The organism is Aquisalimonas asiatica (genome assembly GCF_900110585.1).
In the GTDB taxonomy this organism is placed as follows: Bacteria; Pseudomonadota; Gammaproteobacteria; order Nitrococcales; family Aquisalimonadaceae; genus Aquisalimonas; species Aquisalimonas asiatica.
In genome coordinates, this window is record NZ_FOEG01000004.1 from 1 (window position 1) to 226980 (window position 226980).

At 66.2% G+C, this 226980-nt stretch carries 206 protein-coding genes, 1 pseudogene, 1 CRISPR repeat array and 1 riboswitch (1 of these 209 only partly in view); of the genes and pseudogenes, 95 read left to right on the plus strand and 112 right to left on the minus strand.

All coding sequences use genetic code 11. From position 1 onward, the window contains the following. Positions 1–262, plus strand: a pseudogene (locus BMZ02_RS09885) (integrase core domain-containing protein); the annotation flags it as partial. Between the two features lie 118 nt (positions 263–380). Beyond that, positions 381–648: direct repeats of the CRISPR family, unit length 28 nt; unit sequence TTTCTGAGCTGCCTACGCGGCAGCGAAC. Positions 649–777: 129 nt separating this feature from the next. Here BMZ02_RS09885 and cas6f read toward each other — a convergent pair. The 7 genes from cas6f to BMZ02_RS09920 all read right to left on the minus strand — a co-directional run bounded on the left by cas6f (position 778) and on the right by BMZ02_RS09920 (position 10160). Next, positions 778–1344: a type I-F CRISPR-associated endoribonuclease Cas6/Csy4 gene (gene cas6f, locus BMZ02_RS09890; protein ID WP_091644021.1), complete on the minus strand. Its 567-nt coding sequence runs from the start codon at positions 1342–1344 to the stop codon at positions 778–780. 4 nt (positions 1345–1348) lie between these two features. Next, positions 1349–2389, minus strand: coding sequence for a type I-F CRISPR-associated protein Csy3 (csy3, locus tag BMZ02_RS09895; RefSeq protein WP_091643003.1), 1041 nt, complete (start codon positions 2387–2389; stop codon positions 1349–1351). 18 nt (positions 2390–2407) lie between these two features. Next, complete coding sequence (gene csy2, locus BMZ02_RS09900; RefSeq protein ID WP_091643006.1) at positions 2408–3394, minus strand: type I-F CRISPR-associated protein Csy2; 987 nt, start codon at positions 3392–3394, stop codon at positions 2408–2410. Next, a complete protein-coding gene (csy1, locus tag BMZ02_RS09905) occupies positions 3387–4760 on the minus strand; it encodes a type I-F CRISPR-associated protein Csy1 (RefSeq protein WP_091643009.1) in 1374 nt (457 codons plus the stop codon). The genes csy2 and csy1 overlap by 8 nt, the downstream gene beginning before the upstream one ends. Before the next feature lie 41 nt (positions 4761–4801). After that, on the minus strand, positions 4802–8125 hold the full coding sequence (gene cas3f / locus BMZ02_RS09910) for a type I-F CRISPR-associated helicase Cas3f (RefSeq protein WP_091643013.1): 3324 nt from the start codon (positions 8123–8125) through the stop codon (positions 4802–4804). Next, a complete protein-coding gene (cas1f, locus tag BMZ02_RS09915) occupies positions 8122–9099 on the minus strand; it encodes a type I-F CRISPR-associated endonuclease Cas1f (RefSeq protein WP_091643016.1) in 978 nt (325 codons plus the stop codon). Before cas1f ends, cas3f begins: the two co-directional genes overlap by 4 nt. A gap of 101 nt (positions 9100–9200) precedes the next feature. Further along, positions 9201–10160: a helix-turn-helix transcriptional regulator gene (locus BMZ02_RS09920; RefSeq protein WP_091643019.1), complete on the minus strand. Its 960-nt coding sequence runs from the start codon at positions 10158–10160 to the stop codon at positions 9201–9203. 270 nt (positions 10161–10430) lie between these two features. On the opposite strand from BMZ02_RS09920, the gene BMZ02_RS09925 reads away from it, so the two are divergent. Together BMZ02_RS09925 and BMZ02_RS09930 are read left to right on the plus strand one after the other, a co-directional pair. After that, positions 10431–10880, plus strand: coding sequence for an Hsp20/alpha crystallin family protein (locus BMZ02_RS09925; protein WP_091643022.1), 450 nt, complete (start codon positions 10431–10433; stop codon positions 10878–10880). A 20-nt stretch (positions 10881–10900) separates the two neighbouring features. Continuing rightward, on the plus strand, positions 10901–11317 hold the full coding sequence (locus BMZ02_RS09930; RefSeq protein ID WP_216110802.1) for an Hsp20/alpha crystallin family protein: 417 nt from the start codon (positions 10901–10903) through the stop codon (positions 11315–11317). Between the two features lie 146 nt (positions 11318–11463). On the opposite strand, the gene BMZ02_RS18830 is transcribed toward BMZ02_RS09930, so the two are convergent. Beyond that, positions 11464–11661: a hypothetical protein gene (locus tag BMZ02_RS18830; protein ID WP_139209193.1), complete on the minus strand. Its 198-nt coding sequence runs from the start codon at positions 11659–11661 to the stop codon at positions 11464–11466. A gap of 64 nt (positions 11662–11725) precedes the next feature. Next, positions 11726–12316, minus strand: coding sequence for a DUF2931 family protein (locus BMZ02_RS09935; RefSeq protein ID WP_091643024.1), 591 nt, complete (start codon positions 12314–12316; stop codon positions 11726–11728). 141 nt (positions 12317–12457) lie between these two features. Here BMZ02_RS09935 and BMZ02_RS09940 point away from each other — a divergent pair, with 141 nt between their 5' ends. Continuing rightward, positions 12458–12883 carry an OsmC family protein gene (locus BMZ02_RS09940; RefSeq protein ID WP_091643027.1) on the plus strand — a complete coding sequence of 142 codons (426 nt, stop codon included), beginning with the start codon at positions 12458–12460 and terminating at the stop codon, positions 12881–12883. Between the two features lie 183 nt (positions 12884–13066). On the opposite strand, the gene BMZ02_RS09945 is transcribed toward BMZ02_RS09940, so the two are convergent. The 22 genes from BMZ02_RS09945 to BMZ02_RS10050 all read right to left on the minus strand — a co-directional run bounded on the left by BMZ02_RS09945 (position 13067) and on the right by BMZ02_RS10050 (position 36794). Next, positions 13067–14242, minus strand: coding sequence for a WD40 repeat domain-containing protein (locus BMZ02_RS09945; protein ID WP_139209194.1), 1176 nt, complete (start codon positions 14240–14242; stop codon positions 13067–13069). 19 nt (positions 14243–14261) lie between these two features. After that, positions 14262–14912 (minus strand): hypothetical protein, encoded by a 651-nt coding sequence (locus BMZ02_RS09950; protein WP_091643033.1) that lies wholly within the window; start codon positions 14910–14912, stop codon positions 14262–14264. Positions 14913–15141: 229 nt separating this feature from the next. Then, entirely contained in the window at positions 15142–16593 is a 1452-nt protein-coding gene (locus tag BMZ02_RS09955; protein WP_091643035.1) for a bifunctional 2-methylcitrate dehydratase/aconitate hydratase, read from the minus strand. A gap of 84 nt (positions 16594–16677) precedes the next feature. After that, positions 16678–17859 (minus strand): 2-methylaconitate cis-trans isomerase PrpF, encoded by a 1182-nt coding sequence (gene prpF / locus BMZ02_RS09960; protein WP_091643038.1) that lies wholly within the window; start codon positions 17857–17859, stop codon positions 16678–16680. Between the two features lie 77 nt (positions 17860–17936). After that, complete coding sequence (acnD, locus tag BMZ02_RS09965) at positions 17937–20564, minus strand: Fe/S-dependent 2-methylisocitrate dehydratase AcnD (protein WP_091643041.1); 2628 nt, start codon at positions 20562–20564, stop codon at positions 17937–17939. Between the two features lie 111 nt (positions 20565–20675). Continuing rightward, positions 20676–21803, minus strand: coding sequence for a bifunctional 2-methylcitrate synthase/citrate synthase (gene prpC, locus BMZ02_RS09970; protein WP_091643043.1), 1128 nt, complete (start codon positions 21801–21803; stop codon positions 20676–20678). 58 nt (positions 21804–21861) lie between these two features. Next, the gene (prpB, locus tag BMZ02_RS09975) at positions 21862–22746 is read right to left on the minus strand and encodes a methylisocitrate lyase (protein ID WP_091643046.1); all 885 of its coding nucleotides are present in this window, start codon (positions 22744–22746) and stop codon (positions 21862–21864) included. Position 22747: 1 nt separating this feature from the next. Then, positions 22748–23746, minus strand: coding sequence for an oxidoreductase (locus BMZ02_RS09980; protein ID WP_091643049.1), 999 nt, complete (start codon positions 23744–23746; stop codon positions 22748–22750). A gap of 227 nt (positions 23747–23973) precedes the next feature. After that, the gene (gene lpdA / locus BMZ02_RS09985) at positions 23974–25395 is read right to left on the minus strand and encodes a dihydrolipoyl dehydrogenase (protein ID WP_091643052.1); all 1422 of its coding nucleotides are present in this window, start codon (positions 25393–25395) and stop codon (positions 23974–23976) included. A gap of 58 nt (positions 25396–25453) precedes the next feature. Continuing rightward, entirely contained in the window at positions 25454–26758 is a 1305-nt protein-coding gene (gene odhB / locus BMZ02_RS09990; RefSeq protein ID WP_091643055.1) for a 2-oxoglutarate dehydrogenase complex dihydrolipoyllysine-residue succinyltransferase, read from the minus strand. A gap of 103 nt (positions 26759–26861) precedes the next feature. Beyond that, positions 26862–29693, minus strand: a complete 2832-nt coding sequence (locus tag BMZ02_RS09995; protein ID WP_091643058.1) for a 2-oxoglutarate dehydrogenase E1 component — start codon at positions 29691–29693, stop codon at positions 26862–26864. Positions 29694–30151: 458 nt separating this feature from the next. Further along, positions 30152–30913, minus strand: coding sequence for a twin-arginine translocase subunit TatC (gene tatC / locus BMZ02_RS10000; RefSeq protein WP_091643060.1), 762 nt, complete (start codon positions 30911–30913; stop codon positions 30152–30154). Beyond that, positions 30900–31328, minus strand: coding sequence for a Sec-independent protein translocase protein TatB (tatB, locus tag BMZ02_RS10005; protein WP_091643063.1), 429 nt, complete (start codon positions 31326–31328; stop codon positions 30900–30902). Before tatB ends, tatC begins: the two co-directional genes overlap by 14 nt. A 112-nt stretch (positions 31329–31440) precedes the next feature. Further along, on the minus strand, positions 31441–31722 hold the full coding sequence (gene tatA, locus BMZ02_RS10010; RefSeq protein WP_091643066.1) for a twin-arginine translocase TatA/TatE family subunit: 282 nt from the start codon (positions 31720–31722) through the stop codon (positions 31441–31443). 37 nt (positions 31723–31759) lie between these two features. Continuing rightward, on the minus strand, positions 31760–32092 hold the full coding sequence (locus BMZ02_RS10015) for a phosphoribosyl-ATP diphosphatase (protein WP_245754007.1): 333 nt from the start codon (positions 32090–32092) through the stop codon (positions 31760–31762). Continuing rightward, on the minus strand, positions 32085–32477 hold the full coding sequence (gene hisI / locus BMZ02_RS19205; RefSeq protein ID WP_091643071.1) for a phosphoribosyl-AMP cyclohydrolase: 393 nt from the start codon (positions 32475–32477) through the stop codon (positions 32085–32087). The genes BMZ02_RS10015 and hisI overlap by 8 nt, the downstream gene beginning before the upstream one ends. After that, on the minus strand, positions 32474–33259 hold the full coding sequence (hisF, locus tag BMZ02_RS10025) for an imidazole glycerol phosphate synthase subunit HisF (RefSeq protein WP_091643074.1): 786 nt from the start codon (positions 33257–33259) through the stop codon (positions 32474–32476). The genes hisI and hisF overlap by 4 nt, the downstream gene beginning before the upstream one ends. Then, entirely contained in the window at positions 33256–34008 is a 753-nt protein-coding gene (hisA, locus tag BMZ02_RS10030) for a 1-(5-phosphoribosyl)-5-[(5-phosphoribosylamino)methylideneamino]imidazole-4-carboxamide isomerase (protein WP_091643076.1), read from the minus strand. The genes hisF and hisA overlap by 4 nt, the downstream gene beginning before the upstream one ends. Positions 34009–34018: 10 nt before the next feature. After that, complete coding sequence (hisH, locus tag BMZ02_RS10035) at positions 34019–34666, minus strand: imidazole glycerol phosphate synthase subunit HisH (RefSeq protein WP_091643079.1); 648 nt, start codon at positions 34664–34666, stop codon at positions 34019–34021. Positions 34667–34692: 26 nt separating this feature from the next. Further along, entirely contained in the window at positions 34693–35286 is a 594-nt protein-coding gene (gene hisB / locus BMZ02_RS10040; RefSeq protein WP_091643083.1) for an imidazoleglycerol-phosphate dehydratase HisB, read from the minus strand. Positions 35287–35346: 60 nt separating this feature from the next. Further along, positions 35347–35796, minus strand: coding sequence for a D-aminoacyl-tRNA deacylase (dtd, locus tag BMZ02_RS10045; RefSeq protein WP_091643086.1), 450 nt, complete (start codon positions 35794–35796; stop codon positions 35347–35349). A 479-nt stretch (positions 35797–36275) separates the two neighbouring features. Further along, entirely contained in the window at positions 36276–36794 is a 519-nt protein-coding gene (locus BMZ02_RS10050) for a hypothetical protein (RefSeq protein ID WP_091644027.1), read from the minus strand. A gap of 142 nt (positions 36795–36936) precedes the next feature. On the opposite strand from BMZ02_RS10050, the gene BMZ02_RS10055 reads away from it, so the two are divergent. Next, positions 36937–37818, plus strand: a complete 882-nt coding sequence (locus BMZ02_RS10055) for a lysophospholipid acyltransferase family protein (RefSeq protein ID WP_171909890.1) — start codon at positions 36937–36939, stop codon at positions 37816–37818. A gap of 22 nt (positions 37819–37840) precedes the next feature. Here the strand turns inward: BMZ02_RS10055 and BMZ02_RS10060 are convergent, their stop codons facing one another. From BMZ02_RS10060 to def, 9 genes are all read right to left on the minus strand, one after another. Next, positions 37841–38158: a tetratricopeptide repeat protein gene (locus BMZ02_RS10060; protein WP_091643091.1), complete on the minus strand. Its 318-nt coding sequence runs from the start codon at positions 38156–38158 to the stop codon at positions 37841–37843. A gap of 85 nt (positions 38159–38243) precedes the next feature. Next, entirely contained in the window at positions 38244–39695 is a 1452-nt protein-coding gene (locus BMZ02_RS10065; RefSeq protein WP_091643094.1) for a TrkH family potassium uptake protein, read from the minus strand. A 9-nt stretch (positions 39696–39704) separates the two neighbouring features. Next, the gene (gene trkA, locus BMZ02_RS10070) at positions 39705–41081 is read right to left on the minus strand and encodes a Trk system potassium transporter TrkA (RefSeq protein WP_091643096.1); all 1377 of its coding nucleotides are present in this window, start codon (positions 41079–41081) and stop codon (positions 39705–39707) included. 90 nt (positions 41082–41171) lie between these two features. Then, positions 41172–42530, minus strand: a complete 1359-nt coding sequence (locus BMZ02_RS10075) for a sigma-54-dependent transcriptional regulator (protein ID WP_091643099.1) — start codon at positions 42528–42530, stop codon at positions 41172–41174. Further along, positions 42527–44737, minus strand: coding sequence for a sensor histidine kinase (locus tag BMZ02_RS10080; protein WP_091643102.1), 2211 nt, complete (start codon positions 44735–44737; stop codon positions 42527–42529). Before BMZ02_RS10080 ends, BMZ02_RS10075 begins: the two co-directional genes overlap by 4 nt. Continuing rightward, the gene (locus BMZ02_RS10085; protein ID WP_091643105.1) at positions 44719–45306 is read right to left on the minus strand and encodes a DUF4390 domain-containing protein; all 588 of its coding nucleotides are present in this window, start codon (positions 45304–45306) and stop codon (positions 44719–44721) included. Before BMZ02_RS10085 ends, BMZ02_RS10080 begins: the two co-directional genes overlap by 19 nt. Further along, positions 45303–46625: a 16S rRNA (cytosine(967)-C(5))-methyltransferase RsmB gene (gene rsmB, locus BMZ02_RS10090; RefSeq protein ID WP_216110805.1), complete on the minus strand. Its 1323-nt coding sequence runs from the start codon at positions 46623–46625 to the stop codon at positions 45303–45305. Before rsmB ends, BMZ02_RS10085 begins: the two co-directional genes overlap by 4 nt. Next, positions 46625–47566: a methionyl-tRNA formyltransferase gene (fmt, locus tag BMZ02_RS10095; RefSeq protein WP_091643107.1), complete on the minus strand. Its 942-nt coding sequence runs from the start codon at positions 47564–47566 to the stop codon at positions 46625–46627. Before fmt ends, rsmB begins: the two co-directional genes overlap by 1 nt. Positions 47567–47664: 98 nt before the next feature. After that, positions 47665–48168: a peptide deformylase gene (gene def / locus BMZ02_RS10100; protein WP_091643110.1), complete on the minus strand. Its 504-nt coding sequence runs from the start codon at positions 48166–48168 to the stop codon at positions 47665–47667. 131 nt (positions 48169–48299) lie between these two features. On the opposite strand from def, the gene BMZ02_RS10105 reads away from it, so the two are divergent. The 13 genes from BMZ02_RS10105 (at position 48300) to lpdA (BMZ02_RS10165) (ending at position 64370) form a co-directional block, all read left to right on the plus strand. Further along, positions 48300–49322, plus strand: coding sequence for a LysM peptidoglycan-binding domain-containing protein (locus BMZ02_RS10105; RefSeq protein WP_091643112.1), 1023 nt, complete (start codon positions 48300–48302; stop codon positions 49320–49322). Positions 49323–49327: 5 nt separating this feature from the next. Beyond that, complete coding sequence (gene dprA, locus BMZ02_RS10110; protein WP_091643115.1) at positions 49328–50443, plus strand: DNA-processing protein DprA; 1116 nt, start codon at positions 49328–49330, stop codon at positions 50441–50443. Next, a complete protein-coding gene (locus BMZ02_RS10115; RefSeq protein ID WP_091643118.1) occupies positions 50443–50919 on the plus strand; it encodes a DUF494 family protein in 477 nt (158 codons plus the stop codon). Before dprA ends, BMZ02_RS10115 begins: the two co-directional genes overlap by 1 nt. A 109-nt stretch (positions 50920–51028) precedes the next feature. Next, positions 51029–53386, plus strand: a complete 2358-nt coding sequence (locus tag BMZ02_RS10120) for a DNA topoisomerase I (RefSeq protein ID WP_091643121.1) — start codon at positions 51029–51031, stop codon at positions 53384–53386. A gap of 1 nt (position 53387) precedes the next feature. Next, the gene (gene tsaC, locus BMZ02_RS10125) at positions 53388–53936 is read left to right on the plus strand and encodes an L-threonylcarbamoyladenylate synthase type 1 TsaC (protein ID WP_091643124.1); all 549 of its coding nucleotides are present in this window, start codon (positions 53388–53390) and stop codon (positions 53934–53936) included. 40 nt (positions 53937–53976) lie between these two features. Continuing rightward, the gene (gene hemF / locus BMZ02_RS10130) at positions 53977–54894 is read left to right on the plus strand and encodes an oxygen-dependent coproporphyrinogen oxidase (protein ID WP_091643127.1); all 918 of its coding nucleotides are present in this window, start codon (positions 53977–53979) and stop codon (positions 54892–54894) included. Between the two features lie 63 nt (positions 54895–54957). Further along, positions 54958–55689 carry a hypothetical protein gene (locus tag BMZ02_RS10135; RefSeq protein ID WP_091643130.1) on the plus strand — a complete coding sequence of 244 codons (732 nt, stop codon included), beginning with the start codon at positions 54958–54960 and terminating at the stop codon, positions 55687–55689. A 272-nt stretch (positions 55690–55961) separates the two neighbouring features. After that, a complete protein-coding gene (locus BMZ02_RS10140) occupies positions 55962–56276 on the plus strand; it encodes a high-potential iron-sulfur protein (RefSeq protein ID WP_091643132.1) in 315 nt (104 codons plus the stop codon). 114 nt (positions 56277–56390) lie between these two features. After that, positions 56391–57098 (plus strand): DUF4197 domain-containing protein, encoded by a 708-nt coding sequence (locus BMZ02_RS10145; protein ID WP_425425077.1) that lies wholly within the window; start codon positions 56391–56393, stop codon positions 57096–57098. A gap of 10 nt (positions 57099–57108) precedes the next feature. Continuing rightward, complete coding sequence (locus BMZ02_RS10150) at positions 57109–57735, plus strand: DUF502 domain-containing protein (RefSeq protein WP_091643135.1); 627 nt, start codon at positions 57109–57111, stop codon at positions 57733–57735. 200 nt (positions 57736–57935) lie between these two features. Beyond that, the gene (gene aceE / locus BMZ02_RS10155; RefSeq protein WP_091643137.1) at positions 57936–60593 is read left to right on the plus strand and encodes a pyruvate dehydrogenase (acetyl-transferring), homodimeric type; all 2658 of its coding nucleotides are present in this window, start codon (positions 57936–57938) and stop codon (positions 60591–60593) included. A gap of 63 nt (positions 60594–60656) precedes the next feature. Further along, positions 60657–62345, plus strand: coding sequence for a dihydrolipoyllysine-residue acetyltransferase (aceF, locus tag BMZ02_RS10160; protein ID WP_091643140.1), 1689 nt, complete (start codon positions 60657–60659; stop codon positions 62343–62345). A gap of 246 nt (positions 62346–62591) precedes the next feature. Next, complete coding sequence (gene lpdA / locus BMZ02_RS10165; protein WP_091643143.1) at positions 62592–64370, plus strand: dihydrolipoyl dehydrogenase; 1779 nt, start codon at positions 62592–62594, stop codon at positions 64368–64370. A 324-nt stretch (positions 64371–64694) separates the two neighbouring features. Here the strand turns inward: lpdA (BMZ02_RS10165) and speE are convergent, their stop codons facing one another. After that, positions 64695–65558 carry a polyamine aminopropyltransferase gene (speE, locus tag BMZ02_RS10170; RefSeq protein WP_091643145.1) on the minus strand — a complete coding sequence of 288 codons (864 nt, stop codon included), beginning with the start codon at positions 65556–65558 and terminating at the stop codon, positions 64695–64697. Positions 65559–65805: 247 nt separating this feature from the next. On the opposite strand from speE, the gene BMZ02_RS10175 reads away from it, so the two are divergent. The 5 genes from BMZ02_RS10175 (at position 65806) to BMZ02_RS10195 (ending at position 72463) form a co-directional block, all read left to right on the plus strand. After that, on the plus strand, positions 65806–66972 hold the full coding sequence (locus tag BMZ02_RS10175; RefSeq protein WP_091643148.1) for an ABC transporter substrate-binding protein: 1167 nt from the start codon (positions 65806–65808) through the stop codon (positions 66970–66972). Positions 66973–66993: 21 nt separating this feature from the next. Beyond that, a complete protein-coding gene (locus BMZ02_RS10180) occupies positions 66994–69132 on the plus strand; it encodes a methyl-accepting chemotaxis protein (protein ID WP_091643151.1) in 2139 nt (712 codons plus the stop codon). A gap of 101 nt (positions 69133–69233) precedes the next feature. Further along, positions 69234–71114, plus strand: coding sequence for a biosynthetic arginine decarboxylase (gene speA / locus BMZ02_RS10185; protein WP_091643153.1), 1881 nt, complete (start codon positions 69234–69236; stop codon positions 71112–71114). A 7-nt stretch (positions 71115–71121) separates the two neighbouring features. Further along, positions 71122–72024, plus strand: coding sequence for an NAD(P)-dependent oxidoreductase (locus tag BMZ02_RS10190; protein ID WP_281244327.1), 903 nt, complete (start codon positions 71122–71124; stop codon positions 72022–72024). A gap of 13 nt (positions 72025–72037) precedes the next feature. Then, the gene (locus BMZ02_RS10195; RefSeq protein ID WP_171909891.1) at positions 72038–72463 is read left to right on the plus strand and encodes an SseB family protein; all 426 of its coding nucleotides are present in this window, start codon (positions 72038–72040) and stop codon (positions 72461–72463) included. A gap of 12 nt (positions 72464–72475) precedes the next feature. Here the strand turns inward: BMZ02_RS10195 and BMZ02_RS10200 are convergent, their stop codons facing one another. From BMZ02_RS10200 to BMZ02_RS10210, 3 genes are all read right to left on the minus strand, one after another. Then, a complete protein-coding gene (locus tag BMZ02_RS10200; protein ID WP_091643160.1) occupies positions 72476–73123 on the minus strand; it encodes an SPOR domain-containing protein in 648 nt (215 codons plus the stop codon). 18 nt (positions 73124–73141) lie between these two features. Then, entirely contained in the window at positions 73142–74902 is a 1761-nt protein-coding gene (argS, locus tag BMZ02_RS10205) for an arginine--tRNA ligase (RefSeq protein ID WP_091643163.1), read from the minus strand. Positions 74903–75006: 104 nt separating this feature from the next. After that, on the minus strand, positions 75007–77199 hold the full coding sequence (locus tag BMZ02_RS10210; RefSeq protein ID WP_091643166.1) for a primosomal protein N': 2193 nt from the start codon (positions 77197–77199) through the stop codon (positions 75007–75009). Between the two features lie 351 nt (positions 77200–77550). On the opposite strand from BMZ02_RS10210, the gene BMZ02_RS10215 reads away from it, so the two are divergent. Together BMZ02_RS10215 and BMZ02_RS10220 are read left to right on the plus strand one after the other, a co-directional pair. Beyond that, complete coding sequence (locus tag BMZ02_RS10215; protein ID WP_091643169.1) at positions 77551–78144, plus strand: DNA-J related domain-containing protein; 594 nt, start codon at positions 77551–77553, stop codon at positions 78142–78144. A 30-nt stretch (positions 78145–78174) separates the two neighbouring features. Further along, complete coding sequence (locus BMZ02_RS10220) at positions 78175–78735, plus strand: TIGR02444 family protein (RefSeq protein WP_139209195.1); 561 nt, start codon at positions 78175–78177, stop codon at positions 78733–78735. A 54-nt stretch (positions 78736–78789) separates the two neighbouring features. Here BMZ02_RS10220 and BMZ02_RS10225 read toward each other — a convergent pair whose 3' ends face one another. From BMZ02_RS10225 to BMZ02_RS10235, 3 genes are read right to left on the minus strand one after another with little or no spacing between them, the layout of a single operon-like run. Next, entirely contained in the window at positions 78790–80196 is a 1407-nt protein-coding gene (locus BMZ02_RS10225; protein ID WP_091643172.1) for an NAD(P)(+) transhydrogenase (Re/Si-specific) subunit beta, read from the minus strand. Positions 80197–80208: 12 nt separating this feature from the next. Beyond that, on the minus strand, positions 80209–80499 hold the full coding sequence (locus BMZ02_RS10230; RefSeq protein WP_091643174.1) for an NAD(P) transhydrogenase subunit alpha part 2: 291 nt from the start codon (positions 80497–80499) through the stop codon (positions 80209–80211). Continuing rightward, entirely contained in the window at positions 80496–81632 is a 1137-nt protein-coding gene (locus tag BMZ02_RS10235) for a Re/Si-specific NAD(P)(+) transhydrogenase subunit alpha (protein WP_091643176.1), read from the minus strand. Before BMZ02_RS10235 ends, BMZ02_RS10230 begins: the two co-directional genes overlap by 4 nt. Positions 81633–81991: 359 nt before the next feature. Between BMZ02_RS10235 and BMZ02_RS10240 the strand changes: the two genes are divergently transcribed. From BMZ02_RS10240 to BMZ02_RS10255, 4 genes are all read left to right on the plus strand, one after another. Beyond that, positions 81992–82621, plus strand: a complete 630-nt coding sequence (locus tag BMZ02_RS10240) for an HNH endonuclease (protein WP_091643180.1) — start codon at positions 81992–81994, stop codon at positions 82619–82621. Positions 82622–82971: 350 nt separating this feature from the next. After that, on the plus strand, positions 82972–84693 hold the full coding sequence (leuA, locus tag BMZ02_RS10245) for a 2-isopropylmalate synthase (protein ID WP_091643183.1): 1722 nt from the start codon (positions 82972–82974) through the stop codon (positions 84691–84693). Positions 84694–84833: 140 nt separating this feature from the next. Continuing rightward, positions 84834–85736, plus strand: a complete 903-nt coding sequence (locus BMZ02_RS10250) for a 5'-3' exonuclease (RefSeq protein ID WP_091643186.1) — start codon at positions 84834–84836, stop codon at positions 85734–85736. After that, a complete protein-coding gene (locus BMZ02_RS10255) occupies positions 85717–86592 on the plus strand; it encodes a fructosamine kinase family protein (protein ID WP_091643189.1) in 876 nt (291 codons plus the stop codon). Before BMZ02_RS10250 ends, BMZ02_RS10255 begins: the two co-directional genes overlap by 20 nt. A 16-nt stretch (positions 86593–86608) precedes the next feature. Here the strand turns inward: BMZ02_RS10255 and BMZ02_RS10260 are convergent, their stop codons facing one another. From BMZ02_RS10260 to ubiD, 9 genes are all read right to left on the minus strand, one after another. Further along, positions 86609–87376, minus strand: a complete 768-nt coding sequence (locus tag BMZ02_RS10260) for an MlaA family lipoprotein (RefSeq protein WP_091643192.1) — start codon at positions 87374–87376, stop codon at positions 86609–86611. Further along, on the minus strand, positions 87358–88440 hold the full coding sequence (locus tag BMZ02_RS10265) for a phytoene/squalene synthase family protein (protein WP_091643195.1): 1083 nt from the start codon (positions 88438–88440) through the stop codon (positions 87358–87360). Before BMZ02_RS10265 ends, BMZ02_RS10260 begins: the two co-directional genes overlap by 19 nt. Continuing rightward, positions 88437–89261: an alpha/beta fold hydrolase gene (locus BMZ02_RS10270; RefSeq protein WP_091643197.1), complete on the minus strand. Its 825-nt coding sequence runs from the start codon at positions 89259–89261 to the stop codon at positions 88437–88439. Before BMZ02_RS10270 ends, BMZ02_RS10265 begins: the two co-directional genes overlap by 4 nt. A gap of 42 nt (positions 89262–89303) precedes the next feature. Continuing rightward, positions 89304–92261, minus strand: a complete 2958-nt coding sequence (locus tag BMZ02_RS10275; protein WP_091643200.1) for a PAS domain S-box protein — start codon at positions 92259–92261, stop codon at positions 89304–89306. Between the two features lie 112 nt (positions 92262–92373). After that, entirely contained in the window at positions 92374–93435 is a 1062-nt protein-coding gene (locus BMZ02_RS10280; protein ID WP_091643202.1) for a CDP-6-deoxy-delta-3,4-glucoseen reductase, read from the minus strand. Between the two features lie 140 nt (positions 93436–93575). Next, entirely contained in the window at positions 93576–94751 is a 1176-nt protein-coding gene (locus BMZ02_RS10285) for an exo-alpha-sialidase (RefSeq protein ID WP_091643205.1), read from the minus strand. Next, a complete protein-coding gene (locus BMZ02_RS10290) occupies positions 94739–96742 on the minus strand; it encodes a TonB-dependent receptor family protein (RefSeq protein WP_091643208.1) in 2004 nt (667 codons plus the stop codon). Before BMZ02_RS10290 ends, BMZ02_RS10285 begins: the two co-directional genes overlap by 13 nt. Positions 96743–96808: 66 nt before the next feature. Then, positions 96809–97219: a DUF2946 family protein gene (locus BMZ02_RS10295; protein WP_091643210.1), complete on the minus strand. Its 411-nt coding sequence runs from the start codon at positions 97217–97219 to the stop codon at positions 96809–96811. Between the two features lie 52 nt (positions 97220–97271). After that, on the minus strand, positions 97272–98738 hold the full coding sequence (ubiD, locus tag BMZ02_RS10300; protein ID WP_091644038.1) for a 4-hydroxy-3-polyprenylbenzoate decarboxylase: 1467 nt from the start codon (positions 98736–98738) through the stop codon (positions 97272–97274). 162 nt (positions 98739–98900) lie between these two features. After that, positions 98901–99135, plus strand: a riboswitch (cobalamin riboswitch). Between the two features lie 207 nt (positions 99136–99342). Here ubiD and BMZ02_RS10305 point away from each other — a divergent pair. The 17 genes from BMZ02_RS10305 to BMZ02_RS10385 all read left to right on the plus strand — a co-directional run bounded on the left by BMZ02_RS10305 (position 99343) and on the right by BMZ02_RS10385 (position 116358). Then, positions 99343–99666, plus strand: a complete 324-nt coding sequence (locus BMZ02_RS10305) for a hypothetical protein (RefSeq protein ID WP_091643213.1) — start codon at positions 99343–99345, stop codon at positions 99664–99666. A gap of 20 nt (positions 99667–99686) precedes the next feature. Then, positions 99687–101240, plus strand: coding sequence for a PepSY-associated TM helix domain-containing protein (locus BMZ02_RS10310; protein WP_216110807.1), 1554 nt, complete (start codon positions 99687–99689; stop codon positions 101238–101240). Continuing rightward, complete coding sequence (locus tag BMZ02_RS10315) at positions 101237–101599, plus strand: DUF3325 domain-containing protein (protein WP_091643218.1); 363 nt, start codon at positions 101237–101239, stop codon at positions 101597–101599. Before BMZ02_RS10310 ends, BMZ02_RS10315 begins: the two co-directional genes overlap by 4 nt. Positions 101600–101665: 66 nt before the next feature. Continuing rightward, positions 101666–103708, plus strand: coding sequence for a TonB-dependent receptor plug domain-containing protein (locus tag BMZ02_RS10320; RefSeq protein WP_091643220.1), 2043 nt, complete (start codon positions 101666–101668; stop codon positions 103706–103708). 50 nt (positions 103709–103758) lie between these two features. Next, entirely contained in the window at positions 103759–105900 is a 2142-nt protein-coding gene (locus BMZ02_RS10325; protein WP_091643223.1) for a TonB-dependent receptor, read from the plus strand. 5 nt (positions 105901–105905) lie between these two features. After that, positions 105906–107348 (plus strand): PepSY-associated TM helix domain-containing protein, encoded by a 1443-nt coding sequence (locus BMZ02_RS10330; RefSeq protein ID WP_091643226.1) that lies wholly within the window; start codon positions 105906–105908, stop codon positions 107346–107348. A gap of 14 nt (positions 107349–107362) precedes the next feature. Beyond that, positions 107363–108259 carry a CPBP family intramembrane glutamic endopeptidase gene (locus BMZ02_RS10335; RefSeq protein WP_091643229.1) on the plus strand — a complete coding sequence of 299 codons (897 nt, stop codon included), beginning with the start codon at positions 107363–107365 and terminating at the stop codon, positions 108257–108259. A 152-nt stretch (positions 108260–108411) separates the two neighbouring features. Then, complete coding sequence (locus BMZ02_RS10340) at positions 108412–108729, plus strand: hypothetical protein (RefSeq protein WP_091643232.1); 318 nt, start codon at positions 108412–108414, stop codon at positions 108727–108729. A 197-nt stretch (positions 108730–108926) separates the two neighbouring features. Beyond that, positions 108927–109292 (plus strand): hypothetical protein, encoded by a 366-nt coding sequence (locus BMZ02_RS10345; protein ID WP_139209196.1) that lies wholly within the window; start codon positions 108927–108929, stop codon positions 109290–109292. 448 nt (positions 109293–109740) lie between these two features. Next, positions 109741–111660 (plus strand): methyl-accepting chemotaxis protein, encoded by a 1920-nt coding sequence (locus BMZ02_RS19295; RefSeq protein WP_171909892.1) that lies wholly within the window; start codon positions 109741–109743, stop codon positions 111658–111660. A 149-nt stretch (positions 111661–111809) separates the two neighbouring features. Then, positions 111810–112733: a cation efflux transmembrane domain-containing protein gene (locus BMZ02_RS10355; protein ID WP_091643241.1), complete on the plus strand. Its 924-nt coding sequence runs from the start codon at positions 111810–111812 to the stop codon at positions 112731–112733. Positions 112734–112793: 60 nt separating this feature from the next. Then, positions 112794–113351, plus strand: coding sequence for a nucleotidyltransferase family protein (locus BMZ02_RS10360; protein ID WP_216110808.1), 558 nt, complete (start codon positions 112794–112796; stop codon positions 113349–113351). A gap of 275 nt (positions 113352–113626) precedes the next feature. Further along, positions 113627–114145 carry a GNAT family N-acetyltransferase gene (locus BMZ02_RS19425; RefSeq protein ID WP_425425081.1) on the plus strand — a complete coding sequence of 173 codons (519 nt, stop codon included), beginning with the start codon at positions 113627–113629 and terminating at the stop codon, positions 114143–114145. Between the two features lie 42 nt (positions 114146–114187). After that, positions 114188–114577 carry an MAPEG family protein gene (locus BMZ02_RS10370; RefSeq protein WP_091643244.1) on the plus strand — a complete coding sequence of 130 codons (390 nt, stop codon included), beginning with the start codon at positions 114188–114190 and terminating at the stop codon, positions 114575–114577. A 79-nt stretch (positions 114578–114656) separates the two neighbouring features. Continuing rightward, a complete protein-coding gene (locus tag BMZ02_RS10375) occupies positions 114657–115025 on the plus strand; it encodes a VOC family protein (protein ID WP_091643246.1) in 369 nt (122 codons plus the stop codon). Between the two features lie 197 nt (positions 115026–115222). Beyond that, entirely contained in the window at positions 115223–115618 is a 396-nt protein-coding gene (locus tag BMZ02_RS10380) for an MAPEG family protein (RefSeq protein WP_091643249.1), read from the plus strand. Positions 115619–115731: 113 nt separating this feature from the next. Further along, positions 115732–116358, plus strand: a complete 627-nt coding sequence (locus BMZ02_RS10385; protein ID WP_216110809.1) for an ASCH domain-containing protein — start codon at positions 115732–115734, stop codon at positions 116356–116358. Between the two features lie 121 nt (positions 116359–116479). Here BMZ02_RS10385 and BMZ02_RS10390 read toward each other — a convergent pair whose 3' ends face one another. Continuing rightward, positions 116480–117541 (minus strand): SO_0444 family Cu/Zn efflux transporter, encoded by a 1062-nt coding sequence (locus tag BMZ02_RS10390; protein WP_091643251.1) that lies wholly within the window; start codon positions 117539–117541, stop codon positions 116480–116482. Between the two features lie 86 nt (positions 117542–117627). On the opposite strand from BMZ02_RS10390, the gene BMZ02_RS10395 reads away from it, so the two are divergent. Further along, a complete protein-coding gene (locus BMZ02_RS10395; RefSeq protein WP_091643254.1) occupies positions 117628–118029 on the plus strand; it encodes a MerR family transcriptional regulator in 402 nt (133 codons plus the stop codon). A 190-nt stretch (positions 118030–118219) separates the two neighbouring features. Here the strand turns inward: BMZ02_RS10395 and BMZ02_RS10400 are convergent, their stop codons facing one another. After that, positions 118220–118579: a VOC family protein gene (locus tag BMZ02_RS10400; protein WP_091643257.1), complete on the minus strand. Its 360-nt coding sequence runs from the start codon at positions 118577–118579 to the stop codon at positions 118220–118222. Positions 118580–118940: 361 nt separating this feature from the next. Here BMZ02_RS10400 and BMZ02_RS10405 point away from each other — a divergent pair, with 361 nt between their 5' ends. Together BMZ02_RS10405 and BMZ02_RS10410 are read left to right on the plus strand one after the other, a co-directional pair. Further along, the gene (locus tag BMZ02_RS10405; protein WP_091643259.1) at positions 118941–119636 is read left to right on the plus strand and encodes an aspartate/glutamate racemase family protein; all 696 of its coding nucleotides are present in this window, start codon (positions 118941–118943) and stop codon (positions 119634–119636) included. Positions 119637–119748: 112 nt separating this feature from the next. Continuing rightward, positions 119749–120255 (plus strand): GNAT family N-acetyltransferase, encoded by a 507-nt coding sequence (locus tag BMZ02_RS10410; protein WP_091644049.1) that lies wholly within the window; start codon positions 119749–119751, stop codon positions 120253–120255. 118 nt (positions 120256–120373) lie between these two features. Here BMZ02_RS10410 and soxR read toward each other — a convergent pair whose 3' ends face one another. After that, positions 120374–120835 (minus strand): redox-sensitive transcriptional activator SoxR, encoded by a 462-nt coding sequence (gene soxR / locus BMZ02_RS10415; protein WP_091643262.1) that lies wholly within the window; start codon positions 120833–120835, stop codon positions 120374–120376. 77 nt (positions 120836–120912) lie between these two features. Between soxR and BMZ02_RS10420 the strand changes: the two genes are divergently transcribed. After that, complete coding sequence (locus BMZ02_RS10420; RefSeq protein WP_091643263.1) at positions 120913–121503, plus strand: NADPH-dependent FMN reductase; 591 nt, start codon at positions 120913–120915, stop codon at positions 121501–121503. A gap of 22 nt (positions 121504–121525) precedes the next feature. On the opposite strand, the gene BMZ02_RS10425 is transcribed toward BMZ02_RS10420, so the two are convergent. Further along, positions 121526–122665 (minus strand): aminotransferase class V-fold PLP-dependent enzyme, encoded by a 1140-nt coding sequence (locus BMZ02_RS10425; protein WP_091643266.1) that lies wholly within the window; start codon positions 122663–122665, stop codon positions 121526–121528. A gap of 135 nt (positions 122666–122800) precedes the next feature. On the opposite strand from BMZ02_RS10425, the gene BMZ02_RS10430 reads away from it, so the two are divergent. Continuing rightward, a complete protein-coding gene (locus tag BMZ02_RS10430) occupies positions 122801–123811 on the plus strand; it encodes a virulence RhuM family protein/type II toxin-antitoxin system death-on-curing family toxin (protein ID WP_091643269.1) in 1011 nt (336 codons plus the stop codon). 98 nt (positions 123812–123909) lie between these two features. Further along, entirely contained in the window at positions 123910–124329 is a 420-nt protein-coding gene (locus BMZ02_RS10435; RefSeq protein ID WP_091643271.1) for a CBS domain-containing protein, read from the plus strand. 96 nt (positions 124330–124425) lie between these two features. Here BMZ02_RS10435 and BMZ02_RS10440 read toward each other — a convergent pair whose 3' ends face one another. Next, positions 124426–125274 (minus strand): 2OG-Fe(II) oxygenase family protein, encoded by an 849-nt coding sequence (locus tag BMZ02_RS10440; protein ID WP_091643274.1) that lies wholly within the window; start codon positions 125272–125274, stop codon positions 124426–124428. Positions 125275–125417: 143 nt separating this feature from the next. Between BMZ02_RS10440 and BMZ02_RS10445 the strand changes: the two genes are divergently transcribed. The 4 genes from BMZ02_RS10445 (at position 125418) to BMZ02_RS10460 (ending at position 127758) form a co-directional block, all read left to right on the plus strand. After that, positions 125418–126017 carry a hypothetical protein gene (locus BMZ02_RS10445; RefSeq protein ID WP_091643277.1) on the plus strand — a complete coding sequence of 200 codons (600 nt, stop codon included), beginning with the start codon at positions 125418–125420 and terminating at the stop codon, positions 126015–126017. Positions 126018–126085: 68 nt separating this feature from the next. Next, positions 126086–126556, plus strand: a complete 471-nt coding sequence (locus BMZ02_RS10450; RefSeq protein WP_091643279.1) for an SRPBCC family protein — start codon at positions 126086–126088, stop codon at positions 126554–126556. Between the two features lies 1 nt (position 126557). Further along, the gene (locus tag BMZ02_RS10455; protein WP_091643282.1) at positions 126558–127055 is read left to right on the plus strand and encodes a DUF3291 domain-containing protein; all 498 of its coding nucleotides are present in this window, start codon (positions 126558–126560) and stop codon (positions 127053–127055) included. A gap of 82 nt (positions 127056–127137) precedes the next feature. After that, positions 127138–127758, plus strand: a complete 621-nt coding sequence (locus BMZ02_RS10460) for a LysE family translocator (protein WP_091643284.1) — start codon at positions 127138–127140, stop codon at positions 127756–127758. Between the two features lie 64 nt (positions 127759–127822). Here BMZ02_RS10460 and BMZ02_RS10465 read toward each other — a convergent pair whose 3' ends face one another. Then, on the minus strand, positions 127823–128446 hold the full coding sequence (locus tag BMZ02_RS10465) for a Crp/Fnr family transcriptional regulator (RefSeq protein ID WP_245754009.1): 624 nt from the start codon (positions 128444–128446) through the stop codon (positions 127823–127825). Between the two features lie 173 nt (positions 128447–128619). Between BMZ02_RS10465 and BMZ02_RS10470 the strand changes: the two genes are divergently transcribed. After that, entirely contained in the window at positions 128620–128823 is a 204-nt protein-coding gene (locus BMZ02_RS10470) for a YgaP family membrane protein (protein ID WP_216110810.1), read from the plus strand. A gap of 13 nt (positions 128824–128836) precedes the next feature. After that, on the plus strand, positions 128837–129274 hold the full coding sequence (locus BMZ02_RS10475; protein WP_139209198.1) for a DsrE family protein: 438 nt from the start codon (positions 128837–128839) through the stop codon (positions 129272–129274). A 132-nt stretch (positions 129275–129406) separates the two neighbouring features. On the opposite strand, the gene xth is transcribed toward BMZ02_RS10475, so the two are convergent. From xth to BMZ02_RS10500, 5 genes are all read right to left on the minus strand, one after another. Beyond that, complete coding sequence (xth, locus tag BMZ02_RS10480; RefSeq protein ID WP_091643288.1) at positions 129407–130177, minus strand: exodeoxyribonuclease III; 771 nt, start codon at positions 130175–130177, stop codon at positions 129407–129409. Next, positions 130178–130615 carry an HIT family protein gene (locus BMZ02_RS10485; protein WP_091643290.1) on the minus strand — a complete coding sequence of 146 codons (438 nt, stop codon included), beginning with the start codon at positions 130613–130615 and terminating at the stop codon, positions 130178–130180. 81 nt (positions 130616–130696) lie between these two features. Continuing rightward, on the minus strand, positions 130697–132739 hold the full coding sequence (prlC, locus tag BMZ02_RS10490) for an oligopeptidase A (RefSeq protein WP_091643292.1): 2043 nt from the start codon (positions 132737–132739) through the stop codon (positions 130697–130699). A 59-nt stretch (positions 132740–132798) separates the two neighbouring features. Then, positions 132799–133899, minus strand: coding sequence for a hypothetical protein (locus BMZ02_RS10495; protein ID WP_091643294.1), 1101 nt, complete (start codon positions 133897–133899; stop codon positions 132799–132801). A 171-nt stretch (positions 133900–134070) separates the two neighbouring features. After that, on the minus strand, positions 134071–134919 hold the full coding sequence (locus tag BMZ02_RS10500) for a hypothetical protein (RefSeq protein ID WP_091643296.1): 849 nt from the start codon (positions 134917–134919) through the stop codon (positions 134071–134073). Positions 134920–135215: 296 nt separating this feature from the next. Here BMZ02_RS10500 and gorA point away from each other — a divergent pair, with 296 nt between their 5' ends. Together gorA and BMZ02_RS10510 are read left to right on the plus strand one after the other, a co-directional pair. Continuing rightward, positions 135216–136565, plus strand: coding sequence for a glutathione-disulfide reductase (gene gorA, locus BMZ02_RS10505; protein ID WP_091643299.1), 1350 nt, complete (start codon positions 135216–135218; stop codon positions 136563–136565). 11 nt (positions 136566–136576) lie between these two features. After that, positions 136577–137104, plus strand: coding sequence for a gamma carbonic anhydrase family protein (locus BMZ02_RS10510; RefSeq protein ID WP_091643302.1), 528 nt, complete (start codon positions 136577–136579; stop codon positions 137102–137104). Here the strand turns inward: BMZ02_RS10510 and BMZ02_RS10515 are convergent. Further along, a complete protein-coding gene (locus BMZ02_RS10515) occupies positions 137096–137257 on the minus strand; it encodes a DUF1328 domain-containing protein (RefSeq protein ID WP_091643305.1) in 162 nt (53 codons plus the stop codon). The genes BMZ02_RS10510 and BMZ02_RS10515 overlap by 9 nt on opposite strands. Before the next feature lie 107 nt (positions 137258–137364). Here BMZ02_RS10515 and BMZ02_RS10520 point away from each other — a divergent pair, with 107 nt between their 5' ends. Then, positions 137365–138411 (plus strand): succinylglutamate desuccinylase/aspartoacylase family protein, encoded by a 1047-nt coding sequence (locus tag BMZ02_RS10520; protein WP_091643308.1) that lies wholly within the window; start codon positions 137365–137367, stop codon positions 138409–138411. Positions 138412–138641: 230 nt separating this feature from the next. Here BMZ02_RS10520 and BMZ02_RS10525 read toward each other — a convergent pair whose 3' ends face one another. After that, positions 138642–139685, minus strand: a complete 1044-nt coding sequence (locus tag BMZ02_RS10525; RefSeq protein ID WP_139209199.1) for a hypothetical protein — start codon at positions 139683–139685, stop codon at positions 138642–138644. Positions 139686–139838: 153 nt separating this feature from the next. On the opposite strand from BMZ02_RS10525, the gene BMZ02_RS10530 reads away from it, so the two are divergent. From BMZ02_RS10530 to BMZ02_RS10545, 4 genes are all read left to right on the plus strand, one after another. Next, on the plus strand, positions 139839–140168 hold the full coding sequence (locus tag BMZ02_RS10530; RefSeq protein ID WP_091643313.1) for a hypothetical protein: 330 nt from the start codon (positions 139839–139841) through the stop codon (positions 140166–140168). Further along, entirely contained in the window at positions 140165–140608 is a 444-nt protein-coding gene (locus tag BMZ02_RS10535; protein WP_091643316.1) for a hypothetical protein, read from the plus strand. Before BMZ02_RS10530 ends, BMZ02_RS10535 begins: the two co-directional genes overlap by 4 nt. Continuing rightward, entirely contained in the window at positions 140584–142236 is a 1653-nt protein-coding gene (locus tag BMZ02_RS10540; RefSeq protein WP_139209200.1) for a hypothetical protein, read from the plus strand. The genes BMZ02_RS10535 and BMZ02_RS10540 overlap by 25 nt, the downstream gene beginning before the upstream one ends. 172 nt (positions 142237–142408) lie before the next feature. Then, entirely contained in the window at positions 142409–143059 is a 651-nt protein-coding gene (locus BMZ02_RS10545) for a rhomboid family intramembrane serine protease (RefSeq protein ID WP_245754024.1), read from the plus strand. Between the two features lie 187 nt (positions 143060–143246). Here BMZ02_RS10545 and BMZ02_RS10550 read toward each other — a convergent pair whose 3' ends face one another. From BMZ02_RS10550 to BMZ02_RS10565, 4 genes are all read right to left on the minus strand, one after another. Continuing rightward, on the minus strand, positions 143247–146318 hold the full coding sequence (locus tag BMZ02_RS10550; protein WP_091643324.1) for an efflux RND transporter permease subunit: 3072 nt from the start codon (positions 146316–146318) through the stop codon (positions 143247–143249). 5 nt (positions 146319–146323) lie between these two features. Then, the gene (locus tag BMZ02_RS10555; protein ID WP_091643328.1) at positions 146324–147397 is read right to left on the minus strand and encodes an efflux RND transporter periplasmic adaptor subunit; all 1074 of its coding nucleotides are present in this window, start codon (positions 147395–147397) and stop codon (positions 146324–146326) included. Between the two features lie 31 nt (positions 147398–147428). Further along, entirely contained in the window at positions 147429–148082 is a 654-nt protein-coding gene (locus tag BMZ02_RS10560; protein WP_171909894.1) for a TetR/AcrR family transcriptional regulator, read from the minus strand. A gap of 164 nt (positions 148083–148246) precedes the next feature. After that, on the minus strand, positions 148247–148594 hold the full coding sequence (locus BMZ02_RS10565) for a hypothetical protein (protein ID WP_091643332.1): 348 nt from the start codon (positions 148592–148594) through the stop codon (positions 148247–148249). A 157-nt stretch (positions 148595–148751) separates the two neighbouring features. On the opposite strand from BMZ02_RS10565, the gene BMZ02_RS10570 reads away from it, so the two are divergent. After that, on the plus strand, positions 148752–149075 hold the full coding sequence (locus BMZ02_RS10570) for a hypothetical protein (protein WP_139209201.1): 324 nt from the start codon (positions 148752–148754) through the stop codon (positions 149073–149075). A gap of 15 nt (positions 149076–149090) precedes the next feature. On the opposite strand, the gene BMZ02_RS10575 is transcribed toward BMZ02_RS10570, so the two are convergent. The 17 genes from BMZ02_RS10575 to BMZ02_RS10655 all read right to left on the minus strand — a co-directional run bounded on the left by BMZ02_RS10575 (position 149091) and on the right by BMZ02_RS10655 (position 170396). Next, entirely contained in the window at positions 149091–150665 is a 1575-nt protein-coding gene (locus BMZ02_RS10575; protein WP_091643337.1) for a bifunctional aminoglycoside phosphotransferase/ATP-binding protein, read from the minus strand. Beyond that, positions 150662–151504: a shikimate dehydrogenase gene (gene aroE / locus BMZ02_RS10580; protein WP_091643340.1), complete on the minus strand. Its 843-nt coding sequence runs from the start codon at positions 151502–151504 to the stop codon at positions 150662–150664. The genes BMZ02_RS10575 and aroE overlap by 4 nt, the downstream gene beginning before the upstream one ends. A 163-nt stretch (positions 151505–151667) precedes the next feature. Further along, positions 151668–152693 (minus strand): porphobilinogen synthase, encoded by a 1026-nt coding sequence (gene hemB, locus BMZ02_RS10585; protein ID WP_245754010.1) that lies wholly within the window; start codon positions 152691–152693, stop codon positions 151668–151670. A 69-nt stretch (positions 152694–152762) separates the two neighbouring features. After that, positions 152763–153719 carry a radical SAM protein gene (locus tag BMZ02_RS10590; RefSeq protein WP_091643343.1) on the minus strand — a complete coding sequence of 319 codons (957 nt, stop codon included), beginning with the start codon at positions 153717–153719 and terminating at the stop codon, positions 152763–152765. Between the two features lie 113 nt (positions 153720–153832). Further along, a complete protein-coding gene (locus tag BMZ02_RS10595) occupies positions 153833–154312 on the minus strand; it encodes a bis(5'-nucleosyl)-tetraphosphatase (protein ID WP_091643345.1) in 480 nt (159 codons plus the stop codon). A 59-nt stretch (positions 154313–154371) separates the two neighbouring features. Next, on the minus strand, positions 154372–155448 hold the full coding sequence (gene hemE, locus BMZ02_RS10600; protein WP_091643348.1) for a uroporphyrinogen decarboxylase: 1077 nt from the start codon (positions 155446–155448) through the stop codon (positions 154372–154374). 182 nt (positions 155449–155630) lie between these two features. Next, positions 155631–157037, minus strand: coding sequence for an FAD-dependent oxidoreductase (locus BMZ02_RS10605; RefSeq protein WP_091643350.1), 1407 nt, complete (start codon positions 157035–157037; stop codon positions 155631–155633). Positions 157038–157119: 82 nt separating this feature from the next. Then, the gene (gene gltB, locus BMZ02_RS10610) at positions 157120–161595 is read right to left on the minus strand and encodes a glutamate synthase large subunit (RefSeq protein WP_091643355.1); all 4476 of its coding nucleotides are present in this window, start codon (positions 161593–161595) and stop codon (positions 157120–157122) included. Positions 161596–161854: 259 nt separating this feature from the next. Next, positions 161855–162487: an outer membrane protein gene (locus BMZ02_RS10615; RefSeq protein ID WP_171909895.1), complete on the minus strand. Its 633-nt coding sequence runs from the start codon at positions 162485–162487 to the stop codon at positions 161855–161857. A gap of 80 nt (positions 162488–162567) precedes the next feature. Next, positions 162568–163734: a deoxyguanosinetriphosphate triphosphohydrolase gene (locus BMZ02_RS10620; protein ID WP_091643360.1), complete on the minus strand. Its 1167-nt coding sequence runs from the start codon at positions 163732–163734 to the stop codon at positions 162568–162570. Position 163735: 1 nt separating this feature from the next. After that, the gene (gene aroB / locus BMZ02_RS10625) at positions 163736–164839 is read right to left on the minus strand and encodes a 3-dehydroquinate synthase (RefSeq protein WP_091643363.1); all 1104 of its coding nucleotides are present in this window, start codon (positions 164837–164839) and stop codon (positions 163736–163738) included. After that, a complete protein-coding gene (aroK, locus tag BMZ02_RS10630) occupies positions 164823–165359 on the minus strand; it encodes a shikimate kinase AroK (RefSeq protein ID WP_091643366.1) in 537 nt (178 codons plus the stop codon). The genes aroB and aroK overlap by 17 nt, the downstream gene beginning before the upstream one ends. 105 nt (positions 165360–165464) lie before the next feature. Further along, positions 165465–167612 (minus strand): type IV pilus secretin PilQ, encoded by a 2148-nt coding sequence (locus tag BMZ02_RS10635; protein ID WP_245754011.1) that lies wholly within the window; start codon positions 167610–167612, stop codon positions 165465–165467. 21 nt (positions 167613–167633) lie between these two features. Continuing rightward, positions 167634–168179, minus strand: a complete 546-nt coding sequence (locus BMZ02_RS10640) for a pilus assembly protein PilP (RefSeq protein WP_091643373.1) — start codon at positions 168177–168179, stop codon at positions 167634–167636. Beyond that, on the minus strand, positions 168179–168775 hold the full coding sequence (locus tag BMZ02_RS10645) for a type IV pilus inner membrane component PilO (RefSeq protein WP_091643375.1): 597 nt from the start codon (positions 168773–168775) through the stop codon (positions 168179–168181). The genes BMZ02_RS10640 and BMZ02_RS10645 overlap by 1 nt, the downstream gene beginning before the upstream one ends. Next, positions 168772–169338, minus strand: coding sequence for a PilN domain-containing protein (locus tag BMZ02_RS10650; RefSeq protein ID WP_091643378.1), 567 nt, complete (start codon positions 169336–169338; stop codon positions 168772–168774). The genes BMZ02_RS10645 and BMZ02_RS10650 overlap by 4 nt, the downstream gene beginning before the upstream one ends. Continuing rightward, positions 169335–170396, minus strand: coding sequence for a pilus assembly protein PilM (locus tag BMZ02_RS10655; RefSeq protein WP_091643381.1), 1062 nt, complete (start codon positions 170394–170396; stop codon positions 169335–169337). Before BMZ02_RS10655 ends, BMZ02_RS10650 begins: the two co-directional genes overlap by 4 nt. Before the next feature lie 183 nt (positions 170397–170579). On the opposite strand from BMZ02_RS10655, the gene BMZ02_RS10660 reads away from it, so the two are divergent. Then, positions 170580–173105, plus strand: coding sequence for a penicillin-binding protein 1A (locus tag BMZ02_RS10660; RefSeq protein ID WP_091643383.1), 2526 nt, complete (start codon positions 170580–170582; stop codon positions 173103–173105). A gap of 47 nt (positions 173106–173152) precedes the next feature. Next, on the plus strand, positions 173153–173806 hold the full coding sequence (locus tag BMZ02_RS10665; RefSeq protein WP_091643386.1) for a hypothetical protein: 654 nt from the start codon (positions 173153–173155) through the stop codon (positions 173804–173806). 52 nt (positions 173807–173858) lie between these two features. Here BMZ02_RS10665 and BMZ02_RS10670 read toward each other — a convergent pair whose 3' ends face one another. From BMZ02_RS10670 to BMZ02_RS10680, 3 genes are all read right to left on the minus strand, one after another. Continuing rightward, the gene (locus BMZ02_RS10670; RefSeq protein ID WP_091643389.1) at positions 173859–175154 is read right to left on the minus strand and encodes a citrate synthase; all 1296 of its coding nucleotides are present in this window, start codon (positions 175152–175154) and stop codon (positions 173859–173861) included. A gap of 468 nt (positions 175155–175622) precedes the next feature. Continuing rightward, the gene (locus BMZ02_RS10675; protein WP_091643392.1) at positions 175623–175880 is read right to left on the minus strand and encodes a type B 50S ribosomal protein L31; all 258 of its coding nucleotides are present in this window, start codon (positions 175878–175880) and stop codon (positions 175623–175625) included. 114 nt (positions 175881–175994) lie between these two features. Then, entirely contained in the window at positions 175995–176372 is a 378-nt protein-coding gene (locus BMZ02_RS10680; protein WP_171909896.1) for a DUF3135 domain-containing protein, read from the minus strand. A gap of 179 nt (positions 176373–176551) precedes the next feature. Between BMZ02_RS10680 and BMZ02_RS10685 the strand changes: the two genes are divergently transcribed. Both BMZ02_RS10685 and BMZ02_RS10690 read left to right on the plus strand, forming a co-directional pair. Continuing rightward, entirely contained in the window at positions 176552–177781 is a 1230-nt protein-coding gene (locus BMZ02_RS10685) for a hypothetical protein (RefSeq protein ID WP_091643397.1), read from the plus strand. Positions 177782–177799: 18 nt separating this feature from the next. Next, positions 177800–178459 (plus strand): glutathione S-transferase N-terminal domain-containing protein, encoded by a 660-nt coding sequence (locus BMZ02_RS10690; protein WP_091643399.1) that lies wholly within the window; start codon positions 177800–177802, stop codon positions 178457–178459. Here BMZ02_RS10690 and BMZ02_RS10695 read toward each other — a convergent pair. Continuing rightward, a complete protein-coding gene (locus BMZ02_RS10695) occupies positions 178456–179880 on the minus strand; it encodes an FAD-binding oxidoreductase (protein WP_091643401.1) in 1425 nt (474 codons plus the stop codon). The two genes, BMZ02_RS10690 and BMZ02_RS10695, sit on opposite strands and share 4 nt — an antisense overlap. A gap of 71 nt (positions 179881–179951) precedes the next feature. Between BMZ02_RS10695 and dinB the strand changes: the two genes are divergently transcribed. Further along, positions 179952–181028 carry a DNA polymerase IV gene (gene dinB / locus BMZ02_RS10700; protein ID WP_091643404.1) on the plus strand — a complete coding sequence of 359 codons (1077 nt, stop codon included), beginning with the start codon at positions 179952–179954 and terminating at the stop codon, positions 181026–181028. A gap of 10 nt (positions 181029–181038) precedes the next feature. Here dinB and BMZ02_RS10705 read toward each other — a convergent pair whose 3' ends face one another. The 5 genes from BMZ02_RS10705 to rph are packed head-to-tail and all read right to left on the minus strand — an operon-like array spanning position 181039 to position 184014. Then, positions 181039–181275, minus strand: a complete 237-nt coding sequence (locus tag BMZ02_RS10705; RefSeq protein WP_091643407.1) for a hypothetical protein — start codon at positions 181273–181275, stop codon at positions 181039–181041. Positions 181276–181313: 38 nt separating this feature from the next. Then, on the minus strand, positions 181314–181502 hold the full coding sequence (locus tag BMZ02_RS10710) for a CPXCG motif-containing cysteine-rich protein (RefSeq protein WP_091643410.1): 189 nt from the start codon (positions 181500–181502) through the stop codon (positions 181314–181316). Next, a complete protein-coding gene (hemW, locus tag BMZ02_RS10715; protein ID WP_091643412.1) occupies positions 181499–182656 on the minus strand; it encodes a radical SAM family heme chaperone HemW in 1158 nt (385 codons plus the stop codon). Before hemW ends, BMZ02_RS10710 begins: the two co-directional genes overlap by 4 nt. Positions 182657–182701: 45 nt before the next feature. Continuing rightward, positions 182702–183295 (minus strand): RdgB/HAM1 family non-canonical purine NTP pyrophosphatase, encoded by a 594-nt coding sequence (rdgB, locus tag BMZ02_RS10720; protein WP_091643415.1) that lies wholly within the window; start codon positions 183293–183295, stop codon positions 182702–182704. Next, positions 183295–184014: a ribonuclease PH gene (gene rph / locus BMZ02_RS10725; protein ID WP_091643418.1), complete on the minus strand. Its 720-nt coding sequence runs from the start codon at positions 184012–184014 to the stop codon at positions 183295–183297. The genes rdgB and rph overlap by 1 nt, the downstream gene beginning before the upstream one ends. A 199-nt stretch (positions 184015–184213) precedes the next feature. Here rph and BMZ02_RS10730 point away from each other — a divergent pair, with 199 nt between their 5' ends. From BMZ02_RS10730 to BMZ02_RS10785, 12 genes are all read left to right on the plus strand, one after another. Continuing rightward, positions 184214–185077, plus strand: a complete 864-nt coding sequence (locus BMZ02_RS10730; protein WP_091643421.1) for a YicC/YloC family endoribonuclease — start codon at positions 184214–184216, stop codon at positions 185075–185077. Positions 185078–185090: 13 nt separating this feature from the next. Further along, entirely contained in the window at positions 185091–185702 is a 612-nt protein-coding gene (gene gmk / locus BMZ02_RS10735; RefSeq protein ID WP_091643425.1) for a guanylate kinase, read from the plus strand. Positions 185703–185850: 148 nt separating this feature from the next. Continuing rightward, positions 185851–186114 carry a DNA-directed RNA polymerase subunit omega gene (gene rpoZ / locus BMZ02_RS10740; protein ID WP_091643428.1) on the plus strand — a complete coding sequence of 88 codons (264 nt, stop codon included), beginning with the start codon at positions 185851–185853 and terminating at the stop codon, positions 186112–186114. A gap of 26 nt (positions 186115–186140) precedes the next feature. Further along, positions 186141–188297: a bifunctional GTP diphosphokinase/guanosine-3',5'-bis pyrophosphate 3'-pyrophosphohydrolase gene (gene spoT / locus BMZ02_RS10745; RefSeq protein WP_171909914.1), complete on the plus strand. Its 2157-nt coding sequence runs from the start codon at positions 186141–186143 to the stop codon at positions 188295–188297. 48 nt (positions 188298–188345) lie between these two features. Then, on the plus strand, positions 188346–190034 hold the full coding sequence (locus tag BMZ02_RS10750; protein ID WP_091643434.1) for an ExeM/NucH family extracellular endonuclease: 1689 nt from the start codon (positions 188346–188348) through the stop codon (positions 190032–190034). A 121-nt stretch (positions 190035–190155) separates the two neighbouring features. Further along, a complete protein-coding gene (locus BMZ02_RS10755) occupies positions 190156–191175 on the plus strand; it encodes a GGDEF domain-containing protein (RefSeq protein WP_091643437.1) in 1020 nt (339 codons plus the stop codon). A 74-nt stretch (positions 191176–191249) separates the two neighbouring features. Continuing rightward, positions 191250–191639 (plus strand): RidA family protein, encoded by a 390-nt coding sequence (locus BMZ02_RS10760; RefSeq protein WP_091643440.1) that lies wholly within the window; start codon positions 191250–191252, stop codon positions 191637–191639. A gap of 4 nt (positions 191640–191643) precedes the next feature. After that, positions 191644–193734 carry an ATP-dependent DNA helicase RecG gene (gene recG / locus BMZ02_RS10765; RefSeq protein ID WP_091643443.1) on the plus strand — a complete coding sequence of 697 codons (2091 nt, stop codon included), beginning with the start codon at positions 191644–191646 and terminating at the stop codon, positions 193732–193734. Between the two features lie 83 nt (positions 193735–193817). Then, the gene (locus BMZ02_RS10770; protein WP_171909897.1) at positions 193818–194372 is read left to right on the plus strand and encodes a chorismate--pyruvate lyase family protein; all 555 of its coding nucleotides are present in this window, start codon (positions 193818–193820) and stop codon (positions 194370–194372) included. Beyond that, complete coding sequence (gene ubiA, locus BMZ02_RS10775; protein ID WP_091644059.1) at positions 194369–195247, plus strand: 4-hydroxybenzoate octaprenyltransferase; 879 nt, start codon at positions 194369–194371, stop codon at positions 195245–195247. Before BMZ02_RS10770 ends, ubiA begins: the two co-directional genes overlap by 4 nt. A 74-nt stretch (positions 195248–195321) precedes the next feature. After that, positions 195322–196746, plus strand: coding sequence for a phospholipase D-like domain-containing protein (locus BMZ02_RS10780; RefSeq protein ID WP_091643449.1), 1425 nt, complete (start codon positions 195322–195324; stop codon positions 196744–196746). 151 nt (positions 196747–196897) lie between these two features. Continuing rightward, positions 196898–198208, plus strand: a complete 1311-nt coding sequence (locus tag BMZ02_RS10785; RefSeq protein WP_091643452.1) for a nitrate regulatory protein — start codon at positions 196898–196900, stop codon at positions 198206–198208. 39 nt (positions 198209–198247) lie between these two features. Here the strand turns inward: BMZ02_RS10785 and BMZ02_RS10790 are convergent, their stop codons facing one another. From BMZ02_RS10790 to BMZ02_RS10800, 3 genes are read right to left on the minus strand one after another with little or no spacing between them, the layout of a single operon-like run. Next, positions 198248–199093, minus strand: coding sequence for an ABC transporter ATP-binding protein (locus BMZ02_RS10790; protein WP_091643455.1), 846 nt, complete (start codon positions 199091–199093; stop codon positions 198248–198250). A gap of 26 nt (positions 199094–199119) precedes the next feature. Continuing rightward, positions 199120–199992 carry a nitrate ABC transporter permease gene (gene ntrB, locus BMZ02_RS10795; protein WP_091643458.1) on the minus strand — a complete coding sequence of 291 codons (873 nt, stop codon included), beginning with the start codon at positions 199990–199992 and terminating at the stop codon, positions 199120–199122. A 24-nt stretch (positions 199993–200016) separates the two neighbouring features. Continuing rightward, on the minus strand, positions 200017–201309 hold the full coding sequence (locus tag BMZ02_RS10800) for a CmpA/NrtA family ABC transporter substrate-binding protein (protein ID WP_091643461.1): 1293 nt from the start codon (positions 201307–201309) through the stop codon (positions 200017–200019). A gap of 697 nt (positions 201310–202006) precedes the next feature. Here BMZ02_RS10800 and nirB point away from each other — a divergent pair. The 5 genes from nirB to BMZ02_RS10825 all read left to right on the plus strand — a co-directional run bounded on the left by nirB (position 202007) and on the right by BMZ02_RS10825 (position 209884). Next, positions 202007–204439: a nitrite reductase large subunit NirB gene (nirB, locus tag BMZ02_RS10805; protein WP_091643462.1), complete on the plus strand. Its 2433-nt coding sequence runs from the start codon at positions 202007–202009 to the stop codon at positions 204437–204439. 105 nt (positions 204440–204544) lie between these two features. Further along, on the plus strand, positions 204545–204895 hold the full coding sequence (gene nirD, locus BMZ02_RS10810) for a nitrite reductase small subunit NirD (protein ID WP_091643465.1): 351 nt from the start codon (positions 204545–204547) through the stop codon (positions 204893–204895). A gap of 145 nt (positions 204896–205040) precedes the next feature. Continuing rightward, positions 205041–207719: a nitrate reductase gene (locus BMZ02_RS10815; RefSeq protein WP_091643467.1), complete on the plus strand. Its 2679-nt coding sequence runs from the start codon at positions 205041–205043 to the stop codon at positions 207717–207719. A 65-nt stretch (positions 207720–207784) separates the two neighbouring features. Next, positions 207785–208618, plus strand: a complete 834-nt coding sequence (gene cobA, locus BMZ02_RS10820; RefSeq protein WP_216110811.1) for a uroporphyrinogen-III C-methyltransferase — start codon at positions 207785–207787, stop codon at positions 208616–208618. 9 nt (positions 208619–208627) lie between these two features. Then, the gene (locus BMZ02_RS10825; protein ID WP_091643473.1) at positions 208628–209884 is read left to right on the plus strand and encodes an MFS transporter; all 1257 of its coding nucleotides are present in this window, start codon (positions 208628–208630) and stop codon (positions 209882–209884) included. Between the two features lie 10 nt (positions 209885–209894). Here the strand turns inward: BMZ02_RS10825 and BMZ02_RS10830 are convergent, their stop codons facing one another. Further along, on the minus strand, positions 209895–210710 hold the full coding sequence (locus BMZ02_RS10830; protein WP_091643476.1) for a class II glutamine amidotransferase: 816 nt from the start codon (positions 210708–210710) through the stop codon (positions 209895–209897). 117 nt (positions 210711–210827) lie between these two features. Here BMZ02_RS10830 and BMZ02_RS10835 point away from each other — a divergent pair, with 117 nt between their 5' ends. Continuing rightward, positions 210828–211268, plus strand: a complete 441-nt coding sequence (locus tag BMZ02_RS10835) for a DUF6789 family protein (RefSeq protein ID WP_091643478.1) — start codon at positions 210828–210830, stop codon at positions 211266–211268. A 1-nt stretch (position 211269) separates the two neighbouring features. On the opposite strand, the gene BMZ02_RS10840 is transcribed toward BMZ02_RS10835, so the two are convergent. The 6 genes from BMZ02_RS10840 to BMZ02_RS10865 all read right to left on the minus strand — a co-directional run bounded on the left by BMZ02_RS10840 (position 211270) and on the right by BMZ02_RS10865 (position 216519). Then, on the minus strand, positions 211270–211590 hold the full coding sequence (locus tag BMZ02_RS10840; RefSeq protein WP_091643481.1) for a cytochrome C oxidase subunit IV family protein: 321 nt from the start codon (positions 211588–211590) through the stop codon (positions 211270–211272). Between the two features lie 9 nt (positions 211591–211599). Next, a complete protein-coding gene (locus BMZ02_RS10845) occupies positions 211600–212301 on the minus strand; it encodes a cytochrome c oxidase subunit 3 (protein ID WP_091643483.1) in 702 nt (233 codons plus the stop codon). Between the two features lie 10 nt (positions 212302–212311). Further along, positions 212312–212932, minus strand: coding sequence for a cytochrome c oxidase subunit 3 (locus tag BMZ02_RS10850; RefSeq protein ID WP_091643486.1), 621 nt, complete (start codon positions 212930–212932; stop codon positions 212312–212314). After that, positions 212929–214680, minus strand: a complete 1752-nt coding sequence (ctaD, locus tag BMZ02_RS10855) for a cytochrome c oxidase subunit I (RefSeq protein ID WP_091643489.1) — start codon at positions 214678–214680, stop codon at positions 212929–212931. The genes BMZ02_RS10850 and ctaD overlap by 4 nt, the downstream gene beginning before the upstream one ends. Positions 214681–214694: 14 nt before the next feature. Further along, positions 214695–215831: a cytochrome c oxidase subunit II gene (coxB, locus tag BMZ02_RS10860; protein ID WP_091643492.1), complete on the minus strand. Its 1137-nt coding sequence runs from the start codon at positions 215829–215831 to the stop codon at positions 214695–214697. Positions 215832–215949: 118 nt separating this feature from the next. Then, on the minus strand, positions 215950–216519 hold the full coding sequence (locus BMZ02_RS10865) for an NAD/FAD-utilizing enzyme (protein ID WP_216110812.1): 570 nt from the start codon (positions 216517–216519) through the stop codon (positions 215950–215952). 213 nt (positions 216520–216732) lie between these two features. Between BMZ02_RS10865 and BMZ02_RS10870 the strand changes: the two genes are divergently transcribed. Continuing rightward, entirely contained in the window at positions 216733–217350 is a 618-nt protein-coding gene (locus BMZ02_RS10870) for a flavin reductase family protein (RefSeq protein ID WP_091643495.1), read from the plus strand. A gap of 65 nt (positions 217351–217415) precedes the next feature. Here the strand turns inward: BMZ02_RS10870 and BMZ02_RS10875 are convergent, their stop codons facing one another. Then, positions 217416–217826, minus strand: a complete 411-nt coding sequence (locus tag BMZ02_RS10875; protein ID WP_091643498.1) for a glutaredoxin family protein — start codon at positions 217824–217826, stop codon at positions 217416–217418. Positions 217827–217983: 157 nt separating this feature from the next. Then, positions 217984–219789: an NAD(P)/FAD-dependent oxidoreductase gene (locus tag BMZ02_RS10880; RefSeq protein WP_091643501.1), complete on the minus strand. Its 1806-nt coding sequence runs from the start codon at positions 219787–219789 to the stop codon at positions 217984–217986. A gap of 345 nt (positions 219790–220134) precedes the next feature. On the opposite strand from BMZ02_RS10880, the gene BMZ02_RS10885 reads away from it, so the two are divergent. From BMZ02_RS10885 to BMZ02_RS10900, 4 genes are all read left to right on the plus strand, one after another. Beyond that, entirely contained in the window at positions 220135–222111 is a 1977-nt protein-coding gene (locus BMZ02_RS10885) for a sigma-54-dependent Fis family transcriptional regulator (RefSeq protein WP_091643503.1), read from the plus strand. Between the two features lie 135 nt (positions 222112–222246). After that, positions 222247–223116, plus strand: coding sequence for a pirin family protein (locus BMZ02_RS10890; protein ID WP_091643506.1), 870 nt, complete (start codon positions 222247–222249; stop codon positions 223114–223116). A 119-nt stretch (positions 223117–223235) separates the two neighbouring features. Next, positions 223236–224171: a pirin family protein gene (locus BMZ02_RS10895; RefSeq protein WP_091643508.1), complete on the plus strand. Its 936-nt coding sequence runs from the start codon at positions 223236–223238 to the stop codon at positions 224169–224171. 198 nt (positions 224172–224369) lie between these two features. Beyond that, the gene (locus tag BMZ02_RS10900) at positions 224370–225830 is read left to right on the plus strand and encodes an acetamidase/formamidase family protein (protein WP_091643511.1); all 1461 of its coding nucleotides are present in this window, start codon (positions 224370–224372) and stop codon (positions 225828–225830) included. A 63-nt stretch (positions 225831–225893) separates the two neighbouring features. Here the strand turns inward: BMZ02_RS10900 and BMZ02_RS10905 are convergent, their stop codons facing one another. Then, complete coding sequence (locus BMZ02_RS10905; RefSeq protein ID WP_091643513.1) at positions 225894–226712, minus strand: acyl-CoA thioesterase; 819 nt, start codon at positions 226710–226712, stop codon at positions 225894–225896. A gap of 180 nt (positions 226713–226892) precedes the next feature. On the opposite strand from BMZ02_RS10905, the gene BMZ02_RS10910 reads away from it, so the two are divergent. Then, a protein-coding gene (locus BMZ02_RS10910) for a winged helix-turn-helix transcriptional regulator (protein WP_091643516.1) crosses the window boundary here: on the plus strand, positions 226893–226980 show its 5' end (the start). The gene runs 404 nt beyond the window's last position; only the first 88 of its 492 coding nucleotides appear in the window; it begins with the start codon at positions 226893–226895; its stop codon lies off the right edge, out of view.

Here is a 226980-nt window from a genome sequence, read left to right on the forward strand (position 1 = left end):
TGTCCAGTTCACCAGCGAGGCCTTCACAAGCGTTCTCAAAGAGTATGGCATCCGGATCAGTATGGACGGCAAGGGCTGCTACCATGACAACATCTTCGTGGAACGGCTCTGGCGCAGCGTCAAACACGAGTGCGTCTACCTCACTGCCTTCGAGGATGGCCGACACTTGAAGCAGGCGCTCCACCGGTACTTCCGGCATTACAATCAGACCCGGTACCACCAAACCCTTGATTACCAAACGCCCGATGAGGTGTACTACGGGCAATCCATATCCTTGGCAGCCTGAGCCAGGGAAACAACCGGATCATAGCTTAGGGACACCATCAGGTTGTCCAACTGATTGGGTCCACCTCAGAGCGCTGGCGGTCGTGCGACGTCCATTTCTGAGCTGCCTACGCGGCAGCGAACGCCGGGCCGCAAGGCAAATGCGTGGCTGTCGTTTTCTGAGCTGCCTACGCGGCAGCGAACACGTAGATGCGCTTGCGGTTCCAGAACGTCGCTTTCTGAGCTGCCTACGCGGCAGCGAACCGGTCCGAGGAACGACGGGTCATGCCGAGTCGTTTCTGAGCTGCCTACGCGGCAGCGAACGTGGCAGCCAGCAGGGTGTAGCGCTGCAGGTATTTCTGAGCTGCCTACGCGGCAGCGAACTAGAGCGTACCTCAACTAAGGCCCTGATTGTTAAAGAGCATGGTTAAGAAGCGGAGCGCCAACCCAACCTTGGGGTGGCGCTCCATGTTTCTGATTTTCGGTTTGTTTTCTTGGCGCCCAAAAAAAGGGTCAAAACCAGGGGATCGTTGCGTCCTGGCTCAGACCATAGCGGTTGAAAGCGCCTGGCTGCGGGCTGTTCCAAAGTTCGCCGTGCTCGATGAATAGGCTGAATCGCTCGCCCGTACTCAGACTTCGTACCGTAACGAATGGCAGGTCGGTTGCTCGTTCGACGGAATCCGGAATATGGGCCCGTGCCTGCTCAAGCGATTCTCCGTGACGCTTGGCGCGCCGACGGCGCAGTCGCTCGGCATTGGTCTTGGGCTGCCGTCGGCGTACGAGTCTGTAGCGAACGTCCTGATCAGGGACCGATTCGATCCCCGTTACCGCGACGTGATCGTACATGCCGCTCAACCAGCCTTTCTCCATCAATTGGCTCAACGCTTGAATGGTTCCGTGTAACCGCAGTTTGTCGCCGAGCCCTCTCGGGCTCTTGGTGTACGAGGGAAAGCTAACACCGATGTCATCGGCCCCAAGCGCAACGAGGGCGCGGTGGAGTTTGCTGAATAGCGCCCCCATTAACATCGGTGGCGAGAAATCCGGATCCGGACGCAATTGGATGTCGACATAGCGATCCATGGCGTCACCCCGCTTCGCCGAAGACGCCGCCACGAATCAGTGTGGCCATGACGAAATGTTGTTGTTCCGTCGAGGGCTCCTGATCCTTGATCATCCAGTTATCAAGCAGGGAGTAGAAGTCCGCCTTCTGCTTTGGCTGCCGATAGGCTTTACCTTGGGTGGTCACAGAGCCGTAAGGCTCCACCGCGATCGGCCCGAGGTCGTCGCCACCCTCGGCCTGCGGGTACCAGGTATCCACTGTTCTGATTGCGTTACCCAGCTTCTGGGAATGAATGCCCGCAATGTCGCCAACACTGTAAAGCGTTTTGCTCTTGTCCCCACGGCCACGATCCAGAATCAGCTCCTGGGATGGGAACACTTCCTGGCCGGGTCCAATCCGGGTGAAGGCAACCACTTCAAGAAGCACGGGACGCTCACCACTCAACCCCTCCACGATTCGCTCTGTTACAGCATCCAGGGAGGAACGAACTGCGTCGGTGGCCTCGAAATCCTTTAGAGACAGCGTCAACGCGTCGAACGTCCATGCTTCGGATACGGTTCCCTGCTCAAGCAACCTGACCTGAACCTCAACCTGTTCAGCTCCGATTCGGTTACGCCACAGGAAGCGACCGTTGGCCAGGTTGTGCGCATAACGCCGTGCGAGTGTCTCGAATCCGTTGGTCTCAATGTACTGTGTGACTGCGTTTTTGAGTTTGTCCTGGTAATCGGCATTGTTGCACGCAGAGGGAATGCCAGCGCCACCGAGAACCCGTAGCGAAAAACGTACGGCCAGTGTGTCGGCACTGGCTGGCAAAGCGGCTACATCGACAGTCTGGAGGTTGGGATTTTCAATCGCCGCATCGAGTTTGGCGGGGTCCTGTTCCTTCGTCTTAAGGCGGTTCGAGATGGTCCCGCGTACCGATTTTTCGCGAATACCAATTGGCTCCCATGTGTCCACTTGGTCTCGTTCGTCCCAGGATCCCGCATAGAGAAGTGCATCGGACGGGTCGAGTTTACGCTCGAAGGCGAGCACGGAGGCGGTCTTTAGGGCATCGTTCTTGGCCATGGTGTAACTCCTTCCTGGTCATTTGTTCGTGTGGCGCTTGCTGTAGTCGTTCTTGAGGCGATATAGCCCTTCGTCCGGGGCGTTGTCCGGATACCAGAGCAGGTCCGCGGGATGCCTCAGTCGATGCGGGCTCACCCATTGCCCCACGGAGTAGATGCTTTCCACGAAGCGAAACGGCGTCGTGTTATCGCGGGTATTGGATACCTTGCCTGGCCCGAAGAGGTCAGTCAGTGCCGCATAGCCAATGGGGATCGGGACGATCCAGCCATCCGGTCGCCGGATCTCCCAGTGCACCTCTTCTTTGGTGTTGCCGACGGAATCAGTGGACGTTTCCTGCCGGCAGTCGTGATTGCGGCGTGAGAGATCAAGCCAGGCATCCAGTGCGGTGGCATCCGGAGAGGAACGCTGCATGGTCTCCAAATGCTCAGCCAACAGGTCGTCTCGCGCGACGAGCGCAAACCCGGGAAGGCAGCTGAGGCAGAGCTTTCGGAACTGCTTGTGCCGGGTCTCATCATCCTCGTCCAGAGGAAGCAACCTTGGCTGGGTTCTCGCTCCTCTTCCTGGTGAAGAAGGGGTCACGCTGCCTCCGGCGACCCGCATGGTGGCAAGGGTGTCGGAGACGTCCTTTGCCATCTCATGCAGTTGGCTCTGCGTTCCGGCGCAGGCATCGCCGCGAACCGCGAAAACCAGGGTGATGTCCAGGTGGACGCGCCCTTCCTCGACGATCGCCGCGGTATCCCCATGTTTATCGACAGGGTTTCGCGTGAGATGGAAGGCTTGTACGTAACCCGTGTCCGATGCCTGGACTTCAAAGTCATGACAGATCACGCCAACGTTATCGAAGAGTAACGGTACCTCCCGAGCTGCCAGCTTCCGCTCCAACGCATGCATCAAGCCGACGAAGGCACTCATGGCGGGGAAACCCCAAGTCATGGGGCTGGAGATGGCATTGGCGTTCTGCACGCGGATTCGTGGCAGCACCAGCAGGTTGTGGACTTCATTCATAAGCCAGCCCTCCCTGCCAGGCATCCAATTCACGTGCCAGTGACGTCATCCAGCGTTGGTCCCGATCCATTTCACGACTGAACGAGGCATCTGTCCTTAATGCTTGCGACCAGTGTTCGTGCTCGACATCGCCCAACGGTAATTTGCGTCCCAGGGCCTGGTTCAACCAGAGCGCAAAGCGGCGCCTGATTTCCAGAGGCCAATCGGTATCCTGGCGTCTCTGTCGAAAAGCGTCGTCGATTTCTGCTCGGCCAGGATCCAGCCAAAGTTGTTCCTCGTCCGGAAGGCGACAGTTCTCTTCCGCACTCCATCCAGGGGGAAGGCTAAGCAGTTCCATGCTGAACAACATCAGTTCGTCCATCAGCGCGGCGTTGAGATCATCGCGTTTATCACGGGTTTCGTAGGTGGCAGATGGATCGGACTCGAGGAAACGTCGTAGTTCCCGCACGAGTTGGCGTACCGATGGGCGTTGGCCAAATCGCTGAAAGGAGGAGGTCACATTCAGGGGAGCCCTGACATCCGAGCTGACCCATCGGGGAGGCAGCGAGGCTAGAAGGTAGTTGTTACCACCACGCTCGCTATTGAGCTGCGAGATGTTCTGCGGTTTGGTGCCCCCGAACTTCTGGACGGCGAGGCCAGGATAGTCGCGGTAGCCGGTTTCCGCGTAACGCCCCTCGCGACCGGCCTTGCGTGCTTCCTTGGCCTCTTCACTGAAGCGATCGTGGTTGATGGCCTGAAAAACCCGGTGAGCTAATGAGGTTGCGTAGAGAGGTGCGAGCAGATGGTATTCATCGTCGTCGATGGGGTCCTGGCCCACGAGCCAGTAGAGTTGCTTTACCTTGGGGCTTGACTCGTGCCGAGGGAGTGCCACGTTCTCGAAAACTTCAAGAAGCTTTTCTCCGGTTTCCGTGTTTCCGCCAAGCGCAATGGCAAGTTTCGGATCCCTCCTTAAGACCAAATCGATGACCCTTTCGCCCTTGTCTGTTCTTAGTAGAAGAAACTTGTATTGCTTGAGCTTGTACGCAGCGTTACCAACCACATCGACAGATAGGTCCTCGCGCAGCACGGCACTGCTCACGTATGGAGGAGTACAGCGGGGCAGCGTTACGAAAAGGTTGGCTCCTTTCGCATCGGGATGGATTGCCTTGATCGTATGAGTGGCGAGTTTTATCGGATTGCCTCCTCGCATTGAGGATTCTACTCGCGATGCTGCATCACTAATCCACTTGTCTAAATCGTCTTTACCTAAAGGTGGTTGGGCGTCTTTGGTTGGTTCTTCCTCGTTGCCGCCTCCGGTTTGCGACAGGCTCAACACGAATCCTGCAATCAGTGTGCGGAGGTTAACTACCTCGTCTGAATCGCCCATGCTACCTCCTGTTCTCGATGAGCCGACGTTACGTCTTAAGCTCAATGTCTTGCGCAAAATCCGAGGATGGGATGGAAGCCCCATCCACTGTCGTTATCCGGAACGGTCGCTGTGCCGAACCTCTTGGCAGCGTCGTCTAGCGGAAGATCCATGGTGTCGGCCAGTACCGCCAGGGCATCCATGTAGTCTTCTTCTCCCCAGGGCTGGATGCGTTCACCGAGGGTGTTCAGTACATCGATGCGTTGCAGTTTGCTTTGCTCGACTGGAACGTAGAGCAACTCGCCGCGCCGCGAACCGTCATGAATCTGATGGAGAGTCCAGGTCTCTCCGCCTTCGTCCGGCAGCAGTGCAAGTTCCACTTCCGGGGCCGTCTGTTGGCGGAAGGGCTGACACTGCTGCATAACCCCGGTGAGCTGCACCTGTGGCATCGCATACCAGGTGTAGGCACCCAAGCGGGGCGGCGGTGGCGTTTGCATCGCTCGCTGCTCGCGTTTGCTCAGTGTTTTCGGGGGTGGTGCGACCAGCGCACATCTCAAACGCGCGTGCTCGAGATCCACGATGCTGTCCAGTGGTTGTAGGTTCTCGCGCTCCACGATTCGAGGGCGGGCGTCGATCGCTTGCCACTGGTCTGTTTCCAGCAAGTGCGTCAGCGAGTGGCTGTTGAGCATCCAGTCACCGGTGGTCTCAAAGCCGGGCCTTTGGAAGGCCGGCCTCCCGGGGTTCTCCAGGTGCTTGAGGTTGGTATCGAGCAGGACGACGTTCGGTGCGGTACACGCATCGTCACGATGGCGACGCACGCGGCCCGCGAGCTGAATGATGGAGCGCATGGACGACGGCTCGACGACCGCCCAGTCGTAGTCGTGATCGCGTCCGACCTCGGTGACCGGGGAGCCGAGAACGATGAAAACCTGATCCGCTTCGTGAGTGGTCTGCAGCGCGCTCTGGACCTCCGGGAGGTCGAACACGGCCGACTCGTCCCTGCGATCAAGCGCGCGGTCTAGGCGTTGCTCAATGGCTGACCGAATCAGTAGCGGATAGCGGGAATGATAAACACACAGGTGAATCCGTATCCCGGCCGGGGCGCCGAGTTGGAAGAGGGCGCGAGCAACATCTATCAGCGGTTCGATGTTTGCCATCCGTACTAAGCCGAAGCTCACGCGTTTGTGGGTGTGAGGGTCAACGCTATGGTGACGCGCATGCAGCGTCGATGCGTGCGCTAGAACCCGTTCAGCCAAACCTTGTCGTGTCTCTGCTGCCGTCTTGCCAAGCCCTTCCATGGAAGCGACCTCTGCACGGCGGCGTACGACACCCTCTGCAAGGCGCTGATGGCGTCGTTTCGCGAACCGATGGTGTGCTGCCGCGAACTGCTCACCCGCCGGGCAGTTTTCGTGTTGGCGATCATGTTCGTCGAACCAGGCACAGCAGATGTCGACAGGGAGGCCAGGTTGTCCACGATTGCGTTGATACTGCTCCCGACCATCGCGATAGGCATCGTACAGCCCGCGCACCAAGGCCGGTGGCAGTGTGGCGGACGAGAGGAGTACCCGAGAGCCCAATAGTCCCGCCCAGTGGACCAGTCGCGTCAACGCGGGCAAGTCATTGATGTCGAAGTCGTCGATTTCGTCCAGCACAAGATCACTGCTCATCATGCGTAGCATGGGTACGATCTGGTCCCCTCCACGGGTGCTCTCCGTGGCGGGCATCAGGTGATCGACGGTGCACAGAAGGATGGGAGCGGCAATCAATGCCCTTGCACGCGGGTCATCACCAAGCCGCCTTAACACGGGGTGGCTTTCCATATTGCCGTCGAAAACCACATGCGTATCGTCTTCGATGAGGTTCTGTCGTGATTCAGAGCCGCTCTTGTCCGCTTCCTCTTCGTAGTGTTCGAACAAGGCTCGGCTTGCGCCGCCGCCCACTCTGACGGCGAGCTCGTCCTCACCGAGGTTGAGCCGTTCGCGATAGGCCTTTCCGGTCTGCAGGGTCAATGTGCGCAACCCCAGGGCGATAACGAATCGTGCTCCGCGCTGGGGATTCGCCAGAGCGTAGAGAATCCGGCCGTTTGCGAGCGTTTTGCCGCACCCGGTAGATGCCATGTTGATGCCGAAGAATCCTTGTTCCTCGCTGCGCTCGCGCAGGGACTGCGCCATGTCATAGGCGCGATCCTGCCAACGGAACCGCCGGTGGTCGCTGCGCTTACGAAAGCCCTTGTGGCGCGCCAGCCTGGGTAGGTGGCTGTGAAGGCTCGGCAATGCTCTCACTACAGCGGTGGCGTGCCTTTCAACGCCCAGCAGATGCTCGTCCAAGGGCTGGTTGAGCTGTCCGGTGTTGCGAACCGTGTTGGCGAACAAGGGATATCCGGCGTTGCCCCGGACCCGGTGGCGTCTGTCGTCCAGGCTGGAGTAATGATGATCTGCCAGCATCACGCTGAGCCGGGACAGGTGCATGACGTAGGGATCGTCCAGCCAGCCACTCTCGCGATACGGCAGCCGATCGAGCAGGCGCTGAGCGAAGTAACGCACACGGGCCTGCCATCCATCTGTTGCCACCGGGAGGCCCTCTTTGAACCGCCAATACAGGGGGGCCTGCTCTCGATTCCGTGAATCGGCAACCTCGTTCCAGTCGGCGGAGATGATGCCGGGAAGATCGCGTAGGCGCTCCGCTTGAAATGCCGGGCGCGTCTGTCCGTCGCCCGGCATCAACGGCAATCTGTGGTGCGTAAGAATCAGCCAGGCAACCGCTGAAGCCAATGGCGGGAGGTCAGAGAAAGGTGGCCGCACACCGGCATCGACTCCGTCGCGCTGTAGACCGTTAAGCCAGTTCGCTGTGTCGCCGCCGGCCCCACTCGCCAAACGGTTCAACCATGTCGCATCATCACTGTCACCAACAAAGGACAGAAACAGGCGCAGTGACACCCACTCGTGCCTATAGAGGTTCCTGCCCTCCAGCTTACCTTGCAGCCGAAGCTGGAATGCCTCCATGGATTTACCCAGGTCATGAAACAGGGCCGTCAGCCCCGAGAGCAGCCGAATGTCCTCGCCAGTGCGCCAGTCGTTCTCATCTCCCCGCCGCAGAACGTCCCGGGAGCTGGTATTGGTGGGGATAGCCCCCTGCTGGTTGAATCGTTTGGCATCTCCGACGATCCACAGCAGCTCGCTGTGATCCCGACCCCGAATCCAGTGGCACGCCACCGCCGTATTCTTGCGTGCGGTCTTCCGTAACATCCGCCGGAGAGTGTCCAGCCCTGCCTCGGTTATCGGGGTCTGCCAGGTGCGATCTCCGCGCCGTTCCGCAAACTGGTCAAGAATGCGGCGCGTCTCGGTAAGCGCGTTTTTGTTGCACTGGGATACGAGCAGCACGTTCATGATCGAGCCTCGGACAGGTCATTCGCGATGTATTTGATGGTATCGATCATGAAATCGAGCGATTCTGTCCGTGTGAGGCTGTCGATACACGATTGGCGGAATTCCTGTTCTTCGTCACCGCGCATGGCGGACAGGAAGGCCTGGGGCAGGATCACTGCGTCCTTTACCAGGTCGGCAACGTCGAAAACCAGCCCGCCTCGGCGCGTCTTGCCATGCAGTACCGCTAGACCGTGCGGGATTCCGAGAACCCAGGTCGCAGTTGCCGCCAGCCCGTAAGCGAGATAGTTGCCGTGGTCCAGGAAACGGTTGGCAGGGTCGGTTCCGGTGCCTCGCTTGGCCCGCGTAAAATCACCATAAGCCACCGACTTGGCGGCCATGCGGAACAGCGTCTTGGTCAGTCGTGCTTCTTCGGTCAGCAGATCTGTCGTGCCCGGTACCTCGTCAATCGCCTTGCGGCTCTTGTCCAGGGCTTCGCGCAGCGAGTGCGGGTCAATGCCGAATCCGTTCTCTCTTAGCGCACGGTTCTCGGTCCAGTTCCACTCGATGCGCGAGATCCGCGCGAGCTGGAACGCTTTGGCTGCGCGGAGGCGAGCCTCCTCATCGAACCAGAACGCAACCCATCGTTGCAGGTACTCCGTTGGACGATACTCGCTTTGCGGGCTGAACCAGGCGACTTCCACATCCACTTCGTTTGCCGAGAAAAGCGGAGTCCCACCTCCTCCGCAGAACCCAACCAATACGCCCGCTTTCGCCAGCTCGCGCATGGCTGCCTGCGTTACAGATGTTCCAGTCCCGAGCAGTATGGTCGTGGTATTGGCGATAGGGATATTCCAGTAAAGCGATTGCTTACCTTCATCGGTGACGTACTCAACGCGTCCGCCATTAACCAGAACCCTGCAGTGCTGCAGGTAGTAGATGTTCGCGCGCTTGGAATGGAGGATCGTTTTCAGATCGCTCGGCGACAGGTCATCCATGCTGTATCTCCGGGTTTATGGCTCCAGCACTGCACTATTCCCATGACTATCCGCATGGTTACACCCCCACTGCCTCCCTCACTGCACCACTGTCTGAATTATCAGTACTTTCCCGCCGCCTCCCGCAGCCGGCGGGCGACAGTGTCCCGGATCTCGTCCGGGGCAATGGCTTCCACGTCCGGCCCATAGCGCAGGATCTCCATGACCAGTTCAGTCGGGTCGGAATAGGGAACCTGGAGCTCATAGTGATCGGCCGTCCAGTGGCCAATCTGGTCCGGATGCCAGCGTTCCTCTGCCGCCCAACGGGCGGCTTCGGGGGTGAACCGAAGGACGGCCCAGGCGGTGGCGGTTCCGGAGAAAATACCGTAGGTGCTTGCGATGGTGCGGTCGACGGCGCGGTCGTCCAGGGCATGTGCCGGAGTGTCCTGATTCTCGGCGGTGCGAATCCGGTCCAGAGAAAACAGGCGTAGGGCCTCGGCCTGCTCGCAGTAGGCGACGAGGTACCAGTTGTTGCGGTAGTTGGTCAGCCGTTGTGGATGGATGCGGCGCTGGCTGCGGGCATCCCGCGCACGGCCGTGATACTGGATGAACAGGCACTGGCCTGTCAGGGTAGCCTCGGCAACGGTGGAGAAGATGTCGCTGTCTGTCTCGCGCTGCCCGGCGGTGAGCACGGCGATCCGCCGGCTCACGGTCTCCGCGTCGTGTCCGCCTTCGCTCAGGAGTCGGCGCACGCGAGATTTCAGCGGCCCGATGTGCGGGGCGAGCAACCCTGGTTGCATCGATTCCAGCAGCTGCTCCATGGCAAGGAGTGCATAGAGTTCGGACTGGTTCAGCCAGAGCCCGGGAAGCTCGAAGGTCGGCGCATCGGGGTCGTAGTGGTGGCCGTTGGCCTCGGCGCTGTAGACCAGCGGCGCACCCAGGATGTCGCGGAGATAGGCGAAGTCACGGGTGATCGTCGTCCGCGCGACCTCCAGCTCATCCACGAACGCCCGCATGGGCACCGGATGGCGGGCCTGCCTCAGTCGCTGATGGATGCGCACGAGCCGTTCAAAGCGTGTCAATGATGATCCCGCCGTTATTATTCTTCCTTCCCCTTTTGACCGTACCCGTCCCGCTGCCGGTTCTCAAACGTGCATTCAGGAAGACCTTTTCGGTATGCTCGTGTCGACTCTCCAACAACCTGACAACCGGCGATTTTTATCTCTTCCGCCCCTTGAAAATCATCCTGCAGCCCCTATCTAGAACACTAGCCGGGAGGTGGTCGTATCGGCCCTTCCCGGGGTCAACAAGTGTTAACGAACGGGTCGCTTAACTCACGGAGGTGATGGGACATGTTCGGTGATCTGGCACGGTTTGATGTACCTGTTTTCAACGAGCTGAGCCGCGCGCTGCGGCTGATGGATGAAACGTTCGGCGATTTCGGTTCCAGTGACCTGCGGTCGGCGCCGCGGGGTGCATTCCCCTACGTCAACGTCGGGGAGACGGACGAGGCGGTGAACGTCTACGTCTTCGCCCCGGGCATGAACAAGGACGACCTGGAACTGACGATCGAGAACAACACGCTCTTCATCCACGGCCAGCGCAAGGCGGATGACGAGGCGCAGGGCCGCACCTACTATCGGCGCGAGCGCTTCACGGGCGAGTTCAGCCGCGCGGTGCGGCTGCCGGAAGGCATCGACGCCGACAAGGTTCAGGCGCAGATGCAGGACGGCGTGCTGAGTGTCCGCCTCGAGAAGGCGGCCGAGCAGCGCCCGCGGCGGATCGAGATTCAGGCTGCGTAATGACAGGGGAGGTGATTGCCATGACCGAGATGGAAAAAGCACGCAATCAGCAGGTTGAGAAACAGCAGGACGCCATCGTGCAGCAGGCCGCCCGCCAGAACGGCGAGCGGGGCCTGGTACCGCCGGTGGAGATCTACGAGGAAGATGATGCCCTGTTCCTGGTGGCGGATATGCCCGGAGTCACGAAGGACACGTTACACCTGGAAGTGGGCAACAAGGTGCTGGAAGTCGAAGGGCGGATCACGGTGAACATGGACGAGAACGTTTCGCCGCTGTTTGCCGAAGTCCGCGCCAGTCGGTATGTCCGCCGCTTCACGCTGGGGGACGATATCGACGCCGGCAACGCCCAGGCGACCATCAAGGACGGGGTGCTGACCATCCGCCTGCCCAAGCAGGACGCCCACCGGCGGCGGAAGATCGAGATCCAGGCAGCCTGAGCCTGCCAGCGGATCGCCATCTCCAGACCGCGCTTCGGGCGCGGTCTTTTTTTGCGCTGATCGAATCGTTCCGTTCATGGTGGACCTGAAGGTCCACCCTACACCTGCATCAGACTTTGTCGCCAAAGCCACCGTAGGGTGGACCTTCAGGTCCACCACTTGGCGTGTTCCCGGCTCACCACGTACCACTGTCGCCAGTTCTCCAGGGCGCTGCGAACCGAGTAAGGCAGTTGGTCGATGCGGGTACTGTCTGATTCCGGAGGGTTCAGACGACGGAACAGGCGAATGTCGTCCATCAGTCCCTGTCGCTCCATCATCCGAAGCCATTCGTTTGGCGACGCCATGAGAAACCTCCTTGTTCAATGTTCTGGCTGGACCTCGACCTGACGCGGCTCCCTGCATCAGGTGTCAAGGGTGTACTTCGTGCTCTTCGATCCGCTCGCCCTGCGCCTCGGCGACCACATCCAGGATACGGCCCTCGGTGTGGATAGCGCTTCGCCTGTTGGACAGCCAGATCACCATCTTGCCCTCGGTATCGAGACCGATGATCAGATAGGGGTGTCCCGCCTCTTGGCCGAAAATTTCGTGTTCGTAGCCCGGTAGCTTGGCGGCCTTTGCTGTCAGGTCGTCCGGCAACTCTGTCTCTGCACGGTAGATCGATCCGGTGTCCTCGTCGCTCCAGGTAACTTGTACGGAGCTGGGCATCGGCTGGTCGGATATAGCGATTAGGCTTCCTGCTTCCTCCCAGCAACAGGCGATACCGCCACCAGGGATTCGCGTGTCCTCGTTCAGTTCGGTGCGTAAGACAAGAAGAGCCTCTCCTTCATGAGCCGAATAGGCGATGGTGTACGCGTCCAGCGAACTGGCGCCACTCCAGGGGGTACGGCCGAGGGCCGTGAAGGCAATAGCGATCACACCGGCCGTTACGAGGATGGTGGTGAGAACCAGCCGCACTGAGTGTCTGCGCGGGAGCGGAGAGCAGTCCTTGCCCGATGTCATGTGCCTTCCTTGTTGCTAACTGCGCATCACAGTCAGCGTAACGGTGTGGATGCGGTTGCGCCACCCGAGAGCATCCGGTGACGCAACACACCTGCCCTCAACGAACTACGCTTTCAGAAAGCAACAGCGAAGGAGCGAGCCATGAAACGCAGTGCGAACGCGGAATGGAAAGGTGACCTGAAACAGGGCAAGGGTGTTGTCTCCACCGAGAGCGGTGCGCTGGCCAATGTGGCCTATGGCTTCGGCACGCGATTCGAGGACGAGAAGGGCAGCAACCCGGAGGAGCTGATCGGTGCGGCCCATGCGGGTTGTTTCTCCATGGCCCTGTCCGGACAGCTGGGGGAATCCGGCCTTACGCCCGACAGCATCCGCACCACGGCGGACGTAACACTGGACAAGGTGGACGGCGGCTTCGCCGTGACCAAGGTGCATTTGACGGTCAAGGCCAAGGTGCCGGGCGCGGACCAGGCGGCGTTCGACAAGGCGGCGAACAACGCCAAGGCGGGGTGCCCGATCTCCAAGCTGTTGAATGCCGAGATCACCATGGACGCGACCCTGGAGGGGTGATCGCGCCATAGCCGTGGCCGTAGGCGGTAGGGTGGACCTTCAGGTCCACGCGTGCACTCCGGCAAGAAGATGGTGGACCTGAAGGTCCACCCTACGGGTCCTGCGGAATTGGTTGGTCCCCGGACGGGTAAACCCCACTGTGCGCGGGGTGCCACTCGCGGCCGGTTTGGCTCAGAGCGTCAGCTATCCCCGGGGGCTCCACACGCGCTCCAGTTCTTTTGTTTCGGGGTCGAAGCGGTAGACGTTGATGCCGCCATGGGGCCACTTCTGTCCGGTGACGAGGGTGTTGGCCTGCCAGGAGGCGTCCACCGACGGGATGTAGCGGTCCTTGGCGTGGGGTGGATCGTCGCCGAGGTCGAGGAAGGCGATGTGCCAGGGGCTGTCGATGTGGTAGAGGGCGGCGTACGCGTGTCGCCGAGGGATGCGGATGAAATGTTCGTCGTCGATGAAGGTAACGGCGACGTTGCGCCCATCAATGGTCTCGTCGCCGTAGAAGGGGCTGGGGATGTCGGGGGTGTCGATGAGGTTGCTGTCGTCCCATTCGGTCTCGCCGGTGTCAGGATCCTCGCGGAGCATGCCGAAGTTGTAGCTCGCCAACCGCCATCGCTCTTCGCCGTCTTCGGTGCGCCAGACCCGGGTGGTGCCGGTCTCGCCGGCAGCGACGACATAGCGGCCATCCGGGCTGATGTCGCCGTGGACCCTGCTGGAGAGCCCGGCCATTTTATGGAGAGGGTCGCGGGTCTCCATGTCCCAAAGGACTACTCCGTCGTAGGCGGCGCCATCATGCCCTTCCCTTTTCCGTGGGTGGAAGCGATCAATTGGGTAGCTGTCCCAGGAGGAGCCGTGGCCGGCCGTGAGCAAGGTGCCGGTTGGTTCGTGGAGAATGATGTTCTGCAGGGTGCCAAGGAACGCTGGGCGATCATCGTCGATCTTGACCAGTTGCTGGTTTTTGCCCCAGCCGCGGTAGATCCGGAACTCGGCGTCCGAGGAGAAGTACGCCTGCAGATCCGACGCCATGGCGTGGCCGTAGACGGGGACGTGCTCGAAGCGGTTGAGGACTTCGCCGTCGACGGCCTGGACGTGGACGATGTCGTTGAGGTCCTGCCACAGGAAGGCGTCCTGTCCCTCGATGAAATAGGCAGAGTAGATATTGGCGCGACGGCTGATGACGCGCCGGCTCTGGCTCTCAACGTCCCACAGTATGAGGCGCCGGTCCTCATGTGAACTAACCACATACCGCCCGTCCTCCGAGACGCTGACGACCATGGCGCGCCCGGGGGAGACGGTCGCGCACCCTCCGAGCCCGGCGGTGATCATCGCGATCACTACCAGCTGCAGTAAGCGTTTTGTTATCCCCATCGGCCGAACCCCCCGTTCCCTAAGAGCGTTCTTCGCCAGATCTCACGCTGATAAGCGTGTTCGAATCATCGAGGGCGTGACGGAGGTTGACCATTGCCACCGGCGGCAGACACTTCACTCGCAGGGGAGCGCGTAGCGGCCCGTCGATGCGGAAAACGGCTGGTGTGCCCGGGAGTATGCGAACCTCGTCGTCCACGGCGTTGCCGTTGGCATCGGCGTAGCCCTCGTGGCGAACGTCCGTGTCGCGATCGAGGATGGTGATGCGCGCGTTATTCCACGCCGGGCTCCAGTCGAGATCGGGTGACGCCTGCAGGTGGAGTCGCAGGGGCTGGAGGACGCGCGCCAGCGGGGACGCTGTTCGATTGCGCGTGCCGCCCGACTTGATGTCGAAGCGCAGGCCTGCAGCTTGATCACCGCCGCTGCAACAGCCTCCGCCGCCGTCCGGCAGCGTGATGGGGGCGACATACTCGGTTTGGCCGGCCCGCAGGGTAACGTCGGTGGAGGCAATGGGCTCGCCCTGTTGCCGTCCGTGCCCATCGACCCGATAGACCGAGACGGTGGCGATCACGCCGTCCTCGGCGCGTCGGGCGGTAAACGTCAGTTCACGTCGTTCACTGGGTCTGACGGCCCTCTCCCGAGTCGAGGAGCCGTCGGTCGCTGCATCCTGCATGCTGAATTATCCTTCCGTAGATAACCAGATCAAAGATAACCGGATTCATGGCGTCGCGCAAAGCCGCTTGTGCGGCTGCATGGAGTGTGTGTTTGAAGCCGGACATGGTGGATCTGAAGATCCACCCTACGGCTAGTCGATCATGGCCGAGGCGGCGCCGGGCGCCCGTAGGGTGGACCTTCAGGTCCACCATCGTGGCTATATCGGTGGACCTGAAGGTCCACCCTACTCATAGGGCCCAGAGGTCCATGAACACGTTGACCGGGAGCTCTTCAAGGCGCCGCTGATCGGCGCAGGCGTGGCGGATGCGCTCCGCCTGGCGCGGTGCGAAGCGGGTGGCGAGGGCGGCCTCGAACTTCTCCACCAGCACCGGGATGCCCTCGTCGCGCCGGCGGCGGTGGCCGATGGGGTATTCCACGGCCACGCGCTCGGTCTTCGAGCCGTCCTGGAAGAACACCTGCACGGCGTTGCCGATGGAGCGCTTGTTCGGGTCCAGGTAATCCTTCGAGAACTGCGGGTTCTCCGTGACCTCCATCTTGTCGCGCAGGGCGTCGATGCGCGGGTCGGCGGCGACGTGATCCTCGTAGTCATCCGCCGTGAGGCGGCCGAAGATCAGCGGCACGGCGGTCATGTACTGGATGCAGTGGTCGCGGTCGGCCGGGTTGTCCAGGGGGCCGGTCTTGTCGATGATGCGCACGCCCGCTTCCTGGGTCTCGATCACCACTCGGTCGATCTCGTCGATGCGGTCGGCCACCTCCGGGTGTAGGGTCATGGCCGCCTCGGCGGCGGTCTGGGCGTGAAACTCCGCCGGGAAGGAGATCTTGAACAGGATGTTCTCCATGACGTAACTGCCGTAGCCCTGGCTGAACTTCAGGGAATTGCCCTTGAACAGCACGTCGTTGAAGCCCCAGCCCTTGGCTGATAACGCCGATGGGTAGCCCATCTCGCCGGTGCGGGTGATCAGCGCCAGGCGCACGCCGCGGGCGGAGGCATCCCCCGCCGCCCAGCTCTTGCGCGAGCCGGTGTTGGGGGCGTGGCGGTAGGTGCGCAGGCTGGAGCCGTCGATCCAGGCGTGGGACAGGGCGGTGACGACGTCCTCCTTGTCACCGCCCAGCAGTTTCGTGGCCACGGCGGCAGTGGCGATGCGGCAGAGCATGACGTGGTCCAGGCCCACGCGGTTGAAGCTGTTCTCCAGCGCGATCACGCCCTGGATCTCGTGGCACTTGATGGCGGCGGTGAGCACGTCGCGCATGGTAAGCGGCTCGCGGCCATTGGCAATGTTACGGCGGCTGATGTAGTCCGCCACCGCGAGCACGCCGCCCAGGTTGTCGGAGGGGTGGCCCCACTCCGCCGCCAGCCAGGTGTCGTTGAAGTCCAGCCAGCGGATCATGGCGCCGATGTTGAACGCGCCCTGCACCGGGTCGAGCTGGTAGGCGGTGCCCGGCACCTTTACGCCATTGGCCATCTGCGCTTCCGGCACCACCGGCCCGAGAAGCTTGGTGCAGGCCGGGTACTGCAGGGCGAGCATGGCGCAGGCCAGGCTGTCCATGAGCATGTGGCGGGCGGTGTCATAGGCCTCGTCACTGTCGATGGCGGCGTGGGCCACGTATTCGGCCATGGCCACCAGTTCGGGATCCGGATCGGGCCGCTTGGCGGACTTGATACCGTCGGCTGCGCTCATGGGTCGGCCTCCTCCTCGCGTGGGTGGATAGTCCGACTATAGTTCAGCGGTCGCGGGAACGTCAGCGGCGCTGCCCGTCCGCCATTACGCGAGCACGTCCCCGGGGATACGCACATGGCCCTCCATCAGCACGCGGGCGCTACGGCTCATGCTCACCTTGGCCACGGTCCACTCGCCGTTCTCCTGCACCGCCTTCGCGCCCACGCGCAGGGTGCCGGAGGGGTGGCCGAAGTGGACGCTGTCCCGGTCGCCGCCGCCCGCGGCCTGGTTCACCAGGGTGCCGGAGATGGCGGCGGCGGTGCCGATGGCCACTGCCGCCGTGCCCATCATGGCGTGGTGCAGCTTGCCCATGGAAAGCGCCCGTACCAGCAGGTCGATGTCAGGGGCGCGCACGCTCTTGCCGCTCGACGCTTCGTAATCCTTGGGCGGGGCGACGAAGGCCACCTTGGGGGTGTGCTGGCGGTTGACGGCTTCATCCACGTGGTCGATCAACCCCATGCGCACGGCGCCATGAGCGCGAATGGTCTCGAACATGGCGAGCTGCTCCGTGCTGCCGTTGATGGCCTCCTGCAGCTCGGTGCCGGTATAGCCGATGGCGTCGGCATTGACGAACACCGTGGGGATGCCGGCGTTGATCAGCGTGGCCTGCAGGGTGCCCACGCCGGGCACCTCCAGTTCGTCCACCAGGTTGCCGGTGGGGAACAGCGCGCCTTCGCCGTCGGCCGGGTTCATGAACTCCACCGGCACCTCGGCGGCGGGAAAGGTGACCCCATCCAGCTCGAAATCGCCGGTCTCCTGCACCTGGCCGTCCACCATGGGTACGCGGCCGATAATGGTTTTCTGGATGTTGGCCTGCCAGATGCGCACCTCGGCCACGCCGTTGTCCGGAATGCGGGCCGGGTCCACCAGGCCGTTGGCGATGGCGAACGGCCCCACGGCGGCGGAGAGGTTGCCGCAGTTGCCGCTCCAGTCCACGAACGGCTTGTCGATGGAGACCTGGCCGAACAGGTAGTCCACGTCGTGGTCCGGGCTGTCGCTGGCGGCGAGGATCACCGTCTTGCTGGTGCTGGACGTGGCCCCGCCCATGCCGTCGGTGTGCTTGCCGTAGGGGTCGGGGCTGCCGATCACCCGCAGCAGCAGGTTGTCCCGCGCGGCGCCGGGCACCTGCGCGGCCTCCGGCAGGTCCTGCAGGCGGAAGAACACGCCCTTGCTGGTGCCGCCGCGCATGTAGGTGGCGGGGATACGGATCTGGGGTTGATGCGCCATGACTCGGGGTTCCGTCGTCGTGAGGCCCGCGCCGCTGCGGGAGCGGCGCGGGGTGGTTCAGGGTCGGAGACTCGCGGTTACTGCTCCAGGGCAGTGGCGTCCGGGTCCGCTTCCAGGAAGTCCTTGGCGAAGCGCTGCAGGATGCCGCCGGCCTCGTAGATGGAGACCTCCTCGGCGGTATCCAGCCGGCAGATCACCGGCACGTCCACGCGCTCGCCGTTGGCGCGGGTCACCACCAGGGTCAGCGTCGCGCCCGGGGCAAGTTCGCCTTCCACGTCGTAGACCTCGGTGCCGTCCAGGCCCAGGGTCTTGCGGGTGGTGCCCTCCGGGAACTGCAGCGGCATTACGCCCATGCCCACCAGGTTGGTGCGGTGGATGCGCTCGAAGCCTTCGGCGGCGATGGCCTCCACGCCGGCCAGCCGCACGCCCTTGGCGGCCCAGTCGCGGGACGAGCCCTGGCCGTAATCGGCGCCGGCGATGATGATGAGCGGCTGCTTGCGCTCCATGTAGGTCTCGATGGCGTCCCACATGCGCATGACTTTGCCGTCCGGCTCCAGCCGGGTGAGCGAGCCCTGGCGCACCTCGCCGTTGGCGTCCACCGCCATCTCGTTGATCAGCTTGGGGTTGGCCAGGGTTGCCCGCTGGGCGGTGAGATGATCACCCCGGTGGGTGGCGTAGGAGTTGAAGTCCTCCTCCGGCAGGCCCATTTTCGCCAGGTACTCACCCGCCGCGCTGTCGGCCATGATGGCGTTGGAGGGCGAGAGGTGGTCGGTGGTGATGTTGTCACCCAGCACCGCCAGCGGGCGCATGCCCTGCAGGGTCGGCTTGTGGGCCAGCGCCCCCTCCCAGTAGGGCGGGCGGCGGATGTAGGTGCTCTGCGGGCGCCAGTCGTACAGCGGGCTCACCTGCACTTTCGCGTCGGTGGACTTCTTGAACATGGGGAAGTAGACGTTGCGGAAGTGCTCCGGTTTGACGGAGTCACTAACCATGGCGTCGATCTCGTCCTCGCTGGGCCACAGGTCCTTGAGGGTGATCGGGTTGCCGTCGGCATCATGGCCGAGCACGTCTTTCTCGATGTCGAAGCGCACGGTGCCGGCAATGGCGTAGGCGACCACCATGGGCGGCGAGGCCAGGAAGGCCTGCTTGGCGTACGGATGGATGCGGCCGTCGAAGTTGCGGTTGCCCGAGAGCACCGCCACGGAGTAGAGATCCCGGTCGATGATCTCCTGCTGGATCTTCGGGTCCAGGGCGCCGCTCATGCCGTTGCAGGTGGTGCAGGCGAAGGCGACGATGCCGAAGCCCAGATCTTCCAGGTGCGACAGCAGGTTGGCCTCTTCCAGGTAGAGCTGCACGGCCTTGGAGCCGGGGGCCAGCGACGTCTTCACCCAGGGCTTGCGCTGCAGGCCCAGTTCATTGGCCTTTTTCGCGAGTAGCCCGGCGGCGATGACGTTGCGCGGGTTGCTGGTGTTGGTGCAGCTGGTAATCGCCGCGATGATCACCGCGCCGTCGGGCATCAGGCCGTCGTCACGCTCCTCCACCTCGCCGGCGATGCCGGCCTTGGCCAGGTCCGTGGTGGAGACGCGCTTGTGCGGGTTGGAGGGGCCGGCGACGTTGCGCACCACCGAGGAGAGATCGAAGCGCAGCACGCGCTCGTACTCGGCGGTCTCCAAGTCGTCCGCCCAAAGGCCCACGGTCTTCGCGTAGTTCTCCACCAGCTTCACCTGCTCCGGCTCGCGGCCGGTGAGGGTCAGGTAGTCCAGGGTCTGCTGGTCGATATAGAACATGGCCGCGGTGGCGCCGAACTCCGGGGTCATGTTGGAGATGGTGGCGCGGTCGCCCACGGTCAGCGCCCTGGCGCCCTCGCCGTAGAATTCCAGATACGACGACACCACCCGCTCCTTGCGCAGGAACTCGGTGATCGCCAGCACGATGTCGGTGGCGGTGACACCTGGCTGTGGCTTACCCGTGAGCTCCACGCCGACGATGTCCGGCAGGCGCATGTAGGAGGCGCGGCCGAGCATGACGTTCTCCGCCTCCAGGCCGCCGACGCCGATGGCGATCACGCCCAGGGCGTCCACGTGCGGAGTATGGCTGTCGGTACCAACACAGGTATCCGGGTAGGCGATACCGTCCACGGCCTGCACCACCGGGGAGATCTTCTCCAGGTTGATCTGGTGCATGATGCCGTTGCCCGGCGGGATCACGTCGACGTTGTCGAAGGCCTTCTTGGTCCAGTCGATGAAGTGGAAGCGGTCCTCGTTGCGGCGCTCTTCGATGGCGCGGTTCTTCTCGAAGGCGTCCTTCTCGAAGCCGGCGTGCTCCACCGCCAGGGAGTGGTCGACGATCAACTGGGTGGGCACCACCGGATTGACCTTGGCCGGGTCGCCGCCCTTCTCGGCGATGGCGTCGCGCAGGCCGGCCAGATCCACCAGGGCCGTCTGGCCGAGGATGTCGTGGCACACCACCCGGGCCGGATACCAGGGGAAGTCCCGGTCGCGCCGGCGTTCGATGAGCTGCGTCAGACAGTCGGTGAGCTGCGACGGCTCGCAGCGCCGCACCAGGTTCTCCGCCAGCACGCGGGACGTGTAGGGCAGGCCGGCCCAGGCGCCGGGCTTGATGGCGTCCACGGCTGCGCGTGCGTCGAAGTAGTCCAGATCGGTGCCCGGCAGGGGCTTGCGGTAGTCGGTGTTGGTCACGTCAGACATGGCGGTATCCGTCTCGGATTCATGGCGGGGCTCGGGGCGTGCCGCGCCGGGGTCCTGCAATGGCCCGGGCGCCGCGTCACACGGACGCCCGGGGGATTCGCGGGCGGTGTGTCAGCCGCGCTGGTCGATGGGCGTGACCTCGCGCAGCTCCGGGCCCACGTAGTCGGCACTGGGCCGGATGATGCGGTTATTCTCCCGCTGTTCCATGACGTGGGCCGCCCAGCCGGTGAGCCGCGACATCACGAAAATGGGCGTGAACAGCTTCGTGGGGATGCCCATGAAATGGTACGCCGAGGCGTGGAAGAAGTCCGCGTTGGCGAACAGCTTCTTCTCGTCCCACATCATCTGTTCCACCGCCTCGCTCACCGGGTAGAGGGTGGTGTCGCCCACGTCGTCGGCGAGCTTCTTGGACCAGCCCTTGATCACGGCGTTGCGCGGGTCGGACTCGCGGTAGATGGCGTGGCCGAAGCCCATCACCTTGTCCTTGCGGTCCAGCATGGCCTTGAGTTCGCGCCTGGCCTCCTCCGGGGAGGACCACTGCTCGATCATGGCCATGGCTGCCTCGTTGGCGCCGCCGTGGAGCGGCCCGCGCAGGGAGCCGATGGCGCCGGTCACGCAGGAGTGCATGTCCGACAGGGTCGAGGCGCACACCCGGGCGGTGAAGGTGGAGGCGTTGAACTCGTGCTCGGCGTAGAGGATCAGCGAGACGTTCATCACGTCCGCGTGCAGCTGGCTCGCCGGTTTGCCGTGCAGCAGGTGCAGAAAGTGCCCGCCGATGGAGTCGTCATCGGTGTTGGGATCGATGCGCACGCCGTCGTGGGAGTAGCGATACCAGTAGTTGATGATGGACGGGAACACCGCCAGCAGGCGGTCCGCCACGTCCTGCTGCTGGGAGAAATCGGTCTCCGTCTCCAGGTTCCCCAGCATGGAGGCGCCGGTGCGCATGACGTCCATGGGATGGGCATCCTTCGGGATGCGCTCGAGCACCTCGCGGAGGGGCTGGGGCAGGTCGCGCATGCCCTTGAGGCGCTGGATGTAGGCGTCCAGCTGGCTGCGGGTGGGCAGCTCCCCGTACAGGATCAGATAGGCGACCTCTTCGAAGCTGGTGTTGTCCGCCAGATCGCGCACGTCGTAGCCGCGATAGGTCAGGCCGGTTCCCTTCTGGCCCACGGTGCACAGCGCCGTGGCACCTGCGGACTGACCACGCAGGCCGGCCCCGCCGATTTTCTTCTCCGTCATGCTTTGCCTCTCTCTCGTTCGCGGGCATTCAGGCCCCGTTCGCCGGGGATCGCCGCATTTACTGGTCTTTTTTGAAAAGCGCGTCCAGTTTGCTTTCGTACTCATGATAGCCGAGCACGTCGTAGAGCTCGGCGCGGGTCTGCATGGTGTCCACCACCTCCGCCTGGGTGCCGTTGGCACGGATGCTGGAGTAGACCTGCTCCGCCGCACGGCTCATGGCGCGGAACGCCGACAGGGGGTAGAGCACCAGCCGGGCGCCGGCGTCGCGCAGCTCCGAGGTGGTGAACAGCGGCGTCTGACCGAACTCGGTGATATTGGCCAGCACCGGAACCGGTACACGGTCGGCGAAGGCCTTGAACTCCTCCAGGGTGTGCAGGGCCTCCGCGAAGATCATGTCCGCACCGGCTTCCGCGTAGGCGTTGGCCCGGTCCAGGGCGGCCTCCATGCCCTCGGAGGCGTAGGCGTCGGTGCGCGCCATGAACACGAACTGGTCGTCCTGGCGGGCATCCACGCCGGCCTTCACCCGATCCACCATCTCGTCCCGGGAGACCAGCTCCTTGTTGGGCCTGTGCCCGCAGCGTTTGGCCGCCACCTGATCCTCCAGGTGGATGGCGGCCACGCCGGCACGTTCCATCTCGCGTACCGTGCGGGCGATGTTGAAGGCGCTGCCCCAGCCCGTGTCCACGTCCACCAGCAGCGGCACGTCGGTGATACTGGTGATGCGACCGGCGTCCTCCACCACGTCCGCCAGCTGGGTGATTCCCAGGTCCGGCAGACCGTAGGATGCGTTCGCCACGCCGCCTCCGGACAGGTAAATGGCCTTGAATCCGGCGCGTTCGGCCAGCAGGGCCGAGTAGGCATTGATGGTGCCCGCAACCTGCAACGGACGCTCGGCCTCCAGGGCGGCGCGGAAGCGCGCGCCGGGTGTGAGTGTCTGGCTCATGTCATTGCTCTCCGCTAAGGCGCACCAGCATGCGCCCCTGGACCTTGCGGTCCAGGAGGTCGGCGCAGGCCTGGGGCACGTCGTTCAGTGTCAGTTCGCGTTGGCCGATGGCCTGGAAGTCCTCGGCTTTCAGCAGTTGGGCGGCCCGCTCCCAGATCTTCAGGCGCAGGGTCGCGGGGCAGTAGACGGAATCGATTCCGAGCAGGCTGGCGCCGCGCAGGATGAACGGTATGACCGTGGTATTGAGCTCAATGCCCTGGGCGAGGCCGATCGCCGCGATGTTGCCGAAGGGCTTCACCGTGCGCGTGAGCCAGGCGAGCGTGTCGCCGCCAAGGGCGTCCACGGCGCCGGCCCATTCCGCTTTTGCCAGCGGGCCCTTGCCATAGTCGACGTCCGCCGGATCAAGAATGGCCTTGGCGCCGAGGCTGCGGAGGTAGTCTGCCGCTGCCGGCTTGCCGGTCATCGCCGTGACATCGTAGCCCGCGCGGCTGAACAGCCGCGTGGCAAAGCTGCCGACGCCACCGCTGGCACCGGTGATCACCACCGGTCCCTGCTCCGGGCGCTGGCCATTCTGCTCCATGCGAACCAGTGCCATGGCAGCGGTGAAGCCGGCGGTGCCGATGACCATGGCCTGGCGCAGGTCCAGCTCGTCGGGGAGCGGCACGACCATGTCGCCGGGGAGGCGTGCTCGCTCGGCGTAGCCGCCATCGTGGGTTTCGCCAATGCCCCAGCCGGTGACCAGCACCTGCTGACCGGGCTTGAAACGCGGGTCTTCCGACGACTCGACGGTGCCCGAAAGGTCGATCCCGGCCACCAGCGGAAACTTGCGGGCGATTTTGCCCTTGCCGGTAACGGCCAGAGCGTCCTTGAAGTTGATACCGGACCAGGCGTTGCGGATCTCCACCGCACCTTCGGTGAGGTCATCGATCGTGATGTCCTCGACGCGGGAGTCAACGCCCTTGTCTGCTTCGTGAATGCGCAAAGCCTTGAAGGAACTCATGATAACCCCCTGATCCAACGCGGAGGCCTAGTCTAACTCAGCGAAAGAGCGGTTCCCAAAACGCTTTCAATTCATAATGTTAGTACACAAAAACGCAGAAATGGCGGGTTTCGGCAGGGGTTGGGGCCATAACAGTGGGGTGTATACCCTTTTTTATTTCAATACTGGCCCGCCGGTTGGATTGGAACTGTCCGGCGCCCCGGTTGCGGGGCGCCGGGCAGGAGTCCTCAGTTGGCCTTGTGGATCGCCCGCTTGGACACGGACAGCGCCGCCTCGTGAACGGCCTCGGACAGGGTCGGGTGCGCATGGATGATGCGCGCCAGATCCTCCGAACTGGCGTGGAACTCCATGGCCACCACCGCCTCGGCAATGAGTTCCGAGGCCTGCGGGCCGACGATGTGCACGCCGAGGATGCGATCGGTCTCCGCATGGGCGATGATCTTGACCATGCCGGCCGTCTCTTCCATGGCGCGGGCACGGCCGGTGGCGCCGAAGTTGAAGGTGCCGCTCTTGAACGGGATGCCGGCCGACTTCAGCGACTGCTCCGTGCGACCCACCCAGGCGATCTCGGGGTGCGTGTAGATGACCCAGGGGATGGTGTCGTAGTTCACGTGGCCGTTGCCGCCGGCAATGAGCTCCGCGACCATGACGCCCTCTTCCGAGCCCTTGTGCGCCAGCATCGGGCCGCGCACCACGTCGCCGATGGCGTAGACGCCCGGCAGGTTGGTCTCGCACTGCTCGTTGACGTTGACGAAGCCGCGTTCGTCCAGCAGCAGGTTGGCATCCTCGGAGAACAGGTCGCCGGTGTTCGGGCGCCGGCCGACGCAGACGATGAGCTTGTCCACCTGGAGGCTCTGCTTGCCGTCCTTGTCCTCGTAGTGGACGGTGACGTTCTTCGCCGTCTTGGCGTTGGTGACACGCGCGCCGAAGCGGATGTCCAGGCCCTGCTTCTTGAACTCGGCCTGGGCGCTCTTGGCCACGCGCTGGTCCACCGTGGGCAGGAACTGGTCCTGCGCTTCCAGCAGCACCACCTTGGACCCCAGGCGGCTCCAGACACTGCCCATCTCCAGACCGATGACGCCGGCGCCGATGATGCCCAGCCGCTTCGGTACATCGTCGAAGTCCAGGGCGCCGTCGGAGTTGACGATCCGGTCGCCGTCCAGCGGTGCCGCCTCGATGTCGATGGGGCGGGAGCCGGGTGCCAGGATGACGTTCTCCGCCTGGTAGGTCTCCTGCTCGCCCTTCTGCCCGGTGACCTGGACCTGCTTGTTGTCCAGCAGCTTGCCGTGCCCTTTCAGCCAGTCGATCTTGTTGGCCTTGAACAGCTGCGCAATGCCGCCGGTGAGGTCCTTCACCACCTTGTCCTTGCGCTTGATCATCTCCTTGACGTCCAGCTCCACGTCCTTGGCCTTGATGCCGTGGGCGGAGAGGGTGTGCTTGACCTTGTGGTACTGCTCGGAGGAGTCCAGCAGTGCCTTGGACGGAATGCAGCCCACGTTGAGGCAGGTGCCGCCGAGGGAGGGCTCACCATCCTTGTAGATGAAGTTGTCCACGACAGCCGTGCTGAGGCCGAGCTGCGCGGCGCGGATGGCGCCCACGTAGCCGGCGGGGCCGCCGCCGATGACGATGACATCGTAGTGCTTGGACATGGGTGACTCCTGATAATGACTGGAACCCGGGCCCGCAGGGCCCGGGCGACCGGGCGGCTCAGACCTCCAGCAGGAGGCGGGCCGGGTCTTCGATGATTTCCTTGAGCGCGACCAGGAAGCTCACCGCCTCCTTGCCATCAATGATGCGGTGATCGTACGACAGCGCCAGGTACATCATGGGCCGGATGACGATCTCGCCGTTCTCCACAACCGGCCGCTCCTGGGTCTTGTGCATGCCCAGGATGCCGCTCTGCGGCGGGTTGAGGATCGGTGTCGACAGCAGCGAGCCGAAGATGCCGCCGTTGGTGATGGAGAAGGTGCCGCCGGTGAGTTCGTCCATGGACAGCTTGCCGTCCCGTGCGCGCTTGCCGAAGTCGATGATGTTGGACTCGATCTCGGCAAAGCCCTGGTTCTCGGCGTTACGCAGCACCGGGACCACCAGACCGCGGTCGGTGCTCACGGCGATGCCGATGTCCTGGTAACCGTGGTAGATGATGTCGGTACCATCGATGGAGGCATTCACCGCCGGGTAGCGTTTCAGCGCCTCGCAGGCCGCCTTCACGAAGAAGCTCATGAACCCGAGCTTGATGCCGTGGGTCTTCTCGAACTGCTCCTTGTACCTGGCCCGCAGGTCCATCACCGGTTTCATGTTGACCTCGTTGAAGGTGGTCAGCATGGCGGCGGTCTGCTGGGCCTCGACCAGCCGCTCGGCGATGCGCTGGCGCAGGCGCGTCATCGGCACGCGGCGCTCGGTGCGGTCGCCTGCGGCGGGAGCGCCACCCAGGGCGGGCTCCGGCTGGGCTTCCCTGGCTTCGCGGGACTGGTCCCGTGCCGGCGGTGTCGGTGGCTGCGAGGGCTCCGCCGTGGGGCCGCTGTCACTGCTGCCGCTCTCCATGTGCCGGAGCACGTCTTCCTTGGTGATGCGGCCGCCGGGGCCGGTGGCCTCGATGGCCCGGGGGTCCAGCTGGTGCTCGTCCACCAGGCGGCGGACGGCGGGGCTGAGCTCCGCGTCCTCGGCTGCCTGGCTGCGGTCACCCTGGGCCTTGGCGGGCTCGGCTTCCGCCTGCTGCTTCTGCTCGCCACCAGACGCGGCGGCGGGCTTGTCGCCGCCACCGGACGCGGTCGCCTGCTCGTCCAGGGTGCCGATGACCTGATCGGCGGTGACCGTGTCGCCCTCGCCGGCCTTGATCTCGCCGAGGACGCCGTCCGCGGGCGCCGGTACCTCCAGAACGACCTTGTCGGTCTCGATGTCGACCAGGTTCTCGTCCCGGCTGACGGCGTCTCCCGACTGCTTGTGCCAGGTGACGACGGTGGCCTCGGAGACGGATTCCGGTAGCGGCGGTACCTTGATTTCGATGCTCATCCAGTGCCTCGCTTGTTATTGGCTCCGGTTGGTCCGGATCGTGCGAAGCCGGGCCCGCCAACAGGCCCGGCGTTGATGTCGGATCGTGGCCCTGGCCACGAGATTAGATGGTCAGTGCGTCCTCGACCAGTTTCCGCTGCTGCTCGTGGTGCACCTTCGGATAGCCCACCGCCGGCGACGCGGAGGCGTCCCGTCCGGCGTAGTGCAGTTCCTGGGTTTCCTTCATGCAGCGACGGAAGTGGTGCTGGCTGGAGTACCAGGCCCCCTGGTTCTTCGGCTCCTCCTGACACCACACGACGGTCTTGGCCTTGCCGTAACGGCGCCGCAGCAGTGCGGAGAGGTCGTTCTCCGGGAACGGGTAGAGCTGCTCGACGCGCACGATGGCCGTGTCCTTGATCTCGCGGTTACGACGCTCGGTGAGCAGATCGTAGTAGACCTTGCCGCTGCAGATGATGACCTTGCGAACGTCCTTGACCTTGATGTCGTCGATCTCGTCGATGACGTTGTGCCAGCGCCCTTCGGTGAGATTCTCCAGCGCCGAGGTGGAGAGCTTGTGGCGCAGAAGGCTCTTGGGCGTCATGACGATCAGCGGCTTGCGGTAGCTGCGCAGCTGCTGCCGGCGGATCATGTGGAAGAACTGCGCCGGCGTGGTGGGCACGCAGACCTGAATGTTGTTGTCCGCGCACAGCTGGAGGAAGCGCTCCAGACGCGCCGAGGAGTGCTCCGGCCCCTGGCCCTCGTAGCCGTGGGGCAGGTACATGGTGAGCCCCGACAGCCGGCCCCACTTGGTTTCCCCGGAGGTGATGAACTGGTCGATCACCACCTGGGCGCCGTTGACGAAGTCACCGAACTGCGCCTCCCAGATCACCATGGTGCGGGGGTCGTTGGTGGCGTAGCCATACTCGAAGCCGAGCACTGCTTCTTCCGAGAGCAGCGAGTCGATGACCACGAAGTCTTCCGGCTCGGTGGTGACGTTCTTCAGCGGCACGTAGGTGCTGCCGTCATTGGCGTTGTGGAGCACCGCGTGGCGGTGGGAGAAGGTGCCACGGCCGCTGTCCTGACCGGTCAGGCGGACCTTGTAGCCCTCGCGCAGCAGCCCGGCATAGGCCATGGTCTCGGCGAAGCCCCAGTCCATGGCCAGCGCCCCTGCGCCCATCTTGCGGCGGCTCTCCATGATACCGCTGACCCGCGGGTTCAGCTCGAAACGGTCCGGCAGCTGCTGCAGCGTTTCGTTCAGCTCGCGCAGCACCTGCGGTGACAGGTTGGTGTCTACCGGGTCGTCCCAGTTGCCCTGGAAGTACGTGCCCCAGTCCACCGCGTAGTCGTTGCGTACGCCAGTGAGGATGTGCGGCGCGACCACTTCCTCGTTGTCCAGTGCGTCGCGGTAGTCACGGGTGATGGTGTCCGGATCCTCGTTGCCGATCAGGCCCTCTTCCTGCAGCCGCTGTGCGTATAGTTTGCGCACCGACGGGTGCTTCTTGATCTTCCCGTACATCATCGGCTGGGTGGCGGCGGGCTCGTCCGCCTCGTTGTGGCCGTGGCGGCGGTAGCAGATCACGTCGATGACCACGTCCTTCTTGAACCGCTGACGGAAGTCCAGCGCCAGCTGCGTGACGAACAGCACGGCTTCCGGGTCATCGCCGTTCACGTGCAGGATTGGCGCCTGCACCATCTTCGCCACCTCGGTGCAGTACAGGGTGGAGCGCGAGTCCAGTGGGTTGGAGGTGGTGAAGCCGATCTGGTTGTTGACGATGACGTGCACCGTGCCCCCGGTGTAGAACCCGCGGGCCTGGGAGAGCTGGAAGGTCTCCATCACCACGCCCTGACCGGCGAAGGCGGCGTCACCGTGGATGAGCACCGGGAGGACTTCCTCGCCCCAGCGGTCGTGCCGGCGCTGCATGCGGGCGCGCGCCGAGCCGACCACCACCGGGTCGACGATTTCCAGGTGTGACGGGTTGAACGCCATGGCCAGGTGCAGCGCGCCTCCGGGCGTCTGGATGTCGGAGGAGTAGCCCAGGTGGTACTTCACGTCGCCGGAGCCGGCGTTCTCCAGGTTGAAGTTGCCCTCGAACTCCTGGAACAGGTCCGCCGGCGACTTGCCGAGGATGTTGATGAGTACGTTCAGGCGGCCGCGGTGGGCCATGCCCATGACCATCTCCTTCACGCCCTGCGCGCCGCTGCGCTGGATGAGTTCGTCCAGCAGCGGGATGAGGGCTTCGCTGCCTTCCAGCGAGAAGCGCTTCTGGCCCACGTACTTGGAGTGGAGGTACTTCTCGATGCCCTCGGCCGCAGACAGCCGTTCCAGCGTCGTGCGGCGCTGGTCGCCATCCAGCTCCGCGCGTCCCTGTACCCGCTCGATGCGCTCCTGGATCCAGCGCTTCTCGCGGGTGTCCGTGATATGCATGAACTCGGAACCCACGGTGCGGCCATAGGTGTTCTTGAGGAACGTGATGATGTCCCGCAGTTTCATGCGGTCGGCCGTGAACAGCGAGCCCGTGTTGAACTCGGCGTCCATGTCCGTTTCCGTCAGATTGTGGAAGCCGGGGTCCAGGTCCGGAATGGGCGAGGCATCGCGCAGGTCCAGCGGGTCCAGGTTCGCGGCCTGATGGCCGCGCACGCGCCACGCGTTGATCAGGCGCAGTACCGCCGCCTGTTTTTCCGCGGCGTCCGGCGACATGGCCGGGCCGCCACCGGCGCTGGCTGCAGCCCCGCCGTTGCGTCGCGCGCGGCGAACGAACTCTTCGCGCACCTGGCTGTGCGGGACTTCGCGGGCCTGCCTCGGCTGGGCGTCTTCAAGGCCCTTGAAGTAGGTGCGCCACTCCTGTGGGACCAGTGAGGCGTCGCGAAGATACTGCTCGTAGAGATCCTCGATGAACGAGGCGTTGCCGCCGGCGAGGTAGGAGCTGCGCTGCAACTGTTGAAAAGAGCCTGACATGTCAAACCACCTTCGTCGTCGTGACGCTTGGAGGAACTGAGTGATTGAGGGTGAATCGGGAAGGGCGAATGCCTGGCAGCAGGCGGCTGCCAGGGGCAGTGTCCGCGAGCGGCTGTGGGCAACGGCAGGGCTCCTGCAACAGGGGTGTGGTCCCGCGCCAGGGCGCCGGACGGTTGCGGAGCATCCGCCTTGCCGGGGTGTTCCCCATGATAAACAGCCACCTCCCGAGAGGGCGTTGTTATGGTGGAGCGGAATTGATTGCGCTCCAGCTGCTCGGAAAGCGAAAACTTACTACTTAGTAAATTTTTGCGTTTCCAACAAATCTGTCGGCCTAAAATAACGCGCAGGGTCATGCCGAGGCAACCGCCCGGCGGCGATTTTGCGGGAAATGGCACAAAATGGATGATAACGGTGTCATCGTGAAGCCGTGCCGGAGGGCCGGTGAGTGGCGCACTCGATCAGTCCGGTGACTCACTTTCCTCGGCGGTATCGTCGCCGCTGGCTCCGTACCAGCGGGATAGCCACAGGCCCAGCTCGAACAGCAACCAGACCGGGATGGCCAGCATGACCTGGGAGATGATGTCCGGCGGTGTCAGCAGCATGCCGCAGGCAAAGGCGGCGACGATCACATAGGGCCGTTTCGCTGCCAGGTTGGCGCGGGTCGTGGCGCCGGTGCGGATCATGAGCAATGTGGCGATGGGCACTTCGAACGCGAGCCCGAACACCACCAGCATGGTGAGCACGAAACTGAGATATTCACTGATGTCCGGCTGGTAACTGACCCCCAGTGGGGCGACGCCGGCGAAGAACGGGAATACCAGTGGCAGCACCACGAAGTAGGCGAACAGCGCGCCCAGGTAGAACAGCAATGTGCTGGAGATCAGCAGGGGCCACACGAGGGTCTTCTCGTGCTTGTAGAGGCCAGGGGCGATAAAGGCCCAAAGCTGATAGAGCAGGTACGGGATGGTGACGAACAGCGCCGCCACCAGAGACAGTTTCATGGGGATCAGAAACGGCGATGCGACCTGGATGGCCAGCAGTTCCCCGTCCGGCAGCACGCGCCGCAGGGGCGAGGCCACGAACGTGAACAGGTGATCATAGAACGGGTATATGGCGAGAAAGGCCACCAGGGTTGCCCCGAGCGCGCGCATCAGGCGCGAGCGCAGCTCAAGCAGGTGGCTCAGAAACGGCCGGTCCTCGTCGAACTCAGGTATTGCCATCGCTGTCTCGTTCGCCCTTCGCCGTTTCGCCGTGAGTCACCCCGTCGTCGCCATCGGCTGCGCCGTCGCCGGCCGGTGCGTCAACATCGGCGATGGAGGGGCGCCCCTTGCCGCCGGATGCGCCCTTGCCCGTCTTCTTTTTCGATGCACCGATGGGGGCGCTGGTCCGTTCCCCCTTGGTGACATCCTCGTCGAGCCCGAGATCCAGGTCCTTGCGGAAATCCCGCTCGGCCTTGCGCAGGTCGTCCAGCCGCGCTTCCCGCTCCACGTCGCGTTTGACGGAATTGAACACGGAGCGGGCCCGTCCCACCCACATCCCCATGGTGCGCGCGACGCGCGGCAGCCGTTCCGGGCCGATCACCACCAGGGCGACCACCAGGATCAACAGCATTTCCGGGAAGCTGATATCAAACATGATGGCAGGCTGGCAGCATAGGGTCAGCGGGCAAGGCGTGCATCAGGGCCGGCCTCCGTCGTCCGCCGCCGTGACTCCCGGCGGCGTTCATCGACGGCGTGGGCCGAAGCGCTCAGGAAGACTGTTCCCGGGAGCTTTTCTGCTCCTCACTGCCGCTCTTGACCGCAGCATCGTCCTCGGCCTGGCTCAGCTGAGCGGGCTCTGCCTCTTCGGCCTTCTTGTCCTCACTCGCCTCCGTGCCGGCCTGTTCGCCTTCCTTCATGGCAGAGCGAAACCCCTTGATGGCGCCGCCCAGGTCCGTGCCGACGTTGCGCAGCTTCTTGGTGCCGAACAGAAGCAGAACAATGACCAGGATGACGAGCAGAGAGCCGACACTGATTCCACCGATACCCATTGACACATTACTCCTGCACGGTCGAGCCGCGCGTTGTTCAGGATGAGCGGGACGCTTTTTCGTCCAGCCCGGAGAGGCCGAAACGGCGCTCAAGCTCTGCCAGGACATCCGCCGGGCCGAGGTCCAGAGCCGCCAGCATTACAAGTGTATGGAACCACAGATCCGCGGTTTCATAAACAACCTGGTCGCGGTCGCCTCCCTTGGCGGCAATCACCGTCTCCGTGGCTTCCTCGCCGACCTTCTTCAGAATCGTATCCAGTCCCTTGCCGTAGAGCCCGGCGACATAGGAGCTGGACGGATCGGCGCCCTTGCGCGCCTGCAGCACCTGGTGCACCGCATGCAGTACGGCATCGCGATCATGATCAGTCACGGTAGATCTCCCCGGGGTCGCGCACGACGGCGTCCACCGTCTCCCAGTGGCCGTCGTGCAGGCGGCGGAAGAAGCAGCTGCGGCGCCCGGTGTGGCAGGCGATACCGCCGCGCTGATCGACCTTGAGCAGGATGACGTCGGCATCGCAGTCGATGCGGATCTCCCGCACGGTCTGCGTGTTGCCGGACTCCTCGCCCTTGTGCCAGAACCGGCCACGGGAGCGTGACCAGTACACCGCTTCGCCGCGCTCCGCGGTGGCGGCCAGGGCATCGCGGTTCATCCAGGCCACCATGAGCACGTCGCCGGTCTCGGCGTCCTGGGCGATTGCCGGAAGCAGTCCGGCTTCATCCCACTGAAGGGTGTCAAGCCATCCGGAATCGCTCATGCTCCCTCCTCGAGACGCACCTCGACGCCCTGGCGCGCCATGAATGCCTTGGCCTCGGCGACAGTGTGCTCGCCGAAATGGAAGATGCTGGCCGCGAGCACTGCGTCCGCGCCGCCATCGACCACTCCGTCGACCAGGTGCTGCAGGCTGCCCACACCACCCGAGGCGATGACCGGAATGGTCACCGCGTCACTGACGGCTCGGGTCAGAGCCAGGTCAAAACCTTCCCGGGTACCGTCGCGGTCCATGCTCGTGAGCAGGATCTCGCCGGCGCCAAGGTCCGCCATGCGGCCTGCCCACGCCACGGCGTCGATCCCGGTCTGGCGGCGACCGCCGTGGGTGAAGACCTCCCAGCGCGGCGTTTCACCCTCTTTACTCACACGCTTGGCGTCAATGGCCACGACAATGCACTGGGAGCCGAAGCGCTCGGCGGCTTCACGCACGAACTCGGGGTTGTGGATGGCCGCCGTGTTGATGCCGACCTTGTCCGCGCCGGCGTTGAGCATGCGGCGGATGTCGGCGGGGGTGCGGATGCCGCCACCGACGGTCAGTGGCATGAAGACTTCGGCGGCCACCGCCTCCACCACCTGGACCAGCGTCTCGCGCTCGTCGGAGCTGGCGGTGATATCGAGAAAGGTGATCTCGTCCGCCCCGGCCTGGTCGTAGCGCCTGGCGATCTCCACCGGGTCGCCGGCATCGCGGATGTCCAGGAATTTCACACCCTTGACGACACGCCCCTCATCCACGTCGAGACAGGGAATGATGCGCTTGGCCAGTGTCATGAAACGCCCCTGGAAGCCCCCTGTCCGTTGACGACCGCTTGCGCCTCGCGCAGGTCCAGCTTGCCCTCGTACAGGGCGCGGCCGATGATGGCACCGGAGACGCCGTCCTGCTCGGCGTCACAGAGATCGCGGACATCGTCGAGATTGGTGACGCCACCGGAGGCGATGACGGGGATCTCGACGCTGCGGGCGAGCTCGCGGGTCGCGCCGGTGTTAACGCCCCGCATCATGCCGTCGCGGCCGATGTCGGTGAACACCAGCGCCTCGACGCCGGCCTGCTCGAAGCGTTGCGCCATGCCGATCGCATCGTGCCCGGAATCCTTGGCCCAGCCCTCGACGGCGACCTTGCCGTCACGGGCGTCCAGGCCCACGATGATGTGGCCGGGAAACTCCATGCACGCGTCATCCACGAAGTGCGGCGTGCGTACCGCCTGGGTGCCGATGATCACGAAGTCCACACCCACGTCCAGGTAGGTCTGGATGGTGTTGAAGTCCCGGATGCCGCCGCCCACCTGGATTTCGACATCGGGGTAGGTCTCGGCGATGCGGCCGATGATGTCCGCGTTGACCGGAAACCCCTGGAAAGCGCCGTTGAGGTCGACGATGTGGATCCGCGAGGTGCCCGCGTCGATCCACCGTTCCGCCATGGCGAGCGGGTCGTCGGAGAAGATGGTCTCGTCATCCATGTTGCCCTGGCGCAGGCGGACACATTTTCCGTCTTTCAGGTCAATGGCGGGTATGAGCAGCATAATCTCCAGCCTATACGGTCCCGTTCCAGCGGGTGAAGTTTGCAAGCAGGTCGAGCCCGGCACTCTGGCTTTTCTCCGGGTGAAACTGCGTGGCGAATATATTCTCGCGCGCGACGACGGCGGTAAAGTCCAGGCCGTAGTGCGCGACACCGGCGCTCAGTCCGTCTTCGAGCAGTGGCACGAAGTAGCTGTGAACGAAATAGAACCAGCTGTGATCGGCGATGCCCTGCCACAGCGGATGGGGCGTCGCCTGCCGCACCTGGTTCCAGCCCATGTGGGGCACCTTGCCGGGCGGTGCGATACCGGCATCGGCAAATCCTGCCGCGAAGTGCCGGACCTGCCCGGGGAGCACGCCAAGCGCCTCCATGCCGCCGTTCTCCTCGCTGGCGGTGAGTAGCGCCTGCATGCCCAGGCAGACCCCCAGGAAGGGCTTGTTGCGGGCGACTTCGTGAATGACGGCGTCCAGCTCCAGCCGCTGCAGCTCCGCCATGCAGTCGCGGATGGCGCCGACGCCGGGCAGCACCACGCGATCCGCCCGCCGGATTTCGGCCGGATCATGCGTGACCACGATGCGTGAGCGGTCATCCACGTGCTCCAGGGCCTTGGCCACGGAGCGCAGATTTCCCATGCCGTAATCGATAACCGCGATGGTTGCCATCGCCGAGAATCCCCTGGTCTGTCGGCTCAGAGCGCGCCCTTGGTCGACGGCGTCGCGTCGCCCAGGCGCGGATCCTGTTCCACGGCGGCCCGCAGGGCGCGCCCCGCGGCCTTGAAGACCGTCTCCACCACGTGGTGCGTGTTGGTGCCGCGCAGGTTGTCCACATGCACCGTGATGAAGGCGTGGTTGACGAGCCCCTGGAAGAACTCCTGGACGAGCTCTACATCGAAGCCGCCCACGGAATCCCGCGGGTAGTCCACGTTGAACGTCAGGCCCGGCCGCCCCGACAGGTCCACCACCACGCGGGACAGCGCCTCGTCCAGCGGGCAGTAGGCGTGACCGAACCGGCGGATGCCCGCCTTGTCGCCACACGCCTCACGCAGCGCCTGGCCGAGCGCGATGCCCACATCCTCCACCGTGTGGTGGTCGTCGATGTGGGTGTCGCCGCTGGCGCGCACGTTGAGATCCAGCATGCCGTGCCGTGCGATCTGGTCCAGCATGTGTTCGAAGAACGGGACCCCGACGTCCAGGTCGGACTGGCCCTGACCGTCAAGATCGAGGCTCAGCCGGACCTGCGTTTCCAGGGTGTTGCGTTCGACAGTGGCCTTGCGGTCAGCCATGGATGAAGCGCCTGTTCGCGGTCTGCCAGAATGGGGTCGGCATCATAGCACACGCCGGCCTCAGCGCGAGGGTGCGACCTCCAGCCAGAATGTGACCGGACCGTCGTTGGTGAGGTGAACCTGCATGTCGGAGCCAAAGCGCCCGCAGGCGACAGGGGTGTGGGCGGCACGCGCCTGTTCCACCAGGCTGGTGAACCAGTGCTCGCCGGCCTCCGGTGCAGCCGCGGGGCCGAAGCTCGGGCGGTTGCCCTTGCGGGTGTCCGCGGCCAGGGTGAACTGGGGCACCAGCAGGAGGCCGCCGCCCACGTCCTGCAGGGAGCGGTTCATGCGGCCGGCGTCGTCGGGGAAGACACGGTAGGCCAGGAGGCGCTCCAGTAGCCGGTCCCGTTCTCCGGCGCCATCGCCCTTTTGCACCCCCACCAGCACCGCGAGGCCGGTGTCGATGGCGCCGACGGTCTCGCCATCGACCGTTACCGATGCGTTCGACACCCGTTGCAGCAAACCGATCAATTCTCATCTCCTCTGATTCACGCTTTGGGGCAGCGTCACGCCCCGAAGGCGGGGGCCTGGGTGCCGGACACGCTGTGAACCCATCCATGGGCGCTTGACTGCGGCCGTCCAGGCCGCAGACAGTCCGGCACCCAGGCCCCCGCCTCCGGGGCTCGGCTATCCCGCTCGTATTACCCGCTAAATCAGGACCATACGTCCCAAAATTCTTGTAAGAATTTTCCTACAAAAGCTGTCGATCTTTACCGACTTCTGGACCGAATGGGCTATGGCAATCTATACACGTCACCTGAACGGCAGGATGCACAGAGTGGCCAGGGACGGTGAGGACATACTAAAACAATAGGGATTGCGCCTACTGCGGTCACGGACGAACGACGGGGTTGATGGAGTAACCCACGCAGAGCACCTTCAGCTAAGCGAACCTGCCAACCGGCACACGGAATGTGCCGGTTTTCTTTCGTGCAGGTCCGCGATTCCGGTTATTTCGCGCCTTTGCCTTTCCCCTTGCCAGCGCCCCCCTTGGCGCCGCCCTGGGTTGCCCGGGACCACTCCATCATGGTGTCCTGAGCACGCTGCGCGGCCTGTTGCCACGCCTCCAGTACCTGCTTGCTCTCCTTTTCCCACTGGTTCGACATGGCGCTGGGATCCATATCCCGCATGCTGCTGAGCCACGCGTCCCAGAGCTTCTGCTGGGATTCGGTCCAGCCCTTCATCATCTCCTGCATCTCGTGCGCCCAGCGCTCCATGCTCTCCGGCGACTGGCCGGCGACCTTGTCGCTGGACAGCTGTTTCGCCCACTGGGCCTGAGCCTCCAGCGCCTGACGCACGGACTGCTCCCAGGCCTCCAGGTTGGCCTTGTAGTCGGCGCCAGGCGCCGGGGTGCCCTCGGGCAGGTTCTGGCTGAACTGCTTCACGGTCTCAAGCCAGTTGTCCCAGGTGCGGCGCTGGGTTTCGGTCCAGGCGTTGACCAGTTCTTCCATCTGCTTGTTCCAGTCCATCGCGTCTCCCCCTTATCGTGGGTCCGTTGACTCTGGCCGGGCGAGCGGTCTCCCGCCCGGGCCAAAACCGATATACTCGCCACTCTCAATAGTAGCAGGGCAACATGACGCGCAACGACAAGGCCATGAGCCGGGGAGGCCCGTGCAACGGATTCATCTGATCAGAGCGCTACTGCGCGCCAGCAGTCTGCTGCCGCTGCCGGTGGCCCACGCCATCGGAGCGCTGGCAGGCAGCGTGCTGGCCGCCATACCGGGAAAGCACCAGGCGATCACGGACGTGAACCTGCGCCTGTGTTTCCCGGACTACACCGACGCAGAGCGCCGCCGGCTGCGCCGCGCCAGCTTTCGCGAACTGGGCAAGCAACTCATGGAGACGGGGGTGATCTGGTATGCCGACGAGCGCCGACTGCAGCGCCTCGTGGTCAACCCGGAGGCCCTGGACACCATGGCGGACCACTGGCCGGAGGGCTCCGGTCTGCTCCTGGCGGGCCCGCACCTGGGCAACTGGGAGCTGGTCAGCCTGTATGTAAACAAGCGTTTCCGGGTCAACAACCTCTACCGGCCGCCCCGCTCGGAGGATCTGGAGCCGCTGATGGTGGAGGCCCGGGAGCGCACCGGGGCGCGCTCGCTGCCGGCCACCGGCGCGGGCATCCGCCAGCTCTACAAGGCGCTGCGGCAGGGGGAGCTGGTGGGCATTCTGCCGGACCAGACGCCCCGGGACAGCGGTGAGTTCGCGCCTTTCTTCGGTGTGCCGGCGCGGACCATGGGCCTGCTGGCGCAGATGGCACGCAAGACCGGTGCGCCGGTGCTGTTCACGTTCATGGAGCGGTTGCCCTGGGGGCGCGGGTTCCGGCTGCATGTGCTGCCTGCGCCCGCGGGCGTGCACGACCCCGACCCGGTGACCGCCGCGACGGCGGTGAACGCCGGCGTGGAGGCGTGCGTGCGTATCGCCCCGGCCCAGTACCAGTGGACCTACCGCCGGTTCCGTCCGGCCCCGCCAGGGCAGCCGAACCCGTACCGGTGATCCGGTCTGTCGGTCACGGAGACTAGCCGGGAGGCTGTTTGTCCAGGCGCTTGCGGAAGACCTCCATCTCCTTTGCCGCCTGCAGGTCACCCTTGTCCCGGGCGATACGGATGCCGTCGTCGTAGACGGCCCGGGCGCCATCCGGGTCACCGGCGGCGGTCAGCGCCTGCCCAAGTGCCTTCCAGGCGGCGGAATAGTCCTGCTGCAGCTGCAGCGCCTGGCGCAGGTGGTCGACCGCCTCTTCGTGGCGTCCTTCCTTGAGATAGCCCTGGCCAAGAGACAGGCGCAGCATGGGTGAGTCCTGTCCGGACTCCAGCAGTTTCTCCAGTCGGTCAAGCATGGGATGTCCCTGCCCCGCGTCGCTGATGAGGTGACTCAGGGATGCGGCCGCAGCGGGGTGATTTCAAGGTGTGTGCCGGAATCCGTCAGCGACGCCAGAACGCCGGCGTGAACAGCACCAGCAGGGTGAAAACCTCGAGCCGTCCCAGCAGCATGGCGAACATGAGCACCCACTTGGCCGCGGCGTTGATCTCGCCGAAGTGGTCGGACACCTGGCCGAGGCCCGGCCCCAGGTTGGTAATGGTGGCCGCCACGGCGGAGAACGCCGTCACCTGGTCCAGGCCGGTCCCCATGAGCGCCAGCATCATCAGGGCGAACAGCGCGATGTACGCGGCGAAGAATCCCCACACGGCGTTGATCACCCGTTCGTCCACGGCGCGGCGGCCCATCTTGACCAGCACCTGCGCCTGGGGGTGGATCAGGCGGATGATCTCGCGGTGGCCCTGCTTGAGCAGTAGCACGAACCGCACCACCTTGATGCCGCCACCGGTGGACATGGCACAGCCGCCAACGAACGCGGCCATGAGCAGCATCACCGGGAGAAATACGGGCCAGGCCGCGAAGTCCGTGGTGGTGAACCCGGCCGTGCTGGCGATGGACACGGCCTGAAACACGGCGTGATGCCAGGTGTTGCCCCAGCCACCCAGGTAGCTGGTGGCCATGAGCGTGATCAGGGTGACGGCGCTCAGGGTGGCCAGAATGCCCAGGAACCAGCACGTCTCCGTGTCCTGCAGGTAATGCCGCAGCGAGCGGCTGCGCCAGGCGGTGAAATGCATGGCGAAGTTGATGCCGGCGATCAGCATGAACACCACGCAGATCATGGAGATGAGCGGGCTGTCGAAGTGCCCGATGCTACCGTCGTAGGTGGAGTAACCGCCGATGGCAACGGTGGAGAAGGCGTGCCCGATGGCGTCGAACGGCGTCATGCCCGCCAGCCAGTAGGCGGTCGCGCAGGCGATGGTCAGGCCCAGGTAGATGTACCACAGCGCCTTGGCGGTCCCGGCGATGCGCGGGGTGAGTTTGGCGTCTTTCACGGGCCCCGGCGTCTCCGCCCGGTAGAGCTGCATGCCGCCGACGCCGAGCATCGGCAGAATGGCCACCGCCAGCACGATGATGCCCATGCCGCCGAGCCACTGCAGCTGCTGGCGGTAGAAGCGGATGGAGTACGGCAGGTCGTCGATGCCGGTAAGCACCGTCGAGCCCGTGGTCGTCAGGCCGGAGAGGCTCTCGAACACGGCGTCCGTCCAGGGGATTTCCGGGTTCTGGGAGAGCACCAGCGGCAGCCCGCCGGTGATGCCAAGCACCGTCCAGAACAGCACCACGATGAGAAAGCCGTCCCGGGTGCGGAGGTCATGCCGCGCGTTGCGCACGGGCAGCCACGCGAGCGCACCGACGAACAGGATCACCAGGCTGGAGACCAGGAACGGCACCAGCCCCGGGTCGCCGTAGATCAGCGCGACCACGGCGGGCGGCAGCATGGTGAGGCTGAAGAGCATCAGCAACAGCCCGAGAATCCGCTCAACCGCCGACCAGTGCATCGTGCCGCCCTAGATGAATGTCACGCCGACCTGGAACAGGCGCTCGACTTCGGTGATGCGGCGCTTGTCCACCAGGAACAGAATGACGTGGTCTTCGGGTTCGATGACGGTGTCATGGTGGCCCATGATCACCTCGTCGCCACGCACCAGACAGCCGATGGTGGTGCCGGCCGGCAGCGGGATGTTCTCGATGCGACGCCCCACCACCCTGGAGGAGTTGGAATCGCCGTGCGCCACGGCCTCGATGGCTTCGGCGGCCCCGCGCCGCAGGCTGTGCACCATGACCACGTCGCCGCGGCGCACGTGGGCCAGCAGCGTGCCGATGGTTGCCTGCTGGGGCGAGATGGCGATGTCGATGTCCTCGCTGCCCTGCACCAGATCCACGTAGGCGGGCCGGTTGATCAGCGACATCACCATGCGCGCGCCGCGCCGCTTGGCCAGCATGCCGGAGAGGATGTTGGCCTCGTCATCATTGGTGAGCGCGCAGAAGACATCGGTGTTCTCGATGTTCTCCTCCAGCAGCAGCTCCTCGTCGGCGGCGTCGCCCATGAGCACGATGGTGCGGTTGAGCTCCTCGGAAATCGCCCGCGCCCGCGCGCCGCCGCGCTCGATGATCTTGACCTGATAGCGGGATTCCAGGGCCTGGGCGAGGCGTTTGCCGATGTTGCCGCCGCCAGCGAGCATGATGCGCTTGACCGGCTTGTCCAGCTTGCGCAGTTCGCTCATGACGGCGCGGATGTTCTTGCGTGCGGCAACGAAGAACACCTCGTCGCCGGCCTCGATCACCGTGTCCCCCTCGGGGATGATCGCCTGGCCGCGCCGGAACAGCGCCGCCACCCGCGTCTGCACGTTGGGCATGTGCTCGCGCAGCGTGCGCAGGGCCTGGCCCACCAGCGGCCCGCCGTAGTAGGCGCGCACACCGACCATGCGCACCTTGCCGCCGGCGAAATCCAGCACCTGCAGGGCGCCCGGGTGTTCAATGAGCCGTTTCACGTACTGGGTGACCAGCTGCTCGGGGCTGATGAGCACGTCCACCGGCAGGGCGTCCGGTGAGAACAGCTGGGGATAGGCCAGGTACTCCGGGGCGCGCACGCGGGCGATGCGGGTGGGCGTGTGGAACAGCGTATAGCCCACCTGGCAGGCGATCATGTTCGCCTCGTCGCTATTGGTCACCGCGATCATCAGGTCGGCGTCGTCCGCGCCGGCACGCATCAGCACCGGCGGGTGGGTGGCGTTGCCCACGACGGTGCGCAGGTCGAGCCGGTCCTGAAGGTCCTGGAGGCGCCCGCCGTCGGTGTCCACCAGCGTGACGTCGTTCGCCTCGCTGGCAAGGTTCTGGGCCAGGGAGCTTCCCACCTGGCCGGCACCGAGAATGATGATCTTCATGAATGCAGTCTGCCCGGGACAACGGTTGCGACACGGTAAGCCACCGCGCGGCAAATTTGAACCGTTGCGGTCACCGGGCGGCCCCGCGACTCAGAAATCGTGGGGGTCGATGCCCAGCGCCTTCAGCTTGCGGTACAGGTGCGTGCGCTCCATCCCGGCGAGCTTGGCCAGCTCGCCGACACTGCCGCCCGCCTCGCGCAGCTGGTGCTGCAGGTACATGCGTTCGAAGTCCTCGCGGGCCTCGCGCAGCGGCTGGTCGAACGGCATGGCGCGGGCATCCACCGGGGTGCCGGCGCCGCTGCCCATGGCGCCGTCCAGCTCGTCAACGCCGATTTCCTCCCCTTCGCCGAGAATGAGCAGGCGTTGCACCAGGTTCTTCAGCTCCCGCACATTGCCGGGCCAGGGGTGTCCGCGCAGACGGCTGAGTGCGGCATCGGAGAAGCGCCGGCGCGGCAGTTTCTCACGGCTGACGAAGCGCTCCAGGTAGAAGTCGAGCAGCTCCGGGATGTCCTCCGGGTGCTCCCGCAGGGCCGGGATGCGCAGGGGCACCACGTTGAGGTGGTAGTAGAGATCCTCGCGGAAGTTGCCGGCGCGCACCTCGGCTTCCAGGTCGGTGCGCGTCGCCGCCAGCACCCGGACGTCCACTGCCACCGGGTCGGCGCCACCCACGCGGTGGAACTTCTGGCCGGTCAGCGCGCTCAGCAGCCGCACCTGGGCGCCCATGTCCAGGTCCGCCACCTCGTCGATGAACAGGGTGCCGTGGTTGGCCTGCTCCAGCCGGCCGTAGCTCACGCGCCCGTCCTGCTCGCTGCCGAACAGCTCGGCGGCGGCACTGCCGCCGGTGAGGGAGCCGGCGGCCACCTCCACGAACGGCCGGGTGCTGCGCGGGCTGTTCTGGTGCAGGTAACGGGCGAAATTGCGTTTGCCGCTGCCGGCCTCGCCGGTGATGAGCACCCAGGTGTTGTGTCCGGCGATGCGGCGCGCCTGGGCGCGCAGATCCTGCATCAGGCCGCTCTGCCCCACCGGCTCGTCGACACCCTCGCTGTTGGCGCGCAGGCCGCGGTTCTCGCGCTCCAGGCGGTCCGCCTCCAGGGCGCGCTCGACCACCAGCAGCAGCTTGGCCAGGGACAGCGGCTTCTCCACGAAGTCGTACGCCCCGAGCCGCGTGGCCTCCACCGCCGACTCCACGCTGCCGTGGCCGGACATCATCACCACCGGGCAGGGCAGACCGCCGCTCTCCGCCCACTCCTTGAGCAGGCTGATGCCGTCGGTGTCGGGCATCCAGATGTCCAGCAGGATCAGGTCCGGCCGGCGGGTGCGCAGTGCCTGGCGTGCCTCCGCGGCATCGGCGGCGGACTGCACCTCATAGTCCTCGTCCTCGAGGATCTCCTGGACCAGGCTGCGGATATCGGGCTCGTCGTCGACGACCAGTATGCTTGATGCGTTCATTCGTTCCCCCTGGCGGACTGCTCCACCGGAATCAGCTCCGGCATGGGCAGGCGCACGGTGACGCAGGCGCCGTCCGCAACGTTCTCTGCCGTAATACTGCCGTTATGCTCCTCAACGATCTTCTTGACAATGGGCATGCCGAGCCCGGTGCCCTTGGCCTTGGTGGTGACATACGGTTCGAACAGATGTTCCATGATCTCGTCGCTGAAGCCCGGTCCGCGATCCCGGATCTGCAGCTCGATGCCGGTGAATCCGGGGTCGTCCCGGTGCAGGGTCGACAGGGTCAGGTGGCACCGCTCGCCCGCCGGGGTGGCCTCGGTGGCGTTCTTGATCAGGTTGTGCAGGAGCTGGCGGATGCGCCCGGCATCCACGAGAATGCCCGGCAGTGCGGCGTCCAGATCCAGCTCGAGGCGTGGCCCGTCGGGGCCCGTGCGGTAGAGCTCGGCCACCTCGCGCACGATCCGGTTGATGTCCGACAGGGTCAGCTCCAGCCGCGGCGGCCGCGCGTATTCGTTGAAGGCGTTGACCATGGATTTCATGGCGTCCACCTGCTGGATGATGGTGCCCGTGGAGCGCTCCAGCACCTCCGCATCACGGCCCTCCAGTTTCGACTCGAGCTTGCGGCGCAGCCGGTCGGCGGCGAGCTGGATGGGCGTGAGCGGGTTCTTGATCTCGTGGGCCAGGCGCCGGGCCACCTCGCCCCAGGCGGCGTCGCGCTGGGCCTGGATCAGCGCGGTGACGTCGTCGAAGACAATCACGTGGCCACCGCTGCCCTGGCCGCCCCCCGGCAGTGTTGCGCCGCTGCAGGTGAGAATCTGCCGGCCTTGCGGGCCGAACAGGTTGAGTTCCTCGCGCCACTCCGCCTCCTGCCCCTGCATGCGCCGGGCCACCAGCGCCGCGAACGCCTCCAGGTGCGGCGCCTGCTCCGTGATCATCACCAGGGGCTTGCCGCTGTAGGAGCGCAGGGACAGACCGAAGATCTGGTCCGCGGCACGGTTCCAGGTGCGGATGTTGCCGGCACCGTCCAGGGCCAGCACGCCGGAGGACAGCCGCGCGAGGACGGTCTCCAGGTAGGCGCGCTGGTTCTCCACCTGGGCCTGGCTGCCCTTGGCGTCCTCCCGCGCCTGGGCCACCCGGCGGCTCATGTCGTTGAACGAACGCACCAGGAAGCCGAGCTCGTCATTGCCCGTGGGCGGCAGCTGCCGGCCGTAGTCGCCCGCTGCCACGGCTGCCGTGCCCTCGGCCAGGGAGCGCACCGGCTCCACCAGGCGGCGTGCGGCGTAGAACGCCGACCATACGGCGAACAGCAGACTCAGCAGTAGCACCAGCGAGAGTGTGATGGTGAAGGTCTCCTTGAGCGGTCGACTCAGGTAGCTCACCTCCTGGTAGCGGGAGTAGGCGGCTTCGACCCGGTCGGCCAGGTCGCTGACCCGCGGCGACACCGGGTAGAGCACCTGCAGGATGCGCTGGTCCGGCGCCCCCTGTGCACCGGGGGCGGACACCAGGACGCGGATGTGCAGGCCGTCGTCGCCGATGGGGTCCAGCCCCACGTAGGGGCGGCCGATACGCACCTGCAGCAGCACGTCGTCTTCCGGCAGGTGCGGCAGAATGGCGGAATCGGGCGAGCGCGAGCTGGTGGCGATGACGCGGCCGCTGGAGCGCATCACCGTGATCTCCTCGGCACCCACCTGGCCACGGAGCCGCTCCAGCACCAGGGGCACCAGGCCGTCCGGGACATCCGCCAGCTCACGGGCCGAGCGCTCCGTGCGCTGCAGCAGTTCGCGCTTGCGCATGTCGAACGACGCCTGCGAGAGCCGCAGCGCCTCCTCCAGCGCCTGCTGTTCCGTGCGCTCGTCGAACCAGGAGTCGATCCCCCGGTCGAGAAACTGGATGGAGAAGTAGTACACCACCGAGACCGGGACCACCGCGAGAATCACGAACATGGTCACCAGGCGGACGGTCAGGCGGCTGCCCGCCTGACCGCTGCGCCGCTGCACCATCAGCCGCCACAGGTTGTAGGCGATCAGCACCACCAGCGCCGCGAGCGAGATGCTGTTGATCAGCAGCAGCCAGGGGTGCAGCCGTCCGAATAGCTCGGAATGCTGGGTGGCCATGCTGAGCAGGTACAGGGAGCCCAGCAGCAACAGGCACAGGACGATACGTAGCAGTGTGTCCGCCCGCAGGCGCTTCATCCACGCAGAGGCCATGTATACCACTCACTGACCAGACGCCACTCGGGGGAGACCAGCGCGACCGTGCGCAGCGGATGGGGCAGGCGGTCGGTGTCGAGACGGGCGCGCAGGTGGAGCTCATAGTGCTCGCCGCTTGCGAGCTGCTCATGGGCGATCACTTTACGGCTGGCGACGCTGGCCCAGGCATTGAGCGCAGCATCGCGGCGGAAGAACGTCCGGCGTTCGCCGGTCTCGTGGTTGAGCACCACGTAGCGGCGGCTCAGGGCGTGATAGAGCAGCTCGGTGCGCACGCTGAACTCCGCGAGCTCCGCGTCCCACCACCATCGGCGCGGCTGCGTCACCCGGACCTGGAGCTCGAGCTGCAGGGGCACGCCGCTCTGCAGGGCCTCTTCCGCTTCACGGCTGAGCGCGACGTCGAAACGGGCATTCAGATAGGTATGGGTATCGTCGTTGCGCAGATCCGAGCCGGCAAGGGAGAACCCCGCCGAGTGCGCCGCCGCCGGCAGCCAGACGAGCATGGCCATCAGCACCGCTGCGGACAGGCGGCGGACATGGCTGATGGCAGGGGGCGGCGGTCTGTTCATTGCTTCACGAGGCACGCGTAATAGAAGCCATCCATCCCGGATTCGCCGCTGAGGATCTGTCGGCCGTGCGCCGTCGCTCGCCCCCAGGGGGCATCGATGGGCCGTGCCACCGCGTCGCCGCTGGACTCCACGAAGGGCTGTACCACCGCTTCGTTCTCTGTCGGAAACACCGAGCAGGTGGCATAGACCAGCATACCTCCCGGTGCCAGCAGGGGCCAGGCCGCGGCAAGGAGGCGCTGTTGCAGTGCCTGCAGGCGGGGCAGGTCCTCGGCCTGGCGCAGGAGTTTGATGTCCGGATGCCGGCGCACGACCCCGCTTGCCGAGCAGGGCGCATCCAGCAGGATGCGCTGGAACGGGGTGCCGTCCCACCAGGTGCCCGGGTCGGTGCCGTCGCCCTCCACGACGGTGGCGGCAAGCCCGAGGCGCTCGAGGTTCTCCCGGATGCGGGTCAGCCGCGCGGCCTCGAGCTCCACTGCGACCAGTTCCGCCACGTCCGGCTGGCGCTCGAGCAGATGACACGTCTTGCCCCCGGGGGCGGCGCACAGGTCGAGCACCCGGTCGCCGGGCTGCGGGTCGAGCAGGGCCGCGGCCTGTTGTCCGGCGGCGTCCTGCACGGCCACATGTCCACGATCGAACGCGGGCAGCCGCTCCACCGCCACCGGTTCGTCAAGCACCAGCGCATCGTCGGCAAGGGGGTGGGGCGTGGCGGCGAGGCCGCTCTCCTGGAGTGCCTGCTGATACGCGGTCCGGGTGGTCTGGCGGCGGTTGACCCGGAGCGTCATGGGCGGGCGCTGGTTGTTGGCGGTGACCAGGGCCTCCCAGTCGTCCGGCCAGGCGTCGCGATAGGCGTCCAGCAGCCAGCGGGGGTGTGCGTGACGGGCGGTGTCCACGTCCTGCCAGCCGGCCTCCAGGGCCTGCCGCTCACGCAGGCACCGGCGCAGCACCGCATTGACCAGCCCACCTGCCCAGCGGCGCCCCAGGGTACGGGCCGCGGCGACGGTTTCGGATACCGCGGCGTGTTCCGGGATGCGGGTGTCCAGGCACTGGTAGACGCCGACCATCAGCAAGGCGTGCACGTCGCGGTCGCGCCGGCGCAGGGGGCGCTCCAGCAGCTGTTCCACAACCCACTGCAATCGCGGATACCAGCGCAGGGCGCCGTAGGCCAGCTCCTGGGCCAGTCCGCGCTCGCTGCTGCCGACCTGGTCGAGCAGCACCGGCAGCGCGTCCCCCAGGGACCGTCCCTCGGTGACCTGCTGCACGGCCCGGGCGGCAGCCTGGCGCGCGCCGATCGGTCGATTCCTGTTCTGCCGCCCCGCCATCAGTTGAACCGTGTCCCGACGGCGAGGTGGCGGCCGTTCATGAAGCTGGCGACCGGCATGGGGCGGGCCCCCGGGGCCTGCAGCTCCAGCAGCCGCAGGCAGCCCTCGCCGCAGGCGACATCGATGCCGTCGCGACCGGCGGCGACAACGGTGCCCGGAAGGGCATCGCTGGCGGCCGGGAGCGCCGCTGCCCGCCAGATGCGGAGCCGGTCGCCCGCCCAGTCGGTCTCGGCCACGGGCCACGGGTTGAACGCGGCGACCTGCCGGGCCAGTGCGCTGGCGGATGCCTGCCAGTCGATTCGCGCCTCGGCTTTGTCCAGCTTCCGGGCGTAGGTGACGCCCTCGTCGGGCTGGGGCGCCGGGGTCAGGCTGCCGTCGAGCAGTGCCCGGAGGTTGTCGTGCAGCAGTCCGGCGCCGAGCTCCGCCAGCCGGTCGTGCAGTGACCCGCCGGTGTCATCGGCGGTGATCGGTGTTCGTACGCAGGCGTAGACCGGGCCGGTGTCCAGGCCCGCTTCCATGCGCATCAGGCAGACGCCGGTTTCGTCATCGCCGGCGAGCAGCGCCCGCTGAATCGGCGCGGCTCCCCGCCAGCGCGGCAGCAGCGAGGCGTGCAGATTGACGCAGCCCGCGGGTGGCAGGTCCAGCACGGAGCGCGGCAGCAGAAGCCCGTAGGCCACCACCACCACCAGATCCGGCCGGGCGGCGTCCAGTGCCGCGCGGTCATGCTCGCTGCGCAGGGACTGGGGTTGATGAACGGGGATGCCGTGGTCCAGGGCGACCGCCTTGACGGGCGACGGGCGCGGCTTGCGTCCGCGGCCGGCCGGGCGATCGGGCTGGGTCCAGACGCCGACCACATCGTGTCCGGATGCCAGGAGCACCCGCAGGGGCGGTACGGCGAAGTCCGGCGTCCCGGCGAACGCGATTCGGGCCTTGTCACTCATGGAGCGGGCTCACGGTCTGCTGTGCACCGGCTGCTACCGGTGAATCAGGTGATGGTCGGTGGAAGCGCGGCGGCGCGGGCTCGCGCCCCGCCGGATGATTATGCGGACATCCGTGCCTGTTTGGTCAGTTTCCGGTGCGCGCGCTTGCGCTTGAGCTCGGAGAGGTGATCCAGGAACAGTTTGCCGTTGAGGTGGTCCACCTCGTGCTGGATGCACACGGCAAGCAGGCCGTCCGCCTCGAATTCCTGTTCCTCGCCATTGCTGTCCAGGGCCCGGACGCGGACCCACTCGGCGCGTTCCACCATGTCCTGGTAGCCGGGGATGGACAGGCAGCCCTCCTGACCCCGCTCCGCACCCTGTGTTTCGAGAATCTCGGGGTTGATCAGGACCATGGGGTCGTCGTGCTCATCGGAGACGTCAATCACCACCACGCGCTCATGCACGTCCACCTGCGTCGCCGCCAGGCCGATGCCGGGCGCGTCGTACATGGTCTCGAGCATGTCGTCGGCAAGCCGACGGATGCGGTCATCGACTGCATCGACCGGTTCCGCGACCGTCCGCAGCCGCGGGTCGGGGTATTGAAGGATATCGAGTTTGGGCATGGTTTCGTTGCGCAGCGCACACGTTCGGGTTAGCGTAAAGTCTAGAACCATAAGGGAACCGCAGGCAATCTGAAATCACCGCACGTCGTGGGCCTGCCACTGCTCGTCAGCAATCGTACAAGGAATTCTTCATGCGCATCAGGATGCTCATCGCTGTGATCTGTGGGCTGTGGCTGGCCGTGCCACCGGCGGTTGCCGACGATATGTTCCGTGACGACCACCCGGAGCGCTATACGGTGGAGAGCGGCGATACGCTCTGGGACATCTCCGAGCGGTTCCTTGAGGATGCCTGGCTGTGGCCGGAAATCTGGCATGTGAATCCGGACATCGAGAACCCCCACCTGATCTATCCGGGCGACGTGATCGTGCTGGTCTACATCGACGGCGAGCCGCGCCTGACGGTGGAGCGTGGTGAGCGCACCGTGCGCCTCTCCCCGGAGACGCGCGAGGAACAGCTCGAGCCGGCGATCAGCACCATTCCCATGGAAGCCATCCGGCCGTTCCTGAGCCGCAGCCGCGTGCTGGACGAGGACGTGCTCGATTCGGCCGCCTACATCATTGCCGGCGAGGACGAGCGCGTCATGGCCTCCCGCGGCGATTCCATCTACGTGCGCCGCCTCCCGGACGAGGACCAGGACGCGTTCACCATCGTTCGCAAGGGCGATCCGTACGTGGATCCGGAGACGGACGATGTGCTCGGCTTCGAGGCCACCTACGTGGGCGACGCGCGGATTCTCGACCACGGCGATCCGGGAACGGCGCGGGTGGCGTCGAGCAATCGCGAGATTCTGCCCGGTGACCGCCTGGTGGAGACACCCACCGACCCCATCCGCACGGAGTTCCAGCCCCGCGCCCCGGAGCAGGATGTGGCCGGCTACATCATTGACGTCATGGACGGGGTCACCCAGATCGGCCAGTTCGACGTGGTCGTGCTCAACCGGGGCGAGGAGCACGGGCTGGAAGAGGGGCATGTGCTGAGCGTGTTCCAGGCGGGCCGTGAGATCCGGGACGACGTGGCGGGCGAAACCGTCACGCTTCCGGAGGAGCGTGCCGGTGAGCTGATCGTCTTCCGGGTGTTCGACAGGCTGAGCTTCGGCCTCGTGATGCGCGCCGAGCGCGCCATGAACACCATGGACATCGTGCGCACGCCCTGACTGCCATGACCGAGACCGAAGCCTGGCTGGCGCTGGCCCGGGCTCCCGCGATGGGGGCCGGTGTGGCCGAGGCGCTTCTTGCCCGTTACGGGAGCCCCGGTGCCGTGGTCGGCGCGGGCGCGAAAGCCCTGCGCGCGGCCGGCGCCACGCCGGCTGTGGCACGGGCCATCGCCGAGCCCGACGAAGCCGGCATCGCCCGGGATCTGGCCTGGCTGGAGGCGGATTCCGCACACCACCTCATTCCTCTTCGGGATCCGCGTTACCCGCCGCTGTTGCGGGAGATTCCCGACCCGCCCGTGTGCCTGTTCGTCACCGGTGATCCGGATGTGCTCACCGTGCCGCAGCTCGCGGTGGTGGGGAGCAGGAATGCCACCCCGGGCGGGCTGGATACGGCCGCGGCGTTCTGTGCCCACCTGGCCGGGCGCGGGCTGACCATTACCAGCGGCCTCGCCCTTGGCGTGGATGCCGCGGCGCACCAGGGGGCGCTGGACGGTGGCGGTTTCACCGTCGCCGTGGTGGCCACCGGCCCCGACCGGGTGTATCCGTCCCGCCACCGGGACCTGGCCCATGCGGTTGCTGGCAGTGGTGCCGTGGTCAGCGAGTATGCCTGCGGCACCCCGGCGCGGGCGGGGCATTTTCCGCGCCGTAACCGCATCATCAGCGGACTTTCGGTCGGTACGCTGGTGGTGGAGGCGAGCCCCCGCTCCGGCTCGTTGATTACGGCACGCTACGCCCTGGAGCAGGGCCGGGAGGTGTTCGCAATCCCCGGTTCCATCCACAACCCGCTGGCGCGGGGGTGCCACCGGCTGATTCGTGACGGTGCGGCAAAACTGATCGAACAGGCGGACGAGATTCTCGAGGAGCTGCCCGCCCTGCTGCGTCAACCGGAACCGGTGGGCGCCGGCGTGCCGGACGCGCCGGAGGCGCCGTCCGCGGGCCTGGATCCCGAGCATGAGAAAGTGCTCGAGGCGGTGGGATACGACCCGGTTCCCCTGGATACCGTGTTGCAACGCACCGGATTGACGCCTGATGTGGTTTCCTCCATTCTGCTGATACTGGAATTGTCTGGTCGTGTAACGGCAATGCCCGGCGGTCGCTATGTCCGGGCGGGAAGAGATTGATGAAGGAAAACGTGTTCGACGTCTTGATGTATCTGTTCGAGAACTACTTCTACGACGACGAACCGCAACCGGATCGGGACTCCCTCGAAGGCGAGCTGTTCGAGGCCGGGTTTCATCCTGGCGAGGTGCGCCGTGCTTTCGCCTGGCTCGAGGATCTGGCGGATTCGCGCGACCTGGTGAGTGCAACGGCGCTGAGTGGAAGTCGGTCGATCCGGCTGTTCACGGATCGCGAGAGTGCCAAACTCGACCAGGAGTGCCGCGGTTTCATCCTCTTTCTCGAGCAGATCGGTGTGCTGACGCCGGTGAGTCGTGAAGTCATTATTGACCGTGCCATGGCGCTGGATGACGAGGACGTCGACCTGGACCAGGTCAAATGGGTGACGCTGATGGTGCTGTTCAATCAGCCTGGCCAGGAAGAGGCCTATGCGTGGATGGAGAACTACCTGTTCGACAACCCCATGCACCTGATCCACTAGCTCGGGTGTTTTGCGCCGCGGCCGGTGCATGGCATCGGCCGGTCCGGCCGGCAAGCACCCACAACCCACTTCGGAACGAGCGCCCTGCCCTGCGGGGCTTTATTTTGCCATGAGCAAGCATCTGGTCATCGTCGAATCGCCGGCGAAAGCGAAAACCATCGAGAAGTATCTCGGCAAGGACTACCAGGTCATGGCCTCCTACGGCCATGTGCGTGATCTCGTGCCGAAGGAAGGGGCCGTGGATCCGGCCAACGACTTTGCGATGCAGTATGCGGTCATCGATCGCAACAAGAAGCATGTGGATGCCATCGCCAAGGCGCTGAAGAACGCCGACTCCCTCTTCCTCGCCACTGACCCCGACCGTGAAGGTGAGGCCATCTCCTGGCACCTCTACGAGCTGCTGCGCGAGAAGGGGCTGCTCAAGGACAAGAACGTGCGCCGGGTGGTCTTCCACGAGATCACCAAGCGCGCGATCCAGGACGCCATCGAGCACTCCCGCGATCTCTCCATGGATCTGGTCAACGCCCAGCAGGCGCGTCGGGCGCTCGATTACCTGGTGGGGTTCAATCTCTCGCCGCTGCTGTGGCGCAAGATCCATCGTGGGCTGTCCGCCGGCCGCGTACAGTCGCCCGCGCTGCGGATGATCTGCGAGCGCGAGGAAGAGATCGAGGCCTTTGAGCCCCAGGAATACTGGACCATCGAATCGGACCTCAAGAAGGACGAGCAGCCGTTCCAGGCGCGGCTCACGTACTTCCAGGGCGAGAAGATCGAGCAGTTCACGATCAACAACGAGGCGCGTGCCACGGAAGTCGAGCAGGCCCTGACCGCCGCCGGCGAGCAGGGGCTGCCGGTGCAGAAGGTCGACCGCAAGCAGCGGCGGCGCAACCCGGCGGCGCCGTTCACCACCTCCACGCTGCAGCAGGAGGCGTCGCGCAAGCTCGGCTTCGGAGCGCAGCGCACCATGCGCGTCGCGCAGCAGCTCTACGAAGGGATCGACACCGGCGGTGGCGCCGTGGGCCTGATTACCTACATGCGTACCGACTCCGTGAACCTGGCCCAGGACGCGGTGCAGGAGATGCGTGGTGTGATCGAGGAGCGCTTCGGTGCCGACAAGGTGCCGGACAGTCCGCAGGTCTACCGCACCAAGGCCAAGAACGCCCAGGAGGCGCACGAAGCCATCCGTCCCACGTCGGCGGCGCGCCACCCCGATGATCTCAAGGGGCAGCTCAGCGACGACCAGCGGCGGCTGTATGAGCTGATCTGGAAGCGCGCCCTCGCCTCGCAGATGAAGCATGCCACCATCAATACCGTGGCCGTGGATCTGGGCTGCGGCGAGGGCAACACGCTGCGCGCCAACGGCTCCACCGTGGCGGATCCGGGCTTCATGGCGGTCTACCAGGAAGGCACCGACGACGCCAAGGGGCCGGGCGACAGCAAGGACCGCATCCTGCCCGAGATGAAAGAGGGCGATGTGGTGGACCTGGTGGCGATCCGGCCCGAGCAGCACTTCACCGAGCCACCGCCCCGGTACAGTGAAGCCAGCCTGGTCCGCACGCTGGAAGAGTACGGCATCGGCCGGCCCTCCACGTACGCCAGCATCATCTCCACGCTGGTCAACCGTGAATACGTGGAGCTGGATAACAAGCGCTTCCATCCCACGGCCATCGGCCGCGTGGTGAACAAGTTCCTCACGGACCACTTTACCCAGTACGTGGACTACGACTTCACGGCGCGCCTGGAAGACGAGCTCGACGAGATCTCCCTGGGCCAGAAGGACTGGGTGCCGCTGCTGCGGGACTTCTGGGAGCCCTTCAAGGCCCGCGTGGAGGAAAAGAAGGACATCTCCAGGGAAGAGGTGGTCCAGGCGCGGGAGCTCGGCACCGACCCGAAGACCGGCAAGCCGGTGCAGGTGCGGGTCGGCCGTTTCGGGCCGTTCGTGCAGCTGGGCACCAAGGACGACGACGAGAAACCCCGTTTCGCCGGGCTGCGCCCGGGGCAGCGCATGGACGACATCACCCTGGATGAGGCCCTGACGCTGTTTCAGTTGCCGCGGGACCTCGGCGAGACCGACGAGGGCGAGCCGCTGCAGGCGAGCATCGGCCGCTTCGGACCGTATGTGAAATACGGCAGCAAGTTCGTCTCGCTCAAGGAAGACGACCCCTACACCATCACCCCGGAGCGGGCGAAGGAAGTGGTGGCGGAGAAGAAGAAGGAGGACGCCAACCGCATCATCAACGAGTTCGAGGGCGGCATCCGCGTGCTCAAGGGGCGCTACGGGCCGTACGTCACGGATGGCAAGAAGAACGCCAAGATTCCCAAGGACGTGGAGCCGGAGAGCCTTGATCTGGCGGCCTGCCAGGAGCTGATCGCCAAGGCGCCGGAGCGCAAGGGGCGCCGCAAGGGCACCACCAGCAAGAGTGCCAACGCCAAGGGCACGACCCGGAAACGCACCGCGAAGAGCAGCTGACATGGACCTCTCCCTGTTGCCCGCCATGCGCGTGTTGAACGGGGGCGGGCTGATCGCCTATCCCACCGAGGCCGTCTTCGGCCTGGGTTGCGACCCGCTCGACCGCGGCGCCGTGGAGCGGTTACGGCGCCTCAAGGGGCGACCACAGGGCAAGGGCCTGATTCTGATCGCCAACCGGGTCGATGCCCTGATGCCCTACCTGGCGGCCACGCCTGCCCAGCTGGATCAGGCCCTGGCCACCTGGCCGGGTCCGGTGACCTGGGTGCTGCCATGCCGCGCGGATGTTCCCGTGTGGCTGACCGGCGGGCGGCGGACCGTGGCCGTGCGGGTCACGGATCACACCCTGGCGGCGCGCCTCAGCGACGGGTTCGGTGACGCGCTGGTCTCCACCAGCGCCAACCGTCGTGGTGCACGGCCGGCGCGTACCGCGAGCGAAGCGCAGTGGCGGTTGGGGCGCCACGTGGATCATGTGGTCCCCGGCGCGACGGGCGGGCGGGCACGCCCCTCCGAGATCCGGGACGGAACCACCGGCGCCACGCTGCGCCGGTAGCGTGTCGTGGAGATCGGCAAGAACGAATCGGAGCATCATCATGAGTGATCCCGCACCGGATGCTGTCAGGGCCTACCTGCTGGGCCTGCAGGATGCGCTGTGTCAGGCCCTTGAGAGCGAGGACGGCCAGGGCCGGTTCCAGGAGGATGCCTGGGTCCGCGAGGAAGGGGGTGGTGGACGCTCCCGGGTCATGTACCAGGGCGATGTCTTCGAGCAGGCGGGTATCAACTTCTCCCATGTTCACGGGGCCAGTCTGCCGGCGGCGGCAACCGAGCGCCGGCCCGAGCTCAGCGGCCGCAGCTTCCAGGCCATGGGCGTGTCGCTGGTCATCCACCCCCGTAACCCCTACGTGCCGACGGCCCATGCCAATGTCCGGTTCTTCATCGCGGAGCGCGAGAACGCCCGGCCGGTCTGGTGGTTCGGCGGCGGCTTCGACCTGACGCCCTACTACGGCTTCGACGACGACTGCCGGCACTGGCACCGGGTGGCCCGCGATGCGTGCGCGCCCTTCGGCGCCGACGTCTACCCGCGCTACAAGCAGTGGTGCGACGAGTACTTCCATCTTCCCCATCGCAACGAGCAGCGCGGCGTTGGCGGTCTGTTCTTCGATGATCTGGATGAATGGGGGTTCGAGCAGTGTTTTGCCTTCATGCGCTCCGTGGGCGACCACTTCGAGCCCGCCTACCTGCCCATTGTCCGGCAGCGGCGCGCGATGCCCTACGGGGATCGTGAACGGCAGTTCCAGCTCTACCGGCGGGGCCGCTACGTGGAGTTCAATCTGCTCTTCGACCGGGGGACCAAGTTCGGCATTCAGTCCGGTGGCCGGACCGAGTCCATCCTCATGTCGCTGCCGCCGCTCGCGCGCTGGGAATACGGCCATACCCCGGAGCCGGGGTCGCCGGAGGCGGAGCTGTCCGCACGTTACCTGACGCCGCGAGAGTGGTTGGACGACGCATAGAGACAAGCCGGCAGGGCGCGCTCCACGCACACTGATCCCCAGCTGACAGCGCGGAGGTGTGCCATGGCCGGAGCAGCCCCAGTTGCGACCCTGCACCGGGTCCATCTCGCCCTGGTGATCCGCCATCTCACCGGGTGCCCGGAGTCGGCGCATGATCGCGTCGGCGCCCGCCATCGCCGGGTGCTGCAGCTCTATTGCGCCGGGTGGTCCGGCCGCGGGCGGTTTGCCTGCCTGATCCGGGACCCGGAGGGCGATGCCGCATTCCAGTGGTTCGGTGCCGGCCCGCAACCGGATTGCCCCGACCTGCTCCGCAGCATCCGTCTCAGGGCGCTCCGCCGGCCGCCCGATGCCGTCTGGCACCACCCCTATCCGCTGGAAAGTGCGTCGGATTACGAAGCCCAGGACGCGGTGCTGCGGCGCCATCTTGCCGAACACGCCGCCCAGGCGGGCTGGACCGACGACCCCGGAGATACCCTCCCGGCCGTGGGTGCCGACGGTGACGCCGGCGTGCCGCCGACGGCCCCTGCCCGGCTTCTCTGCCCCCAGCCGCCGCTGCTCCAGGAGGGGCCGGCGCAACGGCTGTGGGCGCCGGATCCGGATGCGCCGCCGGCGCGCATCCGGGTGTTCCCCGGGTTCGTGGATTACCGGGGACGCCGGTTCCGGGTGACCGGGCGCGATCGGCCCGACCCCAGTGACGACGCACTCACCATGGAGTATCGCGCCGACGATGCCGCCTCGCCCGCACTGCTCTGGCTGAGCGAGGGCGGGCGGGTGGCGCGCCAGAGCGATCGCTGAGGGGGATTCCCCGCCGAAGCCGCCCCGCACTGGCCTCGACCGGCCGGTTGATGGCATCCTCTTCCCGGTATCACGTCTGAACTCCCCTGTGCGGGGGCGGTCGGACGTCCTGGTTGCCCGTGAATCGTGTGCGCGGCGACCTTCGAGGATTCGGGCATGGATGCCTGCGGTGCGTGTGCGCCACCCTCGCTTTTCACCACCACCGCGCCTGCGCGGTGGCTCGGGTAGCACCAGATTCACCAAAGACAGAAAGCAACCCACGAGGATCCATCATGACGGAACCAACCGATACGAGTCGTCGCAAGTTCCTGAAGACCGGTGCCATGGCGGTGGCCGCGCTGCCGTTGAGCACGCTGGTGCACCAGCGGGATGTCCGGGCCATGGCGAAGGCCGAAGACGGTCACGCCCATGATTACGTCAATGATGCCGCGGACGCGGATCACGAGGGCTACGAGGACGGCCAGCGTTGCGATAACTGCGCGTTCTGGGCAGGAGAGAGCGACAACGGCTGGGGCGAGTGCCACCACCCGGACTTCTCCGACGTACTGGTCAAGGACGAAGGCTGGTGCAGCGTCTGGGCCGGCTGAACGGCTGCTGAACCAGCGACGCCGAAGCCCTCCCCATGGAGGGCTTTTTTCGTTTTGCACCCGCGGATTCGCCCCGTGCCATACTGGTCGGCCACGACAGCAGGGAGCCCGTTCATGCCTTATCGACTGCTGGCGGCCGCCCTGGCCGCCGTTCTTGTTACCGGATGCGAAGCGATTGACCTGCCCATGCCGCCGTTCGACCGGGATGACTCGGCCGAAGAAGGGGATGACCGGGTTGCTGCTGCCCTGCGCGACGCCCTGCGTGTCGGCACCGAGCGGACGGTGGATCGCACGGCCCGCGAGGATGGCTACCTGGGCAACGCGGACATCCGCATCCCGCTCCCCGACCAGTTCGACGCCGCGGCATCACAGCTGCAGCGCGTTGGTCTGGGTGGTCAGGTGGACGCGCTGGAGCGGAGCATGAACCGGGCGGCCGAGCAGGCGGCCAGCGAGGCGGCTTCCGTCTTTGCAGGCGCAATCCGCGAGATGCGGCCGGCGGATGTACACGCGGTGCTGAACGGCGGCTCCGACGCGGCGACCCGCTACCTCCGCGATCAGTCCGAGTCCGAGCTGCGCGAGCGGTACCAGCCGGTGGTGCGTGAGCAGATGGATGCGGCCGGCGTCTACCGGGTCTATCAGCCCCTGCGCGACAGCTACAACCAGATGCCGTTGCTGCCCCGGCTGGACCTGGACCTCGACCGCTACGTGACCGATCAGGCCCTGGACGGCCTGTTTACGGTGCTGGCGGAAGAGGAGGCGCGCATCCGGGCCGATCCGGCCGCGCGCACCACGGAACTGTTGCGCGACATCTTCGGCCGTTAAGGAGTCCGGCATGCGCCAGGTAAGCAGTGTGTTTCTCAAGGGGCTGGCCGCGGTACTGCCGGTGTTCGTCACCGTCTATCTGGTCATCTGGCTGGCCGGCACCGCGGAGGATGTGCTCGGCGGTGTCCTCAATCTGATCCTTCCGGAGAGCTGGTATGTCCCCGGGCTCGGCCTGCTGCTGGGGGTGGTGCTGGTCTTTCTGGTTGGGTTCCTGTTGCAGGCCTATCTCATCCGGCGGCTTTTCGGGCTGGGGGAGCGCCTGCTGCAGCGGATTCCGCTGGTGAAAACCGTGTACTCCGCCCTGCAGGACATCATGGCCTTCGTCTCCCGCGATGGCAGCCGCGAGGCGTCCCAGGTCGTGCTGGTCCGGCTGCCGCTGGGCGACACCCGGGCACGGGTGCTGGGATTCGTGACCCGGGAGGCGTGGGAAGGCCTTCCGGAGAACATGGGCGGCGAGGATGAGGTCGCGGTCTATCTGCCCATGAGCTACCAGATCGGTGGTTACACCCTGATTCTCCAGAGAAAACACCTGGAGCCGGTGGAGATGGGCATGGACGAGGCCATGCGGTTTGCGGTGACCGCGGGGATGTCGACCCAGGGTGGCGGTGGCGCATCGCAACATAAACAGGCGGAATAAACGCTTGTCCTGAAAGGGTAAAATACCGTGTAGTCAGCCAGGGGCGGGGCTTCTATGATGGGGAGGTCGAGGAGACGCATACAGAAAACTCACGCTCATGCACTCATGGCGTCGTCGCTCACAAGGCGATGATCGGTAGCCACCCCGAAACGGGGAAATGGCTCGGGCCCGGGTGCGGGGCATAACAACGAGGCAGGTCCATGGCTGAGAAACCGGACGATATCGACCCCCAGGAGACCCGGGAGTGGCTGGAAGCCCTGGAGGCGGTTATCGAGATGGAGGGGCCGGACCGGGCCCACTTCCTTCTGGAAACCCTGGTTGACAAGGCGCGCCGTCGCGGCGGCCATATCCCCTTCAAGGCCACCACGGCCTACCTGAACACCATCCCCCCGCACCTGGAGAAGCGCTCCCCCGGTGACCACCACCTGGAATGGCGTCTGCGCTCCATCATCCGCTGGAATGCCATGGCCATGGTGCTTCAGGGCAATGAAGAACGCCCGGGGGTGGGCGGCCATATCGCCAGTTTCGCCTCCAGTGCCACGCTCTACGACGTGGGCTTCAATCATTTCTGGCGTGCGCCGAACGAGAATCACGGCGGCGACATGGTCTTTATCCAGGGCCACTCGGCACCGGGCATCTACGCCCGCTCCTACCTGGAGGGCCGGCTGGACGAAGAGCACCTGCGCGGTTTCCGCCAGGACGTGGGCGGCAAGGGCGTGACCAGCTATCCGCACCCCTGGCTGATGCCGGACTACTGGCAGTTCCCCACGGTGTCCATGGGCCTGGGGCCGATCATGGCCATCTACCAGGCGCGTTTCCTGAAGTACCTGCACGACCGCGGCATCGCCGACACCTCCGACCGCAAGGTGTGGGTGTTCATGGGCGACGGCGAGATGGACGAGCCGGAATCCCTGGGCGCCATCGATGTGGCCGCCCGGGAAGGCCTGGACAACCTCATTTTCGTCGTCAACTGTAACCTGCAGCGCCTGGACGGCCCGGTGCGGGGCAACGGCAAGATCATCCAGGAGCTCGAGGGCGAGTTCCGCGGCGCCGGCTGGAACGTGCTCAAGGTCATCTGGGGCTCCTACTGGGACCCGCTCATCGCCAAGGACGACAAGGGCCTGCTGCTCAAGCGCATGGAGGAGGCCGTCGACGGCGAGTACCAGAACTTCAAGGCCAAGGGCGGCGCCTACACCCGCGAGCACTTCTTCGGCAAGTACCCGGAGCTCAAGGAGATGGTCTCCAACCTCTCCGACGAGGACATCCGCCGTCTCAACCGTGGCGGCCACGATCCGCACAAGGTCTACGCCGCCTACCATGCGGCCGTGAACCACTCCGGCCAGCCGTCGGTGATTCTCGCCAAGACGGTCAAGGGCTACGGCATGGGGCAGTCCGGTGAGGGCCAGAACATTGCCCACCAGCAGAAGAAGATGGGTATCGAAGCGCTGCGCAATTACCGTGACCGCTTCGAGATCCCGGTGCCGGACGAGGAGCTGGAGAAGGCGCCCTTCTACAAGCCGGCCGACGATTCGCCGGAGATGAAGTACCTGCACGAGCGGCGTCAGGCCCTGGGTGGCTACCTGCCGCAGCGGCGCACGGATGCTCCCGCGCTGACCGTGCCGGAGCTGTCCGCCTTCGACCTGCTGCTCAAGGAGTCCGGTGAGCGCGAGATGTCCACCACCATGGCGTTCGTGCGCATCCTCTCCATCCTCACCCGCGACAAGAACCTGGCGAAGCACATCGTGCCCATCGTTCCGGACGAGGCGCGCACCTTCGGCATGGAAGGGCTGTTCCGGCAGATGGGCATCTACTCCTCGGTGGGTCAGCTCTACGAGCCCGAGGACTCGGACCAGCTCATGCTCTACAAGGAGAGCAAGAAAGGCCAGATCCTCCAGGAAGGGATCAACGAAGCCGGGGCGTTCAGCTCCTGGATCGCCGCGGGCACGAGCTATACCAACCACGGCATCCACATGGTGCCGTTCTACAGTTATTACTCCATGTTCGGGTTCCAGCGCATCGGCGACCTGGCCTGGGCAGCCGGCGACATGCAGGCCAAGGGCTTTCTCATGGGCGGTACCGCCGGGCGCACCACGCTCAATGGCGAGGGGCTGCAGCACCAGGACGGTCACAGCCTGTTGCTGTCGTCCACCATTCCCAATTGCGTGTCCTACGATCCCACCTTCCCCTACGAGATGGCGGTGATCATCCAGGACGGTCTGCGGCGGATGTACCAGGAGGGCGAGAACGTCTTCTACTACATCACCATGATGAACGAGAACTACCCGCAGCCCGCCATGCCGAAGGGGGCCGAGGAAGGCATCCGCAAGGGCATGTACCTCTACAAGGACGGGGGCAAGGGCAAGAAGAAGGTGCAGCTGCTGGGTGCCGGCACCATCTTCCGCGAGGTGATTGCCGCCGCCGACCTGCTGAAGCAGGACTGGAAAGTGGATGCGGACCTCTGGGGCTGCCCGTCATTCAACGAGTTGCGGCGGGATGGCCTGGAAGCGGAGCGCTGGAACATGCTCCATCCGGACAAGAAGCCGCAGCAGAGCTGGGTGGAGCAGCAGCTGTCCGGACGCAAGGGGCCGGCCATCGCCGCGTCGGATTACATGCAGGCGGTACCGGACCAGATCCGCGGCTTCATGGACCGGCGTTACTACGTGCTCGGTACCGATGGCTACGGCCGTTCGGATACCCGGGAACAGCTCCGGCATCACTTCGAGGTGGACCGTTACTACGTGGCCGTCGCCGCCCTGAAGGCGCTGGCGGACGAGGGCGAGCTGGATGCCGCCACGGTGACCAAGGCCATCAAGAAGTACGGCATCGATCCGGACAAGCTGAATCCGGCGCGCGCGTAATCCGCATCCCCGTGCCCGGTGCCCGCGCGGCGCCGGGCCTAGACGTCTGAGAAGGACCCGCACATGGCCACGAAGACGATCACGGTACCCGACATCGGCGATTTCGACGCCGTCGATGTCATCGAAGTGCTGGTCTCCGACGGTGATACCGTGGAGGCCGAACAATCCCTCATTACCCTGGAGTCCGACAAGGCGACCATGGAGGTGCCCGCCCCCGAGGCCGGCACCGTCCAGGGCGTGAAGATCAAGGTCGGCGATCAGGTCAAGGAAGGCGACGTCATCCTGGAGCTGGAACCCGCCGCCGGAGGCGGTGACAGCGGCGGTGGCGATGCCGGAGATGCCGCGGAACAGCAGCCCGCCCCCGAGGCCGCGAAGGCGGCACCGGAGCCGGAACAGCCGGCGGCGTCCGGCGGCGGAGGCAGCCAGACCGTCACCGTGCCGGACATCGGCGATTTCGATCAGGTGGACGTGATCGAGGTGCTGGTGAGCGAAGGTGACACGGTCGAGGCGGAGCAGTCCCTGATCACCCTGGAATCGGACAAGGCCACCATGGAGGTGCCCGCACCTGCCGCCGGCACGGTGGGCGCCGTTCACATCAAGGTGGGTGACAAGGTGGCGGAGGGTGACCGCATTCTGGAGCTGCAGGGCGCGGGCGGTGGCGCCGCCGAGCCTCCGCAGCAGGCCGCGGCCGAGGAGCCGGCCCCTGCCAGCGCTCCGGCCGGCAACGGCGGGGCGGCGGAGCCGGCGCCGGCACGCCACCCGGTGCACCAGGTGGAAGCCGATGCTGCGCCCATTCCGACACAGTCCATCGACAGCGACTCCCACAAGCGGGCACACGCCTCCCCCGCCGTGCGGCGTTTCGCCCGGGAGCTGGGTGTGGACCTCGGGCACGTCACCGGGTCCGGTCGCAAGGGGCGCATTCTGAAGGACGACGTCCAGGCTTACGTCAAGGGCGTGGTCAAACAGGCCCAGACCGGTGCACCCGCAGCCGCCGGGGCCGCGGCCCAGGGTGGCATGGGGATTCCCCCCATTCCGCCGGTGGACTTCAGCAAGTTCGGCGAGGTCGAGGAAGTCCCGCTGTCGCGGATCAAGAAGCTCTCCGGGCCGCACCTGCAGCGCAGCTGGCTGAATCTGCCCCACGTCACCCAGTTCGACGAGGCGGACATTACGGAGCTGGAAGCCTTCCGCAAGGCGGAGAAGGATGCCGCGGAGAAGGAAGGCGTGAAGCTCACGCCGCTGGCATTCATGGTCAAGGCGTCCGCCGGGGCGCTGGCCAAGTACCGGGAGTTCAACAGTTCGCTGAAACCCGAGGGCGACGCCATCATCGTCAAGCACTACATCAATGTGGGTGTGGCCGTGGATACGCCCCAGGGGCTGGTGGTGCCGGTGATCAAGGACGCCGATCAGAAAGGGGTCTACCAGATCGCCAGGGACCTCGGCGAGCTCAGCGTCAAGGCTCGGGACGGCAAGCTGGGTCCCAAGGACATGCAGGGCGGCACCTTCAGTATCTCCAGCCTGGGCGGCATCGGTGGCACGGCGTTCACGCCCATCGTCAACGCGCCGGAGGTGGCGATCCTCGGAGTCTCCAAGTCGGAGATGAAGCCCAAGTGGAACGGCAAGGAGTTCGAGCCGCGGCTGATGCTGCCGCTGTCGCTCTCCTACGATCACCGGGTTATCGATGGGGCGGCCGCGGCGCGGTTTACCAGCTATCTGGCGGGGCTGCTGGCGGATATGCGGAAGCTGCTGTTGTGAACTTGATTGGCTGGCAGTTTCGGTGCCCGGGATCGGGGCGCGGTGAGGACGTGAAGCGGGTGCCGGACACGCCGTGAATACGTCCGTGTAGGCTTGTCTGCGAGGTCCCTCTCGCAGACAGTCCGGCACCCGCTCCCCGCCCTCACCGCTTCGTGCCAGCCGACAATGAACTATCACGATATCCGGCCGCGCCCGGCATGCCCGGCGCCGGACCTGCGTAGACGAACACACAGAAGGATCCGACCCATGGCGATAACGACGATCACGGTTCCTGACATCGGCGATTTCGATGCTGTTGATGTCATCGAAGTCCTGGTGAGCGAAGGCGACACAGTTGAATCCGAGCAGTCGCTGATCACCCTGGAGTCCGACAAGGCGACCATGGAAGTGCCTGCGACCACCGGCGGCACGGTCAAGTCGGTGAAGATCAAGGTGGGCGACAAGGTGAAGGAAGGGGACGCCATTCTGGAGCTGGAGTCAGCCGAGGGTGGTGCGGCTGCCGAGGAGCCTGCAAAGGAGGACAAGCCGGCGCCGAAGGAGGATGCTGCACCGGCCACGGACAAGGCTGACAGTCAGCCCGCGGCGAAGCCTGCGGCGGCGTCCGAGGCGCCGACGGACGCGGACTGCGACGTGGTGGTGATCGGCGCCGGCCCCGGCGGTTACACCGCCGCGTTCCGTGCTGCGGATCTGGGGCTCAAGGTCATTCTGGTGGAGCGCTACGACACCCTGGGCGGCGTCTGCCTGAACGTGGGCTGCATTCCGTCCAAGGCGCTGCTGCATGTCGGCCACATCCTGGATACGGCGGAGCAGTTCAAGGACCACGGCGTGGTCTTCGGCAAGCCGAAGATCGAGCTGGACAAGCTGCGGGACTGGAAGTCCAGTGTTGTCGGCAAGCTCACCGGCGGGCTCGCCAGCATGGCCAAGCAGCGCAAGGTGGAGACGGTCACCGGCAAGGCCGAGTTCGCCGGCCCGCACGAGCTGAAGGTGGACGGCAAGGACGGCGGACGGACGATCAAGTTCAAGCACGCCATCATTGCCGCCGGCTCCCGTCCGGTGGCACCGCCGGGCATGGATCTGGACGACCCGCGGGTGATGGACTCCACCGGCGCCCTGGAGCTCGAGGAGATTCCCAAGCGGCTGCTGGTGGTGGGTGGCGGCATCATCGGCCTGGAGATGGCCACGGTCTACGAGGCCCTGGGTGCGAAGGTCACCGTCGTGGAGCTCATGGACCGCCTCATGGCCGGGGCCGACAAGGACATCCTGCGCCCGTTCGAGAAGCGCATTCGCGCGCGCTACGAGAACATCTACACCGGCACCAAGGTCGCCGGCATGGAGGCGCTGAAGAAAGGCATCAAGGTCACCTTCGAGGGCAAGGACGCGCCGGAGAACGACACCTTCGACCGCGTCCTGGTGGCCGTGGGGCGGCGTCCCAACGGTGACCTGGTCAACGCCGAGGCGGCGGGTCTGGAGGTGGACCGCGGTTTCATCAAGGCCGACGAACAGATGCGCACCAGCGTGCCACACATCTTCGCCATCGGTGACGTGATCGGCCAGCCCATGCTCGCCCACAAGGCCACCCACGAGGGCAAGGTGGCCGCGGAGGTGATCGCCGGCGAGAAGAGCGCCTTCGATGCGCGCGTGATCCCGTCGGTGGCCTATACCGATCCCGAGGTGGCCTGGGTGGGTCTCACCGAGGAGCAGGCGAAGGAACAGGGCATCAAGGTCGAGAAAGGCGCTTTCCCCTGGGCGGCCAGCGGCCGCGCCCTGGCCATGGGCCGTGAAGAGGGCATGACCAAGCTGCTGTTCGACGCCGAAACCGGCCGCGTCGTTGGCGGCTCCATTGTCGGCGTCAGTGCCGGGGATCTGATCGGCGAAGTCGCCCTGGCCATCGAGATGGGCAGCGACGCCACGGATATCGGCCTCACCGTGCACCCGCACCCGACCCTCAGCGAAACGGTCTGCTTCGCGGCGGAGATGGCGGAAGGGACCATCACGGACCTGTACGTGCCGAAGAAAAAGAAGTAGGCGCAGGCGCCCGCGTGTGAGGGGGTTCGGCAACGTCCGGCCGGTGGTCGGGGCGTGAGGGCGGTGGGGTTCCGCACTCCGCCCAACTGCCCTTCTTGCAGAAGGGCAGTTTCCGCCCCTCCGGCCTGGTCGATTCACAGCACATCCCTGTGCTGTGAATCGATGGCGGCGTCCCTGCCGCCACCCTTCGGGCCGGGCGGCCTGCGGGTTGGAGCTCCGTGAGTCACCCCACCGCCCTCACGCCCCGCCCACCGGCCGGACCGGCGTCGGGTGGATCTTCAGGTCCACCACGTCCGATGCGCCGGATACCGCCCCTGCCGCCTGCTACTGGTCCGTCAGCAGGTGCCGGCAGAACTCCGGCACCGCCAGCGCGCCACGGTGGATGGCGGCGTTGTAGTACTGCGTCTTGAACGGCTTGCTGACCGCGTCCGCTTCCCGGAACTGCGTGAGATCGGCGCCCTTGCTCGCCATGGTGGCCGACCACCAGCCGGAGGGGTAGCTGCACACGGGATACTGCAGCGTGGCCACCCGGCTGAAACCGGCGCCGCGCATGGCGGTGTGCAGGTCCTTCAGAATGGTGTCCACGTGCAGGATCGGCGACTCGCTCTGCTGCACGATCAGCCCGTCGTCCGCCACGGCCCGATACACGTCCCGGAAGAAGGCCTCGCCGAACAGCCCTTCCGCCGGCCCCACCGGATCGGTGCTGTCGACGATGACCACGTCCACGCTGCCCGCGGGAAGATCCTGGATGTACTGCACGCCGTCCTGGAACAGCAGCTCCGCCCGCGGGTCGTCGTTGGCCCGGCACAGCTCCGGGAAGAACCGTTCGCTGGCCCGGGTCACCCCCTCGTCGATATCCACCTGCACGCAGCGCTCCACCCCCGGGTGGCGCAGCACTTCCTGCAGCATGCCGCAGTCGCCACCGCCGATGATCAGCACGTTGCGCGGGTCCGGGTGTGTGAACAGCACCGGATGGGCCATCATCTCGTGGTAGGTGAAGTTGTCGCGGCTGGTCAGCATCACGCAGCCGTCGATCACCAGCAGACGCCCCCAGTGCGTGGTCTGGTAGACCTCGATGTACTGATACGGCGTCTGCTCGGCATGCAGTTTCCCGGTGACCTCCAGTGAAAACGCGACCCCTTCCTCGCTGAAGGGCTCGCTGAACCAGCGTTCGCTGTCCAGTGCCATGGTGTCTCTCCCGTTGACTGCAGGCCTTGGCTGCATGTGATGAGAATGCGCGGCGCGATTATGCGCAATGGGGCTGCCCGTGACCAGTCTGTGAACCACGGCGCGTTTCCTCGTCAGCACCCCCGGCAGACTGCCGGAAAGCGGCATGTGATGAGTCGCTGCCTGATCAGGCGGGTTGACAGTTCATGTCTGGGCGAAAAACGCCGACAACCACAGTACCAATGACACAATAAATGGGGTGGCAAACATGACACCGGGACTGCAACGTGGGCGCTGGCTGGCGCTGCTTCTGCTCGTACCCGCCCTGGCCCAGGCGGAACTGCGTTTCGGCATCGTCGCGCCGTTCTCCGGGGGGGCCGCGGGCCTCGGCGAGGGTATGCGCACCGGCATCGAGACCCACTTCGAGGAGATCAACGCTGCGGGTGGTGTGAACGGGCGGCAGCTGGAGCTGATCAGCCGGGATGATGGTTACGAGCCGTCACGTTCGGCACCGCTGACCCGCGAAATCATCGAGGAGGACGATGTCCTCGCCGCCATCGGCAACGTCGGCACCCCCACGGCCATCGTTACCATCCCCATCCACAACCGCAGCGAGACGCTGCTGTTCGGGGCTTTCACCGGCGCCGGCGTGTTGCGCCAGGATCCGCCCGACCGCTACGTGATCAATTTCCGGGCCTCCTACCACCAGGAGACCGCCGCCATGATCGACGGCCTGCTGGAGGCCGGCGTGGAGCCCGACGAGATCGCGTTCTTCACCCAGAATGACGGGTTCGGCGACGCTGGCCACAGCGGTGCCATGGCCGCGCTCGAGGCGCACGACGTGAATCGCCCGGAGGCGCTCGCCCACGGACGCTACACCCGTGGCACCACCAATATCCATCACGGCCTGGCGACCATCCTGGAGGCGGAGACCGAGCCCCGGGCGATCATCATGGTGGGTGTGCACGGCCCGATCGCCGAGTTCGTGGAGGAAGCCTACTGGGACCTGCCCGATACCGTCTTCCTGGCCGTCTCCTTTGTGGGCAGCCACGCGCTGCGGGATGCGCTGGACCCGGAAATGGCGGAGAGCGTGGTGATCACCCAGGTGGTGCCCCCCTACGACGCCGATCTGCCGGCCGTCGAGGATTATCGCGAGGCCCTGGCCGCTCACGCTCCGGACACCGACCCGAACTTCATCTCACTGGAAGGCTACCTGGCCGCGCGCACGTTCGTCGCCGGGCTGGAAGAGGCCGGTGACAACCCCGGGCGCGAGGATATCGTTGACGGCCTGCTCTCACTGGGCGAGTTCGACATCGGGCTGGGCGAGACCCTCTCCCTGGGACCGGACGATCATCAGGCCAGCGACTCGGTCTGGCCCACCCGCATTCGCGACGGCGAGTTTGAACCACTGGACTGGTCCGAGCTGTTCGACTAGGCCCTGGTAGGAGAATCTGACATGCGCCTTCAATTGAGTATCCGCGCCATGCTGCTGGGCCTCTTCGGGACCGCCATCGTTGCCGCGCTCCTGCTGGCGGCGGTGGCGCTGTTTTCCAACGCCCGGCTGGTGAACACCCAGAACTACATCCTCGGCGAGGTGCTGCCCAACCAGACGGCACGCACCGACATCGGCAACGTCATGGCCGGGTTCGGCGAGCGTCATGCCGAACTGATCGGTGCCGAGCGCCTGGACGGGCTGGACCGGGCGACGCCGCTCGCGGAGCTGGAGAGCGACTACGACGACGCCAGCAGTGATCTGGAGCGCCTGGCGGCCGACGACAGCCACGCGGAGGAGCTGGCGTCAGCGCTGAACGAGGGTTACGCGACCCTGGTCTCCGCCGACCGCAACCTGGAAGAGACCCGGAGCCATTACCTCCAGCTCCTGGAAGAGATCGAAGTCCAGGTCGATACCATGGACGAGTATATCGCCGAGGTGCTGATCCAGGCCGAGCGCATGGCCGGCGAGGCGACGCTGCGCCGGGTGCGCCAGGAGCGTGAACTGCGCGAGGAGCTGGACGCGGTGGGCGGCGATGTCCGCGCGTTGCCGCCGATGCTGGTGGACGGCCTGCTGGAGCGGCGGCTCGATATCGTGCGGCTCAGCGGCGACATCCAGGTGGCCGTGGCCAACCTGGCCGGGCTTGGCCGCAACCTGCGCCTGATCAACGATCCCTTCATGCTGACCAGCACGCGCATGAACGAGGCCAACCAGCAACTGAACCTGGCATTGCAGTCGGCAGCGCAGATCCGGGATTCCGAGTGGAGTGATCCGGGGCAGCGCGAGATGGCCTCGGAACTCTACGACATCGTGTCTGACCTGGGCGATATCATGGTCGACGGCGAGAACTCCGTCTACGCCCTCAGGCAGCAGCAGCTCGAGCTGGAGGAGACCCAGGCCGAGGCCCTGGCGGCGGTGCGTTCAGCCACCTCCGACATGCGTGGCAGCATGCGCGAGCTGGAAGCCTATGTGACTGCCGAGGCCGACAGCGCTGCCGAGACCGCCCAGGCCCTGGCCACGGCAGGCCGCAATGCCGTGCTGGTCGTGGCGTTCGCCGTGGTTGTGTTGCTGGCGGTGTTCGGTCTTCGCACCATCCAGCGCGTACTGCGCCCCATCGCCCAGATGCGCCGGCAGATGGAGACCATGGGTGGCGAGGCCAGCCAGACCGGCGACCTCAGCATGCGCATCCACACGGGCCGCAACGATGAGCTGGGGCAGACGGCCAATGCCTTCAACCAGATGATGGCCACGTTCCAGGACATGATCCGCAACATTGTCGAGACCGCCAACGGCGTGCAGCAGCAGTCTGCGTCCCTGGAGCAACTGGCTGCATCGAGCAAGGATGCCACCGGCCGCCAGCAGGGCGAGACGGAGGAAGTGGCGGCCGCCATCAACGAGATGGCCACCACCGTGCAGGAAGTGGCCCGCAACACCCAGCACGCCGCCGAACTGGCCAACAACGGCCGCGAGGCAGCCACTCATGGCCAGGCCGTGGTGGAGCAGAACGCCACCTCCATCAGCCGGCTGTCCGACGCCGTGGAGCGCGCCGTGCGGGTCATCGGTGACCTCAAGGGGCAGACCGACAACATCACCCAGGTGCTGTCCGTGATTCAGGAGGTCTCGGAGCAGACCAACCTGCTGGCACTGAATGCCGCCATCGAGGCGGCGCGCGCCGGCGACCACGGGCGCGGGTTCGCGGTGGTGGCCGACGAAGTGCGTACGCTGGCGAGCCGCACCCAGTCGTCCGCGCGCGAGATCGAGGAGATGATCGAAAAGCTCCAGGCCGGCGCCGACGAGGGTGTGGCCGTGATGCAGGAGAGCCATCAGCAGGCGGAAACCAGCGTGACCCAGGCGGGTGAGGCCGGGGCGGCGCTGGAGACCCTGAATTCCACGGTCTCCGAGATCTCGGACATGAATACCCAGATCGCCAGTGCCGCGGAGGAGCAGAGCGCGGTGGCCGATACCATCAACGAGAGCGTCAATCGCCTCAGCGAAATCGCCCGGGAGAGCGCCGAGTCCAACGAGCAGGTCGCCCGCGCCAACGAGGAACTGGTCCGTCTGGCTGGCGAACTGCGTGAGCTGGCGGGGCGTTTCCGCACCTGATGGTGTTACCCTGATGCGGCGCTGTCGGGCGCGATCCGGAGAGTCTCCGGGTCGCGCCCGGTTGCGTCTGATCGGGGACACCAGCGGAGACAGCCGGCATCATGGGCGAGTGGAGTATCCAGGACGCGCGTCAGCTCTATAACACCGCGCACTGGGGTGGCGGGTATTTCGACATCGGCGACGGGGGGCGGGTGGTGGCGAGACCGTCCGCCCAGGGCAGCGGCACCGCCATCGATCTCAACGAGCTTGCCGATGCCGTCCAGGCGCGCGGGCTGCCGCTGCCGGTGCTGGTTCGGTTCGTGGATATTCTTCACCACCGTGTCGACAGCCTCTGCAAGGCGTTCGAGTCGGCCATGGCCGCGCACGCCTACACGGGGCGTTATACCGCCGTCTATCCCATCAAGGTCAACCAGCAGCGCCGGGTGGTGGAAGAGATTCTCTCCCGGGGCGAGCAGCGGGTCGGGCTCGAGGCCGGCAGCAAGCCGGAGCTCATGGCCGTGCTGGCACTGGCACCCCCCGGCGGCACGGTCATCTGCAACGGCTACAAGGACCGCGAGTACGTGCGCCTCGCGCTGCTGGGGCAGCAGCTGGGCATGGACGTGCGCATCGTCATGGAGAAGCGCAGCGAGGCGGATCTGGTCGTGGCGGAGGCGCAGCGCCTTGGTATTACGCCCCGGCTCGGCATGCGGGTGCGGCTGGCGTCCATCGGCGCCGGCAAGTGGCAGAACACGGGAGGCGAGAAGTCCAAGTTCGGCCTGAGCGCGTCCCAGGCGTTGGGCGTGGTCGAGCGGCTGCGGGCACACGGGCTGGAGCACACCCTGGAGCTGCTGCATTTCCACCTGGGCTCACAGATCCCCAACGTCCGCGATATCCGCAGCGGCATGCGCGAAGCGGCCCGGTACTACGCGGAACTGCGCGCCCTGGGCGTTCCGGTGACCACCGTGGACGTGGGCGGTGGGCTCGGCGTGGACTACGAGGGCACGCGCTCGCGTAACTACTGCTCCATGAACTACTCCGTGGAGGAGTACGCGAGCAACGTGGTGCACGCGCTGTGGGAGATCTGCAGCGAGCACGACCTGCCCCACCCGGACGTCATCTCCGAGTCCGGCCGGGCGCTCACGGCCCACCACGCGGTGCTGCTCACCAACGTTATCGACCACGACAGCCCCGGTGACGAACACGCCCAAGCCCCGGGCGACGGCGCGCCACAGGTGCTTGCGGACCTCTGGCGGACCCTGACGGAAGCTGCCGGGCGGTCACCGATCGAGCGCTATCACGACGCCGTCCACGGGCTGCAGGAGGCGCAGGCCATGTACACCCACGGTGTGCTGAGCCTGGAGCAGCGCGCCCACGCGGAGCAGCTGTATACCGCCATCTGCCATCAGGTGCGGGGACAGCTCAGCCCCACCGCCCGCAACCACCGTGAAGTGCTGGACGAACTCAACGAGAAGCTGGCACAGAAGCTGTTCTGCAATCTCTCGATCTTCCAGTCCATGCCCGACGTCTGGGCCATCGACCAGGTCTTTCCGATCCTGCCGCTGGCAGGGCTGCACGAACGGCCCACGGCACGTGCCGTGTTGCAGGATCTCACCTGCGATTCGGATGGCAGCGTGCAGTACTACGTGGATGGCGAGGGCGTGGAGAGCACCCTGCCGCTGCCGCCGTTCAGGCCGGGCACACCCTATCGGCTCGGGATCTTCATGGTCGGTGCCTACCAGGAGATCCTCGGTGACATGCACAATCTGTTCGGCGATACCGCCGCGATCAACGTCCATCTGGACGGCGACGGCTACCGGCTCAGCGAGCCCGTCGCCGGTGATACGGTCGAGCAGGTGCTGCACTACGTCCATTTCCGGCGTGACCGCCTGATGCAGGCCTACGAGGAGAAGGTGATGGCGGCGCCGCTGGATGCGCAGCAGCAGCGCGAGTGTCTCGACGCCCTTGAGGCAGGGCTGGACGGCTATACCTACCTGGAAGACTGAAACGGCAATGACGGAGGTGGCGAACATGAAAGTCGGCGTGATCGGCATGGGGGCCATGGGCACCGGGATGGCGAGGAATCTGCACAAGGCGGGGCTGCTCGAGGCGGTGTGGAACCGCTCCGCGGACAAGGCCGAAGCGATCGCCGGGGAGCTGGGTGTCGTGGCGGCGTCCGACCCGGCAACACTGGCCGGCCAGTGCGATGTCATCGTGACCTGCGTCTCCCGGGATGAAGACGTCCTGGCAGTGATGGATGCCATGGCACCGGGTCTGTCTGCCGGCAAGACCGTGGTGGATACGTCCACCATCGCCGTGGACACGGCGAAGCAGGCCGCCGCCAGACTCGCCACCACAGGGGTGGCGTTCCTGGATGCACCCGTGTCGGGAGGCAAGGAAGGCGCGCAGAACGGGCAGCTGGTGTTCATGATTGGCGGCGATCCCGCCGTGGTGGAGCGGCTGCGCCCGGCGTTCGAGGCCATGGGCAAGAGCGCCACGCACATGGGCGACGTGGGGTCTGGCCAGGCCACCAAGGCGGTGAACCAGATCATGTGCGCAGGCATCAACCAGGCCGTCACCGAGGCGCTGGCCTTCGGCCAGGCGTCGGGCCTGGAGATGGACAAGGTCATCGATGTGGTCAGCGGCGGCGCCGCCGGCAACTGGTTCCTGCAGATGCGCGGCCCGACCATGGTCAAGGGCACCTTCGAGCCCGGCTTCAAGCTGGCGCTGCACCACAAGGACCTCACCATCTGCCGCCAGATGCTGGACAACATGAACGTGGCGCTGCCGACCGTGGAGATGACGCTCAAGCACTATGACCGCCTGATGGCGGCGGGCTATGGTGACGAGGATATCTCCGCGCTCTACCGCGACAAGCGCGAGCTGTTCAACGGCGGCAACAAGAAATCCCTGTAGTCCCGGAGGCGAGATGAGTAACGATACGCGCTTCGCCGAGTTCGAGCCGCTCAACGATCTGGAGCAGGATCTGCTGGCGGCCCACACCGGCGAGATGGACACCGTGGAGTTCATGCAGCGCATGGCCGAAAGCCAGGTGGCGCTGCTGGTGGACCAGGAGTTCGCCGAGTCGCAGCATCCCGAAGGGGTGCAACCCCTGGTGCTCCAGGGAGATGACGGTGAAGGGCTGCTGGCCGTGTTCACTGCGCCGGCCCGGGGTTACCCGGTGACCGAGGAACACCCGGAGTTCGCCTTCTCCGTGGAGGTCTCGTTTGCCTGGGCGGTGCACAGCACCTGGGACGGCATGGGCGTGGTGGTCAACCCGGGCTGGGCGGTGGGGTTCACCGTCCCGCCCGACGCGGTCCGCGGGATGAAGGGCGGCGAGCCACGGCTCCAGTAACTGCGCTCGCGTTCAGCTCCGCGAGCGCAGCAGGATGCTGTCGACGTTGTTGTCCTCGAGCTGGCTGCGCAGCGAGTCCACGCGATCGCGGTCGGCGAACGGCCCGATACGCACGCGGTGCCAGGTCTCGCCCGAGTCCACCTCCACGCTCTCGATATTCGCCTCCACGCCGATGAGCGCCAGGTTGGCCTTCATGCGGTCGGCATCCTCGTGGGACTGGAACGAGCCGGCCTGCACCATGTAGTGGGCACGCTCCTCGGCGTCCCCGGTGGCGGGCTCTTCTGCCGGTTCCGGGTCGGATGGCGTGGCGTCGGGTGAGGGGGTGGCCGGTGTATCCGGCAATGCTTCCGCGACGTCGTCCGCGTCGGCGTCATCCGGCTCATCCGGCACCACCACCTCCATCTCCGAGAGCAGCTCGTAGAACTCGAAGCGGGGACGGTTGCTGTCGCCGCCGCGCTCCTCCTGCTGCCCGGCGGTCTCGCCCGGAGAGGAGGGGGTCATGACGCTGGCGTCGCGGTCGTGGTGCATGTGAACCAGATACGCCACGAACAGGCCCGGCAGCAGCCCGCTGAGAAACCAGCCCACCCGGGAGCCGCCAGCGGCCTGCTGCTTCGGTTGTGGTTTGCGCTTTGCGCCCGTGCTGCGTTTGGTGTTGGCCATGGTCTGCGTCCGTGATCCTTACATGGCGTCCGGGGCACTGACACCGAGCAGGTGCAATCCGTTGCGGATGACCTGGCGTGCGGCCAGTACCAGATTCAGTCGCGCGTCCCGCAGGTCGGCGTCGTCGACCAGGAACTGGTGCGCGTTGTAGTAGGTGTGCACATGGCTCGCCAGCTCCCGGAGGAAGTGCGCGATCTGATGCGGCTCCCGCGCCGCGGCGGCGATCTCGATCACTTCCGGGTAGCGGCCGATGGCGCTGACCAGCTCCGTTTCGTGCGCTTCGGTCAGGCGGGTGAGGTGGCGGTCGCCGTTGTCGGCGTCGTGCTGCAGCCCCTTCTCCCGGAGCTGTGCCATGACGCTGCAGATGCGCGCGTGGGCGTACTGGATGTAGTACACGGGATTGTCGTTGGACTGGGATTTGGCCAGCTCCAGATCGAAATCCAGGTGCTGCTCGGGCTTGCGCATGACGTAGAAGAACCGGGCGGCATCGGCGCCCACGTCGTCCCGTAGCTCCCGCAGCGTCACGAACTGGCCGGAGCGGGTGGACATCTGCATGCGTTCGCTGCCGCGGTAGAGAATGGCGAACTGCACCAGGCGCACGTCCAGCCGGTCCGGTTCGTGGCCGAACGCGCGCATCGCCGCGTGCACCCGCGGCACATACCCGTGGTGGTCGGCGCCCCAGATGTCGATGCACTGGTCATAACCACGGTCGAGCTTGTTCAGGTGGTAGGCGATATCGGAGGCGAAGTAGGTGACGGAACCGTTCTCGCGGCGCACGACGCGGTCTTTCTCGTCGCCGAAGGCACTGGAGCGGAACCAGGTGGCGCCCTCCGATTCGTACAGGTGCCCGGCCTCGTCCAACCGCTGCAGTGCCTGGTCCACGGCACCGCTGTCGGTGAGCGAGCGTTCCGAGAACCACTCGTCGTAGGTGACCCCGAAGGCGCCCAGGTCCTCGCGGATATCCTCAAGCACCGTCTCCAGTGCCAGGGAGAACACCACCTCGTACGCCTCCGGGCCGAGCAGGGTCTTCGCGCGGGCGATCAGGGTGTCGATGTACTCTTCCTTGTCGCCGCCTTCGCAGGCATCCAGGGGCAGTTCGGCGAACACCACTTCGGCCGGATGCAGGAAGTGGTCCTCTTCCCGGTGCATGAGCCGTTCGGCAATGGCGCGGACGTAATCGCCCCGGTAGGCATTGTCGGGGAAGCGCAGCGACTCGCCCTCCAGCTCCAGGTAACGCAGCCAGACGCTGGTGGCGAGGATGTCCATCTGCCGGCCGGCGTCGTTGACGTAGTACTCCCGGTGCACGTCGTAGCCGGCGGTGGCCAGCAGGCTCGCCAGGGCCCCGCCGAAGGCGGCGCCGCGGCCGTGGCCCACGTGCAGCGGCCCGGTGGGATTGGCGGACACGAACTCGATGTTGATGCGCTGCCCGGCCCCCAGGCTGGCACGGCCGTAGGCCTCGCCGCGTGCCAACGCGTCGCGGATCGCGGTGTAGGCGGCTTCCGCGGTGATGTCGATATTGATGAACCCCGGGCCGGCAATGGTGACGCCCGCGACACCCGGGTCATCGGGAATGGCGGCGACCAGGCGCTCGGCCAGCTCCCTGGGTTTCATGCGGGCCTGCTTTGCCAGCACCATGGCGGTATTCACCGCGTAATCGCCATGGCTCTTGTCCCGGGCCCGTTCCACCTGGATCTCGACCCGCGTATCCGCGGGCAGCGTACCGTCCGCGACCAGGCGATCCACGGCCGTGGCAATAAGACTGCGAAGCTGTTCTTTCATGGGTGATGACAGACCGTTAATCCGAATTGGGGGGTATTATCCCGGTTCGCGGTGCTGCCCACAAATCGACCCGCGCGCAGAACGCATCCTGGAACGTGACCCATCTAGAACATGTCCTGCGGGTCCACGTCCACGGACCAGCGCACACGACGGGCTCCCGGCAGCTCAGTCAGACCAGGCACCAGTCGGGTCAGCAGCGCGTGCAGCGGTGCCCGCGTTGGCGCCTGTATCAGCAGCTGCGCGCGGTAGCGGCCGGCCCGGCGCTCCATGGGCGCGGGGACCGGCCCCATCAGGAGCACGTCGTCGCCCGCCAGGCGCTCGCCACTGTGCCGGACCTCTTCAAGAAACGCATGGGGCGCTCGGCTCTCCACCGCTTCGGCGCGCACCAGGGCCATGTGGGTATGAGGGGGCAGTGCGGCGTCCCGGCGTTGCTGCAGCATGGTGCGGGCGACCCGTCCGTAGCCCTCTCTGAGCAGCGTGTCCAGCAGCGGGTGTTCCGGGTGGTGTGTCTGCAGCAGGACTTCGCCGGGCCGGTCGCGGCGGCCGGCCCGCCCCGAGACCTGGGTGATGAGCTGCGCCATCCGCTCGGGCGCGCGGAAATCGGCGCCGAACAGCCCCTGATCGCAGTCCAGGATCGCCACCAGGCTGATGTCCGGCAGGTCGTGCCCCTTGGCCAGCATCTGCGTGCCCAGCAGGATCCGGCCGTCGCCATGGCGGGCGCGGTCCAGCAGATCGGTCATGGCGCCCTTGCGGCGGGTGCTGTCACGGTCGATGCGCACGATACCCGTGTCGGGGAAGCGGTCGGCCAGTGCCTTCTCCAGTTTCTCCGTGCCCTGGCCCACGTCACGCAGATCGGTGCTGCCGCAGTCCTCGCAGTGCCGGTTCACCGGGCGTTCGTGACCGCAGTGGTGGCAGCGCAGCCGCCCCGCGTGCTGGTGCCAGGTGAGGCGGGCGTCGCAGCGCGTGCAGCTGGCCACCCAGCCGCAGTCGTGACAGAGCAGGACCGGGGCGTAGCCACGCCGGTTGAGAAACAGCAGCACCTGGCCGCCGTCGGCGAGATGCCGGTCCATGCGTGCGAGCACCGGCCGGGAGACCCCGGCCTCCAGGGGCTGGCCGCGGATGTCCAGCAGCTCCAGCCGCGGTGGCCGGGCGGCGCCGGCCCGGCGCGGCAGGTCCAGCAGCCGGTAACGCCCGGCCAGTGCGTTGTGCAGGCTCTCCAGCGACGGCGTGGCGGAGCCGAGCACCAGCGGAAAGTCGCCATTGCGGGCGCGCACAGCCGCGAGATCACGGGCGTTGTAGCGAAACCCCTCCTGCTGCTTCAGTGACGGGTCGTGCTCTTCGTCAACGATGATCAGCCCGGCGCGGGGGAGTGGGGTGAACAGCGCCGAGCGGGTGCCGATGAGCACGTCCACGTCGCCGTTCGCGGCGGCCAGCCAGGCGTCCTGGCGTTCGCCGTCGGCCAGTGCCGAGTGCAGCACGGCGATGCGCCCCGGTACCCGGGCGCTGAATCGTTCGATGAGCTGGGGCGTCAGCCCGATCTCAGGGACCAGCAGCAGCACCTGCTCGCCACGCGCCAGCACGGCGTCCATGGCAGCCAGGTAGACTTCCGTCTTGCCGCTGCCGGTTACCCCTTCCAGGAGATGGGCGCTGAAGCTGCCAAGGGAGTCGGTGATGGCGTCGGCGGCGCGTTGCTGATCCTCGTTCAACGCCGTCGGCGCCGCGGTGGGTGGGGACGCCGACGGCGCCGCCCGTTCCACCAGGCCCTGTTCCGCCAGTTTGCGCAATGCCGTGCGCCAGTCACCCTCCAGATCGGCAAGGGCAGCCGTTGGGAGCGCCTCTGCCTGTTCTGCCAGGCGTGCGAGCACGGCGGCCTGTCGGCGCGCGCGACGAGCCAGGCGGTCGCGATCACAGGCGTGGCCGTCGGCGGTGAGCTGCCAGTACTCCGGGGGTTTGCGTGCGGCACGGCCACCCTGGCGCAGCGGTGTGGGCAGCATGCCGGTCAGCACTTCGCCCGGTGGGTGGTGATAGTAACCGGCGGCCCACAGCCCGAGCTTGAGAACAGCGTCGGGGATCAGCGGCTCGGAATCCAGGATCTCGGTGATGGCCTTCAGGCGGCCACCATCGATGCGGGCCCGGGTACTGCCACCGGTGACTACGCCGACGACCTGCCGGCGCCCGAAGGGCACGCGCACGCGCGCCCCGGGCGCCGGCAGCCTGCCCTCGGCGGGCGGCAGATAGTCGAGTGTCTGGTCCATGGGTGCGGGTACCGCAACCTGGACGACGGTTGTGTCAGGCATGACGATTCCGGTTCGACACGAGGCTGCTTGCCAGGCCCAGCAGTCTAACGGTGTTTGCGGTCCGGATGGCACCGCAAACACCTGTTGACATGTCACGGGTCACCCTGGACAAGCCTGTGGATAACCTTGTGGAGGAATCGCTCCGCGCGTGCAGGCACCGGCGTTCCAACACGTCGGCGGGATTGTCAATGGTTATTCGTTCGTGCGGGTTATAAGCCGTTTAAACAGGAGGTTAATGCATTCTGGCCCGTGCGGGACAGTGCTGCGGCGCGGCACGTTGCCTGCCGCCATGTTGCTGTGCATAACATTTGCCGGTGTCAGGGGCAACGCCTGGGCACGTATACTGCGGCCATGACGCAGGATGGTTCCGATTCCCAGCTGATGACCGCCGTGCTGACGCTGCTCCGTGAGGCGCCGGGTGGCCAGACCGAGCATGCCCTGATCGTGCGGCTGCGTGATCAGGGCGTTGCGCCATTCGCGGACGCCGACCTGGCGGATCCCATGGCCCTGTTCCGCACCCATTTCATCCTCTTCCACAGCCTGTACCGGCTGCGCGAGCAGCTGGCGGCCCAGGGCGAGTGGCTTCGGATCCACTGCCTGGATATCGGCATTGATGTCCTCACGCCCGACAGCGACGGGGCGTCCGGGCGTGCCGTCGCCGCCGGTGATCCGCTGCGCGACTATTACCTGGACCTGGACAACCTCGACACCATGGACCGTGCCACGGTCGAGGCCATGCTGAGCGGTTTCTGGCGGCGGCTCGATGCCGGGGAGCGGCGCCACGAGGCGCTCGAGCTGCTCGGCCTGGAAGAGCCTGCAGGCGTGGAGGAGGTCACTCGCCGCTACCGTCAGCTTGCCCAGCAGCACCACCCGGACAAAGGCGGTGATACGGAGACCCTGCAGCGTCTCAACGAGGCGCGCATGGTGCTGACGACCGAGCAGTGAGAGGGAACGACGCAGAACGGGGAGCGCGCCGTGCCGGCCATTGTTGACAGTGAATCCGCCTGGCAGGGCATGGTCGAACTCTACGCCCTGCCCGGCATGACGGAGGTGTGTCTCCGGCTGCAGGACCGCTACGGCGTCAGCGTCAGCACCCTGCTGACTCTGGTGTGGAGCGCGCGGGCCGGTCACGGCCCGCTCACCGTGGCTGCTGCGGCGGCGGTGGCGCCCGATGCTGAAAGGCTGGAGCGGGACGTGCTGCGGCCTTACCGTCATGCGCGTAACGGGCTACGGGGCCTTGCACGGCAGGATGAAGCGGCTGCTGACCTCCGCCGGGATCTTCTCACCCGGGAGCTGGCCCTGGAGCGGTTTGTCCAGCAGCGCGTGGTGCATCTCCTCCGGCCCGACGACGCCCGGGATGCGCCGGGTGATGCCGGCCGGGACTGCCGTGCGACCGTGGCCCGGTATCTGGCCGCGATCCCGGTGCAGGACAGCCCGGAGCTGCGTGCCGATCTGCGTCAGTTCTTCCTGGCGCTGGGTGATACGGCACCGGACCGGGCCGTGAGCGAGGTAGTGGGGGGCGAGTCAGTCCCTTAAAAAAAAAGGCCGCCCGGAGGCGGCCTTTTCATCGGTAGGACCCGTTGCTCCGGATCAGAGATCCTTGACGGTGGATGCCATCTGGCTGGCCACCTTCTGGGCGTCACCGAAGACCATCTTGGTCTTGTCACCGTAGAACAGGTGGTTCTCCACGCCGGAGAAGCCAGTGCCCTTGCCGCGCTTGATCACCAGCACCTGCTCGGCATCTTCCACATCCAGGATGGGCATGCCGTAGATCGGGCTGGACTCGTCGGTCTTGGCGGCCGGGTTGACCACGTCGTTCGCGCCGATGACCAGGACCACGTCCGTGAGCTTGAAGTCCTCGTTGATCTCTTCCATGTCGTAGATCATGTCGTACGGCACGCCGGCCTCGGCCAGCAGCACGTTCATGTGGCCAGGCATACGGCCGGCCACCGGGTGGATCGCGAACTTCACGTCCACGCCGCGGCTCTGCAGACCCTGGACCATCTCCCAGATCTTGTGCTGCGCCTGACCCACGGCCATGCCGTAGCCCGGCACGATGACGACGCTGTCGGCGTAGGCCATGGTGTAAGCCGCGTCTTCCGCGCCCATTTCCGTCATCTCGCCTTCAGGGCCGTCACCGCCTGTCGCCTGAGTGCCGAAGCCGCTGAAGAGCACATTGGAGATCGGCCGGTTCATGGCCTTGGCCATCAGGTGCGTGAGCAGCATGCCCGCGGCACCCACCAGCGTACCGGCGATGATCAGCGCGGCGTTGCCGAGCACGAAGCCCTTGAAGCCGACCGCCAGCCCGGTGAGGGCGTTGAACAGCGAGATCACCACCGGCATGTCGGCACCGCCGATGGGCACGGTCATGAACACGCCGAATACCAGCGCCAGGGCGAAGAACACCACGATGGAGGTCATGCCGCCGCTGAACAGCACCCAGATACCGGCCAGCACCATGGCCGCGAACAGGACGATGTTCACGATCTGCTGGGCGGGCATCAGGCTGTTGCGCTGCATGCGGCCGTCGAGCTTGGCCCAGGCGACCAGGGAGCCCGAGAACGCCACGGTGCCGATCAGGCCACCGAGAACCGCCAGGACGGCGATGTCAAAGCCCATCTGCTGGTGAATGACACTGTCACCCGATTCCACCAGCTTGCGCTGGGCTTCCATCAGCGCCACGGCACCGATGGCACCGGCCGAGCCGCCGCCCATGCCGTTGTACAGCGCCACCATCTGCGGCATCTCGGTCATCTGCACCCGCTTGGCGGTGACCCATGCCAGCGAGCTGCCGATGGCGATGGCCACGAAGATGAGCAGATAGTTGGAGAAGCCCTGGATGTCGCCGTGGAACAGCGTGACGACGACCGCCAGTACCATGCCGACGCCGGCCCACATCACGCCCTTGCGCGCCGTTTTCGGCGAACTCATGGCCTTGAGCCCGACAATGAACAGGACGGCAGCCAGGAAATAACTCAGTTGAATCAACGTTTCCATTCCCGTGCCCCCTTAGCCTTCGCTCTTGCTGCTCTTGAACATCTCGAGCATGCGTTCGGTGACCACGTAACCGCCGACGGCGTTACCGGCACCCAGCAGCACGGCGATGAAGCCGATCAGCTGTTCCATGGGTGTGGCGGCGTGCCCCAGCACGATCATTGCGCCGACAACGACGATGCCGTGGATGAAGTTGGAGCCGGACATCAGCGGTGTATGCAGGATGACCGGTACGCGGGAAATCACTTCATAGCCCGCCACCGCGGACAGCATGAAGATGTAGAGTGCAGTGAAACCCTCGATCATGACTTCTTGCCTCCTTCCAGGCGTTCACGGGTGGGGCCGTGCTTGATCTCGCCGTCGTGGGTCAGGCAGCTGTCGGTCTGGACCTGGTCGTCCCAGTCCAGGGCCAGTTCCCCATCCTTGATGATCAGTGCCAGGAAGTTGTAGAGGTTGCGCGAGTACATCTCGCTGGCGTGCTGGCACAGTGCGCTGGCCGTGTTCTTGGGGCCATAGACGATGACGCCGTTGTGGTCCACTTCCTTGCCCGCCTTGGTCACCTCGCAGTTGCCACCGGTCTCCGCCGCCAGATCGATGATGACCGCGCCGCGCTTCATGCGCTCCACGGTGGCGGTGTCGATGAGCTTGGGCGCGGGCTTGCCGGGGATTGCGGCCGTGGTGATCACGGCGTCGGCCTTGGCAATGTGGTCGGCGAGCACGTCCGCCTGCTGCTGCTTCTCCTCGTCGGTGAGTTCGCGGGCGTAGCCGCCTTCACCCTCCGCCGAGACGCCGGTCTTGATGAACTTGCCGCCCAGCGACTCCACCTGTTCCTTGGTGGCGGAGCGCACGTCGTAGGCCTCGACCACCGCACCCAGGCGCTTGGCCGTGGCAATGGCCTGCAGGCCGGCGACGCCGGCGCCGATGACCACCACGGTGGACGGCCGGATGGTGCCGGCGGCCGTGGTCAGCATCGGGAACAGCTTCGGCATCATGTTGGCCGCCAGCAGGACCGACTTGTAGCCGACGATGGAGGCCTGGGACGACAGCGCGTCGATGGACTGCGCCCGGGTGATGCGCGGCACCAGCTCCATGGAGAAGCTCGTGACCTTGTTTTTCGTGAATGTCTTGATGCGGGTATCACCCTCGTGCGGGGCCATGAACCCCATCACGATGCTGCCTTGCTTGAGCTTGCCGGCCTCTTCCACCGTCGGTGGCTGCACCTTCAGGGTGACGTCGGCGTCCTTGTAGAGTTCATCTGCCGACTCGACGATCCTGACGCCTTCGTAGGCGTCGTCATTGAAGCCGCTCTCCTTGCCGGCGCCGGACTCCATCAGAATCTCAACGCCAAGCTTGTCGAGCTGCTTGATTACGCTCGGCACAAGGGCCACCCGACGTTCGCCCGTCTGGGTTTCCCTGGGCACGGCTACACGTATTGCCATGATGTATGTCTCCCGTCTTTCCAACAGGGTTGGTCCGTGAAATTCACTGCGGCAGGCCCTGTCCGCTGCACCGGCAGAAACCGGGCTGTCAACGGAAATCACTCGTCTGGCGAGCTCTCGGGACGGGCCGCCTCCCCCCAACTACCGCAGTCCCGGACAAAAAAGCGCGGTCGGTTGAACCGGCCGCGCTGGCCTCGAAAGAATAACGCATGTCACGGCGCATTTGAAGGAACTGGCCTGCAGGACCGCAAGGGATTGCCCCGGTCGGCGCGGTCGAAATGCGCCTGTATTTGCCTTTTCCCGGCACTTCTGTGATATATGAGGAGTGGCTGACCGGTCGCTTCCTGGGAGCGCGTGGCATGCTTGACCTGAGTAATCAGATTCTGCGGACGGATGTCTCCGGCATGCCGCTTGAGTGGATTACGTACCAGGAAGCGGCACGCCTCTATTACATGGAACAGGTGGTCTACAGCTGCGGGCGTCTGCTCTATACCGTGCGCGGCGGCTTCAACGCGGCGACAGGGCAGCGCAGCGTGCTGGAGCTCAATTCCATCATCGCCACCAATGGCACCGTGCAGGCCACGCTGAAGGGGCATGCCGGGTATACACCACCACTGGATAACAAGGCGCTGTTCCGGCGCGATGACCATCTGTGCATGTACTGCGGCGCGCATTTCCCGACCAGCGGGCTGTCCCGCGACCACGTCACCCCCATCAGCCAGTCTGGCCACGACGTCTGGACCAATGTCGTCACCGCCTGCAAGCGCTGCAATAACGACAAGGCGGGGCGGACGCCGGAGCAGGCCGGCATGCAGCTGCTGGCGGTGCCCTTCAAGCCCACGCACGCCGAGTACATCTATCTGAAGGGGCGCCGTATCCTGGCCGACCAGATGGAGTTCCTGCGAGCGCACTTCCCCCGCACCAGCCCGCTGCGCAACCGAACGGTCAGGAGTGAGGCGGGGGTTGACCTTCCCGCGTCATCGGACTAGCGTTGAACCATGATGAACCTGAACGCGAGCCTGCTACGACTGCGACTGCTTCGCCCGGCCTCCTGAGAGAGAGCCGGGGTCAGCCTATTTCGTTATCGCTTCGCAGCAAGGTTGTTCATCATGTCCTCTTCCAGTTGTTACCGCAGCACTCGCCACATCGGGCGGCATACGCCGCATTCCCCCGTTTTCTGTGCGCTTCTGTTGGCGCTCCTGCGACTGCCGCGCGGTCACCGGGCGGCGGCGGATGCGAGGACGACAACAGGCTCGCTGACGCTCGCCCTGCCCGGTGGCCGTGACGCATGCGTGCGCGCTGACGTGACAGGCAACGGATTTCCCAGGGGTGAACAGCCATGTTGAAGCAACCAGATACCAAGTACCGAAGTTTCCCGCAGGTGGGTCTCCGTGACCGAACCTGGCCCGACCACGTGATCGACAAGGCACCCGCGTGGTGCAGCGTGGACCTGCGCGACGGTAACCAGGCCCTGATCGAGCCCATGGACGGCGAGCGCAAGCGGCGCATGTTCCACGCGCTGCTGGACATCGGCTTCAAGGAGATCGAGGTCGGTTTCCCGGCGGCTTCCCAGACCGACTACGACTTCTGTCGCATGCTCATCGAGGAGAACCTGATCCCCGATGACGTCTACATCCAGGTGCTGACCCAGGCGCGCCCGGAGCTGATCGAGCGGACGTTCGAAGCGGTGCGTGGTGCGCCCAACGTGATTCTCCACCTCTACAACTCCACCTCCACCGTGCAGCGCCGGGTCGTGTTCGGCATGGAGCGCGACGGCATTACCGAGCTGGCCGTGGAGGGAGCAAAGCAGGTGCAGGCCCTGGCGGCGGAGCAGCCGGAGACCCGCTGGCTGTTCCAGTACTCGCCGGAGAGTTTCACCCAGACGGAGCTGGATTACGCCCTCGAGATCGTCGATGCAGTGAACGCGGTCTGGCAGCCCACGCCGGAGAAGCCGGTCATCATCAACCTGCCGGCGACCGTGGAGGTGTCGACGCCCAACATCCACGCCGACCAGATCGAGTGGTTCGCCCGCAACGTGCAGCGCCGCGACGGCATCATCCTCTCCGTCCATCCCCACAACGACCGCGGCACCGCGGTGGCGGCGGCGGAGCTGGCCGTGATGGCGGGCGCCGACCGGATCGAGGGCACGCTGTTCGGCAACGGTGAGCGCACCGGCAACGTCGACCTGGTCACCCTGGCCATGAACCTCTACACCCAGGGCGTCCACCCGGGGCTGTATTTCGATGACATCAACGAAGTCGTGCGCCTGGCGGAGTACTGCAACCAGCTGCCCATCCATCCCCGGCACCCCTATGCCGGCGAGCTGGTATTCACGGCGTTCTCCGGCTCCCACCAGGACGCCATCAAGAAGGGATTCGCGGCCCAGGCGAAGGACAGCACCTGGGAGGTGCCCTACCTGCCCATCGACCCGAAGGACGTGGGTCGCAGCTACGAGGCGGTCATCCGCATCAACAGCCAGTCGGGCAAGGGCGGCATCAGCTACCTGATGGAGCGCGACTACGGCATGACCATGCCGCGCCGACTGCAGATCGAGTTCAGTCACGTGATCCAGAAGGTCACCGACGACACCGGGCGCGAACTCACCGCCCCGGAGATCTGGGAGGCGTTCCGGCAGGAGTACATGGACGTCACGCGCCCCTTCGAGCTGGTGGACTACCGTGAAGGCACCGACGCCGACGGCAACGACAAGCTCACCGCCACCATCCGTGACAACGGCGAGGAGCGGATCATCGCCGCCCAGGGCAACGGCCCCATCGACGCCTTCGTGGCCGCGCTGTCGAAGCACACGGGTGTGGATCTGCAGGTGGCCGATTATACCGAGCACGCCACCAACGCCGGCGCCAACGCCCAGGCCGTGGCCTACGTGGAGATGCGGGGGCCGGACGGCAGCAGCCTGTTCGGCGTGGCCCGGCACGGCAATATCGTCACCGCCTCGCTGCACGCCCTGCTCAATGCCGTGAACCGGCTGGCCGGGCGCAGCGTGCTGGACGATGCCGGCGACGAAGAGCTCAAGGCGGCGCGCAAGGAAACCACGGCCTGAGCAGGAGTGGTGGGACGCGGATGGTGGACCTGAAGGTCCACCCTACGCCATGCACATCATCGTTGTCGTAGGGTGGACGTTCACGTCCACCGTCCCGCCAACCCAACGATCGATCACTCCAAGGCTGCTAAACTCCCGCCATGCAACTCCTCTACCTGATCGACGCCAGCGTCTACATCTTCCGGGCCTGGTTCTCCATCGACGACAGCCTGGTGGACGACGCCGGTGATCCGGCCAATGCCGTCTACGGGTACGGCAACTTCCTGCTGGATCTGCTTGAGGACGCGACGCCCGAACACGCCCTGGCTGCCTTCGACGAGAGCCTGACCACCTGCTTCCGCAATGACGCCTATCCCGGCTACAAGGCCAACCGGCCCGAGGCGCCGGAGGATCTCAAGCGCCAGATCGCCATCTGCCAGCAGCTCACCCGCGCCCTCGGTGTGACTGCGCTCAGCAGCGACCGCTACGAGGCGGATGACCTCATCGGCACCGTCGCGCACCGCTTCCGCGACGATGGCTTCAGCATGCGCTACCTCACCTCGGACAAGGACTACGCCCAGCTCCTGGAGTCGGGCGATCGGCTGGTGGATGCCAGCGGCCGGCGGACCATGGATGCCCACACGGTCACCGACGCCCTGGGCGTCCGCGCCGATCAGGTGCCCGATCTGCTGGGTCTCGCCGGAGACAGCGTGGACAACATCCCCGGCGTCCCCGGTATCGGGCCGAAGACGGCGCAGGTCCTGCTGGCGCACCTGGGCGATCTGGAAGGCATCTATGCGCGGCTGGACACGGTTCCGACGCTGCCGTTGCGCGGTGCCGCGCGCATGCGCCGGTTGCTGGAGGAGCACCGGGAGACGGCGTTCCTGTCCCGGGAGCTGGCGACCATCCGGCGGGATGCGCCGCTGGACCCGATCCAAGACACCATCCACGTGGCGGACGCTGACCCCCAGGCGCTGGCTGCCCTGCCGCTGCCCGAGCGGGTGCGTCGGCGCGCCGCCCGACGCATCGACAACGGAGACGCCCATGCCCTGGTCGGCCATTGACGACGCCATCGCCGGCGCCACCGGCTCCCCGTACGCCACCCGCCATCGGGCCCCGGTGGGGGGCGGCAGTATCAATGCGGCCTACCGCCTCGAGGGGCAGCAGAGCGCGTGGTTCGTCAAGCTCAACCATGCCGGGGCGCTGGCGATGTTCCAGGCCGAGGCGGAGGGGCTGCAGGAGCTGGCGGCCGCCGACGCGATCCGCGTGCCGCGGCCGTTGACCTGGGGCGAAGCCGGCGGCCGCAGCTACCTGGTGATGGAATGGCTGACGCTCCACGGGCGTGGCGACAACGCGGCCCTGGGCGAGTCGCTGGCACATATGCACCGCACCACCGCGGCGCGCCACGGCTGGCACCGGGACAACACCATCGGCTCTACCGAGCAGATCAACACCCCGGACAGTGACTGGGTGCGCTTCTACACCCGGCAGCGCCTGCAGTTCCAGTTGCAGCTGGCGGCGGACAACGGCCACGGCGGTTCGCTGCAGCGGGCCGGGGAGCGGCTGTGTGAACAGGCAGGGGCATTCTTCAGCGACTACACACCGTCGCCGTCACTGCTTCATGGCGATCTGTGGTCGGGCAACATCGCCTTCGATGACGCCCGTCAGCCGGTGCTGTACGACCCGGCAGTCCACTATGGCGACCGGGAGTCGGATCTGGCCATGTCGGAGCTGTTCGGGCGTCTGCCGGAGGCGGTCTACGACGCCTACAACGCCGTGTGGCCCCTGGACGCCGGCTACCCGGTCAGGCGGGATCTCTACCAGCTCTATCACGTGCTCAACCACCTCAATCTGTTCGGTGGCATGTACGCCAGCCAGGCCGAGCACCTGATCGGCCGGCTTCTTGCCGAGGTGCGATAGACCGTCGGCACGCAGACTACCAGTCGAAATCGTCGTCGAGGTCGTCGAAGAAATCGGCTTCCGGTGGATCGCCGTCCCAGATGAGGTTGTCCCGGTACTGGCGGTAGGCGGAGCGGGTGAAGTCGTACTCGTCCAGCGCCGCCTCGCTGCGGAACCGTGCCGCCTGGTCCAGGCGCGCGCGGGTGTTCACCAGATCCAGCGCATACAGCGGCAGGGTGATCACCCAGCCGGCATAGGTGACCGGATTCGTGGCCAGGGAGACGGGGATGTCGTTGACGTCCCGGGTGGTGTTGGGGCCGTATGCCGGCAGCACCAGGTACGCCCCCTCGGGGGTGCCCCATACCGCCAGGGTCTGGCCGAAGTCTTCGTTGCTTTGTTCCATGCCCAGGGCGGTCGCCACGTCGAACAGCCCCGCCAGGCCGATGGTGCTGTTGATCAGAAAGCGGCCGGTGTCGCGGGCGCCATCGCGCGGCTTGCCCTGCAGGACGTTGTTCAGCGCGTTGCCGGGCTCGCCCATATTGTCGAAGAAGTTCGTGACGCCGGTACGCACGAACCGCGGTGTGATGAACACGTAACCATCGGCCAGCGGCTTGGCAACAAAGCGGTCGAGCTGCTCGTTGAAAGCGTAGACCTTGCGGTTGGTGGGCTCGATGGGATCCCACGCCTCCGGTTCCGGCGGCGGTGGCTCGGAACTGGCGCAGCCGGTCGCCAGGGCCAGCGTGAGCAGGGCCAGGGCAATGGCGCGCGTCAGGCGCCGGAAGCGGGTCACCGTGTTCGTGTCCATGGTGTGTCCTCGTCGCTCGCCATCGGGTTCGGCTGATGGCGGGGCGGTGCGGGGAGGCCGCGGGCCGCCCAGTGGAATGCGCCGGTGAGCAGGCGGTCATTCCGGACCGCCAGATTGCAGCCCACGATAACCCCCCGCAGGCGGCTGCGCGAGAGCTTTACCTGCCGAGCACTGTCGAAATCCGGCCGGTGGTGAATCGCCTTGAGCGTATAGAGTGCCATACCGATGGCCCAGGCGCAGAACCGCCGTATGCCACGGTGGCTCGACGGAACGCCGCGGGTATACCGGAGCGCCTCGCGCAGATGGCCGTGGGCCATGACCGTCAGCTCCCGGATGCCGGCCTGAAACCCGTGCGATTCGTGCCACCGCGCATCCGGCGCCAGGTCGCAGCCATGGTGGGCGAACACGTCCCGCGGCAGCCAGCACACGCCCCGCTGGCGGTCGTCCCAGACGTCCTTGAGGATGTTGGTCATCTGCAGCCCGAGACCGAACGCCACGGCGCGTCGCCGCATTGCGGCCTGGTCGTCGGCAATGGCCGGGACCTGCAGGGCAAACAGGTCGGTGAGCATCTCGCCGACCACCCCTGCCACGTAGTAGCAGTACTCGCGGAAGGCAGTCAGGTCCGGTAGCCCGTGGGGGGATTTACGGTCGGCGAACCGCGCCATGCCGTCCGCCATGATGGTCAGGCAGCGTTGCAACGGGGTGCGCTGCTCCGCCGGCAGGCTGCGGTACAGCCGGAACACCCGCTCTGCTTCCGCCACCAGTTCACGCTCGGCGGCGGGGGCATCGGTGATGGCCGGTTGCAGCCCGGCGCTGAACGCCGCCCCGGCGCCGGGATGGTCCAGAGCAGCAACCAGAGCGTGCAGGTGCGCGCGTTTACCGGCCGGGTCGAGGCCGGCGCTGTCTTCGATGATATCGGCGAGCCTGCACAGCAGATAGGCGTTGCCGATGGCCGGCCGCAGCGGTGCGGGGAGCTGCGGAATGGTCAAGGCGAACGTGCGTGACACGCCGTCCAGCATGCGCGCCTGGAATGCCGCGTCATCGGCACGCTCCGTGGCAGTCATTGCCGTTCGGCATCCACATCGGCGAGGAACCGCAGTACCCGGGTGTTGAATGCGCGCGGTTGTTCCAGGGGCAGCATGTGCGCCGTGCGCGGCATCAGTTCCAGCTCCGCGTTGGGCAGGTGCGTCGCCAGATAGCGAGCGTTCTCCGGTGGCCAGACCCGGTCGTCCTCACCGTGTACCACCAGGCAGGGCACGTCGACCTGATGCAGCCTGGGGCTGTTCAGGGTGTGTGTCCCGGCCGAGTGCAGCTGGGCGTGATACGCGTGCGGCGGCTGCGGCTCGCGGGCCTGGAACTGGAGAATGCGGTCCGCCAGGTCCGGTATGCGCTCCAGGTAGTCGGGGTGGTAGAACGTGGCGTTCATGCGCTCGACCACGGTGCGCTCGTCGGTGGTGGCGCGGTCCAGTTCAAGGACCTCCCAGATGTGCCGTTCCGGCGGCACGTAGGCCGGATCGGCCGGCCCCACACCGGTTGCCACGAGAGTCATGCTACGCACCCGGTGCGGATGGAGATGGTAGTACTCCTGGGCGATCAGGCCGCCCATGGAGACACCCACCAGATGGGCGCTGTCGATGTCGGCCGCGTTCAGCACGGCGTCGAGGTCTGCCGCGAACCCGGCCATGGTGTATGGCCCGGGCGGCATGTCGGACCGGCCGACGCCGCGGTTGTCCGGGAGGAGGACCCGGTGGCGCCGGGCGAAGTCCGGTAGTTGCAGCCCCCAGGCTCGCCCACTGCCACCCAGCCCCATGAGCAGCACCACCGGCGTGCCTTCGCCGTGGATTTCGTAGTAGAGGCGACCCCCCTCGTTCGTGACTTCGGCCATGCACCACTCCCACACATGCAAGGGCGCAGTATAGCGGCTGTATCAGTCGCCGCCGAGGGGCCGGGAGGCCTCGTGGCGGTTGTCGTGGCGCAGGATCTGCACCAGCTGCAGCGGGTCGGTGGCGTGGCCGCCGTTGTCCTGGCCGATCATGGAGACCTGGACGTGGACCGGGACGGGGTTGCCGGTACAGCCCTTCAGCCGGACGCTGCACGCCGAGCCATCCGTCGCACTCGCGCCAGCCAGGCGGCACTCCAGCTCCGCGCGATCATCAGGGTGGATCAACTCCAGCACCGGCTGGTCATCCAGCGCATCCACGCTGCACCCCAGCAATGCCCGCAGCGCCTCGTTGGTGCGCTGCACCCGCGCCTGGGGCCCGGACAGCAGCGCCATGGCAACGGCGGCCTCGTCAAACACGCCGCGGAACCGGCGCTCACTGGCCCGCAGCGCCGCCTCGGCGACCTTGCGGGGCGTGATGTCCTGCGCCTGTTTGAGGAGGTATCGCGGCTGGCCGTCCGGGTCACGGACCACCGATGTGCTGGTCAGCGCCCAGGCGATGCCGCCATCCCGGTGGCACAAACGCTGCTCCAGTGGGGCCGATGGACGTTGACCCTCGAGGATACGCTTGTTGGCGCGATAGTTTGCCTCGCGATCGTCGGGGTGGAGCAGTTCCGCGGAGGGCATCGCCAGCAGCGCGTCCTGCTCGTACCCGGTGAGCTGGCACAGGGCGTCATTGGCGCGCAGGAACCGGCCGTCGGTGCGGATCAGCGCCATGCCCACCGCGACGTCGTCGAAAGCGCTGCGGAAGCGGGCTTCGCCCTCCTGGCGCTCGGAGGCATCGGTCATGACCACCACGGCGCCGGTGACCCGGTCGTTGTCGACGATGGGGGCGGCGGTGTAGTCCGCAACGAAGACGGAGCCATCGCCACGCCGGAACAGGGCGGAGTCATCCTGCCGCACCTGGCGCTCTTCCATGCAGGCATGGATCGGCCAGACCTCGGTGTCGTCGTAGAGACCCGCGTCCAGGAGATCGAACAGGACCTGGCCCTCGATGGTGGCGGACTCCCGGCTCAGCAGCAGGCAGGCGGCGCTGTTGGCGAACACGACCCGACCGTTGGTGTCGAGGCCGAAGATCGCCTCGGCGGCGGCGTTGAGGATGAGGTCATGGCGGCGGTTGATCTGCTCCAGGGCGTGCTCCACCGCTTTCTGTTCGGAGATATCCCGGATCTGGCTCGCCACGCAGGTGATCTGCCCCTGGTCGTCGCGGATCAGGCTGCCCGTGACCAGCACCCAGATCACACGCCCGGTCTTGTGCAGGTAGCGTTTTTCCACCTGGAACGTGTCCTGGGACGCAGCGCCGATCTGGTCCAGTTGCTCCCGGGTGGCGTGCTGGTCGGCGGGGTGGGTCAGATCCCGGTAGCCCATCTCCAGCAGTTCGTTCTGCGCATAGCCGACCAGATCGCAGAGGGCCTGGTTCACGTAGAGGCAGTCACCCGTGCGGTGGTCGAACACCGCCATGCCCACGGCGGCTTTCTGGAAGATGGTCTCGTAGGGCAGCCAATGGCCGGGTTGCGGGCTTGGTGCCGGGGGCGCCTTGCCGGACGGCCGCGCAGCCAGCAGCAGGTTGCCGGCGGTGTCCTGGCGGGCGGGCGGTAGCCGCAGATGGCTCGCCTCCATCCAGTGCAGGGCGCCGCCGGCGTCGCGCAGCGGATAGGTGGCCGTGACCGGATCGCCATTGAGTCGGGGCGCGTCGATGGCGCGGTTCAGCTCCTGGTGCTGGTCCTCGTTGACGAACTGCCCCAGCGGCCGGCCGATCATGGTGTCCGGGGCTTGACCCAGCAGCGTCTCCCAGGAGGCCGACAGTTCGAGAATGGTCCCGTCCGGCGCCAGCCGCGCGAACAGCTCGGACGCCCGCGCCGCCATGAAGCGCTTGTAGTGTTCGGTTTCCTGAAGGGTGGCGGCCTCGCGCGAGAGGGTGTTCCGCGCGACCGTCAGCTCCTGCCGCAGGCTGGAGGAGCGCTGTTCGCTGCCCTGGAGTTGCCCGGAGACCAGCTGACGGAGGTGGTTTTCCCGGCTTACGAGCCGCGCCGCGAGACCGCTGAGCCCGATGCCGGCGATCAGCAGCATCAGTGCATGCGCCGGAATCCAGCCGCCGGCGGTGGCGTCCACTGGCGTGGCATAGACCGTCCACTGGCGCCCCGCCACGTCGAGGTTTCTGCGCTCGTGGCGGCCATCCTCAAGCTGCTCCGGGCGGGTGTGCTCGGCCACGCCGTCGTTCCCGCCCGGCCCGTGCAGCAGCAGCGCCGAGCCATCCTCTGCCCGCTGAAATACGTGCAGCGCCACCGGGTAGTCCCGCCGGGCGTTGCCGGCGGCGCGGTCGAGGCGGATGGCCAGCGCCACCACCCCCGCTTGTTCACCGTCCCGACGTACGGGGTTGAAGGCGATGAACCCGGGGACCGGCTCGCCGTTGGCGTGGAAGAGCACCACCCCCTGGGTGCCGGTCATGGCGCCACGCTCGATCGCCGTCTCCAGGGTGCGCAGATGGGACAGGTCGTCGGCCGGCTCCGCGCGCAGGACGCGGTGAGCCACCACGCCGCCGCCGGAGCTGGCGATCAGCGGAATGATGCGGAGCTCGTCGCTGTCGCTCTCGGGCTCCATCCACGCAAGGAACTTGAGGCCGTTATCGGTGGTGGGGCGCCGCGTGTCCTGGTAGCGTTCGGGGTCGATCTCCGCCCCCGCCTCGATGAGCGCCCCCAGGTTGTGTGCCCGCTCCAGGTGGCGCTCGATCGAGTGGCTGAAGGTATCCAGGGTCTGTTCCGCATGCTCACGGAAGATCTCCGCCCGGTGCTGCGCGTCCTGGGCAATCAGGGCGGCCGTGCCGGCGATGGTCAGGCACAGCCCGATGACGCCCACCCAGAATGCGCGTCCGGGGCGCCAACGCCGCCGATGCGCAGGGCCTGTGGACGGCCGCGCGCCGTGATGGTCTCGGAGTTGATCGTTCATCGTCGCTGGCTCCCCGGAGCGGACGGAGCCATCCCCTGGTGTGGCTGGAGCACGCACTGATTCGGTTTGATCCTGTCCATGGATTAGCGGCCCCGCGGGCCCTTCCCTGCTGTCAGCTGTCGGTGTCGGCCGCCACGGAGGCGGTCAGGTCGGGCCGCGAATCGGCCGCGAACTCGAATGCGTCACGGAAGAAGTGCTGTTCCTCGACGCCGTGACGGGCGAAATCCCTTTGTGCCGCCGCGATCATGGCGGGCGGCCCGCTCATGTAGACCGCATGCCTGCTCAGGTCAGGATAGTCCTGCAAGAGCATATTGTGCACCAGTCCGATGCGGCCATCCCAGGCGTCTTCGGGCTGCGGCTCGGACAGGCACGGCGTGTATTGTAACGGGCCGTGCGCTCGCTCCCAGGCCTGTAGCGTGTCGTCCATGTACAGATCCTGCCGCGAACGCACACCCCAGAACAAGTGGACCGGCCGCTGGTCCCCCGTGTGGATCATGTGGGCCAGCATGCTCAACAGCGGCGCGATGCCGGTGCTGCCGGCAATCATGAGGATCGGTCGGTCGTCCTCCTCGCGGATGTGAAAGGTGCCGTAAGGCCCTTCGATACGCAATAGTGCCTTTTCCTGCATGGCGTGGAAGACCTGCTCGCTGAACTCACCGCCTTCGATATGGCGGACCTGCAACGCGAGCAGGTCGTCGTCGTGGGGGGCATTCGCCAGGGAGTAACTGCGCCGGCGCCCGTCGCGCAGGAGGATGTCCAGGTACTGGCCCGGGAGAAAGGCCAGGCGTTCACTGTCCGGCAGTTTCAGCTGCAGGCCCATGACGTCCCGCGACAGCCGTTCCATGTGCGCGACCCGGCAGCGCATCTTGCGCGGCGGGATGTCGGCCGCCTCGCGCACCTCCCGCACCTCGATCGCCAGGTCACTCGCCGGGCGGGCCATGCAGAACAGGGCCTGCCCCACGGCCAGCTCCTTGTCATCCAGGCTCTCCGGCGGTTGTCCGCCGGGGTAGGTGACGGCCCCTTCGACGACCTTGCCCATGCAGGTGCAGCAGGTGCCACTGCGGCAGCTGTACGGTATGACCAGCCCGTGGCGCAGCGCCGCGTCGAGGATGGACTGCTCCGGCTCCACGGTGAAGGTGTGGCCGGTTGGTTCGATGGTAACGGTGTAACTCATGTCGTCTTCCTGCCTCGTCACACTATTGTGACGCAATGCGGAACGAGCGCAAACGCCTTGCCGGCACCGTATGTCCGGTCCCGGCAAGGGTTCGGACGCCGATGGCCCCCGCTGAGTTCCCGCGTTCCCGTTTCCTCCGGTTAACGCGGCGGCAGGCGGGTTGCCCGCCAGGTGCGTGTGCCGTCTTCCCGGCGCTCGGTCCAGAAGACCTGGGCGGTGTCATCGGTGGCGGTCACCAGCGGAAACCCCGGGCGCCGGGCGTCGCCGCCCAGGGTGGCGGGGTTGCTCCAGGCGCCGTCCTGGTAATGCGCCACGCCGATGCCGTGATCCGCGGAGCCGTGATCCCATGCCGCCAGCAGGCCGCCGTCCGTGGTGGCTACCAGGTCCGCGGCCCGGGCTGCCGTGCGCCCCAGCTGCTCTGGCTCGGACCACGCGCCGCCGCTCCCGCGCCGGAGGTGGTGGACACCCGAATGGGCTTCGGCGCCGGTCCACACCAGGGCGTGGAGTGCGCCGTTGTCGTCGGTGGCGAGCCCGCCGCCCACGTGGGGGCAGGCATCCACGAACCAGTCGAACCGCCCCACGGGCTCGCTGGCGCTCCAGTCGTCGTCACCGTTGCCCATGGACGCCACGGCCATGTCGCGGGGATCAAGCCCGCGATACATGAGCACCGTCTCGTCACCGGGGTGGGCCAGGCTGTTCCAGCAGCACTGGCAGGTGGCGCTGTTGGCCGTGGTGACGGCCGACCAGGAGCGGCCACCGTCGTCGCTGCGCGCGTGATGCACGCCCTGCTGGCCGTCGCGGCTGTCCAGCCACGCCAGGTGGAAGGCGCTGTCCGGTGCCCGGGACAGGGCGAAGAAGCCGTGGCTGTCGGTGTCGTCATCCGCCACCGGTGTGGCCGCTGGCTGCCAGTGGGCGCCGCCGTCGTCCGAGCGGGCCATGACCATGGGGCCGCTGTCCGCGAAGCCGTCGCCCACGGTCTGCCAGACCACAAGCAGACGGTCGCCGTCGGCAGCGATGCGCAGGTCGTTGCTGCGGTGGACACGATCCGGGGGCGGCTGGTCGGTGTCGATGGCCACCGGCTCGGTCCACTCCAGGCCGCCGTCATCACTGATGGCGTGGAAGGCGCCGACGCCGTCATCGCTGTTGCGCTCGACCCAGACGACGTGCACCCGGTCAGCATCGGCGGTGACGCCCAGGCTGACCACGTCGCCGTCGGCGTCGAACAGCGTGCTCTCGGGTTCCGGCTCATTGCTGCCGCAGGCTGTCAGCAGGGCGGCAGCGGTAACGCCGGTCAGGTAGCGGATTACCACGTCCATTCCACACCTCCGTAGACCGAGCGCGGCGCGCCGGGGTTGTAGACGGTGCTGGTGGCATCCGCGGAGTCCACGATGCCGGTGTTGGCCGCATAGGTGCGATCGCCCAGGTTGCGGCCGTCCACGAACACCCGCCAGCCCTCGGGGCTGCGGTAGCCGGCGCGCAGGCCCCAGATGACGAAGCTGTCGGCGTCCTCGTTATTGGCGAAGTCCACCGGGTAGCTGCTGGCGGCCTCGACCACCGGGCCCGCGTAGGCACCGCTGGCGTGGCGGGCACGCACATCCAGCCGCGCCATGTGGCGGGGAATGCCGGGCAGACGGTTGTCGCCCCAGTCGCTGTCGCCGTCGAAGCGGAAGTCGTTGTAGGTGTAAGTGAGATTGGTCTCCAGGGTGAGCGTTTCAGTCAGACCCTGCCGATGCCCCAACCCCAGCTCGACGCCCTGGTGAATGGTGCGATCGGCGTTGCGGGTGGCCGAGTCGAAGGGGTTGTCAGGGTCTTCGAACAGCAGGATTTCGTCACGCAGACGCGCGTGGTAGACCGCCGCCTCGCCGGACCAGCGCACACCGCTGCGGCGCAGGCCCAGCTCCAGGGTGTCGGCGGTCTGTTGATCCAGCAGCTCGCCATCATTGCCAACGAGTTCGCCCGTCACCGGTGCCTCGGTGCTGCGGCTGAGGTTGCCGAACAGCTGCACATCGCCGGGCAGGTCGTGGAGCACGCCGATGCGCGGGCTCACCGAGCGGTAGTTGCGGCTGCCGTCCGGGTCGTCGCCGCGGGTGACGTCCACCTCGCGCCGGGCCCAGGCGAGCTGGGCGCTGCCGATCAGGGTGGTGGCGTCGGTAACGGCGTAGTGGTTGTCGGCGAAGAGCTCCACGGTGCTGGCCGTGGAGCGGTCACGGGTGTCGTCATCGCGGTCGTCCGCCCGCTCCCGGCCGGTGACCGCGAGCGTGCCCCAGGTGAAGCGGTTGGCCCCGGACTCGATCACGTGCCGGGCGCTGACGCCCGCGTCCTGCCGGGTGGTGTCCAGATCGAAGAACGGCATGGGGTGTTCCATGCGCAGGTCCTGGACGAAGGCGCCCAGGTCGAGCTGGTCCGTATCGCTCAACTGGCGCTGGTGGTGCGCGGTGACGCGCCCCAGCTGCAGATCGCGGGCGGCGTTGGCGTCCTCGAACTGCGGGTTGGCCTGACGCCGGTCATTTCGCAGCTGATCCCGGGTCAGGGAGCCGGGCAGTTCCAGCTGGTGATCCTGGGCCTCCACGTGCAGCCGGGTCTGGCTGCGGTCGTCGTGCTGGAAGCCCACGTTGCCGTAGCCGCGGATGGCCCGCTGGCGGCTGTTGTCGCGAAAGCCGTCCTGCCACGAGCCGGTGACGGTGCCCACCGCGTCGGTGCGCTCGCCGATCGTGGCGCCCTTGGCCTGCAGACGACGGTAGCCGAAGCTGCCGGTCTCGGCGCGCAGGCTGAGCGGATCGCTGTTGTAGCCGGTGGGCGAGACCATGTTGATGGCGCCGCCCAGGGTGGCGGCGCCGTAGCCCATGGCGTTGGCGCCCCGGTAGACGGCCATATGGTCGGCGGTGAGTGGGTCCATGAGCTGGTTGCGGGTGTTGCCGTCGGCCTCCGTCACCGGCAGGCCGTCGCGTAGCAGCCGGACGCCGCGGTTGTTGAAGGTCTGGGTGAGGCCGGAGCCGCGAATGGACAGGCGCGTCTCATCCTGGCCGAAGCGGCTGCGGGCGTAGACGCCCGGCGTCGTGCCCAGGGCGTCCTCCAGGTTGGCGGTGCGCCCCTCGCGCACTGTGTCCAGATCCACCAGCGAGGTGCCGCCGGGAATGCGCTCCAGCTCGGCGGCCGTCTCGTCGGCCACGGGCAGGGTGCTCGCCGGAAACTGGCCGGTGACGGTCACCGGATCCAGACGAACGGCGTCTTCACCGTGTGCTGCGCTCGACAGCATCACGGCGAACACCCCTACGGCCCCGAAGGGCCCGGGTTGTTGCAAGGCCATGCTTGATCTCCTGCATTGGGCGGGCGCCGCGCACGCAGGGCGCGGTGCCGCTGACAATTCGGTTGGTCAGCTCGCGTTCAATGCAGGTGGGGCGCGCGTGGGTGGGCGCAGGGCGTGGTCTGAGCGTGTCTCGGCCCGTGGTGCCACGGGCAGGCGCGCCACCACGGCGGCCGCCAGGCGGGCGGAGAGTGGGTCGGGGAGTATCGCGGACGCCTGCCCGGCCTTGCAGAGCAGGCAGTCGCACTCCATCAGCTCATGGAGCAGGTGCGCCGGGTCCGATTCGTCGCAGTCGGCGCCGTCGTGCTGGGCGTGATCGTGTTCGTGGTGGTGATGATCAGCGGCGTCGGCGGCATGGGCCTCGTGGTCGAGGCCGTGGGCGGCATGCGCCAGGGGCATTGCGGCAACCGCCAGCGCCGCCAGCAACAGTGCGGCGATGCCGAACCACGTCCGCTTCCGTCGGTGCGGTTGTCCCGTCATGGGTGGCGCCGTCGCCTTTAGGGCTGGGTGAACTGCAAGTGTAACTCGGGCATCAGTCGATGCCCAGCTCGTCCCAGCGCTCGTCCACCCGGCGCTTGATCTCCGGGTCCATGGTGATGGGCCGGCCCCACTCGCGGTTGGTCTCGCCTTTCCACTTGTTGGTGGCGTCGAAGCCGATCTTCGAGCCGAGCCCGGAGACCGGCGAGGCGAAGTCCAGGTAGTCGATGGGCGAGTTGTCGATGAACGTGCTGTCGCGCTGCGGGTCCATGCGCGTGGTCATGGCCCAGATCACGTCGTTCCAGTCCCGGGCGTTGACGTCGTCATCCGTGACGATGACGAACTTGGTGTACATGAACTGCCGCAGGAACGACCACACCCCCAGCATCACGCGCTTGGCGTGGCCCGGGTACTGCTTCTTCATGGTCACCACCGCCATGCGATAAGAGCAGCCTTCCGGCGGCAGGTAGAAATCCACGATCTCCGGGAACTGTTTCTGCAGGATCGGCACGAACACCTCGTTCAGTGCCACCCCGAGCACCGCCGGCTCATCCGGCGGCCGGCCCGTGTAGGTGCTGTGATAGACCGGGTTGCTGCGGTGGGTGATGCGCTCGATGGTGAATACCGGGAAGCGGTCCACCTCGTTGTAGTAGCCGGTGTGATCGCCGAACGGGCCTTCATCCGCCCAATCGTCCGGGTAAATGTGGCCTTCAAGCACGATCTCCGCCGAAGCGGGCACCTGCAGGTCGGAACCGATGCATTTGCCCAGCTCGGTCTTGCTCCCCCGCAGCAGCCCGGCGAAGGCGTACTCGGAGAGGGTGTCCGGCACGGGGGTGACGGCGCCCAGGATCGTCGCGGGGTCGGCCCCCAGGGCCACCGCAATGGGGAACGGCTCGCCGGGGTGCTCCTGCTGCCATTCCTGGAAATCCAGCGCGCCGCCGCGGTGGCCGAGCCAGCGCATGATCACCCGATTGCGGCCGATCACCTGCTGGCGGTAGATGCCCAGATTCTGCCGCTCCTTGTGCGGGCCGCGGGTGACCACCAGCGCCCAGGTGATCAACGGGCCCGCGTCGCCGGGCCAGCACGTCCAGATGGGCAGGCGGGAGAGGTCGACATCGTCGCCCTCGATCACGTGCTCCTGGCACTCCGGCCGCCGCACCGTCTTCGGCCCCATGTTCAGCACCTGCTTGAAGATCGGCAGCTGCTTCCAGGCGTCTTTCATGCCCTTGGGCGGGTCGGGCTCCTTGAGAAAGGCCAGCAGCTTGCCGATTTCGCGCAGGGCTTCGGTGCCGTCCGCGCCCATGCCCAGCGCCACGCGATATGGCGTGCCGAACAGGTTGCCCAGCACGGGGATGTCCGACCCCACCGGGTTCTCGAACAACAGCGCCGGCCCGCCCTTGCGCAGGGTGCGGTCGCAGATCTCGGTCATCTCCAGGTTCGGGTCTACCGGCGCGGAGATGCGCTTGAGCTCCCCGTCCCGCTCCAGGCGGTCCATGAAATCGCGCAGATCCCGGTACTGCAGGCTGGCCATGGTCAAGGCTCCCGTTGGCTGGTGTCCGTGCGGTCGTGTGCGGGGATCATCGCACGAAACCGGGGGCGGATGGGACGGCATGTTGATAGCAATGTTATAACGTTACACATACGATCTTCGGGCCGGTTGACCCTGCCAGCAAGGGGCAGTAGCTTTGTCGTTTCGCTCTCGGGTGCCTTCAGGCCGTTCCGGCCGGGAAGGTGAAACGGGAACCCGGTGAGGCATGGGCAACGCGCCCCGTGCCAAGTCCGGGACTGCCCCCGCAACGGTGAGCGTGTTGCAGCGGACCATCCCCGCCACTGTGGCTGATGCCATGGGAAGGCGGTCCGCTCGGATGCTGCGGCATCCACACGCGAGTCCGGAGACCGGCCCGAGAGTCAGGCCCTGCCTGTGGTGTTGTCCCACGGCAGTGGTCACCGTCCGGAGGTGCGAGGGGCGCCGCTGGCGAGAGGTTTCACGTTCTCCAGGTCATCCCGGTGGCGCGTGGCCCGCGCAGGTTCCCGGTGTGTTGCTGAGCTCAACCGTCGGACCTCCTCGTCGCGATATCTCCCTCGCCGTGTGCATGCCACCGCGTTTCAGGGAGGATCACGTCGCCATGGCGTCTGACCGCAAACAGCCGAGCCGCGTCCCGGTGACCCGCGCAATGGCGATCGTGGCGCGCGTCGCCGTGGCTGTCCTTGGCGGGTATCTGCTCGCCGTCAGTTTCGCCACTGCCATGGTGAACGGGTTGACTCTTCCCCGGGCCGAGGCCGTGGACCTCGCCATCTCCCTGAGTTTCCTCCCCTACGCGGGCGCCGTGCTCTGGGCGTTCGCCGCTCGTACTCCTGCCATCGCCGCGGTCGGGATTCTCGTGCCGGTCGCATTGCTGGTGCTCGTCCAGGTGGGCGCCTCTGCCCTGGCGGCTGGAGGTGCGGTTTGACGGGCGCGTTCCGCGAGAGCATGGCGTGGCTCCATACATGGGCCGGTGTCTGCGTCGGCTGGATTCTCTACTTTGTTTTCGTCACCGGTACGCTCGGCTACTTCGCCGTCGAAATCGACCAGTGGATGACGCCCGAGCGCCCGGTTGCTGCGGTGACTGTGGATGCTGCGAGTGCGGCGGATACAGGAGTCCGCCGTCTCCTTGAGGTCGCTCCGGATGCCGAGCGCTGGACGATCACACCTCCGGGCCACAGGGAGAACCCCGACCTGCAGGTCGCGTGGAGTGGGGCCGACCCCGGTCGCGAGACCGAGATCCTGCATGCCGAGACGGGAGAGCCCGCCGACTACAGGGAGACGGCGGGTGGCAGCACGCTCTACCGGATGCACTACCAACTGGCCTATTTGCCCAGAACAGCCGCCTCCTGGATCGTTGGCGCCGCCGCCCTGGCAATGCTGGTGGTGCTCCTTGCCGGCGTTGTCATCCATCGCCACCTGTTTCGGGACGCCTTCACCCTGCGCACGGGCAAGGGGCTGCGGACCTGGCTGGACGCGCACACGCTGGCAGGTGTTCTGGCGCTGCCTTTTCACTTGATGATCACCTACTCCGGGCTTGTGCTGCTCGGCGTGACCTACATGTCGGTGGTTGTCGCGGCGGGATACGGCAGCGGCGCCGACGGGCGGCAGGCGTTCTTCTCGGAGCGCTCGGAGAGCGTCCGGCACATCAGCGCCGCCGGTGAGCAAGCCACGCTGGCCGAGATCGCACCGCTGGTGCAACAGGCCGAATCCCGATGGGGTGATGACTCCGTGGGTCGCATCACCATCCAGAACCCTGGCGATGCCGAGGCGAGGGTGGCTGTCGCGCGGCATACCGAGCGCCCGCTCCGGACGCGTGAGCAGCTGGTCTTCGATGGTGTCAGCGGCGAACTGGTCGATCATCACACCCCTCCCGTAAGCGCGGCTCACGGCGTGCGCGACGTTCTGGTCGGCTTGCACGAAGGGCGCTTCGCACAGCCCATTCTGCGCTGGTTGTACGTCCTTTGTGGATTCGCCGGTGCCGCGATGGTCGCAACGGGTCTGGTCCTGTGGACGACCAAGCGGCGACAGCAACGGCGCGCCGCCACTGGGGTTGCGCTGGTCGAGCGGCTCAATGTGGCCGTAGTCGCCGGGTTACCGATCGGTGTCCTTTCCTACTTTCTGGCGAACCGTTTGCTTCCCGTGGGCCTGGACGGCCGTGCCGACTGGGAGGTCCATGCGATGTTCATCGTGTGGGCGGCTGCTTTTGCCCATGCCGCCGCCCGACCACCGGGCAGAGCCTGGGTTGAGCAAATCGGCGCAGGGGCGGTGCTGGCTGCCCTTCTGCCGATGGTCAATTTCCTGACCACCGACATCCACCTTGGCCGTGCCCTGGCGGGTGGCAACTGGGTTCTCGCCGGAGTGGACGGCACCGCGCTTGCATTCTCCGCCTTGCTTGCAGGGCTGCTGATCAGGAGCCGCAGAAGGGCCGCTGACAACGCCGCAGCTTCGGCACGTCGTCGTGGCGGAATGCGGGGCGGCGTGCAAGGGGGCGGGAAATGATCGGAGCCGGCCTGTCAGCTCTGGCGCTCGCCTACGCCGGCCTGTCCGCACTGGCGCTCGGCATTGCCCGCCACCACCGCCAGGTTCGTGGGCACGTCGGTGATCAGCGGCTGCGCAAGGCATGCGCCGTGGCTGGATGGAGTGTAGTCGCCGTCCTTGTGTTGGGCAGCTTGCACCACTGGGGTGCAGGAGTGGGCAGTGTCACTGCCATTGCAACCCTGACTGCGGGGGCGCTGGCGGTCGCCGGGACACTGGATCTGGCCCCTCGGCGCCTGCCGCTCTACGCCGTTTTCGCCGTCATGTTCGCCGTTGCCGTTCCACTTGCAGACCAGGCGCGGCGGGCACTCGCCGGGGCCTGACCCATTGAGGGCAATCACTGACCGCCATTGGCGGCGATTCGATAAGAAAGGGAGCTCAAGGAAGCCATGAGTATGCATTCAGCGAGAGGGGGACGCCTGGTATTGGCGGTCACACTGACCGGTGGTATCGGGTTGTGTCAGCAGGCCGTTGCCGGTGACGTCACACAACTTGAGGCGATCGGAGTCACGGCCGCCGGGCAGGCGACGTCTCAGCGCGACCTGGCCGGGACTCTGGGCGACCGGGGCGCCAGCGTCGATATCATCACCGCCGAGGACATACGCGAGACCGGCGCCACCACGCTGACACAGGCGCTGGAGGTGCTGGCGCCGGGTGTCTACGTGCAACCGCAGGCGGGCGGACGCGCCGGCGCCGGCAGTATTTCCCTGCTAGGGGGAGACGAGCGGGAGTTCGTCATGCTGCTCGACGGTGTACGCATCGAACCGCGCACCTTCTTCGGCACTCATCTCAACATCAACCCCCAGCACATTGAGCGGATCGAGGTGCTCAAGGACGGACAATCCCTGTTCTACGGCAGCAACGCCATGGTCGGTGTGATCAACTTCGTCACCAAGGACTTCGACTACGCCGAACAGGGTGAATTCATGGGGGAGGCCGGCCGTTCACTGGGAGAGCGCAGTCAGGAGGAACTCAACCTCGGCGGCCACGCGAACCTTGACGTTGGTGACCACCGCTTCCAGGTGTTCGGTTCCCAGAATCGCGGGATCAATGAGCCGTTCGACAGCGATAGACTCGAATTTCCCGAGGGCGCGCCGAACGCTTATGAGGGCAGCCTGCAGAACCTCGGCTTCAAGTATCGCTACGACCTGAGTGACAGTGAGCGAATTGACCTCCACGTCCAGCGCAATGAGCTGCGTGAGGACGGCCTGCCCACCGGTTTCGGCGACCCCTCCGAGCAGCTGGTCAACGACCGGCGGACGCAGCAGGACATCGCGATGCTTCAGTGGGAACGTCAGGTGGACTCCGCGCGGTCCATGTCATTGCGTGCCTTCTGGAATGAACAGGAGGGTGATCGCCGCGAAGTGGACCTGGACAACGGCGACGCCGTCTACACCCGGGGAGGCAACCTGTCCCGCGATTACGGCCTCCACGGCATGACAGATTTCCCGGCCCTCGCCGGCCACTGGACGGTCGGTGCCGAAGCAAGTCGTCACGAGGGGTACAACCTCGGCGATGCGACACTCTCCAACCCTGGGTACGATCCCGAGACCTCGCTGGACCCGTTTGTTCAGTATCGCCCGGATATCGCCTTTCTGCCGCGCACCGATGTCTCCGTCGGGGCCAGATACAACCACAATGACCGCACCGACAGCGCGGCCATCTGGCAGTTGATGGTTCGCCACCGTATGACGTCGAACGTCGACGTGCGGGCCACTGCCGGCACTGCCTTCCAGGTGCCGCGCGCCGTGGACACGGTTGACGCCGAGCGAGACGTGGTTGGCGCCTCGGACCTCGACCCGGAGTCCTCCATCGGCGGCAATATTGGCCTGGAAGGCCGGGCCGTACCCGGCCTCGATGTGCCGGCGAGCTGGTCCGTCAGCGCATTCTGGCGGGAAATCACCGACCGGATCGACGACGAAGAGGAGGGCGACGATGTACTGCGCGTGTTCAACGTCGACGACCCCACCATCACACGCGGCGTCGAAGGGCAGTTTGCGGTTCGCCCGCTTCCGCAATGGTCGGTTCGTTTCAATGCCACCTACGTGGAAGCGTACATGGACAACGACCCCGATCAGGAACAGCTCGACGACATTCCCCGCTTCTTCGCCCGGGCACAGCTTGGCTGGGACGCCGCGCAGGCGCAACGTGGGGCACGGCTGAGTGGCGTCTACACCGGCCCGGTCTACGACACCCTCTCGGACGAAGCCGGCGGCCGCCAGAACTACGGTGGTCGCATGCGCGTCGATGCCTCCGCTTTCCAGTTCTTCGACGAACGGCACGACCAGCGCCTGGGCGTTCGCGTCGAGAACGTCTTCGATACGGACGTGCCCGTTGCTATCGACGAGACCGAGATCGGCGGAGAACTGCGGCGCTATGACCAGTACGCCGCGCCGCGGAACGTCACCTTGACCTATAGCCAGAACTTCTGAACTTCGCCCATGGCCCCGTTCCCGGAGGCCGAATAAGGAGAAAACAAGACATGATCCTGACCCAGGAAGTTGCCGCAGAGCGTGACCGGACGCGCACGGTGTTACCGGCCTCGCTGCTCGCCGTGGTCCCGCTTCTGCCTGGTGCCGTGGCGGTGGTTGCGTCACCCGTTCTTCACGCCGAGGCCCATGTTCACCTGGCCCCCATAGAGGTGCTCAGTGCTCCATCCGGTCTGCGCTTGGATAGCCAGAGCGACATCGGCTCCCGCCTGGGGCTTTCAGTAGATGAGACGCCGGGACAAGTCGACGTGATTGACCAGACACGCATGCAGGAACGCGGTGATCGCACGACCACTGAGGCAGTGACGGGGGCGGTCGGATTCAGCGATGCCAACACCCTCGGCAATTTGTCTGGTTTGAATGCACGCGGATTCAGCGAGGTGGCGATTCTCTATGACGGCATCAGTGTCGGCCGGCCTAACATGACATCTCGGCCTCAAGGCACCTGGATCTATGACCGCATCGAGACCATTAGCGGACCGGCCTCCGTGCTCCACGGAGAGGGATCAATTGTCGGAGCCGTGAACTTCGTACCGCGTCGACCGAACCCAGAGGTAACGGAGACTGATATTCTCATGTCCGCGGGTTCATTCAACAGTAGCCGAGTGGCCGCAGGCCGCGGCGGACCGACGAACGTGGACGGGCTGAGCTTCCGTATCGACGGCGAGCGCCAGACCAGCGACGGGTACATGGATAACGCGGACATGCACCGGGATACCATCAGCGCCGGTCTCCGCTACGACGCCTCTGACCGCCTCGTGCTCGAGGGCAATCTCGTCTACATCAACGATTCGCTGCCTCCCTACTCGGGGGTGCCGGTGGACCCCGAGAAGGGAGAGCCGTCGAGCGATCTTCGCCGCAGAAACCCTAACGCCCGGGACGCCTACATCGAGGGAGAAGAGTTCCGACTGACTCTGGATGCCAACTACTTCGCCAGCGACTCGGTGCAACTGCGCAACCGCTTCCAGGCCTACGAGGGCGAACGCGATTGGTTGAACGTGGAGGGGTTCGAGATCACAGAGGACGACGAACTCAAGCAGACATTCGCGCTGGAGGTCTTCCACGATCAGACCTTCCTTGCCAACCGCTCGGACGCCCTGATTGACCACCACCTCTTCGGCCGGGATGCACGAACAGTCGTAGGCCTCCAGTTGATCCGTGAACGCTTCGAAAACGGTAGCGACGGTGTTGGCCTTGATCGGGTCGTGGATGATCCGAGAAACCCCGCCGATACCGGGAGCGTGAGAGATCTGGGCCTCGATGCACGCGCCGAGGGTGGGCGCACGGACAGGAATCAGGTGGCCCTTTTCGCGGAGAACCGCCTGTTGCTCGGCGGTGGCCTCAGCCTGGTCAGCGGTGTCCGCGGTGACTGGATCAAGTTTGAAGTGAACCGGGATGGTAGCGAAAAGGACACGTTCACCACGGAGGAGGGCCGGCTCGGTTTCGTATGGGAAGCGACACCGACCCTGTCCCTGTTCGGCCAGGCCACAACCGGCTCCCAGTTCACCTTCAGCACGAATTCCCCTTCTGCTGACAGCCTGGATACAGACCTGCAGCGTTCCACGGGGTTCGAAGGGGGCGTCCGCGGTCGCGCGGTTGATGGTACATGGCAGTGGCAGGTGACCGCGTTCGACATCGAGAAGCGCAACCGGTTTGCCAGTGACCCGGTTCCGGATGATCCGCAGCGCCAGCGCCAGGTCGGCCGGCGCGTCTCTCAGGGGGTGGAGGTGAGTGGCTACTGGGAGCCCGTTGAACGCCTGGCCCTGGAAGCCAATGCCAGTGTGCTGAGCGCGGAGTTCCGCGATGACGACGACCTCGGCGGGAACACGCCAGCCGGCGTGCCGGAGCAGCTGGGCAATCTCTGGGCCACCTGGACGGTCACCCAGCGGGCCACGGCCCGGGCCCATGTCCGCTACGTGGGCGAACAGCAGGCGAACAACGACAACACCCTGCAGATCCCGTCGTATACACTGCTGAATCTCTCAAGCAGCTATGCGCTGGACGACAACTGGGAGGTCACCGCCCGCGCGCGGAACGTCACCGACGAGCGCTACTACACCCAGGCGTGGTTCGGGGATCAGTACTTTGTCGGTGGCGGGCGCTCTTTCGAGCTCGAGCTCAGCGCGTCGTTCTGACTGGCATGTCGGTGAAGCGGCACATCTACCTCTGGCACCGCTACCTGGGCATCGCCCTGTGCCTGCTCATCACCATGTGGTTCGCATCCGGCATCGTGCTCATGTACGTGGGCTACCCCTCGCTGGACGACGAGGCCCGTCTGGCCGGGTTGCCTACCCTGGAGGCCGACGCCGAGCTGGCATCGCCCGCAGCCGTGATGGAACGCTACGGCGACGTGGACGCCCTGCGTCTCAACGCCGCGCCGGGCCGGCCCGCGTATCACCTCCGGCAGGGCGGCGAGTGGCTTAGTGTGGATGCCGCCACCGGCGAGCCCCTGAAACTGGACGATATGGACGTCCCTGCCGCCGCACGCCGTCATGCCGGCGCCGGCGTGGCCGCGCTGGAGCCCGTGGAGGTGGACCAGTGGACGGTCTCGGGCCGTCTCAACGCCCATCGCCCCCTGGTGCGCGCCCGCATGGAGGACGATGCCGGATCCTGGCTGTATCTGTCGTCGAGCACCGGCGAGGTGGTGCAGGCCACCACGCGCTTCGAGCGGGGCTGGAACTGGGTGGGTGCCGTGGTGCACTGGATCTACCCGTGGCAGCTCCGCCAGCACCCGGAGCTGTGGCGGCAGGTCGTTATCTGGCTGTGCGTCCCGGCCATTGCCCTGATCATCACCGGCACCCTGGTGGGCATCTGGCGGCTGCGCGTCCGGCGGCGGTACAAGGGCGGCCGCATGACGCCGTACCGGGGCTGGCACCGCTGGCACCACATTCTCGGCATCGCCTGCGTGGCGTTCGTGTTCACCTTCATGGTGAGCGGCCTGCTCTCCATGAACCCGGGGCGCGTGTTCACCTCACCGGCCCCGGATGCAGGGCAGACCAACGCATGGGCGGACGGTCCCCTGATCACCGAGGCCGCCGTCTCACCGGCCGCTCTGCTCGCCGCAGCGCCCGATGGCGTGCGTGAGCTGGAATGGGATCGCCAGGCCGGCGCCGCGCTCGTCCACCTCCACGGCGCCGATACCAGCCGCGTGCGTCGGGCCGACGGCAGCCCCTTCGAGCCCGACGCCGACGCCCTGATTGCCCGCGCCGAAGAGCTGGTCAATGACGGCAGCATCACCGAGTCCACCCTGCTCACGGACTACGACCACTACTACTACGCCCGCCGCAACGACCGGCCGCTGCCCATGCTTCGCCTGCGTTACGACGACGCCGCAGGCACCACCCTCTACATCAACCCGGAGACGGCCGCCATTGAGTCCCGCATCGATCACAGCGGACGCTGGCGGCGCTGGCTGTACAATGGCCTCCACAGCCTGGACTTCCCGGTGCTGTGGGAGCGCCGGCCGCTGTGGGACGTGGTGGTGCTGGGCCTGTCCCTGGCAGGGCTGGCGTTCAGCCTGACCGGCGCGGTGATCGGGTGGAAGCGGCTTGTGGGCCGCGTCCGGGTGAAACGACGACACTGAGGTGAGACCTGTCCATGCGGGCGATTCCCTGGCGGCACGTGGAGCCGCTGACCCTGACGCTCTGGTGTGCCCTGCTGGCCGTGGCGGGCTCGCTGTTGACCCAGTGGCCGCTACGCCTGGACGGCTTGCCGGCAGCCGGGCGGCCCGCCCTCATGGCCCTGGCGCTGGTGGTGTTCATCGTCGCCCTGCTGCGCCCGTGGGAGAAGGGCTTTGCCGAACGCTGGTCGATCTACCGCCTCGGCCCCCCTCGCGCCAGCGCCGGCGGCTTCATCCTGCTGCTGATCGCCATCCCCGTGCTCAACTACGGCAGCATCGCCCTGTACACGGCCCTCGCCGAGCCGGAGCAGGTGTGGGTGCCGGTGCTGGAAGGGGTTATGGGCGAACCCGGCGGCCTCTGGATGCTGTTGATCCTGCTCCTCCTCGCCGCCCCCCTCATCGAAGAGTTGCTGGTGCGCGGGCGCCTGCAATACCAGGTGGGCCGGCGCTGGGGCGTGCCCGCCGCCATCGCCATCTCCGCCACCGTGTTCGCCTGGCTCCACGGCCTGCCACAGCTGGTGCCCGTCTACGTCGCCTTCGGCGTGCTCCTGGGGATAGCCGTGTGGCTCACCGGTAGTGTGTGGACGGGCGTGATCATCCACGCCCTGCACAACGGCGCCACATTCGGGCTCTTTCTGCTGGCGGCGTCCATGGACGTGGCCCCGGCCGAGACCTCGGACGCCGCCGCGGACACTGCGGCCCTCCTGCAGGCCGGTGGATCGGCCCTGCTCCTCGGCGCCGCCCTCCTGGCCCTGGCACTGCGCATTGGCCACTGGCCCGGCCGCCACAGCGGCGGCCCCGTCCGCTGGGGGCCACTGCTATGGATCGGGCCGCCGCTGGTGGCATTGAACGCGGCGCCGTTGTTTACGGGGTGAAACATCCTACGAGTACAGACGAAGCCAGCGAGGCTTGGGGTTGGCTCCGAAAAGCCTTGTTGGCAACCACCGTTCTTTTGGGTAGTTTCTGCATTGAACGGTGCCAGAAGGGCCCGCCAAGGATGATCCCCCCTCTATGGAAGGAGAGACTAATGGGCAAAGAAGCCGTCGTTGATGTCATCAACGCTTTGTACAAAGGCGCAGGAATCCACAAGAGGTATTCCGGTGAGGTCAATGAGCAGGTCGCCCGGGTTTTGGGCAAGATGCTCGAGGAAATACGCGGCTGTTCAGACGCGTTTTCCTGGATCCCCCGGCCAACTGGCGGACGAGCCACCATCTCTTGGATCGCTCGGAATTTCGCGAGGAGCACGATAGATCGCCTGAGAGCGAGCCAATCCCTCACCTGTGCTAGGGCGGTGATCCATAAGTGGGACCGTAAGCTTGATATGGCAGGGAGGGGGATCCTGTGACAAGGACAGTCCGGACGCTTCTTGTACTCTGCGCGCTGGCAATCCATCCCCTCGCACAGGCTACACCACCGGCCGAGTCGTGGCCGTCCACCGAATGCAGTGACAGTGATTACTGGCTTGCGTTCGCCGAAGTCGAGATGTGCTTTGAGCGGTCAGATATCCGCCGACTCGAACACAGCAACCTCCCGAGCCCAACGGTGACCATGCAGCTCCATGACGGAGAGCAGACCACCGATCTCACATTCTCCCGACTAGATGACCGGATGCTGACCGGGGGGCTGCATGAACACCTGGGGAAGAGCGTCTCGGAAACGTTCGAGCTGCTCCGCCAGAGCAATGGTGGCGAGGAGCACGACCTGGCCCGAGAGGTGATGGACGTGGACCGGAACGCCACCGTGCGCGTCTACGAAAACGGCCAATCAAGGGCCTACGTGCTGCTCCGTGAAAGTGGCCGGTACAGCTCCATCTTCATGCTGCACACGGACCGGGATGGCGGCATCAAGATTGGTGGGGAGCTCGACCAGCAACTGGCTGAACGCCTGCTGTCGGCCATGCGCCCGTAATCCAACCAGGCCGGCCCGATGCCAATGCCGCGGGCCGGTCCTCGCCTCGCCCCGGATCACCCGTTTGGCAGCCGATACGATCATGCCGGGAGCGAAGGCGAACACCCATTGATGGGCTCGGCCGGTGAACATACCGACAACGCCCTCGCGGAGCTCTTTTTTTTGCCATTCCATTTTTGTGTTTGCTTTCACGGTCGTTGATACAGCCGGTCATATACCGTGCGTTCAGTGAACGAGCCCAGTCGGGCCGATCCGTTATTTCAGTCTATTGGGGACGGTACTGGCGCGCTTACGGCGTGGGTCCGGCCTATGTCGCGTCGGGTAACCATCAATCGGTTATCAAGTCTGGTTAATCAGCTGGTAGCGCCACTCGCAACGAGTCCGCCCTAAGCGGTTGCGATCGTGGTGAGCCTGCACACATGCCGGCATGTTCCGGAGGGGGTGGGTGATGTGGAAGAAGGCCACGCTAACGCAGCAGCTGCTCGCGTTGTTTGGAATCCCGGTTCTGGCGGCTTTCATCGGGGTGGGGTTGCTGGCCTCCGAGCTGGTGCGTGACCGGGTGCAGGGAGAAATCACCGGTAGCGCCCTGGAGCTGACCCGCTCCGGGAGCGCGGCCATCGAGCAGTGGCTTGAGATCCACACAGGGTACGTGCAAACGCTGGCGCGCACCGAGGAGCTGCGCTCCAACGACCGCGATCGGATCACCTCCTTGCTTGAGACCCAGGGCGAGAGCATGAGTGATGAGTACGAGGTGCTCATCTTCGTGGACACTGAAGGTACGGCGCACTACCACCACGGCGGGGATCCGACGGACAATTCGGGGCGGGACTACTGGCAGAGCATTGTCGAGCGCGAGGAGGTGTCCACCGTCATCTCCGACCCTCTCTACTCAACGAGTACCGGCAACCCCATCACGGTGATCGCGCAGCGGGTGGAGGATGAGGCCGGGGAGGTCATCGGGTTGGTTGCTGTCACGGTGACCCTGGATACCCTGGCAGAGGTGGTGGCGGAGACGACCGCGCGAGAGGACGCCGTACCGTGGGCCATGAGCACCGACGGTGTGATTATCGCCCACCCTGATGAAGACGTCCGCATGGAGATGAACGCGCTGGACTCGGGGGATGCTTCCTACCGTGCAATGGCCGAGTCGATGCAAGCCGGGGAAGAGGGTGTCGCACACTTCGAACAGCGCTATGGCGAGCCTTTCACCGGGGTCTACGCGCCGATTGAAGGGGGAGCCGGATGGTCACTGGGCGTGGCAATCCCGGATCGCGTGCTACTCGCCACGGTCAACGAGCTACGCACTGCCCTCGCTGGCGCGTTCCTGGTGGCCTTGCTGGCACTCGGTGCCGTGATCGTTCTGGTCGCCCGGCGAATCAGCCAACCGATCAAGAACACCCGGGATGCGCTGGCGGAGATCGCCTCCGGGGACGCGGACCTGACCCAGCGCCTTACAGTCCACCGCGATGATGAGCTGGGGCAACTCAGTGCGCGTTTCAACGACTTTGTCGAGCAGATTCAAGGCCTGGTCCAGCAGGTATCAGGCTCGGCGAGCCAGCTCTCGGCGGCTGCCGAGGAGCTCTCGGCCTCGGTGGGCGAGACGCGTGACCAACTTCAGGACCAGCAATCGGAGACAGACCAGGTTGCAACGTCGATGAATGAGATGTCGGCGACCATCCAACAGGTCTCGGAGAATGCAGCCCACGCCGCGACAGCTGCCGGGGATTCCGACAAGGCCGCTCGGGAAGGGATGGAGATTGCAGAGAGCAATGCCGCGGGTATCCAGGAAGTGGCGGGGAATGCGGAAAAGGCCGCGGAGGTCGTCAAGCAGCTGAACCACGACGCAGAGCAGGTCGGAACCGTTCTGGATGTTATCCACGCGATCACCGAACAGACCAATCTGCTCGCTCTGAATGCGGCGATCGAGGCGGCTCGTGCGGGCGATCACGGGCGCGGTTTCTCCGTTGTCGCCGACGAAGTGCGGCAGCTGGCCAGCCGGACACAGACATCCACCGGGGAGATCCGGGAGATCGTCGAGACGTTGCAGAGCCGTATACGCGACGCCAGTGAGACGATCGAGGCCGGACACGCCTCGTCCGCGGAGGCAGTGGAGCGGGCCAGAATGGCATCCGAGTCGCTGCAGTCCATCAATCGTGCGACGGGGCACATCAACGACATGAACACCCAGATCGCAAGTGCCGCCGAGGAGCAGTCGGCGGCCGCTGAGGATATCAATCGTTCGTTGAGTCAGATCAAGGAGGGTGTCGATGCGACGGCCGATGGTGCCTCGCAGGTGTCGGCGGCCAGCGAGGAGGTCGCGCAGCTCGCATCGTCGTTGCAGGACCGGGTTCAGAGGTTTCGAGTATAGTACCCGTCCGACGGGCGTGTGGTAGATGTCGCTGAAGTTGCCTCCGTTGTTCCCGGGGGCGCCACCCGTGCTGTCCATAAGACGGGCCTGTCGGCCTGGCTGTGTGTTATGTCTAGATGCTTCTCTTGAATTGAGTGTCGGTAAGAGAAATGACTGAAATGGCCCGTCGGGAAAAGCGGTCTTTGATTGTTGCCATGGTTGGCAGTGTGGTAATGGGCGTGGCTGGCGTTGCAGCGGGTCTGCTGGGTAACTCGGCAGCGATCATGCTGGATGGGCTTTTTTCCGCAATAGCATTTATTTTTGCGTTTCTTGGTTTGCGGATTAGTCAAAGGCTTAACAATAGCCCTGACAATGTGCGGCCGATGGGCTATGCGGCCGAGGAGTCCTTGTTTGCGACGTTTAGATCTCTGACAATCATCGGGTTGATAATTTTCGCTGCGGGTTCTGCGGCCATCTCCATACATGCCTACTTTGTGTATGGCGAGGATTCCGGGTTGGTTTTTGGGCCAATCCTGATATATTTCTTTTTCATTGGGGTTCTGTGCGCCTTCCTTTGGGTGTTTCATTATCGGCACTGGGTGTTGAGTGGTAGACGCAGTGATATCTTGCGATTGGAGGCAAAAGCAGTCGCTTTTGACGGCTTGATCACCGGGATTGTTGCTTTGGGTTTTGTTGGGGTTTACTTTTTCCAGAATGGCTTTATTGCCCCGGTTGTGCCTGTTGCAGACTCCTTGATTGTGCTGACTCTTTGTATTGTTTTCGTAGGGCAGTTCTGGAATGACCTGAAGGTGGGTATTGGTGAGCTGGTTGGGGCTTCCGCTCAGCCACGTGAAGTTGCTGCTGCTCGGCGAGCTGCCCGCCCTGTATTACGGGAGTCGGGAGGCTGCGCACAGGATTTCACTGTTATCAAGATGGGGCGGACCCACGTGGTTACGGTCTACTATAACCCCATGAGTAAAGTGTTGGCCTCTGAGGTTGATGCGCTTCGGGATAAACTGACTCAGGCCATCCAGAATGCTCTGGAAGGTGCTGAGGTGTTTCTTCTCGTTTCCGAGCGGTCGCGGGCCGGATAAGGTGTTTGCTTTTACAGTACATACAAACAGCAAGGGTTTCTGTTTATTCAGGCGTTAGACATGGAAATGAGTTTCTACGCCACCATTGTCAGATGGATCTCCGAAGATCCTATGCGAATGGATGCGCTGGAGAGTGCTCGATCGCTCAATATGCCCGATTGGTGTCTTGCAGCTGGTTTCGTCCGGAATCTATTGTGGGATCGGCTTCATGGCTTTGAGCAGACGACAAGTCTAAATGATATCGATCTGATTTACTTTGACGATCTGAATACGGATAAAAATATAGATCGTGCTTTGGAGTATAGGTTGAGGACTAAAGACAGCCTCCCGTGGTCAGTAAAGAATCAAGCGAGAATGCATACCCGTAACTCTGACGGCCCCTACTCATCTACGGAAGATGCCATGAGTTATTGGGTTGAGGTTGAAACAGCAGTAGGTGCGGCGTTAAGCAACAACGGGCAGATAAGGATAGTGGCGCCATTTGGCGTTGATCAGTTGTTCCAGTATTCGATTACCCCAAACCCAAAGAGATTGAAGATGGAGCAGTTTGAGCAGCGAATCAGAAAGAAAGGCTGGTTACAGACTTGGCCCGAGCTCGCTGTCAACCATTCCAAATAAACCGGAGCTGTCTCGGTGCCAGCGCAAGGTGCATCTGGCGAGCTCGAACAGTACAGTAGATCCGCTGGATGAACATCTGGCCGGGCGCCTTGAGGAGTGGCAGTCGCGGCAATCGAAGCGTCACTTCGAGCGTCCGTTAGTTATCTCTCTTATAAGTGTCCCCGGTATGAATCGTTTCCAGCGGGCTTTTGTGCCTTAGCTTGATCCGGAAGCATGATCCGTTGACGGAGGCGGAGGTAGCCGAGTTGCGTATCAGCGATGCTGTCGAATTGCAGTTGCTCAGCACGCACCACACGGAGGAGCTTTTTCGGCTCATCGATGCGAACAGGGAGCACCTGCGAGAGTGGCTGCCTTGGGTTGATGCGAACAGGTCACCGGCTGACACGGAATCGTTCATAAGGTCGGCCATCAACCAACACGAATCTGGTAAAGGGCCGCAGTATGCCGTGTTCTACAGCACGGTTATGTGTGGGGTGTGCGGGTTTCATCCGTTCGACGTCACAAACAGGATTGGAGGTATCGGGTACTGGTTGGGCCGAGCCTATGCAGGACAAGGCGTTATGACGTTGTCGGTGAGAGCGCTGGTTGAAGCGGGCTTTCGGGAGTATGGGCTAAACCGGATCGATATCGCCTGTGCTACGGGCAATGCGCGAAGCAGAGCTATTCCCGAGCGCTTGGGATTCACCTTCGAGGGCATTCTCCGCGAGCGTGAGTATCTACACGGCAGGTCTGTCGATCATGCCGTATATTCGATGTGGGCATCGGAGTCTCGTTTAACAAGGCGTCGCACCTGACAAGGCCGGGACAAGATACTAGGTGCCATAGGGAGATTGCACATGGTTTGGCCGATTTATGCAGCATTGCTGGGAATCGTGTTCGTGCTGCTCAGCGTTCGGACTTTGCGGTTGCGGAAGCGGCTGCGGATCGCTGTTGGCGATGGTGGCAATGCGCTCATGCTTCGTGCCATGCGCGTTCATGGGAATTTCGCGGAGTATGTCCCGCTGGCCTTGCTGTTGATTGCCGGTGCAGAGGTACTGTCAGCCCCGGCGGTTTTGGTCCACGGCCTGGGCATCGCCCTGCTTGTCGGTCGCGTGGTCCATGCTTTCGGTGTGTCGCACGAGGCGGAGGTGTTCGCTTATCGCGTCGGGGGCATGGCACTCACGTTTAGCTGCTATGTGGTGGCAGCTGCTGCAATAGTCTGGTTGACCGTTACAGGTGTCGCCTGACGATCACATCGAACAGGCTGCCACTTTCCGGGGCCGGTGATGGGCGGCGTTACGTGTTCCCCAACTCAAGGGGCTGATCATGAGTGTAGAATTCAAGCCAGGCAAGAACATTGCCATGAAAATACCAACTCACGAATACGAGAGTACCGTCCGTTTCTACCGAGAAATCCTGCGATTCAGAGAACTCACCGGGAACGGTGAAAACGACACTCCGAAATTTGAGTTTGGCGACAAAGTGCTTTGGCTAGACCGTATGCCGGGGTTGAGTCAGTCTGAAATATGGCTGGAGGTCGTTGCCAGTGATATCGGTGAGGCCTCTGAGTATCTTAAAGACCAAGGCTGTCACCGTAGGGATGAGATCGAGCCGCTTCCGAGTGGATTCAAGGCATTCTGGGTGTCTAGCCCATCAAACATAATCCATCTGGTTTCATCCAGTGATCACACGTAAAAAATCCATAAAATCCGCTCCCTGTGATCGCCGGACGCCCGTTCCATCCGCCGCTAATGGCGGGTGTTATGAATAGTGTACGAGGATTAGTCGAGGATCGGCCGGTCATGCGAAAGGAGATTGATCCTTTATAACCATGCCTTGGACCGGGCGAGCCGGTGAACGCGACGTTAGGCGGCACTTCGAAGGATGCGTTTATGCCCCACGTAACAATTCTGTACGCCGGTCTTCTCGGTATTCTATCGCTTGTTCTTTCTGCTCTTAGCGGACGGATCCGAGGAAAGATCGGCGCTTCAGTCGGAGATGGTGGTAGTAGGGAAATGCTGCTTTCCATGCGCCGCCACTCGAACTTTGTGGAGTACGTGCCTCTAGCGTTGTTGCTCATTGCCCTATTGGAAATGAATGGCGTTACTCCGACGGCAATTCATATCATGGGTGCTGCGCTGGTCATATGCCGTATCTTTCACGCTGCTGGATTACGCGCAGAAAAGATGAACACTGCCGGGCGTTTTATTGGGCATGCAGGCACATTTCTCATCACATTAATCGCATCGGTCTGGGCGATTGCCGTATATGTGGGCGGTAGCGCCTGACCGTTGACTCAAGCGGACGCCGTTTCGGCTGAGCGCTGGCGTTACCCATTACTGAATTCGTTCGTTGCGGTCGGCGGGCGCTCGTTATGTCGCGCTCCTGCTGCAGACGTAATATGGTTGAAGCCGGGGGTGAGTTGATGCTTTTTCGAAAGAAGTTCCTTGAGGGCATGCGCGCGGGCGTCTTTACCCTGGCATTTCGGCGCTGGCGTAGGCCATCCGTGCGAAGGGGCGGTACGTTGCTCACTCCTGTCGGGCAACTCAACATCAAGTCTGTGGAGGAAGTAGCGCTAAACTCCATATCGGCAGAAGATGCTTACCGCGCCGGGTACGAGTCGAAAAAGGAGTTGCTCGACGAGTTACGGCGTCGGAGCGACGGTAAAATCTATCGAGTCGAACTGGGACCGTTACTGCCAGATCCACGAATCGCCCTACGCGAAACACGGGCTGCCACAGACGAGGAGCTCCAGGATCTGCGAGGTCGGCTAAGTCGATTGGATGCACGCGCCTCGGAGGGAGCGTGGACCTATCGAACCTTGGAAGCCTTGAGCCTTCATCCGGGAGTTCGTGCAGGGGATTTGTGTGGTCTCGTCGATCAGGAGAAGGAGCGGTTCAAACTTAACGTGAGGAAGCTGAAGAACCTTGGGCTGAGCGAGAGCCTTGGGACGGGTTACCGTTTGTCACCACGCGGTGAAGCGCTGCTCGACTTCCTGCGTTCAAAGGCGAGTAGTAACGCCACATAACAATCGGTCACAGCCGGCTCAGGATCGTGAGAAGACGGTCGGCGGTAAGTGCTGAAACGCTGGGCCGCGACCCCAGCGGTTCGGCATACGCTCTCGCCCGGCGTTCAGTGGCTGCGTCCACCTATGATGGGGGCGATGCGCTCCCCGTATACTTGTTGGCTGCCTTCGCTGGCCACCAGGCGGCGGCCAGTAGTATGAGCAGCGCGGGCCACTCGACGAACTCCGGCAGCAGTTCCCCGCCCTGGCTGAGCTGGGCCTGCAGAGCGATGCCGGTCCGGGCAATGGCGAGATCGGTCAGCCAGCCGGCTGCCACCGCACAGACCAGTACGCCACCGAGATACAGGAGAACGGCCGGGGTACCCATCTCGCGGCGATAAACCGTCAGGGTGGCCAGGCTGGTGATGGGCGCTGCGAGCAGGAAAACCAGAACCGTGCCGGGTGACAGCCCGGCCACCAGCAAGCCCAGCGCAATGGGCGTGGCCGCCGCTGCACAGATGTAGAGTGGCAGGCCGACCACGGCCATCAGTATCTTGGGCAGCAGGCCGGAGCCCAGATCAGACAGCATCTCGGGTGATACCAGGGCCATCAGCACGCCAGCCAGTACGATGCCGGCCACCAGCCAGTTGCGGATGTCGCGCAGCAGGTCGCCGAAGGCGTAGCGGAAGCCGGCCTTGAGGGTGTCGATGTGCGCAGGGTTTGCAGCAACGTCAGCCGTTGCCTCGTGGGTATGGCCTGGGCCACTGCAGCAGCCGGAGATGTCTGACGGCTCGGGGATCTGCTGTCTTGTGCCGGTGACGGTTACCAACAGGCCGGTGACAATGGCACTGCCGATGGCTCCCAGCATGCGTGCGACCAGCATGAAAGGCCCCAGCAGCGCATAGGTCAGTGCCAGCGAGTCGGCGCCCACACCGGGTGTGCCTATCAGAAAGGCAGTGGTTGGGCCTCGGCTGGCGCCGTTGCGATGCAGGGTCAGGGCAACGGGTATGGCGCCGCAGGAGCAGAGCGGCAGTGGGGTGCCGATCAGGGCGCCGCGCGTAATGCTGCCCAGCCCCGAGCCGCCCAGCCAGCGTTGCAGCAGGTGCTCGGGAAACCACGCCTTGATGAGAGCGGCCAGCGTCAGGCCGATCAGCAGCCACGGTGCAGCAGTGAGCGCCAGTTCCAGCACAGAATTCAGGATCGACACGGCAGAACCCTTCCCCGGTTACTGAGTATTCTGTGCTAGGCTAAACCCTGTAATCGTTACAGGGTAAAGGCCTGGGGGTGAAGGCGATGAACGGCTTGTTGATTGGTGACGTTGCGGCGCAATCCGGCTGTTCGCGGGAGACCATCCGCCATTACGAGAAACTGGGCCTGCTGGCCAAGCCGAAGCGTCAGGCCAATGGCTATCGCTGTTACCCTCCGGACGCTGTGAAGCGGCTGCGGTTTATTCGCCACGGTCGGCAACTGGGATTGGAACTGGCCACCATCCAGGAGCTGCTGGCACTGTCGGACTACCCGGAAGACGACTGCACGCAGATCAACCGAATTGCCGAGGACCACCTGCACCGGGTGGAAACGCAGATTGCCCGCTTGCAGCGACTGGCGGCCGAGCTGCGGTCCGTGGTCCGCCAGTGCCAGGGTGGCCGGGTAGCCGAGTGCCGCATTGTCGAGTCGCTTTATCACGAAGCGTGAAAACATCTTGGTTCACGCCACCCAGCACAGCACGAAGCAGCTCCCACGCCGGCATTTGATGTCTCTCCGGGTGTTCACGCCCTGCTGGTTGCCCGGGCCCTCGCGCATCGCCAACTGATAGTGAACAACTCCCTGATGCTGGACTGAGTCCGGCAGCCGAAGGCTGTGAATCGATGCCGGTTGTTCAGCATCACATCACATAAAGACATATTTTATTCTTGTCCAGGTCTCGTACGTACGCAGCGTATCGCCCTGATCTCATGCCTGGTTCACCTTCACTTGCGCCTCCCAGGTCCAATGCCTTCTTGTATAGTCGCTCGACTTCTTCGGAAGAATCGACGTTAAGACCAAGCATTGTACCGTTCCCGTTCGTGGCATCTTCTCCATCAAATGGCTCAACTATGCCAAACATAAACTCCCCATTTGCCCATAATGTCATACGGCCTTCGGAGTATATTTTATTGGTACCGCTGCCTTCGAAAAACGCATCATAGAAGGCAATTGATCTCCGCATATCGTTCGTTCCGAAAAGAAAGTAATTCATCTTCATTGATCAAAACTCCTGAAGACACGTGATGCCTAAGGCTCGGGTTAACCTGTTCGATTATCTCATCGCAAGTCCGGTAGCCCCCCGGCACCCAACTGTAGATCGAGAGCACTGGCACACACGGGCCGATGTGCTTGCGGTCAGTGTAGGAGAGTCTCACGAACTTCGACATGATCAACGAGTCGCTTATCAGGCTACGCTCCTAATTTACCGGTGAGCGTGGCGTTGGGCGCTCCAGAAATGCCACCCTCCTGTCGAAAGTCGGTGTTCGAGTTCGACCGGTTCATTGGAGCCGACGGATCGAATTTGTGCAGCCTGCTTGTGCGGGCGTTCGGTGTGCTCGGTGTTTGCCAGGGAGCTCTTGATGAAGACGATCGGGCTGATCGGTGGTATGAGCTGGGAGTCGACGGTGCCGTACTACCGGCAGATCAATGAGGAGGTTCGGGAGCGGCTGGGTGGTTTGCACTCGGCAAAGATCATCTTGTATAGCGTTGACTTCCACGAGATCGAGCAGCTGCAGCGAGACGGCAATTGGGAGGCGGCTGGGATCATCCTGGCCGATGCTGCGCGTTCACTACAAGCAGCAGGTGCAACGTTCGTGGTGCTGTGCACGAACACGATGCACAGGGTTTCCGGGAGTATCGAGGCCGCTGTCGGGATCCCGCTGCTGCACATCGCGGACACCACGGCCGCGGAGATCAAGCGACATGGTCTGTCGAAGGTGGGGTTGCTTGGCACGCGCTTCACGATGGAACAACCCTTTTACAGGGACAGGTTGCGCGACCGGCACGGGTTTCAAGTACTCGTTCCGCAGGAGCAGGACCGCGGCACGGTTCACCGCATCATCTACGAGGAGCTCTGCCTTGGAGTCGTACAGCCCGAGTCCCGGACCGCCTACCGGCGGATCATGAAGGACCTCGCGGCTCAAGGGGCACAGTCCATCATCCTGGGGTGCACGGAGATCTCTCTTCTCGTAAGCCAGCAGGACTCCGAAGTGCCGCTCTTTGATACCACGGCCATCCACGCACGGGCGGCCGCTGAGGAAGCACTGGCTTCATGATGGTCGAGTCCAGGCTAAGAATGGGGCTGACTCGTACGCTGGCGCGCCAGGGCCGAGCGGATGTGCAGGGCGTTGAGCGGCAATGGGGATTGCCCGCAGAAAGGGGTTGGCCATGACGACGACCATACGCCACGAAGCACCGACGGATGCCGATGCCATCCACGGTCTGACCACGGCGGCGTTCCTCGACGCGCCGCACTCGGATGGGACGGAGCCGTTCATCGTCGACGCCCTGCGCGCGGCGGGCGCCCTGGACATCTCGCTTGTGGCGGAGCAGGCCGGAGAGATCGTCGGTCACGTGGCGGTGTCGCCGGTGACGGTCTCAGACGGATCGTGCGGCTGGTACGGACTTGGCCCGATCTCGGTCCACCCGGAGCGGCAGGGGCAGGGGATCGGGAGCGAGCTTGTGCGCACCGCCTTGCGCTGCCTCCAGGAGCGGAGTGCGGCCGGCTGCGTGCTTCTCGGTGAGCCCGCTTACTACGCCCGCTTCGGTTTCAGGCCGGAGCCTGGACTGACTCTCCCGGATGTACCGCCCGCGTACTTTCAGGCGCTGGCGCTCGGCGCATCCGTTCCGCACGGGGTGGTCTCCTATCATGAGGCATTCCACCCACGGGGCTAGTCTGCCTGGTTTGCCAAGTCGCATAATGTCGCAGAGGCCCGGTTCCGATTCGGGACGGCGAGTGCATGTACCACGCCTCTGGATGAAGTGGCGTACGTAATGCCCGATGCCACCGTGTTCAGTCCGGATCGAATAGCCGTGCGCCCGGTCCGGCCTGTGCCGCGACATCCGAGGGGTTACGCAGCGGGCAGCTTTCCAGCGACAAACAGCCACACCCGATGCAGTCATCAAGCTGGTCGCGCAGTTTGCACAATTTGTCGATTCGCTCGTCCAGTTGGGCGCGCCATGCATCCGACAGTTGTCTCCAGTCGGATGCGGTCGGGGTCCGGCCTTCCGGTAGCGTTGACAGCGCATCGGCAATCTCGTCAAGCGGAATTCCGATCCGCTGGGCCGCCTTGATCACGGCGACTCTCCTGAGCGTGTCCCGCGCATAGCGGCGATGCCCGCTCGCATTGCGGGTGCTTCGGATCAACCCCCGCGATTCGTAGAAGCGTAGTGCGGAGGTCTGCAGGCCGGCGCGCCTGGCGACTTCGCCGACGGTGAGGGTTTCGCGAGGGGGGCTGGGGTGATGCGCGTTCATGAAAAATCCTTGACTTAAAGTTAACTTTAACTCTTACGCTCTCTACTGTCACATTTCAAGGCACGGGAGTTGAAGCAATGAGCGAGCATTTGAGGGAACGATCAAAAGTAGCGCTGATCCTGGGAAGCGCCTGCGAGGGCCGGCTCTGCGATACGGTCGCGGCCTGGGTGGAGCAGAGTGTGCGGGCCGGGGGCGAGTTCGAGATTGACGTCATTGACCCTTTGGCGCTCGAGCTGCCGGTGCGCCACGAGCATGAGGACGGGCCGGCGGTGCAGGCATTGCAGCAGCGTCTCGCCGATGCCGATGCCTTCATCGTGGTCACGCCGGAATACAACCACAGCTATCCGGCAGCACTGAAGTTCCTCATCGATTCCGTTTACGAGGCCTGGCAGGCCAAGCCGGTGGCCTTTGTGTCCTACGGGGGAATCGCGGGCGGACTGCGCGCGGTTGAGCATCTGCGGCATGTGTTCGCCGAACTGCACGCTGTGGGCATACGTGATGTGGTGAGTTTCGCCAACGTCTGGGAATCTATCGATGAGCGCAGCGGGGAGCTGCGGGGGTCCACGTCGGCTGAGCGCAGCATGAGCACGTTGCTGTCCCGGTTGCACTGGTGGGCGGAGGCCTTGCGCCACGCACGTCTTGTCAGGCCCTACCAGCAGGTGGCGTGAGCCGTCTGACATGACGGGGCTGTCATGCTCTGCGGCCATCGATTGCCGTCAGGGCCTCCTCCAGCCGGCTGACGGTCCGGTCCACATGCTGGAGCTTGTCCAGCCCGAACAGGCCGATCCGGAACGTGCGGAAGTCCTCCGGCTCGTCGCACATGAGTGGCACGCCGGCTGCCGTCTGCAGGCCCCGGTCCGCGAAGGCACGGCCGTTGTGCAGGACGGGGTTGTCGGTGTGGCAGACGACGACACCCGGCGCCTGGAATCCCTCGGCGGCGACGCTGGCAAAGCCGTGTTCCGAGAGCAGCCCGCGGACCCGGTTACCCAGCTCGGTCTGCCGTTCCCGAAGGGTTTCGAGGCCGGCCGCCTCGGTCTCCCGCAGGGTGTCGCGGAAGCGGGCCAGGCTGTCCGTGGGCATGGTGGCGTGATAGGCGTGGCCGCCGTCTTCGTAGGCGCGCATGATGGCGCGCCACTTGCCGAGGTCCAGCGTAAAACTCGTGCTGGTGGTCTGCGCCAGGCGCTCCTCCGCTGCGGCGCTCAGCATCACCAGTCCGGCGCAGGGCGACGCGCTCCAGCCCTTCTGTGGTGCGCTGATGAGTACGTCGACGCCCAGCGCCCGCATGTCCACCCACAGCGCGCCGGAGGCGATGCAGTCGAGGACGAACAGGCCGCCGACTTCGTGTGCCGCGTCGGCGAGGGCGCGCACGTAGTCGTCCGGCAGCAGAATGCCGGATGCGGTCTCCACATGCGGTGCGAAGACGACGGCCGGCTGCTCCGCGCGGATGGCCGCCACGGCCTCCTCCACCGGCGGCGGAGCATATGCGGCTGGGTGCTGCGTGGTGGTGGGCCGCGCCTTGAGCACGGCGGCGGCGGAGGCGATGCCGCCGGTGTCGAGGATCTGCGTCCAGCGATAGCTGAACCAGCCGTTGCGGATCACCAGGCAGCGCTGGCCGGTGGCGAACTGGCGCGCCACCGCCTCCATGGCGCAGGTGCCGCCTCCGGGGACCACGACGGCCGCCTCGGCTTCGTAGACGCACCGCAGCCCGGCCGACAGGTCGCGCATCACGCCCTGGAACGCGGCGGACATGTGGTTCATGGAGCGATCGGTGAACACCACCGAGTATTCCAGGAGTTGGCGTGGTTTCTGCCCCGGTGCCTGCGCGGACATGCGAGCCTCCAGCGTGGTTGTTGCCGACAGGGACAGGTGTACGCCGATTGGCCGTTGTTCGGCAAGTGGCGTGATGAGGCTGTCGAAACCGGTACACTTGCAGCTGGCTCCTGACATACACAGCAAGGCGGCCGGATGACCAACATCGTAATATTCGAAGACGATAGCCAGCCGGTGGAAGTCCGCCTGGAAGGGGAGACTGTCTGGCTTACCCAGAAGCAGATGGCGGACCTGTTCGGCAAGGATCTGCGCACCGTCAATGAGCACATCAGTAATGTGTTCGACGACGGTGAGCTGGACCGGAAGGGAACGATCCGGAGTTTCCGGATGGTTCGTCAGGAGGGAAACCGACAGGTCCAGCGCGCCATCGAGCATTACAATCTCGATGTCATCATTTCAGTGGGTTATCGGGTCAAATCTCACCAGGGCGTGCGCTTCCGCCAGTGGGCCACCCGCGTCCTGCGCGAACACCTCACCCAAGGTTTCAGCGTCAGCGAGCATCGCCTGGCTCAGCGGGGACTCTCCGAGCTTGAGCGGGCCGTGGGGCTGCTTGGCGAGACGCTTAGGCGGCAGGAACGGGTTTCGGATGTGGGGCAGGAGGCGGTGGGCCTGATTCTCGGCTACGCCCGCACCTGGCGCCTGCTACAGGACTACGACGAAGGCGCCCTGGGGGTGCCGCCCGGTGCCCGGCCCGCTCGTGGGGTGCTCGCCTTCGATGAAGCGCGCCATGCGCTGGATGCCCTGGCCGGAGAGCTGCGCGAACGGGGCGAGGCGACGGAGCTGTTCGCCCGGGACCGGGGCGACGGCCTCGTTTCGATTCTGGGCAACCTGGAACAGAGCATGTTCGGCGAGCCGCTGTACAGGACCCGAGAGGAGCGCGCCGCGCATCTGCTCTACTTCGTGATCAAGAACCACCCCTTCTCGGACGGTAACAAGCGCTCCGGCGCCTTTCTCTTCCTGCTCTACCTCCGGTATGAGGGCATGCGCCTGACCCTGAATGAACAAGGTCTGACCGCCCTGACCCTGCTCATCGCCGAAAGCGACCCCAAGGCCAAGGACCTGATGGTGCGGCTGGTGATGAACCTGATCGCCCAGGGGGCTCCTGATACCGCGAGCTGTTGTCCTGAGGGGCATGAAGCCCTGTAGCACGCCCAGCAGCCAGGGATGACCCATCCCCATGATGGCCGTTTGGTAGACTGGAGGGGCATTCGTACCACGCCCTGACTTCACTATCGGAGGCCATCATGACGTCAAGGAAAATGCCGGTTGAGGAGTTCACCACCCCCGATCCCGTGACGGCGAACGAGGGTATGACCGTCGACGAGCTGCGCGCGCTGATGGAGAGGCACGGCATTCGCCACCTCCCCGTGCTGCGCGACGGTGCGGCGGTGGGCGTGGTCAGCGACCGGGATGTGCGCGTGGTGCTGGGGCTGGACTCGTCGGCGAAGCACCAGGTATGTGCGGCGGATATCATGGCGGAGGACCCCCTGACGGTCGCGGCCAGCGCGCCGCTGGACAAAGTGGCCTACGCCATGTCGGATCAGAAGGTCGGCAGTGCCATCGTGATGGACGATGATGGCCTGTTTCTCGGCATCTTCACCGCAAGCGACGCCCTGAATGCGCTGGTGGAGATCGTCCGCGGGGACGACGCCGACGGCCCATGACCCCGCGAGCGTAGGGTGGACCTTCAGGTCCACCATCTTGGCTGGACTGGTGGACCTGAAGGTCCACCCTACGGCCTACAGCCACGGCCGGCGGTGTTACTCCAAGGGGCCCAGCCGCTCGCCGTGGTTCAGCCCCCGGAAGAGCTGGTAGGTGGTGCGCACGGGGGTGCCGTCCACGTTCGGTGCGCCCCGGCCGGCCAGCACGTCCGGCCGGTTGGCCGTGCGCAGCTCGAATGACAGCCGTGTGTGCTCCGTGGCGTTCGGCACCGACGCATGCAGGTGGGCGCCGGAGAAGCATAGGAGGTCGCCGGGCTCGATGCTCACGGGCATCGCCTCCTCCCAAACCGGCGGCTCGGTGGCGAGTGGCAGCAGCGGGTAGTCGGTGTCCGGGCCATCCGCCTTCAGGCGGCGCAGCAGCTCGCCGAAATCCCAGCCCGCGCTGGTGTTGGGCACGGGGCGTTCAAAATAGGCCGGGAAGAAGGCGATGGTGCGCTCCGGCGTGGTCGGCCACACCGGGGCCCACCAGTTGGTCTGTGCCATGATGTTCGACCCCCAGGTGTCCCGGTGCACGCCCAGCGGGCTGATCCGGCGCCCACCGCCGTGGCTGGAGGCACTCTGGACCCGCAGCTCCAGTCCGTCGCCGTAGGTGTCGTCGATGTGCACGCCCACATCCTGAAGTGCCGTGCGCAGCAGCGTGGTTACCGTGTCATCGGCGGCGATTTCGTCCCGCAGCGCCTGAGCTGCTGCGTTGACCGCTACCTCCGGCAACCGCTCATGAACCGACTCCGGATCAGCACCCAGGTGCTGCTGGCAGATCGCCTGCAGTGCATCCACGAGATCCGCCACGGCCGCAAAGCCCCGGAAGACAATCAGGTCGCCGCGGTAGACGCGCTCGTTACGCGCCTGTTCGGCGAGCGGGCCGGATGTGAGGAAGAATGACGCCATGTGCCACCCCTCAGCGCGATCAAACAGTCTGCGCCCTACCGTGCCGCCTTCTGCCAACCACCGATGTCGCGGAACCGCCGCCGGCTTGTTCGCCTCCGCGCGCCCTGCTAGTTTTGCCGGATCTCAAAAGGAGGATCAGATCGATGCAAGGATGCATTCCGATTGTTCGTGGCGTCTCATTCTTTCTTGTTTTCTCGGTTGCACCCGCGCTCTCCGTCAGCGCCGTCGCCGACGCGTGTGAAACGGTCGCGCAGCCGGTCGAGCGCCTGGGAGGCGGCGAGCCGCTTGAGGGCGTCGAGGTTCAAGTCAATCCGCAGTTGCGGGCGTCTGTCCCGGATGGCCCGTCCAGGGTTGTCCACAACAATGTCGTCATCATTCTCGACTACGACGATGGTGCCCGCATCGCGTTTCGGGAGGTAGAGCGTTCCGAGCTGGAGCCGGCCATCGGCGACACGCCCGTTGGCCAGTTCCTGGAGTGGGCGTTCGATACCCCCGTCGACGAGTTACCCGCAGATGATGCCGCCGCGTTCGCCAAAGACTATGGGAAGGGGCTCTGTGCGGAGGCGCTGCAGGCTCGGACGCGCGATGAAGTCGCGATCTACGCTGGCGCGCAGGGGGACGGCAACCGGTTCGCGATCATCGCCAACCAAGCCGACGACCATGGCTTCATGCATGTCTCCACCAGGCAGATGGACAAGGACACGTTTGGGCGCTTACTGGAATCGATAGGAACAAGGAGGTAGAAAAGGGATCTTTGCAGCCGGTGTCGCCGGGCGCTATGTTCATGGAGTCAGTCGAAAGGAGATCGACGGTGATTCTGCGAGACTCAGTGAAGATTGAAGCGGCGCCGGAGGCGGTCTTCGGGTTCTTCGAAGACATGGAGAGCAACTACCTGGAGTGGCACCCGGACCACGTGGTTTTTCAATGGGTGTCCGGGCGGGGCCTGAAGGAGGGCAACGCCTTCTACTTCGAGGAGTACATCCGCGGGAAGTTGTTCAAGAAGCGGGTGGCGTTCACCCGCATTACCCCGGGGCGGCACATCGAGTTCGCGCCCACGTTCTGGCTCATGCGGTTCTTCCTGCCGCGCATGCTGTTTCGCATGGAGCCGCAGCCCGGCGGCTGCGAGTTCATCGCCGAGATCCATCTCAGACTGGGGCCTCTGGCCCGCCGGGCGAACGCCAAGGACCTCGACGCCGTGCGTGAGCACATGCGTGTCGAAGGGGTGAACATCAAACGCATTGTCGAGGCCCGTGCCGACGGGTCGCTGGGCGAGGGGGAGTGAGATGTCCGGGTACGAGCTTGCGCAACTCAACGTCGCCGTTCTGAAGGATTCCCTCGAGTCGCCGCTGCTGGCGGACTTTGTGGCGAATCTCGACCCGATCAACGCCCTCGCCGAAGACACGCCGGGTTTCCTGTGGCGGTTGGAAACGGAGGAAGGCGACGCCACGGCGCTGCGCCCGCTCGGGGATGACATGATCGTGAACATGTCGGTGTGGGAGGATATCGAATCGCTCCACGGCTACGTGTACCGCTCGGCGCACGCGGCGATCATGGCGCGGCGTAAGGAGTGGTTCCACCGCATGGCAGAGGCCTACTCGGTGTTGTGGTGGGTGCCGGCGGGGTATCGGCCGAGCATTGACGAAGCGCTGGAGCGGCTGGATGCCCTGCGCCGGCACGGCCCGCACGCCCAGGCGTTTACCTTCCGTAAACCCTTCCCCGCTCCGGGTGCAGGCGCCATGGATGGCGCGAGCGCCTTCCCCGATGCGTGTCAGGCGGAGTGACGGAGCAGCCGGCGTCGGGTCCCGCACTGGCTGTAGTACCCGTAGGGTGGTCAGTTCAAGCGGAGATTGAGAAGCGGGCACCATGTCGTTAGCGAGCACCGTCGCCCTGTTCGCTGCCATGGCCGCCCTCGCCGCTCTTCCAAGCCTCAGCGTTCTCTTGGTGACGACGCGGGCCGCTTCCTCGGGGTTCCCGCACGGTGTGGCCGTCGCAGTTGGCGTCGTGCTCGGGGATCTGGTCTTCGTCGCGCTGGCCGTTTTCGGGCTGGTGGTTGTGGCCGAGCTGATGGGCGCATGGTTCCCGTGGGTGAAGCTCGCCGCGGGCGTCTATCTCATCTGGCTCGGGACGCAGTTGTGGCGGCAAGCCCCGGCCGGGTCCGGGCGACCCGAGGCGCGTGCCGGGTCTCTGTTCGGAAGCGCCACAGCCGGCCTTCTCCTGACGCTCTCGGATCAGAAGGCGGTGGTGTTTTATTTCGCGTTCTTCCCGGCGTTCGTTGAACCGGCCAGCCTGTCCTGGCCGGACGTTGCGCTCATTGTTGGCGTCACCGTGTTCGCGGTGGGTGGTGTGAAGACCCTGTACGCCTGGGCCGCGGCACGCAGCGGGGCGCTGGTCAGCTCTGCCTGGGATGTCGTGCTCAGCCGCGGCGCGGGCGTCATGCTGATCCTGGCGGGCGCGACGGTACTGGCGAGCGTCGCCCGGCCGTAGGGGCCAGGTTGGTGGATCTTCAGATCCACCAACCTGGCCAAGATGGTGGACCTGAAGGTCCACCCTACGGGACTGTGAGGATCTCGATCCGGCCGCGGGCGAGGCGGATCCAGCCGTCCCGCTCGAAGTCCTTCAGCAGGCGGCTGACCACCTCCCTGGCGGTACCCAGCTCCACCGCCAGTGTCTGGTGCGTGATGCTCAACGGGCTGTCCTTTGCGTGGCTGCGCAGCCACTCGGCAAGCCGCACGTCCATGCGCTGAAAGGCGATTTCTTCAACGAGCATCATGAGTGTGTCCAGGCGCTCGCCGTAGGAGACCATGATCTGTCGCCGGAATGGCGCGGAGCGGGCCATGAGCGTGTCGAACAGCGTGTTCGGAAGCAGGATGACGGTTGTGGGTGTCTCCACGATCGCCTCGGCGCGATAGCCGCGGCCGGCCATCAGGCAGCCGATGGACAGGGTGCACACGTCCGCGTCACCGATGCGGTAGAGGACGATCTCATGGCCGGAGCTGCCCGTCATCTGCACACGCACGCTGCCCGCTAGCACCAGGGGCAGGCCCTGGCATTGATCACCCGGGCGGAAGACCTGCTGGCCGGCGGGCAGCTCCACTATCCGGGCCTGCCGTTCCACCTCGCTCAGCAGGTCCGGTTCCATCCCGGTAAAGGCGGGGTGCTCTGCGATGTGCATGGTCTGTCGCTCGCTGATGCGTGCCGTTGGTCTCCCTGATTCTGGATGGTCCCCGGGCTGCTGTCATGCCGCAGGTGGTACTCATTAAGCGGTGTGTGACTTAGTCACTGACGCCTTGTTCAGGTGGGCGCAGCCTGAAGGCAACCGTCACCGCATGCCGAGAGGAGGCAGCCATGTTCAAGCGCAATATGGGCACCGTGGACCGGGCGATTCGCGCCGTGGTGGGGCTGGTTCTGATCAGCCTCGTTTTTCTGGGGCCGCAGACGGCCTGGGGCTGGATCGGCGTCATCCCGCTGGCGACGGCGGCCATGGGCTTCTGCCCCGCCTACAGCCCGCTGGGGCTGTCCACTTGCAAGCGTCACGCTTCAACCAACTGAGAGGAGTCACCTCATGATCCGGCGCGTTTCTGTTGCCGCAATGCTGGCCGTTGTTCTGCTCATCGGTCAGTCCGCCCATGCCGAGGAGCCGGAGCATCTGCTCACGGTGGTCACCTCCGGCTCCAATGAAACCCAGGCCATGGCCATGATCCTGACCGCGCAGTATCTGCAGCAGGGCGGCAGCGCCCAGGTGCTGCTCTGCGACTCGGCGGGTGAGCTGGCGCTGGAAGATTCCGACATGGGGGCGGGCGTGGTCCAGCCCGCCGACGCCTCCCCGCGTCAGATGGTTGGGAACCTGATGGAAGCGGGGGTGGAGGTGCAGGTCTGTGCCATCTTCCTGCCCGGCCGGGACAAGACGGAAGACGACCTCATTGAGGGCGTGACCGTCGCCCGCCCGGACGCCATCGCCAGGACCATGGCGGAGCGGGACACCAAGCTGTTCACCAACTGAGCCCGCAAGCCGTAGAACCGTAGAACGTAGGGCGGACCTTCAGGTCCACCAGCCCCTTCAGATCCAGCCAAGATGGTGGACCTGAAGGTCCACCCTACGGTCCCTACGACCGCTCGCGCACCGTGCCCGGCCTTACGGCGCGGCGAACTCGGCCACCACCGGGGCGTGATCCGAGGGGCGCTCCCAGCGTCGGGGCTCCACGTCCACCCGGCTGGCGGTGCACTGGGCGGCAAGGGCGGGGCTGGCCAGCACCAGGTCGATGCGCAGGCCGCGATTGCGCCGGAAGTTGTTCATGCGGTAGTCCCACCATGAGAACACCTGCTCGTCCTGCGGGAAGCGGCGGAAGGTGTCTTCCAGGCCCAGGTCGGTGAGCGCCTTCAGCGCGGCGTGCTCCGGCTCGCTGAAGAGAATCTTGCCCCGCCACTCCTCCGGGTCGTGCACGTCGGCGTCGGCGGGGGCGATGTTGAAATCCCCCACCACGGCGAGGCGTGGATGGCGCGCCATCTCGTCGGCGATCCAGTCCCGCAGCCGGGCCAGCCAGTCCAGCTTGTAGGCGTACTTCTCGCTGCCCACCTCCGAGCCGTTGGGCACGTAGAGGTTGATGAAGCGCAGATCGCCGATGGTGCCCGCCATGACGCGGCGCTGCGGGTCGTCCACGCCGGGGATGTCGGTGACGGTCTCGCTGATGGGCGCCCTGGCCAGCACGGCGACGCCGTTGTAGGTCTTCTGGCCGGCGTAGACCACCTCGTAGCCCGCCTCGCGGATGGCCGTTTCCGGGAAGTTCTCGTCCGTGAGCTTGGTCTCCTGCAGGCCCACCACGTCCGGCTGTTCGGTCTCCAGCCAGTGGAGCACGTGGGGCAGGCGCACTTTCAGGGAGTTGACGTTCCAGGAGGCGAGTTTCATTCAGCCCTCCCAGTCCAGCTTGGCGCGGATCTCGGCGGCCACGGCCTTGAGCTCCTCCGGGTCCGCCTGGTCCTTGCCATGGCTGCGGCGATCCTGGCCCTCCCAGCGGGGGATGATGTGCTGGTGGTAGTGAAACACGGTCTGCCCGGCAGCTTCCCCGTTGAACTGGGTCAGGGCGATGCCGTGGGGCTGGATGGCCGCCTGGATGGCCTGCGCCACGTCCTGCACCGACGCGATGAAGGTCTGTAGCAGATCCGTGGGCATCTCCAGCAGGTTGGCGTGGTGCGCCTTGGGGATCACCAGCGTGTGGCCACGGGACGAGGGAAAGGCGTCCATGAACGCCACCACGTGATCGGTCTGGCCGACGATGGCGGCCGGGATCTCGCCGGCGACAATCTTGCAGAAGATACAGTTCGGGTCGGTGGGGTAGTCGCCCATTGTTCGGTCTCCATGTTTTATGCGTTCGTTGAGTGGTGCCCGGGATGGTGGACCTTCAGGTCCACCACCAGCCTCACGCCATCACGCCGCCAGCCCGCTGTGCCGCAACAATGCGTCCACGCTCGGCTCCCGCCCCCGGAACGCCTTGTACAGCGTCATCAGATCCTCGGAGCCGCCCTTCTCCAGGATGTGCACCAGGAAATCCCGCCCGGCGGTCTCGCTGAATACGCCCTCGTCCTCGAACCGGGAGTAAGCGTCCGCCGAGAGCACTTCGGCCCACTTGTAGCTGTAGTAGCCCGCCGCATAGCCCCCCGCGAAGATGTGCATGAAGCCGTGCGGGAAGCGGTGCCACTCGGGTGGACGGACCACGGCGGTCTGGTCGCGCACGGCTTCCAGGGTCTCCAGGATGCGCGGGCCGGCGACCGGGTCGTGCTCCAGGTGCAGGCGGAAGTCGAACAGGGAGAACTCCAGCTGCCGGACCATGGCCATGGCCGACTGGAAGTTCTTCGCCGCGCGCATGCGCTGGAACAGGTCATCGGGGATGGGGTCGCCGGTCTCGTGGTGGGCGGCGAACAGGTCCAGGGCCTCCCGCTCCCAGCACCAGTTCTCCATGAACTGGCTGGGCAGCTCCACCGCATCCCAGGGCACCCCGTGGATGCCGGAGACTGACGCCGCGCCCACGCGCGTGAGCATGTGATGCAGGCCGTGGCCGAACTCGTGGAACAGCGTCTCCACTTCCTGATGGGTCAGCAGGGCCGGCTGGTTGCCCACGGGCGGGGCGAAGTTGCAGGTGAGAAAGGCCACGGCGGTCTGGATGCCGTCACCGGTGTCGCGGCGCACCTTGCACTCGGCCATCCAGGCGCCGCTGCGCTTGCCGGTGCGGGCGTAGAGGTCGGTGAAGAACCGCCCGCGCACGCTGCCGTCGCTGTCCAGGATCTCGAAGAACTGGACGTCCGGATGCCAGGTGTCCGCGGCCCGGGTGTTCTCCCGGATGTGCACGCCGTAGAGCCGTTCCACCACCTGGAACAGCCCGTCGATCACCTGCTGCGCCGGGAAATAGGGGCGCAGATCCTCCTGGGAGATGGCGTAGCGGGACTGCCGCAGTTGCTCGGAGGCGAAGGTGACGTCCCACGGCTGCAGGTCGTCCAGGCCCAGCTCGTCCCGGGCGAAGGTCTGCAGCTCCTGGAACTCCCGCTCGGCCACGGGGCGCGCCTTCTGCGCCAGGTCGGTGAGAAAGCCGGTGACGGCGTCGGTGCTCTCCGCCATCTTGGTTGCCAGCGACAGCTCGGCGTAGTTGTCGTAACCCAGAAGCTGCGCCTTTTCGTGCCGCAGGGCGAGGATTTCGTCCATGATGGCGCTGTTGTCCCACTGGCCCGCGTGCGGCCCCTGGTCCGAGGCGCGGGTGCCGAAAGCCTCGTAGACCTCCCGGCGCAGATCCCGGTCGCGGCAGTGGGTGAGAATGGCGAAGACGCTGGGGAAGTCCAGGCCGATGCGGTAGCCACTCTCGCCCTGTTGTTCGGCAGCCTGGGCCAGCATGGCGATGTTGGAGTCGGGCAGGCCGTCCAGGCGCTCGGCGCTGTCGAGCTGCTTGCTCCAGGCGTTGGTGGCGTCCAGGACGTTCTCCTGGAAACGGGCCCCGAGCTCCGAGAGGCGGCTGGCGATCTCCCGGTAGCGGGTCTTCTGCGCCTCGGGCAGGTCGACGCCCGCCAGGCGGAAATCGCGCAGGGCGTTGTCCACGGTGCGCTGCTGGTCGGCGGAGAGCGTCTGGAAGTCGTCCCGATCGCGGATCTGCTGGAACGCCTGGAACAGCCGGACGTTCTGGCCGAGCTCGGTGGAGTACGCCGAGAGCTTGGGCAGGCAGGCGTTGTAGGCCTCGCGCAGGCCTTCGCTGTCCATCACGCCATGCAGATGGGTCACGGGCGACCAGGCACGGCTCAGGGTGTCGTCCAGGGCCTCCACCGGCCGCACGAGATTGTCCCAGGTGAACGGGCCGTCCTGATCGAGCAGCGCCTCCAGCCGCGCGCGGTTATCCGCGAGGATGTGGTCGATGGCCGGCTCGACGTGCTCCGGCTCGATTGCGGAGAACGCGGGCAGGTCGGTGTTGGCCAGCAGCGGGTTGGTCATGATGTCGGGGCTCCACCTGTCTTGGCTTTACGGAGCCCCATTATGGACCGGGAGCGGCGTTAGGTGTGAGGGTGGGTGTCGCCCCGACCGCCAGGCTTGCGGAACTCCGGGGCCAGGGCGAAACACCAGATACTGAGGCCAGCCAACGGGACCCCGAGCACCAGGTATCCGTTGAATAGCAGCCACGTGGCCATTATCGCCAGGCACAGGCCAACGAGGATAACCAGGCGGCCTCCGTATTGACCCGAGTCCGCCAGGTTGTGTGCTTGTTCAGGAGGGGCGGCAGGCTGCATCGAAGCGCTTGCTTTACGGGGCGCCATGACGGGACGGAAGCCGTCGCCGGCAGGGGCTGTTGGTCGCTTGCCATCTTTGAGGACTTGCACGAGCTCTTCGACGTGCGCGTCATCGAGCAGCTGCTTCCGCAGCCGGAACTTGCCGCCCTGGTCGACGTGGATGGTGATGCGGGTGTTGTCTTCGTCGATCCTGGTGATCTGGTCCAGGCGTATGATGTGCGGTGATCGCACCGGCGACTCCAGGATCGAGAGCGTGTCGTCATACAGGCAGACAACCGGCCGTTTCCGCGCGGCGATGCAAATACCGACCCTCAATATTCCGAGTCCCAGGAACAGGCTGCCCAGGTAGGGTAGAGTCCCCAGGGCGAAGAGCAGGGCGCCAATGCTGAGCGTGATGATGGCCACGGTGGTATCGATGTCCGATTCGAGGGGGTAGGCCCTGGTTGGCGTGTCCTCCCGTTCCGCACCGGGTTGGTCCATCTGGACGCGGGTCCAGACCGCCACGGCCCCGGCGATCCCGACCATGGCGAGCGGCAGGACGGTGAAGCTGGAGAGACCCGAGATGATGGCGCCAACCCTGGGGTAGCCGGCCAGGATGATGGCGACGCCCACAAACAGCCCCGCGGCCGTTGCCTGTACACCCTGAAGCACGCCCACAGGGGCTGCGGCAACCCGGCGATCAAGGGCTCCCGTCTCGAACATGTAGCCGAGCCAGATGATGACCAGGGCGTGGATGACCATCGCGGTGAGCAGAAAGCCGTTCAGATAGCGTGATCCGGGCAGCCAGCCGACGGGTGCGCTGGCTCCGGCATTCGCTTCCGTGTCCAGTCCTTCCTGGGAGTGCTTTTGGTCTTCGGCTGGTTGCATCGTTCTCTCCCGTGTCCCGGGCTCGGGGAGGAGCAACGACGCACGCGCGGTGGGGCCGCCGCGGCGAGTGACTCTCTTCCCTGAGTCGGGCTGGTGTCCGTTCCGGTCTGTGTGCTCAAGGCACCGAGACCGCGTTTGTTTCGTCCGGGTCCTCTCCCGGGTGCAGGCGTGTCACGCCTTGGAGCCGTCGCCTGCGTCGGCCGTTGGCAGCTCGCCATCCTTGAGGACCCGCATGAGTTCTTCGACATGCGCTTCGTCCAGTAGCTTCTTGGCCAGCGGGAGCTTGTCGGGCTTGTCGCCCCGGTCGATGTGGATGGTGATGCGCGAGTCGTCTTCGTCGACGCCGGTGATCTGATCGAAGCGAATGACCTCCGGCTGTCGGACCGGGGTAGGCAGGATCGTGAGCGCATCACCGTACAAGCAGATGAATGGCCGTTTCGATGCGGCGATGCTCATGCCGACCAGCATGGTTCCGAGGCCTACCAGCAGACTACTGAAGTAGGCCATGCTCCCCTCAAAGAAGAGCAGAGCGCCGATGCTGAGCATGATGACGGCAATGGTGCCGTCAGTGTCAGTTTTTCGGGAGTAGATTCTGGTTGGCGTGTCCGCCCGTCCTTGACCGGATCGCTCCGCCCGGGCCTGGAACCAGACCGCCATGGCTCCGGCAATTCCCACCATGGCGATGGGCATGACGGTGAAGCTGGAGAGACCCGAGATGATGGCGCCAATTCTGGGGTAGCCGGCCAGGATGATGGCGACGCCCACAAACAGCCCCGCGGCCGTTGCCTGTACACCCTGAAGCACGCCCTCCGGGATTGCGGCAACCCGATGATCAAGGGCTCCCGTCTCGAACATGTAGCCGAACAATATGATGACCAGGGCGTGGATGCCCATCGCGGTGAGCAGAAAGCCGTTCAGATAGCGTGATCCGGGCAGCCAGCCGACGGGTGCGCTGGCTCCGGCATTCGCTTCCGTGTCCAGTCCTTCCTGGGAGTGCTTTTGGTCTTCGGCTGGTTGCATCGTTCTCTCCCGTGTCCCGGGCTCGGGGAGGAGCAACGACGCACGCGCGGTGGGGCCGCCGCGGCGAGTGACTCTCTTCCCTGAGTCGGGTTGGTGTCCGTTCCGGTCTGTGTGCTCAAGGCACCGTTACCGAATGCGTTCCGTGTGTCCATTCGGTAACGGTGCCGAGATTAGGCCACAGGGTATTTCGGGGTCAATGCCGCGTGGCAAATGCGGCTCCGATGGAGCAGTGGCCGGCCGCGGCCATGCTATCGTGTGCGGGTTCGTGACAATCCGGTGATGAGGAGCTGCTTCAGATGTCCACGCACTTCGACTGCATTGCCATCGGCGGCGGCAGTGGCGGCCTGGCGGCCGCGCGCCGTGCCGCGTCCCACGGTGCCCGGGCGGCCGTGATCGAGAGCGACCGCCTCGGTGGCACCTGTGTGAATGTCGGCTGCGTGCCGAAGAAGGTCATGTGGAATGCCGCCCATACCCGCGAGGTGGTGGAGCGCGCGCCGGACTTCGGCTTCGACGTGGCGCTGAACGGCTTCGACTGGGACACGCTGGTTGCCCGCCGCGCCGCCTACATCGAGCGGCTCAACGGCATCTACGGCCGCAACCTGGACAAGGACGGCGTGACGCTGATCGAGGGGCACGCCCGGTTCGTGGATGCGCGCACCGTGGAGGTGAACGGCACGCGCTACACCGCGGATCACTTCATCATCGCCACCGGTGGCCGCCCCTCCTGGCCGGGTGTGCCCGGAGCGGAGCTTGGTATCGACTCCGACGGCTTCTTCGAGCTGGGTACCCAGCCCCGGCGCGCGGCCGTGGTGGGTGCCGGTTACATTGCCGTGGAGCTGGCCGGCGTGCTTGCCGGCCTGGGCACGGAAACCACCCTGCTGGTCCGCCGACATGCCCCGCTGCGTAATTTCGACGAGCTAATCCAGGAGGGGCTGCAGGAGGCCCTGCCCGAGCACGGGGTGAATCTGGTGACCGAATTCACGCCGGCCGCAGTGGAGCGAGGCGCGGACGGCACGCTGACCCTGCGCGCCGAGGACGGCCGCAGCGTGGACGGCCTGGATACGGTCGTCTGGGCGGTGGGCCGCCACGCCAACACCGACGATCTGGGCCTGGATGCCGCGGGTGTGGCGATGGACGATGCCGGGCAGGTTCCGGTGAACGAATGGCAGGAGAGCAATGTCAGCGGTATCTACTCGCTGGGGGATGTCACCGGCCGCATTCCACTGACGCCGGTTGCCATTGCCACCGGACGCCGCCTGGCGGACCGCCTGTTCGGTGGCCAGCACGACCGGCGCATGGACTTCGAGAACGTGCCGACCGTGGTGTTCAGCCACCCGCCCATCGGCACGGTGGGCCTGACGGAGGCTGAAGCGCAACAGCAGTATGGTGACGCGGTCACCTGTTTCAGCACGCGGTTCGTCGCCATGGATTACGCGCTCTCCGAGCAGAAACCGCGTACCCGCATGAAGCTGGTCACCGTGGGTGAGGAGCAGCGCGTGGTCGGCTGCCACGTCATCGGTGTCGGCGCCGACGAGATGCTGCAGGGGTTCGCCGTGGCCGTCCGGATGGGCGCGACCAAACGCGACTTCGACGAGACCGTGGCGATTCATCCCACCAGCGCGGAAGAAATGGTCACCATGACCTGAAGAGGATCACCATGATTCGCACATTCGAGTCGTACCACCCGAAGATCGCCCACAGCGCCTGGGTCGATGCCACCGCCCTGGTCATCGGCGACGTGGAGCTGGCCGAGGATGTCTCGGTCTGGCCCATGACCGTGGTGCGCGGTGACGTGCACTACATCCGCGTGGGGCCACGCTCCAACATCCAGGATGGCGCGGTGGTGCATGTGGCCCACGCCGGTGATTACAGCCCGGGCTATCCCACCATCATCGGTGCCGATGTGACCGTGGGCCACAAGGCGATCGTGCACGCCTGCACGGTGGAGGACGCCTGCCTGATCGGCATGGCGGCCACCATCATGGACGGTGCGGTGCTGGGCAGTGAGAGCATTCTCGGTGCCGGATCACTGGTGCCGCCGGGCAAAGAGCTACCCGGCGGCCATCTTTACGTGGGCAGCCCGGCCAAGGCGGTGCGGGAACTCACTGACGAGGAGCGGGAATTCCTACGGTATTCGGCGCGCAACTACGTTTCGGTCAAGAACCGGCACCGGGCGTCATCGTGAGCCCCGGCCGAGGATCAGCGAGACCAGGAACAGGATGATGAAGAAGATGAACAGCACCTGGGCGATCCAGGCGGCGGTGCCGGCGATGCCGGAGAAACCGAGAACCGCCGCGATAATGGCGACGACGAGGAACGTGAGGGACCATGACAGCATTGGGTGACTCCGTTTTGTAATCAAGCGGGCTTCCCGGCGGACCGTTCATCAAAGATAACCGCGGATAAACGCCTGTCAATGCGCGTCATACCCCAACAGGAGGCCATGTGGCACGTGCACCGCTGGATATTGCCGGCGTAACCATCGCTCCCGGTGGGCGGGAGACGGTGGAACTCCCCGCCGGACAGCTCTACACCCACACGCCGGTCAACATTCCCCTGCAGGTCGTCCACGGCCGTCGGGCCGGGCCGTGCCTGGTGGTCACCGCCGCTGTCCACGGCGACGAGATCAACGGTGCCGAGATCATTCGGCGGCTGTTGCGCCAGCAGATGCTGAGCCGCATGGCCGGGACGCTGATCGCCGTGCCCGTGGTGAACGTGCTGGCCTTCACGGCCCGCTCCCGTTACCTGCCGGACCGGCGCGACCTCAACCGCAGCTTCCCCGGCAGCGAGTCAGGCTCCATGGCCTCGCGTCTTGCCTATCTGGTGCGCACGGAGGTGCTTGCGCGGGCAAGCCACGTGATCGATCTGCACACGGCGGCCATCCACCGGGAGAACCTGCCCCAGGTGCGCGCCGACCTGGACAACCCCGAGGACGAAGCTCTGGCGCGGGCCTTCGGTCTGCCGGTAGTGATCGACTCGCCACTGATCGAGGGCAGCCTGCGCAGCGCTGCGCGCGAGGCGGGCGTGCCGGTGGTGACTTATGAAGGCGGCGAGGCCCTGCGCTTCGACGAAACGGCGATCCGCGCGGGGTTGCAGGGTGTGATCCGCGTCATGCGACATCTGGGCATGCTGCCGCCCTCGCGGCGTCGGCGGCCGACACCGGAGCCGCAGTACGTCTCCGATGCCAGTAGCTGGATGCGGGCGGGGCAGGACGGGCTGTTCCGGGCGTCCGTGGCGCTGGGCGCCCGCGTCGCCGAAGGGCAGCCACTGGGCTGGATCTCGGATCCGTTCGGGGGGTCCCAGCAACCGGTGGAGGCGGCATTTCCGGGGCTGGTGATCGGGCGCGCCAACCTGCCCCTGGTCCACGAAGGTGAGGCGCTGTTCCATGTTGCCCGATTCGATCACGTGGGGCGGGTGCACCGGGACATGGAGCGGTTCAGCGAATCACTGGAGCAGGGCGAGGAGTGGAGCGAGGAGCCGCCGATCGTGTGACGGTGGGGCGGTTGCGGTGGGGCGCAGCATCCGGGAGCTCCGGCACTTCGCCTAACTTTTCTCCCTGGAGGGAGAAAAGTTTCCGTGGCTATGCCCTGGTCGGTTTACAGCACATCCCTGTGCTGTAAACCGATGGCCGCGTCCCTGCGGCCACCCTTCGGGCCGGGCGGGCTCCGCCCCGGAGCTGCGTGAATCGCTCCCGGATGCAGCGCCCCACCGCAACGAGCGCGTCACGACCGGTGACGAGCTCCGTACAACAGCAACCCTCCGCCCACCAGCAGCACCGGCGCGCCGATCACCAGGATGTACCACTCCGGCGTGCGGCTGGAGCGCAGATTGTAGGCGCTGCCCGCCACGATCCAGGGCGTCGCGTCATCCGTCAGCACCCACGCCACCGGGGCGTCGAGCTGGCCCTCGCGCGCCGGCATCGGCAGCCAGTCCGGCTCCGGCTCTAGGCTGTCGTCGGCGAGCGGTGCGCGCCAGACGCCATCGTCACTGCCCGCGTACAACCGGTCCGCGTCATGGGCCAGAGTCAGGACCCGGCGGTCCCCCAGCAGTCCCCCCACCTGCTGCCACTCGCTCATGGGTTCCTGCTGCCGGAATAGCCCCTCGTCGGTGCCTGCCAGCAGCGTGCCGTCGGGGAGGGTGTGGAAGCTCAGCACCTTGATGTCCGCCGGCAGGCCGTCATTGTCCGCGACCCAGTCGTCGGCCCCGGGCCAGAGGAGATGCACTCCCGCCTCGATGCTGCCGCTGCGCACGAGCACATCCCCGTTGTCCTGCGGCGTGACCATCACCCGGTACACCGTCGCCTCCGCATCGGGGCGGCCCAGCTCGCTCCAGTCGCCGTCCGGACTCCGACGCCATACGCCCCTGTTGTCGGCGGCGACCAGCGTGTCGTCGGCCTGTGCCAGATGGCTGATGCGCCCCTCTGGCGCCTGCTCGCCCGTCAGCGCTGTCCAGCCGTCGTCGTCCAGGGTGAGAATGCCGCGCGTGGTGCCGGCCAGCAGCGGGCCGTCGCCGCCCAGCAGCACGGTGCTGCGCGCTTCCTCCGGCAGCGAGGGGAGTTCCTCCCAGTCACCCTGTCGCCGTTGCCACACGGTGCCATCCTGGTGGGCCAGCGTGAGATGCTCCTGCCACCAGGCCATGGCAGTGAGGTGGGCGCCGCGCCTGGGGTCGTCCGCCTGCCAGCTCGGTTCCGTCGGATAGCGTGCGATGGCGAACAGGGCCACCAGCGCGGTTACGATCATCACGACTGCCAGGGTTCTACGCGACATGCCGTCCTCGTCGGGTTGCTCCGGTCGTCAGGGTCCGCCTGATCAATGCAGACTGCTTTGTAGCATTTTCTTGCAGGGCTTTGTGATGTAAGCACTTTTTCTTTTCCTTGTCAGCCGCTAACCTTGGGTTCTGACATGTATGGGGGACATCGCATGAAATCAGCGTGGGCGGTCGCCTGCACGGGCCTGGTGGTGCTTGGCGCAGCCTGGCCCGCGTTCGTTAGCGGCGATGAGCCGGCGCCGGCCCTGTCGGAGGCCGACTGCCGCACGTTGCTGGCGCTCCATGGAGAGCTGCTCGCGGAAGAGGTGGACGCCGATGCCGACGCGCGACTGGCGGTCGAGGAGGCGATCATCGATCGCCCCGGCTGCGGCGAGACGCAAGGGCGGTTACTGGATGCGCGCAGCGGCGAGGGCGTGAACCCGTTCGATCCGCGCGAACCCGCCGGATTCGGGCTTCCGGAGGATGCGGAGGAGGACCAGTGAGCCGCCTCCTGCTGGTATTGCTGCTCGGGTTCGCGACCGCGCTGCACGCCGGGCAGCGTTCCCAGGACCCCATTGGCGAGCGGGAGGACATGGGCTCGCTGCCCTCCGTGGAGCGTCAGCAGCTGGAAGACTGGTTGCAGGCGCTGGCGGCCTCCTGGAACACACCCCGTCTGAGCGACTACCTGGATCCGGATCTCCCGGACCGGCAGCGGCTCCTGGGCGCCATCGAGGATCAGGTGCCCCCGGACGCCGAGCTGCGCGTGCTCTCGGTCGGGCCGGTACGTGTGCTGGACGAGGATCGCGCACCGGGGATGATCACGCGGGTCGTGCGTGTCTCGGTGCGTTTGCAAGTGCAGGGCTCCGCCGACAACGGCGGACTGGAAAGGCGGGAAAGCCGACAGAATCTGGTGGTTCGATGGACCCGACGGGTACCCGAATAAAAACCGTGCGCATACTGTGGGTGTTGTTGCTGCTTCCGGCGTTGGCGTTCGCCGAAGAGGAGCAGTCCCGCGATGGCGACTGGCGGCTGCGTGGCGACACCACCGCGCGCATGGAGTACTACGACATCTCGGGTGACCGCGAGCTGGGCACCTATGCCGAGGACGGTCTGCAGGCCTACCAGGATCTCAACCTGGGCCTCACCCGCGGTGGCGATGGCGAGCCACTCTGGGATATCGACTTCTCCGGCGTGGTCAGCGGCTCCGACTACCGGACCGACGCTCACGGTGCACGGGTCGAGTACCTCCGCCTGCACCACGAGAATGCCACATCCCCCGTGCCGTACCGGGTCGATCTGGGTGACCAGCAGGCCTATTTCAGCCGCCTCAGCCTTGACCGCGACGTACGTGGCGCACGGGTGGAGATGCAGCCGGAGCTTGGCCGGGCCGAGCACTCACTGGTCTGGTTGTCCGGGGGGTATCGGCGGGACTGGTACGAAGCGGACGAGACCCGGCAGCCGCACCTGGTGGAGCCGGAGGGTGATTACCATGGCGCCTCCTGGCTGGTGACCGACCCACTGCTCGGCGACTGGTCCCTGAACGTGGTCCACCACGACGAAGTGGCGTTCACGGGTGAGGAGCATCGTCATCTGGTCACCAGCCTGGCCGGTGGCTGGGGTCTGGAGGTCCTGCGCCAGGACCTGGACGCACAGGCGGAGCTGGCGCGGCTGGAAGGGCACGCCTGGTCCGGCGTCGAGGACGATTCCGTTCGCGCGGTGGATGACCGGGGCTGGCGCGCCAGTCTCGACGGTGAGGACCGCCTGTTGCCCCTGCCGCTGGACTACAGCCTGCGTTATGAGCGCTATGGCGCCGATTTCCAGCCCGCCGGCACGGAAGTGGTGGGCGACAGCCGCGCCCTGGCGGCCGCCGCCGGCCTGCAGCTCACGGAGCGGGCCACCCTGAGCGGGCGTCTCAATCGGTACCGGGACGACGCCGCCACCGCCAATCCGATCCGCATCGACGAGCACGGCATGGAGGTGGCTGTGCCGTTCGGGATCGGGCCGGTGCACACGAACCACCGCGTGGATGTTCTCCACCGGGAGCGCGCCGACCGTGTTGGCGGTATCGACCAGCTCACCCGGCGCGCCACCTGGGATCTGGAACTGCCGGTGACCGATTCCCAGGAGACACGCATGAACCTCTACTGGCTGAACCTGGATGACCGCGCCGGTGGCCGGTTCGCGCGCACCGAGCGCCGGGCCAGTCTCGCCCACAGTGCCGGCTTCCGCGTGGGGGATCTGGATGTGAGCGCGGCGCCAGGGGTGGCCTACCGCACCCGCGAAGGGTATCTGGAGCAGCACACCGTACATCCCACCCTGTCCCTGGCGGCGGCGGGCGCGCTCCACGAGCTCGGTGTGTCGCTGGGTTACCGGACGCTGGAGCGTCCCGGTCTGACGACCCCCGACGTGGATGAATACCAGTTGTCCATGGACTGGCGCTATCGCATGAACCGCCACCAGTTCGGCCTGGAATACGAGCACCAGCTCGTGGAGCCCCACGAACAGGAGGAGCATCTGGATCTCTGGCGTGCCGGTGCCTTCTGGCGCTACGACTTCTCCGGAGGCGGGTGAGCGGCAACCGGCCGACCCCAGCCGGCGGTTGCCTGCCCTGATGGGGCGTTCTACAGTGCGCTGACGCTTTGGACCATCTGGAGTATGCGCACGCATGCGAGACTGGCAAGGTCAGGCGGCGCCCGAGCCGCCACCGCAGCAACAGCCACCCCGCCGGGTCGCAGGCCCATCCCTGTTGCCCCCGGTCGTCCTGACCCTGTTGATCGCCAACGGCGTGGTCTTTCTCGCACAGGGGGTGATGGGCGACTGGCTTCTGGCCAGGTTCGCGCTCTGGCCCCTGGGCACGCCGGACGCCATGATGACCACCATGGGCATGGCGCCGCACCCGGGCTTCCAGCCCTGGCAGCTGCTCAGCTACGGATTCCTTCACGGCGGCACCTTTCACCTGCTGGTGAACATGTTCGCCCTGTGGATGTTCGGCGTGGCGCTGGAGAACCTCTGGGGGTCGCGCCGGTTCGCCTTCTACTTCCTGTTCTGCGTGATCGGCGCCGGTCTCATCCAGCTGGTGGTGGCCACCAACGCCGCCGCCGATGGCAGCGTTTACCCGACCGTGGGCGCCTCCGGTGGCGTGTTCGGCATCCTGCTCGGTTTCGGCATGATGTTCCCGAACCAGCGCATCATGCTGCTGATCCCGCCGATCCCCATGAAGGCGAAGTACTTCGTGATCGCCTATGGCGCCTTCGAGCTCTGGGCGGGCATCACCGGCACCCTGGCCGGCATTGCCCACTTCGCCCACCTGGGCGGCATGGTGTTTGGCCTGCTGCTCATCCTCTACTGGCGTTACACCGGCAGCTTCCTCCGCCGGCCACCGGGACCCATGTAGGACCCGGCACCGGGGGCCCGCCCCTCACCTTTGGTGGACCTGAAGGTCCACCCTACGAGGCCACGCCACGAGGCCGCGGACCGGGGAACGCCGGCAACATCGGCAGGCGTAGGGTGGACCTTCAGGTCCACCATCCCCGCCACGGCTCTTCAATCCGCATCACGTTTGGTGGACCTTCAGGTCCACCCTACGCGTGACGCTGCGCACGCCGTTCCTGCACGCGTTCCGCGGCGTTCTCCAGCAGCGAGTACGCCGCCGGGATCACCGCCAGGGTCAACAGCATGGACGAGATCATGCCGCTGATGATGGCCACGGCCAGCGGGCCCTGGGTCTCGGCCCCGGCACCGGCGCCGATGGCCGCGGGCAGCATGGCCAGGATCAGCGTCAGCGACGTCATCAGAATGGGGCGCAGGCGGATGGGACAGGCGGCCGCCAGGGCCTCGTCCACGGTCATGCCCTGCTTGACCCGGTACTGATTGGTGAGATCCACCAGCAGGATGCCGTTCTTGGTGACCAGCCCCACCAGCAGCACCAGCCCGATCATCGAGTAGATGTTCAGGGTGTGCCCGAACAGCCACAGGCCGACGATGCCGCCGATCATGGCCAGGGGCAGCGCCGCGAGAATGATGAAGGGCTGCAGGAACGAGTTGAACTGGCTGCCCAGCACCATGTAGACCAGCAGGATCGCCACCACGAACACGAAGAGGATGGCTGCTGCCGTACGCTCGAACTCCTCGGCTTCACCCACCAGGTTCAGGGAGTAGCCGAGCGGCATGATCTCCTCGGCCTCGCTCTCCACCAGATCCACCGCTTCGGCCAGGGGCACGGAGGGGTTGGAGTAGAACTGGGCGGCGTACTGCAGCTCATAGCGCCCGATGACCGATGGCCCCTGCGCCGGTTCGAAATCGGCCAGGGTGTCGAGCCGGATCATGTCGCCGTTGTCCGATCGCAGGTACAGCTTCGACAGGTCCTCGGGGGTCTGCAGCGCGCCCTCGCGCGCCTTGAGGCGGACGTCGTAGCGTTCGCCGTCGCCCGGGTCGTCGTTGTAGCGGGCCACGTCGATGCCGCCGGCCAGCACGTTGGCGGCGCGGGTGACGTCGAAGGTGGTGATGCCCAGGGTACGGGCACGTTCCCGGTCGACGTTCAGCACCAGCTCCGGCTGATCCAGATCCAGCTCCAGATCCAGGGTGTCGATTTCGTCCATGGAGCGCAGGCGCCCCTCCAGCTCCCGGGCCAGGTCGGCGACTTCGTCCAGCTCCGGGCCGCTGATGTTGAACTGCAGGGGCTCGCCCCGCTGCCCGCCGATCAGCGGCACCGACGACGCGAACGCCTGTACGCCGCTGATCTTGGCCAGCTCGCCCTGTACCTGGGCGGTGATCTCCTGTTGCGAGAGCTCGCGCTCGTCGCGAGGGTCCAGGCGCACGAACGAGATACCGTCGTTGACCTGCCCCTGATCACCGAGCCCGATGGCGGTGAAGTAGGAGTAGATGCCCTCCTGGTTGCCGAGCACCTCCTCGACGGCCTGCAGCTTCTCGTCGGTGTAGTCGATGCTGGAGCCCAGTGGGGTCTGGATGCTGACCAGGAACTGCCCCTCGTCCTCTTCAGGGGCGAATTCCCCGCCGAGCTGACCGAGCAGACTGCCCGCGGCGACCGTGACCACTACCACGATGCCCAGCGTGATCCAGCGGAAGCGCAGCACCTTCGCCAGCAGCCAGCGGTACCCGGACTCCATGCCCCGGAAGGCGCGCTCCAGCACGTTGTACACCTTGCCGTGCTCCTTCGGCACTGACAGGAAGCGGGAGCAGAGCATGGGCGTCAGGGTGAGGGCGACGATGCTGGAGGCGAGCACCCCCATGGCCACCACCACGGCGAACGACTCGAAGAACCGGCCGATGATCCCTTCCATGAACAGCACGGGCAGGAAGATGGATATCAGCGACAGGGTCGTGGCGATGATGGCGAAGAAGACCTCGTTGGAGCCGACGATGGCCCCTTCCACCGGATCCTCTATGCCTTCCTCCCGGTGTCGGAATATGTTCTCCAGCACCACGATGGCGTCGTCCACCACCACGCCGATGAGCAGCAGCATCGCCAGCATGGTGAGCGAGTTCAGGGTGTAGCCGAACGCGAAGATGGTGGCGATCACCGCCGCCAGGGCCACCGGGATCGACAGCGTCACGATCAGCGTCGAGCGCAGGTTCTTGAGGAACAGCCACAGCACGAACGCCGCGAACAGAATCCCCAGCCCGATGGTCTGGTAGAGGGTGTCGATCATCTCCAGGATGAACACGGACTGGTCGGAGGAGATGTTGACTTCCATGCCCGGCGGCAGCTGCGGCCGGATCTCCGTCTCCAGACGCTCCTTGACCTCGTCGATGATGGCCACGGTGTTGGTGCCGGAGACCTTGACCACGCCGAGGCCGACCGTGGGTTCGCCGTTGAAGCGCGCCAGGGCACGCGGGTCTTCCAGGCCGTCGACGATCTCGGCCACGTCGCTGAGCCGGATCAGCGCCCCGTCCTGAGAGGCGACGATGAGCTCCTCAAGGGCTTCCGGCTGGTTGTACTCCATGTCCAGCTTCAGCAGCCGCTCGGTACGCTCGGCTACCAGAAAGCCGCCGGGGAGCTGGAAGTGCTCCATCTCGATGGCGTTGACCAGGTCGGTGACCGTGAGGCCGTACGCGGCCAGCCGGTCCGGCTCCACTTCGATGCGGATGTTGCGCTCCAGGCCGCCACCGATCTGGATCTCGCCGACGCCGTTGATGTTCTCGATCTGCGGCCGGACCACGTTGCGGGCGTAGGTGCCGAGCTGCTGCAGGGTGCGGTCGCCCTGCACGCTCAGCCACATGATGGCCTGGGCGTCGGTCTCCACCTTCTGCACGATGGGGTCTTCGGCGTCGTCGGGAAGCTGGTCGCGGATCTCGTTGATCTTGGCCTGGACTTCGTTGAAGGCGACGTCGATGTCCACGTCCAGGTCGAACGTTACCGTGACGATGGATGTGCCGGGGCTGGAGGAGGACTGGATGTAGTCGATGCCCGGGACGGTGTTTACCGCCCGCTCCACCTCCGAGGTGATGGAGGCGTCGATGATGCCCGGGTCCGCGCCCGGCTGGGCCACCACCACGTTGACCACCGGGAAGTCGATGTTGGGGATGCGGTCGGTGCCCACTTCCTGGTAGCCGATGTAGCCGAACAGCACCAGTACGGCGCTGATCATCACGGCGAGGACATGCCGCCGTATGGATAGCTCAGGCAGCGTCATGGGGGTTACTCCTCGTCCGTGCGGATTGCGGCTTCATCCGAGAGGAAACCGGCGCCGTCGACGGCGATCACCTCGCCCTCGTCGAGACCGTTGCGGATCTCGGTCCGGTCCGAGCCGCGGCGGCCGACCTCCACGGTGCGCTCATGGGCGGTGTTGTCCTCGATCACGTAGACCACCTCGCCGGAGGGGCGCTGGATGATGGCATCGTTCGGGACGGTGACGCTCTCGCGCTGCTCGACCAGCACCACGGCGTTCACGCTGCCGCCCTGGCGCCATCCACCCGGGTTCTCCACGTTGACGATGGCCTCGAAGGTGCGGCTCTGCTCCGCCAGGCCCGGACGCAGCTCCGAGATGCTGCCGTCCACGTCGCCACCCGCCACGGGTGCGCGGAGCTGGACCGGCTGGCCCACCTCCAGGCGCTGGGCCACGGTCTCCGGGAAGGGCAGGCGGATGCGCAGGAGATCCTGGCTGACAACGGTCAGCATGGGCTCACCGGGTGACGTGTAGTCCCCCTCGGAGACCATGCGCTCGTCAATGGCGCCGTCCACCGGGGCGCGGATGGTGGTGTTGCGCAGGTCCCGCTCGGCGTTGCTCACCTGGGCGCGGGCGCCTTCCAGGTCCCCCTCCAGGGATTCCACCTCACCTTCAATGGCGTCGAACTCGGACTGGGTGACGTAGCCGTCCTCCAGCAGCTCCTCGCTGCGCTCCAGCTCCCGGCGCTGGGTCCGGAGGCTGACTTCCAGCCGGCGGACATCGGTCCGCGCCTGGGCCAGGGCCAGTTCGTAGGGTTCCGGATCGATCTCCACCAGGGTGTCGCCGCGCGCGACCTCGTCGCCTTCCTCGATGTGGATGACCTGGATCTGGCCGGAGACCTCGGCGGTGATGGACGGCGCGGTCTTGCTGGTCAGACGGCCAATGGTGCGCTCCGTGTCGTTGACGGTGCTGATCGATGCGTCTTCGGTGGTGATCAGGACACCGTCGTTGCCGGCGTCGCCGTCTTCCGCGGCGTCATCGTCGTTGCTGCAGCCGGCCAGGGCGAACAGGCCGAGGAAGAGGAGCAGGCTCAGTTTACGGGCCATGTCGGGTTTCCCATGCTGTGTTGGTTCGAATTCAGTCGGTCCTGTCGTTCTGGCACGTCAGGCCGGGATGGAGCAGGGCCATGATCTCGGCGCAATAGCGGTCCGGGTCGCAGCGCTCGCCGGCGTCATCGAGGCGTGGCAGGACGTCGCGCAACTGGAAGTACATGAAGGCACTGCCGAGCAGTGTCAGGGTCAGTGCGAGTGTCGAGTCCGGTGTTGCCGTGTGGGCATGCTGCTTTTGCCGTGCTTCGGCCATGGTCTGCAGCAGGTCGTTCATGCCCTCGGTGATGGTGTCTTCCGCACGCCGGCGCTGGGGGTTGCCGGCGGAGTTGAGCATCTGGCGGAGGAACAGGTTTACCGAGGAAGGGTCCCGCAGCATGGTCCGGAGGTCATCGCGCAGGAAACGCTCGAGACGGTCCCGCAGCGGCAGCTCGTGGTCAGCCAGGTCCACCAGCAGCCCGTCGAAGGTCAGTCGCGAGTCCTCGAGCACGGCGTCGTAGAGTGCGGCCTTGTTGCGGAAGTGATGAAAGACGTTGGCCTTGCTGACGTCCGCGCGTGCGGCGATATCGCGAATGGACACGCCTTCAAAGCCGCGTTCCGTGAACAGCAGCCGTGCTGCCGTCAGTATCCGCTTTGCGGCTTCCGTGCGCGTCGAGGTGTGGCCAGGGCTGATCTGCTGGGACACGTGTGCTCCCTCTCGGTATGACCGGGCACGCACCCGCCTGGAGCCAGGCCTGGCGGGAGGGGCGGTGCATTGGCATGAGGCTGACCGGTCGGTCGGACACCCGACTCTATCGGCGTTGCCCCGGTGATGCAAGTCGGGCACGGGCGACAGGGGGGCGTGGTGGCTCAGCCGCCGGCGGCGACGCCTGCCGCCAGCAACAGAACAGCCACCACGGCGGCAGTGGCGTGCAGCAGGATCAGGGGCAGCATCACGGGCTCGTTGCGGCCGCGGACGGCGAGTGTGAACAGGCCGCCGATGACCGCCAGCAGGAAGACGAAAAAGGCGCTATTGAGCAGCAGGTTCTCCGGTCCGGTGAACACGCGAAGGCCGAGCACCACCAGTGCCGTGAGCGCCGTGCAGGCGTGCGCGTAGCCCAGGGCCACCGACGGGCGACCCAGCCGAACCCCGCGCCACAGCGTGGTGATGCCCAGCGCCATGGCCATGATGAAGAGACTCAGACTGATGCCCGCCATGGGTTGTTGGTTCCCCGGTTGTCCATGCTGGCGGCACATTACCACGGTCGCCCCGGCGGGCCCACGGCATCGCTGCAACTCCCGGGGGAGAACAGGGTCTGTTCCGGTGGGGACGGCATTTCCGAGGCGCCGGTCAGGGATCGGCGGGGAGGCTCAGATGTGGACGCGACGATTGGGAGCGGTGGCAATCGCCATCGCCTGCCTTGGCGGACCGGCCGCGGCCGATACGCCGCCGGAGGAGTGGGAGTACGCCATGGAGCGCCAGCTCCTGCCCGACCGGGTGCGGCTCCTCATTGATGGCGAAACCGCGCTGGAGGGGCACATGCGTTTCGTCGGCGATCGCCCGCAGGCACGGGTGGAGGGAGACTTCCGGGGTCATGCGCTGGATGTGCGGTGCCGCCGCAATCCGCTGGTCCACGCCCTGAACTGTTTCGTGCGTGTGGACGGCGAGGTGCGCAGTAATCACGTGGTCGTGCAGTAGGATCACCCGCGCGGTTCAGCGCGGCGCGGCGTCCCGCGACGTGAGCGCCTCCAGTGCGGTAAAGCCCGGGTCCTTGCCGGTATCCACCACCAGTGCGTCACCGGTTTCGTCTTCGTCCGGCCGCTCGGCGGTGTGGAGCTGGTGGTCGAGGACGCTGGTATCCGCCTCCGACGGGTCGCGGCCGGCGCGTTGCCGATCCGTAATGCGGCGGCGCAGCTCGGCCTCGTCCGCACGGCAGTCCACCAGGGTGAACGGAACACCGGCCGCCGCGGCAAGGCGGCGGAAACGGTCCCGCTCGCTGCGGCCCAGTGTCGCTGCATCCACCACCACGTCCGCACCGGCGTGGAGTAGCCCCGCCGCCAGGGTTTCAAGGCGCTGGTAGGTCCGCTCGGAGGCGGTGTTGTCGTAGATGCCCTCGCCGACGCCCGCACCGGTGCGGGTGGCGCGATCAAGGGCGTGCAGCCGCTTGCGTTCCACGTCCGAGCGCAGCCGGATTGCCCCCGTGCGCTCCACGATGGCGGCGGCGACCGTGGACTTGCCGCTGCCCGAGAGCCCATGCATGAGAAACAGTCTCGGTGCGCGCGCGCGGGTATCCTCTTCGGCCACCGCGAGGTAGCGCTCGACGGCCCGGTGCGCTGCGTCCCGCGTCTCTGCGTCCGCGTCCTGCAGGCGCAGGGCGTTGACCTTCGCCCGCACCAGCGCCCGGTAGACGCGGTAGAACGGCAGCAGGGCGACGGCGTTGTAGTCGCCGGTGTGCTCCAGGTAGGCGTTGGTGAACCGTGCGGCGAGCTCCGGGCGCCCGCGGCTGCGCAGATCCATGTCCAGGAAGGCCACTTCGTTGATGGTGTCGATCCAGCGCAGGGCGTCGGAGAACTCGATGCCGTCGAAGATCACCGGGCGGTCGTTGATGGCGACGATGTTGCCCAGGTGCAGGTCGCCGTGGCATTCGCGGATGTGCCCGCCGGCGTGCCGGTCGGTCATGAGCCGGGTCAGGGCGGTGAGTTGTTGCTCGGTCCAGTCGCGCAGGTGGGCGATGCGGTGGTCGTCGCCGAGCGCCTCGGCCAGGCTGGCAAGATTGTCCCGTGCGGGTTCTGCCACGGCTGCCGGTGTACCCAGAGGGGAGTCGGGGCCCGCGACCGCGGCCTGCCCGTGGAACGCGGCCACCTGGGCGGCGATGTCGTCGAGCATGCCGGTGTCCAGTTCGCCCTGATCCAGCAGTGTGTCGAGCAGGCGGCGGTCATCGAATCGCCGCATCTGCACGGCCCAGTCCAGCAGCGGGCCGTCGCCATTGATCACGGGGTCGTCGGGCGTCCCGGTGATGGCGATGCGCTGGAGGTAGAGCTCCGGGGCGAGACGGCGGTTCAGGCGCAGCTCCTCGTCGCAGGCGTGCCGGCGCTGCTCCAGGGTGGTGAAGTCGAGAAAACCGAGATCCAGGGGCTGCTTGAGCTTGTAGGCGTAGTGCTCGGTGAGCAGCAGGGTGGAGATGTGGGTGCGCACGGTGGTGACCTGCGCCACGGGGTGCGGGTAGCGCCCCGGCTCCTGCAGCCGCTCGCACAGGGTTCGATGCTGGGCGGCAGTGAGTTCGGTCATGACTGGTCCGGCTCCGTGATGGCGCGGCGCAGGTCGCGGATGATCGGGGCGGTATCCGGCGACACGCCCCGCCACAGGCGGAAGGATTCGGCTGCCTGCTCCACCAGCATGCCGAGGCCGTCCAGGGTGCGGGCGGCGCCGTGCTCGGCGGCCCAGCGCATGAATGGCGTGGGCTCCGGGCCGTAGACCATGTCGTAGGCGCTGGTGCGGGCACCGACGATCCCCTCGGGCAGGTCGGGCATGCCGCCGCTGAGCCCGGTGGAGGTACCGTTGATGATCAGGTCGAAGGGCGGCTGGTCGTGGAGGGTGTCGAAGCCGCAGGCGTCGGCATCGGCCGCTTCACGGCACAGGGGCACCAGACCTTCCGCGCGGCTGACGGTGCGGTTGGCGATGAGCAGCAGTGCCGGGTGTTCGGCGGCCAGCAGCTCCAGCACGCCCCGTACGGCGCCGCCGGCGCCGAGGACGAGAATGCGCCGGTTCTGCAGGGTGATACGGTGGTTGTCGCGCAGGTCCCGCACCAGCCCCTCGCCGTCGGTATTGTCGCCGTGGCGGCCACCGTCGGCGCGGAACAGCAGGGTGTTCACGGCGCCGCACGCCTCCGCCCGCGGGCTGCGGCTGTCGGCCACGGACCAGGCCTCTTCCTTGAACGGGACGGTGATGTTGAGGCCGTGCCCGCCCTTGTCCTGAAACAGCTCCACGGCTTCGGCGAAGCCGTCGGTGGGGACTTCCTGGCGGCTGTATTCGATGTCCTCGCCGGTCTGCTCGGCGAACCGGGTGTGGATCCACGGCGAGCGGCTGTGGGCGATGGGGTTGCCGAAGACGGCGTAGCGGTCGGTCATGGCTCGTGTTCGCCTCGTTGATCCGGGGTCCGGCGTACGGGGAACCGGTTACGGACACGCTGTGAACCCATCCATGGGCGCTTGACTGCGGCCGTCCGGGCCGCAGACAGTCCGTAACCGGTTCCCCGCACACCGGACGGTGCAGAATGTCCGTTACCCGAAGCTACTTGTTTTCATCCTCACGCAGCCATTGGGCTGCACGGGCGGCGAAGTAGGTAAGAATGCCGTCGGCGCCGGCGCGCTTCATGGCGGTGAGTGCTTCCAGGGCGCAGGCGCGCTCGTCCAGCCAGCCTTCCTTCGCCGCTGCCATCAGCATGGCGTACTCGCCGCTCACCTGGTAGGCGAACGTGGGCGCGCCGAAGGTGGTGCGCACGCGGTGGATGATGTCCAGGTAGGGCATGGCGGGCTTCACCATGACCATGTCGGCGCCCTCTTCCAGGTCCAGGGCGACTTCGCGCATGGCCTCGTCGGTGTTGGCCGGGTCCATCTGGTAGGTCTGTTTGCCGGCCGCCCCGAGGTTGGCCGCCGAGCCCACCGCGTCGCGGAAAGGGCCGTAATAGCTGGAGGCGTACTTGGCGGAGTAGGCCATGATCCGGGTGTTGACGTGGTCGGCGGCTTCCAGGGCCTCGCGCATGGCGCCCACCCGCCCGTCCATCATGTCGGAGGGGGCGACGATGTCGACGCCGGCTTCGGCGTGGCACAGGGTCTGCTTGACCAGGATCTCCACGGTCTCGTCGTTGAGTATGTGCCCCTGGTCATCCAGCACGCCGTCCTGGCCATGGCTGGTGAAGGGGTCCAGCGCCACGTCGGTCATGACGCCCAGTTCCGGGAACTGCGCCTTCACGGCGCGCACGGCGCGTGGGGCGAGGCCGTTGGGGTTGTAGGCCTCGCGCGCATCCGGGGTTTTCAGGTCCGGCGGTGTGACCGGGAACAGGGCGATGGCAGGGATACCCAGTTCCACCAGGCGGCCGGCCTCTTCCAGCAGCAGATCAATGGACAGCCGCTCGACACCGGGCATGGATGGTACCGGTTGCCGCTGTTTCTCGCCGTCCAGCACGAACAGGGGCTGGATCAGGTCATCAGTGCTGAGCCGGTTCTCCCGCATCAGGCGGCGCGAAAAGGCGTCGCGGCGCATGCGGCGCATGCGCACGCCCGGGAAGTAGCCAACGGTGGTGCTGTGCGTGGTCATGAGACATCCTGCAGCGCGTGTGTGCGTGCATTATGCCTCGCGCCGCCGATGCGCCCAAGGTCTTGCCGGTCAGCCGCTGCAGCTGGCGCCGCCGAGCACGCAGAACTTCGCGCAGTGCGGGTGGTTGAGCGGCACGTCGACGAAGCTCTCGGCCAGCGTCCGGCCCAGCTCGAACTGCGGGTCGTAGGGCAGCAGGGTGCAGGGCACCACCACGGGGTGGGCGGCGCCCTTGCGCTTGATCACCATGCGCGAGCTGGCGCACATCTGCGCGTCGGGGGACGTGCCGACAATGTCCCAGCACGCTTCGGTGATCTCCGGCACGTCGAGGCGCGCGTCCATCTCCGGGAAGAGCACCAGGGTGCGGGCGTCGTGGGCGTCCAGGCCGATGTGCTCCCGGCGGAACAGGTCTGCGTAGCCCAGGCGCATGGCGTGCTCGGACTCGCCGGAGAACAGCCGGCCGGCGATGTCCACGGTGAAGCCGTTGCTGGTGAGCCAGTGCAGGCCCTTGATCGCCGGCGCCCAGGAGCGTGGCCCGCGCTCTTCCTCGTGGGTATCCCGGTCGTAGTGGTCGATGGACACCCGCACGGTCAGCCGGTCGCCGTGGCGCCGCTGGATGTCCAGCAGCGGGTCGGCGACCTTCATCATCGGGCGCATGGCGTTGGTGAGCACCAGTGCCTCGAAGCCGCGGGTGAGAACGTCGTCGAGGATCGGGATCATGTCCGGGTTCATGAACGGCTCGCCGCCGGTGAACGCGATGGTTCGGGTGCCCAGGCGGTCGCGTTCGATCTCGTCCAGGTAGGCGGCGACCTCATCGGTGGAGATATAGACGAGCCGGTCGTTGCTGGGCGAGGACTCGATGTAGCAGTTGCGGCACTCCAGGTTGCACAGGGTGCCGGTGCAGATCCACAGGGTCTCCAGCTCACGAAGCCGGACATGGGCCCGGGGGTCGCCGTCGGCGGTGGTGCGCGGATCCTGGAACTTGCGCGGATCGAGGAACTGGATGACGGATTCGGCCGGTTGGCTCATGGGCGTCCTCGTGACGGGGCTGAACAGTCACCGTCGCGCCGTGTCGCGACGATCCGGGGATCAGTGTATCGCGATGGGACCGGGCTGGTGGATACGTAGAATGACGGAGTCGGTCAGGAGCGGCCGGCGCCGGCCGAGCGCCCGTGATCGCCACTGGCCTGTGCGGCGTCCGCGCCGGCCTGGCGGAGGCGCTGCTCGGCCCATTCGAGCACACGCTGCACGCGCGGCGAGGCGAGCTGGCGCGCGCGGCGGAAGCTGACCCAGCGGTACTCCTGATGCTCCGGTCGACCCAGGTCCGGGTTGACGCCCAGCACCACGTGCTTTCCCGGCGTCTCGGCCAGGTAGTAGCGGGCGACCTTGCCCCGGGCATAAGGGCCCGTTTCCATGTACTCGTGGCCGAGGAAGAAATTCAGTTCGCGGATGCCGGTCTCTTCGCGGACCTCGCGGACGGCCGCCTCAATGGGCTTCTCGCCGGGTTCCACCTGGCCCTTGGGGGAGTCCCAGTACTGGAAGGCGCGCAGCAGCAGACAGCGCCAGGCATTGCCTTCGCGCCGTACTACCACCACCCCTGCCGACAGGGTTCGCACCTTCATGCTGTTGTCCTCGCTTGCTGCAGTCCTCCGGGAGCGCCAGGGTGGCGCGCGCGCCGGGCCTACCCTTGATGATAGCCGGGACTGAGCGCATGTACTGCTTCGATCATTGCCTGGGCGTGCTCCGGACTCACTTCCGGGTGGATGCCGTGACCCAGGTTGAAGACGTGGCCGGTCCCGTGGCCGTAGGCCGCCAGGATGTCGCCCACATGTCTGCGGATGGTGTCCGGGGCGGCATACAGCGCGCTCGGATCCAGGTTGCCCTGCAGGGCAACGCGGTCTCCCACTCGGCGGCGCGCATCGCCGATGTCCTGGGTCCAGTCCAGGCCGAGTCCGTCGGCGCCGCACCCGGCCATGTCCTCGAGCCAGGGGCCGCCGTTCTTGGTGAAAAACGTGACCGGCACGCGGCGACCGTCTGCCTGTTTGGACAGCCCGGAGATGATTTGTTCCGCGTAAGGCAGGGAAAATTCCCGGTAGGCGGCCGGCGTGAGAATGCCGCCCCAGGTGTCGAAGATCATCAGTGCCTGGGCACCGGCGGCGATCTGGGCGTTCAGGTAGTCGGTGACGGCCTGGGCAAGCTTGTCCAGCAGCCGGTGCATGAGGTCCGGGCGGTCGTAGAGCATCCCCTTGCTCCAGGCGTAGTTCTTGGAGCTGCCCCCTTCGATCATGTAGGTGGCCAGCGTCCACGGGCTGCCGGCGAAGCCGATCAGCGGCACCCGCCCCTGAAGCTCCCGACGGATTACGCGCACGGCGTCCGGGACATAGCGCAGCTCCTGCTCGGGGTCGGGGACGGGCAGCGCGTCAATGGCCGCTTCGTCCCTGACCGTGTGCTCGAACCGCGGCCCCTCGCCGGCCACGAAATGGAGGCCGAGCCCCATGGCGTGGGGAATGGTGAGAATATCGGAGAACAGGATGGCGCCGTCGAGACGGAACCGCTCCAGCGGCTGCAGCGTCACCTCGCAGGCCAGCTCCGGATTCTGGCACAGCGCCATGAAGCTGCCCGCGCGCTCGCGCGTCGCCCGGTACTCGGGCAGGTACCGGCCGGCCTGGCGCATCATCCACACCGGCGTGCGCTCGGTGGGCTCGCGCAGCAGGGCGCGGAGGAGGAGGTCGTTCTGGAGCGGGGCGGATGAGGTCAACGCAGCCTCCTGAGCCGTGGTGAGTGTGCCGGAATGTGTGTCTGCTTCCGCGGGCGCGGGCTGGGAAGCCCCATATCCGCGTTTGACCGCCGTGTAGGAGCGACGTCAGTCGCGATTGCCGGGTATCGAAAACCCAGTCGCGACTGACGTCGCTCCTACGGCGGCGGTGCCCCGGAGGCCTGTCAGACCTCCAGGTAGTTCAGAATCCCCTTGGCGGCCTCGCGGCCCTCGAACACGGCGGTGACCACCAGGTCCGAGCCGCGCACCATGTCACCGCCGGAGAACACCTTGGGGTTACCGGTCTGGCCGAAGAACTGTTCGTCCTTGCGGATGGTGACGCGATCGCGGTCGTCGGTGCCGATGGCGTGGGCCTCGAACCAGTCCGCCGGGCTGGGACGGAAACCGAACGCGATCAGCACGCGGTCCGCCGGGATGACTTCCTCGCTGCCGGGCACCGGCTCCGGGCGCCGACGGCCGCGATCATCCGGCTCACCGAGCTGGGTGGTCACCACCTTGACCCCTTCCACCTTGCCGTCACCGACGATCTCCACGGGCTGGCGGTTCCACAGGAACTTCACGCCCTCTTCCTTGGCGTTCACCACCTCGCGGCGGGAGCCGGGCATGTTCGCCTCGTCACGGCGGTAGGCGCAGGTGACGCTCGCGGCGCCCTGGCGGATGGAGGTGCGGTTGCAGTCCATGGCGGTGTCGCCGCCGCCGAGCACCACGACGCGCTTGCCCTGCATGTCGATGAAGTCGCCCGGCTCCTGTTGGTAGCCCAGCTCCTTGTTGATGTTGGAGACCAGGAACGGCAGCGCCTCGTACACCCCCGGCAGGTCTTCCCCGGGGAAGCCGCCACGCATGTAGGTGTAGGTGCCCATGCCGAGGAAGACCGCGTCGTAGTCCCGGTCCAGCTCCTCGAAGGTGATATCGGTGCCGATCTCCGTTTCGAGTCGGAACTCCACGCCCATCTCTTCCATGATCTGGCGCCGGGTGCGGACGATCTCCTTCTCCAGCTTGAACGGGGGGATGCCGAACGTCAGCAGCCCGCCGATTTCCGGGTACTTGTCGAAGACCACCGCTTTGACGCCATTGCGCACCAGGATGTCCGCCGCGCCCAGGCCGGCCGGCCCGGCGCCGACCACGGCCACCTTCTTGCCGGTATCGACCACGCCGGACATGTCCGGGCGCCAGCCCGCCTTGAACGCCTCATCGGTGATGTAGCGCTCGATGTTGCCGATGGTCACCGCGCCGAAGCCGTCGTTGAGCGTGCAGGCGCCTTCGCACAGGCGGTCCTGCGGGCACACCCGGCCGCACACCTCGGGCAGCGAGTTGGTGCGGTGGGAGAGCTCCGCGGCCTCGAACAGATTCCCCTCGGCGATGAGCTTCAGCCAGTTGGGGATGTAGTTGTGGACCGGGCACTTCCACTCGCAGTAGGGGTTGCCGCAGTCCAGGCAGCGGTCCGCCTGGGACGCGGCCGTCTCCTTGTCGAACTGGTCGTAGATCTCGTTGAAGTTGTTAACCCGGACCTCGACTTGTTCTTTTCTCGGGTCCTGCCTCGGGACTTCAATAAACTGAAAATTGTTACCCATGGGTTCCTGTCGCGTTCGTCAGTCTCCGGCGTACCGGATGGGAAGACGGCCGGCCGACGGCATCGCCGCCGGCCGGAGCGGATCAAGCGGCCTGGCGCAGCGTGTCCAGGATGCTCTGGAGGTCCGCCGCCTTCGGCTTGACCAGCCAGAACCGCCGGGCGTAGTCCCGGAAGTTGTCGAGAATCTCCTGGCCCCACTCGCTGCCTGTCTCGCGGACGTATTCGCGGATCATGTTCTTGAGATAGTTCCGGTGCGCTTCCATGGACTCGGACTGCACCCGGTGGATGTCGATGAGTTCGTGGTTGTAGCTGTCGACGAACTCGTTATCCATGTCCAGCACGAACGCGAAACCACCGGTCATGCCTGCACCGAAGTTCAGCCCCGTGGGGCCGAGACAGCACACCACGCCACCGGTCATGTATTCGCAGCCGTGGTCGCCCATGCCTTCCACCACGGCGTGGGCGCCGGAGTTGCGCACCGCGAAGCGCTCACCCACCATGCCCGCTGCGAACAGCTTGCCGCCGGTGGCACCGTAGAGGCAGGTGTTGCCCATGATGGTGGTGTCGTTGGTGCGGAAGCTGCTGCCCTTGGGCGGATGGATGACCAGCTTGCCGCCGGCCATGCCCTTGCCCACGTAGTCGTTGGCATCGCCGGCCAGATACATGTGCAGCCCGGCTGCGTTCCACACGCCGAAGCTCTGCCCGGCGCTGCCGTGCAGGCGCAGCACCAGCGGGGTGTCGGCCATGCCGTAGTTGCCGTGACGCTGGGCAATCTCGCCGGAGAGCCGGGCACCGATGGAGCGGTTCATGTTCTTCACTTCGAACTGGAACTCGCCACCGGACTTCGCTTCGATCGCCGGCAGGCACTCGCGCACCATCTGCTCGGCCAGCTCGCCCTTGTCGTAAGGGACGTTGCTGGGTTCGACGCAGTGGCGCGGCTTGTCCGCGGGGACGCCGCCATCGGAGAGCAGCGGCGTGAGGTCGAGCTGGCGCTGCTTCTCGGTTTCGCCGGGCAGGATCTCCAGCAGGTCCGTCCGGCCGATGAGGTCCTCGAGGCGGCGCACGCCGAGCTTCGCCATCCACTCGCGGGTTTCCTGTGCCACGAAGCGGAAGTAGTTGGCGACCTTCTCCGGCGTGCCGATGAAGTGCTTGAGCCGCAGCACCTTCTCCTGGGTTGCCACGCCCGTGGCGCAGTTGTTCAGGTGACAGATGCGCAGGTACTTGCAGCCCATGGCCACCATGGGGGCGGTGCCGAAGCCGAAGCTCTCCGCACCGAGAATGGCGCCCTTGATGACGTCGAGCCCGGTCTTCATGCCACCGTCGGCCTGTACGCGGACCTTGCCGCGCAGGTCGTTGGCGCGCAGGGCGTGATGGGTCTCCACCAGCCCCAGCTCCCACGGCGCCCCGGCGTACTTCACCGAGGTCAGCGGGCTGGCACCGGTGCCGCCGTCGTAGCCGGCGATGGTGATCAGGTCGGCGTAGGCCTTGGCCACGCCCGCGGCAATCGTGCCCACACCGGCCACGGACACCAGTTTCACCGAGACCAGGGCCTGCGGATTGACCTGCTTGAGGTCGAAGATCAGCTGGGCCAGGTCCTCGATGGAGTAGATGTCGTGGTGTGGCGGCGGCGAGATCAGCGCCACGCCGGGCTTGGAGAAGCGCAGCCGGCCGATCATCTCGTTGACCTTGTGGCCGGGCAGCTGGCCGCCCTCGCCGGGCTTGGCGCCCTGGGCCACCTTGATCTGCAGCACCTCGGCGTTCACCAGGTAGTGCGGGGTCACACCGAAGCGCCCCGAGGCCACCTGCTTGATCTTGGACATGCGCTCGGTGCCGTAGCGTGCTTCGTCCTCCCCGCCTTCGCCGGAGTTGGAACGACCGCCCAGGCGGTTCATGGCGATGGCCAGGGACTCGTGCGCCTCCGGGGAGAGCGCGCCCAGGGACATGCCCGCGGAGTCGAAACGGGGCAGGATGGCGTCGATGGGTTCGACGTCGTCGATGTCCAGCGCCGCGTCCTGTTCCTTCACCTTGAGCAGGTCCCGGAACACCATGGGCTGGCGCCGGTTCACCAGCTCGGCGAAGCGGTCCCACGCCTCGCGGTCACCGGTCTCGACGGCCTCCTGCAGGTGTTGCACCACGTCCGGGTTGTAGGCGTGGTACTCGCCGTTCTGCACGAACTTGAGCAGGCCGCCCTTGCGGACCACCGCGCGCCGCGAGAAGGCCTCCCGGGCCAGGGTCTGCTGGTCGCTCTCCAGGTCCTGGAAACGGCTGCCCTTGATACGGCTGACCGTGCCGCTGAAGCACAGGTCCACCACGTCGTCGGCCAGGCCGACGATCTCGAACAGCTGCGCACCGCGGTAGCTGGCGATGGTGGAGATCCCCATCTTGGAGAGGATCTTGAACAGGCCCTTGTTGATGCCCTTGCGGTAGTTGCGCCGCAGCTGGTCCACCGGCGTGATCTTGATCTGGCCGCTGCTGCGCATGTTGCGGATGGCGGCGTAGGCCAGATAGGGGTAGATGGCGGTGGCGCCGTAGCCGATCAGCGTGGCGAAGTGGTGCGGGTCCCGCGCCGTGGCGGTCTCGACGACGATATTTGCGTCGCAGCGCAGCCCCTTGGCGACCAGGCGGTGGTGTACGGCGCCGGTGGCCAGCAGGGCGTGGACCGGGAGCTTGTTCTCGTCCAGGTAGCGATCGCTCAGGACGAGGATCACCTTGCCGTCGCGGACCGCCTGCTCCGCTTCGTCGGCGATGCGCTCGATGGCCGCCTTCAGACCCTCGGTGGCCGCGTACTGCAGGTCGATGACGTGATTGGCGTAGGCCGGGTCGTCCTGATTGAGCAGCAGCAGGAACTTGGTGCGCGACAGCACCGGGGATTCCACCACCAGCCGCTTGGCGTGCTCCTCGGTCTCCTCGAAGACGTTGAGTTCGCGCCCCAGGCAGGTCTCCAGGGACATGACGATCTGCTCGCGCAGCGGGTCGATGGCCGGGTTGGTGACCTGGGCAAACTGCTGGCGGAAGTAGTCGTACAGGGCGCGCTCGTTGCGCGACAGCACCGGCAGCGGGGTGTCATCGCCCATGGAGCCGACCGCCTCCTGGCCGCCTTCGGCCAGCACCCGCACCACGGAGTCGTTCTCCTCCAGGGTGAGGTTGTACATCTTCTTGAAGGTGGGCAGGTCGTCCTCGCCGATGGGCGTGCCGCTGTCTTCCAGCTCGGTCTCCTCGAGCGTGGACTCCAGCCGCTGCAGATGGTCGTGCAGCCAGCGCTTGTAGGGCTTGCGCTGCTTGAGCCGGTCGTCGATGGTCTTCGGCAGGAGCAGCTCGCCGGTCTCGGTGTCCACGGCCAGCATCTCGCCGGGCTTGAGCCGGCCCTTGGCCTCCACGTCCTCGGCGGCGTAGTCGTACACGCCGATCTCCGAGGCGAGGGTGATGTGCCGGTCCTTGGTGATCACGTAGCGCGCCGGACGCAGGCCGTTACGGTCGAGCACGCAGGCGGCGTGGCGCCCCTCGGTAAGCACGATGCCCGCCGGGCCGTCCCACGGCTCCACGTGCATGGAGTGGTACTCGTAGAAGGCGCGCAGGTCCGTGTCCATGCTGTCCACGTTCTGCCAGGCCGGCGGAATCAGGATGCGCAGGGTCCGGAAGATGTCCATGCCGCCCGCCAGCATGGCGTCGAGCATGTTGTCGAGGCTGTTGGAGTCGGAACCCTCGCTGCTCACCAGCGGCGCAACCTTGGCCATGTCCGGGATCAGCGGTGTCTCGAACTTGGCAGCGCGCGCGTTGGCCCAGTTGCGGTTGCCCTGGACGGTGTTGATCTCGCCGTTGTGGGCCAGAAAGCGGAACGGCTGGGCCAGGCGCCACTCGGGCCAGGTGTTGGTGGAGAAGCGCTGGTGGAAGACGCAGATGGCGGTTTCCATGCGCGGATCGTTGAGATCCCTGTAGAACACCGGCAGGTATGCCGGCATCACCAGGCCCTTGTAGGACAGCACCTGCGACGACAGGCTGGTGATGTAGAAGTGTTCGTCTTCCGGCTCGATGACCTTTTCGGTGACGCGCCGTGCCGTGAACAGACGGCGGCCGAAGTCCTGGTCGTCCATGCCGTCCGGCGCGTTGATGAAGATCTGCTCGATGCGCGGCAGTGTCTTCAGCGCCTCCTCGCCACAGGCCGAGGCGTCGGTGGGCACGTCCCGCCAGCCGAGCACGGTGACCCCCTCGTCGGCCAGTGCCTGATCGAGCGTCGCCCGCGCCCTGGCGGCTTTGTCGGCGTCGGTGCTCAGGAAGATGGTGCCAACGGCGTAGCGTTCAGCCAGTTGCCAGCCCTGCTCGTCGGCGACCGCGCGCAGGAACCCGTCCGGTTTCTTGATCAGCAGGCCGCAGCCGTCACCGGTCTTGCCATCGGCAGCGACGGCACCGCGGTGCGTCAGCCGGCCGAGGGATTCGATGGCGGTGGACAGCACCCAGTGGCTGGGTTTTCCGTCCATGTGCGCGATCAGTCCGAACCCGCAGTTGTCCTTCTCGAAGCTCGGCCGATACAGCGTCGGCCTGTCAGCGTTCTCGTATCTCACGGGGAATGCCTCTGCGTGATGGTTGATGTCGTCCGGGTAGGGGCTTTAGAAAGCCTGCGCCGGTCGAAGCGGTGCCGCGGCGACATGCCGACTGTCCGGGCACACGACCAGCCCCCGATCCGTAGGGCAAAGGGCCGATCAGTATAGCGATTTGTGATGGGTGCCACAAATCCGGGCGGCACAGCGCCGCCGAACCCGCCCGGATCGCGGGCAGGTGGAGAGCCCCCCGCGCCGGTTGGCGCAGGGGTTGGAGAGGCCTTCAGAAGCGGTAGCCGAGCCCCACCTGGAAGTGGTGGGCCACCGGCGCCACGTCGAAGGTTTCGCCGCCGGCTTCCAGTTCGGTGGTCTTGTGGACCACGGCGCTGTACTCGAAGCGTACGAAGTTGCGGGCGGCGTTGGTGAACTCCACGCCGCCGCCGAAGCGTACGCCGGCCATGTCGGTGGAGTCGGAGTCGACGCCCCCGTTGACGGTTTCCAGTTCCACGCGCGTCTGCTGCCAGCCGGCCAGGCCGTAGAGGAGGGTGTTGTCCTCCACCAGGCCGCCCACGCGCGCGGTGATGCCCAGCCCGGTGCTGGCGGTGAGCGTCTGTCGGTCGCCACCGTTCTGCTGCTCATACTCGGCGTCGCTGTAGGTGGCGTGCACCTCCAGTCCGAGGAACGCGCCGTCCTCGGACTGGCTGGTGCCGAGCACCACCCCCATGGTGGGGCCGGCGGCACTGGCGCCGTCGATGCTGGTGTCGTTCGCGTCCACTTCCGTGTCGAAGTTGCTCCAGCCGCCGAGGACGCCCAGGTAGACGCCCTCGTAGTGATCCGCCGCCATGGCGGGCGTTGCGGTTCCAAGTGCGGCGAGCAGACCAACGGCCATGGCCGATCCCTGTATGCGCGTTGTCATTGTCTTTGCCCTCTTCATGGGTTTGTTTCCTTGACGGTTCTGATGGTGGCTCAATCGGTCCGCTGTTGCCAGTAACCGGGTCACGTCAGGCGCTTCGGGTTGAACAGTCGGTCCTGCTCGTCGATGGCGAACCGGTCGGTCATGCCGGCGATGTAGTCGGCCACCGCGCGCGCCCGGCCCGCTGCTCCGTCATCTGCTGCCAGCCGGTGGCTGCGGCTGCTGTGCTGCGGCGGCATGAGGTCCGGGTCATCCATGAAGGCCTCGAACAGGGTGCGAATCGTGCGCTTCGCCTTCTCCGCCATCCGGTAGACACGATAGTGCCGATAGAGCGCCCGAAACAGGAACTGCTTCAATTCCCGGTGTTCCGACTGCATGGAATCGCTGAACCGCAGCAGCGGTTCCTGCTGATCGCGTACGGCGTCGATGGAATCGGGCGCCCCGGTGCGCAGGTTGGCCGTGGTGGTCTCGATGATGTCGGCCACCTGCTCGGCGATCATGCGTCGCACCGTCTCGTAGATCAGCTGCCGGCGGGGGATCTCCGGGTGGCGCTCCCGCACTTCGGCGAACAGTCGCCCGAGCAGGCCCAGCTCCTGCAGTTCGTCCATGTCCAGCAGGCCGGCGCGCAGGCCGTCGTCCACGTCGTGGCTGTTGTACGCCACTTCGTCGGCCAGATTGGCGAGCTGCGCCTCCAGACCCGGTTGGGTCCGGTCGAGAAAGCGCTGGCCCAGTGACCCCAGCTCCCGGGCCTGGCGCGCGGAACAGTGCTTGAGAATGCCCTCGCGGGTTTCGTAGGTGAGGTTGAGGCCGTCGAAGGCGGCGTAGCGCTGCTCCAGGGTGTCCACCACCCGCAGGGACTGGAGGTTGTGTTCAAAGCCGCCGTAATCCGCCATGCAGGCGTTCAGGGCGTCCTGGCCGGCGTGGCCGAAGGGTGTGTGGCCCAGGTCGTGGGCCAGGGTGATGGCCTCGGTGAGGTCCTCGTTGAGGTCCAGGGCCCGGGCGATGGTCCGGGCAATCTGGCAGACCTCCAGGGTGTGCGTGAGCCGGGTCCGGAACAGGTCGCCCTCGTGGTTCACGAAGACCTGCGTCTTGTATTCCAGGCGGCGGAATGCGGACGCGTGGATGATGCGGTCGCGGTCGCGCTGGAAGGCGTTGCGGTAGGTGGCACTCTCCTCGCTGATGACGCGCCCGCGACTGCGTGCGGGGTCGGCCGCGTAGGGGGCAAGCGGGCGGGCCTCCGGCGTGGCCATGTCAGTTGCCGTCCGTGTAGTGGTTCAGGGTGGCGCGCAGGCGGTCATCCGGCACTGCGTCGGTGACCACCGCGTGGCCGATGCCCTGCTGCAGGACCAGGCGGATGTGCCCGCCCTGGGCCTTCTTGTCCACCGCCATCAGTTGCAGAAACTGCTCGCTGGTCATGGACCGGGGCGGTGCGAGGGGAAGGCCGGCGCGCTGGATCAGCGCCTCCACGCGGGCGCGATCAGTGGCGGACAGCCAATCCATCGCCTCCGCCAGGTGCGCGGCCATGGCCATGCCGGCGCCCACCGCTTCGCCGTGCAGCCAGGTGCTGTAGCCGGTGGCGGTCTCGATGGCGTGGCCGAAGGTGTGGCCCAGGTTGAGCGTGGCGCGCACGCCCTGCTCGCGTTCATCCGCCGCCACCACATCCGCCTTGTTGGCGCACGAGCGTTCGATGGCGTAGGCGAGCGCCTCGGGCTCCCGTGCCAGCAGCGCGTCGATGTTGTCCTCCAGCCAGGCGAAGAAGTCGGCGTCGCGGATGAGACCGTACTTGATGACCTCCGCCACGCCGGCGGACATCTCCCGCGCGGGAAGGGAGGCGAGCACGTCGGTGTCGGCAATGACGCCGCGGGGCTGATGGAAGGCGCCGATCATGTTCTTGCCGAGCGGGTGATTCACGCCCGTCTTGCCGCCCACGGAGGAGTCCACCTGCGCCAGCAGCGTGGTCGGGATCTGCACGAAGGCGACGCCGCGCTGGTAGGCGGCGGCGGCGAAACCGGCGAGATCACCGATGACGCCGCCACCCAGGGCGATGACGGTGCAGCTGCGGTCGAACCGCAGCTCCAGCAGTCGGGTCCAGACCCGCTCACAGCTGGCCACGGTCTTGTGTGCTTCGCCATCCGGCAGGGTGATTGCCTCCACCTGCAGCCCGGAGAGGGCGTCCAGAACCGGCTGCAGGTACAGCGGCGCGATCGTGTCGTTGGTCACCACCAGGGCCTGTCTGCCCGGCAGCCAGTCTGCCAGCGGCGTGCGGGTGCCGAGCTGACCGGGCCCGATCAGAATGGTGTAGCTGCGCTCGCCGAGGTCCACCTGCAGGTGGCGCGGATCAGGCGTGGTGGTCATGGTATTGGCTGTCCAGTGCGTCGAGGATTCTGCGTACCACCTGGCCGATGTTGCCGTGCTCGGTGCTGATGGTCAGGTGTGCGGTTTCGCGATAGAGCGGGTCGCGTTCGGCGAGGAGTTCTTCCAGTCGTGCGCGCGGGTCGGCGGTCTGCAGCAGCGGGCGTCGCTTGTCCTTGCCGGTGCGGCGGAGCTGCTCGTCCACGGAGGTCTCCAGGTAGACCACCGTGCCGCGCTCGCGCAGATGCTGGCGGTTCTCCGGGTCGAGTACGGCGCCACCGCCCGTGGCAAGCACTGCGGGCGGGGCGGCGGTGAGCTCGTCGATGATGGCCTTCTCGCGCTGGCGGAATCCCGCCTCGCCCTCCACGTCGAAGATGCGCGGGATGTCGACCCCGGTGCGGTCCTGGATGACCTGGTCACTGTCCATGAAGGGCAGCTCCAGAGCGCGCGCCAGGCGTCGCCCGATGGTGGATTTGCCGGCGCCCATGGGGCCGATGAGGAAGAGGTGCCGCGCTTGGCTCATGCCGATACTCGTCCGGAAAAGCAGCAAGGATAACGCCCGGCCGGGTCCGCTTGAAGCCCGGTTGCCGGTAACGCCTGCGGGGCGGTGCCGGCAACCGGGGCGAGCCTATCGGGCTGAATCGCCGGAGAGGCTCTCCTGCAGGATTCGGGGTGTGACGAAGATCAGCAGCTCGCTGTTCTCGTCCACCGCCTGCCGGTTGCGGAACAGCCAGCCCACGGCGGGCAGGGAGCCGAAGAACGGCACCCGGGATTCCTGCTCCCGCCGCTCACGTTCGTAGATGCCGCCAAGCACCACCGTCTCGCCATTGTCCACCAGCACCTGGGTGGTGACGGACTGGGTGTCGATGCTGGGCACGCCGTCGAAGACCTGGCCGACCGTGTCCTGGCTGACCTCCAGGTCCATGATGATGCGCTCGTCCGGCGTGATCTGCGGCGTCACGTCCAGCGCCAGCAGCGCCTCCTGGAACGAGACGTTGGTGGCGCCGCTGGCCGTGGCCTCCTGGTAGGGAATCTCCACGCCCTGGCGGATGCTCGCGGTCTTCTGGTTCGACGTGATCACGCGCGGGCTGGAGACCACCTCGCCGCGACCCTCCGTCTCCATGGCCGAGAGTTCCAGCTGCAGCAGGCGGTCGCCGATACGGCCCACAGCCAGGCCGACGGAGCCTGCCGCACTGTCCACCGGCAGGTCGACCATCAGGCCCTCCTGGCCGCTGCCCGCGGGGGTCTCGAAGCCGGTGGTCTGGTCGAACTCGAAGGCGCCGTCCTGGGTGCCGCCGATGACGGCGTCACTGCCGCTGGCGCTGGCGCCGAAGCGCACGCCCAGATCGCGGCTGAAGTCGTCATTGGCGATAACGATGCGCGACTCGATCAGCACCTGGCGCACCGGGACGTCCAGCCGGTTCACCAGGGAACGGATGCTGGAGAGGTTCTGGTCGGTGTCGCGGATGATGAGCGTGTTGGTCCGCTCGTCGATGGCCACCTGTCCACGGCTGGACAGCAGCGAGGTCTCCTCCGAGCGGATCAGACCCGCCAGCTCGGCCGCGGTGGAGTAGTTGATCTCGAAGAACTCCGAGCGCAACGGCGCCATCTCCTCGAGTTCCTGTTGCGCCTCGAGCTGCTGGCGTTCGCGGGCGGCGATCTCGTCCGCTGGCCCGACCAGCATGACGTTGCCGGTGACCCGCTTGTCGAGGCCCTTGGTCTGCAGAATGATGTCCAGGGCCTGGTCCCAGGGGACGTTCTGCAGGCGCAGGGTGATGTTCCCGGTGACGGAGTCGCTCACCACCACATTCAGCCCGGTGAAGTCGGCGATGATCTGCAGTACCGAGCGGACCTCGATGTCCTGGAAGCTCAGGGACAGCCGTTCACCGGTGTATTCGGGCTCCTCGGCTTCGCGCTCCTCCTCCGTGACCGGCCGGAACTCGATGGTGAATTGATTGCCGGCCTGATAGCCCATGTAATCGTAATCCTCGCCCTCGATGGGCTGGATCCGCATCAGTGTGTCGCTGCCATCCTGGCGGGTCTCGATGGTCTCCACGGGGGTGGCGAAGTCGACCACGTTGAGCCGCCGTTGCAGGCGCTCCGGGACCTCGGTGTCCCGGAAGCGGGCCTGGATCTGTCCGTCGCTGCGGCGCAGATCCACCGGCACGCGGTCATCGTTGAGTTCGATGACAACCCGGCCGGCGCCGTCGCTGCCGCGCTGGAAGTCGATGTCCTCCAGTGCACTGCCGGGCGGCGCGGTCGTCGGCGCGTCGTCGCCGAGAGTGGTGGCGGCGGTGTCTTCGGCGGTGTCCGCGGGCGCGTCTGCCGGGGCGCCGCCGAGGAAGATGTGCAGGGTGTTGCCTTCGATGCGGGTGTCGTACTCGGTCATCTCCGAGAGGTTCAGCACCAGGCGCGAGCGGCCATCTGCCTCCGCCGAGGAGACGCCCTCGATGGCGCCCACGCCAATCTGCATGCTGCGGCTCTCGAGGCGATTGCGCGTATCCGGGAAGTCGAAGGTGATGCGCGCGGGGTCGTCGATGGTGAAGCTGCTGGGCTCCTCGGGCGGATTCTCCAGTTCCACCGAGATCTGCACGCGGTTGCCCGGCAGGGTGGAGTAACTGATATCCCGCAGTGCGTTCTCCGCCAGCGCTTCCGCCGCCATCAGCAGCCCGGCTGCCGTCATCAGCAGTCGTGTGCCCAGTCGCGTAGTCGGGCTGCGCCGCCGGTCCTGCGCCGAGGCGACTCTCCCTGCCCTGTCCTTCGCAAACGTCGTCATCGTTCGTCGACTCCCTCTGCCTTATTCTCTTGTCGTCAGCGACGCGTCACGCTCACGCCAGCCGCCATCCTGAGCGGGGACGAGCTCCAGGATGTCCACGCGCTGCTCGGTGATGCGCTTGATTTCGCCGTGGTTCTCGCCCAGGTAGTTGCCCTCCTGGACCCGGTGAACGGTGCCGCTCGGGTCGCGGATGAGTGCCCACCGCGAGCCGTCCTGTTCCAGAATGCCGGTCATCCGCATGGAGTCCAGTGCAAACGCCTCCAGGGGCTCCCTGGGGCGGTCGCGGTCCGGTGTGGGGCCATCCGCTGCGTCGTCGCCGTCGTCGTCCGGCTCCGCAAAGCTCAGGGGCGCGAACGGGTTGCGGATGTCCAGGTCCGGGTAACGGTGGCTGCGCGCCGGCTCGGGCTCGGGTACGGGCTCCAGGGCGCGGGCCGGCCGATCATGGATGTCCTCGATGTACTCATCCAGGTCGTCGGTGTCGCGGGAGCAGCCGCCAAGCACGAGTGCCATGAGGGCAATCACGGCGGCCATGTGCATTGGGTGCAGGCGGGAGGCAGTCGTGCGCATCAGCCGTCCTCCTCGTCCAGGTACCAGTAAGTGCGTGCGGTGGCCCGCATGGCCAGCTCGCCGTTGTCACCACCCGCGTCGTCGATTTCCACGTCGTGGAGAGTGACGATGCGGGGCAGGTTGGCCACGCCGCTGACGAACCGGCCGAACTGGTGATACGACCCGCGGACCTCGATTTCGATGGGCATCTCCGCGTAGAACTCGCGCTCCCGGGTCTCCTGCGGCCGGAACAGCTCGAACTCCAGTCCCGATGCGAGTCCGGTCTGGGAGATGTCCACCAGCAGCCCGGCCACCTCGACGCGGCTCGGAAGCTGACGCAGCATGGCGCCGAAGGACTCTTCCATCTCCTCGAGCTGCTGCTTGTAGTCGTCCAGCGCGGCGGCGCGCTCCTGCCGCACTTCGAACCGGTGTCTCAGGTCCGTTTCCTCGGCCTCGGCGCGCTCAAGCGCGTCCTGGCGGTCCTGCCAGTCGAAGTACCAGCCGGCCCCCACCAGCAGTGCGAACACCAGGATCAGGACCACAGCCTTGGCCGGCCATGGCCAGATGCCGATCTCGTTGAGGTCCAGTTCGTTGAGGTTGATCTCGGAGAGTCTCATTCCGATCCCTCCCCGTTCCTGTTCGGGTCGCTCTGGTCCACGCGCAGCGTGAAGCGGCTGACGCGGCTGCCCTGGCGGTCATCCACTTCGATCACGTCCAGGTCCGGGTCGGTCAGCCACGGTGACTCGTCCAGGTTCTCCATGTACGTGGAGACCCGGGCGTTGGACTGGGCGACTCCGGAGACCGTGAGCTGGTCGCCGCTCTGGCGCAGCTGCTCCAGGTACACGCCATCCGGGATGGTGGTGGCGACCTCCTCGAACAGGTGCACCACCTGGGGCCGGCCTGCCTGCAGTTCCTCGATCACGCTCATGCGCGCCAGCAGCTGCTCGCGCACGGTCTCCAGCTCGTCGATCTCTTCGATCTGGCGATCGAGCTGCGCGATCTCGGTCTCGAGCATCTGGTTGCGGTGTTCCTGGTGGCTGACCAGGTCTCCAATGTACCAGCGCCCGGCGTACCAGACGGCGGCCGCAAGGGCGGCGGTGATGGCGAGGATGACGTAGAACTCGGTGGTACGCTGCTTCTTCAGCGCCTCACGCCAGGGGAGGAGGTTGATGCGCGTCATGCGTCGAAACTCCTCATGGCCAGGCCGCAGGCGATAATCAGCCCGGGCGCGTCCTCGTTCAGCCGCTGCTTCTTGATCCGGGAGGCGACGGCCATGCCGGCGAACGGATTCGCCACGTAGGTGGCGACATCGCTCTCCTGCTGGATGAGTTCGGCGGCGCCCGGAATGCCGGCACAGCCACCGGCGAGCACCAGGGCGTCGACACTGTTGTGCTGGCTGGCGCCGTAGAAGAACTGCAGCGAGCGCACGACCTGCTGGGCCATGGTCTGTCTGAACGGCTCGAGGACCTCCTCCTGATAGCCGTCCGGGAGTTCGCCCTGGCGTTTCGCACGATCGGCCTCTTCGAACGTCATGCCGTAGCGACCCTGGATTTCCTCGGTCAGCTGGCGTCCACCGAAGACCTGTTCGCGCGTGTAGATGATCTGGCGGTCGGTGAGCACGGTCAGCGTCGTCATGGCCGCCCCCACGTCGAGCACGGCGACGGTCTGATCCTTGCCCTTGCCGGGAAGCTCTGTGGCGATCAGGCCGAAGGCGGTTTCCGTGGCGTAGCTCTCCACGTCCATGATGTGTGGCGTCAGCCCGGCCGCCTCGCAGGCGTCGACGCGGCTGTCCACGTTGTCGGAGCGGGAGGCGACCAGCAGGACGTCCACGCCGCTGCCGTCCGTCGCCGGCCCCATGACCTGGAAGTCCATGTTCACTTCGTCGAGGGGGTAGGGGACGTACTGGTCCGCCTGCAGCTCGATCTGTGCCTCCAGCTCCTGCTCGCCGAGATCGGCGGGCATGGCGATGGTCTTGCTGATCGCGGCCGACGCGGGAACCGCCAGTGCTGCCGCGCGCACCTTGGTGCGTGAGCGCTTGACTGCGGCCTTGATGGCTTCGGACACGGCGTCAATGTCCGCGACCGTCTTCTCCACCACTGCACTGGACGGCAGAGGCTCGACAGCGTAGCTCTCCACTCGAAACCGGCCGTCCTGGCGCTTCAGTTCGAGCAGCTTGACAGCCGACGAGCTGATGTCGATGCCCAGCAGCGGTGGACTTTTCTTGCGAAAGAGTCCCACGAGAAATCCCTTATCATTGTGTGGTTTGGGTGAGAGAGTTGCCCTGCTTCATGCAGAGTTTTTCGTAACTATAGATCAAACCGTGAGAAATGAAAAACAGAAAGTTTGATCTGGCACTCGTCCCCGCCGTTATAACGCTTTATACTTGGCGAAACCGAGACCACATAGACATTATTGAGAATCATGCGCCGTCTTCCCCGCTTCCTTGTGTACGGTCTGGCGACCGTGTTGTCCCTTGCGCTGGTTGGTGCTGTCGCGCTGGCCGGACTGTACCTGTACCTGTCACCCCAGCTGCCGTCGGTGGAGCAGTTGCGCGACGTCCGCTACCAGGAACCGCTGCGCATCTACTCCGGTGATGGCGAACTCATGGCCGAGTTCGGCGAGAACATGCGCGAGCCACTGCGGTTCGACGAGATTCCGGACCGCGTCTGGCAAGCGTTTGTCGCCGCCGAGGACGAGCGCTTCTTCGAGCATCCCGGTGTCGACTACCAGGGCCTGGCTCGCGCCGTGCTCTACCTGGTGCAGAACCGCGAGATCGGACCCGGCGGAAGCACCATCACCATGCAGGTCGCCCGGAACTTCTTCCTGAGCCGCGAGCAGACCTACATGCGTAAACTGAACGAAATTCTGCTTGCGTTCAAGATCGAACGGGAACTCGACAAGGAGCAGATCCTCGAGTTGTACCTCAACAAGATCTATCTGGGGCAGCGGGCCTATGGTATCGGTGCGGCCTCCCAGATCTACTACGGCAAGCCGCCGGAGGAGCTTGAGCTGGCCGAGACGGCCATGCTGGCAGGCCTGCCCAAGGCGCCCTCGCTGTGGAATCCGGTGGCCAACCCGGAGCGGGCCCTGCAGCGGCGCGCCTACGTGCTGCGACGGATGCACGAAAGCGGTGTCATCAGCGCGGAAGAGTTTGCGGACGCCAGCACGCAGCCGGACACGGCCCACGTCCGCCGTGTGCGCCCGACGGTGGAGGCGCCCTACGTTGCCGAGATGGCGCGCGAGCACGTGGTCGACATGGTCGGTGCCGAAGCCGCCTATACCGGGGGGTATCGGGTTCACACCACCATCGACAGCCGCTATCAGGAGATCGCCAACCGTTCCCTGCGCCGCAACCTGCTGGCCTATGACCGCCGTCACGGATATCGCGGGCCGGAGGGCACGCTGGACCTGGACGATCTCGCCGGCGAAGACGACTGGGACGATGCGTTGCGGGGGGTGCGCACCCTCGGCGGGCTGCGCCCCGGTATTGTCATTGCCATCGGTCCCCGCGCTGCGGACGATGGCCTGGACCCGGAGGCGGTCGAGGAGGCGGATCAGGACGCCGACGCGGCGGATGACGAGGACATTGTCGCAACGGTGTACATGGGCGGCGGCGACACCGTGGCGCTCGACCTGGAGGCCATGGAGTGGGCTCGGCCCTGGGTGTCCCAGGAGGCGGTCGGCGCCAGTCCCGAGCATGTTTCCGACGTGGTCTCCGTTGGTGACGTCGTGCGCGTGGAGGCGCTTGGCGGTGGCAGTTTCCGGCTGGCACAGGTCCCCGATGTGGAAGGCTCGATAGTCAGCCTCGCGCCCCGCAGTGGCGCACTGCTCGCGCTCAGCGGTGGTTTCGACTTCCGCAAGAGTCAGTTCAACCGGGCGACACAGGCGGTTCGGCAGCCCGGCTCCGCATTCAAGCCCTTTATCTATTCGGCGGCGCTGGAGGCTGGTTATACCCCGGCGAGCATCATCAACGATGCGCCGGTGGTGTTCCATGACGAGGCGCTGGAGAGCACGTGGCGGCCGGAGAACTACACCGGCCGCTTCTACGGCCCGACCCGCATGCGTGAAGCCCTGGCCCAGTCCCGCAACCTGGTCTCCATTCGCGTGTTGCGCGATGTCGGCACCGGCACGACCCGGGATTTCCTGGACCAGTTCGGCTTTCCGCGGGATCGCATGCCCGACGACCTCTCCCTGGCGCTGGGCAGTGCGGGCGTGACGCCGTGGGAGTTGACCGCGGGCTACGCCGTGTTCGCCAACGGTGGCTACCGGGTCATGCCCTACTTCGTGTCGCGGGTGGAGGATGGCGACGGCAACGTCATCCAGGCGGCGCAGCCATCGCTCGCGTGTGAACAGTGCGGTGAAGCGGCTCACGAGGCCGGTGTGCTGGAGGACGCCTCCGTGGACGAGTCATCGGACGTCAACGGTGACGTGCTGCTGGCGCCCACCTACCGTCCGGCGGAGCGGATCATCTCCGCCGAGAATGCCTATCTCACCACGAGCATGCTGCAGGACGTGATCACCGCCGGTACCGGTCGTTCCGCGCAGCGACTCGGGCGCAGTGACCTGGCAGGCAAGACGGGCAGTACCAACGATCTCCAGGACGCCTGGTTTGCCGGCTACAACGGTGACGTGGTGACCACCGCCTGGATCGGGTTCGACCAGGGGCGCTCCATGGGGCGGGGCGAGACCGGTGCCCGGGCGGCCCTGCCCATCTGGACGGATTTCATGGAAATGGCCCTGATCGGGGCGCCGGAGCACACGCTGCGCCGCCCCGGAGGTCTGGTGACCGTGCGCATCGACCCCGAGTCGGGTCTGGTGACCGATTCGAGCAACCCCAACGCGATCTTCGAGACGTTCCGCTCCGATCAGGTGCCGGACCGTGACCCGGATGCCGAGCGCAACGGTGCCGGCGGCGGGAGTGATGACGACGACGCACCGCTGTTCTGACGCGGCCACCGGCCGTGCCGCTCGTGGGGCGATAGGGAGGGGTGACGATGGCCAGGCAACAGGGAACTCCCCGGGATCAGCGCATGCGCCAGCGCCTGGCGCTGGAGGCGGCGCGGATCATGGTTGATGAGGGCGTCCGCGATTACTACCAGGCCAAGCGCAAGGCGGCGGAGCGCCTGGGCGCCCCCGGCACCCAGAACATGCCGCGCAACCGCGAGATCCAGGACGCGGTGGCCGACTATCAGCGCCTCTTCCAGGGGGAGTCGCAGGCCGCGCATCTGCGCGAGCTGCGGCAGACGGCGCGTCAGGCCATGCAGTTCTTCGCCCGCTTTCGGCCCCGCCTGGTGGGGTCGGTGCTGGATGGCACTGCCGGCGAGTGGTCGGACGTGAATCTGCACGTCTTTGCCGCGACGCCGGAGGAGCTGGATGTCTTTCTCATGGAGAACGGCATCCCGTACGAGCCGTCGGAGCGGCGCGTGCGGTTCAAGCGTGACGAGTGGATGACGCTTCCCAGCTACCGCTTCCTGGCCGGTTCGCACACGGTGGACCTGACGGTGTTCACCGAGGCCGGTCTGCGGCAGCCGCCGCTCAGCCAGGTCGATGGTCAGCCCATGGAGCGGGCCGGTGTGCAGGCCGTGGACGCCTTGCTGGCGGAGCCCGACGAGGAGTGGGACGGCGCGATTCCGATGCCGGGACAGTAACGCCTGCCCGCCGCGCCGGCGAGGGCCGGTGCGGCGGGCAGGAACGGCGTGGTCAGCGCTTGTCCACGGGGACGTAGTCGCGCTTGGCGGCGCCGGTATAGATCTGCCGCGGACGGCCGATGCGCTGTTCCGGGTCGGCGACCATTTCCATCCACTGGGCCACCCAGCCGGGCGTGCGCCCCAGGGCGAACAGCACCGTAAAGAACGACATGGGAATCCCCAGCGCCCGGTAGATCAGCCCGGAGTAGAAGTCCACGTTCGGGTACAGCTTGCGCTCGACGAAGTAGTCGTCCTTCAGTGCGATCTCTTCCAGCTTTACCGCCAGTTCCAGCTGCGGGTCGTTCTCCATGCCCATCTCCTGGAGCACCTCGTGACAGGTGTCCCGGATGATGGTGGCGCGCGGGTCGTAGTTCTTGTAGACCCGGTGGCCGAAGCCCATGAGCCGGAACGGGTCGTCCTTGTCCTTCGCCTTCTCGATGAACTTGGCGACGTTGCGCACGTCACCGATCTCTTCGAGCATCCGCAGCACGGCCTCGTTGGCGCCACCGTGCGCAGGCCCCCACAGGGCGGCACAGCCGGCGGACATGGCGGCGAACGGGTTGGTCCCGGTGCTGCCGGCAAGGCGCACCGTGGAGGTGCTGGCGTTCTGCTCGTGGTCGGCGTGGAGGATCAGCAGCTGGTCCAGGGCCTTCTCGGCGACCGGGCTGATCTTGTACTCCTCGCTGGGCCGCGAGAACAGCATGTTCAGCAGGTTGGCGCTGTAGCTCAGGTGGTTCTTGGGGTAGACGAACGGCTCGCCGACGAAGTGCTTGAAGGCGGCGCCGGCGATGGTCGGCATCTTGGCGATGATCCGCTGGGCGCACAGATCGCGGCTCGCCGGATCGTTGATGTCGATGCTGTCGTGGTAGAAGGCGGACAGCGAACCCACCACCGCGGTCAGCATCGCCATCGGGTGGGCGTTGTAGTGAAAGCCGTTGAAGAAGTTCTTCAGGCTTTCGTTGACCATGGTGTGGCGGGTGATGGAGTCGGTGAAGTTCTCGAGTTCGGCCTTCTGGGGCAGGTTGCCGTAGAGCAGCAGGTAGGAGACCTCGAGAAAGTTGCTGTGCTCGGCCAGCTGCTCGATGGGGTAGCCGCGGTACAGCAGCGTGCCCTGGTCGCCGTCGATGAACGTGATGTCACTCCGGCAGCTGGCGGTGGACGTGAAGCCCGGGTCGTAGGTGAATGCGTCGAATTCGCCGTACAGGGACTTGATGTCGATGGCGGTCGGGCCGTGGGTGCCTTCACGCACCGGCAACTCCAGGCTCTTGCCGGTGGCGTTGTCCGTGAGCGTCACAGTATGTTTGGACATTCCAGTTACTCCTAGATTCTCTACGGGCCGTAGCCACGCCTGCATCGGCGGCCGTGGGGCCGTGTCCAGGTGTCGGCCGCAGGGTATCAGTGCACGCCGCAGACGGATGCCCGCGGGAATCCGTGCGGGCGCTGCGGGTCTGGACCCCGGTCATTGCGTGCCGGGCCGAAGGGCGTGGTTGGCAGCAACTTACCGCGGCGAAGGCCGCCTCCGGTTGACCGATCGGCGGTGATAGTAACAGCAATGAAGCGGGTGGGGAAGAAGGTGCAAAGAAGCGCGAAATTCGCCGTAATTTCGTTAAAAATACAAAAAATGGGTGAGAAAAAGTCGATAAAATCCGGGCGCGGTTGGTGAATGCCCGGCTTTCGGGTGCTGCAACGCAAAAAACCCGCGCACATGGCGCGGGTTCTTCGGGGTGCTGTGTTACTCCCGTGCGCACCGCTGCACGACAGCGGTGCGCCAGGGCGTTCAGCGGGATTTGCGGACGCGGCCGTACTTCTGCTTGAAGCGGTCCACGCGACCACCACTGCTCAGCACCCGCTGCTTGCCGGTGTAGAAGGGGTGGCTCTTGCTGGAGACTTCCACCTTGACCAGCGGGTACTCGTTGCCGTCTTCCCAGGTAATGGTCTCGCTGGTGCGGATCGTCGAGCGCGTCAGGATGGCGAAATCCGAGGCGATGTCCTGAAAGACGACTTCGCGGTAGTTCGGATGGATGTCCTTCTTCATGACCGGATACCTGTTCGGTTTGGCACACGCGTACTGGCCGCGCGTGCGGGGTATTCAATAAGGGGGCGGATCATACCTTCCGGAGCCGGGGATGACAAGGTCCGTCGAGGTGGCTCAGTCGTTCCCGGCGCCCGGCCGTTCGCCCGGGCGGGTGAACGGCAGAACGCGTGCCCGGGGTGGCTCGCGCATGGCGCTGCCCGTCCAGCGCGCGTGCAGGTAGGCCACCTGGTTGAGCAGCCCCTGGTCACCGCGTACGCTCTGCCACATCATGCGGGACAGGGCCGCGCACGCCGACAGCGGGTCCCGTTGCCGGGCGCGCACCGTGTCGATCCGCCATTGCAGGCGCCGTAGCCGGCCTCGCCGCTCCGGCGGGGCATCCTCGATGGTCGCGTTGATCAGCGCCCGGCGCCGGTGTTCGAAGGCGTCCGGATCCCGCACTGCCAGGTCGCGCCATTCATCGAAGTCAGGCGGTGTCAGCCGGGTTTCTGTCATTGTGGTTCTCCCGTGGCTGAAGGCCGGAGCCCCATGGGCATTGTCCAGCATGTTCCTGAAGCTTAGTCCACGCCGCCCGTGTCTGCTGCCGGGCGCGCAGGCAGCGCTCACACAATCTTCGGGAAGGTGGGTAGCATAGGCGGCTGGATCAAAGGAGCGATGCCGGTTACGAGGAGCCTATGGTGATCAGACTGTTTCAACTGGGTGTGGCGGGGGTACTGGGGGCCGTTGCGGTGGCCCATCATGCTGCTGCCGACTGGCGCGAGCCCCAGCCATTCCGGCGGGATGTGGTGGACGGTCGCCAGTTTGATTACAACACCGAGAGTTTTCTCCATCGGTTCACCTTCGAGCCGGCACCCGGGTTGAATCAGGGGATGAGCCCCCCGCGCGACGGTGTCTTCGGCACCGCGGGCAGCACCCGCAGTGATGAGCTGTATACCCGTCAGGAGATCCAGCTGACCGGCGATTTCGATGGGCCGGGGTACTTCCGCTACCGCTACCGGCGGTTCGAGGATTTCGATGGCCGCTACGACAGCAATCTCATCGGCGTTGGCTCCGAGCTGGGGCAGGGCTCCGGCGTGACGGCCACGGTCTACGGCGACGTGGAGGGCGCCAAGGAGAACGTGGACCTTCACGGCGAACTGGCCTGGGAGGGTGGTGATGGCAGTCACGCGCGCGCCGTCGTGGTGGCCCCGGATTTCATCTTCAACGACAAGCAGGGGGATGCCGAGTACGGCCGCTATCCGTTCACCTACTACCTGTCCGGCGGTTACCGGCTCGGTGAGGCGCTGGTCTACGGCTTTGCCAACTACAACGACAACACGCGCCTGCACGACCACGCCGGGGATTTCACCTACCGCTACCAGCAGGGCCGCGGCGGCGTGGGTGTGGAAGTGCCCTTCGGCGATGCATGGGAGATGGGGCTGGAGGTGGAGGGCCTCTACACCACCCGGGCGCTGGACGACCGCGGCGACAGCGACCATCCCGAGCAGCGGCTGCGGCGCCGTCATTCCCAGGCCACGGCCGAACTCCGGTACGCCTACAGCGCCGACACCTCCCTTTGGGGCGGCGTACGCTACTTCCGCCTGGTGGAGCGGGAGCGGCGGCCGGCCGATGATGGCCGGGTCGACCGCCAGGACCGTCTGGAACGCATGGCCTATCTGGGCGTCACCCGGCGGCTGAGCGAGCGCCTGCAGCTGGCCCCGGGGGTGTTCGTCAACCACGCCGACGTGCGCCAGCGCGAGGACGGCGAGCCGGATGACGAACGCGGGTTCTATGCCAAACTGACCCTGCCGCTGCAGGTGACCGTCAATCAGTCCACCGGCGGTTACGTCGCCCTGAACCCCACCGCACGGCTGCACCGGGCGGCGTTCGGCGGCGGCAACGTCCAGGTCTATCTGCCGTTCTGAGACCAGCGGGGAGGCGTCATGGCGCGTCAGCTTTACGAACTCACCGGGGCGGCGGATCTGCGCTTCAGCCCCTATTGCTGGCGCACACGGATGGCGCTGGTGCACAAGGGGCTGGAGGCGGAGCGGATCCCCTGCCGTTTTACGGACAAGGCGTTGATCGCCTTCAGCGGGCAGGAGAAGGTGCCGGTGCTGGTGGACGGGGAGCGGACCATCAGCGACTCCTGGGCCATCGCCTGTTACCTGGAAGACGCCTATCCTGATGCCCCTGCCCTGTTCGGTGGTGACGCCGCCCGGGCCACCACCCGTTTCGTGAATACCTGGGCCGACACCCGGCTGGGGCCGGCACTGCTGCGGGTGGTGTTGCCCGCCATCGTCGACCACCACCTGGATCCGGCCGACCACGACTACTTCGTGACCACCCGTGAACGGCGGTTCGGGCTGTCGGTGGCGGCGATCCGCGCGCAGCGGGACGACGCCGTGGCGGCCGTGCTTCGGGAGCTGACGCCGCTGCGGCAGCTGCTGCAGGACCAACCGTGGATCAGCGGTGCCGCGCCGGCCTACGCGGACTACAGTGTCGCCGGCATGCTCCAGTGGCAGCGGCTGGTGGATGGTGATGCGCTGCTGGCCGATGAGCCACGGATCCGTGAGTGGCGGGATGCTGTACTGGAGCGGGTCTAGCGCACCACCTTGCCGGGATTCATGATACCGGTGGGGTCCAGGGCCGCCTTGATCTGCCGCATCAGCGCGAGCTCCACCGGGTCTTTCAGCCGCTCCAGCTCCGCGACTTTCAGCTGCCCCACCCCGTGCTCGGCCGCGATGGAGCCGCCCATGGCGGCGACCACGTCGTGGACGACGCGGTTGCAGTCATCCCACTGCGCGCGGAAGGCGTCGGGGTTGGCGCCCTCCGGCTGCGACAGGTTGAAGTGGATGTTGCCGTCGCCGATATGGCCGAAGGGGCAGACCCGCACGCCCGGCAGGGCGGCCTCGACCCGTGCCGTGGCCTCGGCGAGAAAAGCGGGGATGCGCGAGACCGCAACCGAGACGTCGTGCTTGATGCTGGCGCCCTCCCGTGTCTGGCCCTCGGGGATGCTCTCCCGCAGCCGCCAGAGCGCCTGCGCCTGGTCCAGGGACTCCGCCACCACCCCGTCCACCACCCGATCCTGCTCCATTTCCCGTTCCAGGCATGCCTGCAGCGCGTCGCGCAGGGCATCGCCGGCCTGGGGCGTGGATAGCTCCACCAGCAGATACCACGGGTGCGGCGCATCGAAGGGATCACGGCAGCCGGGCACGTGCTTGAGTGCCATGGTCAGGCTGGTGCGGCTCATGAGCTCGCAGGCGGTCAGTGTATCGCCGCCGGCTTCGCGCAGCGCTGGCAGCAGCGCGACCGTGGCCTCGGGCGACGGCAGGGCCAGCAGCGCCGTCTGCACCTGGCGGGGCCGCGGATAGAGCCGCAGCACCGCGGCGGTGATAATCCCCAGCGTGCCCTCGCTGCCGATGAACAGGTCTTTCAGGTCGTACCGGCTGTTGTCCTTGCGCAGCCCGGAGAGGCCGTTCCAGACCCGGCCGTCCGCCAGCACCACCTCCAGCCCCAGGCACAGGTCGCGGGCGTTGCCGTAACGCAGCACGTTGGTGCCTCCGGCGTTGGTGCCCAGGTTGCCGCCCAGCATGCAGGAGCCTTCGGCGGCGAGACTGAGCGGGAACAGGCGGTCGGCGTCGGTCGCGGCGTGCTGCACGTCCGCCAGAATGCAGCCGGCTTCGGCGGTGAGGGTGTCGTTGGTGACATCCACATCGCGGATCTGCCGCATGCGGCGCAGGCTGAGAATGATCTGGGTGCCGCTGGCATCCGGGGCGGCGCCCCCGCACAGCCCGGTATTGCCGCTCTGGGGTACGACGCCGATGCCCGCCTGGTGACAAAGTGCCATGACTGCAGAGACCTCGCCCGTGGAGGCGGGCGCCACCACGGCGGCCGCGCGCCCCTGGAACAGGCCGCGCCACTCGCGCAGGTACGGTGCCCGGGCCTCGCCCTCGATCCAGCCCGCGGTGCCGACGGTGGCCCGGATGCGGTCCAGGGCCTCCTGTGTGCTGTGTGTCAGGTCCATGGCGGCATTGTGCCATGGTGGCCGCCACGGGGCCCGACGGCCGGCCCCCGACTCGGGTAGAATCCGCGCGCATGACCGCTGAGCATCGCAAGATCCTGCACGTGGACATGGACGCGTTCTATGCGTCCGTGGAGCAGCGTGACGACACCAGCCTGCGCGGTCGCGCCGTGGTGGTTGGCGGCTCGCCCGACGGCCGGGGTGTGGTGGCGGCGGCCAGCTACGAGGCCCGGCGCTACGGCATCCACTCCGCCATGCCGGCGGCACGGGCGATCCGGTTGTGCCCGGATGCCGTCTTCATCCGTCCACGGTTCGATGTCTACCGCGCCATCTCCCGGCAGATCCGCGCCATCTTTTTCGACTACACGGCGCTGGTGGAGCCGCTGTCGCTGGACGAGGCGTACCTGGATGTCACCGACACCCCCGGTTTCGAGGGCTCGGCAACCCGGGTGGCCCACACCATTCGCGCCAGAGTGCGCGAGGAGACCGGGCTCACCTGTTCGGCCGGTGTCTCCTACAACAAGTTTCTGGCCAAGCAGGCGTCCGATCTGGACAAGCCGGACGGGCTGACCGTCATCACCCCGGACCAGGGAGCCGCGTTCGTGGCCGACCTTCCGGTGGGCCGGTTTCACGGTGTCGGCCGCGCCACCGAGGCGCGCATGCACGGGCTGGGCATTCACACCGGGGCCGATCTGCGCCAGTGGGATCTGGTGGCGCTGCAGCAGGCGTTCGGCAAGCGCGCGCCGTTCTACTACGGCATTGCCCGGGGGATCGACGAGCGCCCGGTGCAGCCGGTGCGCGAGCGCAAGTCGGTGGGGTCGGAGACCACCTTCCGCCGGGACCTCGCCGCGCGGGCGGACATGCTTGCGGCGCTGGAGCCCCTGGCCGCCAAGGTTGCCGCAAGCCTCGCGGAGAAGGGGCTGCAGGCGCGCACGCTGACGCTCAAGGTGAAGTACGCCGATTTCGAGCAGATCACCCGCCGCCGCACCGGGAGGTTGCCCATGCGCGAAGCCGCCGACATGCTGCCGGTGCTGGACGTGCTGCTGGAGGAAACCGATGTGGACCGCCGCGCGGTGCGCCTGCTGGGCGTGACGGCGTCGGGGCTGGAAGCCCGGGATCTGGAGGCGGGCCGTCAGATGGCTCTGCTGTAGCGCCGATTGCCTACAGCGGCCGGAAACCGCAGATCCGGTCAAGCCGGATCTCCAGCGGCCGTCCGGCGCCGCGCTGCGCGATCAGGTACTCCTCCTGGGCGCGGATGCGCAGGTCGACCGGCAACAGCGGCTCCACATGCCAGCGCCCGTCCGGGCTCTGCCAGCCCACGCGCAGCCGTACACCCTGCACGATGGCAATCTCCAGGGCCGCATACGTCTCGCATCCGATGGGGTGGTAGTCGCTCATATCCAGTTATATAAACCCGGACTGCGGATCCGTCCATGTCACTCGTCATCCCGGAGCACGGTGACATCGGCGAGCTCGCCACTGGCGTCCACTGCAACCACGAACTCGATGGGCTGGCAGCAGATCTGGCAGTCCTCGATGTAGCGCTGCTCGCCCTCGGAGTAGTCCACCAGCGTGGTGAACGGCTCGCCACAATAGGGGCAGTCGACGGTGGTCTCGGTGATCATGGCGTCTCCGGCAGAAAGCGCTGCAGCAGGGAGTCCAGATACGTGTGGCCCGCAGGGGTGGTCCGCACGCGGTCCCCATCCCGTTCCAGCAGGCCGTCGTCCACCGCGCCCTGGATCCGGTCCGCAATGGCCGCGGCGGGCAGCCCGGTGCGGGCCGTGAACAGGGACAGGCTGAAGCCTTCGTCCAGGCGCAGTGCGTTCATGAGAAACTCCAGCGGGCGGTCCGCCGCCGGCACGTCGGTGCACTCCGCGTCGGCGCGGCCCTCGCGCGCGCGCGCCATGTACAAGGCGGGCACCCGCACCTTGCGGTAGCGGCTGATGCGTCCGCGGTGTTCATCGCTCACCTTGCCGTGGCCGCCGGCGCCGATGGCCAGGTAGTCGCCGAAGCGCCAGTAGTTCAGGTTGTGCCGGCAGGCGTGGCCGGGCCGCCCCCAGGCCGAGACCTCGTAGCGCTGCAGGCCGTGTCCGCTCAGATGGGCGCTGCACGCCTGCTGCATGGCCCAGGCCGTCTCCTCGTCGGGCAGCGCCGGCGGGCGGGAGTAGAACACCGTGTTGGGTTCGATGGTGAGCTGGTAGTGGGAGATGTGCGGGGCGCCGAGCCGCAGGGCTTCATCAATGTCCGCCATGGCGCCGGCGTGATCCTGGCCCGGCAGGGCGAACATGAGGTCCACGTTGAAGGTCTCGAAGCCGGCGTCGTGGGCGGCGTCCACCGCACGGCGGGCGTCGTCCGGGCCGTGGATGCGCCCCAGTGCCCGCAGGCGGGCATCGTCGAAGCTCTGCACGCCGATGGACAGCCGGTTCACCCCGGCGGCGCGGAACCCGGCGAAACGCCCCTGCTCCAGCGTCCCGGGGTTGGCCTCCAGGGTGATCTCGGCGTCGGCGGCGAGGTGGTCACCCAGCCACTCCAGCACGGTACCGATGGCGTCGGCCGGAAACAGGCTGGGCGTGCCGCCACCGATGAACACGGTCTCGATGTGCCGGCCCTGGGCGCGCTCCAGCTCACTGTTCAGATCCGCACGCAGGGCCGCGAGATAGTCGCCCACGGGCAGCTGGTCCGGGGCGGTGTGGGAGTTGAAGTCGCAGTAGGGGCACTTGCGCACGCACCAGGGCAGGTGCACGTAGAGGCCCAGCGGTGGTGTTGCGAGTGTGCTCATGATGACCCGCTTCCGGTGCGGCGACCGGCGACGGTCGTCCCCGGCTCAGCCGTTGCCCAGTGCTGCCAGCAGTGCCCGCAGCGCCTGCCCGCGGTGGCTCAGGCGGTTCTTGGTCTCCGGCGGCAGCTCCGCGGCGCTGCAGCCCTCCTGCGGGACCCAGAACACCGGATCGTAGCCGAAGCCGCCCGCGCCGCGTGGTGCCTCCAGGATGCGGCCTTCCCAGACGCCCTGGCAGATGAGTGGTGCCGGATCCTCGGCGTGTCGCAGGTAGACCATGACGCAGCGGAATCGTGCCGTGCGCCCGGCGTCCGCCACGCCGGCGAGCTCGCCCAGCAGCAGGCTGTTGTTGGCGGCGTCGTCGCCGTGCTCGCCGGCGTAGCGGGACGAATAGATCCCCGGCTCGCCCTGGAGCGCGTCCACTTCCAGGCCGGAGTCGTCGGCGATGGCCGGCAGGCTGGTGTGGTGGCAGGCGTTGCGCGCCTTGATGAGGGCGTTCTCCACGAACGTCAGCCCGGTCTCCTCCGCTTCCGGAACCAGGTACTCCGACTGCGGGATGACCGTATGGCCCGTGGGCCGCAGCAGTTCCGCGACCTCCGCCACCTTGCCCGCGTTGTTGCTGGCGAACACCGTGCGCTGCATTACGACGCCTCCAGGGCCTCGCGCTGATGGCGGATCAGCTCGGCGATGCCGCTCTCCGCCAGGGTGGTCATGGCGTCCAGCTCGTCCCGCCGGAAGGCGTGGCCCTCGGCCGTGCCCTGGACCTCGATGAACGCACCGGCGTCGTTCATGACCACGTTCATGTCCGTTTCCGCTTCCGAGTCTTCAGGGTAGTCCAGGTCCAGCACCGGGACGCCCCGGTAGATGCCCACGGAGACCGAGGCGACCTGTCCGTGCAGCGGGCTGCGCTTGAGCTGCCCCCGCTCCATGAGCGTGGTCATGGCGTCGGCCAGCGCTACATAGCCGCCGGTAATGGAGGCCGTGCGCGTGCCGCCGTCGGCCTGGAGCACGTCGCAGTCGATGACCACCGCCCGCTCACCCAGCGCCTCCATGTCGATGCCCGCGCGCAGGGAGCGGCCGATCAGGCGCTGGATCTCCACGGTCCGGCCCTGCTGCTTGCCGCGCGCCGCCTCCCGGCCCATGCGTGAGCCGGTGGAGCGGGGCAGCATGCCGTACTCGGCGGTCACCCAGCCGCGGCCCTTGCCGCGCAGGAACCCGGGGACGCTCTCTTCCACCGAAGCGGTGCACAGCACGCGGGTGTCGCCGAACTCCACCAGCACGGAGCCCTCTGCGTGCTTGGTGAACCGGCGTGTCAGGCGGATGGTGCGCAGTTCGTCGGGCTGGCGGCCGCTGGGGCGCATGGCGGAACCTCCGGGGTGGTTGAATCAGGGGCGCAGAGCGTAACACAACCGCGTTCGCGCGTGCCCGGGGATCCCGCCCTCCGCGCCGCGTGTGCCGGTTTTGCGCGGGCGTCAGAATGCGTAAGATACCAGTCTTCCGAGCGGGCGTTTCACCGCTCCATCCTGCCAGTCAGCAACAGGGCCACAGGGAGAAGGCGCCATGCCGCGCAGTATGACCGCGTTCGAGCGCCGGGAAACCCAGGGTGAGTGGGGTCGCCTGTCCTGGGAGCTCCGGTCCGTGAATCACCGGTACCTGGACGTTCACCCGCGTCTGCCGGACGATCTCCGCCAGCTGGATACCGCCGTACGCGAGCGCATCGGCAAGCGTCTCGGGCGCGGCAAGGTGGAGTGCAGCCTGCGGTTCGAGGCCGCTGCGGCGTCCACTGATGTGCAGTTGAACTGGGAGTACGTGGACCAGCTGCTCGCAGCGACCCGTGAGCTCAACGTCCGGCTGCACGGCGCGGCGCCCATACCGGCCACGGACCTGCTTCGCCTCCCTGGCGTGCTGCAGGAGCAGGGGCGCGATCTGGAGCCGGTCAAGGAGGCGGCCCTGAATCTTCTGGACGAGACCCTGGACGGTTTCGTGGCGACGCGGGAGCGCGAGGGTGAGCGGCTGGCTGCCATGATCGGCGAGCGGGCCACGCAGCTCCAGACGCTGGCCAGCGACATCCGTGCGCGCATGCCCGAGATCAACCAGCGTGTGCGGCGCAAGCTGGAGCAGCGCCTGGCGGAACTGGAGCAGCCCGCCGATCCTCACCGCCTGGAGCAGGAGCTCATCTACATCGCCCAGCGCATGGACGTCGCCGAGGAACTGGATCGCCTGGAGGCGCATGTGCAGGAGATTCAGGCCGTGCTGCAGCGGCAGGAGCCCATCGGCCGGCGGCTCGACTTCCTCATGCAGGAGCTCAATCGCGAGGCCAATACACTGGGCTCGAAATCCGCCGCGCTGGAGACCACCAATACCTCCGTGGACATGAAGGTGTTGATCGAGCAGATGCGCGAGCAGATCCAGAATCTGGAGTGAGGACCCCGACCCCATGATCGGCACGCTGTATATTGTTTCCGCGCCGTCGGGCGCCGGCAAGACCAGCCTGGTCAAGGCGCTGGTGGATACGGTTCCGGGGCTGAGCATCTCCGTGTCCCATACCACCCGGCCGCGGCGGGATGGTGAGCGGGACGGCATCGACTACCACTTTGTCGGTGCGGAGACGTTCCGGGACATGATCGCTGCCGGCGACTTCCTGGAGCATGCGGAGGTGTTCGGCAATGCCTACGGCACCGCGATCAGCGCCGTGCAGCGGCAGCTGACGGCCGGAACCGACGTCATCCTCGAGATTGACTGGCAGGGCGCCCAGCAGGTGCGCCAGGCCATGCCCGAGTGCGTCTCCATTTTCGTGCTGCCGCCCTCTCGCCAGGAGCTGGATCGCCGGCTGCGTGAGCGCGGGAAGGATCCGGAAGAGGTCATCGCCCGTCGCATGCGCGAGGCGGTGAACGAAATGTCCCACTACGACGAGTACGACTACCTGGTGGTCAACGACGCCTTCGGCCACGCACTGGACGAGCTGGTCTCCATCGTGCGCACACGCCGGCTGCGGCTGGTGGCACAGCGTGAGCGCCTTGCCGGAACCCTCGCCGACCTGCTCGCCTGACCGCCGCCTGACCGGGCGGCCGCGGGGTTGTAACCTCTGGCAGCACTCCCGTGGTGCATGATCTGACCGTTCATGGTGCGGGGCATCACACTTGCCCCGTGTTTAAGGTACACTGAATCAGTAGCTTTCTGTCTCAAGGAGTTTTTTCATGGCACGCGTTACCGTCGAGGATTGCCTCGAAAACGTTGATAACCGTTTCGAACTGGTTCTGGTGGCCACCAAACGGGCACGGCAGCTGTCGAACGGACTGGAACCGCGCGTCCCGCTCGAGAACGACAAGCCGACCGTGCTGGCGCTGCGCGAGATTGCAGGCGCCCATGTAGGCCCTTCCATTCTGGAAGAGGATCTGGAGACGGAGTATCAGGTCGCGGCCGAAACCCAGCCCACTCCGGAGACGCCGGACGAGAACTGAGGTGATGCTTGGCCCGTGTTGACCCACTGACGGAGGCGGATGAACCAACCGGCGCTGACCCGAGCCACCGGATCAGCGAGCTGTGTTCTTTGCTCGAGACCTATCTCGAGCCCGAGCACGTGCAGACGGTTTATCGCGCCTACCGGTTCGGGGCCAGAGCGCACGAGGGCCAGCGGCGCCTTTCGGGCGAGCCGTACATTACCCATCCCGTGGCGGTGGCCAAGGTGCTGGCGGAGATGCGGCTGGACTACCAGAGCATCGTCGCCGCCATACTCCACGACGTCATCGAGGATACGCCCACCGCCAAGGAGCAGATCGCGTCGGACTTCGGCGAGGAAGTGGCGGAAATTGTCGACGGGGTCTCCAAGCTCACCCAGATCCACTTCGAGAGCAAGGCCGAGGCCCAGGCGGCGAACTTCCGCAAGATGATGATGGCCATGTCCCGGGATATCCGGGTCATCATCATCAAGCTGGCGGACCGCCTCCACAACATGCGCACCGTCTGGGTCATGCCGCCCCACAAGCGGCGTCGCATTGCCCGGGAAACCCTCGATATCTACGCCCCCATCGCCAACCGCCTTGGCATCAACAACGTCCGCATCGAGCTGGAGGATCTCTGCTTCGCGGCGATTCATCCCATGCGCTGCCGGGTGATCAAGGCGCAGGTGCGCAAGGCGCGGCGCAACCAGAAGAAGCTGGTGGCCAAGGTCAACGATGCGCTCCAGGAGCGCCTGACCGGAATGGGGATCGACGCCCACGTCCAGGGGCGCGAGAAGCACCTCTACAGCATCTACCAGAAGATGCGCGGCTACGGCGAACGCAAGGGGTTCAACGCCGTTTTCGATGTCTACGGCTTTCGCGTGGTGGTGGGCTCGGTGGATGAGTGCTATCGCGTGCTGGGGGCAATGCACGGCCTCTACAAACCGATGCCCGGCCACTTCAAGGACTACATCGCCATCCCCAAGAGCAACGGGTACCAGTCCCTGCACACCATGCTCTGGGGACCCAGGGGCATCCAGATAGAAGTCCAGATCCGCACCGACGAGATGCACCGGGTTGCGGAGATGGGGGTGGCCGCCCACTGGATGTACAAGATGGGCGAGGCCACGGAGAACACCGCCCAGAGCAAGGCGCGGGAGTGGGTGAAGGATCTGCTGGAGATGCAGAAGAACGCCGGCAACCCGCTGGAGTTCATCGAGAACGTCAAGGTGGACCTGTTCCCGGACGAGGTCTACGTGTTCACGCCCAGCGGTGACATCATGGAGATGCCGCGCGGCGCCACGCTGGTGGACTTCGCCTATGCCGTGCACTCCGACATCGGTGATACCTGCCTGGCCGCCAAGGTGGACAAACGGCTGGCTCCCCTGCGCACGCAGCTCGAGACCGGGCAGACCATCGACATCATCACCGCGCCGGGCGCGCGTCCCAATCCCGCCTGGCTGGATTTCGTCGTGACCGCCAAGGCGCGCTCGGCGATTCGTCACTCCCTCAAGAACCTGCGCCACGAAGAGGCCACCAGCCTCGGGCGGCGGCTGCTGGAGCAGGCGCTGCAGAGCCTGTCGCTGGAGCTTGACCAGTTGCCGGCGGAGCAGGTGGAGCAGGGTCTGGAGGCCCAGGGCTTCGAGACCCTGGACGGCCTGCTCGAGAACATCGGGCTCGGGCGCCGCATGCCCTGGCTGGCGGCCCGTCATCTGGCCGGGCTCTCGGAGGAGCTGGTGGAGTCGGAAACCGACGACATGCAGCGGCTCACCATCCGCGGCACCGAGGGGGCGGTGGTTACGTTCGCGCGCTGCTGCAATCCCATCCCGGGCGATCCGATCATCGGCTTTGCCAGCTCCGGTCGGGGGATGGTCATTCACCTGCAGGACTGCAACAACCTGCAGGAGTACCGCAAACACCCCGAGAAGTGGCTCGACGTCCAGTGGGAAGCGGACATCCAGCGGGAGTTTCCGGTGCCGGTGCGGGTGGACGTGGTCAACGAGCGCGGGGTACTTGCGGAGGTGGCGTCCACCATCTCCGACAGCGATGGCAATATCCTCAACGTCTCGGTGGACGAGCGTGACGGCATGATTGCCACCATCAACTTCAGCATCGCGGTTAGCGGCCGCCGGCACCTGGCGCGCATCATGCGCCGGCTGCGCGTGCTGAACAGCGTGCTGCGCATCAACCGCGTCAAAGGCTAAGCGGCCTGCCGCGTCTCCCAGGGGCGGGAGCAACAACAGGATCACATCATGAAGGACTGGCTCATGCGCAAGGACGTGCTGTGGGGCGCCGGGATGGCTGCCCTGCTGGTCGCTTACCTGGCCTTCGGTGATACCGCCGACCCCTGCCGCGACGAGCCGGTGCCCCTGGCGGCGGCGTCGGGGCAGGGCGATGGGGCGATTCCCGAAGGCGAGCCGGTGACCGTCGAGGGCGTTGTCACCGGCGCGTTTCCGGGGCGGGATGCCTTGAACGGATTCTTCATGCAGGCCCCGGACGGCCAGCCGCCCGGGGCGCTGTTCGTCTACGCCCCGGGGCTGACCGAGGCGGAGCGGGAGCGCGTGCGCCCCGGGCACCTGCTGCAGGTCACGGGCGTCACCGCCCGCTTCCATGGCCGGCCCCAGATTGGCGATGTGGAGACCGTGTACCACTGTGGGGCTCCGGGCAGACCGGAGCCGGACACGCTGGAACTCCCCCTCGCCGACGCGGACCGTGACCGCCTGGAGGGGCGGCTCGTGCGCTATCCCGGCACGCTCACGGTGATCGACAATTACCACCTTGGCCGTTACGGCACCCTCGAGCTGGCACCGGAGCGGCTGATCCGCGGCCGCAGCGACGACCAGCCCGGCGAGCGCCTTCTGCTCGACGATGGCAGCTACCGGGCCGACCCCGACCCGGTCCCCTACCTGGATGACACCAGTGGCACCCGGCGTGCCGGTGACCGGGTGCACGCGCCGGTGGGGGTGCTGACGTTCGCCTTTGACCGCTGGCGACTGCATCCCGTGGAACCGCCCCGGTTCCAGGCGGCCAATCCGCGACCCGAGGCGCCGGCATCGGTATCCGGCGACGTACGTGCCGCGGCGTTCAACGTGGAAAACTACTTTCTGACCCTGGGAGAGCGTGGTGCTGCCGATGCGGATGCGCTGGAGCGTCAGCGCGCGCGGCTGCTGGCAGCCCTGCAGGGGCTCGACGCCGACCTGCTGGCCCTGGTGGAGCTGGAGAACGATGCCGCCGCCGCCGAGGATCTCGCGGAACGGGCAAGCGCCGCGCTTGACGGCCCGGAATACCGTGCCGTCACCGGGGGCGACACGGGGTCCGATGCCATCAAGGTGGGGTTCGCCTACCGCCCGGACCGACTGACGCTGCTGGAAGGGCCGTTCCGGGACACGGCCTCCGTGCATAACCGACCACCCCAGGCGGCCGTGTTCCGGCCCGTGGACGGTGAGCCGTTGCTGGCGGTGGTGGTGCATTTCAAGGCCAAGGTGGGCTGCCCGGACACCGGCGATGTCGATCGCGGCCAGGGCTGCTGGAACCGTCTGCGCACGCGTCAGGCCGACGCGCTGCTGGATTTCGTCGGGCGCAAGGTGGCCCGCACGGGTGTCGATGACGTGCTGCTGCTCGGCGACTTCAACAGCTACGCCGCGGAGGATCCCGTACGCCGACTGGAGGCGGCGGACTACCTGAACCTGGTGGCGGATCGGCTACCGCCGGAGAGCCAGTACAGCTACGTCTTCCGTGGCGGCGCCGGGACCCTCGATTACGGGTTCGCCAGTGAATCCATGGCGGCACGGGTGGCCGGCGCCACGATCTGGCACATCAATGCCGACGAGCCGCCGGTTTTCGGCGTCGACGGACGCCTGTCGGACGCGCCTGCGACCGATGGCCCGTACCGGGCATCGGACCACGACCCGCTGCTTCTCGGCATTGACGCCCTGCACTGACGTCCCGTGCGGAACGCCGTGATTATGGTAGACTTCTTACGCGTTGTCGTAATGAAACGTCATCAAGCGCCGACTCTGCGCGAAACAATCAGAATCAGACACCAGAGTAGCCGGGGTCCGCTTGCGCCTCCACAATCGCCACCTGAACTTCAACTACACGGCACGGGTCTACGCGGTGGCCGGCGTACTGCTGATCCCCTTCGCGCTCTACCACATGGTCACGACGGGCGCGCTCATGAGCCTGGCGGTGGGTGGCGCCGCCGCGGCGTTTCTCTCCCTGGCTGCCTGGATCTACCGGCGCGAACACGTCGCGCCGCTGTTGAACGCCGTGGTGGTGGCCACGGCCATTGGTGCCGTGCTGGTTTCCATCCACGAGCTGTCATTGGTGGGCGTGTACTGGGCGTATCCGCTGGTGCTGGTGTTCTACCTGCTCTACAGCTTCCGTATTGCCGCCATCATCAACGTGGTGTTCCTGTTGGTGGCCACACCCGTGCTGATCATGGTCATGCCCGTGGAGCACGTGCTGCGGATTCTCTCCACGCTGCTGCTGACCAGCAGTTTCACCTTCGTGTTTGCCCACAACCTGCAGCGCAGTGCCAGGGAGCTGGAAGGTCTGGCAATGGAGGATCCCCTCTCCGGCGCCGGCAACCGCCGGCAGATGGAGAACCGGCTGAATGAGGCCGTCTACCTGCGCGACCGCTACGGACTTCCCTGCTCCCTGATCGTGCTGGACATCGATCACTTCAAGCGGATCAATGATACCCGTGGCCACCTGGTGGGTGACGAGATCCTGGTGCAGCTCGCGGAGCTGCTGCGGCACCGTCTGCGGCAAAGCGACCGCGTGTTCCGCTACGGCGGTGAGGAGTTCGTGGTGTCGCTGCCGTCGACCCGTGCCGGTGCCGCCACGCGCATCGCGGAGAAGCTGCGGGCAAGGGTCGCCGCGACCCGTTTTCCCGGTACGGACCAGCTCACCGTCTCCGCGGGCGTGGCCGAGCTGCGCTACGGCGAGACCCAGCGCGACTGGCTGCGGCGCGCCGATGCCGCCCTCTATGCCGCCAAGGCGGCTGGCCGTAACCGCGTCAACGTGGCGACGGCGGAGACGACGTTTCCGGAGGGGGCACTGGGCAACCAGGCCGTGTGACCGTAACGCAGCCCTTTCTGTTACCTTTGGCAGAGTTGCCATCAATCGATTCCAACGAGGAGAGGACAAGCGCCATGACGCGGGAAGTGATCCACACGGATCGGGCACCCTCGGCCATCGGGCCGTACTCACAGGCCATCCGGGTCGACAACACCGTTTACCTGTCCGGGCAGATTCCCCTGGACCCGGAGAGCATGGATCTGGTTCGTGGCGACATCCGCGCCCAGGTGGAGCAGGTGTTCAACAACCTGCAGGCCGTCTGTGAAGCAGCGGGTGCCAGCCTGGAGGATATCGCCAAGCTCAACATCTACCTCACCGATCTGGGCAACTTCGGGCTGGTCAACGAGATGATGGAGGAGCGTTTCAACGCGCCTTACCCGGCCCGGGCCGCCCTGGGGGTGGCGAGCCTGCCCAAGGGAGCGGGCGTCGAGATGGACGCCATACTGGTGCGCGACAAGGCCTGAGCACGTGCCGGCCGAAGCTGACGGGGACGCCCTGGGTCAGCCGGTGACCAGTCTGCGGGGTGTGGGCGAGCGCCAGGCCGAGCGCCTGGCGCAGCTCGGCATTCACTCCGTCCACGACCTGCTCCTGCATCTCCCCCTGCGCTACGAGGATCGCAGTCGCGTGCGGCGGCTGGGGGAGCTGCGCCCCGGTGAGCAGGCCCTGGCCAGCGGCACGGTGGAACTGGCGGAGATCGCCCGTGGCCGCCGCAACCGGCTGTTGTGCCGCATTACCGACGGCACCGGGGCGCTGACCCTGGTGTTCTTCCATTTTCACCCCGGGCTGCAGAAACGCCTGGCCCGTGGCACACGTGTCCGCTGTTTCGGTGAGGTGCGTGATGGCCCGTCCGGGCTGCAGATGATCCACCCCGAGCTGGAGACCGGCGTTGACGCCGCCGAGGGCGGCGACGGTCTGCTGCCGGTCTACCCCGCGACCCAGGGGCTCAACCAGACCGCGTTGCGTCGCCTGGTGGACGGTGCCATTGCGCTGCTCGACGCCGTGGCACCGGCAGAGCTTCTGCCTCCCACGCTGCACGGCGATGCGGCACTGCCCACATTCCCGGAGGCGGTGAAGGGACTGCACCGGCCCCCGGATGACACCCCCCTGGCAACCCTGGAAGCGCGCGATTACCCGCCCCGGCGGCGGCTTGTCCTGGAGGAGTTGCTGGCCCATCACCTGACGCTGCGGCGCCAGCGTCATCGCCTGCGGGATCGGGCCGCGGCGCCCGTGCTGCGGGGTACCGGCCGGCTGGTCGCGGCCTTCCGCGAGGCGCTGGCGTTCACGTTGACCGCCGCCCAGGAGCGTGTCGACCGGGAGACCGCCGCTGACATGGCCAGTCGTGCCCCCATGCTGCGCCTGGTCCAGGGGGATGTGGGCTCCGGCAAGACGGTGATCGCGGCGCTGGCGGCGCTGCGTAGCGTCGAGAGCGGCATGCAGACAGCCATCATGGCGCCGACGGAGCTGCTCGCCGAGCAGCATTACCGCAACTTCCGCGACTGGCTGGAGCCCCTGGGCGTGGAGGTGGCGTGGCTGTCCGGGCGGATGCCGGCGTCTGAGCGTCGCGAGGCCCTGAGGGCCCTGGCCGATGGCGACAGCCAGGTCGTGGTTGGCACCCATGCGCTGTTTCAGGACGATGTTACCTTCTCGCGCCTGGGTCTGGTGGTAGTGGACGAGCAGCACCGCTTCGGTGTGCATCAGCGTCTTGCGCTGCGGGAGAAAGGGCAGCGGGAGCATGCCCAGCCCCATCAGCTGATCATGACGGCGACGCCCATCCCCAGGACGCTGGCCATGACCGCCTATGCCGATCTGGATGTCTCCGTCATCGATGAGCTGCCGCCCGGCCGCACGCCGGTGAAGACCGTGGCCGTGCCGGACACCCGCCGTGACGAGGTGGTGGCCGGCATTGCCAAGGCGTGTGCCGAGGGGCGTCAGGCGTACTGGGTGTGCACCCTGATCGAGGAGTCCGACACCCTGCAGGCGCAGGCGGCCGCCGAGACCGTGGAGCTACTGCAGGAGGCGCTGCCCGAGCTGCGCATCGGGCTGGTGCACGGCCGCCTGAAGGCCGCCGAGAAGGACGGAGTCATGCGCGCCTTTGCCGACGGCGACGTGGACCTGCTGGTGGCGACTACGGTCATCGAGGTGGGGGTGGATGTGCCCAATGCCAGCCTCCTGGTGATCGAGAACCCGGAGCGCCTGGGGCTTGCCCAGCTCCATCAGCTGCGTGGGCGGGTTGGTCGCGGTACGGCCGCCAGCAGCTGTGTGCTGCTTTATCACGCCCCGCTCACCGAGACGGCCAAGGCGCGGCTGGCGGTGCTGCGGGAGTCCAATGACGGTTTCGAGATCGCCCGGTGCGACCTGGAGATCCGGGGGCCCGGGGAGCTGCTGGGCACCCGGCAGACCGGGGCCTGGGCGCTGCGCGTGGCCGACCTGGTGGCGGATGGTGAGCTCATCCCGCGGGTGCAGCAGATGGCCGATCGCCTCCTGCAGGAGGCTCCCGCCAGCGCGGACCCGCTGATCGAGCGCTGGGTGGGCGCGGCTGCCCGCTACGGCCGGGTATGAGTGCGGGGGCCGGGATGCAAGCCGCACAGGCCCGTGCGATACTGCCGCCCGTTCCGAAGGCCCCCGAGAGTGGCGATCCCCTGATGCGACACCGTTTCTGCCAGTGGCGGACGCAAGACGGCCGGCCGGGCCGGTCCATACCGCGCCCGGTGCGTGACTGGGTGGTGGAGACGGGGTCGCTTACGGCGGCGCTGCGCCAGCGCTGTGGCAGCACGTTCAACGTCCGCGTGCTCGGGCAGGGGTGGCGCCGGCCCGCGCTGGATGAGGCGTGGCGACTGCAGCTCGGCCGCCGGCGGCTTGCCTGGATTCGTGAAGTGGCGCTGTGCTGCGGTGACACGCCATTGATCGCCGCGCGTACGGTCATTCCCGCCGCGTCCCTTGCCGGCGGCAATGACGGCCTGCGCCGGCTTGGCTCGCGTCCCCTCGGGGAGCTGTTGTTCCAGGGCGGGGGCACGCGGCGTGACCCGCTGGAGGTGGCGCGGCTGCGGCGGGATGACTGGCTGGCAGACCGCATGCGCCGTCTCGGGTTATCATCGGCCCGGGATTGCTGGGCCCGGCGCGTGGTGCACTACCTCAACGGCCGGCCCCTGCTGGTTGCCGAGCTGTTTCTGCCGGAGCTGTTGCCGTGTCGAGCGTGAATACCAGCCATTTCGCGGAGCGACTCGCCCAGTATGCGCGCCTGGCGCGCCTGGATCGCCCCATTGGCAATTTCCTGCTGCTCTGGCCCATGCTCTGGGCGCTCTGGATCGCCGCCGAAGGCTTCCCCGACCCCCTGGTGCTCACGGTCTTCGTGCTGGGCGTGCTGGTCATGCGCGCCGCCGGCTGCGTGATCAACGACTACGCCGACCGCAACGTCGACGGCCATGTGAAACGCACCACCCAGCGGCCCATGGCCCAGGGGCTGGTGAGCGAGCGGGAGGCGCTGGGGGTGTTCGCGACCCTGTGCCTGGTGGCATTCGGGCTGGTGCTGCTCATGAATACGCTCACCATTGCCCTGTCGGTGGTCGGCGTGCTGCTGGCCGCCACCTACCCGTTTGCCAAACGCTACACGCACCTGCCCCAGGTGCATCTGGGCATGGCGTTCGGCTGGGCGGTGCCCATGGCCTTTGCGGCCCAGGCCGGAACCGTGCCGGAGATCGCCTGGCTGGTGTTCATCGCGGCGGTGGTCTGGGCCACTGTCTACGACACCCAGTACGCCATGGTGGACCGCGATGACGACCTGCGCATCGGCGTGAAGTCCACCGCCATCCTGTTCGGGGAGCACGACCGGTTGATCATCGGCCTGCTCCAGGGCCTGATGACGCTGACGCTGCTGTTCGTCGGCCTGCAGGCGCAGCTGGGGCCCGCCTATTACGCCGCGCTGGTCATGGCCACCGGGCTGTTCGTCTATCAGCAGTGGCTGATTCGCGATCGCAGCCGCGAGCGCTGTTTCCAGGCGTTTCTGAACAACAACATCTACGGCGGCATCATCTTCGTGGGTATCGTGCTCAGCTACGGCTGGGCGGCGCTCTGACGGCAGTGCGCGACGTGTCGCGCCCGGCCCCGGGAGCATGAGGCCCTTCGTCCATCCGGAACAGGCTGCAGGCCATGGAATTCTGGTATAGCGTCATTGCAGTGATCGCGCCCGTGCTGGCCGTGATCGGCTCGGCACACGCGGTCCTGGCGAAACGGGACTCGCGCAGCGCCCTGACCTGGGTGGCATTGCTGTGGCTGGTGCCGGTGCTTGGCGCCGGGTTGTACGTGTTGTTCGGCATCAACCGAATCAACCGTCGCGCCGCTGCCCTGCGCCGCAAGGTGCTGGACGAGTTCGAGCGCGATCACGAGTGTGACCTGGCCATGCTGCGCAACCGGCTGGGGCCGGATGCGCAGTATCTGGAGGGACTGGCCCAGGCGACCAACCGGGTCGTGCCGCGGCCGCTGGTCCAGGGCAACAGCATCGAGCCGCTCGAGGATGGTGACGAAGCTTATCCCGCCATGCTCGCCGCCATCGACCAGGCCGAGCGCACGGTCACCCTGGCCACCTACATCTTCGGTAATGACGACGTGGGGCACGCGTTCGCGGATGCCCTGGAGCGCGCGGTCGCCCGGGGTGTCGAGGTGCGGGTGCTGATCGACAATGCCGGCGAGCGGTACACCTGGCCGTCCATGGTCGGGGATCTGCAGCGGCGCGGCGTGCCAGTGGCGCGGTTCTTCCCCGGGTTTCCGGCGCGACTGGTGGGCATCAACCTGCGCAACCACCGCAAACTGCTGATCGTGGACGGCTGCATCGGCTTCACCGGCGGCATGAATATCCGTCATCACCACTACCGTGGGGCCGGCCGCAAGGCAACGCTGGATCTGCACTTTCGCGTCGAAGGGCCGGTGGTGCGCCACCTCCAGGAGACCTTCTACGAAGACTGGCTGTTCGCCACCGAGGAAGAGCTGGACGGGCCGGGCTGGTTCCCGGATCTGACCCCGGCGGGGACGGTGGTGGCCCGGGGCGTGCCGGACGGCCCCGACCACCACTTCCTGACCCACCACATGGCCCTGCAGGCCGCGGTGACCACGGCGCGGGAGTCGGTGCGCATCGTGACACCCTATTTCTTGCCGGAATCGACCCTCGCCGCAGTGCTCAATACGGCCTCGATTCGTGGTGTGACCGTGGACATCGTGCTCCCGGAGCGCTCCAATCTGCCGTTTGTTCACTGGGCCATGATGGGGCAGATCCGCCAGGTGCTGGTGTACGACTGCCGGGTGTGGCTGACGCCGAAGCCGTTCGATCACGCCAAGATCATGGTCGTGGACGACGCCTGGGCGTTCCTGGGCTCGTCCAACTGGGACCCCCGCAGTCTGCGGCTGAATTTCGAGTTCAACCTGGAGTGCTTCGACCGCACCCTGGCCCAGGGACTCAGCGCCCGCGTGGACGAGCGTATCCGGCGGGCACGGCCGCTGACCCGCGAGGACGTGGACGAGCGGCCGCTGCCCGAGCGGTTGCGCGATGGCGTTGCGCGTCTGGCCATGCCTTACCTCTGAGGTGTGCACTGTCATGGTGCATTTTCGGGGCCCTGTCTCTGCGGACGGTCAGGCATGTCATTGATTTCCATGCGCTTGGTCGACTGGCCTGAAACTTGTTACAAAAACCGTGGATGGAATCCACGGTTTGCGGGTAACGCTGGACACTGCCATGTCACATTCTCCCACCGGCGACTGGACCGTCGCCGACTACCTGATCGCGTCCAAGCGGTGCGAGATCCACGGTCTCGAGCAGCTCGTGCGTACCGGGCAACTGGTTGTCAGCATCAGTAATCTGGTGCATGCGCTCCAGCGCGAACGTGGTGCCTCCAACATGTACATCGCCTCCGGCGGGCACCGGTTTGCCAGTGAACTGACCGAGCTGGTTGCTGATGCGAACCGGCAGGAGCGCGCGTTCCGCGATGCCCTCGGCCACATCGATCCCGGAACCGCCTCTCTGCCCGGCGCGAGCCGGCTGTTCAATCGCATCGCCTTTGCCCTGCACGGCCTGGATGAGCTCCCGGGCGTACGCCTGGCCATCGAAAGCCTGAACGTGGATGCGGACACCGTCATCGACGGATACAGCGCCCTCATCCAGGGGCTGCTGGCGGTGGTTTTCGAGGCGGCCGACTCGGCGGCGGATCCGGACATCTCCCGGGTGCTCGTGGCCATGTTCCACCTGATGCAGGGCAAGGAGTTCGCCGGCCAGGAGCGTGCCGCCGGCGCCGCCGGCTTCGCCAGTGGCAGCTTTGGACCCCGGCTGAGCGACCGGCTGCGGCATCTGATCGAGAGTCAGGAGCGGTGTTTCCAGATCTTTCTGGAGTTCGCCGACAGCGATTCCCTGGATGTCTGGCAAGCGAGCGGCGCGGGCACCACCTCCGCGGATATGGAGCGCCTGCGGCGCATTGCCTGCACGGCCAGTGCCGACAGCATTGCCGATGCGGCGCTGGCCGACACCTGGTTCGACGTGGCTACCCAGCGCATCGATGCCATGAAGCAGGTTGAGGATCAACTGGAGGCGAGCCTGGAGTCGTTGTGCCAGCGCCGGATCGGGGATGCCCGGGCCGACCTTGACTGCCACCAGGACCGTATCGAGACGCTGGCCAGTCAGCCCGGGGAGCGGCCCGGGTTCGCCATCTTTTTCAGTGAAAGTGAAGCCGGGCAGCCGGACTCCGCGGCAGGCGTCGCTTACCACACGGACTATGCCAGTCCGCAGCTCGGTCGGTCCCTGATCGATCTGGTGCAGTCCCAGTCGCAGCGGCTGCAGACCATGAGCGAGGAGCTGGCCGAGGCGCGGTCTGCATTGGCGGAGCGCAAGGCGGTGGAGCGTGCCAAGGGGTTGATCATGCGGCACCGGCAGATGAGCGAAGAAGAGGCGTATCGTTTTCTCCGCCAGGTGGCGATGGCCCAGAGCCGCAGGCTTGCGGACGTGGCGGAGGACACGATCGCCATGCAGGACATTCTCAAGGGCCCGAAGCAGTAGGCCGCTGGCAGCGCCGGTGGCGTGCCAGCGGCCACCCGTTCAGGCGCGTTTTGCCGTGGGTTCCTGCTGGGTCGGGGTGGCGTGTTCCCGGAACGACTCCACCTTCTTCTGCTTTTCGTGCAGGAAGCGGAGGATCTCGCGGCGGTAGCGGTTGTAGTCCGGGTTGTCCGCCAGTTCGATGCGGTCCCGCGGCCGGGGCAGGTCCACGTCGAGGATCTCGCCGATGGTGGCGGACGGCCCGTTGGTCATCATCACGATGCGGTCGGAGAGCAGTACCGCTTCATCCACGTCGTGGGTGATCATCAGTACGGTGTTGTTGAGCTCCGCCTGGATGCGCATCACCTCGTCCTGCAGGTGGGCGCGGGTCAGTGCGTCCAGGGCACCGAAGGGTTCGTCCAGCAGCAGTACCTTGGGCTCCATGGCCAGGGCGCGGGCAATGCCCACCCGCTGTTTCATCCCGCCGGAGATCTCTGCCGGGCGCTGATGCAGCGCATGGGACATGCCCACCATCTCCAGGTTCTTCAGCACCCACTCGTGGCGCTCGGCCTTGTTGCGGGTCCGTTTCTGGGTCTTCTCCACCGCCAGGGCCACGTTCTCGTAGACGGTGAGCCACGGCAGCAGCGAGTGGTTCTGGAACACCAGGCTGCGATCCGGCCCGGGGCTGTTCACTTCCTTGCCATCCAGGATGACGCCGCCGCTGGTCGCCTCCAGGAGTCCGGCGACGATGTTCAGCACCGTGGACTTGCCGCAGCCGGAGTGGCCGATGATGGACAGGTACTCGCCGCGGTCCACCGTCAGGTTGACGTTGTCCAGCACCTCGTTGGAAACCGGGCCGCTGCTGAAGGTCTTGCCCACGTTCTCGATGGTCAGATAATGCTTGCTCATGTCGATTCTCCTTGCGTGTCGGCCGATCAGGCCGACGTGCCGCGAGTAACGAGATTGCCGATGAAGGCCACCAGCCGGTCCAGCAGGAAGCCGATGATGCCCACGTAGACCAGGGCCAGGACGATGTCGCTCAGCATGGAGGCGTTCCAGGCATCCCAGATGAAAAAGCCGATGCCGACGCCGCCGATGAGCATCTCCGCGGCCACGATGGCCAGCCAGGAGAGGCCCACGCCGATGCGCAGTCCCGAGAATACGTAAGGGGCGGCGGCGGGGAGCATGATCTTCGTGAAGTTCTCCCAGCCGTTGAGCTGCAGCACCCGGGCCACGTTGCGGTAATCCTCGGGAATGTTCCGCACGCCCACGGAGGTATTGATGATGATGGGCCAGATGGCGGTGATGAAGATCACGAAGATCGCCGACGGATCCGCGGCCTGGAATGCGGCCAGGGAGATGGGCAGCCAGGCCAGGGGCGGCACCGTGCGCAGCACCTGGAACAGCGGGTCCAGCCCGCGCATGGCCCAGGTGGATTTGCCCACCAGGACGCCCAGGCCGATGCCCACCACCACCGCGAGCAGATAGCCGTAGGCCACGCGCTCCAGGCTGGCCAGGATCTGCCAGCCCATGCCCACATCGTTGCCGCCGTAATCGTAGAAGGGGTTGGCGATCAGCTCCCAGGTGTTGGTGACCACTTCGGTGGGAGGTGGCAGCAACGCGCCGGGCTGCCGGCAGAGAACCTCCCAGAGCACCAGCAGGACGCCGATGACGATGGTGGGCGGGAGTACGTGGCTGACGAGGCCCTTGCCCGCCTGCTCCGCCTTGTGGGCCAGTGTGTCCGTGGACGGGAGCCGGTTGCTCACCGGCGCCAGTGCGGTGCGATTGTCGTTGGGTACGGTGGCCATGATGAAGTCCTCTCGCGTTGCCCGTTAACTGGTGTACTTGATGTCGAGGCTGTCCAGGTAGGCGTCCGGGTCCTCCGGATCGAACACCTTGCCGTCGAAGAATTCCTCCTTGCCCCGGGAGGTGGAGTCGGGGATGGCTGCCGAGTCCACACCCAGCTCGGCTGCAGCCTCGCGCCACAGGTCCTCGCGGTTGACGTGGTCCACCAGGGCCTGGCGGTCCAGGTCCATGGGCAGGTAGCCCCAGCGCTGGTCCTCCACCACGAACCACAGGTCGTGGCTCTTGAAGGGGTAGGAGGCTTGGTCGCTCCAGTAGCGCATGCGGTCCGGATGGTTCTCCACCACGCGGCCGTTGCCGTAGTCGAAGTCCCCGCGCATGCGGTCGATGATGTCGTCGTAGGGGGCGTGGACGTAGCGGCGGCGGGCGCAGATCTCGGCCACCTCCTCCACGTTGTCCGGGTCGGCGCAGTACATCTGCGCCTCCATGATGGCCATGAGCAGGGCGCGGGTGGCGTTGGGATTCTCGTCCACGTAGTCCTGGCGCATGCCGAAGGCCTTCTCGGGGTGGTTGTGCCACAGCTCGCCGGTGGTGTTGGCGGTGTAGCCGAGCCCGTGGTTGACCAGCTGCTGGTTCCAGGGCTCGCAGACGCAGAAAGCGTCCATGCTGCCCACGCGCATGTTGGCGACCATCTGCGCGGGTGGCACGACGATGGTGTCGATGTCCCGCTCCGGATCGATGCCGCCGGCGGCCATCCAGTAGCGGATCCACAGGTCGTGGGTCCCGCCCGGGAAGGTCATGGCGGCGCGCACCTCCTCGCCGGCGTCGCGCTTGTCCCGCAACGCCTTGGCAAAGTCGGTGGTGTCCAGGCCCACCTTCAGGTCGCTGTACTCGTTGGCCACGGAGATGCACTGCCCGGCCAGGTTCAGGCGGGCAAGCACGTACATGCCCACCCGGTCCTCGACCCCGGCGGTCATGAGATAGGGCATGGGCGTTAGAATGTGCGAACCGTCGATGCCGCCGCGCCCGGAGCCCAGCACCAGGTTGTCGCGGACCGTGCCCCAGGAGGATTGCTTCAGGACCTGCACGTCGGTCATGCCGTGGTCGGCGAAGAAGCCCTTCTCCTTGGCGATGAACAGAGGTGCCGCATCGGTCAGGGCGATGAAGCCCAGTTTCGCCTCGGTGGTCTCGGGCTTGCCCGAGGCCCAGGCGCGCTGGCCCAGACCGCCCGGAAGGCTGTGCATGGCGGCGCCGCCCGCGGCCGCCGCCATGCCCTGGAGAAAGCGCCGACGGCTGAAGTGGTTGGTGGTGTGGTTGCTCATGGTGTCCTGTCCCTCAAACGAAAAACGCCCGTCGCATCCCCGCGCAGCGTTGCGGGGACGGGACGGGCGTCGTTGCCGTTGTCTGTGGAGCCGAACCGCCGTTGGCTCGGACTCGGCTCACACGTAGCACGCCCTGTGCCAGGTTCGGGTTTTGTTTAAAAAACAAATAGATAGATTTTTTTCTGGGGTGCAGGGCGCCGTTTTCCTGCGTTATCGGGGTGCATCACTACAAGTAAATACCTCGAAAGGGGTGGCCCGGGGTGGGGTCAACGTGCCCGTCCCCTGAGCAGGGAAGTGGCGGCCTGGCGTCGTCTGCGAGGGGCGTGGTTCTGTTTCTGCCCCGATATGATGCACTGCCATGTTGCAGTGCACCTTTGCGGGGCGCCTGTCGGGGATGCCGGCCCTGGTGCGAAGGCCGCCCCGTCGCGCGGAACCCCCGTCATTGCAGGGCATTCCCCGGTTTTCTCCATCGTCGGCACGGTCCTTGTATCAGTCTTCGGTACCACGCGATCCGCTCCACTGATCGGGGCGACAACAAAGCGTGTCCGCAGCCATCGATCGGCTGCCATTGAACAACGGCGTTCACCAGGCCGGCCCCGTGTCCCGCACACGGAGCCGGCACGGTGAGCGCTTTTTTTTTGCCGATTGCGCGGGGACGCGGCAACGGCGGCGCACGCACGACCTGACGGAGGACGTCATGAAAGAGAAACTGGTTCTGGTCGGTAACGGCATGGCGGGGATGAAGGTCATCGAGGAATTGCAGACCATCGCCCCGGAGCGCTACGACATTACCGTCTTTGGCGCTGAGCCCCACGGCAACTACAACCGCATCATGCTCTCGCCGCTGCTCGCGGGCGAGAAGACGCTCGATGAGATCATGCTCAACGGTGAGGACTGGTACACCGAACACGGCATCACGTTTCACAAGGGCAAGGAGATCATCGAGATCGACCGTATCGGCAAGCGGGTCTTCGCTGCCGACGGCACCGTCGAGGACTACGACCGCCTGTTGCTGGGCACTGGTTCCCACCCGGTGATGATTCCGGTACCGGGGCATGACCTCCCCGGCGTGGTCTCGTACCGCGACGTGAAGGACGTGGACAGCATGCTGGAGGCGAGCCGCAGGCACCGCAAGGCCGTGGTGATCGGTGGCGGACTGCTGGGGCTGGAAGCCGCCTACGGGCTCATGCAGCAGGGCATGGAGGTGACCGTGGTGCACCTGATGCCGTGGCTCATGGAGCGCCAGCTCGACGAGACCGCCGGCCGGTATCTACAACAGTCCCTGGAGGAGAGAGGCATGCGTTTCCGCATGGAAGCGCAGACCAGCGAGATCGTCGGCGATGAAAACGGCATCGAGACCGTCCGCTTCAAGGATGGCAGCGAGGAAGCCGCCGATCTCGTGGTCATGGCCGTGGGCATCAAGCCCAACAAGGAGCTCGCCGAAAAGGCGGGGCTGTATTGCGAGCGTGGCGTGGTGGTCTCCGACACCATGCAGACCTTCGACCCCAGTGTCTACGCCGTGGGTGAGTGTGTGCAGCACCGTGGCACCTGCTACGGCCTGGTGGCGCCGCTGTTCGAGCAGGCGAAGGTGTGTGCCAACCACCTTGCCGGCTACGGCTTCCGGCTGTACGAGGGCTCGGTGACCTCCACCAAGCTCAAGGTCACCGGTGTGGATCTGTTCTCCGCCGGCGAGTTCCAGGATGACGAACGCGTGGAGAACATCGTCTACCAGGACCCTCACGCGGGCGTGTACAAGAAGGTCTGCGTCAAGGACGACCGCATTGTCGGCACGGTCCTGTACGGCGACACCGGCGATGGCACCTGGTACTTCCAGCTTCTGAAGGACGGCACCTCGGTGGCCGACTTCCGCGACTCGTTGCTGTTCGGCCAGGCGCACCTGGGTGATGCCGGTCACGGGGGCGTCAATCAGGTGGCCAACCTGGCCGACGACGCCCAGATCTGCGACTGCAACGGCGTCTGCAAGGGCGATATCGTCCAGTCCATCACCAAGGAGGGGCTGTTCACGCTGGACGACGTCAAGACCCACACCAAGGCGGCCGCCTCCTGCGGCTCCTGCAGCGGGCTGGTGGAGCAGTTGCTTGCCGCCACCATGGGTGGTGATTACGAGGCGGGCAAGGCCAAGCCCATGTGCGGCTGTACCGACATGAGTCACGACCAGGTGCGCGAAGCCATCCGCGACGGCGGCCTCACCAGCCTGCGCGCCGTGTTCGACAGCCTGGGCTGGAAAACCGACGACGGCTGCGAGAAATGCCGCCCGGCCCTGAACTACTACCTGATCTCCACCTGGCCGGACGACGCCGAGGACGACTCCCAGGCGCGCTTCGTCAACGAGCGCATGCACGCCAACATCCAGAAGGACGGCACCTTCTCCGTGGTGCCGCGCATCTGGGGTGGCGTCACCACCCCGCAGCAGCTGCGCTCCATCGCCGAGGTGGCGGAGAAGTACGAGGTGCCCACGGTGAAGATCACCGGCGGCCAGCGCATCGACCTGCTGGGCGTGAAGAAGGAGCAGCTCCCCGGTGTCTGGGGCGATCTCTCCGATGCCGGCTTCGTCTCCGGCCACGCCTACGGCAAGGCCCTGCGCACGGTGAAGACCTGCGTCGGCTCCGAGTGGTGCCGCTTTGGCACCCAGGACTCCACCACCTGCGGCATCGAGCTGGAGGAGATGACCTGGGGCACCTGGACGCCGCACAAGTTCAAGATGGCCGTCTCCGGCTGCCCGCGCAACTGTGCCGAGGCCAGTATCAAGGACTTCGGCGTGGTCGCCATTGAGTCCGGCTGGGAGCTCCATGTGGGTGGCAACGGCGGCGTCAAGGTGCGTGCCACCGACGTGCTGTGCCGGGTGGAGACCATGGAGGAGGTCAAGGAGTACGCCGCCGCCTTCCTGCAGCTCTACCGCGAGGAAGCCCGCTACCTGGAGCGCACCGCGCCCTGGATCGAGCGGGTGGGACTCAGCTACGTGAAGGACCGCGTGGTCGAAGACGCCGAGGGCCGCCAGACCCTGGCCGAACGCTTCCACGCCTCCCAGAAGCATGCCCAGGACGATCCCTGGAAGTTCTACAGCAAGAACCACCAGGAGAAGTTCGAGCCCCTGAAGAAGGCGGGCTGAGTTCCGTCAGGGTGGGTCGCGGCTTGCGCCGCTCCTACGTCGCGATGGCTGTAGGAGCAGCGCGAGCCGCGACCACCAACCAGAACACGCAACACAGGTGAACCCATGAGCGCACAACCCGATACAACCCAGAACACCGCCGATTGGCTCCCCGTGGGCCGCCTGGAGGAGATTCCGCGGCTTGGCGCGCGGGTGGTGGAGACCGACCACGGCCCCGTGGCGGTGTTCCGTAACGGCGCCGACGAAGTCTTCGCCCTGCTGGATCGCTGCCCCCACCAGGGCGGGCCGCTGTCCGAGGGGCAGGTCCACGGCCGTCTGGTGACCTGCCCGCTGCACGCCTGGAACATCCATCTCGACAAGGGCGAGGCGAAGGCCCCGGACGTGGGCTGCGTGCCGCGCTTCGAGGTGCGCAACGAGGATGGCGCGCTGTACCTCAATCCGCAGCCGGTGAGCTGAGACCCCGGTGGTCGCGGCCTGCGCCGCTACTACGGCGGGCCATGGCAAAACCCTGTAGGAGCGGCGCAAGCCGCGACCAGGCGTCGAAGGCAAACTCCGCCACCCCATACCGGCTCCAACACGCGCAGCCCGAAGAGGTGTCACCATGCACGACCAACACTCGCAAACGGTACACACCACCTGCCCCTACTGCGGCGTCGGTTGCGGCGTGCTGGCGTCGCCCGGCGCCGGGGGGACGGTCACGATCCAGGGCGACCCGCAGCACCCGGCCAATTACGGACGGCTCTGCTCCAAGGGGGCCGCCCTGGGGGACACCGTGGATCTGGACGGTCGGCTGCTGCACCCCGTGGTGCACGGCGAGCGGGCTGCGTGGGACACCGCGCTGGAGACGGTTGCCGAAGGGCTGCGCCGGGTGATTGCCGAGCACGGCCCGGAGGCGGTGGCCTTCTACGGCTCCGGTCAGATGCTCACCGAGGACTATTACGTCTCCAACAAGCTGTTCAAGGGCTTCATCGGCACGCCCCACGTGGACACCAACTCGCGGCTGTGCATGGCCTCCACCGTGGTGGGTCACAAGCGTGCCTTCGGCGCGGACACCGTGCCCGGCAACTACGCCGACCTGGAGCAGGCGGACCTGCTCGTGCTCGCCGGCTCCAATCTTGCCTGGTGCCATCCGGTGCTCTACCAGCGGGTGAAAGCGGCCAAGGCGGACAACCCGGACATGCAGGTGGTGGTCATCGACCCACGCCGGACGGACACCTGCGAGATCGCCGACCTGCATCTGCCCCTGGCGCCGGGGACGGACGTGTGGCTCTGGAACGGGCTGCTCCACCACCTGGCCCGTGACGGCCAGGTGGACTACGCCTTTCTCGAGCAGCACACCGAAGGCTTTGGCCAGGCCATCGAGACGGCGCGCGAGGGCGGCTCGGTGCCCGACGTGGCCGCCCAGTGCGACCTCCCTGAAGGTGACGTGATGCAGTTCTTCCGCCTGTTCACGCGCACCGAGAAGACCGTGTCGCTGTTCTCCCAGGGGGTGAACCAGTCCAGTGCCGGCACCGACAAGGTCAATGCCATCATCAACTGCCACCTGCTCACCGGCCGCATCGGCCGGCCTGGCATGGGCCCCTTCTCCATCACCGGCCAGCCCAACGCAATGGGTGGTCGCGAGGTGGGCGGGTTGGCCAACCAGCTGGCCGCGCACATGGACTTCGCGCCCGGCGATGTGGACCGGGTGCGCCGGTTCTGGGATGCCCCGAACCTGGTGACCGGCCCGGGCAACAAGGCGGTGGACCTGTTTCAGGCGGTGGAGCGTGGCGAGATCAAGGCCGTGTGGATCATGGCCACCAACCCGGCGGTGAGCCTGCCCGACGCCGACCGCATGCGCGCCGCGCTGGCGGACTGTGAGCTGGTGGTGGTTTCCGAGGCCATGGCCCACACGGATACTGCCGATGTGGCGGACGTGCTGCTGCCCGCCCTCACCTGGGGCGAAAAGGACGGCACGGTGACCAACTCCGAACGCCGGATCTCCCGGCAGCGGCCCTTCCTGCCGGCGCCGGGCGAGGCGCGGGCGGACTGGTGGGCGCTGTCGCAGGTGGCGCAGCGGCTCGGCTTCGGCGCGGCATTCCCCTATACCGCCCCGCATGACATCTTCGACGAGCATGCGCGGTTGTCCGCCTTCGAGAACGACGGCCGGCGGGATTTCGACATCACTGGCCTCGCGGGCATGGACCGTGCCGCCTACGACGCCATGACCCCCCGCCAGTGGCCGGTGCGCGCCGACGGCGCCGACACGCCGCGCCTGTTCGACGATGGGCGCTACTTCACCGACTCCGGTCGCGCCCGCTTCGTGGCGGTGGAACCGCGCGTGCCGGTCAACCGCCCCGACCCGCAGTTCCCCGTGGTGCTGAACACGGGCCGGGTGCGCGATCACTGGCACACCATGACCCGCACCGGCAAGGCGGCGCGGCTGTCCGCGCACGCCGTGGAGCCGTTCCTGCAGGTCCACCCGGATGATGCCGGCGTATTCGGCCTGGAAGAGGGTGGTCTCGCCCGGGTGGGCAGCCGCTGGGGGCACTTCGTTGGCCGTGTGGTGCTCGACCGCGGCCAGCGTCGGGGCAACGTCTTCGTACCCATGCACTGGAACGCCCAGTACGCCGCCAGGGGGCGTGCGGATGCGGTGGTGAACCCGGAGGTGGATCCGCTCTCCGGGGAACCGGAATTCAAGCACACCCCGGTTGCCATCGCCCCGGCCCAGGCCGCGTGGTACGGCTTCATGCTGTTGCGCGAGGCGCCGGTGGCGCACCCGGAGTGCGCCTGGTGGGCGTTCGCCCGGGGTGACGGTTTCGTGCGCTACGAGCTTGCCGGCAACGAGGATGCGGGCAGTCTGCCGGCGGTGGCGCGGACGCTCCTGGGCAATGGTGAGGACTGGCTGGAATTCGAGGATCCCGCCCGCGGCAGCTACCGGGCCGCCTGGCTCGACGGACGGGGGCGGCTGATGGGGTGCCTGTTCATGGGGCCGCTGGAGACGTTGCCCGCCCGGACCTGGCTTGCCGGGCTGTTCGAGACCGAAGGGCTGGACCCGGCCGAACGCATGGCGCTGCTGTCGGGACGGCCACCGGCCGGCACGCCGGATACCGGCCGCACCGTGTGCTCCTGCTTCGGTGTGGGCGAGAACACCATCATCGACACCATCGCCGCCGGGGCGGTTGATCCAGCCGCCGTCACGGCCGCCTGCCAGGCCGGTGGCAACTGTGGCAGCTGCGTGCCGGAGGTGCAGCGCCTGATCCTGCAGCACGCCCCGGCGATGAACAGGAGGAGTGCATGATGTCTGGTGGTCTGATTGACGGGCTGTTTCGGTCGCGACTGACGTCGCTCCTACGGGCACCTCGAATGGATTCTGCCGGAACCCGCCGTAGGAGCGACGTTAGTCGCGACCCCTCCGGTGAACCACAACGCACACCCGGCCGCGTCTATCTCGTCGGCGCCGGCCCCGGTGACCCGGAGCTGCTGACCCGCAAGGCCGAACGCGTGCTGCGCGAGGCCGACGTGATTCTCCACGACCGGCTGGTCTCTCCGGAGATCCTGGCGCTGGCCGGCCCGGGGCCGGAACGCATCTACGCCGGCAAGCAGTGCGGTGACCACCACGTCCCGCAGGGCCGAACCGAGGAGCTGCTCATTCGCTATGCGCGCCAGGGCCTCACCGTGGTGCGGCTCAAGGGCGGTGACCCGTTCATTTTCGGCCGCGGCGGCGAGGAGCAGGACGCCCTGCGGGCTGCCGGCATTCCCTGCGAGGTGGTGCCCGGTGTCACCGCTGCGCTCGGCTGCGCCGCCGCCACCGGGATTCCCCTCACGCACCGGGACCATTCACGCTCGGTGCTGTTTCTCACCGGCCACGACCGGGAAGGGCGCAGCCCCGATGACTGGGCCGCGCTGACCAAGGCCGACCGCACCCTGGTGGTGTACATGGGTCTCGGTCCGTTGGCCGGATTCTGCGACGGGCTACGCCGGCACGGCCTGCCGGACGACTGGCCGGTGGCCGTCATCGCCGAGGGAACCACCAGCAAGCAGCAGGTGGTGCGCGGCACGCTCCGGGATATTGCCGACCGGGCCGCTCGTGCCGGGCTGCCAAGCCCTGCGCTGACTCTCATCGGCCGGGTGGTCGATGCCGCCGACGACACGACACTGGCCGCCACCGCGGCCGGTACAGCAGTGCTCACGGAGTGAGGTGATCCCATGACATCCCAGGTCACGAAACGCAACACGGTGCTCGGCATGAGCACCTTCGGCTTCACCATCTGCTTTGCCGTCTGGGTGATGTTCGGGGTGATTGGCAACCCCATCGCCGACGAGCTGGGGCTGTCGGAGACGCAGTTCGGTCTGCTGTCGGCCATGCCCATTCTCACCGGCTCCCTGGCGCGCCTGCCCATCGGCATGCTGACGGACCGTTTCGGCGGCCGTCCCGTGTACGCACTGCTGATGCTCTCCACCGTGCTGCCCATCTACCTGCTGCAGTACGCCACCAGTTACTGGCAGCTGCTGGTGCTGGGCCTGTTCGTGGGCCTTGCCGGGGCGTCGTTCTCCGTGGGTATCGCCTACGTGGCGCGCTGGTTCCCGCGCGAGCGCCAGGGCTTTGCCATGGGGATCTTCGGCGCCGGTAACGCCGGTGCAGCACTGACCAACTACGTGGCGCCCACGCTGGTGGTGATGTTCGGCTGGCAGTTCGTGCCCACGGTCTACGCCATCGCCATGCTGGTGACCGTGGTGCTGTTCTGGTGTTTCACCTGGAATGATGTCCGTGACGACCAGGCCACCGTCCCGTCCATGCGGGAGCAGCTGCAGGTCCTGCGCGATCCGCGCGTGCTCAAGTACTGCCAGTACTACTCCGTGGTGTTCGGCGGTTACGTGGCGTTGTCGCTCTATCTCACCCGCTACTTCATCGCCGAGTACGGCGTCGGTATCCAGCTGGCCGCACTGGTCGCCAGCATCTTCGTGCTGCCCTCCGGCGTGATCCGCGCCCTGGGCGGCTGGTTCTCCGACCGCTTCGGCGCCCATGCGGTGACCTGGTGGTGCATGTGGGCAAGCGCCATCTGCCTGTTCTTCATGGCCTACCCCCATACCCGCGTCATCATCGACACGGTGGATGGCGGCACCCTGACCCTGAACCTGGGGCTGAACATCTGGCTGTTCACCGCGCTGCTGTTCGTCGTGGGCGTGGCCTGGGGCTTCGGCAAGGCGTCGGTGTTCAAGTACATCTCCGACGACTTCGACCGCAACATCGGCGTGGTGTCGGGCATCGTCGGCCTCGCCGGCGGCCTGGGCGGCTTCCTGCTGCCCATCATGTTCGGCGCGCTGGTGGACATCACCGGCGTGCGCAGCACCGTCTTCATGCTGCTGTTCGGCGTGACGGTGGTGTCGCTGATCTGGATGTGGTGGACGGAGCGCCGGCCCCACGGCGGCTCCGCCATGGAGGGGGCAGGAGCGCGGTCGTAGACCGCCGCGCTCAGATCGTCGGTGTGGCCGTGGGATGCGCCAGGTCCGGCACCGGCACGCGACCGCTGGCGTAGACCTCGCCCTGACGCCACAGGCGCCACTCGCCCGGCAGGTAGTCGTCCCAGCGCTCGTCGCTGGTGAGCGCCTCGGTGGCGATGACACTGACGATGTCCCGCGGCGTGGTCTCCGGCTCGAAGTCCACGGTGACATCCGCGTCCTTCAGCCGCGCCGGGCCGAAGGGGGCGCGGCGGGTGATGGCGGTCATGCGCGTGCTGCAGAACGTGAACAGCCAGTCGCCGTTGCTCACCAGCAGGTTGCACACGCCGCGCTGGGCATAGCTCCCGGCCCGGGTGACCAGCTCGGCCAGCAGGGTATCCAGTCCGACGTCCGGGGCCAGCTCGGCGCGGATGCCGTTGAGCAGATCGCAGAAGATGTGCTCGCTGTCGGTATCGCCCACGGGCTCGTAGATGCCCGGCCGGGCCCGGAACCCCTCGATCTGCCCGTTGTGGGCGAACGTCCAGTAGCGCCCCCGGAGCTCGCGGATGAACGGGTGGGTGTTCTCCAGCGCCACCCGCCCCACGTTGGCCTGCCGGATATGGCAGATTGCCGCCTCGCTCTTGATGGGGTGGGTCTCCAGCACCTCGGCGATGCGCGAGCTGGCGCTTGGCTCCGGGTCGTGGAACACGCGCACCCCTCGCCCTTCGTAGAAGGCGACCCCCCACCCGTCGCGATGCGGCCCGGCGCCGCCCCCGCGCTGGCGCAGGCCGGTGAAGCTGAAGCACAGGTCCGTTGGCGTGTTGGCGCTCATGGCCAGCAGTTCGCACATGGTCGGTTGTCACTCCGATTGGGTGGTGCAGGGCGACCAGTATACCGTCAGACCCGCCAACGGACCGCTATACTCCAGGGAAAAGAAGCCACAAGGCGACGGGCATGGAGGTGTGTCATGGCGGACCTGGGACGCGGCATCATCGCGGGGCTGGTTGCCACACTGGTCATGACGATTCTCATGGTGTTCCGGCTGGCGGCCGGCATCATGCCCTGGTTCAACCCCATCGAGGTCATGAGCCTGGCGGCGCAGACGGCCATGAACGTGGTGGCGGTGGATGTGCTTGGCTGGTTCATCCACTTCGTGGTGGGGGTTCTGCTCTGGGGCGGACTGTTCGGCTTGCTGGCGGGGTTTCTGCCCGGCGGCGGCTATCTGGCGCGGGGTCTGATCTTCGGGGTACTGGCGTGGCTGCTGGTCATGGTCGTCCTGTTTCCCCTGGCGGGGTCGGGCCTGTTCGGGATGGGGTTCGGCGCCCTGATTCCGTTCGGCACGCTGCTGTCGCACCTGATCTATGGTGCCGTACTGGGCGCCTCCTTCGGCTGGTTGAAGCGGCTCTGACCTATTGGCCGAAATACTGGCTGCGCAGCAGGGTGATGTACTCGCCCTCGATGGCGAGAAACAGCACCAGCACCAGCAGCACCAGCGGCGGTATCAATATCGCATAGACCAGTGATGGCCGCTCCCAGCGCACGTGCATGAAGATGGCGACGATCAGCCCCGCCTTTGCCAGCATGAACAGCAGCACCAGGAACCAGCGCCAGAATCCCTGCAGGTCATTGTAATCCACCAGGTAGGACAGAAAGCTCAGCACGAACAGCCAGCCCCAGACCTGCAGGTAGAGGGCGATGGGGGGCTGCTTGTGTTCGTCTTGCGTGGCCATGACCGCACCTCACAACAGGTAGAAGAACGCGAAGATGAACACCCAGACCAGGTCCACGAAGTGCCAGTACAGCCCGGCCACTTCCACGGGCTCGTAGTCGCCGCTGCGGTCGTAGTGCCCCTTGAGCACCTTGATCGCCACGATCAGCAGGTAGAGCACGCCGATGGAGACGTGCAGCCCGTGGAACCCGGTGATCATGAAGAATGCGGCGCCGAACTGCGGAGCGCCCATGGGGTTCTCCCACGGGCGCACGCCCTTGCCGATGAGGTCGGTCCACTCGTAGACCTGCAAGCCGACAAAGGTGGCGCCCAGCAGGGCCGTGAGCAGCAGGAAGAGCGCAGCCATGCGGCGGTTGCGCCGATAGCCGAAGTTCACCGCCATGGCCATGGTGCCGCTGCTGGTGATGAGGATGAACGTCATGATGGCGATCAGCAGCAGCGGGAACTCGTGGCCGAGGATGGTGAGGGCGAAGACCTCGCTGGTATCCGGCCACGCCAGCGGCGTGGTCAGCCGCACGGCCATGTAACCCACCAGCAGCAGCGTGAACACGAAGGTGTCGCTGAGCAGGAAGATCCACATCATGGCCTTGCCCCAGGAGACGTTGCGGAACGTCGCCCGGTCCGCCGCCCAGTCGCTGACCAGGCTCTGCCAGCCGGACTCGCCCCGGCCGGGCTGTGTGGATTCGTGTCGCTGTCCGGATTCCACCGCCATTACCCGATCCTCATGCCATGATGACCAGCACCCCCAGCAGCACCAGCCAGACCGCGAGCAGGAAATGCCAGTAAATGGCACACAGCTGAATGGAGAGCTGTAGCGCCGCACGGTCCGTACCCAGGCGGGACGCCATGCGTAGCCGCGACCAGGCGACCAGCCCGCCCAGCAGGTGCAGGGCGTGCAGCGCCGTCATCAGGTAGAAAAAGCTGTAGGCGGGGTTGGCCGCCAGGTGGCCGCCCTGCTGTTGGAGGTCCGCCCATGCCCAGATCTGGCTGCCGAGGAACGCCAGCGCCAGCACGCCGGCCGCCAGCACCGCCCGCCGGAGCGCGGGCAGACGCGCCAGGCGCGCGGCCTTGCGGGCCTGCTCGAAGGCGAGGCTGCTGGCCAGCAGCAGCAACGTGCTCAGCCACACCTGCCACGGCAGCGCCACGGGTTGCCAGTCCGGCATATGGCGGCGCATGACGTAGGCCATGACCACCAGCCCGAACAGCGATGCCAGCGGCAGCAGGAAGGTGTACAGGCCCCGTCGCAGGGCCGGACCCCGGCTCACCGGCCCCTGCCAGTGGCCAATGCCGGAGCTCGGCTCCAGGCTGCCGCGCTCGGGCTCTCGCCGGACCCAGAAGCTCATGGTGAGTCCTCCCTGTGGCCGTGATCCGGGGCGCTGGTCGGCCGCGGTTCGGTCTGCGGAATGAAGTCCTGCGGCGCCCTGGGCACGTTGTAGTCGTACGCCCAGCGGTGGACCTCGGGGAGCTCGGCGCCCCAGTTGCCGTGTCCCGGCGGGGTCTCCGGGGTCTGCCACTCGAGGCTGGTGGCGTTCCACGGATTACCGCCCGACGGCCTGCCGCGCACGGCGCTCCACGCCATGTTCCACAGGAACAGCACCTGGGCGACACCCACGGCCAGGGCCACCACCGTGATGAACGTGTTCAGGTCGTGGGCGGACTGCGGAATGAAGTCGTAATCGTAGTCGTAGTACCGCCGCGGCATTCCCAGCACGCCGAGATAGTGCATGGGGAAGTAGATGGCGTAGGTGCCCAGGAACGTGATCCAGAAATGGATGTGTCCCAGGCGCTCATCCATCATCCGGCCGGTGATCTTGGGGTACCAGTGGTAGATGGCGCCGAAGACCACCAGGATGGGCGCAACCCCCATGACCATGTGGAAGTGGGCCACCACGAAGTAGGTGTCGGCCAGGGGGATGTCCACCACCACATTGCCCAGGAACAGCCCGGTGAGCCCGCCGACGATGAAGGTGACGATGAACCCGATGGCGAACAGCATGGGCACGGTGAAATGGATGTCGCCCTTCCACAGGGTGAGTACCCAGTTGTAGACCTTGATGGCCGTGGGCACGGCGATGACGAGCGTGGAGATGGCAAAGAAGTAGCCGAACGACAGGTTCATGCCGCTCACGTACATGTGGTGCGCCCAGACGAAGAAGCTGAGAAAGCCGATGATGACGATGGCCCACACCATCATGTGGTAGCCGAAGATGTTCTTCCGGGCGTGGGTGCTGATGAGGTCCGACACCAGGCCGAAGGCGGGCAGGGCAACGATGTAGACCTCCGGGTGCCCGAAGAACCAGAACAGGTGCTGGAACAGCAGCGGGCTGCCGCCTTCGTGGTCCATCTGCTGGCCCATGGCGATGATGGCCGGCATGAAGAAGCTGGTGCCCAGGGTGCTGTCCAGGATCATCATCACCGCGGCGACGAACAGCGCCGGAAACGCCAGCAGTGCCATGATGGCGGCGACGAAGATCCCCCAGACGGTCAGTGGCATGCGCATGAGCGTCATGCCCGGTGCGCGCGCCTGCAGTACCGTGACCACGTAGTTCAGCCCGCCCATGGTGGCGGCGACGATGAAGATCGCCAGGGACACCAGCATGGTGAGAATGCCCCAGTCCGCACCCGGCGTGCCCCCGGTGATGGCCTGGGGCGGATACAGGGTCCAGCCTGCGCCGGTGGGCCCGTCGGGCACGAAGAAGCTCGCCATCAGAACGATGACGGACAGGAAATAGAACCAGAAACTCAGCATGTTCAGGTAGGGAAACACCATGTCCCGTGCGCCGATCATCAGCGGGATCAGGTAGTTGCCGAAGCCGCCCAGGAACAGCGCCGTGAGCAGGTAGACCACCATGATCATGCCGTGCATGGTCATGAACTGGTAGTACGCTTCGGCGTCGATGAGCCCCGAGTCGGGAAAACCGAGCTGGATGCGCATCAGCCCGGAGAGCACCAGCGCCACCAGCCCCACGCCGATGGCAGTGACCGAATACTGGATTGCGATGACCTTGTGGTCCTGGCTCCAGATGTACTTCCGCACGAAGCCGTGCGGCTCGTGGTGGGCATGGCTGTCGGCGGAAGCGGAATAGGCCATGGCGAGTCTCCCGGTCAGTCTCCGGTGCCGTTTTCGGGGGGTGGTGCGTCGTCGTCCCTGAGGCTGCGGATATACGCCACCAGCGCGTCCAGCTCGTCGTCCTCGAAGTCGTAGGCGGGCATTGCCGGCGGGTACCCCTGGGTGAGCTGTGCCCGCGGGTCGGTGATGGAGCGTCGGAGGTAGGCGTCGTCGGCGGTGACGGTGGAGCCGTCGTCCAGGGTGACCTCGCTGCCATAGAGGTTCAGCCAGGTGGGGCCGACGCTGCGGCTGCCGTCGGCGGTGTGGCAGGCCATGCAGCCTTCCGAGTCCGCCAGTTCCCGCCCCCAGCGCACGTCCTCGTCTTCCTCACGCTCCTCCAGGGCCGCCATCTGGTCGCCAAAGGTGCGGCGCTCCGCCAGCCAGGCATCGAAATCGTCCTGCTCCATGACGATGACGTCGTCGCGCATGCGGTAGTGGGCGATGCCGCAGTGCTGGGTGCACAGCACCTCGAACTCGCCGGTGCGGGTGGGGGTGAACCAGAAGTGGGTGACCATGCCGGGCACCATGTCCATCTTGGCCCGGAACTGCGGCACGAAGAAGCCGTGGATGACGTCCTGGGAGCGCAGGTGCATCTGCACGGGGCGGTCCACGGGCAGGCGCAGGGCGCCGTCCGCGATGACGATGTCGTCCCGGGAGGCCGGGTCGTCCGGGTCCAGACCGAGCGGGTTGTCCGAGCTGATCAGGCGGATGTCGGTGCGGCCGAACTCGCCGTCCTCGCCCGGGTAGCGGTAGTGGAAGCGCCACTGCTCGCCGAAGGCCTCCACGGCCATGGCGTCGTCGGGCGGATTGACGAAGTTGTTGTAGACGGCCAGGCCGGGCGCCAGCAGCGCGACGATGCCGACCGTGGTCAGCCCCAGAAGCCACCACTCCAGGCGCCGGTTGTCGGGGGTGTAGGCGGCCCGCTGGCCCTGCCGGTGGCGGTATTTCACCAGCGCGTAGATCATGAACGCCATCACCGCGACGAAGACCACGCCGGTGACGGCGAACGACAGGTGGAGCATCACATCCATGGAGTACCAGTTGGATGCGAGCTCGGTGAGTCCCCAGGGGCTCACCAGGTGGAACACGACCGAGGCCACGACCACCACGATCAGAACGATGACCACGCCCATGGCCACTCACCCTGGTATGCCGGGCCGGCGTCATGCCGCCCCGTTGACACCGGGCCGGGTCAGCGCCCAGGCGGCGACGGCGCCAGAGCCCGGCCAGTAACCGTCCGCCGGCAGTCCGTTACGGAAACGTCTCCGTGAAGAACCGCTTCATGCGGAACTGCATGGCGATCAGCCAATGGGGTGCCCCGGCCTGCGTGCCCGCCTCCTTCACGGTGGGGTGGCGGTGCAGCACCCGGTTGAGGATGTCCTCCTGCCCGGGCTCCAGGTCGACGAAGAAGACGTGCTGGCCCTTCTTCAGCGCCGATTCGAAGCGCCGGAAGTGGACGTTGGGTGTCTCGATGCCGCGCAGACCACCCTCCCACGTCAGAAACCCGAGCAGCACGATGGCGAGGAAGACGAAGGGCAGCCAGCCCGCTTCCGTGCCCGTCCAGCCCATGGCCCAGGGTACGAGCAGTGCCAGGGCGGCGGCGCACACACCCAGTGCCGCGCCGATCAGCGTCGAGTGCACCAGGTCGGTCTTCATCAGATCGGTGACGGCGTTGAGGTGGTGGTGGCGCTCCACGGCGCTGTCCTTGAGGCTCAGCACATGGATCTGGGGCGTGACGACCCCGGCCGCTTCCAGGTCTTCTTCGAGGCGTTCCAGATCATCCAGATCATCGCTGATGAAAAAATACCGGTTCAGTTTCATGACCACCCCTCCTCCGTTGTGCAAAGGTGATCAGCGTGTCCCTTCCCGAAGTGTGGTTCACGAGGGCGGGTTGGCTACGGTGTTTTTAGAATTTTCGGGTCGATAAGTCGTTGTTCATTGTGCTTTTTCGGCATAAAAACCGCCCGGAAAGGCTGGCGTTCCGCGCGCAAACCTGCGTAAGCTCGCGGGGCCGAGCAACAGAGGGTGCCCCCCATGGCTGACAGCATGTATTTCTATGAACCGGCCAACGGTCACGGTTTGCCGCACGACCCCTTCAACGCCATGGTGGCGCCGCGCCCGATCGGGTGGATCTCGTCCCGGGACGGCGACGGCAGGCTCAATCTGGCGCCCTACAGTTTCTTCAACGCCTTCAATTACCGGCCGCCCATCGTTGGTTTCGCCAGCATCGGCTACAAGGACTCGGTACGGAATATCGTCGACACCGGCGAGTTCGGCTGGAACCTGGCCACCCGGCCTCTGGCCGAGGCCATGAATGCCAGCTGTGCGGCCGTTGCGCCCGAGGTGGACGAGTTCGCGCTGGCCGGGCTGACGCCGGCGCCGTCCCGGGTGATCAGTGCGCCGCGGGTGGCGGAGACGCCGGTGTCGTTCGAGTGTGTCGTGACCCAGGTGCTGCAGCTCCAGGGCGCCGACGGTGCCCGGGTGGACAGCTGGATGGTGTTCGGCGAAGTGGTGGGGGTCCACATCCGCCAGGACCTGCTCAAGGACGGCATCTACGACACTGCCGCTGCCGAGCCGATCCTGCGCGCCGGCGGTCCGGCGGACTACTTCGGCGTCGATGCCTCCCAGCGCTTCCGCATGTACAGGCCCTGACGCAGGGCCGGGGGTGCTTCTGATTCGCGGGCTGGACGGAGGGCTGTCCGGGAGCCAGCGACGGATCAGTGCCGGGATGCCTCCGTGGCGGGGGCAAACTGCGCCTGCAGGTAGGCGATGATCGCGTCGGACTCGTAGAGCCAGCGGTCTGTACCGTCGGCCTCGCGGATACGCAGGCAGGGGACCTTCACCCTGCCGCCCTCGCGCTCAAGGGCCTCACGGTGTTCTCCCGGATGCTGGGCGTTGCGCAGCTCGATGTTCAGCGACAGGCGCTGCATGGCCCGGCGTGTCTTGATGCAGAACGGGCATGCAGGGAAGTGGTAGAGCGCCAGGGAACGGGTGCGCTCATCCACCCGCGCCTGCTCATCGGGCTCGCGTTCCATGCCCCGGGGCATGGTGAGCCGGTTGCCGACGATCATGAAAGGCGTCAGCACCAGGCGGACACCGCGAAAGAAGGTTCGTATCAGAATGCGCATGGCGCGCAGGATGGCACAGAGCCGGGCTTCGATACAGCCCTGCGATGGCCCCGGGGCGGGCGGCCTCCGACACGAACCTCTACGTCGAGAACGACGCCGGTGGCTTCGGTGGCCGGTAGCGGCGGGACGGAGTCCCGCCGCCGTGGTGTCGCCACCATCATGCCAGGTGATGGACCTCCTGGAGCCCGTAGACCGGCGTCGGGATTCCTTCCTTGCGCGCCTTGAGCTGCAGTGCCAGGTAATGGGAGTAGTGGCGTGACTGGTGCAGGTTGCCACCGTGGAACCACAGCGCCTCCTGCTGCGTGGGTTTCCACATGTTACGCAGCTCGCCCTCCCAGGGGCCGGGGTCCTTGGGCGTGTCCGAACCCAGGCCCCAGCACTTGCCGACCTTGTCGGCCACCTCCTGGGAGATGATGCGGGCCGCCCAGCCGTTCATGGAGCCGTAGCCCGTGGCGTAGACGATCAGGTCCGCCGGTAGCTCCGTGCCGTCCGTGAGCGTGACCGAGTGCGGGTTGATCCGTTCGATGCTCACGCCGCTGTGCAGTTTGATGTCGCCGTTGGCTACCAGCTCGCTGGCGCCCACGTCGATGTAGTAGCCGGAGCCGCGGCGCAGGTACTTCAGGAACAGCCCCGAGTCGTCGGCGCCGAAGTCCAGCAGGAACCCGGCGTCCTCAAGCGTCCTGTAGAAGTCCGCATCCTGTTCCCGGATCGTGTCGAATGCCGGCTTCTGCATCTGCGGCAGGACCTTGTACGGAATCGACGCGAAAATCATGTCCGCCATGTCGTGGGTGATGCCGTTGTTCACGGCGTCCTCGGAATACAGCGGCCCGAGCACCACATCCATGAGCGAGTCCGATTTGACGATATGGGTGGACGAGCGCTGCAGCATGGTGACGTCGGCGTCGTTTTCCCACAGTGCGGCGCAGATGTCGTGGGCGGAGTTGTTGGAGCCCACCACCACTACCTTCTTGCCGCGGTAGGCATCCGGCCCGGGGTGCTGGCTGGAGTGCTGCTGCTCGCCCTGGAACGTCTCGGCGCCGGGGTAGTCCGGCATGTTGGGCATGCCGGACATGCCGGTGGCGAGGACCAGCTGTTTCGGCCGCAGCGTGACCCGTTCGCCGTTGCGGTTGACGTTCACCGTCCACTCGCCGGTGGCCTCGTCGTAGCTGGCGCTCTCGCACTCGGTGGACGCCCAGTAGTTGAGCTCCATCACCCGGGTGTACATCTCCAGCCAGTCACCGATCTTGTCCTTGGGCGAGAACACCGGCCAGTTGTCGGGGAAGGGGAGGTAGGGCAGGTGGTCATACCAGACCGGGTCGTGCAGACACAGGGACTTGTAGCGGTTGCGCCAGGAGTCCCCCGGGCGCGGGTTCTTCTCCACCACGATGGTGGGCACGTCCATCTGGCGCAGCCGGGCGGCCAGCGCAATGCCTCCCTGGCCGCCACCGACGATCACGCAGTACGGCTGCTGCGTGTAGCCGAGCTCCTCCTGTTCCCGCCGACGCGACTCGAGCCAGGTCTCCCGCGCTTTCGACGCGCCGTGCTCGGCGCCCTTCGGACGCTGGTGGCGACGCGGTTCGGGGTGGTCGCGCAGGCCGTCCATGGCGGTGAGCAGGGTCCAGCATTTGCCGTCCTTCAGGCGCACGAGGCCCTGCCCCTCTGCGGCGCCGGTGCGGAAGCTGAACCAGCTCTCCACCACGCCGTCCGCTTCCGTGGCCTCGCCGGTCGGGGTCCACGCCTCCGGGCGCGCCTCCGGCACGGTATTCGCCAGCATGGCACGGATGGCGTCCTGCCCCTCGGCGGTCTTGATGTTCCAGGTCAAGGTGACCAGATCGCGCCAGTAGCATTCCTCTTGGTGGAACAGGGCTGCGGCGGCATCGAAATCACGCTGCCGCAGGGCGGCGTCCAGGTCCACGAGCCAGTCCGAGACCTGCTGATCGGGGGTGTTCTGTTGCACCGACATGTGTTTCTCCTCCATGTGGGTCTGGTTCTGTGGAACGGCCCTGTGTGTCGGGCCTTCAGAGGCGCTATAGCAGATGCCGTGCCAGCGACGGGCATTCTCTCGGGCACAAGCGCAATCACCTGATTCGGAGACGGTTTTTTCGTGGTGAGTGTGGTGGCCCGACGTGCGCCGGGGCGCAGCCGTCGTTACACCTGTGACGCTCGTGCGTTACAGGTGTAACACCCTGATTAGCCGGCCGTTACACTGTGTTGACACCCCTCGTCGGGTGTGCTGAGTTGACCCGACAACAAGGCCGTTCCGGCCGGTCATGACAGCGGTGGTCGCAACGGCCGCCGGGAGGAGAACATGGGCCTTCGCCGCGAACAGCGCGAGCACATCGACGCCGTTCTCAAGTACGCGGAAGGCAGGGGCAGCCCGGTGGCACAGGCGCCGAACACGCTGGTCATCGGGCAGTCGTGGCAGCGCTGCATCACCGAGTACGGGCTCGACCCGACCCGTCCGCGCCCGGCGCGCATCGTTACCAACCAGGTGCTGCGCGAGCATCAGGACCGCTCCGACGAATTGCTCGGTGTCGCCCGTGCTGGCGTCGATCAGCTCTACCAGCAGGCGGCGCAGCTGGATTACGTGCTGCTGCTGACCGATGATCGCGGCATCGCCGTGCAGTATCTGGGCGATCGGCACCGGGATGCCAGGCTGCGCAAGGCGGGGCTTTATCTGGGCTCCGACTGGAGTGAGGACTACGCAGGCACCTGCGCCGTGGGCACTTGTCTGCAGGGTAACGTGTCCCTGAGCTGTCACCGCACCGATCACTTCGATGCCACCCACATCGGACTGACCTGCACCGCCGCGCCCATCCGCGATCCCGACGGCCGACCGCTTGCGGTACTCAACATCTCCGCCCTGGATTCGCCCATTGGTCCGGAAAGTCAGACCTTCGGTCACCACCTGGTGACGCTGTACGCGCGCATGATCGAGGATGCGTATTTCCTGCGTCGCTACCGCAACAGCTATCTGCTGCGCTGTGACACCTCCCGTGAGTTCGTGCGTGTCAGCGGCCGTTACCTGATCGCCCTGGAAGAGGACGGCACCATCCTGGCCGCAAACACGGCGGGGCGGGAGCTCATCGCTGGCGGCGGACCGGCCGGCGCCGGTGCCACCGCGATCACGGCGGTGCTGGACTGCGAGCTGCGCGACCTCTGGGATCTTCCCTACCGCAGCGAGGACCAGATCCGCGCCTTCCGCACGCGACGCAGCAGCGAGGTGTACTTCGCGACCCTGATCCAGCCCAGCCGCTCCCTGCCGCGGAGTCGCACCAATGGCCCGGGCATGGCCGAAGAGGACGTGCCCGCACTCGATCAGCTGGCGGCAGACGACCCGGCCATGCGCAAGACGCTGGCGATGGCCAAGCGGCTGCGCAACGAGCCCATCAACGTGCTGGTCACCGGCGAGACCGGGACTGGCAAGGAGCGCCTCGCCCGGGCCCTGCACGACTCCAGTGCGCGCGCCAACGGCGCCTTTGTTGCCCTGAACTGTGCGGCCATCCCCGAGTCGTTGATCGAAAGTGAACTGTTCGGCTATCAGGGTGGCAGCTTTACCGGTGCCCGCCAGAAGGGGCGTGCCGGGCTGGTGCAGCAGGCCCATGGCGGCACGCTCTTTCTGGACGAGATCGGCGACATGCCGCTGCACCTGCAGACCCGTCTGCTGCGCGTGCTCGCCGAGCGGGAGATCCAGCCCCTGGGCACCGAGCGCCCCGTGCCGGTGGATCTGCGGGTGGTTGCGGCGACCCATCAGGATCTGCGGCGGCTCATCGCCTCGGGGGCGTTCCGGGAAGACCTCTACTACCGCCTGAACGGGGCAACCCTGTGGCTGCCGCCACTGCGGGAACGTGCCGATCAGCAGCACGTCATCGACAGCGTGTATGCGGATCTCACCCGCAACCGGCCCCATGCGCCGCGCCTGCGCGCGGATGCGGTCAGCGCCCTGCTGGCGAACCCCTGGCCGGGCAACATCCGCCAGCTCATCAATGCACTGGCTTTCGCGCTCGCCACCGCGCCGGGTGACGAGATCACCGCCGGCGACCTGCCCGACGAGCACCCGCCCGCCTCGCTGGCGTCCCGGGGCCCCGGCGTGCACCGGCCCCAGGCGGGTAGCTACACCGGCGACGCCGCGATACTGCACGAGGCGCTGATGCGTACGCACTGGAACATCACCGCCGTGGCCAGGGAGCTGGGCCTGTCCCGCCCGACCATCTACCGGCGCATGCGCCGCCACGGCATGGTGCCCCCCAACTGGCGGGACGGCGAGGAGGCCGGTTCCGGTTAGATTGCAGGCGGCCACTGCCGGCCCGGGTTATCGTTCCACTTGGTGAACGCTTTGGTGCAGTTCCGGGGGCTACTGGTTTGATTGTCTCGCGCATATCCTGTGTAACCTATTCAACCAGTAGCGCAGGAGGTCACCATGAAGGCCATTCGCAGCGTGCACGCGGCACCCCGCCACCACTGGGTCGGTAACGGTTTCCCGGTGCGGTCGCTGTTCTCCCACCACGACCATGGCCAGGCCCTGGATCCGTTTCTGCTCATGGATTATGCCGGCCCGGCGACCTTCCAGCCCGCGACCAGGCCACGGGGTGTCAGCGAGCATCCGCACAAGGGCTTCGAGACCGTCACCATCGTCTACCAGGGCGAGGTGGCGCATCGGGACTCCACGGGTCACGGCGGCGTGATCGGGCCGGGCGATGTCCAGTGGATGACTGCCGGTGCCGGGATTCTGCACGAGGAGTTTCACTCCGATGCCTTCACCGAGGCGGGAGGGGCGCTGCAGATGGTGCAGCTGTGGGTCAACCTGCCGGCCAGAGCGAAGGGGATGGAGCCGGGATACCAGGCAATTCGTGCCGGCGACATCCCGGAGGTGGCGCTGCCGGAAGGGGCAGGTACCGTGCGCATCATCGCGGGTGACCTGGCGGATCGAGCCGGGCCGGCGCAGACGCAGACCCCGATGCAGGTCTGGGATGTGCGCCTGCAGCGGAATGGCCGTGCGACCCTGCACCTGCCCGAGGGCTGGCCCGTCGCCGTGGCCGTTGTTGACGGCACGGTGATGGTCAACGACGACGGGGTGCTGCGAGATGCCGACCTGGCCATCCTGGCCACCGAGGGCAGTGCCGTGTCCCTGGAGGCCAACAACGAAGCACGGCTGCTCGTGCTCAGCGGCGAGCCGATCGGTGAGCCGGTGGCGGCCCGCGGGCCGTTCGTGATGAATCACGAGCACGAGATCGAGCAGGCGCTGGCGGATTTCCGCCACAACCGGCTCGTGCCCCGGAAAGCCTCCTAGCCCGCCGCCCCGGCCGGCATTTCGCCGGCCGGGGCGGCTGCAGGGGTGTAGACTTCATCAGACGGGCGACAACCGCATTGTACCGGGACGCGCCGTCATGCCACTGGAAGGAGAGCGCCATGAGCTGGAATCCCGCACTGACCCCCGGCTGCCCGGACGAAATCGGCGTCGACGCCATCGAGACCCTGATCATCCCGCGGGCGCGGGATCTGGGTGGCTTCGAGGTGCGGCGCGCCCTGCCGGCGCCGAAACGGCAGATGGTTGGTCCGTTCATCTTCTTCGATCAGGTGGGTCCGGCGGAGTTTCTCACCGGCAGTGGCATCGACGTGCGGCCCCACCCGCATATCGGCCTCGGCACGGTCACCTACCTGTACGACGGTGATCTTCACCACCGGGACAGCCTGGGCACGGACCAGGTCATCCGGCCCGGCGCGTTGAACTGGATGGTGGCCGGGCGGGGCGTCACCCATTCGGAACGCACCTCGGTGGCGAGTCGCGAGCAGGCCAGCAACCTGTTCGGCATCCAGACCTGGGTCGCACTCCCGGAAGGTCAGGAAGAGATGGTGCCGATCTTCGAGCACCACGGTCAGGACCGGCTCCCGGTCATCGAGGACGACGGTGTCCGGGTTCAGCTCCTGCTCGGTGATGCCTACGGCGAGCGGGCGCCGGCCACCCTGTACTCCGAAGCCTTCTACGCGGATGTGCAGCTGGCGCCGGGGGCGCTCTTCCCGCTGCCCGACAACCACGAGGACCGCGGGATCTACGTGATCGATGGCGCCATCACCATCGCCGGTCAACAGTTCGATCGCGCGCAGATGATGGTATTCCGGCCCGGCGATCGCATCACCGTGGCGGCCGGTGAGCAGGGGGCTCGCCTGATGATTCTCGGCGGCGCCACCCTCGGCGGGCCGCGCTACATCTGGTGGAACTTCGTTGCCTCCTCGAAAGAGCGCATCGAGGAGGCGAAACGCCAGTGGCAGGCCGAGCAATGGGGCGCAGGCCTGTTCGATCTCCCGCCCACGGACCGGGACGAGCATGTGCCGTTGCCGGGGTAGGTGAGGGATTCAATTCGCCAAACCGGCCAGCAATGCGCCCGGATGGTGCGCTCGGGCAGGTGGTGCATTCTTATGCGCCACCGGGTTGGTATTTTACGCGGGAGTGTTTCAGCAACCCGTTGTTTTTTCAATAAAGTACCGATTGGTCAGCGATTTGCATCCTCTCCTCCGGGTTTCCCGACCAGTGAGGATGGTTCGATGACCGACAATAACAACCACGGCAACTGCTGCGCAGGTCATGGTGGACACGATGATGCGCACCAGCACGACGACGGTGTCTCCCGGAGCCGCAGAAATTTCCTCGTGCAATCCACCGGTGCGGCGGGGGCGTTGACGGCGGCGGCGGCTGGCCTGCCTTACGTGACCACCGCGCAGGCGGAGGGCCTCAATGGCTTCACCGAGGTCGGTGCACGCAAGCATCACTATCTGCCGGCGACCAGAGACACAGTTCACTGGGGCTATTTCAGCAAGAACCTTCCGGGGATCGTCGAAGCGGAATCAGGTGATTTCGTGACCATCGAGACCGTGACCCATCACGCCTACGACGACTTCGACCGCATGATCAAGGGCGACCCCGGGGTTGAGGGGATCTTCCACTGGGACGGCGAGGGCAAGGGCGTTGACCGACGCGGCGCAGGGCCCATGGATGCCTCGTTGTTCGGTCGCGGCGCAGGTGAAGGACTGGGCGTTCACATTCTCACCGGGCCCGTCTACATCAAGGGTGCGGAGCCGGGCGATGTGCTGGAGGTGCGCATTGTCGATGCCAAGCCGCGTCCGTCAGGCAATCCGGAGTATGCGGGCAAGACGTTCGGCAGTAACGCGGCCGCCTGGTGGGGGTTCCACTACGACGATCTTCTGGAGGAGCCGAAGCCCCGAGAGGTCATTACCATCTACGAACTGGATGCCCGCGCCCACAGGAATTGGGCGAAAGCGGTTTACAACTACCGCTGGACCACCCAGACCGACCCGTTCGGTGTGGATCACGAGACCATCGACTACCCCGGCGTCCCCGTCGACCACGACACCATCGAGAAACGCCACGGCGTGCTTGAGAACGCCCGCATCCCGGTGCGGCCGCATTTCGGGGCGATTGCCGTGGCACCGCGGGAAGAAGACATGGTGGACTCCATTCCGCCGAGCTATTTTGGTGGCAACGTGGACAACTGGCGCATGGGCAAGGGCGCGACCATGTACTATCCGGTGGCGGTGGACGGGGCCCTGTTGTCCGTGGGCGACCCGCACGCCTCGCAGGGCGATTCGGAACTGTGTGGCACGGCAATCGAGTGCTCTCTGACCGGGACTTTCCAGATCATCGTCCACAAGGAAGCCGATCTGCAGGGTACGCGCCTCGAGGGGCTGGAGTATCCGCTGATGGAGACCCAGGACGACTGGGTGATCCACGGGTTCAGCTATGCCAACTATCTGGAAGAACTCGGTCGTGATGCCCAGAGTGTCATCTACGAGAAGTCGTCCATTGACCGGGCCATGCGGGATGCCTACCGCAAGATGCGCCACTTTCTCATGACCACCCAGGGGTTGAACGAAGACGAGGCGATTTCCCTGATGAGCATCGGCGTGGATTTCGGGATCACCCAGATCGTCGACGGAAACTGGGGTGTTCACGGGATACTCAAGAAGAACATCTTCGCCGGCGCGTGATTCCGGCTCGTTCACTGGATCGTGAGTGGCGACAGGCCGGCGGGCGTTCCCGGCCTGTCGCTGCTACTCCTTGTAGTAGACCACCTGATGGCTGGAGGCGAGCAGACTGCCGTCGGTGCTCCACACCTCCGCGCTCTGGTCGAAGAACCCCTTGCCGAAGTTGAGTCCGCGGGCGCTGCCGAGGAGGAAGCCGGTGCCTTGCTCATGCACCTGTGCGGCGTCGGCGTGGAAGTAGGTGGTCAGGGTGACCGTACCGATGGGCGTCCACGCGCCGCGGCGCACGAAGATGCGCGGGAAGAACGCGTCACACAGGGCGGCCAGCGATACGAAATCCAGCGGGCGGGGCGGATTGTCGCGCAGCCACAGGCGGCTCTGGGACGGGATGTCGTCGTTAGGCCTGCCGCCGATGGCGCCGTCCACGAAGCGCATCTCGTAGCAGCGGGTCCAGGGCGCCCGCTCGACAGGGGTTGCCCGTTCCAGAGACGCCGCCGGAGGGACCTCGGGGAAGAGCGCGTCGGTGGCGCCCCAGGTCTCCCGCCGCAGCGCCGTGACCGCGGTCGCGAAGGCGACGATCTGCTCGTCCTGGACCATCTCCACGAGCCAGTGCTGGGTGCTGCGGTTGGTGCGCATGGCCCGGGCGGTCACGGAGAACGCGCCGTCCGCGATCGGCGCCGCGTAATGGACGGTCAGCGAGATCGGGTCGCCCAAGCGCTGCGGGTCCGTCATCACCGCGTTCAGCAGTGTTGCCCCGATCACTCCGCCGAACGGCCCCACCATGTTGGCGTAGGCGGCCGTGGTGTGGCCGGTGTGACCCCCGTCGCCGCGGGGCGTGAGTGCGACGGCTTGGTCGAACGGGTGAGCCTCCGGGGCGGACGCCATCATGTCTGCTCCCTGTCTGGTTGAGACGGACCGTTCAGCGCGCCGCCGCCTGCTCCAACCATCACTGCCGCCTTGTTCACGGGCGTTCTCCTGTCAGGTTCTTTTTTGGAATCCGGCTTGGGAATGTATGGTTCTTTTGTGGAACCTGTCAATCTGTCGGTTGATGACCCAACAGGAGTCGCCATGCGCTGGGAAGAACTGGATCAACAGCCCTGCTCCCTGGCCCGAACCCTCTCCGTGATTGGCGATCGGTGGACGCTCGTCATCCTGC

Excerpts from the sequence above, each read along its gene's own strand:
- cas6f (WP_091644021.1), bottom strand. The coding sequence starts at position 1,344 with ATGGATCGCTATGTCGACATCCAATTGCGTCCGGATCCGGATTTCTCG.
- csy3 (WP_091643003.1), bottom strand. The coding sequence starts at position 2,389 with ATGGCCAAGAACGATGCCCTAAAGACCGCCTCCGTGCTCGCCTTCGAG.
- csy2 (WP_091643006.1), bottom strand. The coding sequence starts at position 3,394 with ATGAATGAAGTCCACAACCTGCTGGTGCTGCCACGAATCCGCGTGCAG.
- csy1 (WP_091643009.1), bottom strand. The coding sequence starts at position 4,760 with ATGGGCGATTCAGACGAGGTAGTTAACCTCCGCACACTGATTGCAGGA.
- cas3f (WP_091643013.1), bottom strand. The coding sequence starts at position 8,125 with ATGAACGTGCTGCTCGTATCCCAGTGCAACAAAAACGCGCTTACCGAG.
- cas1f (WP_091643016.1), bottom strand. The coding sequence starts at position 9,099 with ATGGATGACCTGTCGCCGAGCGATCTGAAAACGATCCTCCATTCCAAG.
- BMZ02_RS09925 (WP_091643022.1), top strand. The coding sequence starts at position 10,431 with ATGTTCGGTGATCTGGCACGGTTTGATGTACCTGTTTTCAACGAGCTG.
- BMZ02_RS09930 (WP_216110802.1), top strand. The coding sequence starts at position 10,901 with ATGACCGAGATGGAAAAAGCACGCAATCAGCAGGTTGAGAAACAGCAG.
- BMZ02_RS18830 (WP_139209193.1), bottom strand. The coding sequence starts at position 11,661 with ATGGCGTCGCCAAACGAATGGCTTCGGATGATGGAGCGACAGGGACTG.
- BMZ02_RS09935 (WP_091643024.1), bottom strand. The coding sequence starts at position 12,316 with ATGACATCGGGCAAGGACTGCTCTCCGCTCCCGCGCAGACACTCAGTG.
- BMZ02_RS09940 (WP_091643027.1), top strand. The coding sequence starts at position 12,458 with ATGAAACGCAGTGCGAACGCGGAATGGAAAGGTGACCTGAAACAGGGC.
- BMZ02_RS09945 (WP_139209194.1), bottom strand. The coding sequence starts at position 14,242 with ATGGGGATAACAAAACGCTTACTGCAGCTGGTAGTGATCGCGATGATC.
- BMZ02_RS09950 (WP_091643033.1), bottom strand. The coding sequence starts at position 14,912 with ATGCAGGATGCAGCGACCGACGGCTCCTCGACTCGGGAGAGGGCCGTC.
- BMZ02_RS09955 (WP_091643035.1), bottom strand. The coding sequence starts at position 16,593 with ATGAGCGCAGCCGACGGTATCAAGTCCGCCAAGCGGCCCGATCCGGAT.
- prpF (WP_091643038.1), bottom strand. The coding sequence starts at position 17,859 with ATGGCGCATCAACCCCAGATCCGTATCCCCGCCACCTACATGCGCGGC.
- acnD (WP_091643041.1), bottom strand. The coding sequence starts at position 20,564 with ATGTCTGACGTGACCAACACCGACTACCGCAAGCCCCTGCCGGGCACC.
- prpC (WP_091643043.1), bottom strand. The coding sequence starts at position 21,803 with ATGACGGAGAAGAAAATCGGCGGGGCCGGCCTGCGTGGTCAGTCCGCA.
- prpB (WP_091643046.1), bottom strand. The coding sequence starts at position 22,746 with ATGAGCCAGACACTCACACCCGGCGCGCGCTTCCGCGCCGCCCTGGAG.
- BMZ02_RS09980 (WP_091643049.1), bottom strand. The coding sequence starts at position 23,746 with ATGAGTTCCTTCAAGGCTTTGCGCATTCACGAAGCAGACAAGGGCGTT.
- lpdA (WP_091643052.1), bottom strand. The coding sequence starts at position 25,395 with ATGTCCAAGCACTACGATGTCATCGTCATCGGCGGCGGCCCCGCCGGC.
- odhB (WP_091643055.1), bottom strand. The coding sequence starts at position 26,758 with ATGAGCATCGAAATCAAGGTACCGCCGCTACCGGAATCCGTCTCCGAG.
- BMZ02_RS09995 (WP_091643058.1), bottom strand. The coding sequence starts at position 29,693 with ATGTCAGGCTCTTTTCAACAGTTGCAGCGCAGCTCCTACCTCGCCGGC.
- tatC (WP_091643060.1), bottom strand. The coding sequence starts at position 30,913 with ATGGCAATACCTGAGTTCGACGAGGACCGGCCGTTTCTGAGCCACCTG.
- tatB (WP_091643063.1), bottom strand. The coding sequence starts at position 31,328 with ATGTTTGATATCAGCTTCCCGGAAATGCTGTTGATCCTGGTGGTCGCC.
- tatA (WP_091643066.1), bottom strand. The coding sequence starts at position 31,722 with ATGGGTATCGGTGGAATCAGTGTCGGCTCTCTGCTCGTCATCCTGGTC.
- hisI (WP_091643071.1), bottom strand. The coding sequence starts at position 32,477 with ATGAGCGATTCCGGATGGCTTGACACCCTTCAGTGGGATGAAGCCGGA.
- hisF (WP_091643074.1), bottom strand. The coding sequence starts at position 33,259 with ATGACACTGGCCAAGCGCATCATTCCCTGTCTCGACGTGGATGAGGGG.
- hisA (WP_091643076.1), bottom strand. The coding sequence starts at position 34,008 with ATGCTGCTCATACCCGCCATTGACCTGAAAGACGGAAAATGTGTCCGC.
- hisH (WP_091643079.1), bottom strand. The coding sequence starts at position 34,666 with ATGGCAACCATCGCGGTTATCGATTACGGCATGGGAAATCTGCGCTCC.
- hisB (WP_091643083.1), bottom strand. The coding sequence starts at position 35,286 with ATGGCTGACCGCAAGGCCACTGTCGAACGCAACACCCTGGAAACGCAG.
- BMZ02_RS10050 (WP_091644027.1), bottom strand. The coding sequence starts at position 36,794 with ATGGACTGGAACAAGCAGATGGAAGAACTGGTCAACGCCTGGACCGAA.
- BMZ02_RS10060 (WP_091643091.1), bottom strand. The coding sequence starts at position 38,158 with ATGCTTGACCGACTGGAGAAACTGCTGGAGTCCGGACAGGACTCACCC.
- BMZ02_RS10065 (WP_091643094.1), bottom strand. The coding sequence starts at position 39,695 with ATGCACTGGTCGGCGGTTGAGCGGATTCTCGGGCTGTTGCTGATGCTC.
- trkA (WP_091643096.1), bottom strand. The coding sequence starts at position 41,081 with ATGAAGATCATCATTCTCGGTGCCGGCCAGGTGGGAAGCTCCCTGGCC.
- BMZ02_RS10075 (WP_091643099.1), bottom strand. The coding sequence starts at position 42,530 with ATGAACGCATCAAGCATACTGGTCGTCGACGACGAGCCCGATATCCGC.
- BMZ02_RS10080 (WP_091643102.1), bottom strand. The coding sequence starts at position 44,737 with ATGGCCTCTGCGTGGATGAAGCGCCTGCGGGCGGACACACTGCTACGT.
- BMZ02_RS10085 (WP_091643105.1), bottom strand. The coding sequence starts at position 45,306 with ATGAACAGACCGCCGCCCCCTGCCATCAGCCATGTCCGCCGCCTGTCC.
- rsmB (WP_216110805.1), bottom strand. The coding sequence starts at position 46,625 with ATGGCGGGGCGGCAGAACAGGAATCGACCGATCGGCGCGCGCCAGGCT.
- fmt (WP_091643107.1), bottom strand. The coding sequence starts at position 47,566 with ATGAGTGACAAGGCCCGAATCGCGTTCGCCGGGACGCCGGACTTCGCC.
- def (WP_091643110.1), bottom strand. The coding sequence starts at position 48,168 with ATGCCCAAACTCGATATCCTTCAATACCCCGACCCGCGGCTGCGGACG.
- BMZ02_RS10105 (WP_091643112.1), top strand. The coding sequence starts at position 48,300 with ATGCGCATCAGGATGCTCATCGCTGTGATCTGTGGGCTGTGGCTGGCC.
- dprA (WP_091643115.1), top strand. The coding sequence starts at position 49,328 with ATGACCGAGACCGAAGCCTGGCTGGCGCTGGCCCGGGCTCCCGCGATG.
- BMZ02_RS10115 (WP_091643118.1), top strand. The coding sequence starts at position 50,443 with ATGAAGGAAAACGTGTTCGACGTCTTGATGTATCTGTTCGAGAACTAC.
- BMZ02_RS10120 (WP_091643121.1), top strand. The coding sequence starts at position 51,029 with ATGAGCAAGCATCTGGTCATCGTCGAATCGCCGGCGAAAGCGAAAACC.
- tsaC (WP_091643124.1), top strand. The coding sequence starts at position 53,388 with ATGGACCTCTCCCTGTTGCCCGCCATGCGCGTGTTGAACGGGGGCGGG.
- hemF (WP_091643127.1), top strand. The coding sequence starts at position 53,977 with ATGAGTGATCCCGCACCGGATGCTGTCAGGGCCTACCTGCTGGGCCTG.
- BMZ02_RS10135 (WP_091643130.1), top strand. The coding sequence starts at position 54,958 with ATGGCCGGAGCAGCCCCAGTTGCGACCCTGCACCGGGTCCATCTCGCC.
- BMZ02_RS10140 (WP_091643132.1), top strand. The coding sequence starts at position 55,962 with ATGACGGAACCAACCGATACGAGTCGTCGCAAGTTCCTGAAGACCGGT.
- BMZ02_RS10145 (WP_425425077.1), top strand. The coding sequence starts at position 56,391 with ATGCCTTATCGACTGCTGGCGGCCGCCCTGGCCGCCGTTCTTGTTACC.
- BMZ02_RS10150 (WP_091643135.1), top strand. The coding sequence starts at position 57,109 with ATGCGCCAGGTAAGCAGTGTGTTTCTCAAGGGGCTGGCCGCGGTACTG.
- aceE (WP_091643137.1), top strand. The coding sequence starts at position 57,936 with ATGGCTGAGAAACCGGACGATATCGACCCCCAGGAGACCCGGGAGTGG.
- aceF (WP_091643140.1), top strand. The coding sequence starts at position 60,657 with ATGGCCACGAAGACGATCACGGTACCCGACATCGGCGATTTCGACGCC.
- lpdA (WP_091643143.1), top strand. The coding sequence starts at position 62,592 with ATGGCGATAACGACGATCACGGTTCCTGACATCGGCGATTTCGATGCT.
- speE (WP_091643145.1), bottom strand. The coding sequence starts at position 65,558 with ATGGCACTGGACAGCGAACGCTGGTTCAGCGAGCCCTTCAGCGAGGAA.
- BMZ02_RS10175 (WP_091643148.1), top strand. The coding sequence starts at position 65,806 with ATGACACCGGGACTGCAACGTGGGCGCTGGCTGGCGCTGCTTCTGCTC.
- BMZ02_RS10180 (WP_091643151.1), top strand. The coding sequence starts at position 66,994 with ATGCGCCTTCAATTGAGTATCCGCGCCATGCTGCTGGGCCTCTTCGGG.
- speA (WP_091643153.1), top strand. The coding sequence starts at position 69,234 with ATGGGCGAGTGGAGTATCCAGGACGCGCGTCAGCTCTATAACACCGCG.
- BMZ02_RS10190 (WP_281244327.1), top strand. The coding sequence starts at position 71,122 with ATGACGGAGGTGGCGAACATGAAAGTCGGCGTGATCGGCATGGGGGCC.
- BMZ02_RS10195 (WP_171909891.1), top strand. The coding sequence starts at position 72,038 with ATGAGTAACGATACGCGCTTCGCCGAGTTCGAGCCGCTCAACGATCTG.
- BMZ02_RS10200 (WP_091643160.1), bottom strand. The coding sequence starts at position 73,123 with ATGGCCAACACCAAACGCAGCACGGGCGCAAAGCGCAAACCACAACCG.
- argS (WP_091643163.1), bottom strand. The coding sequence starts at position 74,902 with ATGAAAGAACAGCTTCGCAGTCTTATTGCCACGGCCGTGGATCGCCTG.
- BMZ02_RS10210 (WP_091643166.1), bottom strand. The coding sequence starts at position 77,199 with ATGCCTGACACAACCGTCGTCCAGGTTGCGGTACCCGCACCCATGGAC.
- BMZ02_RS10215 (WP_091643169.1), top strand. The coding sequence starts at position 77,551 with ATGACGCAGGATGGTTCCGATTCCCAGCTGATGACCGCCGTGCTGACG.
- BMZ02_RS10225 (WP_091643172.1), bottom strand. The coding sequence starts at position 80,196 with ATGGAAACGTTGATTCAACTGAGTTATTTCCTGGCTGCCGTCCTGTTC.
- BMZ02_RS10230 (WP_091643174.1), bottom strand. The coding sequence starts at position 80,499 with ATGATCGAGGGTTTCACTGCACTCTACATCTTCATGCTGTCCGCGGTG.
- BMZ02_RS10235 (WP_091643176.1), bottom strand. The coding sequence starts at position 81,632 with ATGGCAATACGTGTAGCCGTGCCCAGGGAAACCCAGACGGGCGAACGT.
- BMZ02_RS10240 (WP_091643180.1), top strand. The coding sequence starts at position 81,992 with ATGCTTGACCTGAGTAATCAGATTCTGCGGACGGATGTCTCCGGCATG.
- leuA (WP_091643183.1), top strand. The coding sequence starts at position 82,972 with ATGTTGAAGCAACCAGATACCAAGTACCGAAGTTTCCCGCAGGTGGGT.
- BMZ02_RS10250 (WP_091643186.1), top strand. The coding sequence starts at position 84,834 with ATGCAACTCCTCTACCTGATCGACGCCAGCGTCTACATCTTCCGGGCC.
- BMZ02_RS10255 (WP_091643189.1), top strand. The coding sequence starts at position 85,717 with ATGCCCTGGTCGGCCATTGACGACGCCATCGCCGGCGCCACCGGCTCC.
- BMZ02_RS10260 (WP_091643192.1), bottom strand. The coding sequence starts at position 87,376 with ATGGACACGAACACGGTGACCCGCTTCCGGCGCCTGACGCGCGCCATT.
- BMZ02_RS10265 (WP_091643195.1), bottom strand. The coding sequence starts at position 88,440 with ATGACTGCCACGGAGCGTGCCGATGACGCGGCATTCCAGGCGCGCATG.
- BMZ02_RS10270 (WP_091643197.1), bottom strand. The coding sequence starts at position 89,261 with ATGGCCGAAGTCACGAACGAGGGGGGTCGCCTCTACTACGAAATCCAC.
- BMZ02_RS10275 (WP_091643200.1), bottom strand. The coding sequence starts at position 92,261 with ATGAACGATCAACTCCGAGACCATCACGGCGCGCGGCCGTCCACAGGC.
- BMZ02_RS10280 (WP_091643202.1), bottom strand. The coding sequence starts at position 93,435 with ATGAGTTACACCGTTACCATCGAACCAACCGGCCACACCTTCACCGTG.
- BMZ02_RS10285 (WP_091643205.1), bottom strand. The coding sequence starts at position 94,751 with ATGGACGTGGTAATCCGCTACCTGACCGGCGTTACCGCTGCCGCCCTG.
- BMZ02_RS10290 (WP_091643208.1), bottom strand. The coding sequence starts at position 96,742 with ATGGCCTTGCAACAACCCGGGCCCTTCGGGGCCGTAGGGGTGTTCGCC.
- BMZ02_RS10295 (WP_091643210.1), bottom strand. The coding sequence starts at position 97,219 with ATGACGGGACAACCGCACCGACGGAAGCGGACGTGGTTCGGCATCGCC.
- BMZ02_RS10305 (WP_091643213.1), top strand. The coding sequence starts at position 99,343 with ATGGCGTCTGACCGCAAACAGCCGAGCCGCGTCCCGGTGACCCGCGCA.
- BMZ02_RS10310 (WP_216110807.1), top strand. The coding sequence starts at position 99,687 with ATGGCGTGGCTCCATACATGGGCCGGTGTCTGCGTCGGCTGGATTCTC.
- BMZ02_RS10315 (WP_091643218.1), top strand. The coding sequence starts at position 101,237 with ATGATCGGAGCCGGCCTGTCAGCTCTGGCGCTCGCCTACGCCGGCCTG.
- BMZ02_RS10320 (WP_091643220.1), top strand. The coding sequence starts at position 101,666 with ATGAGTATGCATTCAGCGAGAGGGGGACGCCTGGTATTGGCGGTCACA.
- BMZ02_RS10325 (WP_091643223.1), top strand. The coding sequence starts at position 103,759 with ATGATCCTGACCCAGGAAGTTGCCGCAGAGCGTGACCGGACGCGCACG.
- BMZ02_RS10330 (WP_091643226.1), top strand. The coding sequence starts at position 105,906 with ATGTCGGTGAAGCGGCACATCTACCTCTGGCACCGCTACCTGGGCATC.
- BMZ02_RS10335 (WP_091643229.1), top strand. The coding sequence starts at position 107,363 with ATGCGGGCGATTCCCTGGCGGCACGTGGAGCCGCTGACCCTGACGCTC.
- BMZ02_RS10340 (WP_091643232.1), top strand. The coding sequence starts at position 108,412 with ATGGGCAAAGAAGCCGTCGTTGATGTCATCAACGCTTTGTACAAAGGC.
- BMZ02_RS19295 (WP_171909892.1), top strand. The coding sequence starts at position 109,741 with ATGTGGAAGAAGGCCACGCTAACGCAGCAGCTGCTCGCGTTGTTTGGA.
- BMZ02_RS10355 (WP_091643241.1), top strand. The coding sequence starts at position 111,810 with ATGACTGAAATGGCCCGTCGGGAAAAGCGGTCTTTGATTGTTGCCATG.
- BMZ02_RS10360 (WP_216110808.1), top strand. The coding sequence starts at position 112,794 with ATGGAAATGAGTTTCTACGCCACCATTGTCAGATGGATCTCCGAAGAT.
- BMZ02_RS10370 (WP_091643244.1), top strand. The coding sequence starts at position 114,188 with ATGGTTTGGCCGATTTATGCAGCATTGCTGGGAATCGTGTTCGTGCTG.
- BMZ02_RS10375 (WP_091643246.1), top strand. The coding sequence starts at position 114,657 with ATGAGTGTAGAATTCAAGCCAGGCAAGAACATTGCCATGAAAATACCA.
- BMZ02_RS10380 (WP_091643249.1), top strand. The coding sequence starts at position 115,223 with ATGCCCCACGTAACAATTCTGTACGCCGGTCTTCTCGGTATTCTATCG.
- BMZ02_RS10385 (WP_216110809.1), top strand. The coding sequence starts at position 115,732 with ATGGTTGAAGCCGGGGGTGAGTTGATGCTTTTTCGAAAGAAGTTCCTT.
- BMZ02_RS10395 (WP_091643254.1), top strand. The coding sequence starts at position 117,628 with ATGAACGGCTTGTTGATTGGTGACGTTGCGGCGCAATCCGGCTGTTCG.
- BMZ02_RS10400 (WP_091643257.1), bottom strand. The coding sequence starts at position 118,579 with ATGAAGATGAATTACTTTCTTTTCGGAACGAACGATATGCGGAGATCA.
- BMZ02_RS10405 (WP_091643259.1), top strand. The coding sequence starts at position 118,941 with ATGAAGACGATCGGGCTGATCGGTGGTATGAGCTGGGAGTCGACGGTG.
- BMZ02_RS10410 (WP_091644049.1), top strand. The coding sequence starts at position 119,749 with ATGACGACGACCATACGCCACGAAGCACCGACGGATGCCGATGCCATC.
- soxR (WP_091643262.1), bottom strand. The coding sequence starts at position 120,835 with ATGAACGCGCATCACCCCAGCCCCCCTCGCGAAACCCTCACCGTCGGC.
- BMZ02_RS10420 (WP_091643263.1), top strand. The coding sequence starts at position 120,913 with ATGAGCGAGCATTTGAGGGAACGATCAAAAGTAGCGCTGATCCTGGGA.
- BMZ02_RS10425 (WP_091643266.1), bottom strand. The coding sequence starts at position 122,665 with ATGTCCGCGCAGGCACCGGGGCAGAAACCACGCCAACTCCTGGAATAC.
- BMZ02_RS10430 (WP_091643269.1), top strand. The coding sequence starts at position 122,801 with ATGACCAACATCGTAATATTCGAAGACGATAGCCAGCCGGTGGAAGTC.
- BMZ02_RS10435 (WP_091643271.1), top strand. The coding sequence starts at position 123,910 with ATGACGTCAAGGAAAATGCCGGTTGAGGAGTTCACCACCCCCGATCCC.
- BMZ02_RS10440 (WP_091643274.1), bottom strand. The coding sequence starts at position 125,274 with ATGGCGTCATTCTTCCTCACATCCGGCCCGCTCGCCGAACAGGCGCGT.
- BMZ02_RS10445 (WP_091643277.1), top strand. The coding sequence starts at position 125,418 with ATGCAAGGATGCATTCCGATTGTTCGTGGCGTCTCATTCTTTCTTGTT.
- BMZ02_RS10455 (WP_091643282.1), top strand. The coding sequence starts at position 126,558 with ATGTCCGGGTACGAGCTTGCGCAACTCAACGTCGCCGTTCTGAAGGAT.
- BMZ02_RS10460 (WP_091643284.1), top strand. The coding sequence starts at position 127,138 with ATGTCGTTAGCGAGCACCGTCGCCCTGTTCGCTGCCATGGCCGCCCTC.
- BMZ02_RS10465 (WP_245754009.1), bottom strand. The coding sequence starts at position 128,446 with ATGCACATCGCAGAGCACCCCGCCTTTACCGGGATGGAACCGGACCTG.
- BMZ02_RS10470 (WP_216110810.1), top strand. The coding sequence starts at position 128,620 with ATGTTCAAGCGCAATATGGGCACCGTGGACCGGGCGATTCGCGCCGTG.
- BMZ02_RS10475 (WP_139209198.1), top strand. The coding sequence starts at position 128,837 with ATGATCCGGCGCGTTTCTGTTGCCGCAATGCTGGCCGTTGTTCTGCTC.
- xth (WP_091643288.1), bottom strand. The coding sequence starts at position 130,177 with ATGAAACTCGCCTCCTGGAACGTCAACTCCCTGAAAGTGCGCCTGCCC.
- BMZ02_RS10485 (WP_091643290.1), bottom strand. The coding sequence starts at position 130,615 with ATGGGCGACTACCCCACCGACCCGAACTGTATCTTCTGCAAGATTGTC.
- prlC (WP_091643292.1), bottom strand. The coding sequence starts at position 132,739 with ATGACCAACCCGCTGCTGGCCAACACCGACCTGCCCGCGTTCTCCGCA.
- BMZ02_RS10495 (WP_091643294.1), bottom strand. The coding sequence starts at position 133,899 with ATGCAACCAGCCGAAGACCAAAAGCACTCCCAGGAAGGACTGGACACG.
- BMZ02_RS10500 (WP_091643296.1), bottom strand. The coding sequence starts at position 134,919 with ATGCAACCAGCCGAAGACCAAAAGCACTCCCAGGAAGGACTGGACACG.
- gorA (WP_091643299.1), top strand. The coding sequence starts at position 135,216 with ATGTCCACGCACTTCGACTGCATTGCCATCGGCGGCGGCAGTGGCGGC.
- BMZ02_RS10510 (WP_091643302.1), top strand. The coding sequence starts at position 136,577 with ATGATTCGCACATTCGAGTCGTACCACCCGAAGATCGCCCACAGCGCC.
- BMZ02_RS10515 (WP_091643305.1), bottom strand. The coding sequence starts at position 137,257 with ATGCTGTCATGGTCCCTCACGTTCCTCGTCGTCGCCATTATCGCGGCG.
- BMZ02_RS10525 (WP_139209199.1), bottom strand. The coding sequence starts at position 139,685 with ATGTCGCGTAGAACCCTGGCAGTCGTGATGATCGTAACCGCGCTGGTG.
- BMZ02_RS10530 (WP_091643313.1), top strand. The coding sequence starts at position 139,839 with ATGAAATCAGCGTGGGCGGTCGCCTGCACGGGCCTGGTGGTGCTTGGC.
- BMZ02_RS10540 (WP_139209200.1), top strand. The coding sequence starts at position 140,584 with ATGGACCCGACGGGTACCCGAATAAAAACCGTGCGCATACTGTGGGTG.
- BMZ02_RS10550 (WP_091643324.1), bottom strand. The coding sequence starts at position 146,318 with ATGACGCTGCCTGAGCTATCCATACGGCGGCATGTCCTCGCCGTGATG.
- BMZ02_RS10555 (WP_091643328.1), bottom strand. The coding sequence starts at position 147,397 with ATGGCCCGTAAACTGAGCCTGCTCCTCTTCCTCGGCCTGTTCGCCCTG.
- BMZ02_RS10565 (WP_091643332.1), bottom strand. The coding sequence starts at position 148,594 with ATGGCGGGCATCAGTCTGAGTCTCTTCATCATGGCCATGGCGCTGGGC.
- BMZ02_RS10570 (WP_139209201.1), top strand. The coding sequence starts at position 148,752 with ATGTGGACGCGACGATTGGGAGCGGTGGCAATCGCCATCGCCTGCCTT.
- BMZ02_RS10575 (WP_091643337.1), bottom strand. The coding sequence starts at position 150,665 with ATGACCGAACTCACTGCCGCCCAGCATCGAACCCTGTGCGAGCGGCTG.
- aroE (WP_091643340.1), bottom strand. The coding sequence starts at position 151,504 with ATGACCGACCGCTACGCCGTCTTCGGCAACCCCATCGCCCACAGCCGC.
- hemB (WP_245754010.1), bottom strand. The coding sequence starts at position 152,693 with ATGACCACGCACAGCACCACCGTTGGCTACTTCCCGGGCGTGCGCATG.
- BMZ02_RS10590 (WP_091643343.1), bottom strand. The coding sequence starts at position 153,719 with ATGAGCCAACCGGCCGAATCCGTCATCCAGTTCCTCGATCCGCGCAAG.
- BMZ02_RS10595 (WP_091643345.1), bottom strand. The coding sequence starts at position 154,312 with ATGAAGGTGCGAACCCTGTCGGCAGGGGTGGTGGTAGTACGGCGCGAA.
- BMZ02_RS10605 (WP_091643350.1), bottom strand. The coding sequence starts at position 157,037 with ATGGGTAACAATTTTCAGTTTATTGAAGTCCCGAGGCAGGACCCGAGA.
- BMZ02_RS10615 (WP_171909895.1), bottom strand. The coding sequence starts at position 162,487 with ATGACAACGCGCATACAGGGATCGGCCATGGCCGTTGGTCTGCTCGCC.
- BMZ02_RS10620 (WP_091643360.1), bottom strand. The coding sequence starts at position 163,734 with ATGGCCACGCCGGAGGCCCGCCCGCTTGCCCCCTACGCGGCCGACCCC.
- aroB (WP_091643363.1), bottom strand. The coding sequence starts at position 164,839 with ATGACCACCACGCCTGATCCGCGCCACCTGCAGGTGGACCTCGGCGAG.
- aroK (WP_091643366.1), bottom strand. The coding sequence starts at position 165,359 with ATGAGCCAAGCGCGGCACCTCTTCCTCATCGGCCCCATGGGCGCCGGC.
- BMZ02_RS10635 (WP_245754011.1), bottom strand. The coding sequence starts at position 167,612 with ATGACGACGTTTGCGAAGGACAGGGCAGGGAGAGTCGCCTCGGCGCAG.
- BMZ02_RS10640 (WP_091643373.1), bottom strand. The coding sequence starts at position 168,179 with ATGCGCACGACTGCCTCCCGCCTGCACCCAATGCACATGGCCGCCGTG.
- BMZ02_RS10645 (WP_091643375.1), bottom strand. The coding sequence starts at position 168,775 with ATGAGACTCTCCGAGATCAACCTCAACGAACTGGACCTCAACGAGATC.
- BMZ02_RS10650 (WP_091643378.1), bottom strand. The coding sequence starts at position 169,338 with ATGACGCGCATCAACCTCCTCCCCTGGCGTGAGGCGCTGAAGAAGCAG.
- BMZ02_RS10660 (WP_091643383.1), top strand. The coding sequence starts at position 170,580 with ATGCGCCGTCTTCCCCGCTTCCTTGTGTACGGTCTGGCGACCGTGTTG.
- BMZ02_RS10665 (WP_091643386.1), top strand. The coding sequence starts at position 173,153 with ATGGCCAGGCAACAGGGAACTCCCCGGGATCAGCGCATGCGCCAGCGC.
- BMZ02_RS10670 (WP_091643389.1), bottom strand. The coding sequence starts at position 175,154 with ATGTCCAAACATACTGTGACGCTCACGGACAACGCCACCGGCAAGAGC.
- BMZ02_RS10675 (WP_091643392.1), bottom strand. The coding sequence starts at position 175,880 with ATGAAGAAGGACATCCATCCGAACTACCGCGAAGTCGTCTTTCAGGAC.
- BMZ02_RS10680 (WP_171909896.1), bottom strand. The coding sequence starts at position 176,372 with ATGACAGAAACCCGGCTGACACCGCCTGACTTCGATGAATGGCGCGAC.
- BMZ02_RS10685 (WP_091643397.1), top strand. The coding sequence starts at position 176,552 with ATGGTGATCAGACTGTTTCAACTGGGTGTGGCGGGGGTACTGGGGGCC.
- BMZ02_RS10690 (WP_091643399.1), top strand. The coding sequence starts at position 177,800 with ATGGCGCGTCAGCTTTACGAACTCACCGGGGCGGCGGATCTGCGCTTC.
- BMZ02_RS10695 (WP_091643401.1), bottom strand. The coding sequence starts at position 179,880 with ATGGACCTGACACACAGCACACAGGAGGCCCTGGACCGCATCCGGGCC.
- dinB (WP_091643404.1), top strand. The coding sequence starts at position 179,952 with ATGACCGCTGAGCATCGCAAGATCCTGCACGTGGACATGGACGCGTTC.
- BMZ02_RS10705 (WP_091643407.1), bottom strand. The coding sequence starts at position 181,275 with ATGAGCGACTACCACCCCATCGGATGCGAGACGTATGCGGCCCTGGAG.
- BMZ02_RS10710 (WP_091643410.1), bottom strand. The coding sequence starts at position 181,502 with ATGATCACCGAGACCACCGTCGACTGCCCCTATTGTGGCGAGCCGTTC.
- hemW (WP_091643412.1), bottom strand. The coding sequence starts at position 182,656 with ATGAGCACACTCGCAACACCACCGCTGGGCCTCTACGTGCACCTGCCC.
- rdgB (WP_091643415.1), bottom strand. The coding sequence starts at position 183,295 with ATGCAGCGCACGGTGTTCGCCAGCAACAACGCGGGCAAGGTGGCGGAG.
- rph (WP_091643418.1), bottom strand. The coding sequence starts at position 184,014 with ATGCGCCCCAGCGGCCGCCAGCCCGACGAACTGCGCACCATCCGCCTG.
- BMZ02_RS10730 (WP_091643421.1), top strand. The coding sequence starts at position 184,214 with ATGCCGCGCAGTATGACCGCGTTCGAGCGCCGGGAAACCCAGGGTGAG.
- gmk (WP_091643425.1), top strand. The coding sequence starts at position 185,091 with ATGATCGGCACGCTGTATATTGTTTCCGCGCCGTCGGGCGCCGGCAAG.
- rpoZ (WP_091643428.1), top strand. The coding sequence starts at position 185,851 with ATGGCACGCGTTACCGTCGAGGATTGCCTCGAAAACGTTGATAACCGT.
- BMZ02_RS10750 (WP_091643434.1), top strand. The coding sequence starts at position 188,346 with ATGAAGGACTGGCTCATGCGCAAGGACGTGCTGTGGGGCGCCGGGATG.
- BMZ02_RS10760 (WP_091643440.1), top strand. The coding sequence starts at position 191,250 with ATGACGCGGGAAGTGATCCACACGGATCGGGCACCCTCGGCCATCGGG.
- BMZ02_RS10770 (WP_171909897.1), top strand. The coding sequence starts at position 193,818 with ATGCGACACCGTTTCTGCCAGTGGCGGACGCAAGACGGCCGGCCGGGC.
- BMZ02_RS10780 (WP_091643449.1), top strand. The coding sequence starts at position 195,322 with ATGGAATTCTGGTATAGCGTCATTGCAGTGATCGCGCCCGTGCTGGCC.
- BMZ02_RS10785 (WP_091643452.1), top strand. The coding sequence starts at position 196,898 with ATGTCACATTCTCCCACCGGCGACTGGACCGTCGCCGACTACCTGATC.
- BMZ02_RS10790 (WP_091643455.1), bottom strand. The coding sequence starts at position 199,093 with ATGAGCAAGCATTATCTGACCATCGAGAACGTGGGCAAGACCTTCAGC.
- ntrB (WP_091643458.1), bottom strand. The coding sequence starts at position 199,992 with ATGGCCACCGTACCCAACGACAATCGCACCGCACTGGCGCCGGTGAGC.
- BMZ02_RS10800 (WP_091643461.1), bottom strand. The coding sequence starts at position 201,309 with ATGAGCAACCACACCACCAACCACTTCAGCCGTCGGCGCTTTCTCCAG.
- nirB (WP_091643462.1), top strand. The coding sequence starts at position 202,007 with ATGAAAGAGAAACTGGTTCTGGTCGGTAACGGCATGGCGGGGATGAAG.
- nirD (WP_091643465.1), top strand. The coding sequence starts at position 204,545 with ATGAGCGCACAACCCGATACAACCCAGAACACCGCCGATTGGCTCCCC.
- BMZ02_RS10815 (WP_091643467.1), top strand. The coding sequence starts at position 205,041 with ATGCACGACCAACACTCGCAAACGGTACACACCACCTGCCCCTACTGC.
- cobA (WP_216110811.1), top strand. The coding sequence starts at position 207,785 with ATGGATTCTGCCGGAACCCGCCGTAGGAGCGACGTTAGTCGCGACCCC.
- BMZ02_RS10825 (WP_091643473.1), top strand. The coding sequence starts at position 208,628 with ATGACATCCCAGGTCACGAAACGCAACACGGTGCTCGGCATGAGCACC.
- BMZ02_RS10830 (WP_091643476.1), bottom strand. The coding sequence starts at position 210,710 with ATGTGCGAACTGCTGGCCATGAGCGCCAACACGCCAACGGACCTGTGC.
- BMZ02_RS10835 (WP_091643478.1), top strand. The coding sequence starts at position 210,828 with ATGGCGGACCTGGGACGCGGCATCATCGCGGGGCTGGTTGCCACACTG.
- BMZ02_RS10840 (WP_091643481.1), bottom strand. The coding sequence starts at position 211,590 with ATGGCCACGCAAGACGAACACAAGCAGCCCCCCATCGCCCTCTACCTG.
- BMZ02_RS10845 (WP_091643483.1), bottom strand. The coding sequence starts at position 212,301 with ATGGCGGTGGAATCCGGACAGCGACACGAATCCACACAGCCCGGCCGG.
- BMZ02_RS10850 (WP_091643486.1), bottom strand. The coding sequence starts at position 212,932 with ATGAGCTTCTGGGTCCGGCGAGAGCCCGAGCGCGGCAGCCTGGAGCCG.
- ctaD (WP_091643489.1), bottom strand. The coding sequence starts at position 214,680 with ATGGCCTATTCCGCTTCCGCCGACAGCCATGCCCACCACGAGCCGCAC.
- coxB (WP_091643492.1), bottom strand. The coding sequence starts at position 215,831 with ATGGGCGTGGTCATCGTTCTGATCGTGGTGGTCGTGGCCTCGGTCGTG.
- BMZ02_RS10865 (WP_216110812.1), bottom strand. The coding sequence starts at position 216,519 with ATGAAACTGAACCGGTATTTTTTCATCAGCGATGATCTGGATGATCTG.
- BMZ02_RS10870 (WP_091643495.1), top strand. The coding sequence starts at position 216,733 with ATGGCTGACAGCATGTATTTCTATGAACCGGCCAACGGTCACGGTTTG.
- BMZ02_RS10875 (WP_091643498.1), bottom strand. The coding sequence starts at position 217,826 with ATGCGCATTCTGATACGAACCTTCTTTCGCGGTGTCCGCCTGGTGCTG.
- BMZ02_RS10880 (WP_091643501.1), bottom strand. The coding sequence starts at position 219,789 with ATGTCGGTGCAACAGAACACCCCCGATCAGCAGGTCTCGGACTGGCTC.
- BMZ02_RS10885 (WP_091643503.1), top strand. The coding sequence starts at position 220,135 with ATGGGCCTTCGCCGCGAACAGCGCGAGCACATCGACGCCGTTCTCAAG.
- BMZ02_RS10890 (WP_091643506.1), top strand. The coding sequence starts at position 222,247 with ATGAAGGCCATTCGCAGCGTGCACGCGGCACCCCGCCACCACTGGGTC.
- BMZ02_RS10895 (WP_091643508.1), top strand. The coding sequence starts at position 223,236 with ATGAGCTGGAATCCCGCACTGACCCCCGGCTGCCCGGACGAAATCGGC.
- BMZ02_RS10900 (WP_091643511.1), top strand. The coding sequence starts at position 224,370 with ATGACCGACAATAACAACCACGGCAACTGCTGCGCAGGTCATGGTGGA.
- BMZ02_RS10905 (WP_091643513.1), bottom strand. The coding sequence starts at position 226,712 with ATGATGGCGTCCGCCCCGGAGGCTCACCCGTTCGACCAAGCCGTCGCA.